The sequence below is a fragment of the Pseudoxanthomonas sp. genome (genome assembly GCF_051953815.1).
Classification (GTDB): Bacteria; Pseudomonadota; Gammaproteobacteria; order Xanthomonadales; family Xanthomonadaceae; genus Pseudoxanthomonas_A.
On sequence record NZ_JBQCIJ010000036.1, the window covers coordinates 1 to 224,083 of the forward strand.

205 protein-coding genes, 3 tRNA genes, 2 pseudogenes and 1 riboswitch (1 of these 211 cut by a window edge) are annotated in these 224,083 nt (G+C 68.0%); of the genes and pseudogenes, 100 read left to right on the forward strand and 110 right to left on the reverse strand.

Annotated elements, in window-relative coordinates:
* Window positions 1-174 precede the first annotated feature (174 nt).
* Entirely contained in the window at window positions 175-1,422 is a 1,248-nt protein-coding gene (locus ACTHN1_RS09330) for a flavohemoglobin expression-modulating QEGLA motif protein (protein WP_440470675.1), read from the forward strand.
* 3 nt (window positions 1,423-1,425) lie between these two features.
* Here ACTHN1_RS09330 and ACTHN1_RS09335 read toward each other — a convergent pair whose 3' ends face one another.
* The 6 genes from ACTHN1_RS09335 to ACTHN1_RS09360 all read right to left on the reverse strand — a co-directional run bounded on the left by ACTHN1_RS09335 (window position 1,426) and on the right by ACTHN1_RS09360 (window position 8,098).
* Window positions 1,426-1,821, reverse strand: a complete 396-nt coding sequence (locus tag ACTHN1_RS09335) for a RidA family protein (RefSeq protein ID WP_440470676.1) — start codon at window positions 1,819-1,821, stop codon at window positions 1,426-1,428.
* A gap of 17 nt (window positions 1,822-1,838) precedes the next feature.
* A complete protein-coding gene (locus tag ACTHN1_RS09340) occupies window positions 1,839-3,284 on the reverse strand; it encodes an N-acyl-D-amino-acid deacylase family protein (protein ID WP_440470677.1) in 1,446 nt (481 codons plus the stop codon).
* A complete protein-coding gene (locus ACTHN1_RS09345; protein ID WP_440470678.1) occupies window positions 3,284-4,147 on the reverse strand; it encodes a MurR/RpiR family transcriptional regulator in 864 nt (287 codons plus the stop codon). The genes ACTHN1_RS09340 and ACTHN1_RS09345 overlap by 1 nt, the downstream gene beginning before the upstream one ends.
* A gap of 16 nt (window positions 4,148-4,163) precedes the next feature.
* Window positions 4,164-5,519 (reverse strand): GntT/GntP/DsdX family permease, encoded by a 1,356-nt coding sequence (locus ACTHN1_RS09350; protein ID WP_440470679.1) that lies wholly within the window; start codon window positions 5,517-5,519, stop codon window positions 4,164-4,166.
* Between the two features lie 19 nt (window positions 5,520-5,538).
* Window positions 5,539-6,804 carry an amino acid deaminase gene (locus ACTHN1_RS09355; protein ID WP_440470680.1) on the reverse strand — a complete coding sequence of 422 codons (1,266 nt, stop codon included), beginning with the start codon at window positions 6,802-6,804 and terminating at the stop codon, window positions 5,539-5,541.
* 130 nt (window positions 6,805-6,934) lie between these two features.
* Window positions 6,935-8,098, reverse strand: coding sequence for an OprO/OprP family phosphate-selective porin (locus tag ACTHN1_RS09360; RefSeq protein ID WP_440470681.1), 1,164 nt, complete (start codon window positions 8,096-8,098; stop codon window positions 6,935-6,937).
* 362 nt (window positions 8,099-8,460) lie between these two features.
* Between ACTHN1_RS09360 and ACTHN1_RS09365 the strand changes: the two genes are divergently transcribed.
* Entirely contained in the window at window positions 8,461-10,758 is a 2,298-nt protein-coding gene (locus ACTHN1_RS09365) for an NADP-dependent malic enzyme (RefSeq protein WP_440470682.1), read from the forward strand.
* Window positions 10,759-11,048: 290 nt separating this feature from the next.
* Here ACTHN1_RS09365 and ACTHN1_RS09370 read toward each other — a convergent pair whose 3' ends face one another.
* The 4 genes from ACTHN1_RS09370 to ACTHN1_RS09385 are packed head-to-tail and all read right to left on the reverse strand — an operon-like array spanning window position 11,049 to window position 14,280.
* Window positions 11,049-11,423, reverse strand: a complete 375-nt coding sequence (locus tag ACTHN1_RS09370; protein ID WP_440470683.1) for an STAS domain-containing protein — start codon at window positions 11,421-11,423, stop codon at window positions 11,049-11,051.
* 51 nt (window positions 11,424-11,474) lie between these two features.
* Entirely contained in the window at window positions 11,475-11,858 is a 384-nt protein-coding gene (locus ACTHN1_RS09375) for an STAS domain-containing protein (protein WP_440470684.1), read from the reverse strand.
* On the reverse strand, window positions 11,855-12,292 hold the full coding sequence (locus ACTHN1_RS09380) for an ATP-binding protein (RefSeq protein ID WP_440470685.1): 438 nt from the start codon (window positions 12,290-12,292) through the stop codon (window positions 11,855-11,857). The genes ACTHN1_RS09375 and ACTHN1_RS09380 overlap by 4 nt, the downstream gene beginning before the upstream one ends.
* Entirely contained in the window at window positions 12,286-14,280 is a 1,995-nt protein-coding gene (locus ACTHN1_RS09385; RefSeq protein ID WP_440470686.1) for a SpoIIE family protein phosphatase, read from the reverse strand. The genes ACTHN1_RS09380 and ACTHN1_RS09385 overlap by 7 nt, the downstream gene beginning before the upstream one ends.
* 234 nt (window positions 14,281-14,514) lie before the next feature.
* Between ACTHN1_RS09385 and aceE the strand changes: the two genes are divergently transcribed.
* On the forward strand, window positions 14,515-17,208 hold the full coding sequence (gene aceE / locus ACTHN1_RS09390; protein ID WP_440470687.1) for a pyruvate dehydrogenase (acetyl-transferring), homodimeric type: 2,694 nt from the start codon (window positions 14,515-14,517) through the stop codon (window positions 17,206-17,208).
* Window positions 17,209-17,450: 242 nt separating this feature from the next.
* Here the strand turns inward: aceE and ACTHN1_RS09395 are convergent, their stop codons facing one another.
* Window positions 17,451-18,224, reverse strand: a complete 774-nt coding sequence (locus ACTHN1_RS09395) for a hypothetical protein (protein ID WP_440470688.1) — start codon at window positions 18,222-18,224, stop codon at window positions 17,451-17,453.
* A gap of 327 nt (window positions 18,225-18,551) precedes the next feature.
* Between ACTHN1_RS09395 and ACTHN1_RS09400 the strand changes: the two genes are divergently transcribed.
* The gene (locus tag ACTHN1_RS09400; protein ID WP_440470689.1) at window positions 18,552-19,568 is read left to right on the forward strand and encodes a hypothetical protein; all 1,017 of its coding nucleotides are present in this window, start codon (window positions 18,552-18,554) and stop codon (window positions 19,566-19,568) included.
* Window positions 19,569-19,643: 75 nt separating this feature from the next.
* On the opposite strand, the gene ACTHN1_RS09405 is transcribed toward ACTHN1_RS09400, so the two are convergent.
* Window positions 19,644-20,750 (reverse strand): DNA glycosylase AlkZ-like family protein, encoded by a 1,107-nt coding sequence (locus ACTHN1_RS09405; RefSeq protein WP_440470690.1) that lies wholly within the window; start codon window positions 20,748-20,750, stop codon window positions 19,644-19,646.
* A gap of 128 nt (window positions 20,751-20,878) precedes the next feature.
* Here ACTHN1_RS09405 and ACTHN1_RS09410 point away from each other — a divergent pair, with 128 nt between their 5' ends.
* Entirely contained in the window at window positions 20,879-22,078 is a 1,200-nt protein-coding gene (locus ACTHN1_RS09410) for a serine hydrolase domain-containing protein (protein ID WP_440470691.1), read from the forward strand.
* Between the two features lie 89 nt (window positions 22,079-22,167).
* Here ACTHN1_RS09410 and ACTHN1_RS09415 read toward each other — a convergent pair whose 3' ends face one another.
* Window positions 22,168-25,278 carry a discoidin domain-containing protein gene (locus tag ACTHN1_RS09415; protein WP_440470692.1) on the reverse strand — a complete coding sequence of 1,037 codons (3,111 nt, stop codon included), beginning with the start codon at window positions 25,276-25,278 and terminating at the stop codon, window positions 22,168-22,170.
* Between the two features lie 260 nt (window positions 25,279-25,538).
* Here ACTHN1_RS09415 and ACTHN1_RS09420 point away from each other — a divergent pair, with 260 nt between their 5' ends.
* The 4 genes from ACTHN1_RS09420 to ACTHN1_RS09435 all read left to right on the forward strand — a co-directional run bounded on the left by ACTHN1_RS09420 (window position 25,539) and on the right by ACTHN1_RS09435 (window position 30,144).
* A complete protein-coding gene (locus tag ACTHN1_RS09420) occupies window positions 25,539-25,730 on the forward strand; it encodes a hypothetical protein (RefSeq protein WP_440470693.1) in 192 nt (63 codons plus the stop codon).
* A 144-nt stretch (window positions 25,731-25,874) separates the two neighbouring features.
* Entirely contained in the window at window positions 25,875-26,711 is an 837-nt protein-coding gene (locus ACTHN1_RS09425; RefSeq protein ID WP_440470694.1) for an arylamine N-acetyltransferase family protein, read from the forward strand.
* Between the two features lie 76 nt (window positions 26,712-26,787).
* The gene (locus ACTHN1_RS09430) at window positions 26,788-27,786 is read left to right on the forward strand and encodes a polysaccharide deacetylase family protein (protein ID WP_440470695.1); all 999 of its coding nucleotides are present in this window, start codon (window positions 26,788-26,790) and stop codon (window positions 27,784-27,786) included.
* Between the two features lie 396 nt (window positions 27,787-28,182).
* Window positions 28,183-30,144 carry an alpha/beta hydrolase family protein gene (locus ACTHN1_RS09435; protein ID WP_440470696.1) on the forward strand — a complete coding sequence of 654 codons (1,962 nt, stop codon included), beginning with the start codon at window positions 28,183-28,185 and terminating at the stop codon, window positions 30,142-30,144.
* 1 nt (window position 30,145) lies between these two features.
* Here the strand turns inward: ACTHN1_RS09435 and ACTHN1_RS09440 are convergent, their stop codons facing one another.
* On the reverse strand, window positions 30,146-30,811 hold the full coding sequence (locus ACTHN1_RS09440) for a DUF998 domain-containing protein (protein WP_440470697.1): 666 nt from the start codon (window positions 30,809-30,811) through the stop codon (window positions 30,146-30,148).
* Between the two features lie 105 nt (window positions 30,812-30,916).
* On the opposite strand from ACTHN1_RS09440, the gene ACTHN1_RS09445 reads away from it, so the two are divergent.
* Both ACTHN1_RS09445 and ACTHN1_RS09450 read left to right on the forward strand, forming a co-directional pair.
* Window positions 30,917-33,007, forward strand: coding sequence for a gluconolaconase (locus ACTHN1_RS09445; protein WP_440470698.1), 2,091 nt, complete (start codon window positions 30,917-30,919; stop codon window positions 33,005-33,007).
* Between the two features lie 29 nt (window positions 33,008-33,036).
* Window positions 33,037-33,651 (forward strand): DNA N-6-adenine-methyltransferase, encoded by a 615-nt coding sequence (locus ACTHN1_RS09450; RefSeq protein ID WP_440470699.1) that lies wholly within the window; start codon window positions 33,037-33,039, stop codon window positions 33,649-33,651.
* 48 nt (window positions 33,652-33,699) lie between these two features.
* Here ACTHN1_RS09450 and ACTHN1_RS09455 read toward each other — a convergent pair whose 3' ends face one another.
* A complete protein-coding gene (locus tag ACTHN1_RS09455; RefSeq protein WP_440470700.1) occupies window positions 33,700-34,497 on the reverse strand; it encodes a DUF2884 family protein in 798 nt (265 codons plus the stop codon).
* Between the two features lie 110 nt (window positions 34,498-34,607).
* Between ACTHN1_RS09455 and ACTHN1_RS09460 the strand changes: the two genes are divergently transcribed.
* The gene (locus tag ACTHN1_RS09460) at window positions 34,608-35,117 is read left to right on the forward strand and encodes a DUF1697 domain-containing protein (RefSeq protein ID WP_440470701.1); all 510 of its coding nucleotides are present in this window, start codon (window positions 34,608-34,610) and stop codon (window positions 35,115-35,117) included.
* 25 nt (window positions 35,118-35,142) lie between these two features.
* On the opposite strand, the gene ACTHN1_RS09465 is transcribed toward ACTHN1_RS09460, so the two are convergent.
* Both ACTHN1_RS09465 and ACTHN1_RS09470 read right to left on the reverse strand, forming a co-directional pair.
* The gene (locus ACTHN1_RS09465) at window positions 35,143-38,484 is read right to left on the reverse strand and encodes an autotransporter family protein (protein WP_440470702.1); all 3,342 of its coding nucleotides are present in this window, start codon (window positions 38,482-38,484) and stop codon (window positions 35,143-35,145) included.
* Between the two features lie 243 nt (window positions 38,485-38,727).
* A complete protein-coding gene (locus ACTHN1_RS09470) occupies window positions 38,728-38,970 on the reverse strand; it encodes a helix-turn-helix domain-containing protein (protein ID WP_440470703.1) in 243 nt (80 codons plus the stop codon).
* A 204-nt stretch (window positions 38,971-39,174) separates the two neighbouring features.
* Here ACTHN1_RS09470 and ACTHN1_RS09475 point away from each other — a divergent pair, with 204 nt between their 5' ends.
* Window positions 39,175-39,528: a hypothetical protein gene (locus ACTHN1_RS09475; RefSeq protein ID WP_440470704.1), complete on the forward strand. Its 354-nt coding sequence runs from the start codon at window positions 39,175-39,177 to the stop codon at window positions 39,526-39,528.
* A gap of 18 nt (window positions 39,529-39,546) precedes the next feature.
* Here ACTHN1_RS09475 and ACTHN1_RS09480 read toward each other — a convergent pair whose 3' ends face one another.
* On the reverse strand, window positions 39,547-39,924 hold the full coding sequence (locus ACTHN1_RS09480; RefSeq protein ID WP_440470705.1) for a YciI family protein: 378 nt from the start codon (window positions 39,922-39,924) through the stop codon (window positions 39,547-39,549).
* Between the two features lie 247 nt (window positions 39,925-40,171).
* Here ACTHN1_RS09480 and ACTHN1_RS09485 point away from each other — a divergent pair, with 247 nt between their 5' ends.
* The 7 genes from ACTHN1_RS09485 (at window position 40,172) to ACTHN1_RS09515 (ending at window position 44,703) form a co-directional block, all read left to right on the forward strand.
* Window positions 40,172-40,591 (forward strand): YciI family protein, encoded by a 420-nt coding sequence (locus ACTHN1_RS09485; protein WP_440470706.1) that lies wholly within the window; start codon window positions 40,172-40,174, stop codon window positions 40,589-40,591.
* A gap of 37 nt (window positions 40,592-40,628) precedes the next feature.
* Window positions 40,629-41,036 carry a VOC family protein gene (locus ACTHN1_RS09490; RefSeq protein WP_440470707.1) on the forward strand — a complete coding sequence of 136 codons (408 nt, stop codon included), beginning with the start codon at window positions 40,629-40,631 and terminating at the stop codon, window positions 41,034-41,036.
* Between the two features lie 106 nt (window positions 41,037-41,142).
* A complete protein-coding gene (locus ACTHN1_RS09495; protein WP_440470708.1) occupies window positions 41,143-41,562 on the forward strand; it encodes a VOC family protein in 420 nt (139 codons plus the stop codon).
* Window positions 41,559-42,224 carry a dihydrofolate reductase family protein gene (locus ACTHN1_RS09500; protein ID WP_440470709.1) on the forward strand — a complete coding sequence of 222 codons (666 nt, stop codon included), beginning with the start codon at window positions 41,559-41,561 and terminating at the stop codon, window positions 42,222-42,224. The genes ACTHN1_RS09495 and ACTHN1_RS09500 overlap by 4 nt, the downstream gene beginning before the upstream one ends.
* A 20-nt stretch (window positions 42,225-42,244) precedes the next feature.
* On the forward strand, window positions 42,245-42,898 hold the full coding sequence (locus ACTHN1_RS09505) for a dihydrofolate reductase family protein (protein WP_440470710.1): 654 nt from the start codon (window positions 42,245-42,247) through the stop codon (window positions 42,896-42,898).
* A gap of 27 nt (window positions 42,899-42,925) precedes the next feature.
* On the forward strand, window positions 42,926-43,300 hold the full coding sequence (locus tag ACTHN1_RS09510) for a YciI family protein (RefSeq protein ID WP_440470711.1): 375 nt from the start codon (window positions 42,926-42,928) through the stop codon (window positions 43,298-43,300).
* 140 nt (window positions 43,301-43,440) lie between these two features.
* Window positions 43,441-44,703 (forward strand): RNA polymerase sigma factor, encoded by a 1,263-nt coding sequence (locus ACTHN1_RS09515; protein WP_440470712.1) that lies wholly within the window; start codon window positions 43,441-43,443, stop codon window positions 44,701-44,703.
* A gap of 25 nt (window positions 44,704-44,728) precedes the next feature.
* On the opposite strand, the gene ACTHN1_RS09520 is transcribed toward ACTHN1_RS09515, so the two are convergent.
* From ACTHN1_RS09520 to ACTHN1_RS09540, 5 genes are all read right to left on the reverse strand, one after another.
* The gene (locus tag ACTHN1_RS09520) at window positions 44,729-45,691 is read right to left on the reverse strand and encodes a class I SAM-dependent methyltransferase (RefSeq protein WP_440470713.1); all 963 of its coding nucleotides are present in this window, start codon (window positions 45,689-45,691) and stop codon (window positions 44,729-44,731) included.
* A gap of 95 nt (window positions 45,692-45,786) precedes the next feature.
* Window positions 45,787-48,378 (reverse strand): TonB-dependent receptor plug domain-containing protein, encoded by a 2,592-nt coding sequence (locus ACTHN1_RS09525; RefSeq protein ID WP_440470714.1) that lies wholly within the window; start codon window positions 48,376-48,378, stop codon window positions 45,787-45,789.
* Window positions 48,379-48,465: 87 nt separating this feature from the next.
* Entirely contained in the window at window positions 48,466-49,350 is an 885-nt protein-coding gene (locus ACTHN1_RS09530) for a helix-turn-helix domain-containing protein (RefSeq protein ID WP_440470715.1), read from the reverse strand.
* A 317-nt stretch (window positions 49,351-49,667) separates the two neighbouring features.
* A complete protein-coding gene (locus ACTHN1_RS09535) occupies window positions 49,668-53,972 on the reverse strand; it encodes an ATP-binding protein (protein ID WP_440470716.1) in 4,305 nt (1,434 codons plus the stop codon).
* A gap of 153 nt (window positions 53,973-54,125) precedes the next feature.
* Window positions 54,126-54,761, reverse strand: coding sequence for a response regulator (locus tag ACTHN1_RS09540; RefSeq protein ID WP_440470717.1), 636 nt, complete (start codon window positions 54,759-54,761; stop codon window positions 54,126-54,128).
* A gap of 354 nt (window positions 54,762-55,115) precedes the next feature.
* On the opposite strand from ACTHN1_RS09540, the gene ACTHN1_RS09545 reads away from it, so the two are divergent.
* Window positions 55,116-55,553 (forward strand): transposase, encoded by a 438-nt coding sequence (locus tag ACTHN1_RS09545; protein ID WP_440470718.1) that lies wholly within the window; start codon window positions 55,116-55,118, stop codon window positions 55,551-55,553.
* Window positions 55,554-55,722: 169 nt separating this feature from the next.
* On the opposite strand, the gene ACTHN1_RS09550 is transcribed toward ACTHN1_RS09545, so the two are convergent.
* Window positions 55,723-55,968: a DUF3297 family protein gene (locus tag ACTHN1_RS09550; protein ID WP_440470719.1), complete on the reverse strand. Its 246-nt coding sequence runs from the start codon at window positions 55,966-55,968 to the stop codon at window positions 55,723-55,725.
* A 146-nt stretch (window positions 55,969-56,114) separates the two neighbouring features.
* Between ACTHN1_RS09550 and ACTHN1_RS09555 the strand changes: the two genes are divergently transcribed.
* Window positions 56,115-56,669, forward strand: coding sequence for a DUF6630 family protein (locus tag ACTHN1_RS09555; RefSeq protein WP_440470895.1), 555 nt, complete (start codon window positions 56,115-56,117; stop codon window positions 56,667-56,669).
* Between the two features lie 44 nt (window positions 56,670-56,713).
* Here the strand turns inward: ACTHN1_RS09555 and ACTHN1_RS09560 are convergent, their stop codons facing one another.
* A complete protein-coding gene (locus ACTHN1_RS09560; RefSeq protein ID WP_440470720.1) occupies window positions 56,714-57,433 on the reverse strand; it encodes a LysE family translocator in 720 nt (239 codons plus the stop codon).
* Between ACTHN1_RS09560 and ACTHN1_RS09565 the strand changes: the two genes are divergently transcribed.
* Window positions 57,432-57,896 (forward strand): Lrp/AsnC family transcriptional regulator, encoded by a 465-nt coding sequence (locus ACTHN1_RS09565; protein WP_440470721.1) that lies wholly within the window; start codon window positions 57,432-57,434, stop codon window positions 57,894-57,896. The genes ACTHN1_RS09560 and ACTHN1_RS09565 overlap by 2 nt on opposite strands.
* 504 nt (window positions 57,897-58,400) lie before the next feature.
* On the opposite strand, the gene ACTHN1_RS09570 is transcribed toward ACTHN1_RS09565, so the two are convergent.
* Window positions 58,401-59,657: an SGNH/GDSL hydrolase family protein gene (locus ACTHN1_RS09570; RefSeq protein ID WP_440470722.1), complete on the reverse strand. Its 1,257-nt coding sequence runs from the start codon at window positions 59,655-59,657 to the stop codon at window positions 58,401-58,403.
* Between the two features lie 126 nt (window positions 59,658-59,783).
* On the opposite strand from ACTHN1_RS09570, the gene ACTHN1_RS09575 reads away from it, so the two are divergent.
* A complete protein-coding gene (locus ACTHN1_RS09575; protein WP_440470723.1) occupies window positions 59,784-60,749 on the forward strand; it encodes a winged helix-turn-helix domain-containing protein in 966 nt (321 codons plus the stop codon).
* Window positions 60,750-60,771: 22 nt separating this feature from the next.
* Here ACTHN1_RS09575 and ACTHN1_RS09580 read toward each other — a convergent pair whose 3' ends face one another.
* The 7 genes from ACTHN1_RS09580 to msrB all read right to left on the reverse strand — a co-directional run bounded on the left by ACTHN1_RS09580 (window position 60,772) and on the right by msrB (window position 65,776).
* Window positions 60,772-61,053, reverse strand: coding sequence for a DUF4031 domain-containing protein (locus tag ACTHN1_RS09580; protein ID WP_440470724.1), 282 nt, complete (start codon window positions 61,051-61,053; stop codon window positions 60,772-60,774).
* 7 nt (window positions 61,054-61,060) lie between these two features.
* On the reverse strand, window positions 61,061-61,450 hold the full coding sequence (locus ACTHN1_RS09585; RefSeq protein WP_440470725.1) for a DUF3037 domain-containing protein: 390 nt from the start codon (window positions 61,448-61,450) through the stop codon (window positions 61,061-61,063).
* The gene (locus ACTHN1_RS09590) at window positions 61,437-62,204 is read right to left on the reverse strand and encodes a HipA family kinase (RefSeq protein ID WP_440470896.1); all 768 of its coding nucleotides are present in this window, start codon (window positions 62,202-62,204) and stop codon (window positions 61,437-61,439) included. Before ACTHN1_RS09590 ends, ACTHN1_RS09585 begins: the two co-directional genes overlap by 14 nt.
* Before the next feature lie 46 nt (window positions 62,205-62,250).
* Window positions 62,251-63,237: a flagellar motor protein MotB gene (gene motB / locus ACTHN1_RS09595; protein WP_440470726.1), complete on the reverse strand. Its 987-nt coding sequence runs from the start codon at window positions 63,235-63,237 to the stop codon at window positions 62,251-62,253.
* 8 nt (window positions 63,238-63,245) lie between these two features.
* Window positions 63,246-64,100: a flagellar motor stator protein MotA gene (gene motA / locus ACTHN1_RS09600; protein ID WP_440470727.1), complete on the reverse strand. Its 855-nt coding sequence runs from the start codon at window positions 64,098-64,100 to the stop codon at window positions 63,246-63,248.
* An 81-nt stretch (window positions 64,101-64,181) separates the two neighbouring features.
* The gene (locus ACTHN1_RS09605; protein ID WP_440470728.1) at window positions 64,182-65,219 is read right to left on the reverse strand and encodes a CorA family divalent cation transporter; all 1,038 of its coding nucleotides are present in this window, start codon (window positions 65,217-65,219) and stop codon (window positions 64,182-64,184) included.
* Between the two features lie 89 nt (window positions 65,220-65,308).
* Window positions 65,309-65,776 (reverse strand): peptide-methionine (R)-S-oxide reductase MsrB, encoded by a 468-nt coding sequence (gene msrB, locus ACTHN1_RS09610; protein WP_440470729.1) that lies wholly within the window; start codon window positions 65,774-65,776, stop codon window positions 65,309-65,311.
* A 105-nt stretch (window positions 65,777-65,881) separates the two neighbouring features.
* Between msrB and ACTHN1_RS09615 the strand changes: the two genes are divergently transcribed.
* Window positions 65,882-66,664 carry a hypothetical protein gene (locus tag ACTHN1_RS09615; RefSeq protein ID WP_440470730.1) on the forward strand — a complete coding sequence of 261 codons (783 nt, stop codon included), beginning with the start codon at window positions 65,882-65,884 and terminating at the stop codon, window positions 66,662-66,664.
* 59 nt (window positions 66,665-66,723) lie between these two features.
* Here the strand turns inward: ACTHN1_RS09615 and ACTHN1_RS09620 are convergent, their stop codons facing one another.
* The 3 genes from ACTHN1_RS09620 to ACTHN1_RS09630 form a co-directional block, all read right to left on the reverse strand.
* A complete protein-coding gene (locus tag ACTHN1_RS09620; protein ID WP_440470731.1) occupies window positions 66,724-67,281 on the reverse strand; it encodes a DUF3016 domain-containing protein in 558 nt (185 codons plus the stop codon).
* Between the two features lie 137 nt (window positions 67,282-67,418).
* Window positions 67,419-67,655, reverse strand: coding sequence for a helix-turn-helix transcriptional regulator (locus ACTHN1_RS09625; RefSeq protein WP_440470732.1), 237 nt, complete (start codon window positions 67,653-67,655; stop codon window positions 67,419-67,421).
* Window positions 67,652-68,365, reverse strand: a complete 714-nt coding sequence (locus tag ACTHN1_RS09630; RefSeq protein ID WP_440470733.1) for an AraC family transcriptional regulator — start codon at window positions 68,363-68,365, stop codon at window positions 67,652-67,654. Before ACTHN1_RS09630 ends, ACTHN1_RS09625 begins: the two co-directional genes overlap by 4 nt.
* A gap of 170 nt (window positions 68,366-68,535) precedes the next feature.
* On the opposite strand from ACTHN1_RS09630, the gene ACTHN1_RS09635 reads away from it, so the two are divergent.
* From ACTHN1_RS09635 to ACTHN1_RS09660, 6 genes are all read left to right on the forward strand, one after another.
* Complete coding sequence (locus ACTHN1_RS09635) at window positions 68,536-69,270, forward strand: SDR family oxidoreductase (protein ID WP_440470734.1); 735 nt, start codon at window positions 68,536-68,538, stop codon at window positions 69,268-69,270.
* A gap of 113 nt (window positions 69,271-69,383) precedes the next feature.
* Window positions 69,384-70,418: an aldo/keto reductase gene (locus ACTHN1_RS09640; protein ID WP_440470735.1), complete on the forward strand. Its 1,035-nt coding sequence runs from the start codon at window positions 69,384-69,386 to the stop codon at window positions 70,416-70,418.
* Between the two features lie 74 nt (window positions 70,419-70,492).
* Window positions 70,493-71,149, forward strand: a complete 657-nt coding sequence (locus ACTHN1_RS09645) for a DsbA family oxidoreductase (protein ID WP_440470736.1) — start codon at window positions 70,493-70,495, stop codon at window positions 71,147-71,149.
* 143 nt (window positions 71,150-71,292) lie between these two features.
* A complete protein-coding gene (locus ACTHN1_RS09650) occupies window positions 71,293-71,535 on the forward strand; it encodes a hypothetical protein (RefSeq protein WP_440470737.1) in 243 nt (80 codons plus the stop codon).
* A gap of 85 nt (window positions 71,536-71,620) precedes the next feature.
* Window positions 71,621-72,307, forward strand: coding sequence for a winged helix-turn-helix domain-containing protein (locus ACTHN1_RS09655; protein ID WP_440470738.1), 687 nt, complete (start codon window positions 71,621-71,623; stop codon window positions 72,305-72,307).
* Window positions 72,308-72,316: 9 nt separating this feature from the next.
* Window positions 72,317-73,657 carry an ATP-binding protein gene (locus ACTHN1_RS09660; protein ID WP_440470739.1) on the forward strand — a complete coding sequence of 447 codons (1,341 nt, stop codon included), beginning with the start codon at window positions 72,317-72,319 and terminating at the stop codon, window positions 73,655-73,657.
* A gap of 55 nt (window positions 73,658-73,712) precedes the next feature.
* Here the strand turns inward: ACTHN1_RS09660 and ACTHN1_RS09665 are convergent, their stop codons facing one another.
* Window positions 73,713-73,925 carry a hypothetical protein gene (locus ACTHN1_RS09665; protein ID WP_440470740.1) on the reverse strand — a complete coding sequence of 71 codons (213 nt, stop codon included), beginning with the start codon at window positions 73,923-73,925 and terminating at the stop codon, window positions 73,713-73,715.
* A 138-nt stretch (window positions 73,926-74,063) separates the two neighbouring features.
* On the reverse strand, window positions 74,064-74,687 hold the full coding sequence (locus ACTHN1_RS09670) for an arylesterase (protein WP_440470741.1): 624 nt from the start codon (window positions 74,685-74,687) through the stop codon (window positions 74,064-74,066).
* 100 nt (window positions 74,688-74,787) lie between these two features.
* On the opposite strand from ACTHN1_RS09670, the gene ACTHN1_RS09675 reads away from it, so the two are divergent.
* Both ACTHN1_RS09675 and ACTHN1_RS09680 read left to right on the forward strand, forming a co-directional pair.
* Window positions 74,788-75,498, forward strand: a complete 711-nt coding sequence (locus ACTHN1_RS09675) for an ABC transporter ATP-binding protein (protein WP_440470742.1) — start codon at window positions 74,788-74,790, stop codon at window positions 75,496-75,498.
* Window positions 75,495-77,987, forward strand: coding sequence for an ABC transporter permease (locus ACTHN1_RS09680; RefSeq protein ID WP_440470743.1), 2,493 nt, complete (start codon window positions 75,495-75,497; stop codon window positions 77,985-77,987). Before ACTHN1_RS09675 ends, ACTHN1_RS09680 begins: the two co-directional genes overlap by 4 nt.
* Window positions 77,988-78,038: 51 nt before the next feature.
* Here ACTHN1_RS09680 and ACTHN1_RS09685 read toward each other — a convergent pair whose 3' ends face one another.
* The 5 genes from ACTHN1_RS09685 to ACTHN1_RS09705 form a co-directional block, all read right to left on the reverse strand.
* Window positions 78,039-78,338, reverse strand: a complete 300-nt coding sequence (locus tag ACTHN1_RS09685; RefSeq protein ID WP_440470744.1) for a hypothetical protein — start codon at window positions 78,336-78,338, stop codon at window positions 78,039-78,041.
* A 123-nt stretch (window positions 78,339-78,461) separates the two neighbouring features.
* Entirely contained in the window at window positions 78,462-79,682 is a 1,221-nt protein-coding gene (locus ACTHN1_RS09690; RefSeq protein ID WP_440470745.1) for an RtcB family protein, read from the reverse strand.
* Between the two features lie 134 nt (window positions 79,683-79,816).
* Entirely contained in the window at window positions 79,817-80,938 is a 1,122-nt protein-coding gene (locus ACTHN1_RS09695) for a slipin family protein (RefSeq protein ID WP_440470746.1), read from the reverse strand.
* A gap of 371 nt (window positions 80,939-81,309) precedes the next feature.
* A tRNA-Ile gene (locus ACTHN1_RS09700) sits at window positions 81,310-81,382 on the reverse strand.
* Window positions 81,383-81,451, reverse strand: a tRNA-Arg gene (locus tag ACTHN1_RS09705).
* 744 nt (window positions 81,452-82,195) lie between these two features.
* Between ACTHN1_RS09705 and ACTHN1_RS09710 the strand changes: the two genes are divergently transcribed.
* The 3 genes from ACTHN1_RS09710 (at window position 82,196) to ACTHN1_RS09720 (ending at window position 84,693) form a co-directional block, all read left to right on the forward strand.
* Entirely contained in the window at window positions 82,196-83,248 is a 1,053-nt protein-coding gene (locus ACTHN1_RS09710; RefSeq protein WP_440470747.1) for a class I SAM-dependent methyltransferase, read from the forward strand.
* Window positions 83,245-83,952 carry a pseudouridine synthase gene (locus ACTHN1_RS09715; protein ID WP_440470748.1) on the forward strand — a complete coding sequence of 236 codons (708 nt, stop codon included), beginning with the start codon at window positions 83,245-83,247 and terminating at the stop codon, window positions 83,950-83,952. Before ACTHN1_RS09710 ends, ACTHN1_RS09715 begins: the two co-directional genes overlap by 4 nt.
* Before the next feature lie 270 nt (window positions 83,953-84,222).
* On the forward strand, window positions 84,223-84,693 hold the full coding sequence (locus ACTHN1_RS09720; protein WP_440470749.1) for an REP-associated tyrosine transposase: 471 nt from the start codon (window positions 84,223-84,225) through the stop codon (window positions 84,691-84,693).
* A gap of 49 nt (window positions 84,694-84,742) precedes the next feature.
* Here ACTHN1_RS09720 and ACTHN1_RS09725 read toward each other — a convergent pair whose 3' ends face one another.
* On the reverse strand, window positions 84,743-85,312 hold the full coding sequence (locus ACTHN1_RS09725; protein WP_440470750.1) for a DUF1415 domain-containing protein: 570 nt from the start codon (window positions 85,310-85,312) through the stop codon (window positions 84,743-84,745).
* Window positions 85,305-85,787, reverse strand: coding sequence for a YajQ family cyclic di-GMP-binding protein (locus ACTHN1_RS09730; protein WP_440470897.1), 483 nt, complete (start codon window positions 85,785-85,787; stop codon window positions 85,305-85,307). The genes ACTHN1_RS09725 and ACTHN1_RS09730 overlap by 8 nt, the downstream gene beginning before the upstream one ends.
* 78 nt (window positions 85,788-85,865) lie before the next feature.
* On the opposite strand from ACTHN1_RS09730, the gene ACTHN1_RS09735 reads away from it, so the two are divergent.
* The gene (locus ACTHN1_RS09735; protein WP_440470751.1) at window positions 85,866-86,744 is read left to right on the forward strand and encodes a DMT family transporter; all 879 of its coding nucleotides are present in this window, start codon (window positions 85,866-85,868) and stop codon (window positions 86,742-86,744) included.
* Window positions 86,745-87,281 (forward strand): DUF1453 domain-containing protein, encoded by a 537-nt coding sequence (locus ACTHN1_RS09740; protein ID WP_440470752.1) that lies wholly within the window; start codon window positions 86,745-86,747, stop codon window positions 87,279-87,281.
* 76 nt (window positions 87,282-87,357) lie between these two features.
* On the opposite strand, the gene ACTHN1_RS09745 is transcribed toward ACTHN1_RS09740, so the two are convergent.
* Window positions 87,358-87,993, reverse strand: coding sequence for an OmpW/AlkL family protein (locus ACTHN1_RS09745; protein WP_440470753.1), 636 nt, complete (start codon window positions 87,991-87,993; stop codon window positions 87,358-87,360).
* Window positions 87,994-88,244: 251 nt separating this feature from the next.
* Here ACTHN1_RS09745 and ACTHN1_RS09750 point away from each other — a divergent pair, with 251 nt between their 5' ends.
* The 12 genes from ACTHN1_RS09750 (at window position 88,245) to lpdA (ending at window position 105,965) form a co-directional block, all read left to right on the forward strand.
* Window positions 88,245-88,694: a DUF1801 domain-containing protein gene (locus ACTHN1_RS09750; RefSeq protein ID WP_440470754.1), complete on the forward strand. Its 450-nt coding sequence runs from the start codon at window positions 88,245-88,247 to the stop codon at window positions 88,692-88,694.
* A gap of 5 nt (window positions 88,695-88,699) precedes the next feature.
* Entirely contained in the window at window positions 88,700-89,755 is a 1,056-nt protein-coding gene (locus ACTHN1_RS09755) for a LacI family DNA-binding transcriptional regulator (protein WP_440470755.1), read from the forward strand.
* Window positions 89,756-90,005: 250 nt separating this feature from the next.
* A complete protein-coding gene (pgmB, locus tag ACTHN1_RS09760) occupies window positions 90,006-93,020 on the forward strand; it encodes a beta-phosphoglucomutase (RefSeq protein ID WP_440470756.1) in 3,015 nt (1,004 codons plus the stop codon).
* 63 nt (window positions 93,021-93,083) lie between these two features.
* On the forward strand, window positions 93,084-95,633 hold the full coding sequence (locus ACTHN1_RS09765; protein ID WP_440470757.1) for a TonB-dependent receptor: 2,550 nt from the start codon (window positions 93,084-93,086) through the stop codon (window positions 95,631-95,633).
* Window positions 95,634-95,793: 160 nt separating this feature from the next.
* Window positions 95,794-97,047, forward strand: a complete 1,254-nt coding sequence (locus ACTHN1_RS09770) for an MFS transporter (protein WP_440470758.1) — start codon at window positions 95,794-95,796, stop codon at window positions 97,045-97,047.
* Window positions 97,048-97,051: 4 nt separating this feature from the next.
* Window positions 97,052-99,166 carry a hypothetical protein gene (locus tag ACTHN1_RS09775; protein WP_440470759.1) on the forward strand — a complete coding sequence of 705 codons (2,115 nt, stop codon included), beginning with the start codon at window positions 97,052-97,054 and terminating at the stop codon, window positions 99,164-99,166.
* A gap of 5 nt (window positions 99,167-99,171) precedes the next feature.
* A complete protein-coding gene (locus ACTHN1_RS09780; protein WP_440470760.1) occupies window positions 99,172-100,293 on the forward strand; it encodes an alpha/beta hydrolase in 1,122 nt (373 codons plus the stop codon).
* An 84-nt stretch (window positions 100,294-100,377) separates the two neighbouring features.
* The gene (locus tag ACTHN1_RS09785) at window positions 100,378-100,833 is read left to right on the forward strand and encodes a DMT family transporter (protein ID WP_440470761.1); all 456 of its coding nucleotides are present in this window, start codon (window positions 100,378-100,380) and stop codon (window positions 100,831-100,833) included.
* Window positions 100,830-101,369, forward strand: a complete 540-nt coding sequence (locus tag ACTHN1_RS09790; protein ID WP_440470762.1) for a DNA-deoxyinosine glycosylase — start codon at window positions 100,830-100,832, stop codon at window positions 101,367-101,369. The genes ACTHN1_RS09785 and ACTHN1_RS09790 overlap by 4 nt, the downstream gene beginning before the upstream one ends.
* Before the next feature lie 82 nt (window positions 101,370-101,451).
* Window positions 101,452-102,219, forward strand: coding sequence for a DUF2884 family protein (locus tag ACTHN1_RS09795; RefSeq protein ID WP_440470763.1), 768 nt, complete (start codon window positions 101,452-101,454; stop codon window positions 102,217-102,219).
* Between the two features lie 146 nt (window positions 102,220-102,365).
* Window positions 102,366-103,799: a dihydrolipoyllysine-residue acetyltransferase gene (locus tag ACTHN1_RS09800; RefSeq protein WP_440470764.1), complete on the forward strand. Its 1,434-nt coding sequence runs from the start codon at window positions 102,366-102,368 to the stop codon at window positions 103,797-103,799.
* 15 nt (window positions 103,800-103,814) lie between these two features.
* Window positions 103,815-105,965, forward strand: coding sequence for a dihydrolipoyl dehydrogenase (lpdA, locus tag ACTHN1_RS09805; RefSeq protein WP_440470765.1), 2,151 nt, complete (start codon window positions 103,815-103,817; stop codon window positions 105,963-105,965).
* A 129-nt stretch (window positions 105,966-106,094) separates the two neighbouring features.
* Here lpdA and ACTHN1_RS09810 read toward each other — a convergent pair whose 3' ends face one another.
* Both ACTHN1_RS09810 and ACTHN1_RS09815 read right to left on the reverse strand, forming a co-directional pair.
* Window positions 106,095-106,301: a DUF2061 domain-containing protein gene (locus tag ACTHN1_RS09810; protein ID WP_440470766.1), complete on the reverse strand. Its 207-nt coding sequence runs from the start codon at window positions 106,299-106,301 to the stop codon at window positions 106,095-106,097.
* Window positions 106,302-106,404: 103 nt separating this feature from the next.
* Window positions 106,405-107,208: a hypothetical protein gene (locus ACTHN1_RS09815; RefSeq protein WP_440470767.1), complete on the reverse strand. Its 804-nt coding sequence runs from the start codon at window positions 107,206-107,208 to the stop codon at window positions 106,405-106,407.
* A gap of 454 nt (window positions 107,209-107,662) precedes the next feature.
* Between ACTHN1_RS09815 and ACTHN1_RS09820 the strand changes: the two genes are divergently transcribed.
* The 9 genes from ACTHN1_RS09820 to ACTHN1_RS09860 all read left to right on the forward strand — a co-directional run bounded on the left by ACTHN1_RS09820 (window position 107,663) and on the right by ACTHN1_RS09860 (window position 114,930).
* The gene (locus ACTHN1_RS09820) at window positions 107,663-108,031 is read left to right on the forward strand and encodes a hypothetical protein (RefSeq protein ID WP_440470768.1); all 369 of its coding nucleotides are present in this window, start codon (window positions 107,663-107,665) and stop codon (window positions 108,029-108,031) included.
* Between the two features lie 29 nt (window positions 108,032-108,060).
* A complete protein-coding gene (gene atpB, locus ACTHN1_RS09825; RefSeq protein WP_141454327.1) occupies window positions 108,061-108,858 on the forward strand; it encodes a F0F1 ATP synthase subunit A in 798 nt (265 codons plus the stop codon).
* A gap of 63 nt (window positions 108,859-108,921) precedes the next feature.
* The gene (atpE, locus tag ACTHN1_RS09830; RefSeq protein ID WP_141454326.1) at window positions 108,922-109,224 is read left to right on the forward strand and encodes a F0F1 ATP synthase subunit C; all 303 of its coding nucleotides are present in this window, start codon (window positions 108,922-108,924) and stop codon (window positions 109,222-109,224) included.
* A 109-nt stretch (window positions 109,225-109,333) separates the two neighbouring features.
* Window positions 109,334-109,804 carry a F0F1 ATP synthase subunit B gene (locus tag ACTHN1_RS09835; RefSeq protein ID WP_295377011.1) on the forward strand — a complete coding sequence of 157 codons (471 nt, stop codon included), beginning with the start codon at window positions 109,334-109,336 and terminating at the stop codon, window positions 109,802-109,804.
* 15 nt (window positions 109,805-109,819) lie between these two features.
* Window positions 109,820-110,347: a F0F1 ATP synthase subunit delta gene (locus ACTHN1_RS09840; RefSeq protein ID WP_440470769.1), complete on the forward strand. Its 528-nt coding sequence runs from the start codon at window positions 109,820-109,822 to the stop codon at window positions 110,345-110,347.
* Between the two features lie 72 nt (window positions 110,348-110,419).
* Window positions 110,420-111,967 (forward strand): F0F1 ATP synthase subunit alpha, encoded by a 1,548-nt coding sequence (gene atpA, locus ACTHN1_RS09845; RefSeq protein ID WP_440470770.1) that lies wholly within the window; start codon window positions 110,420-110,422, stop codon window positions 111,965-111,967.
* Between the two features lie 95 nt (window positions 111,968-112,062).
* The gene (gene atpG, locus ACTHN1_RS09850; protein WP_440470771.1) at window positions 112,063-112,926 is read left to right on the forward strand and encodes a F0F1 ATP synthase subunit gamma; all 864 of its coding nucleotides are present in this window, start codon (window positions 112,063-112,065) and stop codon (window positions 112,924-112,926) included.
* 39 nt (window positions 112,927-112,965) lie between these two features.
* The gene (atpD, locus tag ACTHN1_RS09855; protein ID WP_295377399.1) at window positions 112,966-114,366 is read left to right on the forward strand and encodes a F0F1 ATP synthase subunit beta; all 1,401 of its coding nucleotides are present in this window, start codon (window positions 112,966-112,968) and stop codon (window positions 114,364-114,366) included.
* 141 nt (window positions 114,367-114,507) lie between these two features.
* Window positions 114,508-114,930 (forward strand): F0F1 ATP synthase subunit epsilon, encoded by a 423-nt coding sequence (locus tag ACTHN1_RS09860; protein WP_183640762.1) that lies wholly within the window; start codon window positions 114,508-114,510, stop codon window positions 114,928-114,930.
* A gap of 45 nt (window positions 114,931-114,975) precedes the next feature.
* Here ACTHN1_RS09860 and ACTHN1_RS09865 read toward each other — a convergent pair whose 3' ends face one another.
* From ACTHN1_RS09865 to ACTHN1_RS09875, 3 genes are read right to left on the reverse strand one after another with little or no spacing between them, the layout of a single operon-like run.
* Window positions 114,976-115,995, reverse strand: coding sequence for a glycosyltransferase family 2 protein (locus ACTHN1_RS09865; RefSeq protein ID WP_440470772.1), 1,020 nt, complete (start codon window positions 115,993-115,995; stop codon window positions 114,976-114,978).
* A gap of 3 nt (window positions 115,996-115,998) precedes the next feature.
* Window positions 115,999-116,376, reverse strand: coding sequence for a GtrA family protein (locus tag ACTHN1_RS09870; RefSeq protein WP_440470773.1), 378 nt, complete (start codon window positions 116,374-116,376; stop codon window positions 115,999-116,001).
* Window positions 116,373-118,367: a hypothetical protein gene (locus ACTHN1_RS09875; RefSeq protein ID WP_440470774.1), complete on the reverse strand. Its 1,995-nt coding sequence runs from the start codon at window positions 118,365-118,367 to the stop codon at window positions 116,373-116,375. Before ACTHN1_RS09875 ends, ACTHN1_RS09870 begins: the two co-directional genes overlap by 4 nt.
* 83 nt (window positions 118,368-118,450) lie before the next feature.
* Between ACTHN1_RS09875 and glmU the strand changes: the two genes are divergently transcribed.
* The gene (gene glmU / locus ACTHN1_RS09880) at window positions 118,451-119,818 is read left to right on the forward strand and encodes a bifunctional UDP-N-acetylglucosamine diphosphorylase/glucosamine-1-phosphate N-acetyltransferase GlmU (protein ID WP_440470775.1); all 1,368 of its coding nucleotides are present in this window, start codon (window positions 118,451-118,453) and stop codon (window positions 119,816-119,818) included.
* Window positions 119,819-119,858: 40 nt separating this feature from the next.
* On the opposite strand, the gene ACTHN1_RS09885 is transcribed toward glmU, so the two are convergent.
* The 7 genes from ACTHN1_RS09885 to ACTHN1_RS09915 all read right to left on the reverse strand — a co-directional run bounded on the left by ACTHN1_RS09885 (window position 119,859) and on the right by ACTHN1_RS09915 (window position 128,549).
* Complete coding sequence (locus ACTHN1_RS09885) at window positions 119,859-121,196, reverse strand: sensor histidine kinase (RefSeq protein ID WP_440470776.1); 1,338 nt, start codon at window positions 121,194-121,196, stop codon at window positions 119,859-119,861.
* Window positions 121,193-122,530, reverse strand: a complete 1,338-nt coding sequence (locus ACTHN1_RS09890) for a sigma-54-dependent transcriptional regulator (protein WP_440470777.1) — start codon at window positions 122,528-122,530, stop codon at window positions 121,193-121,195. Before ACTHN1_RS09890 ends, ACTHN1_RS09885 begins: the two co-directional genes overlap by 4 nt.
* 2 nt (window positions 122,531-122,532) lie before the next feature.
* Entirely contained in the window at window positions 122,533-123,759 is a 1,227-nt protein-coding gene (locus ACTHN1_RS09895) for an FtsX-like permease family protein (RefSeq protein WP_440470778.1), read from the reverse strand.
* A gap of 59 nt (window positions 123,760-123,818) precedes the next feature.
* The gene (locus tag ACTHN1_RS09900; RefSeq protein WP_440470779.1) at window positions 123,819-125,045 is read right to left on the reverse strand and encodes an ABC transporter permease; all 1,227 of its coding nucleotides are present in this window, start codon (window positions 125,043-125,045) and stop codon (window positions 123,819-123,821) included.
* Between the two features lie 89 nt (window positions 125,046-125,134).
* Window positions 125,135-126,436: an ABC transporter permease gene (locus tag ACTHN1_RS09905; protein WP_440470780.1), complete on the reverse strand. Its 1,302-nt coding sequence runs from the start codon at window positions 126,434-126,436 to the stop codon at window positions 125,135-125,137.
* A 10-nt stretch (window positions 126,437-126,446) separates the two neighbouring features.
* A complete protein-coding gene (locus ACTHN1_RS09910; protein WP_295376546.1) occupies window positions 126,447-127,175 on the reverse strand; it encodes an ABC transporter ATP-binding protein in 729 nt (242 codons plus the stop codon).
* A gap of 96 nt (window positions 127,176-127,271) precedes the next feature.
* Window positions 127,272-128,549 carry an efflux RND transporter periplasmic adaptor subunit gene (locus ACTHN1_RS09915; protein WP_440470898.1) on the reverse strand — a complete coding sequence of 426 codons (1,278 nt, stop codon included), beginning with the start codon at window positions 128,547-128,549 and terminating at the stop codon, window positions 127,272-127,274.
* Window positions 128,550-128,741: 192 nt separating this feature from the next.
* Between ACTHN1_RS09915 and glmS the strand changes: the two genes are divergently transcribed.
* The 5 genes from glmS (at window position 128,742) to ACTHN1_RS09940 (ending at window position 132,485) form a co-directional block, all read left to right on the forward strand.
* On the forward strand, window positions 128,742-130,568 hold the full coding sequence (glmS, locus tag ACTHN1_RS09920) for a glutamine--fructose-6-phosphate transaminase (isomerizing) (protein WP_440470781.1): 1,827 nt from the start codon (window positions 128,742-128,744) through the stop codon (window positions 130,566-130,568).
* Window positions 130,569-130,668: 100 nt separating this feature from the next.
* Complete coding sequence (locus ACTHN1_RS09925) at window positions 130,669-130,965, forward strand: hypothetical protein (protein WP_440470782.1); 297 nt, start codon at window positions 130,669-130,671, stop codon at window positions 130,963-130,965.
* A 35-nt stretch (window positions 130,966-131,000) separates the two neighbouring features.
* Window positions 131,001-131,381, forward strand: coding sequence for a hypothetical protein (locus ACTHN1_RS09930; RefSeq protein ID WP_440470783.1), 381 nt, complete (start codon window positions 131,001-131,003; stop codon window positions 131,379-131,381).
* Between the two features lie 233 nt (window positions 131,382-131,614).
* On the forward strand, window positions 131,615-131,947 hold the full coding sequence (locus ACTHN1_RS09935) for a YrhB domain-containing protein (RefSeq protein ID WP_440470784.1): 333 nt from the start codon (window positions 131,615-131,617) through the stop codon (window positions 131,945-131,947).
* A gap of 82 nt (window positions 131,948-132,029) precedes the next feature.
* A complete protein-coding gene (locus ACTHN1_RS09940; protein ID WP_440470785.1) occupies window positions 132,030-132,485 on the forward strand; it encodes a GNAT family N-acetyltransferase in 456 nt (151 codons plus the stop codon).
* A gap of 107 nt (window positions 132,486-132,592) precedes the next feature.
* Here ACTHN1_RS09940 and yczR read toward each other — a convergent pair whose 3' ends face one another.
* Entirely contained in the window at window positions 132,593-134,044 is a 1,452-nt protein-coding gene (yczR, locus tag ACTHN1_RS09945) for a MocR-like transcription factor YczR (RefSeq protein ID WP_440470786.1), read from the reverse strand.
* Window positions 134,045-134,104: 60 nt separating this feature from the next.
* On the opposite strand from yczR, the gene yczE reads away from it, so the two are divergent.
* The 6 genes from yczE (at window position 134,105) to ACTHN1_RS09975 (ending at window position 140,904) form a co-directional block, all read left to right on the forward strand.
* Window positions 134,105-134,788, forward strand: coding sequence for a membrane protein YczE (gene yczE, locus ACTHN1_RS09950; RefSeq protein ID WP_440470787.1), 684 nt, complete (start codon window positions 134,105-134,107; stop codon window positions 134,786-134,788).
* Entirely contained in the window at window positions 134,788-135,627 is an 840-nt protein-coding gene (locus tag ACTHN1_RS09955; protein ID WP_440470788.1) for a PhzF family phenazine biosynthesis protein, read from the forward strand. Before yczE ends, ACTHN1_RS09955 begins: the two co-directional genes overlap by 1 nt.
* 284 nt (window positions 135,628-135,911) lie before the next feature.
* Window positions 135,912-138,197, forward strand: a complete 2,286-nt coding sequence (locus tag ACTHN1_RS09960; RefSeq protein ID WP_440470789.1) for a transferrin receptor-like dimerization domain-containing protein — start codon at window positions 135,912-135,914, stop codon at window positions 138,195-138,197.
* 201 nt (window positions 138,198-138,398) lie between these two features.
* Window positions 138,399-139,406, forward strand: a complete 1,008-nt coding sequence (locus ACTHN1_RS09965) for a methionine ABC transporter ATP-binding protein (RefSeq protein ID WP_440470790.1) — start codon at window positions 138,399-138,401, stop codon at window positions 139,404-139,406.
* Window positions 139,403-140,083 carry a methionine ABC transporter permease gene (locus tag ACTHN1_RS09970; RefSeq protein WP_440470791.1) on the forward strand — a complete coding sequence of 227 codons (681 nt, stop codon included), beginning with the start codon at window positions 139,403-139,405 and terminating at the stop codon, window positions 140,081-140,083. Before ACTHN1_RS09965 ends, ACTHN1_RS09970 begins: the two co-directional genes overlap by 4 nt.
* Before the next feature lie 29 nt (window positions 140,084-140,112).
* Window positions 140,113-140,904, forward strand: coding sequence for a MetQ/NlpA family ABC transporter substrate-binding protein (locus ACTHN1_RS09975; protein WP_440470792.1), 792 nt, complete (start codon window positions 140,113-140,115; stop codon window positions 140,902-140,904).
* Window positions 140,905-140,955: 51 nt separating this feature from the next.
* On the opposite strand, the gene fabB is transcribed toward ACTHN1_RS09975, so the two are convergent.
* Window positions 140,956-142,164 carry a beta-ketoacyl-ACP synthase I gene (gene fabB, locus ACTHN1_RS09980; RefSeq protein WP_440470793.1) on the reverse strand — a complete coding sequence of 403 codons (1,209 nt, stop codon included), beginning with the start codon at window positions 142,162-142,164 and terminating at the stop codon, window positions 140,956-140,958.
* A 2-nt stretch (window positions 142,165-142,166) separates the two neighbouring features.
* Entirely contained in the window at window positions 142,167-142,682 is a 516-nt protein-coding gene (gene fabA / locus ACTHN1_RS09985) for a 3-hydroxyacyl-[acyl-carrier-protein] dehydratase FabA (RefSeq protein ID WP_440470794.1), read from the reverse strand.
* Window positions 142,683-142,974: 292 nt separating this feature from the next.
* Here fabA and ACTHN1_RS09990 point away from each other — a divergent pair, with 292 nt between their 5' ends.
* Window positions 142,975-143,691 carry a phytanoyl-CoA dioxygenase family protein gene (locus ACTHN1_RS09990; RefSeq protein WP_440470795.1) on the forward strand — a complete coding sequence of 239 codons (717 nt, stop codon included), beginning with the start codon at window positions 142,975-142,977 and terminating at the stop codon, window positions 143,689-143,691.
* A gap of 44 nt (window positions 143,692-143,735) precedes the next feature.
* Here ACTHN1_RS09990 and ACTHN1_RS09995 read toward each other — a convergent pair whose 3' ends face one another.
* From ACTHN1_RS09995 to ACTHN1_RS10030, 8 genes are all read right to left on the reverse strand, one after another.
* Entirely contained in the window at window positions 143,736-144,134 is a 399-nt protein-coding gene (locus tag ACTHN1_RS09995) for a bleomycin resistance family protein (protein WP_440470796.1), read from the reverse strand.
* A 185-nt stretch (window positions 144,135-144,319) separates the two neighbouring features.
* Entirely contained in the window at window positions 144,320-145,597 is a 1,278-nt protein-coding gene (locus tag ACTHN1_RS10000; protein WP_440470797.1) for an ABC transporter permease, read from the reverse strand.
* Window positions 145,594-146,880 carry an efflux RND transporter periplasmic adaptor subunit gene (locus ACTHN1_RS10005; protein ID WP_440470798.1) on the reverse strand — a complete coding sequence of 429 codons (1,287 nt, stop codon included), beginning with the start codon at window positions 146,878-146,880 and terminating at the stop codon, window positions 145,594-145,596. Before ACTHN1_RS10005 ends, ACTHN1_RS10000 begins: the two co-directional genes overlap by 4 nt.
* Window positions 146,877-147,866, reverse strand: coding sequence for an HlyD family secretion protein (locus ACTHN1_RS10010; RefSeq protein WP_440470799.1), 990 nt, complete (start codon window positions 147,864-147,866; stop codon window positions 146,877-146,879). The genes ACTHN1_RS10005 and ACTHN1_RS10010 overlap by 4 nt, the downstream gene beginning before the upstream one ends.
* Window positions 147,863-148,855, reverse strand: a complete 993-nt coding sequence (locus tag ACTHN1_RS10015) for an HlyD family secretion protein (protein WP_440470800.1) — start codon at window positions 148,853-148,855, stop codon at window positions 147,863-147,865. Before ACTHN1_RS10015 ends, ACTHN1_RS10010 begins: the two co-directional genes overlap by 4 nt.
* Window positions 148,839-149,513 carry an ABC transporter ATP-binding protein gene (locus ACTHN1_RS10020; RefSeq protein WP_440470801.1) on the reverse strand — a complete coding sequence of 225 codons (675 nt, stop codon included), beginning with the start codon at window positions 149,511-149,513 and terminating at the stop codon, window positions 148,839-148,841. Before ACTHN1_RS10020 ends, ACTHN1_RS10015 begins: the two co-directional genes overlap by 17 nt.
* 215 nt (window positions 149,514-149,728) lie before the next feature.
* Window positions 149,729-150,199: a hypothetical protein gene (locus ACTHN1_RS10025; RefSeq protein ID WP_440470802.1), complete on the reverse strand. Its 471-nt coding sequence runs from the start codon at window positions 150,197-150,199 to the stop codon at window positions 149,729-149,731.
* Window positions 150,196-150,795, reverse strand: a complete 600-nt coding sequence (locus tag ACTHN1_RS10030) for an RNA polymerase sigma factor (RefSeq protein WP_440470803.1) — start codon at window positions 150,793-150,795, stop codon at window positions 150,196-150,198. The genes ACTHN1_RS10025 and ACTHN1_RS10030 overlap by 4 nt, the downstream gene beginning before the upstream one ends.
* A 107-nt stretch (window positions 150,796-150,902) precedes the next feature.
* On the opposite strand from ACTHN1_RS10030, the gene ACTHN1_RS10035 reads away from it, so the two are divergent.
* Both ACTHN1_RS10035 and ACTHN1_RS10040 read left to right on the forward strand, forming a co-directional pair.
* The gene (locus tag ACTHN1_RS10035) at window positions 150,903-151,229 is read left to right on the forward strand and encodes a hypothetical protein (protein WP_440470804.1); all 327 of its coding nucleotides are present in this window, start codon (window positions 150,903-150,905) and stop codon (window positions 151,227-151,229) included.
* Window positions 151,230-151,298: 69 nt separating this feature from the next.
* The gene (locus ACTHN1_RS10040) at window positions 151,299-152,840 is read left to right on the forward strand and encodes a serine hydrolase domain-containing protein (protein ID WP_440470805.1); all 1,542 of its coding nucleotides are present in this window, start codon (window positions 151,299-151,301) and stop codon (window positions 152,838-152,840) included.
* A 159-nt stretch (window positions 152,841-152,999) separates the two neighbouring features.
* Here ACTHN1_RS10040 and ACTHN1_RS10045 read toward each other — a convergent pair.
* The 4 genes and pseudogenes from ACTHN1_RS10045 to ACTHN1_RS10060 all read right to left on the reverse strand — a co-directional run.
* Window positions 153,000-153,521, reverse strand: a pseudogene (locus ACTHN1_RS10045) (DUF2894 domain-containing protein); the annotation flags it as partial.
* Window positions 153,514-154,173, reverse strand: coding sequence for an OmpA family protein (locus ACTHN1_RS10050; RefSeq protein WP_440470806.1), 660 nt, complete (start codon window positions 154,171-154,173; stop codon window positions 153,514-153,516). The gene ACTHN1_RS10050 and the pseudogene ACTHN1_RS10045, both read right to left, overlap by 8 nt.
* The gene (locus ACTHN1_RS10055) at window positions 154,170-156,281 is read right to left on the reverse strand and encodes a DUF802 domain-containing protein (RefSeq protein ID WP_440470807.1); all 2,112 of its coding nucleotides are present in this window, start codon (window positions 156,279-156,281) and stop codon (window positions 154,170-154,172) included. Before ACTHN1_RS10055 ends, ACTHN1_RS10050 begins: the two co-directional genes overlap by 4 nt.
* A 1-nt stretch (window position 156,282) precedes the next feature.
* Window positions 156,283-157,026: a DUF3348 domain-containing protein gene (locus tag ACTHN1_RS10060; RefSeq protein ID WP_440470808.1), complete on the reverse strand. Its 744-nt coding sequence runs from the start codon at window positions 157,024-157,026 to the stop codon at window positions 156,283-156,285.
* Window positions 157,027-157,525: 499 nt separating this feature from the next.
* Between ACTHN1_RS10060 and ACTHN1_RS10065 the strand changes: the two genes are divergently transcribed.
* Window positions 157,526-158,005, forward strand: a complete 480-nt coding sequence (locus tag ACTHN1_RS10065; protein WP_440470809.1) for a YcxB family protein — start codon at window positions 157,526-157,528, stop codon at window positions 158,003-158,005.
* 146 nt (window positions 158,006-158,151) lie between these two features.
* Here the strand turns inward: ACTHN1_RS10065 and ACTHN1_RS10070 are convergent, their stop codons facing one another.
* Window positions 158,152-159,432 (reverse strand): hypothetical protein, encoded by a 1,281-nt coding sequence (locus tag ACTHN1_RS10070; RefSeq protein WP_440470810.1) that lies wholly within the window; start codon window positions 159,430-159,432, stop codon window positions 158,152-158,154.
* A 110-nt stretch (window positions 159,433-159,542) separates the two neighbouring features.
* On the opposite strand from ACTHN1_RS10070, the gene ACTHN1_RS10075 reads away from it, so the two are divergent.
* Both ACTHN1_RS10075 and ACTHN1_RS10080 read left to right on the forward strand, forming a co-directional pair.
* The gene (locus ACTHN1_RS10075) at window positions 159,543-159,713 is read left to right on the forward strand and encodes a hypothetical protein (RefSeq protein WP_440470811.1); all 171 of its coding nucleotides are present in this window, start codon (window positions 159,543-159,545) and stop codon (window positions 159,711-159,713) included.
* A complete protein-coding gene (locus ACTHN1_RS10080; RefSeq protein ID WP_295383104.1) occupies window positions 159,710-159,847 on the forward strand; it encodes a hypothetical protein in 138 nt (45 codons plus the stop codon). Before ACTHN1_RS10075 ends, ACTHN1_RS10080 begins: the two co-directional genes overlap by 4 nt.
* Before the next feature lie 52 nt (window positions 159,848-159,899).
* On the opposite strand, the gene ACTHN1_RS10085 is transcribed toward ACTHN1_RS10080, so the two are convergent.
* Window positions 159,900-160,106: a twin transmembrane helix small protein gene (locus tag ACTHN1_RS10085; protein WP_440470812.1), complete on the reverse strand. Its 207-nt coding sequence runs from the start codon at window positions 160,104-160,106 to the stop codon at window positions 159,900-159,902.
* 28 nt (window positions 160,107-160,134) lie between these two features.
* On the reverse strand, window positions 160,135-160,458 hold the full coding sequence (locus ACTHN1_RS10090) for a hypothetical protein (protein ID WP_440470813.1): 324 nt from the start codon (window positions 160,456-160,458) through the stop codon (window positions 160,135-160,137).
* A gap of 140 nt (window positions 160,459-160,598) precedes the next feature.
* Here ACTHN1_RS10090 and ACTHN1_RS10095 point away from each other — a divergent pair, with 140 nt between their 5' ends.
* Both ACTHN1_RS10095 and dinB read left to right on the forward strand, forming a co-directional pair.
* Complete coding sequence (locus ACTHN1_RS10095) at window positions 160,599-162,014, forward strand: PLP-dependent aminotransferase family protein (protein ID WP_440470814.1); 1,416 nt, start codon at window positions 160,599-160,601, stop codon at window positions 162,012-162,014.
* A gap of 145 nt (window positions 162,015-162,159) precedes the next feature.
* A complete protein-coding gene (gene dinB / locus ACTHN1_RS10100; protein WP_440470815.1) occupies window positions 162,160-163,230 on the forward strand; it encodes a DNA polymerase IV in 1,071 nt (356 codons plus the stop codon).
* A 73-nt stretch (window positions 163,231-163,303) separates the two neighbouring features.
* On the opposite strand, the gene btuB is transcribed toward dinB, so the two are convergent.
* Window positions 163,304-165,136, reverse strand: a complete 1,833-nt coding sequence (btuB, locus tag ACTHN1_RS10105; protein ID WP_440470816.1) for a TonB-dependent vitamin B12 receptor — start codon at window positions 165,134-165,136, stop codon at window positions 163,304-163,306.
* A 127-nt stretch (window positions 165,137-165,263) separates the two neighbouring features.
* A riboswitch (cobalamin riboswitch) is annotated at window positions 165,264-165,505 on the reverse strand.
* Window positions 165,506-165,618: 113 nt separating this feature from the next.
* Here btuB and cobT point away from each other — a divergent pair.
* Genes cobT through cobS form a run of 3 tightly spaced genes read left to right on the forward strand, consistent with a single transcriptional unit; the run spans window position 165,619 to window position 168,019 of the window.
* Window positions 165,619-166,683, forward strand: a complete 1,065-nt coding sequence (gene cobT / locus ACTHN1_RS10110; protein WP_440470817.1) for a nicotinate-nucleotide--dimethylbenzimidazole phosphoribosyltransferase — start codon at window positions 165,619-165,621, stop codon at window positions 166,681-166,683.
* Complete coding sequence (locus tag ACTHN1_RS10115) at window positions 166,680-167,276, forward strand: histidine phosphatase family protein (protein WP_440470818.1); 597 nt, start codon at window positions 166,680-166,682, stop codon at window positions 167,274-167,276. Before cobT ends, ACTHN1_RS10115 begins: the two co-directional genes overlap by 4 nt.
* A complete protein-coding gene (gene cobS / locus ACTHN1_RS10120; RefSeq protein ID WP_440470819.1) occupies window positions 167,273-168,019 on the forward strand; it encodes an adenosylcobinamide-GDP ribazoletransferase in 747 nt (248 codons plus the stop codon). Before ACTHN1_RS10115 ends, cobS begins: the two co-directional genes overlap by 4 nt.
* Before the next feature lie 10 nt (window positions 168,020-168,029).
* Here cobS and ACTHN1_RS10125 read toward each other — a convergent pair whose 3' ends face one another.
* Window positions 168,030-168,407 (reverse strand): TfoX/Sxy family protein, encoded by a 378-nt coding sequence (locus ACTHN1_RS10125; protein WP_440470899.1) that lies wholly within the window; start codon window positions 168,405-168,407, stop codon window positions 168,030-168,032.
* A 2-nt stretch (window positions 168,408-168,409) separates the two neighbouring features.
* Entirely contained in the window at window positions 168,410-168,895 is a 486-nt protein-coding gene (locus tag ACTHN1_RS10130) for a GAF domain-containing protein (RefSeq protein ID WP_440470820.1), read from the reverse strand.
* Between the two features lie 196 nt (window positions 168,896-169,091).
* Between ACTHN1_RS10130 and bioD the strand changes: the two genes are divergently transcribed.
* A complete protein-coding gene (gene bioD / locus ACTHN1_RS10135; RefSeq protein WP_440470821.1) occupies window positions 169,092-169,760 on the forward strand; it encodes a dethiobiotin synthase in 669 nt (222 codons plus the stop codon).
* 240 nt (window positions 169,761-170,000) lie between these two features.
* Here bioD and ACTHN1_RS10140 read toward each other — a convergent pair whose 3' ends face one another.
* The 3 genes from ACTHN1_RS10140 to ACTHN1_RS10150 all read right to left on the reverse strand — a co-directional run bounded on the left by ACTHN1_RS10140 (window position 170,001) and on the right by ACTHN1_RS10150 (window position 172,506).
* Window positions 170,001-170,396 (reverse strand): phasin family protein, encoded by a 396-nt coding sequence (locus tag ACTHN1_RS10140; protein ID WP_183640850.1) that lies wholly within the window; start codon window positions 170,394-170,396, stop codon window positions 170,001-170,003.
* A gap of 354 nt (window positions 170,397-170,750) precedes the next feature.
* The gene (queD, locus tag ACTHN1_RS10145) at window positions 170,751-171,104 is read right to left on the reverse strand and encodes a 6-carboxytetrahydropterin synthase QueD (RefSeq protein ID WP_440470822.1); all 354 of its coding nucleotides are present in this window, start codon (window positions 171,102-171,104) and stop codon (window positions 170,751-170,753) included.
* Window positions 171,105-171,150: 46 nt separating this feature from the next.
* Window positions 171,151-172,506 (reverse strand): DEAD/DEAH box helicase, encoded by a 1,356-nt coding sequence (locus tag ACTHN1_RS10150; RefSeq protein ID WP_440470823.1) that lies wholly within the window; start codon window positions 172,504-172,506, stop codon window positions 171,151-171,153.
* A 384-nt stretch (window positions 172,507-172,890) separates the two neighbouring features.
* On the opposite strand from ACTHN1_RS10150, the gene ACTHN1_RS10155 reads away from it, so the two are divergent.
* On the forward strand, window positions 172,891-173,664 hold the full coding sequence (locus ACTHN1_RS10155) for a Crp/Fnr family transcriptional regulator (RefSeq protein WP_440470824.1): 774 nt from the start codon (window positions 172,891-172,893) through the stop codon (window positions 173,662-173,664).
* Between the two features lie 159 nt (window positions 173,665-173,823).
* Here ACTHN1_RS10155 and cydC read toward each other — a convergent pair.
* The 12 genes and pseudogenes from cydC to ccoN all read right to left on the reverse strand — a co-directional run bounded on the left by cydC (window position 173,824) and on the right by ccoN (window position 186,233).
* A pseudogene (gene cydC, locus ACTHN1_RS10160) lies at window positions 173,824-175,492 on the reverse strand (thiol reductant ABC exporter subunit CydC).
* Window positions 175,489-177,177 carry a thiol reductant ABC exporter subunit CydD gene (cydD, locus tag ACTHN1_RS10165; RefSeq protein WP_440470825.1) on the reverse strand — a complete coding sequence of 563 codons (1,689 nt, stop codon included), beginning with the start codon at window positions 177,175-177,177 and terminating at the stop codon, window positions 175,489-175,491. The pseudogene cydC and the gene cydD overlap by 4 nt, the downstream one beginning before the upstream one ends.
* A complete protein-coding gene (locus ACTHN1_RS10170) occupies window positions 177,174-177,899 on the reverse strand; it encodes a sulfite exporter TauE/SafE family protein (RefSeq protein WP_440470826.1) in 726 nt (241 codons plus the stop codon). Before ACTHN1_RS10170 ends, cydD begins: the two co-directional genes overlap by 4 nt.
* The gene (gene ccoS, locus ACTHN1_RS10175) at window positions 177,889-178,131 is read right to left on the reverse strand and encodes a cbb3-type cytochrome oxidase assembly protein CcoS (protein ID WP_440470827.1); all 243 of its coding nucleotides are present in this window, start codon (window positions 178,129-178,131) and stop codon (window positions 177,889-177,891) included. Before ccoS ends, ACTHN1_RS10170 begins: the two co-directional genes overlap by 11 nt.
* Window positions 178,128-180,533 carry a heavy metal translocating P-type ATPase gene (locus tag ACTHN1_RS10180; RefSeq protein ID WP_440470828.1) on the reverse strand — a complete coding sequence of 802 codons (2,406 nt, stop codon included), beginning with the start codon at window positions 180,531-180,533 and terminating at the stop codon, window positions 178,128-178,130. The genes ccoS and ACTHN1_RS10180 overlap by 4 nt, the downstream gene beginning before the upstream one ends.
* Window positions 180,530-181,042, reverse strand: a complete 513-nt coding sequence (locus ACTHN1_RS10185) for a FixH family protein (protein ID WP_440470829.1) — start codon at window positions 181,040-181,042, stop codon at window positions 180,530-180,532. Before ACTHN1_RS10185 ends, ACTHN1_RS10180 begins: the two co-directional genes overlap by 4 nt.
* Complete coding sequence (locus ACTHN1_RS10190) at window positions 181,039-182,589, reverse strand: 4Fe-4S dicluster domain-containing protein (RefSeq protein ID WP_440470830.1); 1,551 nt, start codon at window positions 182,587-182,589, stop codon at window positions 181,039-181,041. The genes ACTHN1_RS10185 and ACTHN1_RS10190 overlap by 4 nt, the downstream gene beginning before the upstream one ends.
* Before the next feature lie 179 nt (window positions 182,590-182,768).
* Entirely contained in the window at window positions 182,769-183,065 is a 297-nt protein-coding gene (locus ACTHN1_RS10195; protein ID WP_141454254.1) for a hypothetical protein, read from the reverse strand.
* A gap of 17 nt (window positions 183,066-183,082) precedes the next feature.
* Entirely contained in the window at window positions 183,083-184,018 is a 936-nt protein-coding gene (ccoP, locus tag ACTHN1_RS10200; RefSeq protein ID WP_440470831.1) for a cytochrome-c oxidase, cbb3-type subunit III, read from the reverse strand.
* Window positions 184,015-184,158, reverse strand: a complete 144-nt coding sequence (locus ACTHN1_RS10205) for a cbb3-type cytochrome oxidase subunit 3 (protein WP_440470832.1) — start codon at window positions 184,156-184,158, stop codon at window positions 184,015-184,017. The genes ccoP and ACTHN1_RS10205 overlap by 4 nt, the downstream gene beginning before the upstream one ends.
* 1 nt (window position 184,159) lies before the next feature.
* Window positions 184,160-184,780: a cytochrome-c oxidase, cbb3-type subunit II gene (ccoO, locus tag ACTHN1_RS10210; protein WP_440470833.1), complete on the reverse strand. Its 621-nt coding sequence runs from the start codon at window positions 184,778-184,780 to the stop codon at window positions 184,160-184,162.
* 13 nt (window positions 184,781-184,793) lie between these two features.
* Window positions 184,794-186,233 (reverse strand): cytochrome-c oxidase, cbb3-type subunit I, encoded by a 1,440-nt coding sequence (gene ccoN, locus ACTHN1_RS10215; RefSeq protein ID WP_440470834.1) that lies wholly within the window; start codon window positions 186,231-186,233, stop codon window positions 184,794-184,796.
* Window positions 186,234-186,458: 225 nt separating this feature from the next.
* On the opposite strand from ccoN, the gene ACTHN1_RS10220 reads away from it, so the two are divergent.
* From ACTHN1_RS10220 to ACTHN1_RS10240, 5 genes are all read left to right on the forward strand, one after another.
* Entirely contained in the window at window positions 186,459-188,033 is a 1,575-nt protein-coding gene (locus ACTHN1_RS10220) for a cytochrome ubiquinol oxidase subunit I (protein ID WP_440470835.1), read from the forward strand.
* Between the two features lie 13 nt (window positions 188,034-188,046).
* Window positions 188,047-189,201, forward strand: a complete 1,155-nt coding sequence (cydB, locus tag ACTHN1_RS10225; RefSeq protein ID WP_440470836.1) for a cytochrome d ubiquinol oxidase subunit II — start codon at window positions 188,047-188,049, stop codon at window positions 189,199-189,201.
* Window positions 189,202-189,216: 15 nt separating this feature from the next.
* Window positions 189,217-189,324, forward strand: a complete 108-nt coding sequence (gene cydX, locus ACTHN1_RS10230) for a cytochrome bd-I oxidase subunit CydX (protein ID WP_440470837.1) — start codon at window positions 189,217-189,219, stop codon at window positions 189,322-189,324.
* A gap of 301 nt (window positions 189,325-189,625) precedes the next feature.
* Window positions 189,626-190,366: an SDR family NAD(P)-dependent oxidoreductase gene (locus tag ACTHN1_RS10235; protein ID WP_440470838.1), complete on the forward strand. Its 741-nt coding sequence runs from the start codon at window positions 189,626-189,628 to the stop codon at window positions 190,364-190,366.
* A 133-nt stretch (window positions 190,367-190,499) separates the two neighbouring features.
* Window positions 190,500-191,264, forward strand: a complete 765-nt coding sequence (locus ACTHN1_RS10240) for a FadR/GntR family transcriptional regulator (protein WP_440470839.1) — start codon at window positions 190,500-190,502, stop codon at window positions 191,262-191,264.
* A gap of 16 nt (window positions 191,265-191,280) precedes the next feature.
* Here the strand turns inward: ACTHN1_RS10240 and ACTHN1_RS10245 are convergent, their stop codons facing one another.
* The 9 genes from ACTHN1_RS10245 to ACTHN1_RS10285 are packed head-to-tail and all read right to left on the reverse strand — an operon-like array spanning window position 191,281 to window position 200,442.
* Window positions 191,281-192,423 (reverse strand): alpha-hydroxy acid oxidase, encoded by a 1,143-nt coding sequence (locus ACTHN1_RS10245; protein ID WP_440470840.1) that lies wholly within the window; start codon window positions 192,421-192,423, stop codon window positions 191,281-191,283.
* A gap of 28 nt (window positions 192,424-192,451) precedes the next feature.
* Window positions 192,452-193,690, reverse strand: coding sequence for a sugar MFS transporter (locus tag ACTHN1_RS10250; protein WP_440470841.1), 1,239 nt, complete (start codon window positions 193,688-193,690; stop codon window positions 192,452-192,454).
* 27 nt (window positions 193,691-193,717) lie between these two features.
* Window positions 193,718-194,056, reverse strand: a complete 339-nt coding sequence (locus ACTHN1_RS10255; RefSeq protein WP_440470842.1) for an L-rhamnose mutarotase — start codon at window positions 194,054-194,056, stop codon at window positions 193,718-193,720.
* Between the two features lie 10 nt (window positions 194,057-194,066).
* Window positions 194,067-194,843 (reverse strand): SDR family oxidoreductase, encoded by a 777-nt coding sequence (locus tag ACTHN1_RS10260; RefSeq protein WP_440470843.1) that lies wholly within the window; start codon window positions 194,841-194,843, stop codon window positions 194,067-194,069.
* Between the two features lie 10 nt (window positions 194,844-194,853).
* Window positions 194,854-195,693: an amidohydrolase family protein gene (locus ACTHN1_RS10265; RefSeq protein ID WP_440470900.1), complete on the reverse strand. Its 840-nt coding sequence runs from the start codon at window positions 195,691-195,693 to the stop codon at window positions 194,854-194,856.
* A 2-nt stretch (window positions 195,694-195,695) separates the two neighbouring features.
* A complete protein-coding gene (locus ACTHN1_RS10270; protein WP_440470844.1) occupies window positions 195,696-197,486 on the reverse strand; it encodes an alpha-L-fucosidase in 1,791 nt (596 codons plus the stop codon).
* Entirely contained in the window at window positions 197,486-198,823 is a 1,338-nt protein-coding gene (locus ACTHN1_RS10275; protein ID WP_440470845.1) for an L-fuconate dehydratase, read from the reverse strand. The genes ACTHN1_RS10270 and ACTHN1_RS10275 overlap by 1 nt, the downstream gene beginning before the upstream one ends.
* Window positions 198,820-199,662, reverse strand: coding sequence for a fumarylacetoacetate hydrolase family protein (locus ACTHN1_RS10280; protein ID WP_440470846.1), 843 nt, complete (start codon window positions 199,660-199,662; stop codon window positions 198,820-198,822). The genes ACTHN1_RS10275 and ACTHN1_RS10280 overlap by 4 nt, the downstream gene beginning before the upstream one ends.
* 12 nt (window positions 199,663-199,674) lie before the next feature.
* Window positions 199,675-200,442: an SDR family oxidoreductase gene (locus ACTHN1_RS10285; protein WP_440470847.1), complete on the reverse strand. Its 768-nt coding sequence runs from the start codon at window positions 200,440-200,442 to the stop codon at window positions 199,675-199,677.
* 91 nt (window positions 200,443-200,533) lie between these two features.
* Between ACTHN1_RS10285 and ACTHN1_RS10290 the strand changes: the two genes are divergently transcribed.
* The 3 genes from ACTHN1_RS10290 to ACTHN1_RS10300 are packed head-to-tail and all read left to right on the forward strand — an operon-like array spanning window position 200,534 to window position 206,866.
* On the forward strand, window positions 200,534-202,897 hold the full coding sequence (locus tag ACTHN1_RS10290; RefSeq protein ID WP_440470848.1) for a beta-N-acetylhexosaminidase: 2,364 nt from the start codon (window positions 200,534-200,536) through the stop codon (window positions 202,895-202,897).
* A complete protein-coding gene (locus ACTHN1_RS10295; RefSeq protein ID WP_440470849.1) occupies window positions 202,897-205,314 on the forward strand; it encodes a glycoside hydrolase family 3 N-terminal domain-containing protein in 2,418 nt (805 codons plus the stop codon). Before ACTHN1_RS10290 ends, ACTHN1_RS10295 begins: the two co-directional genes overlap by 1 nt.
* Window positions 205,315-205,354: 40 nt before the next feature.
* The gene (locus tag ACTHN1_RS10300) at window positions 205,355-206,866 is read left to right on the forward strand and encodes an alpha-L-fucosidase (RefSeq protein WP_440470850.1); all 1,512 of its coding nucleotides are present in this window, start codon (window positions 205,355-205,357) and stop codon (window positions 206,864-206,866) included.
* A gap of 73 nt (window positions 206,867-206,939) precedes the next feature.
* Here ACTHN1_RS10300 and ACTHN1_RS10305 read toward each other — a convergent pair whose 3' ends face one another.
* On the reverse strand, window positions 206,940-208,397 hold the full coding sequence (locus ACTHN1_RS10305; protein ID WP_440470851.1) for an alpha-L-fucosidase: 1,458 nt from the start codon (window positions 208,395-208,397) through the stop codon (window positions 206,940-206,942).
* Window positions 208,394-209,770: an alpha-L-fucosidase gene (locus tag ACTHN1_RS10310; protein ID WP_440470852.1), complete on the reverse strand. Its 1,377-nt coding sequence runs from the start codon at window positions 209,768-209,770 to the stop codon at window positions 208,394-208,396. Before ACTHN1_RS10310 ends, ACTHN1_RS10305 begins: the two co-directional genes overlap by 4 nt.
* Window positions 209,771-210,145: 375 nt before the next feature.
* Here ACTHN1_RS10310 and ACTHN1_RS10315 point away from each other — a divergent pair, with 375 nt between their 5' ends.
* Window positions 210,146-213,097 carry a TonB-dependent receptor plug domain-containing protein gene (locus tag ACTHN1_RS10315; protein ID WP_440470853.1) on the forward strand — a complete coding sequence of 984 codons (2,952 nt, stop codon included), beginning with the start codon at window positions 210,146-210,148 and terminating at the stop codon, window positions 213,095-213,097.
* A 156-nt stretch (window positions 213,098-213,253) separates the two neighbouring features.
* Here ACTHN1_RS10315 and ACTHN1_RS10320 read toward each other — a convergent pair whose 3' ends face one another.
* Window positions 213,254-214,888, reverse strand: coding sequence for a serine hydrolase domain-containing protein (locus tag ACTHN1_RS10320; protein ID WP_440470854.1), 1,635 nt, complete (start codon window positions 214,886-214,888; stop codon window positions 213,254-213,256).
* A gap of 247 nt (window positions 214,889-215,135) precedes the next feature.
* Window positions 215,136-215,212, reverse strand: a tRNA-Met gene (locus tag ACTHN1_RS10325).
* 118 nt (window positions 215,213-215,330) lie between these two features.
* On the opposite strand from ACTHN1_RS10325, the gene ACTHN1_RS10330 reads away from it, so the two are divergent.
* The 3 genes from ACTHN1_RS10330 to bfr all read left to right on the forward strand — a co-directional run bounded on the left by ACTHN1_RS10330 (window position 215,331) and on the right by bfr (window position 216,862).
* Complete coding sequence (locus tag ACTHN1_RS10330) at window positions 215,331-215,927, forward strand: RNA pyrophosphohydrolase (protein ID WP_440470855.1); 597 nt, start codon at window positions 215,331-215,333, stop codon at window positions 215,925-215,927.
* A gap of 64 nt (window positions 215,928-215,991) precedes the next feature.
* On the forward strand, window positions 215,992-216,207 hold the full coding sequence (locus ACTHN1_RS10335; RefSeq protein WP_295374513.1) for a (2Fe-2S)-binding protein: 216 nt from the start codon (window positions 215,992-215,994) through the stop codon (window positions 216,205-216,207).
* A gap of 184 nt (window positions 216,208-216,391) precedes the next feature.
* On the forward strand, window positions 216,392-216,862 hold the full coding sequence (gene bfr / locus ACTHN1_RS10340; RefSeq protein WP_295374549.1) for a bacterioferritin: 471 nt from the start codon (window positions 216,392-216,394) through the stop codon (window positions 216,860-216,862).
* Here bfr and ACTHN1_RS10345 read toward each other — a convergent pair.
* The 3 genes from ACTHN1_RS10345 to ACTHN1_RS10355 form a co-directional block, all read right to left on the reverse strand.
* Window positions 216,835-219,315 carry an ATP-binding protein gene (locus tag ACTHN1_RS10345; protein ID WP_440470856.1) on the reverse strand — a complete coding sequence of 827 codons (2,481 nt, stop codon included), beginning with the start codon at window positions 219,313-219,315 and terminating at the stop codon, window positions 216,835-216,837. The genes bfr and ACTHN1_RS10345 overlap by 28 nt on opposite strands.
* 2 nt (window positions 219,316-219,317) lie before the next feature.
* Window positions 219,318-221,198 (reverse strand): EAL domain-containing protein, encoded by a 1,881-nt coding sequence (locus tag ACTHN1_RS10350; RefSeq protein ID WP_440470857.1) that lies wholly within the window; start codon window positions 221,196-221,198, stop codon window positions 219,318-219,320.
* 81 nt (window positions 221,199-221,279) lie between these two features.
* Window positions 221,280-221,885: a DUF4126 domain-containing protein gene (locus ACTHN1_RS10355; RefSeq protein WP_440470858.1), complete on the reverse strand. Its 606-nt coding sequence runs from the start codon at window positions 221,883-221,885 to the stop codon at window positions 221,280-221,282.
* A gap of 95 nt (window positions 221,886-221,980) precedes the next feature.
* On the opposite strand from ACTHN1_RS10355, the gene ACTHN1_RS10360 reads away from it, so the two are divergent.
* The 4 genes in view from ACTHN1_RS10360 to erpA are tightly spaced (at most 54 nt apart) and all read left to right on the forward strand, a layout consistent with a single transcriptional unit that may run on beyond the window.
* The gene (locus ACTHN1_RS10360; RefSeq protein WP_440470859.1) at window positions 221,981-222,721 is read left to right on the forward strand and encodes a DUF6776 family protein; all 741 of its coding nucleotides are present in this window, start codon (window positions 221,981-221,983) and stop codon (window positions 222,719-222,721) included.
* A 2-nt stretch (window positions 222,722-222,723) separates the two neighbouring features.
* Complete coding sequence (locus tag ACTHN1_RS10365) at window positions 222,724-223,134, forward strand: bactofilin family protein (protein WP_440470860.1); 411 nt, start codon at window positions 222,724-222,726, stop codon at window positions 223,132-223,134.
* A 54-nt stretch (window positions 223,135-223,188) separates the two neighbouring features.
* Window positions 223,189-223,911, forward strand: a complete 723-nt coding sequence (locus ACTHN1_RS10370; RefSeq protein WP_440470861.1) for a DUF6776 family protein — start codon at window positions 223,189-223,191, stop codon at window positions 223,909-223,911.
* A 27-nt stretch (window positions 223,912-223,938) separates the two neighbouring features.
* Window positions 223,939-224,083 carry the beginning of an iron-sulfur cluster insertion protein ErpA gene (gene erpA / locus ACTHN1_RS10375; RefSeq protein ID WP_295374527.1) on the forward strand. The gene runs 236 nt beyond the window's last position, so the window shows 145 of its 381 coding nt (coding positions 1-145); its start codon is at window positions 223,939-223,941; the stop codon falls past the right edge of the window.

Consider the following 224,083-nt stretch of genomic DNA (forward strand, 5'->3'; position numbering starts at 1 on the left):
TACGCCAAGCTGCGCGACGAGGTCGCCGGCGCCGCCGACCGCCTGGCCTCGCGGCTGGCGCAGAAGGGCGAGGCGAAGGTGCAGACGAAGGCGCTGGGGAAGCGGCTGGATGAGAAGTATGGAAAGCACTGAGCTTTCTCCCTCCCCCGCGGAGCGGGGGAAGGCGCTAAGCGCGTGAACAGCGCCGACCCCATCGCCCACCACGCGGCGCTCGACCAGCGCCTGGTCGCGGTCGCGCGCGAGATCCGGCTGCTCAACCTGGTCAGCTGGCCGGCGGAAGTACAGCGCAACTTCCTCGCGCGCTGGGAGCGCGGCGACACCGCGTTGCCGGCGGTGGAATACCCGAAACACGACTTCGGCGACGCCTGCCGCGAGCTGGACGCGATCGCCACCGCCGCCGACCCGCACCACCCGCTCGGCCACTACCTGATCGACGCCGCGCGCAACTGGTCGCTCGCCGCGCAACTGCTGGAATCGCTGGGCACGCCGCGTGTCACCGCGCTGTCGGTCGAACTGTTCGGCCGTCCCGACGAGCCCCTGCCCGGCCACGGCCCGAGCACCCGCGAGGCCGCGCGCCACTTCATCGCGATCGCCGACGAACTCGACCGCGAATTGCTGTCCCCGGCCGAGCACGTGGAGATCTCCGCCACCGCGCTGCAGCTGCAACTGCAGGCCGCGCTGGACGACTTCTTCGACGGCCGCATGATCGAGGTCGTCATCGACCCCGAGCTGATCGCCAAGGCCGCCGCCGGCGCCACCCGCATCCGCCTGCTCGGCGGCGCCGCCTTCAGCGACTACGACCGCCAGCAGCTGCTGCAGCACGAGGCCTTCGTGCACTCGCTGACCGCGCTCAACGGGCGCGCGCAGCCGGTGCTCGCCAGCCTGGCGCTGTCCTCGCCGCGCACCACCGCCGCGCAGGAAGGCCTGGCCACCTTCGCAGAGCAGATCACCGGCAGCATCGACATCGAGCGGATGAAGCGGATCAGCCTGCGCATCGAAGCCATCGCGATGACCCTGGCCGGCGCGGATTTCATCGAGGTGTACCGCTACTTCTGCGAGGCCGGCCAGAACCCGGCCGAGAGTTTCGCCTCCGCGCAGCGCGTGTTCCGCGGCGTGCCCACCGGTGGCGGCGCGGCGTTCACCAAGGACACGGTCTATCTGCGCGGGTTGATCGCGGTGCACACCTTCTTCCGCCATTCGCTGCAGCGCGATCGCCTGCAACTGTGCCGGCGCCTGTTCGCCGGCAAGATGACGCTGGGGGATGTGGATCTGTTCGAACCGCTGTTCGACGCCGGGGTTCTGGCGCCGCCGCGCTGGCTGCCGACCTGGGTCAGCCGCGCCAACGGCCTGGCCGGCACGCTGGCGTTCTCGCTGTTCGCCAACCGCATCCGCATGGATCAGCTGACCGACAAGCCGATCTGAGGATCAGCGGGCGGGGCGCTTGTAGGCCACGCAGTCGACCTCGACCTTGCAGTCCACCACCATCCGGTTCTCCACGCAGGCGCGCGCGGGCGGATGCTCGCCGAAGTAGTGCCGGAACACCTGGTTGAAGGCGGCGAAATCGCGTGCGTCGTCCAGCCACACGCCGCAGCGGACCACATGCTCGGGGCCATAGCCGGCCTCGGCCAGGATCGCCAGCACGTTGCCGATGGCCACGTGCGATTGTTCGGTCACGGTGCCGCCGGTCAACTCGCCGTCGCGCATCGGCACCTGGCCGGACACGAACAACCAGCCGTCCGCCTCCACCGCGCGCGAGAACGGCATGTGCTGCCGGCCCTGGCCGACGCCGCCTTCCGCGCCGTAGCGCTTGATGTCGCTCATGGAATCACCTCTCGTGTTCAGGGGAATGGGTTGCCGGCCGCAGGCGCCAGGAAGCGGCCGCCGCGCGCGTCGGTGACGGCGCGGCCGTCGTAGGCGAGCACGCCGTTGACCCAGACCGCGTCGATGCCCTCGGCCGCGCGCACCGGTTCGTGGTAGTCGGCGGTGTCGCGCACGCGCGCGGGATCGAACAGCACCAGATCGGCATGCCAGCCTTCGCGCAACAGGCCGCGTCCGGGCAGGGCGAAACGGCTGCCGGGCAGGCCGGTCATCTTGTGCACCGCCTCGTGCAGCGGGAACAGCGCTTCCTCGCGGACATAGTGGCCGAGCACGCGCGGGAAGGTGCCCCACAGGCGCGGGTGCGGCCGCGGATCCCGCGGCAGGCCGTCCGAACCGATCATGGTCAGCGGATGGCGCAGGATCCGGCGCACGTCCTCTTCGTCCATGCAGAAGTACACCGCGCCGGCGGGTTGCAGGCGCTGCGCCGTTTCCATCAGCGGCAGGTTCCACTCCGCGGCGATGGCCGCCAGCATCCGGCCCCCCTGCGCGGGATGCGGTTCGGACCAGGTGATCAGGATGTCATAGGCGTCGGTGACCTGCTTCAGATCCAGCGTGGACGCGCTGGCCGCGTAGGGATAGCAGTCGCAGGCCACGTCGTGTTCGCGGGCGGCGCCGTCCAGCCAGGCGAGCACTTCGCGGCTGCGTCCCCAGTTGTCGATGCCGGCGCATTTCAGGTGTGAAACCCGCACCGGCGCGCCGCTGTGGCGGCCGACCGCGCGCGCCTCGTCCAGCGCCGGCACGATGCCGGCGAACTCGTCGCGCAGGTGGGTGGCGTACAGGCGATCGGCGGGCAGGTCGCGGGTCAGTTCCAGCACTTCGCGTTCGGGCGCGGCGAACGCCGACGCGTAGGCCAGGCCGGTGCTGAGGCCGAGCGCGCCGTCGGCGATGCTCTCGCGCAACTGCGCGCGCATGGCCGCGAGTTCGGCGTCGCTGGCGGCGCGATCCAGTTGCGCCATGTGGTTCTGGCGCAGCGCGGTGTGGCCGACCAGCGCGGCCACGTTGAGCGCGGGACGCGCGGCCTCCACCGCGCGCCGGTAGTCGGCGAAGCGGGGATAGCGGAACTCGTCCGGCTCACCCAGCAGGTTCATCGGGTCGGGCACCGCGTCGGTCGGGCGCACCGGGCTGGCGCTGATGCCGCAGTTGCCCACCACGATCGTGGTCACGCCCTGGGACAGCTTGCTGGGCATGGCGGGATGGCGGATGACTTCCAGATCGTCATGCGTGTGCACGTCGATGAAGCCCGGGCTCAACGCGCGTCCACCGGCTTCGATGACGGTCGCGGCCTCGCCCGCCAGGTCACCCAGCGCGGCGATCCGGCCATCGATGACGCCGAGGTCGCCCCGCGTGCCCGAAGCGCCGCTGCCATCCAGCAGCAGCGCGTCGCGGATCAACAGGTCGTAACGCATCAATCCCCCAGCGGCAGGCGGTTCTCGCCGCCGCGGTAGTTGTCCAGCGCGAACTTGATCCGGCGCAGGCGCTCGCGGCTGTCGTCGGCGATGTGCAGCGCCAGGGTGGTGGCCAGCACGTCCACCGCCAGCATCATCGCGTAGCGCGACGCGGACGGCTTGAACACGAAGTCTGTTTCGTCGATGACGATCGGCAGCAGCCAGTCGGCGCGTTCGGCCAGCGCGGTGTCGGCGCGGGTGATCGCGCCCACCTTCGCGCCGTAGCCGCGCGCGATGTCCACCGCCGAGAGGATCTCCGGGGTGATGCCGCTGACCGACAGCGCCACCACCACATCCTGCGGGGTCAGGGTGGCGGCGACCACCTTCAGCGAAATCGCGTCGCTGTAGGCGGCGATGGGACGGCCGAAGCGGACCAGCCGGTTCTGCAGTTCCAGGCCGAACACGGTCGAGCAGCCGCCCATGCCGAATACGTAGATCATCCGCGCCGAGGCCAGCGCCTCGGCCAGCGACTGCACCACCTGCTCCTGCAGGCCGCCGACGTTGCGGCGCAGGCAGCTCTCGATGTCGGCGCAGATCTGCGCGTACAGGGCGGAACTGGGCGGGGTGTCCTGATCGTCGAGGAAGCGCTTGCCGACCGCGCTGGCCTCGGCCAGCCGGGCGCGCAGCTCGCGCACGTTGTCGCAGTCCAGGGCCTTGGCGAAACGCGAGATCGCCGCCACGCTGACGCCCGCCTGCTCGGCCAGTTCGGCGATGCCGGACTGCGCGGCGCCGTCGATGTCGGCCAGGATGGTGTCGGCGATCCGGCGTTCGACCGGACTCAGCTCGTGCAGGCGCTGCTTGAGGTGGTAGACGATGTCGTACATGGCGGCCTCCGGCCGGTCAGTGCAGTGCGGCGATGCCCAGCACCAGCAGCAGTGCGGTCACCGAAATGAGGGTTTCCAGCACGGTCCAGGTCTTGAAGGTCTGGGCCACGCTCATGTTGAAGTATTCCTTGACCAGCCAGAAGCCGCCGTCGTTGACGTGCGACAGCACCAGCGAGCCGGCGCCGGTGGCCAGCACCAGCAGTTCCGGGTGCGGATAACCGGCGGCCAGCGCGACTGGGGCGACGATGCCGGCGGCGGTGCTCATCGCCACCGTGGCCGAGCCGGTCGCCACCCGCATCAGTGCCGCCACCGTCCAGCCCATCAGCAGCGGCGAGAGCTGGAACTCATGGGACAGGCGGGTGATTTCCTGGGCCACGCCGGTCTTGACCAGGATGCCGTTGAGGCCACCGCCGGCGCCCACCAGCAGGGTGATGGCGGCGGTGGGCGCGAGGCATTCCTGCGAGAACTTCAGGATCTGCTCGCGGTTGAAGCCGCGCATCAGGCCCAGGGTGACGAAACTGAGCAGGGTCGCCAGCAGCAGCGCCACCACCGAATGGCCGATGAAGCGCAGCACATGGTTGGCGGTGCCGCCGGGCGCGGCCAGTTCGTCCGCCCAGCCGCCCAGCAGCATCAGCCCGACCGGCAGCAGCAGCGTGGCCAGGGTGATGCCGAAGCCCGGCAGTTCCGCGTCGGGAATCTCGCGCTGGCCCTGGTTGAGCAGCGCCGCTTCCATCGGATTGTGCGCCGGCAGGGTGACGTGGCGGGAAACCAGCCGGGCGAACACCGGCCCGGCCAGCGCGGCGGTCGGCAGGCCGACGATCAGCGCATAGAACAGCGTCCGTCCAACATCGGCCTGGTATTCGTGCACCGCCAGCATCGCGGCCGGATGCGGCGGCACCAGGCCGTGCACCACCGACAGGCCGGCGACCATCGGCAATCCGACCAGCAGCAGCGGCACGCCGGTGCGGCGCGCGACGTTGAGGACGATCGGGATCAGCAGGACGAAGCCGACCTCGAAGAAGATCGGCAGGCCGATGCAGAACGCGATCAGCATCATCGCCCAATGCACGCGGCGGGTGCCGAAGCGCCGGATCAGCGTGCGCGCGATGCGCTCGGCGCCGCCGGATTCGGCCATCAGCTTGCCCAGCATGGTGCCGAGGGCGACGATCAGCGCGATGTGGCCCAGGGTCTTGCCGACGCCCTGCTCGTAGGCCGGCACGATCTCCGGCGCGGGCATGCCGGCCATGAGCGCCAGGCCGAGCGAGACCACGGTGATCGAAATGAACGGATTGAGGCGGTAGCGCGCGATCAGCACCACCAGCGCGACGATCGACAGCGTGGCGTACAGCAGCAAAAGGTTGCCCGGGGTCATGCGATCTCCTGCCGGCCGGTCAGAAGTGGGTATCGATGGCGCCGACGACGCGATGCGCGTCATCGACCACCAGCAGGTGGCGCCACTTGTCGAAGGTCAGGCAGGGATGGGAAATGTCGAAGCAGAGCAGGTCGCCGACTTTCAGGTCATCGCCCGCTTCGATCTGCAGGAACGCATGCTGGTCCATCATCGCGCCGACGCGCCAGTGCGCGGGCGCGTCGACGGGTGTCGTGTCGCCGGGGCGATGGCGCAGCGCCGGCAGCGGGAATCCCGCGTCGAACGCCGCGTCGCGCTTGCCCAGGCCGACAATCGCGCGTCCCGGCTCGGGCAGCGACTGCACGTGCGCCCACAGCCGCAGCGCCGGCTTCAGGCCGCGTCCCATCCGCCGCGCGACCGGATTGGCGGCGTGGATGCGCTCGGCCGCGTCGCGATAGATGCCCACGTCGTGGGTCAGGTAGCAGCCCGGGCGCAGCACCACGTCCGCCGCCGGATGGCCGGCGAGCGCGGCGAACTCCTCGGCGACCACGTCGAACCAGGCCGAGCCGGCGCCGGACAGCAGCGCAGGCGTTTCGGCGAACCCGCCCGCCGCGTGGATGGCTTGCCACTGCGCCAGGGTGCGCCGCAGCAGCGCGCGCACGCCGGCCTCGTCCTTGACCACGCCTTCGTAGACTTCCACCCCGACCAGCGCGACCGCATCGGGCCAGCGCGCGATTTCGTCCAGCACCGCGCGCGCCTGCGATTCGTCGCGCACGCCGGTGCGGCCGCCCTCGGAGCCGATTTCCAGCATCACCCGGATGCGCTGGCCGCGCGCGCCGAAATGGCGGGCCAACGCGGCGACGTTGTCGACGGAGTCCACCACGCAGGCGAACCAGAAGTCCGGATCCCGCGCCTGCAGGTCCGCGATCAAATCGAAGTTGCCCTTGCCGACCAGTTGGTTGGCCAGCAGCACCTTGCGCACGCCATGGGTGTGGGCGGCCTGGGTCTGCGGGGCGGTCGCCAGGGTGATGCCCCAGGCGCCGGCGTCCAGCTGCATGCGGAACAGCGCCGGACTCATCGTGGTCTTGCCGTGCGGCGCCAGCCGGCAGCCGTAGGCGTCGGCGAACTCGCGCATCCAGGCCAGGTTGTGGCGCAGCGCCGATTCGCTCAGCACGGCGGCCGGCAGGCTGACGTCCTCGTCCAGGATCGAAGCGCCCCGCGCCGCGAGGGTTGATGGCGTCCATGCATCGCCTGCGGGCAGACCCTTTCCGGCCAGCGGAGCATTGGACTGAAAGTAATTTTCTTGCATCAACCGCTCCCCAATGCAGGGCCGCGAAGCATGGCGGCCACCTATTGTGTAGCACAGGAAGGGGTCTGTGAAAATTATTTTCTTCCGGTCCGGTGAACCGGAACCGGCGCGCACGGCGGGGAAATCCCCTTCAGAAGTCGAACTGGACGCGCCCGGCGAGCACTCCCGTGCGATCCAGCGTCCGATGTCCCACTTCATCACGGCGGCGGGTGTCGGTCCAGTCCAGCATCACCCGGAAGTGCCGGGGCGCGTACCAGTTCACGCCCACCGTCCAGGCGTCGGCCGACAGCTCGCGCCGGTCGAGTGGCCATTGCCGTCCCCGAATGTGGTCGTAGCGGGCCACCAGTTCCCAGGCGCCACTGCGGCGCTGCGGCTTGGGCGGGACGAAGCGGCCCGCCTTGGCGTCGTAGGGCCGTGCTTCGCCGGTCAGCAGCCAGCTGCCCTGCAGGTAGCCGGCTTCCACCCGCCCGCGCTGCCGGCCATCGTCATAGCGGGCGTCGCCGTATTCGGCCTGCCACGACCAGGCGCCGTGCACGCCCGCCGCTTCCACGCCGAACTTGTCGACCGACACGTCGCGACCGCCGCGGAAATCGATCAGCGAAAGCCGGCTGTTGTCCCCGAAGTAGCCGGCCACGCGCGGCTGCACGCGCAGCGCCGGTGCGCCGTCCGCGCCGGGATGGTCGTAGCGTTCACGTGCCAGCGCCGCGCCGAAATGCAGGACCCGGCCGGGCTCCCGCCACGGCGCATAGCCGGCGCGCGCGCCGGCGGCGCGGCCCTTCGCCTGCCAGACGTCGATGCTTTCGAGGCTGTAGACGCTGCCGCTCCAGAACACGCCGGCGTGCTGGCCGTTCACGCCCAGTCCCAGCCGGTAACCGGGTGCCAGCGCCTGCGCCAGCCAACTGCGCTCGACCGCCAGGGTGTGGTTGGAACTGCCGCGATCATCCAGCGTGTAGAACTGCTTGAACTGGCCCAGCGTCACCGTCGTGTCGCCGAACCCGCGGGCGATATAGGCATCGCGCGCGACCGGTCGGTGGCCGGCGAAGTCGGCCTCCAGCTTGTAGTCGACCACATGGAACCTGCCGGCGATCGCCAGCCACGCCGCGCGCAGATCGTCGCCGTCGCGCTCGGGCGCTCCGCGATTGTCGTTGTCGAAGCGGACGAAGTCGTAGTGCAGGCGCCCGCTGGGCTTGAGGGTCACGGTGTCTTCCGCGTGGGCGACGGGCAGCATCGCCAGCAGCGGGAACATCAGCAGGAGAGTCGTCGCGCGCGGCGCGCGCCGGCTGGAAGAGGGCATCCGCGCTCCTTTGCGCCGATATCGAGGCGACGACGATACCAGCCCGCCCGCGATGCGACGGCGTGCCGTCATGTTCGTGTCTCCGTGATCCGGCCGACCCCGTCGCGTGCGCAACATTCGGTGGTGTACGTCTCCGGTCGCATCCGCGATTCCCCGCCGTGACGAAGCCGCCATGCGGCGGAAGCCCGATACCCCGCGCGGCGCGAGGATTTCCCGCCGGGATCTCCATGAAGCGACTCCGCAGGCTGAGACTGGTCACCCTTGCCGTTCCATTCCGCAGGCAAGACCCCGGAAAGCCGGCAGAGCCCGCCCCCAGGCGTTAGAATCGAACCTCTTTCGCGCTATTGCCCAGACCGCCCGTAATGTCCAACGACGATTTCAAGCAGGCCGCTCTCGAATACCACCGCCTTTCGCCCCCCGGCAAGATCAAGGTCGCCCCGACCAAGCCCATGGTGACCCAGCGTGATCTGGCGCTGGCGTATTCGCCGGGCGTGGCCTACGCCTGCGAAGCGATCGTCGAGGACCCCAACGCCGCCAGCGAGTACACCGCGCGCGGCAACCTGGTGGCGGTGGTCTCCAACGGCACCGCGGTGCTGGGCCTGGGCAACATCGGCGCGCTCGCCGGCAAGCCGGTGATGGAAGGCAAGGGCGTGCTGTTCCAGAAGTTCGCCGGCATCGACGTGTTCGACATCGAAATCGACGAGACCGATCCGGACAAGCTGGTCGACATCATCGCCAGCCTGGAGCCGACCTTCGGCGGCATCAACCTGGAAGACATCAAGGCGCCGGAGTGCTTCATCGTCGAGCGCAAGCTGCGCGAGCGGATGAAGATTCCGGTCTTCCACGACGATCAGCATGGCACCGCGATCATCGTCGGCGCGGCGGTGGTCAACGCGCTGGAAGTGGTCGGCAAGAAGATTGAAGACGTGAAGCTGGCCACCAGCGGCGCCGGCGCGGCCGGCATCGCCTGCCTGGACATGCTGGTGGCGCTGGGCCTGAAGCCGGAAAACATCCTGGCGGTGGACCGCGACGGCGTGCTCTACACCGGTCGCCCGCACCTGGATCCGGACAAGGCGCGCTACGCCCGCGACACCGACAAGCGCACGCTGGCCGAAATCGTGGACGGCGCCGACATCTTCCTGGGCCTGTCCGCGGCCGGCGTGCTGAAGCCGGAAATGGTCGCGACCATGGCCGACAAGCCGATCATCCTGGCGCTGGCCAATCCCAATCCGGAAATCCTGCCCGAACTGGCCCGGCAGGTCCGTCCGGACTGCATCATCGCCACCGGCCGTTCGGACTATCCGAACCAGGTCAACAACGCGGTCTGCTTCCCGTACATCTTCCGTGGCGCGCTGGACGTGGGCGCGACCGGCATCAACGAGGCGATGAAGCTGGCGTGCGTGCACGCGATCGCCGATCTGGCGCGGCGCGAAGCGTCGGACCTGGGCACCGCCTACGGCGACGACATTCCCTGCTTCGGCCCCGAATACCTGATCCCGCGCCCGTTCGATCCGCGCCTGCTGGTGGAACTGGCGCCGGCGGTGGCCAAGGCGGCCATGGAGTCGGGCGTGGCGCTGCGGCCGATGGAGGATCTGCGGGCCTATCGCGAGAAGCTGGGCCAGTTCGTCTATCGCACCAGCCTGATGATGAAGCCGGTCTACGACCGCGCGCGCGCCGATCGCAAGCGCGTGGCCTATGCCGAAGGCGAGGAAGAGACGGTGCTGCGCGCCGTGCAGACGGTGATCGACGAAGGCCTGGCCTTCCCGATCCTGATCGGCCGGCCGGACGTCATCGACGCCCGCATCGAGCGGCTGGGCCTGCGCATGCGCGCGGGCGTGGATTTCGAGCTGACCAACATCAACGACGATCCGCGCTTCAACGATTACTGGCAGTACTACCACGCGCTGACTTCGCGCCGCGGTGTCACCCCGGCGGCGGCCAAGAACCTGATGCGCTCGCGGCCGACCCTGATCGCGGCGGTGATGGTCGCGCGTGGCGAGGCCGATGCGATGGTCAGCGGCATCGTCGGCCGCTTCCACAAGAAGCTGGGCTACGTGCGCAGCGTGATTCCGCTGGATCCGGGCGTGCAGTCGACCTCGGCGATGACCGGCGTGATCAACAACCAGGGCGCGTATTTCTTCCTCGACACCCACGTGCAGGAAGATCCGACCGCCGAGCAGATCGCCGAGGCCACCCTGCAGGCGGCCTACCGGTTGAAGCTGTTCGGCATCGAGCCGCGCATCGCGCTGCTGTCGCATTCCAACTTCGGCAGCCACGAGACCCGCGGTTCGAACAAGATGCGCCAGGTGCGCGAGCTGCTGCTCAAGCGCAAGCCGGACCTCAACGTCGACGGCGAGATGCAGGGCGACACCGCCTGGGACGAGGTGCTGCGCCAGCGCATCATGCCCGGCAGCACGCTGAGCGGGCGCGCCAACCTGTTCGTCCTGCCCAACCTGGACGCGGCCAACATCACCTACAACATGGTGCGCGTGGTCACCGATGGTGTCGCCATCGGCCCGATCCTGATGGGCATCTCCAAGCCGGTCCACATCCTGACCACCAGCGCCACTCCGCGCCGGGTGGTCAACATGACCGCGATTGCCGCGGTGGACGCGCAGATCCGCGCGCAGCTGGAAGCGGAAAAGGCCAGCCTGGGCTGATGCGGTTCACGGCCATCCCGCCCGTGCGGGATGGCCGGTGCACGGGAAACGTTTCGCCGCTGTCGTAGTGGCTGGGCAGTGAGGGGAATTGGCCTTCAGCGCCAGGAGCAAATCCCCCGTCATCCGCCTTTGCGGATGCCCGCCCCCTTTTTCAAAGGGGGCTAGCTCCTGGTCGCAGGATGGCGTCGAGCCTCACTTTCACCTCTCCCTTGACCGGCCATTCGGCCAAAGGCGCCTGAAAAGGGGAGATTGAGGGGAATTCGCTTTCAGCGCCTGCGCCCCTGGCCGCCTCACGATCCGCCCAGGATGTGCCGCTGCAGCGCGTCCAGGTAGGCGTCGGCTTCCTCGGTGCTGGCGAAGATGCTGTCCATCGGCACCGCCTGCACGATCTCGATGACCTTGCGGATCTGCTCCTGCGGATGCACCAGCAGCAGCTTGCCCTCGTGGGGCGCCAGCGCCTTGCGCGCCTTCAGGATCGAACGCACCCCGGCGCTGCTGATGTATTCCAGGTGCGCCAGGTCCAGCACCAGCGCCTGCGGCTTGCCGGCCAGCAGCGTTTCGAGCTGGTCGTCCAGCGCCTCGTGGGTATGCGAGTCCAGGCGGCCGGACAGCACGATGTACTGGTTGCCGTTGACAGGCGGATAGATGTCGATGTCCAGACTCATGCGCGGTGTCCCTGAGCGCCCCCGGTTGGCCGGCAAGTGTGACAGGCGCCGTCAGTCGCTGTCATCGCCCTGCAGGACCCTGCGCTGCATCGCGTCCAGATAGGCGTCGGCCTCGGCGGTGGAACCGAAGATGTCGTTGAGCGGCACCGCCTTGACCACGTCGAAGACCTTCTGGATCTGCGGCTGCGGGTTGACCACCAGGACCTTGCCGCCGTGCGCGGCCAGGGTCTTGCGGGCCTTGAAGATCGAGCGGATGCCGGCGCTGCTGATGTATTCCAGCTGCGACAGATCCAGCACCAGCGAATGCAGTTGCGGCGTCATCAGCGGCGCCAGCGCCTCGTCCAGATCCTCGTAGGTATGGGTATCCAGGCGGCCGGCCACGGTGACGCGCTGGCTGCCCTGCCCGGGCGGAAGCAGGGTGATTTCGAGACTCATGGTTCGCTCTCCGGCTGGGGGATGCGCAGGCTGACGCGCAGGACGTTGCAGTCGTCGATGCGCTGGTAGGTGATCCGGTGCGCCAGCTGCCGGATCAGGTAGACGCCGAGGCCGCCGATGGCGCGCTCCTGGATTTCGGCGTCGAGGTCGGGTTCGGGCGCGCTGAGCGGGTCGAACGGCGCGCCGGTGTCGCGGAACTCCAGATGCAGCAGTTCGCCGACGATGCTGATGTCCACCGACAGCTCGTGCTGGGCGGTGCCGGCAGCCGGTTCGCCGCCGTAGTCGATGGCGTTGCTGGCCAGCTCCTCGACGATCAGGCGCACGTCGTCGCGGATGGCCCGGGCCATGCCATGGCGGTTGAGCACGGCCTCCAGCGAGGCGTTGAGATCTTCCACGCGGGCGTATTCGCCCGGCACGATCAGGCGTATCAGCATGTGGCTGCCTCCTCCACCCTGGGTTGAGTCCGGTGATCCTGGCGCAGGCGCATCGCCAGCACCGTGATGTCGTCCGATTGCGGCGCCGGATGCGCGAAGCCATGCACCCGCGCGATCACGTCCTCGCATTGTGCGCGCGCGCTTTCGTCCGGGCGCAGGCCGTCCATCAGGCGCTCGAGCCCGAACGCGTGCTGGGCCGGATCGAAGGCTTCGGTCACCCCGTCCGTGTACGCCAGCAGGGTGGCGCCGGCGGGCAGCCGGCCCTGCCACAGCGGGAATTCGCGGCTGACCTCGAAACCCAGCGGCGGACCGGAGGCGACCGGCAGCGCCTCGCAGGCGCCGTCGGCATGCAGCAGCAGCGGCGCATCGTGGCCGGCGCTGGCCAGCACGCATTGGCCGTTGCGCGGATCCACGCAGCCGAACAGCACCGTGGCGAACATGCAGGTGTCATTGCCCTCCACCAGCCGGCGCGAGGCTTCCGCCAGCACCGCCGAGGGCGAATCGCCCGCGCGCGCCGCGACTTCCAGCACCGTGACCGTGCGCGCCATGAACAGCGCCGCCGGCACGCCCTTGTCGGAGACGTCGCCGATGGCGAACCACAGGCGTCCGTCGCCGCCTTCGATGAAGCTGTAGAAGTCGCCGCCCACCGCCTTGGCCGGCTCCAGCAGCGCGAACACTTCCAGGTGGCGGTCGTCGCGGTCGATGACCCGTCCGGGCGGCAGCATCGCCAGCTGGATGTCGCGGGCGATCGCCAGTTCGCTCTCCAGCTTCTGCCGCGCCGCGCCCATCTCCTCGATCTCCGCCAGTTGCCGCTGGATGGAGGTGCGCGCGTGCTCCAGCGTGCGCGCCATCAGTCCCACTTCGTCGCGGCGGCGGGTATAGGGCACCGGGGTCTCGTAGTGGCCGTCGGCCAGATAGGCGGCCGAGGCGGTCAGCTGTTCCACCGGCTGGCTGATGCGGCCGGCCAGCCGGCGGATGATCAGGGTGCAGATCAGCGCCAGCAGGAGACCGCCGGCCAACAGCCAGAACAGCGCCTGGTCGAGCCGCGCCATGATCAGCGCGTAGGACTGCGCGACCAGCAGGGTCCAGCCGCTCTGGCCGACCGGTTGGACCACGGTGAAGCGCTTCTCGCCGGTGTTGACGTCGGTATGGATCAACTGCAGCGGCTGGTGCAGGCGGACCGCGTCGGCGGCGGGCTGCAGATCGGTGCGGCCGGAACGGCGGATGTGCTGCTCCAGGGTCAGGTTGTCTTCCACCTCCACATCCGGATTGGCGGCCAGGGTGCCGGCCGGGGCGACCAGCGAGACCCGCCAGCCCGGCAGGTTGGCCAGGCTCTCGAAATTGCCGGTGAGTTCGGACAGCGGCACGTCCAGGCTGACCATGCCGCGGGTGGTGACGCCGCCGCCCTGCGGACGCAGCGGGCGGTTGTAGGTGACCATCCATACGCCGCCGGCAGTCTGGTTGACGTAGGGCTCGGACCACCACCCGCCCGGCGCGGACACGGTGCGCCGGTACCAGCCCTGGGCGTGATAGTCGTAGCCGTCCGCGATGAAGTCCCGATCCCGGCCGTCGGCGCCGATGTAGCGCGCGAACGCGGGCGCGCCCGGCGTTTCCGGCTCGACCACCAGCAGGCCGCCGACGCTGCCGGGCGTGGCGCGCACCATGGCCCGCAGGGTGGTGGTCAGCTCGGCCGGATCCAGGTTGGAGTTGGCGAGCAGGTCGGACAGGCCGCTGGTGGTGATGACCACCGCGCGCAGGGCGGTGTCCAGCCGCTCGGCGGCTTCCTGGGCGCTGGCGATGGTGTCGCGGCGGGCCTCATCGACGATCAGCCGGCGCGCGAACCAGGCGGTGCCGACCACCAGCAGCAGGAGCACCGCGACGTTGACCACGCCCGACCACAGCGCGATGCGGGTACGCAGGCTCCGGCGCCAATGCACCACGCCGCTCCCTTCCGGCGACAACGCCCCGTCCTGCCGACTTCCCTTCATGCGGCACCCCGAATCCCTGCGATGTGTCCCCCTGCGCGGATGATACGTCGCCCGGGTGCCGGGCGCGCAGCGCCAGAGGTCTCATTTTGGTGTGGTCAAAAGCACCCGGACAACGAAAAAATCACGAATCCATACGCCCGCGTAGCCAGATCGGGGCTGGGGCGGTGCGCTACACTTCAAAGTCCTGAAAACGACAACGTCCGCGCGGTCCCGCGCGACAGATTGGGAGTGGTAATGAACTGGTTGAACGAGATGTTGCAGAGCGATCCGGACCCGTTGGAAACCCGCGAGTGGATCGATTCGATGCAGGCGGTGATCGAGAAGAACGGCGCCCTGCGTGCACATCAGCTGCTGGAAGGCATGGTGGAAGTGACGCGCCGCGCCGGCGCCTACCTGCCGTTCTCGCCCACCACCGAATACGTCAACACGATCGCGCCGCAGAACGAGGCCAAGTCGCCCGGCGACGCGGCGATGGAATGGCGCATCCGTTCCATCATCCGCTGGAACGCGATGGCCATGGTCGTGCGCGCCAATCGCAAGCCCGGTGATCTTGGCGGCCACATCGCCAGCTTCGCTTCCGGTGCCACCCTGTACGACGTCGGCTTCACCCACTTCTGGCGCGCGCCCAGCGACAAGCATCCGGGCGACCTGCTGTTCATCCAGGGCCACAGCTCGCCGGGCATCTATTCGCGCGCGTTCCTGGAAGGCCGCATCAACGAGGCGCAGCTCGACAACTTCCGCATGGAAGTCGATGGCCAGGGCATTTCCTCGTATCCGCATCCCTGGCTGATGCCGGATTTCTGGCAGACCCCGACCGTGTCGATGGGCCTGGGCCCGCTGGCGGCGATCTACCAGGCGCAGTTCATGAAGTACCTGGAGCACCGCGGCCTGATCGAGAAGTCCGACCGCAAGGTGTGGTGCTTCATCGGCGACGGCGAGTCGGACGAGCCGGAAACCCTGGGCGCGATCGCGCTGGCCGGCCGCGAAGGCCTGGACAACCTGATCTTCGTCGTCAACTGCAACCTGCAGCGCCTGGACGGTCCGGTGCGCGGCAACGGCAAGATCATCCAGGAACTGGAAGGCGTGTTCCGCGGCGGCGGCTGGAACGTGATCAAGCTGCTGTGGGGCAGCTACTGGGATCCGCTCCTGGCGCGCGACACCGACGGCGTGCTGAAGAAGCTGATGATGGAAACCGTCGACGGCGAGTACCAGAACTGCAAGGCCTTCGGTGGCGCCTACACGCGCGCGAATTTCTTCGGCAAGTATCCGGAGACCGCGGCGATGGTCGCCAACCTCTCCGACGACGACATCTGGCGCCTGAACCGTGGCGGCCACGATCCGCACAAGGTCTACGCGGCCTTCCACGAAGCGGTGAACACCCAGGGCATGCCGACGGTGATCCTGGCCAAGACGGTCAAGGGTTACGGCATGGGTTCGGCGGGCGAGTCGCTCAACCCGACCCACCAGACCAAGAAGCTGGACGACGACGCCATCCGCACCTTCCGGGATCGCTTCAACATCCCGATCACCGACAAGCAGCTGGAAGAAGCCTCGCAGATCCCGTTCTACCACCCCGGCGAGGATTCGCCGGAAGTGCAGTACCTGAAGGAACGCCGCGCGTCCCTGGGCGGCTACCTGCCGCAGCGCCGCCGCAAGGCCGCCGAGTCGTTCGAAGCGCCCAGGCTGGAGACCTACGAGCGCCTGCTCAAGTCCACCGGCGAGCGCGAGATCTCCACCACCATGGCCTTCGTGCAGGCGCTGAACATCACCCTGCGCGACAAGCAGATCGGCCCGCGCATCGTGCCGATCGTGGCCGACGAGGCGCGCACCTTCGGCATGGAGGGCATGTTCCGCCAGATCGGCATCTACGCGCCGTTCGGCCAGAAGTACAAGCCGGTCGACGCCGACCAGCTGATGTACTACCGCGAGGATCAGAGCGGCCAGGTGCTGCAGCAGGGCATCAGCGAGCCCGGCGCGATCGCGTCGTGGATGGCCGCCGGCACCAGCTACTCGGTCAGCAACGTGCCGATGCTGCCGTTCTACATCTACTACTCGATGTTCGGCTTCCAGCGCGTGGGCGACCTCGCCTGGCAGGCGGCGGACATGCGCACCCGCGGCTTCCTGCTCGGCGGCACCGCCGGCCGCACCACCCTGAACGGTGAAGGCCTGCAGCACGAGGACGGCCACAGCCACCTGTTGGCCGGCGCGATCCCGAACTGCCGCAGCTACGACCCGACCTTCGGCTACGAAGTGGCGGTGATCCTGCAGCACGGCGTGCAGCGGATGATGCAGGAGCAGGTCGACGAGTACTACTACATCACCCTGATGAACGAAAACTACGTCCATCCGGACATGCCGGAAGGCGCGGCCGACGGCATCATCAAGGGCATGTACCTGCTCAAGGACGCGGGCAAGCCGAAGAAGGGCGAGCTGCGCGTGCAACTGCTCGGCAGCGGCACCATCCTGCGCGAGGCGATCGCGGCGGCGGAACTGCTGGACAAGGATTTCGGCGTCACCGCCGACATCTGGTCCTGCCCCAGTTTCAACGAGCTGCGCCGCGACGGTTTCGACGCCGAGCGCTGGAACCGCCTGAACCCGGAAGCCAAGTCGCCGCGCAAGGCGTACGTGACCGAGCAGCTGGAAGGCCGCCAGGGTCCGGCCATCGCCGCCACCGACTACGTGCGTGGCTATGCCGACCAGATCCGCGCGTTCGTGCCGACGCAGTACACCGTGCTGGGCACCGACGGCTTCGGCCGCAGCGACACCCGCGCCAACCTGCGCCGCTTCTTCGAGGTCGATCGCTACTACATCGCCCACGCCGCCATCGCCGCGCTGGCGAAGGAAGGCAAGATGACCGGCAAGGACGTCGCCCGCGCGATCAAGCAGTACAAGATCGACGTGGAGAAGGCCAACCCGCTCGGCGTCTGATCCGAAAGCACGGCGTTACCGGAAAAGGCGGCCTGTCTGGCCGCCTTTTTCTTTGTCCGTGCCGCGCCGATCCAGGCACCGGTGACGTGCCACCCTGCGTGGCAGTCTGGAACTTCGTGATCACCCTTCGGATCGTTGCCAGCTTCGACAAACAGGGGGCGGCTCGGCGGCAACCCCGAAAGTACTTCAACAGAACCTGCGGCGGTTTCGAGCCACGTCTTTCATGACGCGCGGCCCGTTGATCAGCGCGCCCCGCAGGCCTTGCGCGCCTCTCCCACCGTGGCCATCACCCGACCGTCATCGCCGACCCAGCCCTCCAGGGACATCTCCGCCGGGATTTCCGCCGCGCGCGCTTCCACTGAAATGATCAACTCGCGCCACGTGCCCACCGGCTCCAGTTCGGCCAGGCGTGCGGCGCGATCCTCGTCGGTGCTGAACATGTCGTCGGGGCCCGTCTCCGGCACGGTGATCCGGTTGCCGAGCTTGAGCATGCGCAGGTGCGCGCTCCCGTCTGCCTGGCGCCTGGCGACGAGACTGAATTGCTCCTTGCCGTAAGCCCATTCGGTTTCAACGGTCGTGTCGACCACCTCGCCCTCCACTGGCGGTCTGAATGTAGGGCCGGCGGCGCCCTGCATCGTCGCCACGCCACCGATCAAGGCCAGGTATTGGCCGACGCGGACCGCTTTCAGCGATTCGCCGGACAACGACTCGCCCACCGGCAGGCCGCCAACGGTGTTGAAGTACGCGGAGCGTTCGCACAGCATCAACATGACCGGCGCATCCGCGGCATCCTCGCCATCGCCCTGGAACAACAGGCTTTCGCCATTGGCGTATTGCCGCAGGCGGCCACTGTGCGCCGCTTCGTCCGCGCTGGTGCCCTGGCGGACCGTCACGCTGGTAGCCTGCGTGAGCAGGTCATCGAGCGACCGCGTGTCGTCCGATGATGAGGCGCCGGCAACGCCGGCGCAGAGCGGCAACGCGCAGGCCATCGCGCGGCGCAGGAAAATCAGGGGCATGGGGACATTCTCTTGCCGGGCGCAGGGACTCGTTCTTCCTGCGCGGTTGGCTGACGATGATACGCCGGTGCCCGGTCGCGTCCGCCACGCCGATGCGTTTCCGGCATACCGTGCACAGATGGGTGTGATCGCGACGCCCATCGAGCCTTGAACGAAAAACAAACATCGATTCCTGAATGATCCGCATGAATAGCAATGGAACGTCGGCGTGCCGGAGCCGGCGCGGGACTTCAACGATGGGAACTTGTACAGGCAACATCGGTCAACCGGCATCCTGTCCGCAGGTTGACGCGGATACCTCCCATCGCCCCGAAGGCAGCAGATCGCGTGAGATTCACTTACCCCGATGAATCCGCCTCACGCATCATCGCCGCGGCCACCGCCACCGCCATCCTGCTGCTGATGGGAAAACTGCTGCTCCGGGGCCCGATGCTGCCCGCGGCGCAGCATGACGACGCACTGCGGGTGACCTATCTGGAACGGCCGCGCTGGTCGCCGTCCATGCCCCCGCCCGAGGACGCGCGCCGTCCGCGAGAAGCCACACGGTCCCCGGACGTGTCCACGCCGCCGCGCGCGACCACTCGGGGAGAAATGCTCCCCCGGGATGTTCGTCGCCCCCCGCCCGCCGTTCCGCTAGAGAACCGCATCGTCGATCGTCTCTACGATCGCGATACCGGTCGGGCGAGGTTGCCGCCGCAGGCACGGGTCGATCCTCTGGCAAGTGCGGAGCCGCCCGCCAATCCGCCAGGGTTGCCGAACGAACGCGAACTCAAGCGCGCCCGGGAACTGCTGTATCCGCCCAATCCGATCGAAGTGGATCCCGACGACGGTCCGTTCGGTGGAACCTGGGCCAGCGACGGCACCCTCGGCCAGCAGGCCGCGCGCAAGCTGGGCGATGGCCTGGCGGCGATCGGCAAGAAAATCTTCGGCGAAGAAAGGCAGACGGTGCGCGCGCGGCCGCCGCCGGACGTGGGCTTCAAGCCACAGGCCTATGAACAGGCCTCGGACCTGGGGCGCGAAGAGACCGGCAACGCCTACAAGGCCGCGCCCATCGCGCACGAGAAGGTGCCGGGGCTGTCGGGAGAAGGCAGCCGCCGCATCCGCACCGCGATGGAAGCCTTGCAGAAGCGTGCCGCTTCCTGTGACGCCGTGAAGATGCAGAAGCTCATGGCCACCGTCCGCACCCACCTGACCGAGCTGGAACAGGTCGAGTACGCCCTGGCCCACGGCGCGGATCCGGTCATGGCCAAGCAGATGCTGCCGCGACGTGGCGACACCGCCTATGACCAGGCCCGGCGCGCGCTGTGGTACGCGGAAAACCAGCTGGGCGCGTGCCTCAAGTAAGGCGCCGCCCCATCAAGTCGCTCGACGCACGCGGGTTCCGTCCGCGTCCGGTGACATCGGCGATCCGCGCATGGCTCAAGCCGCGTCGTGTCCGGCGAGAAACCGGGTCATGCGGTCCAGCTCGTCCTCGAGCGCATTGCGGAACACCGGGTCTTTCGCCGGCGAGCGGCCCGCGTAACCAAAGCTTGGCTGCAGCCGGCCGTCCTTGGCGGTGACATTGGCCCAGCCGATGACCTGGTCACGCCACAGCAATGGCAGCGCGTAGTAGCCGAAACGACGTTTGGCCGCCGGTGTATAGGCCTCGAATTTGTAGGCCCAGCCCCACAGCAGCTCAAAGCGGCGACGATCCCAGGCGACCGGATCGAACGGGGCCAGCAGGCGGACCTGTTCGTCGGTCCGGAAGCGTCGCGAACGCGGATTCTCTTCGGCCGGCCAGTACCAGGCGGTGCCGTCGATCGTGGCGTTCGCCAGCCGGGCCCGCGCTTGCCGCAGCGCGATCTGGATCTGCGGCGCGAGATGGGGCGCGCCGTAGCCCAGCAGACGCGCCAGATAGGTCAGGCTGGCCGAAGGCAGGGGCGCGTACTTGCTCACGACCAGATCGAGCAGCGTGGCGGCCCGCTGGAGGCGCGTCGCTTCGCTGTCGTCCGCATCGGGATGGTCGGCGGCGGCATAGATGCGGGTACCGCTGTCACGCCGCTGCACGCGCAGCATGCCGCGATAGTGCATGCCGTCGAGAAGATGGGTGCTGGCGTTGCTGGTGCCTCCCCAGTAGTTGGTCACCCGGCCATGCGCGAATGCCTGATCGACCTCGCGCGGATGCACGGCGCCACGCGCCCGCACGAAGGCCAGCACCTCGGCGGCCTTGCGGCGGGTCGATGCGTCCCAGGGACGCGAGGAAACGCGCGGGTGCATCAACGCCAGATGCTCGCGCGGCAGGAAGCCGTAATTGACCAGGCAGTCCTCTTCGACCGGCAGTCGCGCGTAGCGGCGTTCGAGATCGCCGGCGCGGTAATCCTTCACCCGATGGCGCAGGGTCAGGTCCTGCGCCCGCGCGGGCGCGCGGATAGGATCGGCCTGCACGAAACCCAGGCGCCGGATCGCGGACAACAGCGTGGTCGGTCTGAACAGGGTGCGCGCCACCGCGTAGCGGCGCAGATCGTCGAGGATGGGCGGAGCGGGCATGGAGTGGATTAGAACATCCGCCACGGCGGTCGTCTGCCCGGAGGGGATGGAGTACGCTTCGACCACCCGCGCGGCGGGCGCCCTACGACGCGCCCACATGTTCCGCGCGATTCCACGGGAGAGAATGGATGGTGCGTACCGGGTACCTGCTTGCGCTGTTGCTTGCCACGATGCCGCTGCATGCCAACGAGCCCATCGCGACGGTGCGCGTCGCCTTCGATCGTGACGGCATCACCTCCACCCGTGCCGAGGGCCTGGCCGACATCGCCGCCGGGCGCGCGGTGACGGCGGACGATCCGGTGCGCGTCGCCTCGATTTCCAAGCTGGTCACCGCGCTGGGCGTGATGCGGCTGGTGGAGGCGGGACAACTGGATCTGGATGCCGACGTATCGCGCTGGCTGGGATGGAAGCTGCGCAACCCGGCCTTTCCCGACACGCCGATCACCCTGCGCCTGCTGCTTTCGCACCGTGCCGGGCTGACCGACGCGGCGGGCTACTACCAGGTGCCGTTGGGCGGGCTGTTGCAGGACGTGCTGGCCGATCCACATGCCTGGGATCCGGCACACGCGCCGGGCACCTTCTTCCGCTACGCCAATCTGGACTTTCCGTTGATCGCGGCGGTGATGGAGAAGGCGACCGGCGAGCGCTTCGACCGGTTGATGCAGCGATTGGTGTTGCAACCGCTGGCCATCGATGGCTGCTTCAACTGGGCCAGCTGCGACGATGCGACCGCCGCGCGCGCGGTGGTGTTGTATGACCAGGCGCGCCAACCGGTGCGCGACGACCATCATGGACGTCGTCCGGCATGTCCGGTGGTGCCCGCCGCCGATGGAAGTTGCGATCTCGCGCGATGGCGGGCCGGCGACAACGGCGCGCTGTTCTCGCCGCAGGGGGGCCTGCGGATCTCCGCGAACGGGCTGGCGAAAATCGGCCGCCTGCTGCTGGGCCAGGGCGAACTGGACGGCGTGCGCCTGCTGCAACCGGCCTCGGTGCGGACCTTGGTCGCGCCGCAATGGACCTACGCGCCCGGCAACGGACTGACGTCCGAGGAAGACGAGAGCGGGCAGGGCGGGCGTGGCTTCTTCTGCCGCTATGGCCTGGCGGTGCAGACCCTCGCGACGCCGGCCAACGGATGCCATGACGATCCGTTCGGCGATGGTGTCGCCCGCGTCGGTCATTCCGGGTCGGCCTACGGCCTGCTGTCCGGCCTGTGGGTCGATCCGGCCGGCGGCACGGGCGTGGTCTACTTCGCGACCGGCGTGCCGGAAGCGCGGGCCGGCGGGCGTTCGGCATTTTCAGCCGTCGAGGAACGTCTGGCCGCGCCGTAGCACGAAGCCCGCTCCACCATGGCGCGGGCGGAGGCAAGGGGAAACGGGACCGGCCGGTCCCGTTTTTCCCTGGGCTCCAAGCGGAGCTGTCACCACTGCGCCACCAGTTCCTTGAACGGGCGCGGCAGGCGAACGCCTTTGGCATCGAAGTCGCGCACCTGGCGGCCATCGACGGTCACCTGCTTCGGCGCGATGCGTCCGGGCCAGGCGACCGTGACGGGCACATCCGCGCGCAGGCCCTCGCCCAGCGAGACCCGCAGCTGGTCGCCTTGACGGCGCGCGCGCAGCTTCAGCGTGCCGTGGGCGGTGGGCAGGCCGTCGATCGACAGGCCATCCCCGGCCACCCACTCCGGCGGCGTGCCGGGCAGCAGCGACAGGTGATCATCGGCCTCGTACATCAGCATGCCGAAGATGGATCGCGCGTACTCCGCGCCGATCCAGGTATGCGGCATGTCGCCGAGATAGATCGCGTGGCGCAGATCCGAATAGACGACCTCGGCGATCACCTGCCATTCGGCGGGCCGGCGATGGCGCACCAGATCCCGCAGCAGTTCGTTGGCTTCGGCCGGCTGTCCCAGGTGCACGTAGGTCAGCACGTTGCGCATCTCGTACGGCGTATAGGCATACAGCGCGTCGGGCGTGCGCTTGCGCACGTCGGCCAGATAGCGGGCGAAGGTGCGGGCGAGGGCGTCGGCCGGCATCAGATCCTGCTGGCCGGTGGGATCCAGGCCTATCGAGACGCTGGTGGGATCGCTGTCGCCCAGATCGGCGGATGCCGGAATGTAGTCGATGCCTTTCCACTTCATTGTCGCGCGCATCGACGCCGACATCGAATCGCGCAGCGCGGCGTACTGCGCGCGCGCCCAGGTCGCCGTTTCCCGGTCGCCCCATTGTTCGGCCAGCCAGGCGCCGTCGTGCCAGCCCTTCAACGCCCAGTAGTCGTCCCAGTAGCTGTGGGTCGGCACCGGATAGCCTTCGTGGCTGATCGAGGGCGCGATGATGCCGTGGAAGCGCTCCGGCGCCTCGCGACCGGCCTGGTAGCCGGGCACCATCGTGCGCTCGCGCAGTTCCTGCAGGAAGCGCAACGCGCGCTTCACTTCGTCCTGGTAGTCGCGGACGCTGGCGGCGCCGCCGTCCAGGCGCGCGATCTCCGCGACCAGCCAGATGAACTGGCCTTGGCTGTCATGCTCCAGATCCGAGCCGAATCCGGTGTTCACCGAGCCGTCGTCGTTGAGGATCGGCGAGACCAGGCCATTGGGATGCACCGCATGGCCGGCGTACCAGTGCAGATAGTCGCGCGCGGTTTCGCTCATGCCCATGCGCAGCAGGATCGCCGCGGTCGCCGCGCCGTCGCGGATGAAGGAACGGTTGTAGTTGCGCGGGCCCGGTTGCATGGCGTGGCCGCTCTGGTTGATCAGCATGTACGCCGCCTGCGCGCGCAGCATGTCCACCAGCGAGGCATCCGGCAGGCTCAGGCCGATCCGCCCCAGTCGCGATTGCCACTGCTGCGCGAGGGCATCGGCCAGCGCGTCGAAGGCGGCGCCCGCGTCACCGCCCGGTGTCAGTGTCGCCGTATCCAGCGCGGGCGCGTCGGCCCATTGCCGGGCCTGGGTGTCGATGCGCGCGTTGCCGAGCGCGAACGCGATGACCACATCGCGATGCTCGCCCGGCTGCAGCTTCACCGGGTACTGCTGGATCGCCGCGGCCAGCCCGTCCGGGTCTTCGACCGTGTGCCGCGCGGGAACATCGCCGTCGGCGGCGTGGCGGGTGATTTCGCCTTCTCCGTGGGGGCCGAACGCGGCCACGCCCGCGGCCGAGGGCGGCGTGAGCGCCTGGAACAACCGCCGCCCGTTCACCCGCACCGCGCCGTTTTCCACCGCGATGTCATGCAGCGGCGACAGGCCGCCGTTCTGCCAGGGCGGGCTGATCTGCATCGGTCGCGTCAGCAGTGCCAACTGCCCGTCCACCGGCTGGTCGCCGGTGTTGCGCAGGCGATAGCGGACCAGGGTGACCGGAGCGCCGTCCCGTTCCACCGCGAGGGCCTCGCTGCGCAGCGACAATCCCGGTTGTGGCGACCATTCCACCGCCGGCATCGGCATCCAGCCCTCGCGCAGGCTGTGGCGCAGTTCGGCGTTGAAGGCCGCCGACGCGCGTCCGCCGCGATCGCGCCACACCGGCTGCACCAGCGGCGCGCCCTTGAACGCTTCCAGGTTGCCGTACTCGTCGAACACCGACTTCTGCCGGCCGGCGGGAATGCCGACCGCGGTCCAGTACACCTGCTGCTGGTGCAGCGACGAGGGGAACAGATCGCGATGGCGGCGCGAAGCGGCGATCTCGTAGCGGCGCAGCGGCGTCATCAGCCGCTTGGGACCCAGCAGCTCCAGTCGATCCACGATCGCACCGTCGCCGCCTTCGGTCACCAGCCGCAGCGCGGTGGCCTCGTGCACCTCGGGCGCGGCGAGGAAGGAGGATGCGCCTTCGACAACCGGCTCCTCCGCAAGCAGCGTCCAGCGGCCATCGGCGCCACGCGCTTCCAGCCGCGCGCGACCGGGCGGGGTCTTCCAGGTGACTTCCAGGCCGGCCAGCGGCAGCGGCCGCGGCAATTCGATGTCCAGCGGCCTGCGCTTGTCCAGCACGCGCGCCGCACCACCGATCCACAGCGCATCGGTATCGCCCGCGCCCATCACGCCGCGCAGGCGCGGCGCCTGCGCGACCGGTTCGAATTCACCCACCGACACGCCCCAGTCGGCGGTGCGATCCGGCGCGACCAGCCGCAGGTAGCGCGCCCGCACCGCCGGGAACATCACGTATTCGATACCGCCCTTGCCGCCGGTCACCCGCACCGCGTCCTGCCATTGCCGGCCGTCATTGGAGTAGCGGATCAGGTAATGGGTGGCGAAGCCGCCTTCCCACTGGATGAGCACGCCGCCCACCGGACTGGTGCGGCCCAGGTCCACCTGGTACCAGTGGCCGGCCGAGAACGGACCGCCCCAGTAGCTTTTGGGATTGCCGTCGATGCCCATCGACGGCGCCATGGCGGGGTTCGCCGTGGAGGAGCTGCTGGCCTTCCATTCGCCGCGTGGCGGCAGCGGCTGCGGCGCCGGCTGGGCCTGCGCCAGTGGCAGCCAGAGCAGGGCGGTCAGGGCCAGTCCGTGGCGGTGGGTGAGGCGGGTGCGGCGGGAAACGGTGGAACCGGACATCGCGAGCCCTCGAACATGGCAGGGAGGCCGCGGGAATCCGCGGATGGCCCGGATACTAGAGATGTAAACGTTTACATGCGAGTTGCGCTGCGGCATCGGCGGCAGGCGGGCGTCGCGGGCGGAGCCCGGCCGGGTTCCGCCCTGGGCTGGCCGCTCGCGGATCGCCGCCGCGTTGTACCGATCGAAGCACCGGCCTGCGGGCGGTTCCTTCGCCGCCCGCACCGGGTGCGCCGTCGCCACGACATCGAGGCAGGTGCGCCATGAACGATTCGGACTTCATCCGCGCCATGCGGGCCACCCTGGGGCCGCTGGCGTTCCTTTCCCTGCAGCACCCCGCGCGCCATGCGGTTCCAACGGCCCCGACCAATGAGGAACGCATGCGCGCCTATCGCGACACCCTGCCGGTCCTGCCAGGCAACAACTACGGCTGGCGATTCCGGCAGGCGCGGTAGCGCGGGCGCCGCGGACTGAAACGCCGGGACGGATCCGGACCGGCGGGCGGGGCGGCCGCGAATCGGCGCGGCCGCCGGAGCGCGCTTGACCTCAAGCGCGCTTGAGGGCGCATCGTTGCGCGCCCCCACTTCGCTGCCGCCCCCATGCTTCCGACCCTGCAGCACGCCTACCCCTACCTGCAACGCCTCGGCTACGCGGCCGCGCCGCCGCCCACCCTGGACACGCTGCGCGATCTCCAGTCGCGGCATACCGCCGAGTTCCCGTTCGAGACCCTGTCCACCCTGCTGCGCATGCCGGTGCCGCTGGATCTGCCGGCGCTGGAACGCAAGCTGCTGTTCGAGGGCCGCGGCGGCTACTGCTTCGAACTCAACCGGATGTTCCTGGCCCTGCTGCAGCAACTGGGTTTCGACGCGCGCGGGCTGACCGGCCGCGTATTGATGGAAGGCGCCGTCGACGCGGTGCCCGCGCGCACCCATATGCTGGTGCTGGTCGAAATCGACGGCGAATCGTGGATCGCCGACGTCGGCTTCGGCGGCATGGTGCCGACCGCGCCGCTGCGGCGGGCCAGCGCCGACGCGCAGGCCACGCCGCACGAGTCGTATCGACTGGAACAGGCGGACGGCCAGTACACCCTGCGCGCGCGGGTGGCCGGCGAATGGCGCCCGCTGTATGTCTTCGATCTGCAGCGTCAGGCGGACATCGACTACGTGGTGGCCAACTGGTACGTGTCCACCCACCCGGATTCGCCGTTCCGGGACCAATTGCGGGTGGCGCGCACCGGTCCCGGTTGGCGCAAGACCCTCAAGGGCGGCAGCTTCGCGATCCATCGCATGGGTGCGGACAGCGAGCGCCATGCACTGGCCGACGTGGACGCGGTGCTGCGGGTGCTGCGCCACGAATTCGGATTGCGGGTGCCGGCGCAACCGGGCCTGCATGCGGCCATCGAGCGCCTGCTGGCGCCGGCGACCGCGATGGCGTGAGGCATCGCGCCCGGCACAGGCGGCATCGACCCGCGCGGGATAAGCTCGGCGCCATCCTTCCTCGCGAGCGGTGTCCATGCGCGTGTTCCGCCTGTGTTGTTCCCTGTTCGTCCTGTGGGCCTGCCTGGCCCCGATCGCCGAATCCCATGCACAGGCGGCGGGCGAAACGGCATCGCAGCGCCGCATCGCAGTGACCATCGACGATCTGCCGTGGCAGCGCCTCGGCGAGACGCCGGTGGCGGGATTGCCCGACTGGCACGCGCGCCTGATGGCGCAACTGCGCCGGGCGGACGTGCCGGTGGTGGGATTCGTCAACGAGGGCAAGCTGGAAGTGGACGGCGTGGTGCAGCCGGAGCGCGTGCGGATGCTGCGTGACTGGCGCGATGCCGGTTACGAACTGGGCAACCACACCTACGGCCATGTGGATCTGCACGAGGTGGGCCTGCCGGCCTACGAGGCCGGGATCCTGAAAGGCGAACGCGTACTGCGTCCGCTGCTGGCCGAGCGTGGCGCCGCGCCGCGCTGGTTCCGGCATCCGTATCTGCGTGCCGGCCGCACGCCGGAGGATCGCGCCGCGCTGACGGATTTCCTGGCCGCGCACGGCTACCGCATCGCCCCGGTCACCGTCGACAACGGCGAATGGGTCTGGGCCTTCGCCTACGCCAACGTGGTGGCGCAGGCCGCCAGCTCGAATCGCGACGCCACGCTCGAACGCCTGCGCAAGGGCTACGTGCCGTACATGCTCAACAAGCTCGACTACTACGAGCGGCAGTCGCATTCGCTGCTGGGCTACGCCTTGCCGCAGGTGTGGCTGATGCACGCCAACGAACTCAACGCCGTCGCCTTCGCCGATCTGATCGACGGCGCGCGCCGGCGCGGCTACCGGTTCGTGAGTCTGGAGGAAGCCATGCGCGATCCCGCCTATGCGCGTGGCGAGGAAGGCTACGACGGCCGTTTCGGGCCCAGCTGGCTGCACCGCTGGGCGATGGCCGAGAAGAAACCGAAGGAGTTCTACGCGGGCGAACCGCTGGTGCCGAAATGGGTGCTGGACCTGGCCGGCGTCGAAGGCGAATAGGCGCGCGTTCCACCGCTGTTCGCGCGGAGCCACGGCCGCCCCTGTACGGCCGTGCTCCGATCAGGCTGGCCCCCTGTCATCCGGCGCTTGCCGGACATCACGTCCCCGTTCCCCAACGGGATCGCGCCAGCCCTTGCTGCTCCCTGCGTCCCGCACCTCTCCATTCCATCCCCACGCCCGGAAACAAGCAGGCTTCGTGCCAGCGCGGGAAATGCCGGGATTTCAAGCACATGCGAAATGCGTCCTCCGCCGTCGGAAGTGACGCTGGCGCCGCGCCGCGTCAGTTGTTGACCCGGCCGGACCCGTGGACGGAATGCATGCCAACTGCGACGATGTTCCTCGGGGAAGGCGCATGCACGGGGCATGCGGGGGACCGCCAGGGATTCGGAATCCGGGATGCGCACGAGGAAATGGGGTTGGTTGTGGTTGTGTCTGGCACCGGTGGCGGCGTGGGCACAGGCCAGTGGTCCGGCGACGACGGTGGATCTGGCGCCGTATCTGCGGCCGGATCAGTTCGAACGCATCAAGATTTCACCGACCGGCGAGTACTACGCGGTCACCGTGCCGCTCGAGGATCGCACCGTGCTGGCGATCATCCGGCGTTCGGATCGCGCCGTCACCGCCAGGATCGGTGGCGACCGCGATTCGGTGGTGGACGATTTCTGGTGGGCGAACAACGAGCGCGTGGTCGTGTCCATGGCCGAGAGGGTGGGCTCGCGCGACGAACCCTCCGTGCTGGGCCAACTGCATGCGGTGAACGCCGATGGCAGCCAGGCACGCCTGTTGGCCAGTCCGTTCGGCACCGGCGAAATCGGAAGCCGCACCGAGACCCCGGGGCCACCGCGCGCGGTCTTCCTCACCGACACGCTGCCGGATGACGAGCGCAACGTGCTGGTCGCCGCGATGCCGCTGACGACCGATCCCAACATCTCGATCGACCGGCTCGACATCTATACGCGCCGCCGGGTCACCGTGGCCACGCCGCCCGTGCGGCGCGCGGACTTCACCACCGATCAGTCAGGCGTGGTCCGGTTCGCGCATGGCGCCGATGTCGACAACGCGAGCCGGCTCTACTACCGCGATGGCGACCGCGCCGACTGGCGCCTGATCAACGACGAGAACCAGACCCGGCATCGTGAATATCCGCTCGGATTCTCTGCCGACGGCCGCACCGCCTACCTGCAGGTGGAACAGAAGGACGGGCCGGACGCGGTCGTTGCCTGGAATCCGGCCGACGGGAAGTACACCGAGTTGTTGCGGGATGGTTTCGTGGATCCCTTCCGCACGCTGTACGACGTCGATGGGCGGACGCCGATCGGCGTGTCCTACGCACATGATGGCGTGCGCAACGCCTTCTTCGACGAGAACGGAAAGACCGCGCGCTTTTACCGCGCGCTGGAACGCGCCTTCCCCGGACACGGCGTATACATGACCTCGATCACCCGGGACGGCCGCCTGGCGCTGCTGTTCGTGTGGAGTGATCGCAATCATGGCGACTACTTCCTGTTCGACACCGTCGAGAAGAAAGCGGATCGGGTGTTCTCGACCCGCGAATGGTTCGATCCCGCCGTCGTCCTGCCCACCCGGCTGGTGAGCATGAAGGCGCGCGATGGCCTGCCGTTGCATGGCTATCTCACCCTGCCGCGTGGCGATGACGCGCCGAAGCCCATGGTGCTGCTGCCACATGGCGGCCCATTCGGTATCTTCGATGCCTGGGAATTCGACGACGAAGCGCAGATGCTCGCCGAAGCCGGCTACGCGGTGCTGCGGGTGAACTATCGCGGCTCCGGCAATTACGGACGCGCGCATGTGCAGGCCGGCGCGCGCGAGTGGGGCGGGCGGATGCAGGACGACCTCACCGACGCCACGCGCTGGGCCATCGAACAACGCATCGCCGACCCGGCGCGCATCTGCATCTACGGGGCCAGCTATGGCGGCTACGCGGCCTTGATGGGCGCGGCCCGGGAGCCGGACCTGTACCGTTGCGCCGCCGGCTACGTCGGCGTCTACGACCTGCGCCTGATGCACAAGCGCCAGTCCAATCGCAGCCGTTCGGGCAAGACCTGGGCCGGTGAATGGATGGGGCCCCCGGACGGGTTGGCGGAGCGTTCGCCCACGACCCTGGCCGCGCGCATCAAGGCGCCGGTGTTCCTTGCCGCGGGCGGCCGCGACGAACGTGCGCCGCTCGCGCATTCGGAGCGGATGGAAAAGGCCCTGAAGCAGGCCGGGGTGCCGGTGGAAACGCTGTACTACAAGACCGAAGGCCATGGCTTCTACACCGAGGAACACCGGCGCGAGTACTACACGCGCCTGCTGGCCTTCCTGTCGCGCCACCTGGGCGGCAAGACCGCGCGCTGAATCAGGCGCGCCGGTCGCGGCTCACCCAGCCGGACACCCACAGCAACCAGAAGCCGATCAGCGCGATGACCGCCTTCTGGCTGGCGCCACGCGGCAGATCGCGGGCGAGCACGTGGACCCACAGGGCCAGGAAACAGAGCGCCGCCAATGAGAAGGCGGTGGCGAAGCGGTGCCGGAACCCCGGATCGGCGCGCCAGCGCCAGGCCTGCAGCAACATCGCCACGGTGACGCAGAGAAACGCGGTCTGCGCGGCCAGTCCGTGCACCAGACCCTGCAGCGTCAACGCGCGTCCGGGAAAGGGCGTTTCCGCCAGCGCGGTGACGGCCAGGGCGATGCCGGCGGCCACGAACAGCAGCAGCGGCGCCGCGCTGCGCGCCTGGATCGCGCCGCTGCGATAGGCGGATACGCCCAGTCCCATCAGCCCCAGCGAGAGCAATCCATAGGCGCCTTGCAGCAGCGGACCATACGGGCCGACCAGATAGAAACTCAGCGGTGTGCGCATCCAGTCCAGATCCGGACGCAGGAACTGCAGCGCCAGCGCGATCAGCAGGAACGCGATGCAGGCCCACTGCGCGCCTGCGGCCAGCGGGCGCACCCATGCGGGTACCGCGGCAGGCGAGGCCGGATCGATGGACGAAGCGGAGGCCGGGGAAGCGGGGAATGGCATGGGATGCGATGGTAGCGATCCGCGCGGACGAGCGTGTCGTCTCATGCAAGAATGTGAAGGTCACCACGAGGTGGACGATTCGATCCCAACGGAGCCGGCATCGGCATGACGCGCAGAACCTGGCTGGGCCTGGTGATTGGCCTGACCGCGGCGGCTCTGGTCGCCACCTTCCTGTTTGATCCATTCGCACACAAGGCGAACCCGGTTGCGGCTCCGGCGCCGACACCGCTGGGCTGGGCCGCGCAGTTGGAGTGGGTGGCGGGCGATGGCATCGGCGGGAATCGCGACGGCCTGCCGGCGACGGCGCGCTTCGCCGACCCTTACGGCGTCGCGGTGGCCGGCGACGGCACCGTGTACGTGGCCGATGGCGGCGACAACAACCGCATCCGCCGCATCGGCCGCGATGGGCAGGTGGCCACGCTCGCCGGTTCGGTGGAGGGATTCCGTGATGGCGCGGGCACGGCGGCGGCCTTTCATACGCCCTCCGGCCTCGCGCTGGATCGCGCCGGCAACCTCTACGTGGCCGACACCGGCAATCACGCCATCCGCCGGATCACGCCGCAGGGCATCGTCAGCACGCTGGCCGGCACCGGTGTCGCCGGGCATCTCGATGGTCCAGCCGCGCAGGCACAGTTCAATGGGCCGACCGGCGTGGCGGTGGACGCGCATGGGCGTGTCTACGTTGCCGACACCTACAACGATCGCATCCGCGTGATCGCGCCCGATGGCAACGTCACCACGCTGGCGGGAGGAGGATATCCGGGGTTCGTCGACGGAGCGGGCGCCGCGGCGCGATTCGATACGCCCGCCGCGCTGGCGATTGATCGGCAGGGCGTGCTGTGGGTGGCGGACCTGCGCAACAACGCGATCCGCCACGTCAGCGCGGAAGGCCAGGTCGGCACCGCCCGGACCTGGTGGCCGGACGGGTCCACCGGCATCGGCCGGCCGCTGGCGCTGGCGGTCACCCGCGACGGGGTGATCTACGCGGCGGAAATGAGTGGTGGCCGGATTCTCCAGATCGCCGCCGATGGGCACATCCGGGTGATCACCGGGCACGCACAGCAGGAGCGTCTGTCGCGTCCGGCCGGCCTTGCCCTGGACGGCGCGGGCGCGCTGGTGGTCACCGACGCCACGGGTTATCGCGTCCATCGCATCGCGCCGCGCACGCTGACGCCGCCGGCCCTGGTCGCCGGCCCCGCGCCGCACGCGCCGCTGCCGGAAACCGAAGGGCGCTGGCCGCTGGCGCCGCAGCAGGGGTGGCATGAAGTCGTCGGCACGCTGGGCGAGGTGCGTGGCAATTTCCAGAAGGAAAACCGCGATCACCTGCACAGCGGGCTGGATATCCGTGGCGACATCGGCCAGCCGGTGCTGGCGATCGCCGACGGCAAGGTCAGCAGCCCATACGCGGCCTGGGGGTTCGGCGGGCAGGGCGAAGGCATGGGGCTGGACACGCTGGCCTACATCCACATGCGGGTCGGGCGGAGCGCGCGCGGCGAGGTGATCGATCCGCGATTCCAGTTGCTGCGCGACGAGGCCGGCCAACCCGAGCGCATCCGGGTCCGGCGCGGGACGCGTTTCGCCGCGGGCGACGTGCTGGGCACCATCAATCCGATGGCCCACGTCCATCTGAGCGTGGGCGGCAGCGGCTACGAACGCAACGCGATCGCGCTGGGCTTCACCGGTTACGCGGATACCCAGCCGCCACGCATCGACGGCATCCATCTGCTGGATATGCTGGAGCAGCCGCTGGCCGAAAAGCAGGGCGATCGCGTGGTGGTGCCGCGCGAATTGTCCGGCGTGCGGATCGTGGTCGAGGCCTGGGATCAGGTCGACCGCAATCTTCCGCGTCGCCGGCTTGGCCTGTATGCGCTGGGCTATCAGATCCTGGATGCCGCCGGCCGGCCCCTGCCCGGCCATGAAGCGCCACGCATGAACATCGAGTTCAACCGCATGCCGCCGGATCCCGACGCGGTCATGGTGGCCTACGCGGCCGACAGCGGGATCACCGTGCACGGCAGCGCGGTCACCCGCTTCCAGTACGTGGTGACCAACCGGGTCCGCGATGGCGTGGTCGAAACCGGATCCTGGCAGCCCTCGGAATTGCCGGCCGGCGAGTATCTGATCCGGATCACCGCGCTGGACTACAGCGGCAACGCCGCGAACGCGCGCCGCGACCTGAAGATCGTGCTGCGCTAGTTCCCCGTCCTGCGCATAGAATGGCGGCCATGCCCAAGACTCCCCGTTCCAACATCGTCGCGCTCCCGGTGTCCACCGCCAGCGCGCACCGGCTCGGCTACATCGGCCGGGTGCCGACCAGCAAGGCCCGCGACGCCGATTCCTGGTTCACGCCGCCGGAATACCTGGATTCGGTGCGCGCGGTGATGGGGGGCATCGATCTGGATCCCTTCACCTCGGAAACCGCCAACGAGATCGTCGGCGCCAAGCGCATCCTGACGGTGGAGCGATCGGCCTTCGACGAGGATTGGAAGGCGGGCCCGCGCGGACGGGTGTTCATGAATCCGCCCTACTCGGCGGGCCTGTGCGCACGCGCGGTCAACCGCTTCATCGATCAATGGGAAGCGCGGCAGTTCGGCGAGGGCGTGGTGCTGGTCAACAACGCCACCGACACCCGCTGGTTCAACGTGCTGGTCGCGCGCTGCACCCGCATCTGCTTCACCCACCACCGCATCAGTTTCTGGAATGCCGATCGCAAGCACATCTCCGGCAACACGCGCGGGCAGGCGTTCTTCTACTTCGGCAGGAACGCGGACAAGTTCGCCCGCATCTTCGGCAAGCACGGGTTCGTGGTGACGCCGGTCGGCGAGGCCGGGCCGGCCTGACGGCAGCCGCGTCCGGCTGTCAGCGCGGACGCGGAACGGTGACGCGGTTCAGGGGCGCGCGGCCACGACCTTGTCGTCGCCAGCCGGCGCGTCGCCGTTTCCGGTCACTTCCAGCAGGCGCAACGGCGCGCCGTCATGGCGATATTCCAGCGCCGATTGCACAGTGTTTATCGCCTGCACCTGAGCGCACAGGCCATCGGCGCGCGCCTCGATGGCCTTCGTGCGCACGTCCAGCATCTGCTCCAGTTCCCGATCCATCTTGTCGGCGCGCGCTTCCAGCTGCCCGGCGCGGCCGGTGAATACGCTCCACAGCGCGCTGCGCCCGATCATCGAGGCCATCGACTCGGCCGCGTTCTCGATGTTCGCCTCGAAGGTCTCGTCGAAGACTTCCTGATCCCAGCGTCCGCGGCCCAGGGTCTTGTCCACGTGCGCGATGGCCTCGGTGCGGAAGTCATCCACCTTGCGCGCCTTGCGCTTGCTGCCGGTCATCGCTTCGACCACTCCGGACAGCGCATCGAAGGTCACGTTGACCGAATCGCGGGCCAGTCCGGCCACTTCCGGCATCAGCCGGTAGGCCTGGTATTCGAGCTGGCGCAGGCGCTGGGCGTCGGCGTCGCTGATCGCGCGGACCTTGCGGTCCACGCTCAGTTCGCCGTCGTGGAAGAAGACCTCGCGCGGTGAACCCTCGTCGCGATAGAGCCAGACGCCGCCGGTGTCGACCAGCACGTTGTAGGGCGTGCTGAAGCCGCACTGCCGGGAATCGACCTTCGGCCGCACCGGTTCACCGGCGTGGGCCGCCAGCGGCAGCAGGGCGAGCAGGGACAGGGCGAGCGGCAGCGGACGCATGGCGGCAACGGAGGTCGGGGACGGTGAGAGCATCGGGGATGCCGGCCGGTACCGGCCCGTGGGAAAAGTCATGGTGACCGCGGGCAGGGGGCCGGCGCTATGCTGGCGCGATGACGCCCTATATCGCCCTGCTGCGCGCCGTCAACGTCGGCGGCACCGGAAAACTGCCGATGGCCGAGCTGCGCGCGATGTGCGAGGACGCGGGTTTCCAGCGCGTACGCACCTACATCGCCAGCGGCAACGTCGTGTTCGACAGCGATCGCACGCCGGCGCAGGTGAAGACTGCCCTGGAAAAGCGCCTGGCCGCCTACGCCGGCAAACCGGTCGGGGTGGTGCTGCGACGACGGCACGAGCTGGAACGCGTGCTCGCGGCACAGCCCTTCGCGGACGCCGCGCCCAACCGGGTGGTGGTGATCTTCCTGGACGACCCGCCGCCGGCCGATGCGCTCGCCACGCTCCGTCACCGGCGCGACGAACAACTGGCATTGGGCGAGCGCGAGATCTACGTGCACTACGGCGACGGCATGGCCGACTCGCGGCTGGTGATTCCGGCCGCGCGCGCCGGCACGGGGCGCAATCTCAATACGATCGCCAAGCTGATCGAGATGGCGGCGGCCTAGGTCGCCACCGTTCCGCAGGCACTCGTCACCAGCTGACCCGCAGGCCCAGGTTGCCTTCCACCGTTTGCCGATCGCGTCCCGCATCGCCGGTGTCGGCGGTGTAATCGGCGGTCAGGTACAGGCTGAGGCGATCGTTGAATTTCGCCACCACGCCGCCGCCGAATTCGATCGCGTTGTAGCCCTTCAGGGTCACCAGCTCGTCGCGATCCATCCGCACCACGTCGCGGCCGCCGAAACCGTGCCAGTAGTCGAGCTTCAGATAGGGCTGCCATAGTCCGGACGCGGTCGGGAAGTCGGCGGCCAGGCGCAGGCCGACCCGGCCGGTGAAGGCGCTGCCGATGTCGAAGGCGATGCGCGCGAAGCCATCGTCCTGGTCATCCAGATCGCTGCGCTGCCAGATCAGCTGGGCCTGCGGCTCCAGCGACCAGCGCGAACCCTCGCGCCAGCGCACCGGGCGGCCGACTTCCAGCGACGCGCTCAGGCCGCCGCCGTCCAGATCCACGCCCAGTCCGCGGCTGGAGCGCGCGCGTCCGTCGAAGCGGCTGGCCATCAGCACCGCATCCACGTAGCCGCCATGCTCGTCGATGCGCGACCAGTACAGGCCAAGATGGTCCTCGTCCACGCGGTTCTTGCCGACGGTCAGGTTGTACCAGCCCAGCGCGAAGCCGCGGATGTCGCCATCGGCGCGGGTGCGCCCGAGGAACAGGCCGGCATGATGGCGTGCGTCGCCCCGCGTGTTTTCCCAGGCATGCACATCGATGCCGGCCTGCACCCCGGTGAGGCTGCCGTCGAAGGTCGGCGCGACCGTGCCGCGCCAGTCCTGCCGCGTGTTCTGCCCGAGCACGCGGCCCCAGGCGGTGCGGAAGCTGCCGTCGCGTTGCAGCAGCGCCTGCTCGCCCTGGCGCTCGTGGAAGGTGCCCAGGCTGGCGAGCGACATCTGCTGCAACAACGGCGTGACCACGGCATAGACCGCCGATTCCAGCCGATACAGCGGAATCACCTCGTCGGTGGAAGGCCGGGCGCCCGGCGTGGGTGGCTGGCGATCCGGGGTCGGCAATGGCGCCGGATTGTCGGGCACGGGTGGCTCCGGCGGCTGCGGCGAAGGCGGCGGGGCCGGCGGTGGCTCGGCGGGCGGCGGCGGCGGCTCGATACCCGGATTTTCCGGATCCGGATCCGGCACGTCCGGATCGCCCGGCAACTGCGGCGGCGGAGGAGGTGGCGGCGGTGGCAGTTCCGGTGGCGGTGGCGCCGGCGGTTCCGGCGGTGTGGGAGGCGGCGGAGACACCGGGTCATCCGGATCCGGTGCGGGTGCCGGCGTGGTGCCGTTCACCAGGGTCGAACGCAGGTACCAGTTCTCGCCGGTGCCCGGGCTGATGCCGCCCTTGAACAGGAAGTACTCGAACGCGCCGGCGGCGACCGGACCGAACAGCGCGAACGCGTCGGCGGTGGAGGTCGCGCCATCGAGCGATTGCACCACCAGGATGCCGTCGCGGGTGGTGGCCGCGCCGCTGCCGCCCAGATTGAAGATACCCAGGCCGGTGCTGCCGCTGGCCCGGCCGCCGGAGATGACCAAGCGATCCGAGGCGGAGTCATCATTGCCCAGCACCGTCTGCAGGTACACCGCCGCGTTGTCGCCGACGTAGTTGCCGGCGATGGTGAAGGTGTCGTTGGCACCACCGGTGTTGCCGTTGGTCAGGTCGATGCGACCGGCATTGATCAAGGTGACGGGCTGCGCGCCGTCGAACGCGCGTATCCCGGTATTCCAGCCACCACCGGCGTACAGCGTGCTGGTCGCATCCACAGCGAGCGTGCCGGTACCGGTGCCGGCGTCGCCCAGCACCAGGTCGGTGTCGAAGCTCAGTTCGGTGTCGTTGCGCGCGTCGAGCCTTTCCCACTGCTGGAACCGTGACAGTCCGCCGGTGGTGATGTTGGACAGCGAGAGGGCGTCGACGCCGAGGCCGCCGTCGATCAGCGGCGTCGCTCCCAGGTGCGACTGGTTGAGGCTGGCCAGTGACGCCGCGTCATCGCCTTCGCCCAGATCGATGGTGCCGTGGATGACGCCACCGCCATTCCATTCGAAGATGTCGTTGCCGAAGCTCACGCGGACCTCGCCGCGCACCGTGCCGCCGGTGACGGTGATGCGGTCATCGCCGCCGCTGACGCTGATGTTGCCGCCGATGTAGCCATCGGAGAGGCGGATGGTGTCGCGACCGAAGCCGGTCACCAGATTGCCGTCGATGGTGCCGCCGGACATGTCGAAGGTGTTGTCGTCCAGCTTCATGTTGACCCGGCCGATGCGGCCGCCGGTCATCTCCGCGTAGTCGCCGTCCTCGAACGCCCCGACGATGCGGCCACCGGTCATGCGGAAGGTGTCGAGGTTGTCGCCCTGCAACAGCGCGCCGATCTGGCCGCCGCTCATGAGGAAATCGTCCACCCCGCGGCCCTGCTGGACCGTGCCGTCCAGGGTGCCGCCGGTGACCCGCATGCGATCCGCGCCATCGCCCTGATCCACCTGGCCGGTGACGGTGCCGGCATGCAGTTCGAACAGGTCGTCGCCGCTGCCGAACACCACCGCGCTGGTCGCACCGCGGATATCGCCGTGATTGATCACCGTATTGCCGGCGCCGCCGGTGAACGCCACCCCGATGCCGGCCTGCGAAACGATGCTGCCGGTATTGGTCAAGGTGCCCGCGCCGCTGCTCTGCACGCCGGCGGCGCCGGCGCCCTGCGCCAGGATGCTGCCGCTGTTGGACAGGACATGCCCGCTGCCGCCATTGATGCGGAAACCGGCCGCGCCCGCGCCGCGGGTGGTGATGCTGCCCGCGTTGCTCAACTGGTTGTTGCTGCCGCCATTGGAAAACAGCGCATTGGCGTTGGCACCGCGGGTGACGATGCTGCCGCCGGCGGCGTTGTCCAGCACGTTGCCGCTGCCGTTGGCCTGCATGCCGTCGGCATTGTCGCCCGCCGTGTCCACGGCGCCGTGATTGGTCAATGTGTTGCCATTGCCTTCGGCGAACATGGCATCCCAGGTGTTGCCGGCCGCCAGGGTGATGCCGCCGCTGCTGTCGGCGCGGCTCTGGTCACGCAGATGGATGCCGGGCGAAGCGGCCGGTTGCAGGGCCGCGCCGCTTTCGATCGTCACGCTGATGCCGGTGCTGCCCGCCTGCGCGATGATGCCGCCGGTGAAGGGATTGGGAGCACTCGACGTACAGATCACGTTCTGCCCGCTGGCGGGCGTGGCGAGGTTGCAGTCGGCCAGCGCGAGCGCGGGGGTCAACAGGCCGAGGCCGCCGATCATGCCGGCGGACGGCCTGCCCAGCAGGCGGACGATGGAGAAGGCAAGGCGATGCGGACGGGTGGGGCGCACGGGACTTCCTCCCTGCAACGAAGAGCGGCGTCCACTGCGCGCGCCGAGGCGGCGGAGCGGACAACGGCACGACAGGTCCTGCACCAGCAAGAGAGCGGCGACACGGGAGCAACCGCGCGCCGAGGTGAGTCTTATGCCTGTTTCATTCGCGCATCAAGCGTGAAACGCCGGATTGGCACATGTAGATTTCAAAAGCGTGATACCGCGCACTCGCGGGCCTCCGCCGGTTTCATCGTTCCGGCTTCAATCCACCGGCTTGAGCAGATCGCGCACATCCACCGACAACGCATTGGCCAACCGCTCCAGGCCGTCGATGGAAATGTTGGTGACGCAACGTTCCAGCTGTGACACGTAGGTGCGATGGAATTCGGCCAGTTCGGCCAGTTCCTCCTGGCTCAGATCACGCGATTTCCGCAGCTTTTTCAGGTTGGCGGAGATGCGCTGCCGCGCGGTCGCGGTACGGGTGGCGGAGGATGCTTTCGGCATGCGCCCAGCCTCACCGGCTACCGTTTGACAATCTACAGAGCATTCATCTACCGTGTTTGAATCTCGTATCCGCTCACCGGAAAACTCACGGGACGCGGCCGGAGACCGCATCGACCTGAACGCACAAGGAGGTTGCCCGTGCATCCGTATTCAAAGAGTGAAATTTCTCATCGGGAAAGCGAGGTTCCGACGCCGGAAACGGCGATGGATTCCCACGACACGTCTCTGGCGCAGCTGCTGCACCTGCTGCAGGGCGCGCACGAACCGGTCCTGGCCGATGCGGGCATCACCCGGTTCACCCCGGCCCGCCTCGACACCCTGCACGGCGGCGCGGTCCGCGAAGCCGAGGCCTGCCTGGACCGGGCGCAATTGATGATTCGCCTGATGGAGGGCGCGCTGGAGGGCGAACATTCGCCGGACCCCGCCCTGTTGCTGCGGGTGGCGCAGCAGGTCGGCCGCACCCTGGCCGACCATCGCCGCTGGCGGGATCTGGCCGACAACGCGGCCTACTACCGGGACCATCCCGGCGTGAAGGCGCGGATCAGCGCGCAGCTCTGAGCCGCGCGACGGCGGCGATCAGGCCAGGCCGACCCGCCGCCGTTCCTGGCCCATGTCGTGCACCGGCCGCACCTCGATGCAGCCGAACCGCGACCACGGGAACTCGTGGGCGATGCGCACGGCATCCTCCAGGCTGTCGGCTTCGATCAGATTGAAGCCCGCCAGGACTTCCTTGGTCTCGGCGAACGGGCCATCGGTGATGGTGGACTGGCCGTTGCGGACGCGCAGCGAGCGTGCGGTCCGGGCCGGCTCCAACTGCTGGCAGTCCACCAGGGTTCCGGCCTCCTTCAGCTCGTCGGCGTGGCTCAGGCAGCCGCGCATCAGGCGGTCGTACTCGGCCGCGGGCAGGGTTTCCAGCAGGGTGTCATCGGTATAGACCAGCAACAGGTATTGCATGCCTTGCTCCAGGAGGGACGGGGGACGCCCGCCGGAGCGCGCATGATGCCGCAGATCCGGGCGGGGCGGGCATCCTCCCGCGCGCCTGTCGCATCGGCTGGGACTGCGCGTGGGGAAAGCCGCGTCGCCTCGAAAAAAAAATTCACGGGGGTTGTCGATCCCCGCCCTTCACACGCGTCGTACCCAGTAAGCAGCGATGCTCCGCCCCCCGGACGCTGCCCTTCCTTCCCATTCCCAGGAGTACGACATGAAAGTGATTGTGTTCGTGAAAGCCGATGCCGACACCGAAGCCGGCGTGATGCCCACCCAGCAGCAACTGGAAGACATGGGCCGCTTCAACGAGGAACTGGTCAACGCCGGCGTGATGCTGGCCGGCGAGGGCCTGCGGCCGACGTCGCATGCCGCGCGCGTGCGCTTCGACGGCAGCCAGCGCACCGTCATCGACGGGCCGTTCACCGAGACCAAGGAGCTCATCGCCGGCTTCTGGATCTGGCAGGTGCGGTCGATGGAGGAAGCCATCGAATGGCTCAAGCGCGCGCCGTTCGACGGTGGCGCGGAGGTCGAGATCCGCCCGTTCTTCGAACTGGACGACTTCGGCTCGGCGCTGACCCCGGAACTGCGCGAACAGGAAGAACGCCTGGCCGCGCGCATCGCCAACACGCAGTAATCCCCACCCACCCACTCCAAGAACAAGGAAGCCTCCCATGCGTCTCAAGCACTATCTCAGTTTCGACGGTGACTGCCGCCAGGCCCTGACCTGGTACGCGGGCCTGCTCGGCGGCCAGGTGGCCGCGATGCAGAGTTTCGGTGATACCCCCGGTTGCGGGGATCTTCCGGATGAACTCAAGTCGCGGATCCTGCACGGTCGCGTGGATGTCGACGCGTTCAGCCTGATGGGCACCGATGCCACGCCCGATCATCCCTACAAGGGCGTCGTTGGCGCGTATGTCGTGATCGACCTGGACGATCCCGCGCGCGCCGAAGCGCTGTACGCCGCTCTGGCCGAAGGCGCGCAGGTCATCGAGATGCCGTTGCAGCAGACGTTCTGGGCACGCCGCTATGGCAGCCTGGCCGACCGTCATGGCGTGCGCTGGATGATCAACTGCACCTGACGCGATGCCAGGACATCCACGTGCTTGCCGCCCACCCCGGCAAGCCGTGGAGGGTCCGCCGCCTCAATCCCGCCGATCCCATTTCCGTCCCAGCAAGGAACTCCCGATGTCCACGCAGATCTTCGTCAATATCGCCGTTTCCGACATGGCCCGCTCCAAGGCGTTCTACGAGGGCCTGGGCTATCACTTCAATCCGCAGTTCACCAACGAGCAGGGCGCCTGCCTGGTCATCAGCGACACCATCTACGTGATGCTGCTGACCCGCGAGTTCTTCCAGGGCTTCACCGACAAGGCCCTCGGCGATCCCCGCACGCATGCCCAGGCCATCCTGTGCCTGTCCGCGGACGATCGCGCCGGGGTGGACAAGCTGGCCGATGCGGCCATCGCCGCCGGTGGCCGCCAGCCGCGCGAACCGCAGGATCACGGCTTCATGTACCAGCGCAGCTTCGAGGATCCGGATGGCCATCTGTGGGAAGTGGTCCACATGGACATGTCCGCGATGCCGGCGCAGGAGCAGGCGTCATGAAACTGGTGGTGACCGCCTTCCTGAGCCTGGACGGAGTAGTGCAGGCGCCCGGGGGCCCCGACGAGGATCGCAGTGGCGGATTCCGCCACGGTGGCTGGGCCGCGCCGTATTTCGATGACGCCATGCTGGAGCTGATCAACGGCAGCATGGGTGAACTGGACGCGCTGCTGCTGGGTCGCCGGACCTACGAGATCTTCGCCGCCCATTGGCCGCATCTCGGCGACGAGGATCCGATTGCCGCGCGTTTCAACCGGATTCCCAAGTATGTGGCCACCCGCACGCTCGACACCCTCGCCTGGCAGGGCAGCCAGCGGCTGGAGGATGACGTGGTGGCCGACATCCGCCGGCTGAAGCGGCAACCCGGCCAGCAACTGCAGGTCCATGGCAGCGGCGGCCTGGTGCAGACGCTGCTGCGGGAGGATCTGATTGATGAGCTGCAGCTGTGGTGGTTCCCGGTGATGCTGGCGGAAGGCAAGCGCCTGTTCGCCGATGGCACGGTGCCGGCGGCGCTGAAACTGCAGACCTCGCGTACCTTCGACACCGGCGTGGTGCGGCAGAGCTATCGCTTCGAAGGCGGCCTCGACTACGGCTACTTCGGCCTGGAACAGCCTTCGGCCGAGGAACTGGAACGCCAGCGCCGGATCGCCGCGGGCCTGGACTGACGCCGAAGCCGGAGACGATCATGGCACGCCTGCGTTTTCGTATTTCGATATCGCTGGACGGTTATGTCGCCGGTCCGGACCAGAGCATCCGGCAGCCGCTGGGCGCGGGCGGGGAACGCCTGCACCACTGGGCCACCGCGCTGGAATCGTGGCGGCGGGCGCATGGCATGGAAGGCGGCGAGGTCAATGCGAGCACGACGGTGATGGAGGAATCGCTCGTCAACATTGGCGCCACCATCATGGGACGCCACATGTTCGGTGGACATCCCGGTGGCTGGGACGAGCGCGATCCCTGGCGGGGATGGTGGGGCGAGGAACCGCCCTTCCATCATCCGGTATTCGTGCTGACCCGGCATCCGCGTCCGCCGTTGACCCTCGGCGATACCCGCTTCCACTTCGTCACCGACGGCATCGGCAGCGCGCTTGAACAGGCGCGTCGGGCCGCCGGCGGGCGCGATGTCGCGCTGGCCGGCGGTGCGCACGCGGCGCGGCAATACCTGGCGGCTGGCTGGGTGGATGAAATGGAGCTTCATCTGGTGCCGGTCCTGCTGGGCGGCGGTGAACGCCTGTTCGAACAGATGGGCGACGATCTGCATGGCCTGTCGCTGGTGCGCACGATTGCGACGCCCGCGGTGGTTCACCTCAAATTCGAACGGTCGCCCGGCGCGCGCTGACGGGCGCCGGACGGAGGCTGGAACACGATGAAGTATCTGTGCCTGGGCTATTTCGATCCCGAACGAATGGATGCCTGCCCGAGTGAGCAGGTGGAGCGGGCCATGCGGCGATGCCAGCCGCACCTGGAGGAACTGTATGGCAGCGGCCAGGTCATCCTGGACGCGGGTGTGGCCCGTGAAAGCCACAGCCTGCGCCGGGTCGGCGCGGACGTGCAGGTGGCCGAAGGTCCCTTCGCGACGGGAACGGCGCGGATCGGCAGCGCGTTTCTCATCGAGGCCGACGACATCGAACACGCCATCCGCATCGCCTTGCTGCATCCGACCACGCGTCTCGACGAGGGCGAGGCGTGGGGCTGGGGCATCGAGATCCGCCCGCTGCATTACTTCGAGCTGGACACATAGGCATCGATGGTGGTGCGGCATCCGGACGGCCGCGCCCATGGAAGGCGAATCGCCCGCAGACCTGGACGGGAGGGGTACGTCGATGAGGTCTCCGCCATTCAGCTTGCGCGCCAAGCCGGCCGGTGTTCAGATCGCCGGTCATGGCTGCCCACGACCTGCACCGCACCCTCGATGCGCTCTGGCGGATGGAATCTCCGCGCCTGATCGCCCGGCTCACCCGCATGCTGGGCGACGTCGGCCTGGCCGAGGAAATGGCCCAGGACGTGCTGGTGTCCGCGCTCGAACGCTGGCCGGTATCGGGCGTGCCCGACAATCCCGCGGCCTGGCTGATGACCGCGGCCAAGCATCGCGCCATCGATCGCCTGCGCCAGCACCAGCTGCATGCGCGCAAGCACGACGAACTGGCCTACGAACTGGAAGGGCAGGACATGGCCGGTCCTGACGACAGCGATCGGCTGGAGGACGACATCGGCGATGACCTCCTGCGCCTGGTGTTCATCGCCTGCCATCCGGTGCTATCCACCGAAGCCAGGACGGCGCTGACCCTGAGACTGCTGGGCGGACTGTCGACCGAGGAGATCGCCCGCGCGTTCCTGCAATCGGAGCCGACCATCGCCCAGCGCATCGTGCGCGCCAAGCGCACGCTGGCGCAGAAGCAGGTGCCGTTCGAGGTGCCGCGCCGGAACGAACTGGCCGAGCGCCTCGATTCGGTGCTCGAGATCGTCTACCTGATTTTCAACGAGGGGTATTCCGCCACCGGCGGCGACGACTGGATGCGTCCGGCATTGTGTGAGGAAGCGCTGCGCCTGGGGCGCGTGCTGGCCGGCCTGGTGCCCACGGAACCCGAGGTGCATGGCCTGCTGGCCCTGATGGAACTCCAGGCATCGCGGGCGCGGGCGCGCACGGCGCCCGACGGCACGCCGATCCTGCTGCTGGAACAGGACCGCGCGCGCTGGGATCGCCTGCAGATCCAGCGTGGCCTGCAGGCATTGGAGCGTTCGGCGCGGCTGGGCGGCGCGCGGATGCCCTACACCCTCCAGGCCGCCATCGCCGCCTGCCACGCTCGCGCGTTGCGCGCAGAACAGACCGACTGGGCGCGGATCGCGGCCCTGTATGCGCAACTGGCGGCGGTGATGCCATCGCCGGTCGTCGAACTCAATCGCGCGGTCGCCCTGAGCCGCGCCGAAGGTGCCGCCGCTGCCTTGCCGCTGGTGGACGCGTTGGGGGACGAGCCCCTGCTGCGCGAATACCCGCAACTGCCCGCGGTGCGGGGCGACCTGCTGGAGCAGTTGGGCCGCCGGAGTGAAGCCCGCGAAGCCTTCGAACGCGCCGCCGCCCTGACCCGCAACGCCCGCGAGCGTGATCTGATGCTGGCGCGTGCGGCGGCATGCGTGGAGGGTTGAGCACATCCCGCATGCTCCGCGCCTTTCAGGAGGGAGTGGCGCGCAGTCCCCAGGCCAACAGACCTTCGGCCTGGCTCAGCGTCGTGATCTCGACTTTCAGGGCAGGCCGTTTGCTGCCTAGCCATCCGGCCACGTTCAGCAGCCTAGCCTGATCGCAGGCACAGGCGCATAGATCCTGGCAACGAAGCAGGGCAAATTCCAGTTCCTGGCGATAGCGCGCGAGCATGGGCACCGGGTCACAGTCCTGGAGCAAAATTGCATGCACGGTGGCGCGGATGTCCAGCAGCACGGCCCCGGCATGGTCAAGCCGGATTCGTTGCTCCAATGCAATCTGGGCTTGGTTGAACCTGTTCCTCGCCACATTGGCCTGAAGACTTGCCTTGAGAGCCGGGTTGGTTCGAATACGCAGCATCCAGGGCGCGATGGCGATGGCCGCGTCGAGGATGCCTTCTGGACCCGTCGCCCATGCCAAATGTTCGCTTTCGTGTGCAGCCATGCGGGTGAAGACAGAATCGCGATGATGCATGACCCAATGGATTTGCCCCGAGGGCTTCAGCACGCGCAACACTTCCGCCAGCGCCTCCGGATGGCTCGCGTACTCGATCCCGAACTGGCTGCTGGCGGCATCGAACTGGCCAGCAGCAAAAGGCAACGCTTCCATTCGTATGCCGGCATGAAAACGGATGGGGGAATCCACGGCAGCGTCGGTTCCGGAAACATCAGCTGCGTCGATGCCATCGATGTCCAGATCCGCCCGGCCATGGCTCATCAGAAGTCGGGGAATGGCACCGTTCCCGGTAGCGACATCAATGAGGCGTCCTCCTATGGGCAGTTGCTGGGCCGCTTCTCTCCAGAACTCGCCGATGGCGCCATCGTAGTTGCCCGGATAGCTGGTCGGGCAGGAATGCAGGGCACCGGTCCGCCAGTAATCGGTCCAGGCCGGTTTGCGTGCATGTTCCCCATGTGGCCCAGCGGATTTGACTGTCATGTCAGCTTCTTTGCTCCGCTAATAAAAGAAAAGACCCCCATTGCTGGGGGTCTTTCCGCCTATGCGGGCCTATTTCATTTCCCGCGCACTCTGGCTCAGAACTTCTGCGCGTAGCGGAAGTAGACAGTGCGACCATAAGCATCGTACAGATCGAAGTTCCAGGGACGCCCGTCGACGCTGACCAGCTCCGGATAGCGATTGCCAATGTTGTTGGCACCCAGAGTCACATTGGCGTTCCACGGGACGTTCACGCTAAACGAAACGTCGTTGGTGGCATATCCGCCGACACGGGTGTTCGGATCTCCACCCAAGAAGCCAAACGACGGCCTCACGGCAGGGTTCTGCTGGTCGCCGATGTAATTGATGTTCCAGTTGACGCTGAAATCGCCGTTGGTCCAGGTATTGCGCAGGCTCGCGCGAGTATCCGGCTGTCCGACCCATCCGAGTCGGTCCTTCTTCACCAAGCCATCGGTGACGGTGTAGTCGATAACCCGTGAAACCTGCAGCCAGTTGCTCAGCTGCCCTGCGCCACCCAGATCGAATCTCGTGCGAAGACTGACGTCGACGCCTCGGGTATCCAGGTCGCCCTCATTGGCAAACGCCGTGTTGATCTCGCGGACGGCCCCATTGGGTCGTCGACTGACCGACGTCCCGGCCGGCAAGGCGATGCCGCGGTTGTCGAAATCGACCAACTCCTGATAGGAGATCAGACGAATACGGTCGTCGATCTTGATCCGGTAAAAGTCCACGGTCAGGTTCAGCCAATCCGTCGCATCCCATGCCATACCAATGCTGTACTGCTTGGACTTTTCAGACTTCAGGTTGACATTTCCGCTGGAGTAGCTGTCCACCTGATAGGAACCGACGGCCTTGTCCTCCGCACCATCGGCAAGATGATCACCGTTTGCATCGCCGCCGCATTGGGCAGAGGTGAAGCCGATGCCGACACAAGTGCGGTAGTCCTTGACGGATTCAGCCGAGAATGCACGGGCGGCGTACAGATCGGTCAGCGGTGGCGCGCGGAATCCTTCGCCAGCCGACGCACGGAAGGTCAGTCGGTCCAAGGGCTGCCAGCGAAGCGAGATCTTGGGCGATACATCACTGCCGTAGTCGTTGTAGCGGTCATACCGAGCTGCAGCGGTGATGTCGAAATTGCTCAGAATGGGGAAAAGCCATTCGGCGTAGGCCGAGGAGACGTTACGGTCGCCTGATGCAGAGTTGCCCGCCGAACCGGCAATGACCCCCGCCTCGGACAGCGAGTCGTAGATATCGGCATAGTCTTCCTTGCGGTGCTCAAGGCCGAACGCCAGAACCGACTTTCCACCGCCCATCTCGAACAAGTCCAGGTTGGCGTCCGCGAACAACTGTTCGATTTCGTACTTTCCGTCGCGACCAATGGTTGCAGTGAAGCTCTTGACCACATCCGGATTGGCGTATGGGTTACGCAGGTCGTAGCGACCATTGGCAACAGCGAGCTCAGCCAGTGGGGTCACAATGTAGCCACGGCCGGTCTCTTTGAACTTTGCGCTGCTGCGGCGCAGACCGAAATCGACGGCCAGCCGGTCGGATGCCTGCCACTGCAATCCAAGGGTCAGATCGGTAACGGAGTTGTCGACACTGGTATCGCGATTTCCGGCAGCCGCATAGCGGTGATAGACATAAGCTCCCTGCCCGTCACCCGGCCTCGGGTCGTTGGGCGAGCCTTCTTCAACATACACCACGCCTGGGGTGGGAGCGTAGCGTCCGAAGCTATCCGAATTGCTGTAACTGGCATTGGCATAGACGGACCAATTCTCATCGATTTCCCACTGTCCACGGGCGAACAGCGACTTGTTCTTTACCGAGGCTTCGTTGGCTGCGGTTTCCTTGTGGTTGTAAACACAGTTCGCGCCAAGCATGTAGAAACCGGGATCGTCGCAGCTATAGCCAGGAAGCGCTCCACCCGGGCTTCCGTCCTCGTAGAAGAAGTTGTTCCCATAGATTGAGGCACCCTTGATCTTGCTGCCGATTTGATCGCGGGTATAGACCATGCCACGTTCGCTATACGACGCACCAAGCAGCAGGTTGCCGCGGTCGGAATTAATTCCGAAAAGAACGGAAGCCTCCTCAGTATCACCGCCCTTGACCTTGGTCAAACCCTTCCCGTAGCGGACCTCGACTCCTTCGTAGTCCTTGCGCAGGATCACGTTGACCACGCCGCCGATGGCGTCGGATCCATACAGCGCAGAAGCACCATCCGAAAGGACTTCGATACGTTCGACCGCGGCCAACGGAATCGTATTGAGGTCCGCGCTCAAGCCGGTCGAAGGAGCGTAGGGTGCGCGTCGACCATCAATCAGGACCAGAGTGCGATCGGAACCCAGACCGCGCAGGTCGATGGTGGATACGGACTGGGCGGAACTGCCAGACTGCGGACGCAGGTTTCCGAACGATCCGAACGTCGTGTCGCGCATCAGGTCTGCGACGGACACGTGTCCGCTGGCGTCAATGGTTGCTCGATCGATGACCGTCACGGGTGCCGCCCCTTCGATGTCCGCTCGCTTGATGCGGGATCCCGTCACTTCCACCTTATCCAGCGTGGAAACGTCCTGGGACGATTGCGCGAACGCGGTGGACGACAGCGCAAGCAGCACGGACGCCTGTAGAACGCCGAACCGAAGGGCCGACGTGGATTTCTTGTAATTCATTCGAATGCTCTCCTGGAAACGCTAAAAAAGGCTAAAAAAACGCCTTCTTAACGTTACCGGTGGATTCGGATAACTGCCTGACCAGAATTACGCAGTGGGTTTGCGCGGATTGTCCTCGCGCGAGATTCCGAGGCGTCGATAGTCCGTGGCCGAGACCCCGAAGCGGGCACGGAACGCCCGTGAGAAGCTGCAGTTGTTCTCGAAACCGGACGCCTGCGCGATTTCACCGATCGGCGCCTCCGTACTGATGAGCAACTCGGCGGCATGCGCCAGGCGGATGCGCGACGCCGTCACCTGCGGTTGTTCCTCGTAGACGAAGGTGTAGGTACGCGAAAAATAGCTGTGCGAGAAATTGACCAGCCGCGCAAGTTCGCGCATGGGGACGCGCCGGTTCCGATGTCCGTTGAGGTACAGGCGCGCGCGCTGAAGGCGGACGAACACCTGGTGGCGATGGCTGCGGGTGCGCCCCGGACAGCGTTGCGCATAGCGTTGGAGATCGCCCTGGGTTTCCGCCATGAAGGCCATCAGGGGACGGGCGTCGCCCTGACCGCCGAATCCCGTCGGTGAACGTGGGCAGGCTCGTCGCCACAGGCGCAGGAAGATCAGTCGTTCGCGCCGACCCAGCCAGCCGCGACCCGGGTACACGCGGGCTTCATCCGTGCCGCGCCGCGAGGACGAGCCTCCGCCATCGAAGGACAAGCCGACGCACAGGCCGGTGGAGGTCGCCTGCACGACCGGGCGGGACTCACGATCCAGCACGATCCATTGACCGGGTCGCAGGCGGAACCGCCCTTCGGCGGACTCTACCCAGGACTCTCCCCGGATCTGTACCCACAGCGAGTACCTGCGCGCCTGCAGGCCGAGATTTCCCTGCCGCGACGCCGCAAGGCAGTAGGGACCGGCGGGGATTCCGGGCACATCACCGTATCGCAGGGTCCTGCCCCGGTCCGCCCACAGCATCGGTTGTTCCATCTTGTCTCCGCCTCTGTTCCGGTGCGTCAGTACGCCTGGTCCGGAACGCTCCGGACGGCGTTCGCAGAGTGGCGGGCATGGAGAACGTGGGGAATCGGAAATGTCCGAGACATCGCGGTTGATCGCCAACCATGCAAATCGGGACGATGGGCCGGCGCAACGCAACGTACGAATTGGGGAAACTTCCGGCGCGAGTGTTGGGTAATCCGGAGAGGTGACGGTGCCCCTGGCCGCGACTGCTCTTCTCCTGTCTGGCGTCGGGGACGCCGCGTCAGATCATCCCGCGTCGCCGGAGGCTTCCTCACCCGCGACGCGGATCAAGCGGAAGCCACGTCCGGGTCGTCCACGGCCAGGGAAACCTCCAGCGCACGCACCCGTTCACGCAGGGTCCGCTCCCGCAGTTCGAGGTCCTGTGTGCCCAGAGTGAACACATCGTCTTCCGCCATCGGAATCACCAGGGCCAGGGCGCCTTCGATCCGGTGCATCAGCTCGCGGCGGGCCGCCAGCGCCGAGGTGGGCAAGGCATCGAGCCGGGCCAGATCCTCCTGGCACGTCGCCAGCAGGTCGTGGAGCAGGTTGCCCATGTCGTTTCCGCCATGCGCGGGGGACACGGGCGCCGACTGCGTTTCTGTCGAACGCAGGGCGCATCCCCGTCCAAGATGGTGTTCCAGTCTTAGCGCCAGTTGATCCAGCTGGATCGGTTTGGCCAGAAAGTCATCCATGCCGGCGTCCAGGCAGCGCTGTACCTGCTCGGGAAGCGCGCTGGCCGAGAGCGCGATGATCGGCAGGTGCTGCCCGTTGCTTTCGGCGGCGCGGATTCTCCTGGCCAGTGCGAATCCATCCACGCCGGGCATATGGCAATCCGTGAGCAGCAGGTCGAATTCACCCGCGGCCAGCGCCGCCAGCGCCTGTTCGCCATCCTCGACGATGGTGTGGGCGTAACCCAGGCGATCCAGTTGGCGGACGATCAGCGCGCGATTGACCGGATGATCCTCGGCGACCAGGATATGTCCGCTCCGGCCAGGTTGATGCGCCGGGAAGAAGGGGGCCTCGTGCGGTTTGCGCGCGCCGAGCGCGGCGCTGCAGGCTTCCGCGATGGCATGGTGAAACAGCGGGTCGCCCGGCAGGGAAACGCAGCCTCGCGCCGGTTCGTGCTCCAGGGGACCCAGCAGATCAACCCGGATGCAGGGTGTCTCGGGCACGCAGTCGCAGAATGCGGAAGCGCTCGCGTCGATCACCAGCAGATCCATGTCCGGGGGAGGAACCTGGTCGGTGTCAACACCGCTGCGCAGTACCTCGAACCCCAGCGCGGACAAGGCCTGCGACAGTCCCTCATTCCGCCAGGGGTCATCGCTGCGCAACCACGCGCGCCGGCCATCAAAGGCCGGCACCGGGCGCAATGGTTCGGCAACCGGAAGGCGCAGTTCGAACACCGCCTCGGTGCCGGCTCCGGGCTCGCTGCTCAATTGGAGATCGCCTTGCATCAGGACGGCGATGCGCCGGCTGATGGCCAGCCCCAGGCCGGTTCCTCCCGACTGGCGTGTCTCCGCGCCCTGGGCCTGTACGAAGGGATGAAACAACTGGGAAAGATCGTCCCGTTCGATGCCGATACCGGTGTCGGCGATCGTGAATCGGACGCGCTGGAATCCATCCTGCTCATCCACGACCGATGCGGTCAGGGACACCCGGCCGGAATCGGTGAACTTGATGGCATTGCTGACCAGATTGCTCAGGACCTGGCGGATGCGGGTGGCGTCGCCCTTTAGCCTGGCAGCGAGTCGATGGTCCTGGATGACGTGGAGTCGGAGATGCTTCTCCTGCGCCCGCGCGGTGAACAGGCCGGCCACGCTGTCGATCAGCGCACGCGGATCAAAGGGCTGGCGGTTGATGGCGAGCCGCCCCGCTTCAATCCGCGAGTAGTCGAGGACGTCGTCGAGAATCTGCAGCATCGCCTTCGCAGAGTCGTCGGCCAGCCGCAGCATGTGCCCCTGCTCGTGGTTCATCGGCGTGCGCGCCAGCAGCTCGATGAGGCCCAGGACACCGGCCATCGGCGTGCGGATTTCGTGGCTCATCGAGGCAAGGAAGGCGGCCTTGGCGGCCGCGGCCGACTCGGCGCGGGCCTTGGCGTCGTGGAGCGCCTGTTCCTGCGCGTGCGCCGCGTTGATGTCAATCCAGTAACCGCTCCACTCCAGGGTGCCGTCCGGCAGCTGGCGCGGCGGCCCGGCTTCGGTCCGGAGCCAATGCCAGCGCTCTCCGGTCCAGAGCCGGAGATCCAGGGTCGGCAACGCGATCAAGGTGTCGGCGGTGTGCTTCAGCGCCTGCTTCAGACGCAGGCGGTCGTCCGGGTGCAATCGGTCGTAAAGAAGCCGCTCATTGGCAATCAGTGCTTCCGCCGAGAGGCCCAGCAAGGTCTGGACGTTGCCGGCCGCATAGATGAAGCGCCGTTCGCCCTGCGGTGAGAGGCGGAACTGGAAGACGGTGGCGGGAATGGCTTCGGTGATGTCGGAAAGGCGCTGTTCCGAAGAACGCGCGCGGGCCTGGGCGGAGCGGATCTCGCTGACATCGACCAGGGTGGCCAGTCTTCCCGATGGACCATCGGCTTCGTGCCGGAAGGGATGGGACCACAGGATCACGCTGCGGGGTGGAGCCGCGGGATCGCGGGATGGCAATCGCAGGTCGCGATGCTCGGGTTCCCGCCAGGTGGGCAGGGCGCCATCGGCGGCCTGCATGCCGGCCAGATCGGCATCCGCGCCCGGATGCGCCTCGTCAAGCCGGAGTCCCAGCAGCGCTTCGCGGCGGCAATTGAACATCGCCTCGTAGGCATGGTTGACCGCCAGATAGCGGTTGTGCGCGTCCTTGACGAAAATGGGATAGGGAACGCTTTCCAGCAATGCGCGCTGGAAGGACAGCTGCGCGCCCAGGGCGCGCTCGGCGCATATCCGCGCGCGTGACAGACGATGCAGGCGCAAGTAGGCCAGCACGACCGCGCCGATGATCAGCAGCGACGCGACGATGCCGCCGACCACCCACCCCCAGGGCACGCCGTAGTGATAGGTGCTGCTCAACCAGCGCGCGCGGATGGTGCGCTTCTGCGATGCCGGCATGTTCGCGAGCACGCGGTCGAACAGCGGTATCAGATTCTGGAAGCCGCCGCGCGCACCGAAGGCCATTTCCTGATCGAGTCCCGCCGGCCCGACCACCCGCAACGTCGCGGCATGATGATTTCGGATCAGGGAGTCGATCGCGGGAAGCGTACCGATGTAGGCATCGGCCTGCTGCTCGGCGACCATCGCCAGTCCAGCCTCGTTGCTGCTGACCGGACGGAAGATCGTCCTTCCCAGTTGGGTCCGCAGGCGGTCGATCAGTCCGGCTTCGTCGCGAACCGCGACCACCCGTCCATCCAGATCGCGCGCCCCCGCAATCGCGGGGCTGCGCGTCGACACCACGATGACTTCGGGAAAGTACTCGTAGGCCCGGCTGAAAGCGACATCGTCGTGATGGAAATCGTCGGGTGTCCCCGCCGCGACCAGGTCGATTTCGCCCGCACGGAGCATCTGTTGAAGCTCATCCCAGTCACGTGCGGGAACGGGCTGCAGACGCAGACCCAACTGCTCGCCGACATGCGCGAGATAGTCCGCCGCCAGACCGTCGAAACGGCCCTCGCCATCCATGAAGCTATAGGGATAACGGTCGACCTCGAAGCCCACCCGCAACACTGGCAACGCACGCAGACGCTTTGACTCCTGGGCGCTCAGCGTGGTGCGCGCGGTCGATCCGTCGCTGAGCACGTCGCCGAAACCCCAGCGATCGCGCAGTCGTTCGAGTTCGGATTCGGTGATGGTGGCTGCGGCTTTGTCGAGCAGCGAAGCCAGCGGAGCCGCGTCGGGCCGGACCGCGGGCGAGAAGGACAGCGCGGGCAGACCGGCGGTGCCACTCAAGGCGAGATCGCTGGCCCGACGACTGGCCAGGAGTGCGCGGGTACGCGCGGCGGTGACACCGATATAGGCATCGGCTTCGCCGCGGGCCAGACTCTCCAGGCATTGCAGGCCGGTGTCGCAATAGAGCAGCACCGCGTGCGGATAGCGCTGTTGCAGTCGCGCGATGGTGTCGTGGAAGCGTCGTTCGATGAGGATGCGCGCGCTCGCCAGATCCCGTTGATCGCGCGTCCGGGTGTCATTGCGTCGGGTGACCAGGATCGGTGCGGCGCTCAGATAGGGGCGTAGCAGGCGGAAGTTCGCATCGTTTCCCCGGGTATTCGGCAGCGCCAGCAGGAGATCGAATGGCGGCGGCTGCCTGGCCGAACGCGAGGCGACCGCATCCCAGTCGGTGAAGGGATGGAAGGCGATCTGGAGTCCCGCGCGCGAGGCCAGCAAGCGCGCGTAGTCGATGCCCAGCCCTTCCGGCTGGCCGCCCATCCAGGCTTCCAGCGGCATGTGGTCGCCCGCGAACACGCCCACCCGCAGCGTGGGGTGGGCCGCGCGCCACGCGATTTCTTCCTGATCCAGATCCAGCGCCGGATGCGCGGCCGCGCGGGCGGTCACGATCAGGAGCAGAAGGAAGACTCCTGCCGCCAGCATGCCGGACAGGCACGCGCGCGGGCGGGAGAAAACGGCAGGGGACATGGGAAGGCGGACGCGCAAAAGCGATGCGTGTCAGCCTAGAGACGGCCCAAGGGCCTTCGAATCGGAATATTCCTAATGTCGAAACGGCGGGCGAGCTTGCTTCATCTCGCAGACAGCGTGATACCGGGGAATGGAGGACCAGCCCCCCTCAGTTCAGGACAACATGCCTTTTTCGCGCGCGTAGGCGTAGATGTCGAAATCGTTCTTCAGCCCCAGCTTGGCCATCGCTTCCTGCTTCTGGGTACTGATGGTCTTGACGCTGCGGTTGAGCTGGCGCGCGATCTCGGTGACCGACTTGCCGGAGGCGAACAACCGGATGACCTCGGTCTCCCGCGGCGACAGTGGGACCGCCTGCGCGGATTTGCCGTTGCCGGCCTGGATCAGCAGACGGTCGGTGGCCCGGCTGATGTAGAGCTGTCCGCGCATGATCGTCTGCACGGCGACCGCCAGCTCGGTCATGGCATCGGTCTTGTTGATTAACCCACGGACGCCGGCATCGAGGATGGACTGGAGGATGGCCGGGTTGGTGACCATGGTCAGGACAATCACCGGCATGTCGGGCCAGCGCCGCTGGATCAGGCCCAGCAGGGAGAGGCCATCGGCCTCGTCCTCGTTGGGCATGCTGAAATCGGTGATGACCAGGTCGCAGGCATGCTGGCTCAACGCCTCGATGAGGGCGTTGCTGGAACTCGCCACCGCGACGATCTCATGGCCGGCACGTTCGAGCAGCTGACGGACAGCGGAAACGATGATCGGGTGATCATCGGCGAGCACGATCTTCAATGTCATGTGCCGTGGTCCCCCGGGCTTGGAGCTGAAAGCAATCACATTCTATATCTGCGTCCTGCCTGTTTGCGCAACCTACCGGATCCGCGGCTCGACGCGTTCCCATATTTTGTGACCAGGCTTGCGTAACGTGCGCTTTACGGCCCGATTCCGCCTGCCACAGAGGATGCCGCGGGGGAGCCAAAAACAGGCACTTTTTCAGACGATTCCGATGTTCCGCGCCCTGTGACGGGAAGAACACTGTCGTTCGGTGGATCCGGTGACTTCCGTGGATCGCTCAGAGACCCTCGTGATTGTGCCCTTGGACGGGTACCCCGTGATCTGCCGTTCCCATGTTCCAGGACGGTAGCCAGAATCATGCTGACTGAAAATCAGGAAAGCCTCGAAGCCACGATCAACCGGTTGACCCAGGCCCACGACGCGAATGCTTCCCCCCCGCCGGCGATTGTTCCGCAACTGAGCGATGCCGAATGGGCGAACATCGCGACGGCGTTGGGGGGGCGGCTGGGCGCGCGCGCGCGGGGCCACAAATCCAGCGCCCGCTGTTTCATCGAAGCCGTGCTGTGGATGGCGGGCAGCGATGATGCGTATTGGCGCTGTCTGCCCATCGAATACGGCGCCAACCACAGTGTCTACGTGCGCTTCTCCCGCTGGGTCAAGGCAGGCCAATGGGACCCGGTGCTGGCTAGCCTGCCGGAGGGGGATGCGCGTCGCCATGACCTGGCCCGGCTGGTCTCGACGCATCGCGCTTCCCTGCAGCGCAAGCAGCGCTATGCGAATCACCAGGCAGCCTGACCCGCTAGTCTGACCCTCCAACCTGATCCACTAGGCATGGAACAGGTCGAGGCGGTCCGGGGAAGTGCTTCCCTGGCCGGCGAGGCCGTTCTGTTCCACTTCGACACCCGGGTGGAACGCAGATTGGGGAATGGACGGTGGCAAGGCCGCCGCCGTCCGGTTTCCGGTGTCAGTGCTGTTCGCGGAAGTAGGCGACCACTTCGCCCTTGACCTTGAGGGTCATCGGGTTGCCGCGGCGATCCTTGGACTTGCCGACCGGCACCCGGATCCAGCCTTCGCTGACGCAGTATTCCTCGACATTGTCGCGTTCGACGCCGTTGAAGCGGATACCCACGCCACGTTCCATGATCTCGGCGTCGTGGAAGGGGCTGCGCGGGTCGGAAGCCAGGCGGTCGGGAGGGGTATCGGTGCTCATGGTGGCGATTTCACGTGCTGCGGAAGACGCCTAGGATAAACGCCGGACGCGGTCCTCCCAAGCCTCAGGCGACCCCGCACCCTTCCGTTGTCGGCGGGGACGCGGCAGGATCACCGTCGATACCGACCCGGCGCTGCCCCATGACTCTGCCCGACGAAGACGACTTTGATGCCGATGCGGCGTTTTCCCTGCCTGATGGGGACGACGAAGAGGAGATCGATACCGGCGATCAGGAAGCCCTGATCTGGAATCTGCTGGTATTGATCAATCCCGGCGACGAGGAAACCGCGCTGCGCCAGTTTTCCGGATGGCGCGACCGGATGGCGGAGGCCGGCGGTGACGGGGATGAAGCGCTGTGGGTGTTGAAGGACGCCATCGATTGGTCGTCGGGTTTCTATGTGGACTGGAAGGACACGGAATCGCTGATCGACAGCGTGAACGAGCTGGCCGCGCGCTGGAACATCGATATCGATTGGGGTGGCGATCCCACGGACGAGGATTTTCTGGAGGCAACCGATGTGCCCGGCCTCATGGCCATCGCCTACGACCGGCTACGCGAGCATGGCTATACCCTCTGGAACTGGAACACCGGCGGCGACGCGCATGCGGGCTGGATTGCGCTAAGCCGGGACGATGAAGGCATGCAGCAGCTGTGCGCGGCGCTGGGAATCGAGTTGCGGCCGGGCAGCGACGCGTTCTGAAAACCGGCGTTCCCGGCCATGGCCGGCGAGCGTGGCGATTCCGCTCAACCGGTGGCCAGCTTTCCCGCGGCAAGCGCGATCAGGCCACCCGAGACGCCTTCGATCCATTGCCGCTTCCGCGGGTTGAGCGTGGAGCGCCGTCCCGCCGAAGCCAGCACGACGCTCAGCACCGAATAGAAGATTCCGCACAGGGAGATGAAGAGGGCGGACAGCAGAACGGCCTGGAGCGCCGGGTTGCCGCCGCCGGTCATGAACTGCGGCAGGATGGCGAAGTAGATCAGCATGCCCTTCGGGTTGAGCACGGCGGTCAGGAATCCACGCCGGAATGCCGGACGTTCCTGAGCCATGGGGACATCCACGCCACCGGGCTTTGTCGCCGAGCGCAACAGGCGCAGCGCCAGCCAGGCGAGATAGGCCACGCCCATCCAGCGCAGGACCGCGAACAGCATGGGCGATGCGGCGATGAGACCCGCCAGGCCGATGGCCACCAGCAGTGAGTGCACGAGATAGCCGGTGCACACGCCGGCGGTGGCTCGCAGGCCGGAAGCGGTGCGCCCGCCCAGCGCCTGGGAAGCGATGAACAGCATATCCGGGCCGGGAGTGGCGATCAGTGGCAGCACGGTGGCCGAGAACAGCAGCAGGGTGGCGATGTCCATGGGCGGGATCCTAGGGCGATCGCGCTGGCACCGGGTTGCGAAGATTGTTTGAATTCCAGATTTTTTGGCACAGAATTCCAGCAAATTGCCGATAGCAAGGTTGGTCATGCCAATAGAACTGGACGAACTGGATCGCCGCATCCTTCGCGCCCTGCAGGAGGACGGCCGCATGCAGAACACGGAACTGGCCCAGGCCATTGGCCTCTCGCCTTCGCCATGCCTTCGCCGCGTGCGCCTGCTGGAGCAGGCCGGCGTCATCGAGCGCTACGTGGCGGTGGTCAATCCGGCCGCCGTGGGATATCCGCAGACATTGTTCACGCGCGTGTGGTTGACCGCACAGGACGCCGACACCATCGATCAGTTCATCGCCGCCATGGAGCGTCTGCCGCAGGTGATGGAGTGCTACATCATGCTGGGTGAATGCGATGCCATGCTGCGGGTGGTGGTGGAGGATCTGGACGACTATCGCCGTTTCCAGACCCGCCACCTCACCCGCGCCAACGGCATCCAGAACGTGAAGACGGACTTGCCCAGCCAGGTGGTGAAGCGCAGTTACACCATGCCGATTTGAGGTTGCCGGTACCGGAACGACGGATCGCCGGCTCTTCGTTTGCCCCCATCCCAGCCTTCTCCCGCACGCGGGGGAAGGGGCTCTGACGGAGCGTCCTTGGCCCGCGCGCGGGGCCGGGTCCAGGCAGGGTGCTCTCTCCCGGCGCGCGAGGAAGATATTGGAATGACGCTCCCTCCCCGTTCACGGCGGAGAGTCGGGTGGACGCGTACCGGAGCCGGCCGCGCCGGATGTCCGGAGGGAGGGCGAACGCGTTGCGCGTAGTGAAATGGAGAATGGCCGCGCTTTCGTTTTTGCCCCCAATCCGCAGCTTCCCCCGCGTGCGGAGGATTGGGCCAGAGTGGAAAGCTCTGGCCTTGCGCGACGAAAGGGGTTCCGGCGGAACGTTCCCTCTTCGCATGTGGTTTGCCCCATCCCACTGCCTGGGACGCACACGAGGAAGACCTTGGCGAAACGCACCACGATTTCGTCCCGGGGAACGAGCAAGCAGAAGGCTCCCGTGTCCGCTTAGCGGAGGTCGTCCGCCAGCCGCGCGAGGTCGATGGCCTCGGCCATGGCCCGATAGCCGGCGTCGTTGGGATGCAGGTGATCGCCGCTGTCGTAGTCGGGCCGCAGGCGATCCGGATGCATGGGGTCGCGCATCACTCGATCGAAATCGACCACCGCGTCGAACGCGCCGGAATCACGGATCCACGCATTGACGGCTTCGCGCTTGGCCAGCGCCGCCGGCGTGGGAGGCGCGGGAAACGTCGTGCCGCCACGCGGGAGCAGGGTTGCTCCCCATACCTTGACGCCGCGCGCGCGTGCTCTAGCAATGATGCGCTTCATGCCCTCGATGATCTGTCCGGCGCTGACTTTCTGTTCCGGCGCATCGAGCAGGTCGGAGGCGGAGATGTCGTTTCCGCCCTGCAGCAGCAGCATCCAGCGCACGCCGGGCTTGTCCAGCACGTCGCGATCCAGGCGCGACAACGAACTCGGGCCGCGGTAGGGTGCGGCCGCGTCATTGAGGATGCGGTTGCCGGCGATACCGGCGTTCACGACGGCGATGGAGGCCAGCGCCGGGACACCCCGCAGGCGTTCCGCCAGCCGATCCGGCCAGCGCGCGTTGGCGTTCTCGCTGGAACCCACGCCGTCGGTGATGGAATCGCCCAGCACGATGAAGCTGCTGGAGTCCGCCATCGCCGCGACTTCCAGATCGGTGAGCAGGTAGCGGGTATCGTCGGCTTCGCCTTCCGGTTCGAAGCGCAACTGCGAAGTCGCGTCGCCCCGGACCAGGTAGACGCTCTGGTTGCCGACCTGGTGGATCGTCGGCGCGCCTGCGCCCTCTGGCAGGTACAGGCTGACAGCCAGACTTTCCAGCGCCGCCACCGGTAGCTCCACCGCATCGCTCAGAACCGATCCGCCCGCCGGCAGGGTCACCTGCGTCATCCCATCGAAGGTGACCGCCTGATCGGTGCCGGCCTGGATGGCGGGACCTTCGGCCGGGCGGGCGACGCGAACCGGTCCGACGACGAGCGGCGTGCTGCCGAACAGGTTGGACAGGCGCACCCGCACCGCCGTCCCGCCGAGGCTGGTCCGGATCACCTGGCGTATCGTCCGGGGCGGCAGGGCCGGGCCGGCGGCCACCGGTGCGGCGCCCCAACTGGCGACCCAATGGCGGTCGGCGCCGGACGTGGCGGACGTTGCCTGGGCCGAGGTGAAAGGCGTCAGCCAGAGCAGGGCACAGGCCAGGCCCAGCGCGACGGATTTGATGGCAGCGGTCATGCGGATTCCCTTGGATGGATGGACGACGGTCCTGTGTCCGGGGACCGGTGCGCGGTACGATGCCGTGCCCGGCCACCGGAAGTCCTGACGGCCGGTCTGAAACGCGCTGAAAAGTTCTGAAAACGAATGGACGAACGCTTGGACAAGATCCCGAGGACCCTGCTGCGCATCGGTGACTGGGCGGTGGACACCGTGTCCGGCGCAGCGACGCGGGAAGAAGAGCGTATCCAGCTGGAGCCCCGCGCGCTGGCGTTGCTGTTGCGCCTGGCCGAGCAGCCGGGCGAGGTAGTCGGTCTCGATGCGCTGCTGGCGCGGGGCTGGCCGGATGTCATCGTCGGTTCCGATTCGGTGTACCAAGCGATCACTTCGTTGCGGCGCCAGCTGGGCGATGATTCCCGGCAGCCGCGCTACATCGCCACCGTGCCGCGACTCGGTTATCGCCTGATCGCCGGGGTCGCGACGGTCTCTCCCGTCACGGAACCGGACATCGCGGCGACGCCATCCTCCGGACCGGGACACCGGGAATCTCCCCGGGCCGGAGACGCGCCGGCGCGTCGCCTCCCCCTTTCCCGGCGCGCGGGCGGGCTGCTGGCGCTGGCGCTGGTGGCGGCGTCCGGTGTGGCGGCCTATCAGTTGATCGGCCGCGCGGACGCCGACGCGCCGGTCACGGCGCCGTCGCGGATGCAGACCCTGGCCGTGCTGCCGTTCCTGGACCTGACCGACGCGATGAACGAGGAACCGTTCGCCGACGGCATGACCGAGGAGCTGATCGTCCGCCTGAGCAAGGTGCCCGGTCTGCGGGTTTCCGCGCCCACCGCCGCGTTCCAGTTCAAGGACAAGCAGGTGCCGGTGCCCGAGATTGCGCGCTCGCTCGGCGTGTCCTATCTGCTGGATGGCAGCGTGCGCAAGTCGGAGCGCACCTTGCGGGTATCGGTGCGATTGCTGCGTGCCGACGATGGCTTCGTGGTGTGGTCGGACACCTACGATCGCGCGCATGAAGACAAGCTGGCGATGCAGGACGAGATCGCCGGCGAGGTGACCTCGGTGCTGGCGCGGCTGGCACCGCCGGCGTCAGCCGCTCCGTCGCGCTGAGGGCGCGTCCGGCCGCGCGGCCTCAATCGCCATCGCGTCCCTGTTCCTTGGCGCGGGCGATCACCGCCCTGACCAGCACCCGATCGACATGGCGGGAAATAGGAACCGCGCCAAGCCGGATCGCTTGCTCGCGCAGATCCGCGGTGACGTCGTAGTGGGCGCCGCTGGTCTTGTTCTGGAATGCGCGGCGCGGGATGCCCAGTTGCCGCGCCATGGCGTGCAGCTCTTCCAGCGTGTCCGCCATCAGGTGCGCCCAGCGCTGGCCGCGCCAGGGATGCACCGCATCGTCCACGTACACGCTCATCGCGGACTCACCGGAGCCGCACCATGCGATCGAGCAGGTGTTCCATCACCGCGTCCATGTCGCCGCACTTGCCCATGTGCACGGGCGAGGTCTGGATGATCGCGCTGCGTTTTGCGGTCAGCCAATGGAAGCGCGCGCGCTTGGGCAGCAATCCGATGGGCCCGGCCTGCGCGCCGCCTTCGCAGATGCGCGGGATGGCGGCGAGGTGGCGTTGCAGCGACTCCATGTCCATGCGTGGATCCAGCGCGCGCACCCGTGTCTCGTCCAGCTCGATGCGCGCCTGCAGGAAGCCGGTCTTCTCGCAGGACACGATCACGCCGACGTTGATGAATTCCTCGCGCTCCACCCGCGGGACGACCCGGATGACCGCATAGTCGTAGGTATCAGACGCGCGCACGCTGGGCCTCCTGCGCGAACGCATGCGGCAGCGCGAGACGCTGCTGCAGGTAATGGGTGTAGGCCGCGCGCTGCTGTTCGGGTGGGCCGAAGGCATCGCCGCCCTGCAGCCAGGTATCCGGCACCTTCGCGACGATGCCGGCCAGCAGATCCGGCGTCAGGCGCATGCTCAGCCGCGCGTCGGCCGCCTCCAGATCGCTGGCCCAGGGCAGCAGGACGTGATCCCGGATCAGCGGGAACGGCCGGCCGGCGCCGCTGGTGTCGCCATCCCAGCCATGATGGAAATACAGCGATGCGCCGTGGTCGATCAGGGTCAGGCGGCGGTGCCAGATCAGCAGGTTGGGATTGCGGACGGTGCGATCGACGTTGCTGATGAAGGCATCGAACCAGACGATGTCCGAGGCCAGTTCCGGCGCCGGCTGCTCGGCGACCGGATCGAAGTTGGCCGCGCCGGGCAGATAGTCGAGCGCGAGGTTGAGGCCGGCGCTGGCCTTGATCAGATCCTGGATCTCCGGATCGCCCTCGGTGCGCGCGAGATCCGGATCCAGCTCTACCAGCACGATCTCCGGCACCGGCAGTTGCAGCGCCCGTGCGATCTCGCCGGAAATCAGTTCCGCCACCAGCGCGCGCGGCCCCTGGCCGGCGCCGCGGAACTTGAGCACGTACATGCCGTCGTCGTCGGCCTCGACGATGGCGGGCATCGAACCACCCTCACGCAGCGGGGTGACGTAACGGGTGGCGGAGATGGTGCGCAGGGTCATCGCGCAAGGATAGCCTCCCGCGCGTGCAGGGCGAAGCCTGTCAGGGATGTCCCGCGCGCGCGGGCGCCAGGGACGGCAACGGTGCGGCGGGAACCCGGGTATCGGCGTCGGCCAGCGCCTTGCCCAGCGCCAGCCCCTTGCCGTCCAGCGCTTCGGCCTCGGCGGCGCGGGTCATGATGACGATGCTGATCCGGCGGTTGATCGGATTCTGTGGATTCTGCTTGTCGAACAGCACAGACGAGGAAAGCCCGACCACCCGGGTGACCTTGTCCTCATGCATGCCCGCCTCGACCAGGCTGCGCCGCGCCGCGTTGGCGCGATCGGCGCTGAGTTCCCAGTTGGTGTAGCCGGCGCGGCTGTAGGCGGTGACGTCGGTGTGCCCGGTGATGCTGATGTGGTTGGGCACGCGGTTGATGAAGCCGGCCAGCTCGTGAAGGATGTCCGCCGTGTAGGGCTTGAGCGAGGAACTGCCCAGATCGAACATCGGCCGGTTCTGCTGATCGACGATCTGGATGCGCAGTCCTTCCGGAGTCAGGTCGATCAGCAGCTGATCCTTGAAGGGCTCCAGCGCCTGGCTGCGGCTGATGGCTTCCTCCAGCGCCTGCATGAGCGCTTCCAGCCGCTGCTGATCCTGCGCATGTTCCTGCGCGGCCTGATGGGGGTCCGGCGCCGCGGTGGGCGTGCGGTTGTCCGGATCCGGCTTGCTGAAGGGGTCGTCGCCGCTGCCGCGTGGAATGTCCATCGTGCCGCCCAGCTTGATCAGCGACGTGCTGGCGCCGCCGGGACCGTTCGGGCCGGGGGCAGGCGAGAAGCTCTTGCCGCTGAGCGGACTGGGATTGCGGAAATACTCGGAGATCGCCGCGCGTTCCTTGTTGGTGGTCGCGCCCACCAGCCACATCACCAGGAAGAACGCCATCATCGCGGTGACGAAATCGGCGTAGGCCACCTTCCAGGACCCGCCGTGGTGGCCGCCGCCCTGGACCTTGCGGACCCGGCGGACCACGATGACCGTCGACTTCTCGGCCATGGCGCTGCCTACTTCGCGCCCTTGAGGTGGGTCTCGAACTCGGCGAACTGCGGCCGCACGTTCGAGGGCAGGGTCTTGCGCGCGAACTCCAGCGCGACCTTCGGGTTGTAGCCGCGCAGGCAGGCCAGCAGCGCGGTCTTCACGCTCTCGTAGATGCGGCTGTCCTGTTCGGCGCGCGCTTCCACCGCGGCCGCCAGCGGGCCGACGAAGCCGTAGGCCAGCAGGATGCCGAGGAAGGTGCCGACCAGCGCGCCGGCCACGTGCGCGCCGACCTGGACGATGTCGCCGCCGATCGAACCCATGGTGATGACGATGCCCAGCACCGCCGCGACGATGCCGAAACCGGGCAGGCCGTCGGCGACCTTGGCCAGTGCGTGCGCCGGCGCCATCATTTCGTGATGGTGCTTCTCCAGCTCCAGTTCCAGCAGTGGTTCCAGTTCATGCGGTTCGATGTTGCTGCCGACCATCAGGCGCAGGCAGTCGGTGATGAAGTCCATCAGGTGATGGTCGGCGAGCACCTTCGGGTACTTGTTGAACAGATCGCTCGAGGACGGGGCGTCCACGTGCGATTCCAGCGCGATGAAGCCCTCGCGCCGCGCCTTGTTCAACAGCTCGTACATCAGGGTCAGCACGTCCAGGTAGTCGGCCGACTTGTATTTGTCGCCCTTGAACACCGCGGGGATGCTGGCGAAGGTCGCCTTGACCACCTTGGGCGGGTTGCTCATCAGGAACGCGCCCAGCGCGGCGCCGCCGATGATCACCAGCTCGAACGGCTGCCAGAGCGCGGCGAGTTTTCCGTGCGAGGCGACGAAGCCGCCCAGCACGCTGGCGATGACGACGAGGATTCCAACGATGATGAGCATGGGGTGGCACGGCGCGCGGGGTACGAAGGAATGTCGGCCCCGGGCCGGGATTCTTGAGTGGCCGTCCGTCGGCCGCCGGAATCAGGTCGAACGCGACACGCCCAGCCGGCGCAGCATCAGGTAGACCGCCAGGCTGGACAGACCGCACAGGACCAGCGCCGCGGAGGCCCCGGCGCGATGATCGGCGAATGGCAGGCCGTGCAGGTTCATGCCGAAGATGCCCACCACCAGGCTCGGCGGCAACAGCAACGCGGTGATCATCGACAGCACGTACAGGTGGGTGTTGGTGCGTTCGGCCAGCTTGGCGGCGACCTCGTCCTGGAGCAGGCGGGCGCGTTCCTGCAGGGTGGACACATCGCCGTCCAGATCGTCGAAGCGCTGGCCAAGACGCGATGCCACCGGCAGCAGCTCGTCCTCCTCCTCGTCGGCGGCGTGCCGTTGCTCGAACTGCTTGAGCACGCGGCGCATCGCGGTCAGGGGACGGTGCAGGCGCACGCTCTGGTGGCGCAGCGAGGCGAGGTCGCGGCGCTCGTCGCCGATGGCGTCGGCCAGCACGCGATCCTCGATGCGATCCAGGGATTCGGACAGGTCATCGGTGGCGCGCTCGACCGAATCGGCGAAGTGCTCGGCGATGGCTTCCAGCACGCGGGCCGGCGATGTGCCGCGTTCCCCCGCGCAGAGTTGCCGGCGCACGGTTTCCACCGAGCGCAGCGGCTGCCGGCGCGCGGTCACCAGCAGGCCATCGCCGATGGCGAAGTGCAGCCAGCCCAGACCATCGTGCTGGCCCGGGGCGCGCGGCGTGGATCCGCCGGCGCGCTGGTGCTCCCAGTCCACGAGTATTCCGTACGCGCCGTCCTCCTGCCGTTGCAGGATGACGTGGGTGTCGTGCGACAACAGGATGTCGCGCGCGTCCTCGGACAATGGCAGGCGCGTCACCGACTGCGCGCTGCGCGCATCGCTCTGGTTGAAATGCAGCCAGCGCCAGCCGGCCGCCCGCACCGGTTCCAGCGGGTGGCCGGACTCGAGGGAGGTGGCGTGCCCGTCGGCATCGAAGTGCAATGCCCACAGCAGGCCGGGAAACCCGTCAAACAGGACGTCGGCGTCGGAACGGACCAGCATGGCGATGCCGCCTTCACGGCAGACGACAGTTTCGTGACCGTCAGGTTACGTGCGCCATATGCCGGTTTTGTGACAACGCCGTGGCGAGGTCAGGACAGCGGCTCGCCCTCAGGCCCGCCGCGCCGCAGCCGGTCCGGCAGCGGTTCGCCTTCGCCGGTGAAATCCAGCGACACCGAGTTCAGGCAGTGGCGCTCGTGGGTCGGCGGCGGTCCGTCGGGAAATACGTGGCCCAGATGGCTGCCGCAACGGGCGCAGACGATTTCGGTCCGCACCATGCCGTAGCTGCTGTCGCGGTTGCGGCCGATGTGGCGCTCGTCGAATGGCGCGAAGAAACTCGGCCAGCCGGTGCCGGAATCGAACTTGGCGCTGGAACGGAACAGCGGAAGTCCGCAGAAGCGGCAGGTGTAGGTGCCTTCGCGCTTGTTGTCCAGGAACACGCCGCAGAACGGCGCTTCGGTGCCGTGATGAAGCAGGACCCGGCGTTCCTCGTCGCTGAGGGCGGCGGTCAGTTGCTGGCGCTGGGCATCGGTGGGCGGGGTGAGGTCGAAGGCGCGCATGGAAGGCTCCGGGGATCGGGGGGATCGTCCGCTGTGCTATATGGTGGCGAGTGGACGCAGTGCAAGGTGTTTGAAATGTTGGGTGCCTTACGGAAGAACGGCGCGATGAAACCGCTGATGGCGCTCGGGGTGCTGCTGGGCATGTCGCTGCCGGCGGCGGCGCGCGACCCGGCGCCCGCCCCGGATTGCATGGATGCCCGGCAAATCGATGATGCCCGGTTCGCCGATCCGCGGACCCTGGCATTGTCCTCGGCCGGACGTCGCTATCGCCTCGACCTTGCCGCTGATTGCCCGCTCCCGCCGCCTGGCGTCGACATGACCCTGGCGGGTCCAGGGGGATGGGTGTGCGATGGCGCGAAGGCGTTCGTCCGCATCGGGGAACGGACCTGCCCGGTCGCATCCGTTCAGGTGCTCGATGCCCGGGAATATGCCGTGCTGGCGCGCAGCGCGATGATGCACAGGCAAGCGGCCGATGCGGTCACGCCGCTGGCGCCGGTGGAAGTCCGCGCGGAACGGCGCCGGGGGTTCACCGGGTCGCCGCATTTCTGTTTCAACACGCGTGACCTGCGCGCATGGAGCCAGACCCCCGCGGGTGTCCAGGTGCAGGTCTCGCCCCGCCGTTCCGGTGGCTACCACGCCTACCAGGTGGAGCTGGAGGGCGGCTGTTCCGAGCTGCATGACGCGCAGACGGTGGAGTTCCGTTCCGGCGTCGGCATCGGCCAGATCTGCGGCAATCCCGGCGATCATCTGAAGGTGCTCAACGAGCGCGCCTGGATCGGCATCACCGAGACCGGGCTGGGTGCGAAGGGGCATCCGGCCCGACTCTGCCGGATCCGCGCGGTCTATCCGCTGGACCCTGTGCCGGCGCGCAAACGCGGTACACGATGAAGAAAAGGCGGCCAGATGGCCGCCTTTTCGTTTTTTGTCCCGCCGGATGGCGGTGAAACTCAGACGTCGTCGCGCCGGAATTCCCGGTACAGCCAGTCATCCAGCATGCGCTTCTCGAAGCGCAGCGGGTCGGTGTCCAACAGCTGGCCGCCGCCCATCATGAAAGCACTGTCCACCAGCTTGCGCTCGCCCTGTGCGAGCACCTGCCCGTTGGCGTCCTTCAGCTCGAAGTTCAGCGTCACCCGCGGCGGATAGATGTCCTTGACGATGCGGATGCGATCCATGTTGAAGCCGCGGCCGGGCTCGTAGCTGCCCGCGCGACGGATGTCGGTGATGGTGATGTGCATCTGCTGGCCGGGCGCCAGGCGCTTGCCGGCCTGCTTCTGCAGGTAGGTGGCGAGGTCGACGACCCAGTTGCCCTGCGCGGCTTCCCAGCGGTTGCCGCTGTAGCGCAGGTCGGTGAACTGGGCGGGATCGGTCCAGTCGATGCTGACCGCGTTGGCGGTCGGCAGTTCGCGCGGAGTATCGGGATCGGTGACCGTCCTGGACTTGGCCAGCAACGGTCCGCTCAGGGCCAGACCCAGTACCAGGGCGGACAGGAGGGATACGCGTTTCATGGCTGTCTCCGGCAGATATCGGGGAATGTGATTCTGCGCCGAGCCCCCAGGGCCGGCAACGCGCCACGGCGATTTTCCGGCGAGGCTGTCACCCGAAGTTCATGTCCTTGAACAGGCGCCGGCCCCGGACGTCAACCTCAACTGGTGCGCAGGCGTTCCACGTCGCGCAGGGGCGGGGCGCCGAACATGCGGCTGTACTCCCGGCTGAACTGCGACGGGCTTTCATAGCCCACCCGGTGCCCGGCGGTCGCCGCATCGACCACCTCGGTCAGCATCAGGCGGCGTGCTTCCTGCAGACGCAGCTGTTTCTGGTATTGCAACGGGCTCATCGCGGTCACCGCCTTGAAATGGTGATGCAGGGCCGAGGGGCTCATGTGCACCTGGCGGGCGATGCTGTCGATGCGCAGGGGCTGATGGAAGTTCTGCCGCAGCCAGCCGATGGCCCGCGCGACGCGATGCCCCTGGCTGTCGGCCACGCCGATGTGGCGCAGCATGCCCCCTGTTCGCTGCGCAGCAGGCGGTAATGGATCTCGCGCAGGATCAGCGGCGCCAGCAGGGGGATGTCCTGGGGCGCATCCAGCAACCGGACCAGCCGCAGTGCGGCATCCATCAGATCCGGATCGCACTGGCTGACCGCGATCCCGCGCGAAGGCGGGGGCAGGGTGGCCGCCACCTCTTCGGCCTGGGTCACCAGCGCGGCGATGTCGGCGGGCGGCAGTTTCAGCACGAAACACAGATAGGGACGATCCGGCGTCGCCTGCATGACCTGGCCGGTGATCGGCAGATCCACCGAGGCGAGCAGGTAGCGCGACGCGTCGTACCGGTAGACCTCTTCGCCCAGCAGCGTCTGCTTGCTGCCCTGGACGATCAGGCACAGGGAAGGTTCCTGCAGACCGCCCATCGGCGCGCTGGGCGCGCTCAGGCGGGAGAAGCGCAGCGCGCCGATGGCGGTGTCATGGATGCCGTCGCGGCCGGTGAATCGTTCAATCGCCTCGGCCAGGGCGGCCCGCCGTTCCTCGATCTGGGATTCGATGCCGGAGGGCGCGGAGGTGCTGGTCTGCGGTGGAATGGGGGTGGTTTCCATGGCCAGGGAGTCTACGCCCGGCATCGGGACGGGAGGGGGCCGTCCGGGGCCTCCGGCAGGATCAGGCAAGAATGCCGGAGAAACCGGATATCGGCGCGCATCCCGGGGTGAACAGACTGCGCCTCCCGTCGGCGCACTCCGCGCCGCCCCCCCCCGAAAGGTCATCCCCCATGTCCGGAATCGAAGGAAAAGTCATCGCCATCACCGGCGCCAGCAGCGGCATCGGCGAAGCCACCGCGCGTGAACTGGCGCGGCGCGGCGCCCGCGTCGTCCTCGGCGCGCGCCGTACGGATCGCCTGGAACACCTGGCCGCCGAAATCACCGGGGCCGGCGGCCAGGCCCGCCACCGCCGCCTGGACGTCACCGACCTGGAGGATACCCGTGCCTTCATCGACCACGCGCGCACCGAGTTCGGGCGGGTGGACGTGATCATCAACAACGCCGGGGTGATGCCGCTGTCGGCGCTGGAAGCACTGAAGATCGACGAATGGAACCGCATGATCGACGTCAACATCCGCGGTGTCCTGCACGGGATCGCCGCGGGCCTGCCGGTCATGAAGGCGCAGGGCGGCGGCCAGTTCGTCAACGTGTCGTCGATTGGCGGCCATGCGGTGTTTCCGACCGCGGCGGTCTACTGCGCCACCAAGTACGCGGTGCTCGCCATCTCCGAAGGGTTGCGCCAGGAGCACCAGGATCTGCGGGTCACCGTGATCTCGCCGGGCGTGACCACCAGCGAACTGGCGGACAGCATCACCGACCCGGCGTCGAAAGCCGGGATGGACGAGTTCCGCCGGATCGCGATTCCCGCCGAGGCGGTCGCCCGCGCGATCGCCTATGCCATCGAGCAACCCGACGATGTCGACGTCAGCGAAGTGATCGTGCGCCCGACCGCCAGCGCGTACTGACCGGCGGGAACCAGGGCCGGGGCGGGAAGGCAACAATGCTTTCCACCCCGCGGCTTGCCCGGTCCGGCGCGGAGGAGTGAAATGGCGGACCCTCCCCGCATGAGTTTCCCGCCATGGAATATCGCTATCTGGGCGCGTCCGGTTTCCGCGTACCCGTCCTCAGCTTCGGCACCGGCACGTTCGGCGGCCAGGGCGCGCTGTTCAGTTCCTGGGGCCAGACCGACGTCGCCGAAGCGCGGCGGTTGATCGATGTCTGCCTGGACGCCGGCTTGAACATGTTCGACAGCGCCGACGTCTACTCCAAGGGGGCGGCCGAATCGATCCTCGGCGAGGCCATCAAGGGACGGCCGCGCGATTCCTTCATCCTGTCGACCAAGGCGACCTTCCGCTTCGACGAGGGCGAGAACAGCGTCGGCTCTTCCCGCTATCACCTCATCCACGCGGTGGACGCGGCGCTCAAGCGCCTGGGCACCGACTACATCGACCTGTTCCAGTTGCACGGCTTCGATGCGCGCACGCCCATCGAGGAAGTCGTGTCCACCCTCGATGATCTGGTCCGCGCCGGCAAGATCCGCTACCTGGGCGTATCCAACTTCTCCGGCTGGCACCTGATGAAGTCGCTGGCGGTGGCGGATCGCTACGGTTGGTCGCGCTATGTCGCCCATCAGGCGTATTACTCGCTGGTCGGCCGTGATTACGAATGGGAGCTGATGCCGCTGGCCGCCGACCAGGGCGTGGGCGCGGTGGTATGGAGCCCGCTGGGCTGGGGACGCCTGACCGGCAGGATCCGCCGCGGCCAGCCGCTGCCGGAAACCAGCCGCCTGCAATCGCAGACCAGCATCGAGTCCGGTCCGCCGGTCGACCAGGAGCATCTGTTCCGCGTGGTCGATGCGCTCGACGAAATCGCCGCCGAAACCGGCAAGACCATTCCGCAGATCGCGTTGAACTGGTTGCTGCAGCGTCCGACCGTCTCGACCATCGTGGTGGGCGCGCGCAACGAGGAGCAGTTGAAGCAGAACCTCGGTGCGGTCGGCTGGAACCTGAGCGCGGAGCAGGTGGCGCGTCTGGACGCCGCCAGCGCGGTCACCAAGCCCTATCCCTACTGGCACCAGGCCGGCTTCAAATACCGCAATCCGACGCCGGTCTGAGCCGCGCCGCATCGTTCGTCCGCCGCCGGCGCGATCACGCGCCGGCGGTCGTCGTCTTCAGGGAGAGAGTCGCAATGAGTCAACCGGTCAAGATCGATTTCGTTTCCGACGTGGTGTGTCCCTGGTGCGCCATCGGCTTGCAGTCGCTGGAGCAGGCCATCGCCCGCATCGGCGGGGATCTGCGGGTGGAACTGCGCTTCCAGCCGTTCGAACTCAATCCGCAGATGCAGGCCGGTGGCGAGGATGTCATCGAGCACCTGACCCGCAAGTACGGCATGAGCGCCGAACAGGCGCGCAGCAACAGCGAGGCGATCCGCCAGCGCGGCGAGGCGCTGGGCTTCACCTTCGACATGGATCGCCGTCGCCGCATGGTCAACACCTTCGATGCGCATCGCCTGCTGCATTGGGCCGAGGGCGAGGGCCTGGACCGGCAGCGCGCGCTCAAGCACGCGCTGCTGCGCGCGTACTTCAGCGAGGGACAGGACGTGTCCTCGCACGACGTGCTGGCGGCGGTGGCCGGATCGGTGGGCCTGGACGAAGCGCGCGCGCGGGCGATCCTGGCTTCGGACGAGTATGCGGATGCCGTGCGCGCCCGGGAACGGCTCTACCAGGAACACGGCATCAGCGCGGTGCCGTCGGTGGTGTTCAACGACCGGCATCTCATCCAGGGCGGACAGCCGGTGGACGTGTTCGAGCAGGCGCTGCGCCAGCTCTCCGGGATCGCCGGCTGAGGCGGGGCGCCTGGGGGCGCCCTTCCACATTAAAAAAAGTTCATGTCCGGGAAAGGCGCCGGTGAGGCGCCGTGGCGCAGCCTGTGCGGGCGATGGGAAGTTTCCCACCGGCACGACCAACCACTTCCAACCGGAGCAACGACATGAATCTGCGTACTTCCCTGCTGGCCCTTGGCCTGTCGCTGGCGGCCACCAGCGCGTTCGCCGCCACCCCGGCCGCGCAGTCGGCCACCACCCCGAAGCCGGCGGCCGCCGCCCCCGCCAAGCCGGCCGAGCACGCGGCCAAGGCGGATAAGCGCGAGTGCTTGAAGCGCAGCAAGGTCGGTCACTGCGAGCAATGGGCGGCCAAGTCCAGCGCCAAGCCCGCGGAGACCGCCAAGCACTGACCGCACCGCGCCTGAACGTCCTCCCTCCCGACTGCCGCCGGCGCCCGCCGGCGGCAGTACCATGCCGCCGCGAACCGGAGGCCCGATGCGCGTTCTGCTGATCGAGGACGATGACCACACCGCCGCCTTCATCGGCAAGGCGATGAAGGAGGATGGCCACGCGCTGGACCGCGCGGACAACGGCCGCGATGGATTGTTCCTGGCCAGCACCGGCACCTATGACGTCCTGATCATCGATCGCATGCTGCCCGGACTGGACGGCATGACCGTGCTGCGCACGCTGCGCGGCGCCGGCAACACCACGCCGGTCATCCTGCTGACCGCGCTGGCGGATGTCGAACATCGCGTCGAAGGCCTGCGCGCGGGGGCCGACGACTATCTGCCCAAGCCTTTCGCCTACGCCGAACTGAGCGCGCGGGTGGAAAGCGTCCTGCGCCGCGGCGTGGCCGGCGATGCGCCCGCGACCACCCTGAAGGTTGCGGATCTGGAGCTGGATCTGCTGGGCCGCGCGGCGACCCGTGGCGGCCGCCGCATCGAACTGCAACCGCGCGAGTTCCGCCTGCTCGAGTACCTGATGCGCCAGGCCGGCAAGGTGGTCACCCGCACCATGCTGCTGGAAGCGGTCTGGGACTATCACTTCGATCCGCAGACCAACGTCATCGACGTGCACATCAGCCGCCTGCGGCAGAAGATCGATCGCGAAGGCGCGCGTGAAGGCGCACCCCCGCTGCTGCATACCGTGCGCGGCGCCGGCTATCGGCTGTCCGCCTGAGGGCGGCCCATGAAGCCGCCCCGATTCTCGACCACCACCCGCCTGGCCGGTGTGGTGGGCCTGGCCTTCCTGCTGGCCTTCGCCGTCCTGGGCGGCTTTGCGTACTTCACCGTGTCCTCGCTGCTCTATCAGGACGCGCGCGAAGTCATCCACACCGATGCCGAAGGCCTGACCGATCTCCATCGGCATGGCGGCCGTCCGGCCTTGCTGGCCGAAGTGGAGCAACGGCTGGCGCGACCGGACGATCCGGATGCGCTGTACGCGGTGGTCGAGAGCGCCTCGGGCAAACGACTGACCGGCAACCTGGAGGCGCCGCCCTACGGAGCGCATGCGCGCTGGATCCGCCGGCAGGGTGCGGGCGAACCGGCGCTGCCGCAATTGCTCTATCAACGTCCGCTGAACGACGGTCTCGTGCTCGTCACCGGCCTGCGGCTGCGCTCGGAATCGGGTTTCCTGGCGATGAGCGTGCGTGCCGCGATGATGGCCGCCCTGCTGGCGGTGGTGCTGGGATTGCTGCTGGGCGGCCTGATCGCGCGCTGGGTGTCGCGGCGATTGCGCCGGCTGGAGGAGACCGCCGCGCGGGTCGGCGAGGGCGCGCTCGCCAGCCGGGTGCCGCTGGACGGCAGTGGCGACGCGTTCGAACTGCTGGCGCTGCGCTTCAACCGGATGCTGGATCGCATCGAGGTCCTGCTGTCGGGCGTGCGCGAAGCCACCGACCACATCGCCCATGATCTGCGCACGCCGCTGACCCGGCTGCGCAGCCGGCTGGAACACCTGCGCGGCGACGCCCAGGTGCCGCGCGCGACCCTGGAATCGGCCATCGCCGAAGTCGACCAACTGCTGCAATCCTCCAGCGCGTTGCTGCGCCTGGCGCGGGTGGAGGCGCAGGCGCCCGCGGACACGGATCCGGACATCGCGCTGGAGCCGCTGGTCCGTGACGCGATCGAACTGTACGAACCCATCGCCGCCGAACGCGGCATCGCGCTGCTGCCGTCACTGGAGCCGGTGCGATCACGCGGCGATGCGGACCAGTTGTTCCAGATGCTGATCAACCTGCTGGACAACGCCATCAAGTACTCGCCTTCCGGCGGCGAGATCCGGGTTTCGTTGCGGCGTGACATCGACGGCGCGCATCTGGAAATCGCCGATCGTGGCGGTGGCATTCCCGCCGACGAGCGCGAGCGCGTGTTCGATCGCTTCCATCGCCTGGAGAAACATCGCGGTTCGCCCGGCAGCGGCCTGGGGCTGAGCCTGGTGCGGGCGATCGTCCATCGACATCGCGGCCAGATCCGCCTGGAGGATCACCGGCCGGGACTGCGGGTCTGCGTGCTGCTGCCGGTGGCCGGTTAGCGTGCCGGGCGCGGAAAGCGGGAGAGGGTCCGCTTCCCGCACCCGGCAGGCGGGCTCAACCGTGACGGGATACGACCACGGCCTCGCGGCCGGCCATGTCCATCACCACCGCGGTCGGAATGCCGTGGTGTTCGTACAGGGTCGCGGCGAGCAGCCGGGCGCTGTCGCGGGCGTCGTTCAGGGTCGGGTAGCGGGAACGGCCGTGCTCGCCCTCATAGAGCTGCCAGCCTTCATTGGCGGCGGCGATGGTAAAGAGAAGACGGGGCATAGGGACCTCCAGCAAGCCAGCAGACGCGCGTTCCTGCGCGGTTACGTAGCCTGCCCGGAGGCGAGTCGTTTCACATTCAGCGGATCCCGCGACGTGGTGTAGGAAAAAACCTACATCCCGGTCGCGAGACCGGCCCGCTCACTTCAGCATCGGCCCCAGCACCTGCCAGACATGGTCCCGGATCTTCGGTTGGACCGCCGCCACCGGATGCAGGTTGTCGGCCTGGAAGTTGGCGCGGTCGCGGGCGATGGGCTCCAGCAGGAACGGCAGCAGCGGCAACTTGTACTGATCGGCCAGCGCCTTGAAGTTGGCTTCGAAGCCGCGGGTGTAATCGGGACCGTAGTTGGGGGGAATGCGCATGCCGATGAGCATCACCCGGGCGCCGGACTTCCTCGCCGCCTGGATCATCCTGTCCAGGTTGGTGCGTGTCTGCGCCAGCGAGAGACCACGCAGGCCGTCGTTGGCACCGAGTTCGATCACCACGATGGCGGGACGATGACGCTGCAGTTCGGCCGCGATGCGCGATGCGCCGCCGGCGGTCGTCTCGCCGCTGATGCTGGCGTTGACCACCCGCCAACCCGGTCGGGTGCGCTTGACCTGTTCGGCGGTGAGAGAAACCCAGCCCTGCGCGGCGGACAACCCGTACGCGGCGGAGAGCGAATCACCCATCACCAGGACGGTACGCGGCGCGCCGGCGGCCGGCGTCTGCGCGGCCAGCGGCAGCGCCAGCAGCGCGGCCAATAGCAGCAGGGCGGTACTCATGGCACATTGCAGGCGGGCCCGTGCGGCCCCATACCGGATGTTCTTAAAGAACATTTAATCCGTGCTCCCAATGATGGAGGGCGTCAGCATAGAGATGATCATGGCCGATTCCACCGCACCCCGCACCCTCGTGACAGATGCGCTTCAGGTAACCGGACTGGGCAAGCGCGTCGCGCTTCCCGACGAGGAACTGACGATCCTGGACGACGTGGGTTTCCGGATTCCGCGCGGCGCCACCGTCGCCATCGTCGGCGCCTCCGGCTCCGGCAAGAGCACGCTGTTGTCGCTGCTGGCCGGGCTGGACACGCCTTCCAGCGGCAGCGTGGTGCTGGAAGGCGAGCCGCTGTCGTCGCTGGACGAGGACGGCCGCGCACGGGTGCGCGGCGCCAAGGTCGGTTTCGTGTTCCAGAGTTTCCAGCTGCTGCCGTCGCTGACCGCGCTGGAGAACGTGATGCTGCCGCTGGAGCTGCGCGGCGACGCCGCGGTCGAAGCGCCGGCACGTGAAATCCTGGAGAAGGTCGGATTGGGGCAACGGTTGGGACACTATCCGCGCCAGTTGTCCGGCGGCGAACAGCAACGCGTGGCGCTCGCGCGCGCCTTCGTTACCCGGCCTTCGCTGCTGTTCGCCGACGAGCCCACCGGCAATCTGGACACGCATACCGGGCAGGCCATCATCGAATTGCTGTTCGCGCTCAACGCCGAAGCCGGCACCACCCTGGTGCTGGTCACCCATGACGAACACCTGGCCGCGCGCTGCGGCCGGCGCCTGCGCCTGGACAGCGGCCGGCTGATCGCGGACGACCCTGCATGAAAACCCTGAAGATGGCCTGGCGCCAACTGCGCCGGGATCTGGCGGCGGGCGACATCCGCATCCTGTTCGCCGCGCTGGTGCTGGCGGTGGTGGCGGTGACCGCGGTGGGCTTCGTCACCGACCGCGCGGAGCGCGCGTTGGCCATCGAGGCCAACCGGCTGCTCGGTGGCGACGCGGTGGTGCGGGGCGATGCGCCGATCAGCGATGCGCTGCGCGGCGCCGCGCGCGAGGCGGGCCTGCGCCTGACCGAAACAATGGAATTCCAGAGCATGATCCGCGCCGGCGAAGACCTGAAGCTGGGCGAGCTGCGCGCGCTGGGCGAAGGTTTCCCGCTGCGCGGCAGCTTCCGCGTGGTCGATGCCCAGGGCGAACACGACGCCAGCGGCATTCCGGCTCCTGGCACGCTGTGGATGAGCCAGGCCGGCGCCGATACGCTCGGCGCGCGCGAAGGCGAGCTGATCGGCATCGGCAACAGCCAGTTGCGGCTGGCCGCGCGGGTGGTGCAGGAACCGGACGCCGCGCTGGACTACTTCAACGTCGCGCCGCGCGTGTTCCTCAACATGGCGGATGTGCCGGCGACCGGGTTGGTGCAGGAAGGCAGCCGGATCCGCTACCGCTTGGTGGTGGCGGGCAATGCCGCCGGCGTCGAACGGTTCACCCGCGAGGCGAAGGCGCGACTGCAACGCGGACAACAGCTGGAGACCATCCAGGACGCCCGCCCGGAAATCCGCTCGGCGCTGGATCGCGCGGGCCGCTTCCTGGGGCTGGCGGCGCTGGTGTCGGTGGTATTGGCCGCGGTGGCGGTGGCGATGGCCGCGCGCCGGCACAGCGAACGCCACCTGTCCGGCACGGCGGTGATGCGCTGCCTCGGCGCCAGCCAGCGGACGCTGGTCGGCGTGCATGTGGGTGAATTGCTGTTGCTCGGCCTGATCGCCTGCACCGTCGGCGTGGCGATCGCATTCGGCCTGCAATGGGCGATCGGCGGCTGGCTGGAGCGCAGCCTCGCCATCTCGATTCCGCCCGCCGGCCCGATGCCGGCATGGCAGGGCTATGGCGTGGGGCTGATCGTGCTGCTCGCGTTCGGCGCGCCGCCGGTGCTGGCGCTGCGGCGGGTGCCCGCGCTGCGCGTGCTGCGGCGTGATCTGGATCCCACCGAGCCTAGCGCGTGGCTGGTGGCGCTGGCCGGTTTCGTCGGCCTGGGCGCGCTGTTGTGGTGGAAGGCCGGTTCGGCCGCGCTCGGCACCGCGATGCTGGTGGGCATTGTCGCCACGCTGGCGGTACTGGCGCTGCTGGCCTGGGTCCTGATCCGGGTGGTCCGGCGTCTGCGCGGACGCCTGCGAGGCAGCCTGCGCTACGGGCTGGCCAACGTCAGCCGTCGGGCCGGCACCAGCATCGCCCAGATCAGCGCGCTGGGGCTCGGCCTGATGGCGCTGTTGCTGCTGACTTTCGTGCGCACCGATCTGCTGGATCGCTGGCAGATGGCGCTGGCCGCCGATGCGCCCAATCGTTTCATCATCAACGTGCAGCAGGATCAGGTCGGATCGGTGCGGGATTTCCTGCGCGGACAGGGACTGGGCGAAACCACGCTGTATCCGATGATCCGTGGACGCCTGACCGGACTCAACGGCAAGCCGACCAGCGGTGACGACTATGCCGAGGCCGACGAGCGCACCCGCCGGCGCGCCGACCGCGAGTTCAACCTGTCCGTCGCCGATCATCTGCGCGACGACAACGTGGTGACGGCGGGAAAGTTCTGGACCGGCGTGCCGGCGTCGCCTGAACTGTCGGTGGAAGAGGATTTCGCCGAGTCGCTGGGTTGGAAGCTGGGCGACCGGGTGACCTTCGATATCGCCGGGCAATCGTTCGAGGGACGCATCACCAGCCTGCGCAGCGTGGACTGGGAGAGTTTCCGGCCCAACTTCTTCGTCATCGCGTCGCCGCGTTCGCTGGAGGGCTACTCGGCCAGCTACATCACCGCGGTCAGCGTGCCGCCAGCCAGGACCGGCTTCACCCGCGAACTGGTCAATGCGTTCCCCAATCTGTCAGTGATCGACGTGGATGCCGTGCTCAAGCAGGTCCGCAGCACCGCCGACCAGGTTTCCACGGTGGTGCAGGTGGTGTTCTGGTTCTCGCTGGCCGCCGGCGTGCTGGTCCTGCTGGCGGCGGTCAGCGCCAGTCAGGACGAACGCCTGCTGGAGGGCGGCGTGATGCGGGTGCTGGGTGGAAGCCGCCGCCAGCTGCGGTTGGCGCAGGCCTCGGAATTCGCCGCGATCGGCCTGCTGTCCGGACTGGTCGCCGCCATCGCCGCATCGGTGCTGGCGGGCGTCATCGCCACCCAGGTGTTCGACCTGCCGTGGCGAAGCAACTGGCAGCTGGCCGCCATCGGCGGTGGCGTCGGCCTGCTGGCGGCGCTGCTGGCCGGCCTGTTCGCCACCCGCAAGGTGCTGGACGCGCCGCCGTCGGTCACCCTGCGCGAACTGCAGGGATGAGCGCCGGTCGCCTGTCGACCAGGAACCAATGACGGCCGGGATGACCGCCGATCAATGCAGGGTGCCGCGATCGCTTTCCACGCCGGAGAGCGACGCCGGCTTGACCGGTTGCGCGTCGAAGCGGCGCGCGTAGGCGCGTTCATCCATCACCCGATCGATTTCATCCTCGGGCAGTTCCGGCGCGCCGTAGACGGCGAACGCGATGGAGCCGTCGGCGCGCTCGCCGACGAAGTGCAGCCGGTAGCGGGGCTGGCCCCCGCCGGTGTTCTCCGGGTAATGAACGGGTGGACGTCCTTCGTCCATGTCCATTTCCTTGTTGTCGATGACGCCGCCGACGAACAGTGCGCGCATGGTTGGCCTCGCTTCCCAAGGGAGAGTCGACAGCATGCCAACGCCGGCGTTCACGGTTGATCAAGCGGATGTTCGCGGAATGCGAAGAGAGCGCCGCACAAAAAAAAAGGGGCGAGCCGGAGCTCACCCCTTGATGCAGAGTACCTGGCGCAGGGTGTGGACCACCTCGACCAGATCGGACTGCGCGGCCATCACCGCGTCGATGGACTTGTAGGCGGCCGGCGATTCGTCGATCACCCCTTCGTCCTTGCGGCATTCCACGTGCGCGGTGGCCTCGCGGTGCTGTGACAGCGTGATCCGCTGGCGCGCCGCCGTACGGCTCATGACGCGGCCGGCGCCGTGGCTGCAGCTGTGGAAACTGTCCGTGTTTCCCTTGCCGCGCACGATGTAGCTGCGCGTTCCCATGCTGCCCGGAATGATGCCAAGCTCGCCTTCACGCGCGCTGACCGCGCCCTTTCGGGTCACCAGCAGTTCCTGGCCGCCGTGCGTTTCCTTCTGCACGTAGTTGTGGTGGCAGTTCACCGCCAGCTTCTCCAACTGGAACTTCGGCAGGCGGTGACGCATTTCCGCCAGCACCCGCCCCATCATCGCCTCGCGGTTCTGGCGGGCGTAGTCCTGCGCCCACGACACCGCTTCCACGTAGTCGTCGAACAGCGGCTCGCCCTCCATGAAGAAGGCCAGGTCCTTGTCCGGCAGGTGGAAGCCGAGCACGCGGTGCGCCAGCGCCTCGCGGGCACGCTCGATGAAATAGGTGCCGATCAGGTTGCCGGTGCCGCGCGAACCGCTGTGCAGCATCACCCACACCGCGTCCGTCTCGTCGAGGCAGATTTCGATGAAGTGGTTGCCGCCGCCCAGCGTACCCAACTGGTTGTCGAGCTTGTCGGTGCGGATCCTGCGGTGCTTCTGCTTGATCGCTTCCAGACGTTGCGCCAGTCCGGACTCGACCAGGCGGGTCGTGATGCTGTCCGGCAGACGGCGATGCTCGCCCCCGCGGCCGTTGCCGACCGGCACGCTGCGCTCGATCGAACCACGCAGCTGCGCCAGGCTGTCCGGCAGATCGCCGGCACGCAGCGTGGTCCGCACCGCGGCCATGCCGCAGCCGATGTCCACGCCGACCGCGGCCGGAATGATCGCGCCCCGGGTCGGGATGACCGAACCCACGGTCGCGCCCTTGCCCAGGTGCACGTCCGGCATCACCGCCACCCACGGCCCGACGAACGGGATGGAGGCGATGTTGCGCAGCTGCGCGTGCGCCTCGGCTTCCAGCGGTACGCCGCGCACCCAGCCCTTGATCGGCGTGGCGCTGCCTTCGGCATGCAGCAGTTCGAAGTTTGAAATGTCCATGATCTCTTCCTTGAAAGGATAAAACGCCGTCCCCGTGCGTGGGGATGGCATGTGGGAACCGCCCCTCCCTTGAACTGGAGAGGGATTCGTCTTGCATCAAGCCCCTTCCCCCGAAGAGGGAAGGGGCGGTACCGCTACTGCTTCAAACTGACCAACTGCTTCATGACGCCGTCCAGGCCGCCGAATACGGTCAGCTTGTCGATCTTCTCCGTGATCTTCTCCAACGCCTCCAGTTCCTTGAGGCGCATCAGCACCGGGCTCTCCTCGATCAGCCTGGCCGTGTTGAGCAGCGAACGGGTGGCGTTCGCCTCCTCGCGACGGCGGATCACGTTGGCCTGGGCCGACTTCTCGGCCTGGACCACGCTGTTGAGGATGTCCTTCATTTCGCCCGGCAGGATCACATCCTTGACGCCCACGCCGAGCACCTCGATGCCCAGCCCGGTCATCTGACCGCGCACGTGGGCGAAGATGTCGGCGTCCAGCGACGCCTTGTCGCCCAGCAGCTCGTCCAGCGTCTTGGCGGAAACCGCCCTGCGCAGGCCGTACTGCAGTTCGCGATAGACGTGGTCGCCGATCTTCGCCACCTTGGTCCGCGCCGCGACCACGTCGGTGACGCGGGTGCTGGCGGCCAGGTTGACGCGCAGGGACACCTTGTCGCGGGTCAGCAGTTCCTGGCCCGATACCTCGACAGCCTGCACGCGCAGATCGACGATATCCACGCCCACGTTCTTCTGGAAGTTCCAGAATGCATAGGCGCCCGGCTCGAGCGTCCTCGCCAGCTTGCCGTCGATGAACACCAGGCCGGCGTACTCGGCCGGCACGTCGGCGACCACGGCCACCTTCGACAATGCGCCGAGCTGGCGCAGGCGACGGGCCACGGCGACATCGACTTCCGGCAGGCCGTCCAGCGCGACCTTGCGCACGTCCACCCGCGCCAGGCCCTTCCAGTACAGCTTGCGGGTGCCCGGCGGCAGCACGTCCTCCAGCTTGCCGTTCTTCGACACCAGGCCGACCTCCTGCTCGCCGATGTCGGCGAAGGTGAAGTACGGCGCCAGCATGTCCATGCGCGCGATCAGTACCTCGGCGTCGGTGCCGCTGTATTCCGGCCGCGCGATGGCGTGCACGGCGATGCTGACCTGTCCACGCAGGTCGAAGAACGTGTGGACGCCCGGCTCGAGCACCTGCTCGAGCTGACGGTTGCGATACACCAGGCCGCGCTCGCCGTCACCGATCACGACCTTCTTGGTCCAGAACATGGCACATGTCTCCTTATGTGATTGTTGGCTCTGGTGGTCCGTTCCTGGATTGCATTTCCCGCGCGGAGGAACGGTTGCCACGCGGGAGGACTGATGTTTCCGCCGGGGGCGGAATCATCGGAAAAAGGTGGAAACGCCCGCGGACGCGATCGCTGCGGGAAGCCGGCGCTGTGGGCGGAGATTCCGTCGTCGCCGACCGGGTGGCGTCCTGCCGCCCGGCGTCGATGGGGAACGTCCGCCGCCAGGGCGCGGTTCCGGCACCGGCCACGCTGCGGTCTGTTCCTCCACGCATTCCCTTGCATGGATCGACGCGCCGCACCGGGCGTTTCCTGGGAGGGACTTTCGTCCCGATGTCATGACGTGACAGGTCATGGATTGGAGCGGGATTCGAACCCGCGACTCTCGGATTATTCGTCCGATGCTCTAACCGACTGAGCTATCCAGTGGTGACGTACCGGAATCGAACCGGTGTGGTCGGCGTCGCCGCCGATGCCTGACCGCTCGGCCATCGTCATGAGGAACATCCGTTCCCACGCCTCGGCATACGCGACGGCAGCGCCGCGCGCACCGGACGGGACACAAGCCCGTACCGCTGTGACGTGTTCCGTGATGTTCCGCATTGCCGGCTGTCGCCAACCGGCAATTCGTTCGGGCGCTTAGCGCCCATTCGTTGTTCCATCCGCACGCCGCTCGCGTCGGAGCATCACCACGCAGCGCACATGCGCCGGTTGCAGCCGCGCCCCTGCCTCGGGGCGCGCAGGCGCGCTACCCGGATGCTCCAGGGCGGAAACCGTGGGTTTCCCTGTTGGATGAAACGAAACCTGCTCGATGCATGCGCATCCTCCGCGAACGCCAAAAACAAAACGCCCCCGGGACTTGCGACCCGAGGGCGTTCGCGTGCCTCGGGAGATCGGGGTGGCCGATCTCCCAGGGAGGTCAGCCGAGATTAGGTGTCCAGATACCGCATGCCTTCGCAGCCGCGCGGCAGGACGCACGCATCCGCGCCGTGGCGGGGCCACAGGGCAAACAGGTTCGTGTTGGCGGGAAGGCGGATCATGGAAATCGGTTCGGTGAAAAAACAGCCACGAGGGCGAAGGCCGCGCACGATACGCCGGTTGTTTTGAACTTGCAACATTTTTTTAACGACGATTTTTCCACGCGCGATTGACGTCGGGACGGCCCTGCCATGCGATCGCGTCGGCGGCAGCGCTGGGCGCGGGTAGAATCGCCACGTCCGCTTCCCCTTCCTGGCCGTACGTGTCCAACGCTCATTCCGATCCCGCGCTCGATGCCTTGCTGCTGCCCTTCCGGCAGGGCGATCTCCCGTGGCCGGAAGGCCCGGTGCTGTTCCTGCGCGCGCGCGACGGCTGGGCGCTGCGGCAGTTCCCGCTCGACAAGCTCCTGTGCGAGCAGAGTTTCAAACCGGTCGCCGACGACTTGATGCGGACGGGTCTGGATGTCGTCGAGGATGCGTCATCGCGTGCATCCGCGGACGGCTATGCGCTGGTGCTGGTGCTGCCGCCGCGCCAGCGCGATGAAGCGCGCACCCTGCTCGCGCGCGCGCTTTCGCTGGCCGCACCCGGGGGCATGGTGGTGGCCGGCATGCCGAATGACGAGGGCGCCAAGGCGGGCGAGGGCGACATGAAGCGTCTGGCGACGCTGTCCGGCAGTTTGAGCAAACATCATTGCCGGGTGTTCTGGGCGCGGAGGACCGAGTCCAACGACGAGGCGTTGCGGTCCGAATGGCTGCGCCTGGATGCGCCGCGTCCGATTCTGGAGGGGCGTTTCGTCAGCCGCCCGGGCGTGTTCGCCTGGGATCGCATCGATGCGGCGTCGGCATTGCTGGCGGCGCATGTCCCTGCCGATCTGGCTGGTCACGGCGCCGATCTCGGCGCGGGCCATGGATTCCTGTCGGCGGAAGTGCTGAAGCGTTGCCCCGGTGTCACCGCGCTGGATCTGTACGAAGCCGAGGCCCGCGCGCTGGCATTGGCGCGCGAGAATCTGCGCGACGCTGCCGCCGCCCTGGCCTTCCATTGGCACGACGTGACCACGGGTGTGCCCGGTCAATTCGACTTCGTCGTCATGAATCCGCCATTCCATGCGCAGGGCCGCGAAGATCGTCCCGACATCGGCCGACGTTTCATCGAAGTGGCCACGACGGCCCTGAAGCCGCGTGGCCGATTGTGGCTGGTCGCCAACCGGCACCTGCCCTACGAGTCGGTGCTGGACGCGGGTTTCGGACAGGTCCGCACGGTCGCCGAGCGTGACGGCTTCAAGGTCATCGAAGCGGTGAAGGCGGGGCGGGCATGAAGATCGTCAAGCACATCGCCAATCTCGGTTACGGCAGCCGCAAGCAGGTCGCCCTGATGTTCCGCGAGGGGCGCGTCACCGACGCCGCCGGCGAGGTGCTGTATGCCGACGATCCGGTCGAGCACGACAACATCCGCGTCGATGGCGAACCGCTGGACCCTGCTCCGGGCCTGGCGCTGATGCTGCACAAGCCAATCGGCTACACCTGTTCGACCAAGGACGCCGGACGCCTCATCTACGATCTGCTGCCGCCGCGCTTCCGCCAGCGCTCGCCGGTACTGTCTTCGGTCGGACGGCTGGATCGCGAAACATCGGGGCTGCTGCTGATGACCGACGACGGTGCGCTGCTGCACCGGATCATCTCGCCGAAGTCGAACCTGCCCAAGGTCTATGAAGCGACACTGGCGCACGACCTCCGGGGCGACGAGGCGGAGGTGTTCGCCAGCGGAAGCCTGCTGCTGGAATCGGAAACGACACCCTTGGCACCGGCGATCCTGGAAGTCCTCGAACCACGGCGTGCCCGCTTGATCCTGACCGAAGGCCGTTATCACCAGGTCCGCCGCATGTTTGCCGCGGTCGGCAATCACGTCCAAACCCTGCATCGCAGCCGCGTTGGCGGCCTCGCGCTGGAGGATCTGCCGTCGGGGCAGTGGCGTGCGCTGGATAGTGCGGATCTCGCAACCCTTTTCACCAACGCCGGATAAGTCCTGTGGGAGCGACGCCGGTCGCGAATCGGGATATCCCCACAAACAATCGCGCTTCTTCCCGATGGCGTGGGCGTGCGCCCATGCGGATGCTGGACGTCCACGGAAGAAGGACGGCCATGGATGGCTATTCGAAGCGGAGACCCGGCGAATTCTCCTGTAGAAGCGACATCAGTCGCGACCCGGAGAATTCAGCAAACCCAGCAAACACCCGCGGACCCAGGATCGTTCCAACGCGGAGGGAAAACACGACGGTCGCAGGCTGGAGGAATGCTTGAGGTCGCATATTCCAGAGGACATCGCGCGCTACGCAAGGACGGATGCTCGCTCGCTGGGCAGATCTATCTCATCACCTTCGCGACAGTCGATCGTGGGCGGATCTTCGAAGATCCCGGTAATGCCGCGATCGTTGCACGGGCGGTGGAGGACCCTCGCCTCTGGTATCGATCCCGGCTGCTGGCCTGGGTATTGATGCCCGACCATTGGCATGGATTGATAGAGCTCGGACCCATGGAAGACATTTCCATTGTTGTGCAGCGCCTGAAAACCAACACGGCCAGGATGCTCCGCCGCCCTGGGCGCGAAAGTGCACCGGTATGGGCGAGGGGGTTCCATGACCGGGCACTGCGTGCGGATGAGAGCGTGAGGATCGCAGCGCGCCATCTGATTGCCAATCCGCTCCGGGCTGGTCTGGTGGAGCGGATAGGCGACTACCCTTACTGGAATGCGGTCTGGTTGTGAGGTGCCGTGGTCGCGACTTATGTCGCTCCTACAAAAGCTTGGATGGGGGTCAATCCGCGAACAGCTTGCGCCAGCCGGCGTGACCGAGGCGATCCAGGGTCTGGAGGTTGCGTTCCACGATCACGTCGGGATCGGGAAACGCCGCCACCGCCCGTTCCACGCTGTCTTCACGCAGCAGATGCAGGGTCGGATAAGGGGAGCGGTTGGTGTAGTGGCTGATGTCGTCGGCAGCGGCGCCGGCGAACTGGTAGTCGGGGTGGAAACTGGCCACCTGCAGGACGCCCTGCAGGTCCAGCGCCTCGACAGCCGCATCGGCGTTGTCGAGGAAATCGTTGTAGTCCAGGAAATCCGTCAGTACATCCGGGTGGACGATCAGGGTGGTGTCGATCTGGCCGGGATCGGTGTCGCGCAGCAGCACCAGTTCCTCGGCCAGCTGCTCCAGCAGGGCTTCCGGGGTGGTGGCGTCGCTGAGGACGAAGCGGACCTGCTCCCTGACGTAGACCGCCTTGGCGAACGGGCAAAGGTTCAGGCCGATGACCGCGCGTTCGATCCAGCGCCGGGTGAGCGCGATCGGATCCGGCGCGGTCGCGTCGGGCGACGGCGGCAGGGGATCAGTCACGGAAATTGTCGAACTGCAGCGGCAGTTCGAGCTCGGTCTTCTTGAGCAGGGCGATGACATCCTGCAGGTCGTCGCGCTTCTTGCCGCTGACGCGCAGCTTGTCGCCGTTGATCTGGGTCTCGACCTTGATCTTGGCGTCCTTGATGGTCGCGGCGATCTTCTTGGCCAGCTTCTGCTCGATGCCCTGCTTGACGGTGACCTTCTGCCTGGCCTGCGCCAGGTTGGTCTCCACGTCGCCGAATTCCAGGCAGCGGGTGTCGATGCCGCGGGCGATCAGGCGCGCGCGCAGGATGTCGGTCATCTGCTTGACCTGGAAATCGCTGGGCGCGGTCTGGGTGATGATGTTCTCGTCCAGCGCGAACTTGGCATCCACGCCCTTGAAGTCGAAACGGCTGGAGAGTTCGCGGTTGGCCTGGTCGACCGCGTTGGTCAGTTCGTGCGGGTTGACTTCGGAAACGACGTCGAAGGAGGGCATGGCGGGCGGAAGCATGGTTCGGGGGGCTTCCATTCTAGTCCATGGACCTTCCGTGCCTTCGCCACGCCATAATGCCGCATGCGCCGACACCCCCATTCCGCCGCCATCGTCCTGATGCTGCTGGCCGTGCTGCTGTTCGCCCTGATGGATGCCGGGCTCAAGCTGCTGTCGGCGAAGTATCCGCCGTTGCAGGTGGCGGCATTGCGCGGGCTGTCTTCGTTGCCGTTCGTGCTGGCCTGGGCGCTGTTGACGGTGCCGGCGGGCAGCCTGCTGCGGATCCACTGGCCCCTGCACCTGCTGCGTGGGGTGCTGGGCGTGGCGATGATGGCGGGCTTCGTCTACGGCCTGCGCGGCATGCCGTTGTCCACGGCCTATGCCATCACCTTCGTGGCGCCGCTGCTGGTGACCGCGATGGCGGGCCCTTTGCTGAAGGAACGGGTCGGCCCCGGGCGCTGGCTGGCGATTGCCATCGGCCTGTTGGGTGTGCTGGTGATCCTGCGCCCCACCGGCGAGGGGATGCTGACCGCCGGGGGCCTGGCCGTGCTGGTCGCGGCGATGTGCTACGCCGCCGGCGCGATCACGGTACGCCTGCTGGCGCAGCGGGACAGCACCCAGGCGATGGTGGTCTGGTTCATGGCGCTGTTGTCGGTGGCCGCGCTGGCGCTGGCCTGGCCGGGCTGGAAGCCGCTGGAGAGCGTGGATGCCTGGATCATCGCCGGTATCGGCGTGGCCGGCTCGCTGGCCCAGATCGCGCTCACCGAGGCGTTCCGGCGCGGCGAAGCTTCCTTGATCGCTCCCCTGGAGTACACCGCGCTGATCTGGGGGGTAGTGCTGGACGTGGCGCTGTGGGGCGTGTTGCCCGACGGCATCACCTGGGTGGGCGCCGGCATCATCGTGGCCAGCGGTTTCTATCTGCTACGCCGCGAACCCGCGCATGCCGAGGTCGAGCATCCCTGAATGCCCCTGCTGTTGCTCCTGCCACTGGGACTGATGGCGCTGCTGGCGCTCTGGGTGATCCTGTTCCCGTGGTCGCTGTGGCAGCGCTATCGCCGCGGCAGGGCCACCCGGCGCGTCTGGCCCTGGCAGGTGCGCCTGAACCTGGGGCTGCTGTGTCTGGCGTTGGGTGTGTTCCTGCTGGTCAGCGTGATCTTCCAGATCTGGTGGCCGCATCAACTGATGCAGGCGGCGCTTGGATTGGCGGTGGGCATCGGATTGGGGGCGTTGGGCGTCGCCACGAGCCGCTTCGAATGGCGGGAGGAGGGGCTGTTCCACACGCCCAATCCCTGGCTGGTGTCGCTGCTGACCTTGCTGGTGGCCGGGCGGATACTGCTGGGACTGTTCCAGATCATCCAGCAGGGCGTGGCATGGTCGCGGGATCAGGTGCCGTCGGGGGATCTGCACGCCGGGCTGACCGGATTGGCGGGCCTGTTGCTGGGATACGCCCTGGCCGGCAGTTGGGGACTGCATCGACGGCTGCGGCGTCTTCGTCGCTGAATCCGAAAAAACGAAAGGCCCCGTGAGGGGCCTTCCGCTGTTCCAGGTGCAGTGCCGGTCGGTGATCGGAGCGCGCTTAGAAACGCGCGCCGATGCCGAAGCCGACGGTCCACGGATTCAGATCCGCCTTCTGGCCGATGCGCTGGCCGTCTGCAGTGATCTCGCTGTCGCCGTGCATGTAGCGGGCGTCCGCGCGGGCGAACCACGACGGGCTGATGTTGAAGTCCACGCCCACGGTGCCGATGGCGCCCTTGGTGTCTTCCAGGCCGAAGTGCTGGCCGGCGCCGTCGGTGATGTTGTAGCCGCCGCTGTAGTTGGCCTGGTAATAGCCCAGACCCACGAACGGACGGATCGGCGCGTCGCTGTTGCGGAAGTGGTACTGCGCGCTCAGGGCGTAGGGCTGCGAGTCGATGTTGCCCAGCTTGCCCTGATCGCCACGCACGCGCTGCTCGAACTTGTCGGCGGCGCCCCACAGCTCGACGGCGATCGCGGGAGTGACGTACCAGCTGGCGCTCAGGGTCGCGGCCGAGCCGCCGTCCAGATCCAGGCTGGAGTTGTCGACCGGCTTGGAATCGACCTTCTGCACGGCGTAACCGCCGACGATGGCGAAGCGCTTGTGATCGGTGCCGGAAGCGGAACCGTCCTGTGCGAACACGGCCGGGGCGAACGCCAGCAGCGAAGCGGCGAGGGTGAGGGTGCGGAACTTGTTCATGGGGGATCTCCTTTTTCTCTTTTTCTGGGCCCGATGCTTTTGGGGCGTGCGCACCGTAACGACCCGCGCATGAATGGAGACACGGCCGCGAAATGAATTTTTTACAACAACGGTGATATCCAGCAGACATTCATTGTTGTTCGTCCGTGCGTGCGGACGATTCATTATTGAATGTGAGATTTCACATTGGCCGCTGGCGTGAATTGCGCTAAGGTCGCCCGCGCGCGAAGGAACGGCAGGGAAACCACGTCATGGCCCGCAGCGACGTCACCACGGTTGAGGACTATCTGGCCGGATTGCCACGGGAGCGATGCGAAGTGGTCGCGATCGTGCGCGATGCGATCAACCGCCAGCTGCCGCCGGGCTACGAGGAGCGGATGAACTGGGGAATGATCAGCTGGGAGGTTCCGTTGTCCCGCTATCCGGAGACCTACAACCGCCAGCCGCTGTCGTTCGTGGCCCTGGCCGCGCAGAAAAACCACTACGCGCTGTACCTGATGTGCGTCTACGCCGATTCGCCCGTGGAGGCGGAATTGCGGCGGGCCTACGCCGATGCCGGCAAAAAGCTGGACCTGGGCAAGAGCTGCCTGCGTTTCAAGCGGCTGGAGGATCTGCTGCTGGATGAGGTGGTCCGGATCGTGGCCGCCACGCCGGTCGAAACCCACATCGCGCGCCACGAAGCCGGGCGCGTGCGAAACTGAGCCGCATGAGTCCGCGCCAGCCCAAGCCTTCCCTCCGCTCCCGCGGCGCCGCCCGTGCCCGGCCCGAACCGGCGCCGCCGACCGTCGGCGAAAGTCCCACCATGGCGGATCTGGCGAAGGTCGCCGGCGTCTCCGCGATCACGGTCTCGCGCGCGTTGCGTGAAAGTCCGCTGGTGAACGCCGAGACCCGGGAGCGCATCCGCGAGATCGCGCGGCAGTACGGCTATTCCTTCAATGTCAGTGCGCGCAACCTGCGCCTGCGCCGCAGCATGACCGTGGCGGTGGTGGTGGAAATGAAGCCGACCCTGGAGCGGCAGATGTCCGGCCCGTATCCGCTGGATCTGCTGGGCGGCATCACCCAGGAGCTGACCACCACCGGCTACAGCGTGTTGTTGACCTCGCTGCAGGGCGGCGCGCTGCCGAACGTGCAGGCCGCCGATGGCGTGATCCTGCTCGGCCAGGGCGCCAACGAGGACGCCATGCACGAGGTGCAGCGCTGGGGCAGGCCGATGGTGGTGTGGGGCGCGGTCAGCCGGCACGAGTCGCAGGTGGTGGTGGGCAGCGACAACCGGCGCGGCGGCGCATTGGCGGCCGAGCGGTTCATCGCGCTGGGCCGCAGCCGCCCTGTGTTCCTGGGCGATCCGGCGCACGGCGAGTTCGCCGAGCGCCTTGAGGGCTTTGCGGGGACCCTGGGCAAGTACGGCATCGTGCCGGTCACGCCCTCGGTCGCCAGTTTCACCGTCAATGCCGGCGCCGAGGCCGTGCACGCGCTGCTGGAGAAGCATCCGCAGATCGACGCGCTGTTCGCGGCCAGCGATCTGCTTGCGATCGGCGCGATCCGCGCGCTGATCGAGCGGGGACGGCGGGTACCCGAGGATGTGTCGGTCATCGGCTACGACGACACCCCGCTGGGCGCAACCTATGTGCCGCCCCTGAGTTCGGTGCACCAGAACTTCGTCGATGCCGGCGTGTTGCTGGCCCGCAAGATCCGCGCGTTGATCGATGGCGAACCCGCGGTTTCCGAAACCCTGTCCACCCATCTGGTGGTCCGCGCCACCTGAGCGCAAAAGTCTGTTGCGGCGCAGCGTATTCCGGTCGGTTCCGGCGTGGGCTCCAGGGCGCCCGGCACACCCAGGGAAACCCGTCTAAACACCTGTCATGAAAAGGAAATCCTGCCGACCGTCGGGGGTGCCGGCGATGGCGAGGTCGCGACCCGGCTGACATTTGTTATCGATAACTTGACATCGATAACAATGGTTCCCTAGCTTGCCTCCCGACCCCTGCGACGCAGGGTGCAAGGGAGCGGGAAACGTGGGTGAGTGGCAAGGCGCGACGCCGGCGGAAAACATCGGCACGACCATCGCGGACGACCCCTGGTGCCTGCGCCAGACGGCGTTCGATCCGCGCCGCCGCGCCCGCGACGAAACCCTGTTCGCGCTCGCCAATGGCGGCCTGGGCGTGCGCGGTGGTTTCGAGGAACAGGACAGCCCCAGCGACGGCAGCTTCCTGGCGGCCGCATTCGAACAGAACACCATCCACTACCACGAGCGCCTGGCCGGTTTCGCGCGCAGCACCGATACCCGCGTGCCGGTCGCCGAGGGCAAGCGCATCCGCATCCAGTTGGGCGAGGAACTGCTCGATCCCGCGCAGGCCGAATGGCTGGCGTTCGAACGCGAACTGGATCTGCGCCACGGACAACTGCGCCGTCGGCTGCGCCTGCGCACTGCGGGCGGACACACGCTGGAAATCCGCGCCGATCGGGTGGTGCCGTTCGCCGAGCACGCCTTGCTGGCGATCCGGTTCCAGGTAATTTCCATCGACTACCGCGGGCCGATCACGCTGGTGTCCTCGATCGAGAGCGGCCGGCAGGCGGTCGCCCAGGGCGATGATCCGCGCATCGGCGCCGGCGGCGGCGAAGGCCTGCTGGCCATCGCCGCCGGCGTGGAAGGCGGAATGGCCTGGATCGCGCAGCGTGCGCCGCATCGGGGCTTCGAACTCAGTTGCGGCCAGCACCATCGTGCCGGCGCAGGACTGGCGGCGCGCACGCCGCAGGCGATGGCGGGCCGGGTCGAGCAGCGCTTCGAGGGTGAGCTGTCGCCCGGCGCGCAGGTCAGCCTGGAAAAATTCGTCGTCTACGTGCATGAGGGTGATCTCGAACAGCGCGTGGCCGCGCTGGTGGACGAACTGGCCGATGCCACCCGACAGGGCTTCGAAGGATTCGCCGGACCGCAGGCGTCCGCGCTGGAAGGCTTCTGGCAGCGTGCCGGCATTTCGGTCACCGGCGATGCCGCGGCGGAACAGGCCCTGCGCTTCAACCTGTTCCACCTGTTGCAGTCGGCCGGCCGCAACGGCGTGGACGGCACCGCCGCCAAGGGCCTGACCGGCGAAGGCTACGAAGGGCATTGCTTCTGGGACACCGAGGCGTTCGTGCTGCCGGTGATGGTGTTCACCGCGCCGGACGTGGCGCGCGCGATGTTGCATTACCGGTTCCGCACCCTGGACGCCGCACGCGCGCATGCCCGCGAAATGAACCATCCGACGGGCGCGCTTTATCCCTGGCGCACCATTGACGGTGGCGAGTGCTCGGCGCATTACCCGAGTGGCTCAGCGGCTTACCACATCAACGCCGCGGTGGCCTACGGCCTGGGCCTGTACCTGGACGCCAGCGACGATCTGGATTTCCTCGTAGAAGCCGGCGCGGAGATGCTGTTCGAGACCGCGCGCATCTGGCCGCAGGTGGGACATTTCAATCCGCGCCGGGGTGGCGCGTTCTGCATCCACGAAGTGACCGGACCGGACGAATACACCACCCTGGTCAACAACAACTTCTACACCAACCGCATGGCCCAGCAGCACCTGCGCCGCGCGGTGGCGGCGTGGCATCGGTTGCGCCAGGAACGGCCCGACGCGCTGGCCGCGCTGGCGCGGCGGCTCGCGCTGGACGAGGCCGAAATCGATCTGTGGTGGCACGCCGCCGAGGCGATGTACCTGCCCTATGACGAGGATCAGGGCGTCTACGCGCAGGACGACGAATTCCTCGACAAGCCGCGCTGGCCATTTCCGCCGATGGCCGGCGAACATCGCCCGCTGCTGCTGGACTACCACCCGCTCACCCTCTATCGCCACCAGATCTGCAAGCAGGCCGATGTGGTGATGGGCCTGGTGCTGGCGGGGCAGGATCTGGACCCGCGCCGCAAGCGCCGCAGCTTCGACTACTACGAGGCGGTGACCACGCACGACTCGACCCTGTCGGCGCCGGTGTTCGGCATTCTCGCCAGCGAAGTGGGCGAGCCGGACAAGGCCTGGCGTTACTTCGACGCCAGCCTGCGCGTGGACCTGGACGATCTGCACCGCAACACCGATCACGGCGTGCACATGGCCGCGCTGGCGGGCAGCTGGCTGGGCCTGACCGAAGGCTTCGCCGGCCTGCGCGTGCAGGATGGCGGATTGTCGTTCGCACCGACCCTGCCCGAAGCGTGGCAGGGCTATGGCTTCAACCTGCGCTGGCGCGATTGCGTGCTGCGGGTCGACGTGGCCGCGGACGGCGTGCGCTACCGGCTGGAGGAAGGTGCGGAACTGGCCATCCGCCACGCGGGCGAGCCGCTGCTGCTGTCGCCCGGAACGGCCGCCGCGCAGCCGCTGTCGCAGCCGCTGGCCGCGGTGCGGGCGACGTTCCCGCGCCAGGCGCGCGCGCTGATCTTCGATCTGGACGGCGTGCTCACCGACACCGCGCACACCCATTACGAGGCCTGGCAGCGGCTGGCCGACGAAATTGGCGTGCCGTTCGACCGCCAGGTCAACGAACGCCTGAAGGGCGTGGACCGGATGGCGTCGCTGGCGATCATCCTGGAACGCGCCTCGCGTGCCTATGCCGAGGACGAGCGTCGCGTGCTGGCCGATCGCAAGAACGGTTACTACGTGCAGGCCATCCAGCAGTTCGGACCGGGTGACCTGTTCGACGGCGTGCTGCGGGTGCTGGACGAAGCACGCGCCGCCGGCCTGAAGATTGGACTGGCCTCGGCCAGCCGCAACGCACCGTTGCTGCTGGACAAGCTGGGCATCGCGGATCGCTTCGACTACATCGCCGACTCCGGGCGCATCCGCCATGCCAAGCCGGATCCGGAAATTTTCCTGGACGTGGCCGCCGCGTTGGGCGTGCCGCCATCGCATTGCATCGGCGTGGAGGACGCGGTGGCCGGAATCGAGGCCATCCACGCCGCCGGCATGGCCGCGGTAGGCATCGGCACGGCCGCCGGCCTGCCGCAGGCCGACGTGGTCCTGCCGGACATCGCCGAATTTCGAGTGAGGGATTTCGTTTCTTCGTGACCGCACGTGGCCGTGAGAAGCCGCGGCGGATTATTCAACCTGTTGAAAAAGTGGAGGGAACACATGCAACAGACCAACCTGATCCGCTACGCCCTGTCCGTAGCGATCGCCGCCGCATTGGCACCATCCGCCGTGCTGGCGCAGGACACCGCGCCCGCGCAGTCCCCCCAACCGCAACAACCACCCGCCGAACAGCAACCGAGCCAGGCGACCACCCTGGACACGGTGGTGGTGTCCGGCACCGCCACCGCCGGTGGCGTGAGGAAGCTGGAGGCCAGTTTCAACATCGTCACCGCCAATGCCGAGCAGATCAAACAGGCCAACCCCAAGAGCACGGCGGATCTGCTGAAGATCTCCCCCGGCATGTGGCCCGAGTCCACCGGTGGCCAGACCGGCGCCAACATCGAGATCGCCGGTTTTCCCGGCGGCGGTGACGCGCCGTATTTCTCCACCCTGCTGATGGGCTCGCCGCTGTACGGCATGCCGACCCTGTCGTTCTTCGAGACGACCTCGATGTTCCGCCTGGACGACACCATCGAGTCGGTGGAAATCCTGCAGGGCGGTCCGTCGGTGGTGTTCGCGGATGGCCAGATGGGCGCCAGCGCCAACTTCTTCCTCAAGACCGGCACCGAGGAGCCTTCCGGCAGCGTCGGCCTGACTTACGGCAACGAGGGGTTGTGGCGGCTGGATGGCTTTTACGGCTTCAAGGTGGCCGAGGGCTGGTACGGCAGCGTGGGCGGCTTCTGGCGCGAATCCGACGGCGTGCGCGATCCGCAGTTCAAGGCCGACAAGGGCGGCCAGCTCACCGCCACCCTGTCGCATGATTTCGACGCGGGCCGGTTGACCCTGTACACCCGCTACCTCAACGACAAGAACCAGTTCATCACCCCGATTCCGCTGATCCAGCGCGGCACCGACAACTTCAGCGCCTATCCCGGCTTCGATCCGCTCAAGGACACCTACTACAGCAAGTACATGCAGCACGTATGGCTGCCGACCTATCCGGGTGGCGGCAAGAACGCGGACCTGGCCGATGGGCGCGGCGCCAAGCTGTTCATGTTCGGCGGCAACTTCGACTATTCCTTCGACAACGGTTGGGCGATCAGCGATCGCTTCCTGTTCAACGAAGGCGACATGGACACCAATGCGCTGTTCTCGGGCAACAATCCGGTGTCGCTGCAGGACATGATTTACAATCCGGCCACCCCAGGCGGGCTCTCCACCGAAACCAATCCCATTCCGGTGGGTTCGGCGACCGCCAACTACATCAACGGTGGCGCGGTGCCGCTCACCCAGAGCGTGATCCAGCAGGGCTGGTGGCACATCCACAAGCACCTGAAGAGCTTCAGCAACGACTTCCGCCTGAGCAAGGAACTGTTCGAGGGCAATACGCTGACGGTGGGCCTGTACGTCAACCACTACACCATGGATGACAAGTGGTCGCTGGGCAACCAGATGCTGATGGCCAACGAGCCCAACGCCCGCCCGATCGTGGTGAGCTACGTCGACGGCGGACAGACCTTCTACCGCACCAACCCGCAGGGCTTCGCCGATTTCAGCGGTTTCCACATCGCCCAGAACGGCAAGGCCACCAACGTGGCGCTGTACCTGTCCGATTCCTGGCGGGTCGGCAAGTGGCTGTTCGATCTGTCCGGCCGCGTCGAGAACCAGGATGCCAAGAGCAATGTCTGCAACCGCAGCCCGGTGAATCCGGGCACCGGCGGCCTGGATGGCGATCCGAACACGATCTACGACAACAACGTCGAGCTGTGCAACGGCACCTTTGCCCGCAACCGCTACGAGAAGACCCATCCGTCGTGGACGGCCGGCGCCAACTATTCGTTCACCAACAACATGTCCATGTATGGCCGCGTCAACACCGGCGGCCACTTCCTGGACTTCGACAACGGCATCCGCGGCACCACCAACGACAACTATCCGCCGATGCAGAAGATCCGCAACTACGAGATCGGCTTCAAGTACCAGTCGCCATTGCTGTACGCCGACATCAGCGCCTACCGGCGTGTGTTCAGCGGTCTGCAGTATCAGCCCACCGATGGCCTGGGCACGCCGGTCGGCAGCCCGCGGATCTATGGATCCGAGTCGCATGGCGTCAACTTCATCGGCGCGCTGACCCCGATCGAGAACCTGCGCCTGCAGCTGGTGGCCAACTACCTGGATGGCGAATACACGGACTACGACGCCTGCCTGCCCTATACCGACATCAACGGCAACGACAACTGCGCGCCGATCGAAGGCCAGCAGCTCCAGCGCCAGCCGAAGTTCCGCGCCATGTTCACCCCGAGCTACCGATTCGAGATGGGGTGGGGCGACATCACGCCGTACGTGACCTACACCTACGTGGGTGATCACACCCAGGATCAGTCGGGCCTGCAGGAACTGGGCTCGTACCACACGCTGGATTTCGGCGTCACCTCCAACGTGGGCGAGAACTGGCAGTTCAACCTGCGCGGCACCAACATGACCAACGAACTGGGCCTGACCGAAAGCAACTCGCGCATCTTCGGTTCGGCGACCACCGCCGGCGGCGTGCTGCTGGCGCGTCCGCTGGAAGGTCGCGAGGTCAACTTCCAGGCCAAGTACAGCTGGTAAGCCATACCGGGGACGCCGCCTGAACCTCCTCTCCCGGGAGGCGTCCCCGGATCCTTCTTCGACGTCGCGGGCCGGACCGACCGCCCCGCGACGGATTCCCTTGCCGCCCAGGCGGTGACACAGTGCAGCGGCCGCCCGGCGGCGTGGCCCGGAGCAAGCAATGAATCGAACCCGCATGGTGCTCGGGTTGATCCTGACCTACATGATTTTCGCGATGCTGCTGAACTCGGTGGGCGCGGTGATCCTGCAGGTCATCCAGGGGTTCGGGGTGAGCAAGGCGTCGGCGAGCACGCTGGAAGCGTTCAAGGATCTGCCGATCGCGGTCGCCTCGTTCCTGGTCGCCTCCACCCTGCCGCGGCTGGGTTACCGGCGCGCGATGATGCTCGGCCTGGCATTGGTGGCGCTGGCCTGCGCCGGCATGCCGCTGCTGGAGTCGTTCTGGGCCACCAAGCTGCTGTTCGTGACGGTCGGCGTGTCGTTCGCGCTGGTGAAGGTCTCGGTGTATTCCAGCATTGGTCTGCTCACCGACAGCGAGCGCGCGCACGCCGGACTGACCAGCACGGTGGAAGGCTGGTTCATGGTCGGCATCCTCGGCAGCGCCTGGCTGTTCGCCGCCTTCATCAATCCCGACGCGCCGGGCGACCCGGTGTGGCTCAACGTCTACTGGGTGATCGCCGGCCTGTGCGTGGCGGTGATCCTGCTGCTGGCCGGATCGTCGATGGACGAGACGCAGGCGCGCGACGGCCATGCGGTGGGCGAGTCCTTCGCCGACATGTTCCGCCTGCTGGCGCGCCTGCTGGTGATCGTGTTCCTGGCCTCGGCCTTCCTGTACGTGCTGATGGAACAGGCCATCAATACCTGGCTGCCGACCTTCAACCGGGAAATCCTGCATCTGCCGACCGCCTTGAGCGTGCAGGCGGCCGGCATCTTCGCCGGTTCGCTGGCGGTGGGGCGATTGGGCGGCGGCGTGCTGCTGCGGCGTTTGCCTTGGTTCTGGCTGCTGGCCACGTGCGTGCTGGCGATGGCGGCGCTGGTGCTGGTGGCGCTGCCGCTGGCGGCCAACGTGCAGCCGCGCGCCGGCGCCAGCTGGTGGGACGCGCCGCTGGCCGCCTATGTCTTCCCGCTGATTGGCCTGTTCATGGCGCCGATCTACCCGACCATCAACTCGGTCGTGCTGAGCGCGCTGCCGAAGGCGCGGCATGCGGCGATGACCGGATTGATCGTGGTGTTCTCCGCCCTGGGCGGCACCACCGGTTCCTTCATCACCGGCCAACTGTTCGCGCATTTCGACGGCTCGCGGGCGTTCTATCTGTTGTTGCTGCCGATGGCGCTGCTGTTGCTGTCGCTGACCCTGCTCCATCGCGCCACGCGCGCGCCTGTCGATACGCTGGCCATGCCGGCGGGAGGCCATTGAACCGATGCAACATGCCGCTGCGCGCAAGACGCTTCTTTCCCGCCTGAAACACGTCGCTCCCCGCCTGTTGCTGGCGGCGCTGCTGGCCGTGCCCGCCATGGCTCCGGCGCTGGCCTACGAGCGCGCCACCACCGCCGCGCCGCTGCAGTTCCGCATCACCGAAGGCCGGATCGAAAACGCCTTTCACCAGGAAGGCGACATCGCCGCGCACCTGCTGCTCAGTTCCGGCAATCGGCCCCGGGTACTGGTGGCGTTTCCGGCCGGCAACAGCGGAGTCGGCGTGTGGTTCGAGGAGACGGTCGCACCCGTGCGATGGACGCTGGACGAGGTGAAGGGCGAACGCCGGCGCGAGGGTGGAAAGCCCTGGAACGGCATCGTGGCCTCGGCGCGCGTCGATGCGCCTCGACTGGTGGTGAAGGACGCCGTGCTCGGCAGCGTGCGGGTGCTGCGCGATTTCCAGTTGGGGCATGCCTATCCCGCCGAGACCGCCGCGCGTCCGGAGGTGTCCTCCGGCGCGGTTCGCTGGAAACGGGATCGCCTCGATGGCGCGCCGGGCTATGCCATCGCGCTGGAGGCTGAGAACGGCCGGTTCACGCGCGAAGGCGGGAAGATCGTGCTTGAGGGCGCGCGCGCCGGAGAGCCGCTGCGGCTGCGCATCCATGCCTCGACCGGGGAAGCGCCGCTGGTGCCGTTCGACGCCCCCAGCCTGCTCAACGAGCGCGCGGCCGCCGATGTCCGCAGCCGCCAGGCCTTGCAGTTCCTCAGCTATCACGAGAAGTTCCTGGCCGGCTCCTGGCGCTTCGACACCTACTTCGGTCGCGACACCCTGATGTCGGTGCGCCTGCTGATGCCGGTGCTTCAACCCGAGGCGGTGGAAGCCGGCATCGGCGCGGTGCTGGCGCGCCTGGCGCCCAATGGCGAGGTCGCGCATGAGGAGGACATCGGCGAATTCGCGGTGCTTCGTCACCGCAAGGAACAAGGCCGGTCCTCGGCCGCGCCCATCTACGACTACACGATGATCGACGACGACTACATGCTGCCGCCGGTGGCGGCGGCATGGCTGCTGGAAGACCCGCGTGGTCGCGAACGCGCGCGGGCTTTCCTGGCGGCGGACGGCGAGGGTGGTCGTCGTGGCGACGCGCTGGTGCGCAACCTGCTGTTCGTGGCGGGCCAGAGCCGGGCGTTCGCCGACGAGCCGGTTTTCCGCAACCTCATCGCGCTCAAGCCGGACAAGCCGGTGGGCCAGTGGCGCGACAGCAACGAAGGCCTGGGTCGCGGCCGTTATCCCTACGACGTCAATGCGGTGTGGATGCCGGCGGCGCTGCGCGCCATCGGTGGCTTTCTCGACAGCGGACTGCTGGACGCCTACGTCACTCCGGAACAACGCGCGCAGCTGAGCGCGGCGGCGGAGCGCGCGGACGGATGGGAACGGCGCGCGGGCGATCTGTTCACCGTCCGCGTGCCGCGCACGCGCGCGGTTTCGCAGGTCCGGACTTATGCGGCGCAGGCAGGGGTTTCCGGCGACGCGGCGCTGGCGACGCTGGCGGACGACGGGATCGCGTTCGCGGCCTTGTCGCTGGACGGGCAGGGGCAACCGATCCCGGTACTGCATTCGGACGAAGGTTTCCGCCTGTTGTTCGGGCAACCGGACGCGCGCTCGCTCGCGCGTGATGTCGGAAACCTGATGCGGCCGTTCCCGGCCGGTCTGATGACCGACGTGGGCTTGCTGGTGGCCAACCCGGCCTACGCCGATCGCGAGGTCTGGCCGCGCCTGGGCAGCGCCGCCTATCACGGCACGGTGGTCTGGGCCTGGCAGCAGGCGGTGCTGGCGGCGGGCCTGCAAAGACAGCTGTCGCGGACCGATCTGCCGGCGGACGTGCGGACGGAATTGAGCGCCGCGCAGGCGCGGCTGTGGCGCGCCATCCGCGCCGCCGACGCGGTGCGCACCTCGGAACTGTGGTCGTGGTCGTACCGGAACGGCCAGTACCGGGTCGAACCCTTCGGCGCGCAGGGCGCGCACGAGGACGAATCCAACGCCGCGCAGCTGTGGAGCACGGTGTTCCTCGCGCTGTCGCCACCGGCGACGGCGGAAACGCCCGCCGCCGCAAACCAGGAGTGAAGCACATGCGCAGGATCCCGTTGGCCACGATTTCCCTGCGGGCGCCGCCGGCGGCGACGCGCCTGCTCGCCGCCGGCCTGTCGATGCTGCCCGTCCTGGCCATGGCGTTCCCGGCCATCGCCCAGGAAAAACCCGCGGCGCCGACCGCCAATACCGTGGTGATGCCGGCCACGCCCTTGCCCTACACCCGCTTCGCCAGTCCGGAGGCGCGCGCGCAGTTCGAGCGGATGCTGGCGGAAACACGCGAGGGCAAGGGGCCGAATCCCGCCGATGTCGCCGACCAGCGCCGCTTCTACCAGCGCTACAACGACGACCGCCTCGCCGAAGCCGAACGCCGCTATCCGACGAAGGTGGAGGCCACGCGGATGGGCGAGGTGCCGGTGCACGTGGTCGATCCGCAGGCCGGCGCGCAGGGTGACAACGCGCGGCGGGTGCTGATCAACCTGCACGGTGGCGCCTTCATGTGGGGCTCGGGCAGCGGCGCGCTGGTGGAAGCTGTGCCGATCGCGGCGGTGTCCGGGATCCGGGTGGTGACGGTGGATTACCGGCTGGCGCCGGAACATCCCTATCCGGCCGCGGTGGACGACGTGGAGGCGGTCTATCGCGCGTTGCTCAAGCAGTACCGGGCCGAGAACATCGGCATCTACGGTTGCTCGGCCGGCGGCATGCTGACCGCCCAGGCCACCGCCCGCATCCTCAGCCGGGGCCTGCCGCGGCCGGGCGCGGTCGGCAATTTCTGTGGCACCGGCCTGTTGTTCGCCGGCGACTCGGCCACCCTGGGCCAATTGGCGGTCGGAGTGCCGCCGCTGCAATCCGACGGCGGCGCCAGCCTGCCCTATCTGCGGACCGCGCGGGCCGACGATCCGGTCGCCTTTCCAGGCCAGTCGCCGGAAATGCTGGCGAAGTTTCCGCCGACCCTGTTCCTGGCCGGAGGCCGGGACTTCGCGGTGAGCGCTCTGAGCACCATGCAGCGTCGCCTGCTGGCCGCCGGGGTGGAGGCCGACTTGGTGCTGTTCGACGGGCTCTGGCACGCGTTCTTCGTGTATCCGGACCTGCCCGAGTCGCAGGAAGCCTATGGCGTGATCGCGCGCTTCTTCGATCGCCACCTGGGTCGCAAGCCGCGCTGAGCGTTCCCGCTTCGCCACCGAATGTCGTGTTCGTGGCGACACCGCCTGTCGTATCGTGTCCGCCCTCCAATCGGGAAGACGGGCATGAAGGCAATCGGGCTGGGACTGGCGGTGTTCATCGGCATGCTGTTGCCGTTGCAGGCGTTGATCAATGCCTCGCTCGGGCGTCAGACCTTCGGGCCGCTGTTCGCCGCGCTGTTGTCGTTCGCCGTCGGTACCGGGGTGTTGGCGCTGTGGTGGCTGGCGACCCGGCCGAGCTTCGACTTCGCCGCGCTGGCGCGGGTGCCCTGGTGGGCCTGGACCGGCGGCGCCATCGGCGCGATCTATGTCGCCGCCGCGACCCTGCTGATTCCGCGCATGGGCGCCGCGCCGCTGATCTGCCTGGTGGTGTTCGGGCAACTGGTCGGTTCGCTGCTGCTGGATCATTTCGGCGTGCTGCACGCGCGCCAGCCCATCGACGGCACCCGCGTGATCGGTGCGCTGCTGGTGATCGCCGGCGCGCTGCTGGTGGTGCGTCCGTGGCAGACGCCGGCGGGATGAGCGCCGCGATGGCGGACACGCGCCTGCAGGGTCTGCCACCGCAGGCGGACGCGGATTGCCGGGTGCTGGTCCTGGGTTCGATGCCGGGCGCGGCCTCGCTGGCGGCGGCGCGCTACTACGCGCATCCGCGCAACCGGTTCTGGCCGCTGATGGCGGTGCTGTGCGGCGTCGATGCCGGGCTCGACTATCCGTTGCGGCTGGCGGCCCTGCGCGCGGCAGGCGTCGGCCTGTGGGACGTCATCGGAACCTGCGAGCGTCGTGGCAGCCTGGACGCGGACATCGTCCGCGGCAGCGAAACCGCCAACCCGCTGGTGGACTGGCTCGCGGGCCGGCCGAGCGTGCGCGCGGTGGCGCTGAACGGCGGCAAGGCGGCGGAGGCGTTCCGGTGCCATGTCGCCCCGACCCTGCCAGTGGCGCTGGCCGAGCGCCTGGTGCTGCATGCGCTGCCTTCCACCAGCCCCGCCAACGCGGCTTTCGGGCTGGAACGCCTCGCCCGGGAGTGGAGCGTGCTGATTCCCCATCTGGATCGTCCCTGACGAAGGTCATGCTCCCGTCCGGCAGGTGCGGGAAGCGGGGCGCGCTGGCATCCTGCCGGCAAACGAGCTCCCGGAGGCCGTCATGATCCGTTCCGTCCCCCGTCTTTCCCTGCTGTGCCTGGCCGTGCTGTCCGGGTTCGCCGCGTCGGCGCACGCCAAGGACGTCCGCTGCGAAATCGAAAGCGACTACGACATGACCGTCAACGAGCGCAGCGTGATCTTCACCCGCGAAAGCGGTGTGCCCAAGGCCATCGTGATGCGCCAGGGTCGCCTGTTCGTGGACGACCGCTGGGTCCAGGTCAACGACGACGATCGCCGGCGCCTGCTCGATTTCGAGCGCGGCGCGCGCACCGCGATGCCGCTGGCGCACGAGATCGGCCGCGATGCCGCCGACATCGCGTTCACCGCGCTCGGCGAAGTCGCCGCCGGCATCAGCAACAACCCCGATCGCACCCGCAAGTCGCTGGACAAGGCGCGCAAGGCCATCGATCAGGGCATCGCGCGTTCGATCAGTGCCAACCGCTTCAACAGCCAGGACCTGGACAAGGGCATCGAACGCGCGGTGGGAGAAGTGATGCCCAGCGTGATCGGCGACATCGTCGGCGGCGCGATCACCGCGGCATTGACCGGCGATGCGGATCGGCTCGATCGCATGGAAGGGCTGGACCAGCAGGTCGAAGCGCGGGTGGCGCCCCGCGCCAAGGCGCTGGAAGCGCGTGCGGAAAAACTGTGCGCGCAGATGCGCGCGATGGAGCGGCTGGACAATGCGCTGGCGTATCGTCTCCCCGGCGGACAGGCGCTGAATCTGCTGGAAGAAAAGCCCGACCAAAGGCATACCACCGGCGACTGACAAGGCGCCCATGCCGTCGCGCGCGCCGCAACAGGCGATTCCAGCGGTCCCCGGCCGAAAATAATTGCCCCCAGAGGTTGGCGCACCGGGCGGGGATGGCCACAATAGGGGTTCCCCTATTGGCAAGTGATCGCTGGAGTTCCCTCATGGCCGAAATCAAGGAAGCGCGTGTTCCCGACATCGGTGGCTACAGTGACGTTCCCGTCATTGAAGTGCTGGTCGCCGTTGGCGATACCGTCGCCAAGGATCAAGGCCTGGTCACTCTGGAGTCCGACAAGGCGACGATGGAAGTGCCGTCGGCCTTCGCCGGCGTGATCAAGGAACTGAAGGTCAAGCTGGGCGACGAACTGGCCGAAGGCTCGGTCGTGGCGCTGATCGAGGTGGCCGAAGGCGCCGCCGCGCCGGCCCCCGCCGCACCGAAGGCCGAGCCGGCCAAGGCCGAACCGGTCAAGACCGCCGAAACCGGCGCCAGGGTCGAGCCGGTGGCCGTGGCCGCCACCCCGGACAAGCTGACCCAGCGCGAGATCGCCCAGGAAGCCGCCGCGCCGGCCGCGCCGCGCGCGCTCGAAGACAAGCCCGGCATCGATCCGGAAGCGGTGCCGCCGCGCACCCCGCCGGTGGAATTCAACGCCGATCGCGTGCTGCCGTCCAAGGTGGCCTACGCCAGCCCGGCCGTGCGCCTGTTCGCGCGCGAGCTCGGCGTCGACCTGGACCAGGTCAAGGGCAGCGAACGCGGTGGGCGCATCAGCAAGGAAGACGTGCAGCGCTACGTCAAGGCCGCCCTGTCCGGCGGCGCGCCCGCCGCGACCGGCGCCGCGCCTGCCGCCGGCGGTGGTGGCGGCCTGAACCTGCTGCCGTGGCCGAAGGTGGATTTCAGCAAGTTCGGCGAAGTCGAAGTCCAGCCGCTGTCGCGCATCAAGAAGATTTCCGGCGCCAACCTGGCGCGCAACTGGGCGATGATTCCGCACGTCACCCAGCACGATCACGCCGACATCACCGATCTGGAAGCGCTGCGCGTGGCGCTGAACAAGGAAAACGAGAAGGCCGGCATCAAGCTGACCATGCTCGCGTTCCTGATGAAGGCCAGCGTCGCCGCGCTGAAGAAGTTCCCGGAGTTCAACGCCTCGCTGGACGCCAGCGGCGAGAACCTCACGCTCAAGAAGTATTTCCACATCGGTTTCGCCGCCGACACGCCGAACGGCCTGGTGGTGCCGGTCATCCGCGACGTCGACAAGAAGGGCGTCAACGAACTGGCCGCCGAAACCAGCGAACTGGCCAAGAAGGCGCGCGACGGCAAGCTCGGCCCGGCCGACATGTCCGGCGGCTGCTTCTCGATTTCCTCGCTCGGCGGCATCGGCGGCACCGCCTTCACCCCGATCGTCAACGCGCCGGAAGTGGCCATCCTCGGCGTGTCCAAATCCTCGATCCAGCCGGTGTGGGACGGCAAGCAGTTCGCCCCGCGCATGCTGCTGCCGCTCTCGCTGAGCTACGACCACCGCGTCATCGACGGTGCCTCCGCCGCGCGCTTCACCGCGTACCTGGCGCAACTGATGGGCGACCTGCGTCGCGTGCTGCTGTAAGCGGGGACTGAAACCATGGCGAACACGATTGAAGTCAAAGTCCCCGACATCGGCGGTTACGACGATGTGCCGGTCATCGAAATCCTGGTTGCCGTCGGCGACACGGTGAAGAAGGACCAGGGCCTGGTCACGCTGGAATCGGACAAGGCCACGATGGAAGTCCCTTCCTCGGCGGCCGGCGTGATCAAGGAACTGAAGGTCAAGCTGGGCGACGCCCTGTCCGAAGGCAGCGTGGTGGCGGTGCTGGAAGTCGAGGGCGCCGCCGCGGCGCCGTCCGCGCCCGCCGCCCCTCCGGCCGCGCCAGCCAAGGCGACCGCGCCCGCCGCTCCGGTTGCGGCGGCCCCGGCGCCTGCCGCGCCGTCCGCTCCCGCACCAGCGGCGGGCGGCACCCTGGAAGCAAAGGTGCCGGACATCGGCGGCTACAACGACGTGCCGGTGATCGAAATCCTGGTCGCGGTCGGCGACACGGTGAAGAAGGACCAGGGCCTGGTCACGCTGGAATCGGACAAGGCCACGATGGAAGTGCCTTCGCCGGCCGCCGGCGTGGTGAAGGAACTGAAGGTCAAGCTGGGTGACACCCTGTCCGAAGGCAGCGTGGTGGCCGTGCTGGAAAGCGGCGACGCCGCGCCGGCCGCCACCGTCGCGCCGGCCAGCAAGCCGCCGGTCACGCCGTCGCATCGCGCGCCGGCCGAACCGGCCGCGCCCAAGCCCGCATTGGGTACCGGCAGGCAAGCTGACATCGAATGCCGGATGGTGGTGATCGGTTCCGGTCCCGGCGGCTACACCGCCGCGTTCCGCGCCGCCGACGTCGGCCTGGACACCGTGCTGGTGGAGCGCTACGAATCGCTGGGCGGCGTCTGCCTCAATGTCGGCTGCATTCCGTCCAAGGCATTGCTGCACGCCGCCGCGCTGATCGATGAAACCGCGCACTCGGCCGACATCGGCATCGAGTTCGCCAAGCCGAAGATCGACCTCGACAAGCTGCGCGACTTCAAGCAGAACCGCGTGGTCGGCCAGTTCACCAAGGGCCTGGCCGGCATGGCCAGGCAGCGCAAGGTGCGCACGGTGCAGGGCGTGGCGAAGTTCGTGTCGCCGCACGAACTGGAAATCACCGGCAGCGACGGCAAGACCCAGCTGCTGCGCTTCGAGAACTGCATCATCGCCGCCGGTTCGCAGGCGGTGAAGCTGCCCAACTTCCCGTGGGACGATCCGCGGGTGATGGATTCCACCGACGCGCTGGCGCTGCAGGAAGTGCCGAAGAAGCTGCTGGTGGTCGGCGGCGGCATCATCGGCCTGGAAATGGCGACGGTGTACCGCGCGCTGGGCAGCGAAGTCACCGTGGTCGAGTTCATGGACCAGCTGATGCCCGGCGCCGACAAGGACCTGGTCAAGCCGCTGGCCGACCGCCTGAAGAAGCAGGGCGTGGCCGTGCACCTGAAGACCAAGGCGGCCAAGGTCGAAGCTTCCAAGAAGGGCATCACGGTCTCGTTCGAGAGCGCCACCGAAGGCCAGAAGCCGGAGCTGGAATCCGGCACCTGGGATCGCGTGCTGGTCGCGGTGGGCCGCTCGCCCAACGGCGGCAAGCTGGACGCCGACAAGGCCGGCGTGACCGTCACCGATCGCGGCTTCATCCCGGTGGATCGGCAGATGCGCACCAACGTGCCGCACATCTTCGCCATCGGCGATCTGGTCGGCCAGCCGATGCTGGCGCACAAGGCCACCCATGAAGGGAAGCTGGCGGCGGAAGTGGCCGCGGGCGAGAAGAAGGAATGGGTCGCGCGGGTGATCCCGTCGGTGGCCTACACCGATCCGGAAATCGCCTGGGTCGGCGTCACCGAGACCGAAGCCAAGGCCAAAGGCCTGAAGATCGGCGTCGGCAAGTTCCCGTGGGTCGCCTCGGCGCGCGCGGTCGGCATCGGTCGTGGCGAAGGTTCCACCAAGCTCATTTTCGATGAGGAAACCCACCGCATCATCGGCGGCGGCATCGTCGGCGTGCACGCCGGCGATCTGATCAGCGAGATCGCACTGGCGATCGAGATGGGGGCCGAAGCCGGCGACATCGGCAGCACCATCCATCCGCACCCGACGTTGAGCGAGACGGTGGCGATGGCGGCCGAAGTCTACGAAGGCACTATCACCGATCTGTACATCCCGAAGAAGAAGTAAGCGCGCCGCTTCGCGGAACCAGAAAACCGCCCGTCCCGGGCGGTTTTCTTTTGGGGCTCATCCGGCAGCGGCAGCGGCACCGACGCAGCCTTGATCAGTGCCGTCGAGCGAAGGCAGGGCGTCGATCCGTCAGGCCGGCACCGCCGCGTTCGCGCGTTCCGCGCGGCGGCGCTCGATCCGCTTCCAGACCTTTTCATGGAAATGGAAGACGACCGTGTTGCAGGCCGGTTCCACCAGCGCCAGCGCGCCGCCGACCAGCCAACTGCCGGTGAACGCCCAGCCCAGCAGGAAGGCCACGGTGAAGTGCAGGGAGGCGAAGGACAGGGTCTTGGTCACGGGCGACCTCACGGCATGAATGAGAGTGATTCTCATTATGGAGACGGCCGCGCCGAAATCCAATGATTCATTCCTGGCCGTTCCATAGGCCTTACCTATGAATTCAGAACGCCAGCGTTACCCCGGCAATCGGTCCCTTGAACCGCTGATCCAGCCCCAGCAAGCCGTCGCTACCGGCGCGCTCGACGTCCAGCTTGAACCAGTCATAGCCGGCGAACAGCCCGAAATGCGGCGTGAAGCGATACTCGACCAGCGCGTTGGCGCGGGTGATGCTGCCATCGTAGTCGCCGAAATCCCCCCAGCCCGCATCCAGGTACTGGCCCTGCAGGTTGAACAGCCACTTCTCGTTGGGCGTGGCGGTCAGCCGCAATCCCACCACCGGCGCGTAGCCGTCGTCGCTGCTGCGGGTTTCATAGCGGTTCTCGCCGGCTTCCGCGTACAGGCGGCCCTCCAGCTTGGCCCACTCGGCGCCAATCTGCAGGCCAAGATTGAATTTGTCCGTATCGACCACCGCGTAGTCGTACATCAGGCTCGCCAACTGGAACTTGGCCTTGCCCTTGGCGAAGCTGCCCGCGGGGATGGTCACGTCGTCATACGAGAGATCCTGGCCCAGCGTGGCCCGGCGGTCCTTGTCGTATTGGAAGTAGTCGAAGATCAGACGATGCCGCTGGCCCAGCCGGAATACACCGTCGATGCGCGGCACGAGTTCCTTGCCGCCGAAATCGAAATCCTGCGAAAACCGCAGATCCTGGCCCTGGAAGCGGGTCCGACCGCTGAGCACGCCGCTGGCGTCGACGTCCATCGCACCCAGCCTGAGAGTGAAGCGGTCCGGTTCCTGTGCCTGCGCGGAGGGCAGGCCGAGCGCGCCGGCGACCAGCAGCAGCGGAAGGGAAGCCCGAAGATTCATGCCCGTGTCTCCTGAACGGTGAACAGGCTTTCCACCCTCGGCGTTCCCCGGTGGACGCGAAGTGAAACCGTGGTTCTCGCGGCGTGAAAATGCGGACGCCGGAAAGGGCGAAGCCCCGGGCCAGGAGCCTCGGGGCTTCTAAAGGTCTGCTCGGAGCATCGGACGAGGAAGTTGGGTCGCAGACCTTGCAAGGAGGACTGACCGGGGTGGTTCGTCAAAGTTCCGCAAAAATTGCGATAAAAATATGAACAGGGGGCGGATCGCCTAGTCCCGGCGGCAGGGACTGGAAACGGTTACCGCCATAATCCGCGGCGCCGGCCATCCACGGACGCATATAGGCAGAACTTTACGACCTTCGGCGGTTGTCCCGCAAAATGCGCCCCTGCTATACTTTTGCGGCTCGGCGAGGCGCTCCCAGGCCTTGTTACCGCCACGAAACCCCGTAGGACCTACCGTGCTGAATTCCGTCGCTGCGGGCCGGCGGCTGGCATTGCGCGCAACGGCTTTCCAGCTGGGTGCGGTGCTGCTGGTCGCGATGGCCTTCCTGCTCTGGGGGAAATCCCAGGCGCTGGCGGCCGCGGTCGGGGGGCTGGCGATGGTGGCGGGGGGATGGTTCGCCGCCCGGCTTGCGTTCGGCGCCGGGGTGACCGGCGCGGGGACCGCGATGATGCGGTTGCTCGCCGGGATGTTGGTCAAGTGGGTCACGGTTGTTGTGGTGCTGCTGCTGGGCATCGGAGTGTGGAAGCTTCCGCCTCTGGCCCTGATAGCCGGCACGCTGACCGGGATGGCGGCACAGGCGCTGGCGATGGCCAGGCTCCGATAAAGAATTCTTATTAGCAGGATCTAGGACACATGGCGGGCGAGGAAACACTGACACCCACCGGTTACATCCAGCACCACCTCCACAACCTGACGTTCCAGGTTCAGGAAGGCGGGTTCTGGGCCATCCATCTGGACACCATCATCACCTCGGTGCTGATGGGCCTGTTGATGGTCTTCATGTTCTGGCTGGCCACCCGCAAGGCGACCTCGGGCGTCCCGGGCAAATGGCAGGCCTTCGTCGAAATCATGCTTGAGTTCGTCGACAAGCAGGCGCGCGACACCTACCACGGCACCAGCAAGCTGGTGACGCCGATCGCGATCACGCTGTTCTTCTGGATCCTGTTGATGAACCTGCTGAAGATGATTCCGGCAGACTTCATCGCCAAGCCCCTCGAACTGATGGGCGTCCACTACTGGAAGCCGGTCCCGACCGCCGACGTCAATGCCACCCTGGGCATGTCGATCAGCGTGTTCTTCCTGATGCTGTTCTTCGCGCTGCGCTCCAAGGGCCCGATCGGCTTCACCAAGGAGTTCCTGACCGCGCCGTTCGGCAAGTGGATGATGCCGTTCAACCTCATCCTCAACATCGTCGAGTGGCTGAGCAAGCCGATCTCGCTGGCCATGCGACTGTTCGGCAACATGTTCGGCGGCGAGATCGTGTTCCTGCTGATCTGGGTGCTCGGCGGCGCCGGCATCGTCGGCGCGCTCGCGGGCGGCGCCTTCGGCCTCGGCTGGATGCTGTTCCACCTGCTGGTCATTCCGCTGCAGGCCTTCATCTTCATGATGCTGTCGATCGTGTACCTGAGCCTGTCGGAAGACAGCCACTGATTTCGCTTCACCCTTTGCAACTTAAACATTCCACCCTTTAGCAATTTAGTTCCGGAGAAAACCATGGAAACCGTTCTGACCACCCTCGCTCAAGTTCAGGCCTCCACCGTCCTCGCCATCGGCATCATGATCGGCCTGGCCGCTCTGGGCGCGGGTCTGGGCCTGGCCATCATGGCCGGCAAGTTCCTGGAATCGGCCGCGCGCCAGCCGGAACTGATCCCGGTCCTGCAGGTCCGCATGTTCATCACCGCCGGCCTGATCGACGCCGCGTTCATCATCAGCGTCGCCGTGGGCCTGCTGTTCGCCTTCGCCAACCCGCTGGCCACCGCGTTCACCGAGCAGCTGGCCAAGCTGGCCGGCGGCTGATCAGCGGTTTCTGAGTGGCGGGCGCCGGACTTCCGCACGCCCGCAACGAAGATAGAAGGGTGGGGGGACCGCGTGTTTCCCGCCCATCACCACTGGCAGAGCTAAACCCATGAACATCGGTCTGACCCTATTTGCCCAGGCGCTGGCGTTTGCCGGTTTGATCTGGATCATCGCGACCAAGATCTGGCCGCCGCTGCTGAACGCGATCGAAGAGCGTCAAAAGAAGATCGCCGAAGGCCTGGCTGCCGCGGATCGCAGCCAGCGCGAACTCGCGGTGGCCGAAGAGAAGGTCAACGAGGCCCTGAAGGAAGCCCGCGTCAAGGCGAACGAAATCATCGATCAGGCGCACGCCCGTGCCAACCAGATCGTCGATGCCGCCAAGAACGAGGCGATTGCCGAAGCCAACCGCCAAAAGGCGCTGGCCGAAGCCGAGATCGAGGCCGCCGCGACCCGCGCCCGCGAGGACCTGCGCAAGCAGGTGTCCACGCTGGCCGTGACCGGTGCCGAGAAGCTGCTGCGCCGCGAAATCGATGCCAACGCCCACAAGGCGCTGCTCGATGAACTGGCCGCAGAGATCTGACGGGACCGCTGAACGATGAGCCAGGCCCTAACCGTCGCCCGTCCTTACGCCCGCGCTGCGTTTGCCGCCGCGCGTGACGAAAGCGCCCTCGCCGCGTGGTCCGACGCGCTCGGCTTTGCCGCGCGCGTCGCCGCCGATCCGCGGGTCGCCACGTTGCTGCCCAATCCGGAACTGCCGCAGGCCCAGGCCGTCGCGCTGCTGGCCCCGGAAGGCGCCAGCGAGTCGTTCGGCCGCTTCCTGTCGCTGCTGGCGGAGGCTCGCCGCCTGCCCCAGCTGCCGGAAGTCGCCGCGCTGTTCGAGGAACTGCGCGCCGAAGCCGAGCATGTCGTCCGCGCCAAGGTCACCTCGGCGGTGGCGTTGCCGGCCGGCGAGCTGGACGCGATCAAGGTCGCGTTGAAGAAGCGCCTGGGTCGCGACGTCGTGGTGGAAACCGCCATCGACGAATCGCTGATCGGCGGCGCGGTGATCGACGCGGGCGACGTGGTCATCGACGGCTCGCTCAAGGGCAAGCTGTCGCGCCTGCAGACGGCGCTCACGCACTGACAAGAAACGCAGGGTGGGCTCCGGCCCACCGAACATGATGGTGGGCCGAGGCCCACCCTACAGGAAACCAAAATGGCTACCACGCTCAACCCCTCTGAAATCAGCGATCTGATCAAGAACCGCATCGAGAAGGTCAAGCTGGCCGCGGAATCGCGCAATGAAGGCACCGTCACCAGCGTGTCCGACGGCATCGTGCGCATCTTCGGCCTGGCGGACGTGATGCAGGGCGAAATGATCGAACTGCCGAACAACACCTTCGCGCTGGCGCTGAACCTGGAACGCGATTCCGTGGGCGCCGTGGTGCTGGGCGACTACGAACACCTGCGCGAAGGCGACGTCGCCAAGACCACCGGCCGCATCCTGGAAGTGCCGGTCGGCCGCGAACTGCTCGGCCGCGTGGTCAACGCGCTGGGCGAGCCGATCGACGGCAAGGGCCCGATCGACGCCAAGCTGACCGCGCCGGTGGAGCGCGTCGCCCCGGGCGTGATCTGGCGCAAGTCGGTCGACCAGCCGGTGCAGACCGGTTACAAGTCGGTCGACGCCATGATCCCGATCGGCCGCGGCCAGCGCGAGCTGATCATCGGCGACCGCCAGACCGGCAAGACCGCGATGGCCATCGACGCCATCATCAACCAGAAGGGCACCGGCATTAAGTGCGTGTACGTGGCGATCGGCCAGAAGGCCTCGTCCGTCGCCAACGTCGTGCGCAAGCTGGAAGAGAACGGCGCGCTGGCGCACACCATCGTCGTCGCCGCCACCGCTTCCGAGTCGGCCGCCATGCAGTACATCAGCGCCTACTCCGGCTGCACGATGGGCGAGTACTTCCTGGATCGCGGCGAAGACGCCCTGATCGTGTACGACGATCTGTCCAAGCAGGCCGTGGCCTACCGTCAGATCTCGCTGCTGCTGAAGCGCCCGCCGGGTCGCGAAGCCTACCCGGGTGACGTGTTCTACCTGCACAGCCGCCTGCTGGAACGCGCCGCGCGCGTGTCCGAGGAGTACGTCGAGAAGTTCACCAACGGCGAAGTGAAGGGCAAGACCGGTTCGCTGACCGCGCTGCCGATCATCGAGACCCAGGCCGGCGACGTGTCCGCGTTCGTGCCGACCAACGTCATCTCGATCACCGACGGCCAGATCTTCCTGGAAACCGACCTGTTCAACGCCGGTATCCGCCCCGCCGTCAACGCCGGCATCTCGGTGTCGCGCGTCGGTGGCGCCGCCCAGACCAAGATCATCAAGAAGCTGTCCGGCGGCATCCGCATCTCGCTGGCGCAGTACCGCGAGCTGGCGGCGTTCGCCCAGTTCGCCTCGGACCTGGACGAAGCCACCCGCAAGCAGCTCGAGCGCGGCCAGCGCGTCACCGAACTGATGAAGCAGAAGCAGTACGCGCCGATGCCCATCGCACTGCAGGCCCTGTCGATCTACGCCGTCAACGAGGGTTACATCGATGACGTGCCGGTCAGCAAGATCCTGGCGTTCGAAGAAGCGCTGCACGCGCACTTCACCAACACCCAGGGCGAGCTGATCGAGACGATCAACAAGACCGGCAACTGGAACGACGACATCGAAGGCGCCTTCAAGAAGGGCATCTCCGAGTTCAAGAAGACCGGAACCTGGTAAGGCGACGGGGGCGGAGGTCCGGGGTTGGGGATTCGCTGTCGCGTTGACCCCATCCCGAACCACGAATCCCGAATCACGAGCGAAGCGAGCGAAAGATGGCAGGCGGACGCGAAATCAAAACCAAGATCAAGAGCGTGCAGAACACCCGCAAGGTGACGCGCGCGCTCGAGATGGTCTCGGCTTCCAAGATCCGGAAGGCGCAGGACCGCATGAAGACCTCGCGCCCGTACGCGCGTGCGATGAAGCAGGTCATCGGCCATCTGGCCCAGGCCAACACCGACTACAAGCATCCCTTCATGGTCGAGCGGCCGGAAGTGAAGCGGGTCGGCTACATCGTCATCTCGTCCGATCGCGGCCTGGCCGGCGGCCTCAACAACAACCTGTTCCGCAAGATGCTGGGCGAAGTGCGCGGCTGGCAGGACAAGGGCGCCGAGGTCGACGTGGTCACCATCGGCCAGAAGGCCTCGGTGTTCTTCCGTCGCGTCAAGGTCAACCTGGTGGGCAGCGTTTCCCATCTGGGCGACAGCCCCAAGCTGGATCAGCTGATCGGCGTGATCAAGGTGATGCTGGACGCCTACACCGAAGGCAGGCTGGATCGCGTGTTCGTGGTGTACAACGGTTTCGTCAACACCATGACCCAGCGCGCCTCGTTCGACCAGCTGCTGCCGCTGCCGGCCTCGGAAACGCAGGTGGCCCACCACGACTGGGATTACATCTACGAACCCGACGCCGCGACGGTGCTGGACCACGTGATCACCCGCTACATCGAGGCGCTGGTGTACCAGTCCGTACTGGAGAACCTGGCGTCCGAACACGCGGCGCGCATGGTGGCCATGAAGGCCGCCAGCGACAACGCGACCAAGCTGATCGGCACCCTGAACCTGGTCTACAACAAGGCCCGCCAGGCGGCGATCACCCAGGAAATTTCCGAAATCGTCGGCGGCGCGGCGGCAGTCTGACGCGCGTAGCCACAAGAATTCATCTAGAGGAATGCAGCAATGAGTCAGGGCAAGATCGTTCAGATCATCGGTGCGGTGGTTGACGTCGAATTCCCGCGCAGTGAAGTGCCGAAGGTGTACGACGCGCTGAAGGTCGAAAACACCGCCATCACGCTGGAAGTCCAGCAGCAGCTCGGCGACGGCGTCGTGCGCACCATCGCCCTCGGTTCCACCGACGGCCTGAAGCGCAACCTGGTCGCCGTCAACACCGGTCGTGCCATCTCGGTGCCGGTGGGCAACGGCACCCTCGGCCGCATCATGGACGTGCTGGGCACGCCCATCGACGAAGCCGGCCCGGTGCAGGCCAGCGACCACTGGGAAATCCACCGTGCGGCCCCGTCGTACGAAGACCAGTCCTCGGCCAACGACCTGCTGGAAACCGGCATCAAGGTCATCGACCTGATGTGCCCGTTCGCCAAGGGCGGCAAGGTCGGCCTGTTCGGCGGCGCCGGCGTCGGCAAGACCGTCAACATGATGGAGCTGATCAACAACATCGCCAAGGCGCACAGCGGTCTGTCCGTGTTCGCCGGCGTGGGCGAGCGTACCCGCGAGGGCAACGACTTCTACCACGAGATGAAGGACTCCAACGTCCTCGACAAGGTGGCGATGGTGTACGGCCAGATGAACGAGCCGCCGGGCAACCGCCTGCGCGTCGCCCTGACCGGCCTGACCATGGCCGAGTACTTCCGCGACGAGAAGGACGCTTCGGGCAAGGGCAAGGACGTGCTGCTGTTCGTCGACAACATCTACCGCTACACCCTGGCCGGTACCGAAGTGTCGGCACTGCTGGGCCGCATGCCGTCGGCGGTGGGTTACCAGCCGACCCTGGCCGAGGAAATGGGCGTCCTGCAGGAACGCATCACCTCGACCAAGACCGGTTCGATCACCTCGATCCAGGCCGTGTACGTGCCCGCGGACGACCTGACCGACCCGTCGCCGGCGACCACCTTCGCCCACCTCGACGCCACCGTCGTGCTGTCGCGCAACATCGCCTCGCTGGGTATCTACCCGGCCGTGGACCCGCTGGACTCCACCAGCCGCCAGCTCGACCCGAACGTGATCGGCCACGAGCACTACGACACCGCCCGCCGCGTCCAGGCCACCTTGCAGAAGTACAAGGAACTGAAGGACATCATCGCGATCCTGGGCATGGACGAACTGTCCGAAGAGGACAAGCAGGCCGTGTCGCGCGCGCGCAAGATCGAGCGCTTCTTCAGCCAGCCGTTCCACGTGGCCGAAGTGTTCACCGGTTCGCCGGGCAAGTACGTCGCGCTGAAGGACACCATCCGCGGCTTCAAGGCGATCGTCGACGGTGAGTACGACCACCTGCCGGAGCAGGCGTTCTACATGGTCGGCAGCATCGAGGAAGCGGTCGAGAAGGCCAAGAAGATGGGCGCGTAAGCGTCCTCTTCCGGGAATCGAGAATAGGGAATCGAGAATCGCAGAGGCGTAGCGCGCGGAACGAGAAGCAGAAGGGAGAGCTGATGGCTGTCCATTCCCGATTCCCGATTCCCCGTTCCCGCCTCGCGACAGCGAGGAATCATGAGCACCATCCGTTGCGACATCGTCAGCGCCGAGCAGGAAATCTTCCACGGTGAAGCCACCCTGGTCGTCGCCACCGGCGAACTCGGCGAACTGGGCATCGCGCCCAAGCACGCGCCGCTGATCACCCGCCTGAAGCCGGGCAAGGTGGTGGTGACGCTGCCGAACGGCGAGCACCTGGATTTCGCCATTTCCGGCGGCATCCTGGAAGTGCAGCCGCAGGTCGTCACCGTGCTGGCCGACACCGCGATCCGCGCCCAGGACATCGACGAAGCCTCGGTCCGCAAGGTCAAGGAAGAAGCCGAGCGCGTCCTGGCCAACAAGGACCCGAAGATGAGCGCCGAGGAAGCCCAGGCCCAACTGGCCATGAGCATCGCCCAGCTCAGCGCGCTGGAACGCCTGCGCAAGAACCTGAAGCACTGAGCGCGGCGGGAGCACACTCCCGTCCGTCATCTGAAAAACGCCGGCCTAGCCGGCGTTTTTCTTTTCCGCAGCGGCGCCTTCGTGCTCATGCAACGACTGGCGATCGCCGAGCAACGCATGCATGGGCTGCCGGGGCTCGGCGGCGACATCGAAATTCAGCCACGACAGCAGCATCTGCACGCCGACGATGATCGGCAGCGCCGCCAGCATCACGGTGCCGGCGGTGGCGGGGACGCCGCTCTCGCTGGAGGCGATCCACTGCCAGACGCCAAAGGCACCACCCGCCAGCAACAGCAATGCCCCCAGCCCCAGCTCCACGCTGGCGACCGAGAAGCCGCGCAACAAGTAGCTGTAGCCGATTCTGCGGATCGTGTTGTGCAGGTGCCCGCGCAGGAACGGACCTACCATCCGCTGGGGTCGCAGGCTGCTCGGCTCGCCTTCATAGCATGCCTGCATGGGCACATCGACCACGACGGCGCGGATCTGGTTGAGGTGGTAGAGCAGATCCGACTCGAAGAAATAACGACGGGCGATGCGATCCAGTTCCAGTTCCGCCAACAGCTCGCGCCGGATCGCGGTGAAGCCGTTGGTGGGATCGGTGATCTGCCAATAGCCGCTGGAGAGCTTGCTCATGAAGGACAGCAGGGCGTTGCCGATGAGGCGCAGCCCCGGCATGCCCCGGGTGAAGGCGATGCGGTGGAAGCGGTTGCCCTTCGCATAGTCGGCCTGCCCGGCCAGCAGGGGACCGGCGATGCGCCGGATCAGTCGTGGATCCATCTGGCCATCTCCATCCAGTTTTATCACCGCGTCGGCGCCGCTGGTGAGGGCATGTCGATAGCCGGTGAGCGTCGCGCCACCCACGCCCTGGTTGTGCGCGTGGGTGATGACTTCGACCCTCGGATCCGTGCATTGCTCGCGTACCCAGGCGCCAGTCTGCTCCGGACAGGCATCGTCCACCACGTAGATCCAGCCAACCTCCGGACCGATGCCCGCGATCACCTGCAGGATCTGGGCGCGGACACGGTAGCTCGGGATGACGACGGCGATGCGGTGGTCAGGAATCATGGCTCAACGATAGATCCAATGGCGCGATACGAAGAAACTGACGACGGCCAGTGCAGCCTCCACCAGTGGCTTCACCAGCCAGGCGACCTCCAGGCTGGCGGCCCGGCCTACCTGTCCGACCGCCCAGGTGCTGATGCAAGTGAGCGCGACCCAGACAATCAGGAATCGCAGCAGCTGTTGCCGTCCCAGCGGACGTTCCGCGGAGAACGTGATCGTGCCGTTCAACCAGAAGCCGAACAAGGCGCCGGCGATCCGGCCACAGACATTCGCGATTTCCAATGACAGGCCCGCGCGGCTCAGTCCGACCGTGACCAGCCAGTCCAGGATCCACTGCAGGAATCCCATCACCAGAAACAGCCGGCTTTGCCGGGCCAGGGTCACGGCGCGGTCTCCGATGGAAGGATCCACCATTCCGTTTCCTCGACGACCATCTGTTGCCTGGCGCCAGAGGCCAACAGCGCCTTGCGCTGCGCGGCAGTGGTGGTCTTGCTGCGGGCGATCACGTCGCTGATGTTCTCGCGCCGCAGGAATGCAACCCAGCCTTGGCCGCTCGGATCCTGCTCGGCCACGGCTGCGGCGGTCGACAATAGAGGCGAATACCAGCTCACGGTGCGTCCACGGGTACCGAACTCGGCGAAGAACGCCTGCGAAGCATCGAGCACCAGTACGTTGCCGGCCGGACCACCCCGCTGGCGGATCTGATCCGCAAGCAGGCGCTCGGGCGCGTACTTCGCCAGCAATGGCGCATCCCGACCAGCCGCCTTGACGGTCTGCTTGATCGCACCATAGCGCAGGGTCCAGTGCCCATTGGCCTGGAACGCCAGATGCAGTACGCACAACCCGATCGCCAGCCGGCGCGCATCGCGGGCGTTGACCGTAAAAGCGGTCGTCACCAGCACGGCCGACAGCACCGCCAGACCGGGATAGGCGTAGCGGAGATACTGAAGCGGGATCAGCGGGAGCAGGAGTACGGTGGTGGCGGCGAGCGCGGCGGCGCGGGTGTTCCGGTGCAGCAGCGAAAGCAGCCACGGCCCCGCCAGGGCGATCAGCAGGAATCCGCCGCCGCCGTCATAGGCTTCGACGTAGCGATCCGTATCGAAGCTCATGTCCCAGAACAGACCCGGCCCGAATCCGGTCTGCCAGCGCGCGTCGAAAAAATTCGTGGAAGCGAAGTAGGGTGACTTGAACCAGGCATTGAACAGCGGCAGCACCGGATTGCCCGCCAGCACCTCGCCATACAGATAGCTCGAGCCGGCGACCGCCAGCCCTGAGACCATGACCAGCAGGATCCGCGGCACGGACGGCCAAGGATGACGAAACAACGCCCACAGCAACGGAATGGCGGCCATCGCGCCCGAGGTTGTCTTGATGGCCATCAGGCCGCCCGCCAGCACTGCCAGCGCCAGCCAGAACCGGAAACCGCCGTCACGCGGCCCCGCGACCAGCGCGAACAGCCAGACCAGGGTCGCGGCGGTGGGCAACTCGGTCTGCATGCCACCCACCAATGCGGTGGTCAGTGGCAGGCTGAGGGCGACGGCCATGGCAAGCCAGCGTGCGGCGGTGGAAGCGCCGAGACGGTCACTGAGGTGCCACAGTCCACTCGCGAGCACCAGCACCCAGAACGCATTGACCGGTCCTCGCGCTTCGGCACCGGCCATCAATTGCGGCAAGGCATGCACCACGTCGGACAGCCAGGGCGCCAGCGCCCACACCTGATACTGCGGCGCGGGCGCATAGAAGCCCTGCTCCTGCAATTGCCATGGCAATCGCAGGTGATAGGCCAGATCGTCGTACTGGAGCGTCGGCAGCCAGCAACCGGCGGCCGCCAGGCCGATGACGATGACGCAGAACGTGGCGAGGCCAGGCGAGGCGGCCACCACTTGGTTCCAGCCGATCCAGGTGGCCCGCAATGTCCGCAGGCCCGCGCGCCAGCGCCATGCCACCAGGCCCGCGCACAGCAGTAGATAGACCCAACCGCGATGCACCGGCAGCGGCAGCACCCAGCCCAGTACGCCCGCCAGCAACAGCACGCCCAACAACGCCTGCAACGCGGCGGGGCCTTGGGCGAGCAACAAGCCGCCCAGTGCGAGCGCCGTCAGCACCAGCAACGCGGTGGCCAGCACCGGCAGCGGGCCGGCGAACACGAGCAGCAGCAGCAGCCAGAACACCACCACGCCGGTGGCCTGCGGCAGGCGCGAGATACGTGCTGTCATCCAGGAGAAACCCCAGGCGACCAGGCCGAGTATCAGCAGATCATCCAGGCGACCGGAGGGCCATTGTTCCCACAGGCGATACCGCGCCAGGCCGATGACCACGGCCGCGGGACCCAACCAGATCAGGGCGCGCTCCACCCGTTGGACAACAGCTTGCATACATCCCTATACAGAACAAGGCGAGAGTTCGCCTATGCTATCAGTCCGCCCCGAAAATCCCGGCGGATTGCAAGGAGAGTCAGATGAGCCACCCCCTGCACGTCATCATCCTCGCCGCCGGCGAAGGCAAGCGCATGAAGTCGGCGCTGCCCAAGGTGCTGCAACCGATCGCCGGGCGACCGATGCTGGCGCATGTCATAGAGGCGGCGCGGACGCTGGCGCCGGCCGGCATCCACGTGGTGTACGGGCATGGCGGGGACCAGGTGCAGGCGGCCTTCGCCGACCAGGCGGATCTGCAATGGGCGCACCAGGCCCAGCAGCTCGGAACCGGACACGCGGTGGCCCAGGCGATGCCGCAGGTGCCCGACGCGGCGAGCGTGCTGGTGCTGTACGGCGATGTGCCGCTGACCCGCCCGGAAACCCTGCAGCGCCTGCTGGCGGCGTCGGGCCGGGTGGCCGTGCTGGTGGCCGAGCCGGAAGATCCCAGCGGCTACGGCCGCGTGCTGCGCGACGCCGAGGGCCGGGTCGCCGCCATCGTCGAACACAAGGATGCCAGCGACGAACAGCGTCGCATCCGCACCATCAATACCGGCATCATCGCCGCCGAATCGACCGCGCTGCGCCGCTGGTTGTCGGCGCTGTCCAACCACAACGCCCAGGGCGAGTACTACCTGACCGACATCTTCGCGTCGGCGGCGGGGGAATTCAGTCCGGCGGAAATGGTGCTGGTGGCCGATCCCATCGAGGCCGAAGGCGCCAATGATCCCTGGCAGCTCTCGCAGCTGGAGCGTGCCTACCAGCTGCGCGCGGCGCGCGCGCTGTGCACGCAGGGCGCCCGCGTGCTGGATCCGTCGCGCTTCGATCTGCGCGGCACCGTGAAGGTGGGGCGTGACGTCGAAATCGACGTGGACGTGATCCTGGAAGGCGAGGTCGAATTGGGCGACGGTGTGCGCATCGGCCCGTTCACCCGGCTCAAGGATGTCAAGCTGGGTGCCGGCACGCTGGTGCGCGCGCATTGCGATCTGGATGGCGTGATCTGCGGCGACGCCGCCCAGATCGGGCCCTATGCGCGCCTGCGCCCGGGGACCGTGCTGGCCGACGGCGTGCATGTCGGCAACTTCGTCGAGACCAAGAAGATCACCCTGGGCCTGGGCAGCAAGGCCAACCATCTGACCTACCTGGGCGATGCCGTGATCGGCGCCGGGGTCAACATCGGCGCCGGCACCATCACCTGCAACTACGATGGCGTCAACAAGTTCACCACCACCATCGAGGATGGCGTGTTCGTCGGCTCCAACTCGTCGCTGGTGGCGCCGGTGACCCTGGGCCGCAACGCCACCATCGGCGCCGGATCGGTGATCACCAAGCACGCGCCCGCCGATCAGCTCACCATCGCCCGCGGCCGCCAGATGAGCGTCGAAGGCTGGCAGCGTCCGAAGAAGAAGTCCTGAGGCGGGACGGAGCAGGGATCCCTGTCGGAGCGACGCGCGCTCAGATGGCCGGATTGTCCGGCAGCTGGATCGCCACGCACAGGCCGCCGCCTTCGCGATTATGCAGGGACAGGCGGCCGCCATGGGCCTCGACGATCTCGCGGGTCAGCGCCAGGCCCAGGCCGGTGCCGTTGCGCTTGGTGGAGTAGAACGGCACCAGCGCGTTCTGCAGCACCGCGTCGTTCATGCCGCTGCCGCGATCCATCACTTCCAGGCGGATCCAGTCGGGCAGGCGGGTGACCTTCATCGCCACGCCTTCCATGGCGGAACCGGATTCGTGCGCGTTCTTCAGCAGGTTCAGCAGCGCCTGCTCCAGCTGCGCCGGATCGATGCGGCTGCTGAGGTCATCGTCCGGCATCTCCAGCTGGAACGTGATCTGCCGGCGCAGGCCTTCCAGCCAGGTATTCCAGTGGATGGTCTGCAACTGCGGCTGCGGCAGCTTGGCGAAACGCGCGTAGCCGCGAATGAAGCCTTCCAGATGGCGGGCGCGCTCCTCGATGGTGGAGAAGATCTCCTCCAGCCGATCATGGCGCCCGCGCCGGGTCAGCTCGTTGCCCGAGTGCGCCAGCGAGGCGATGGGGGCGAGCGAATTGTTGAGCTCGTGGCTGATCACGCGGATGACCTTCTTCCAGGTCATCACTTCCTGCCGGCGCAGTTCGCTGGTCAGCAGGCGCAGCAGCAGCAGTTCGTGGCGGCGGCCATTCAGGCGGAAGTGGCGGCGCGCCAAGTGATAGACCTGCTCTTCTTCCTCATTGTCTTCCTGGGCCACCGCGAACAGGCTGTCACCGCCCCGTGCGAGCGCCTCGCGCATTTCCAGCGGGGCGTTTTCCAGCAGCATGTCGAAGTTCTGTCCTTCCAGCTTCCAGCCACCGTGCAGCAGCTTGCGCGCGGCGACATTGGCGAACACCACCCGGCGCACGCCGTCGCCACCGGAGGCCAGCAACAGCATGGCCACCGGCGTGTTCTGAACCATGGTGTCGAGCAGCAGCTCGCGCTGGACCAGGCTCTGGCGCTGTTCGCGCAGCACGTCGCCCAGCTCGCCGTGCGAGGCCACCAGCGCGCCCAGTTCGTCCGGGCTGTCCCAATGGATGCCGAAGTTGTATTCGCCATCGCGGTAGCTGTTCACGCTGCCGGACAACGCGCGGAACAACGAGTTCATCGGCGCCAGCGCACGCCGCACCGCCAGCATCACCAGCGGCAGCGCGATGAGCGCCGACAGCAGGAACGCCAGCCGCTCGTCGCTCAGCCAGCGATGCAGCAGCAGCGGCAGGCCGATGGCCACCGCCATCGAAGGCAGCAGCCATAGCAGCAGGCGACCGGCGAGCGAGCGGCGGATCATTCGCGTGGAATACCGTAGCGATCCATGCGGCGATACAGCGCCTGCCGGCTCAGGCCCAGCTCGGCCGCCGCCTGCGCGATCACGCCACCGGCCCGGCTCAGCGCGCTTTCCAGCGCCGCCTTGTCCGGCTCGTCCACCGGCGCGCTGCGTACCGGCGCGGCGCGCGGCAGATTGAGATCGTCGGCTTCGATGCGCGGTCCCTGCGCCAGCAGGCCGGCGCGCTGCATCACGTTGCGCAGTTCGCGCACGTTACCCGGCCAGCCGTGCCGCGCCAGCGCGGCGCGCGCCGATTCGGCGATGGGCTTGTCGGCGGGGCGGAAGTGTTCGGCCAGCGGCAGGATGTCGCCCGGGCGCTCGGCCAGCGGCGGCAGGCTCAGTTCGATCGCGTTGAGCCGGTAGTACAGATCCTCGCGGAAACTGCCTTCGCGGATCATGCCGGGCAGATCCGCGTTGGTCGCGCTGATCACCCGCACGGTGACCCGCCGTTCGCGGTTGGAGCCCAGGCGTTCGAAGCGGCCGGTTTCCAGCACGCGCAGCAGCTTCATCTGTCCCGCCAATGGCAGGTTGCCGATTTCATCGAGGAACAGGGTGCCGCCATCGGCCGCCTCGAACTTGCCCTCGCGCGCCTTGTTGGCGCCGGTGTAGGCGCCGGCCTCGGCGCCGAACAGTTCGGCCTCGATCAGCTCGGAAGGCAAGGCGCCGCAGTTGAGGGTCACGAACGGGCCGGACTTCACGCTGGAGTTGGCCTGGATGATCTCGGCGATCTTTTCCTTGCCGCTGCCGTTGGGACCGGTGATCAGCACCGGCAGATCCGAGCGCGCCACCTGGCAGGCCAGCGCGATCATGCGTTCGCTGGCCGGATCCTCGAATACGAATCCGCGCAGGTCGTAGCGGGAAGCCAGTTGTTCGCGGCTGCGGCGCTCGCGGCTGCGGCGGCGATCCAGTTCGCTGCGCGCTTCCGACAGTTCGATCAGGTTGTTGACGGTCGCCAGCAGCTTGCGGTCGTCCCACGGCTTGGCGATGTAGTCCACCGCGCCGGCCTTGATCAGGTTCACCGCCGCTTCCAGATGGGTCCACGCGGTCAGCAGGATCACCGGCAGGTCCGGGTGCTGCGCGCGGATTTCGGCGAACAATGCTTCGCCTTCCGCGCCCGAGGTGGTGTCGGCGGAGAAGTTCATGTCCTGGATCACCAGGTCCACCGGCTCCTGCCGCAGGGTGGCCAGGCCGGCCTCCGGCGACTCGGCGTGCAGGGTGGTGATGTCGTGCAGGGAAAACAGGACTTCCAGCGCGGTGCTGACGGCGCGGTTGTCGTCGATGACGAGGATGGTGGGCATGCCTATAGCCTAACCCAGGGTCTGCGCGTCACGCGCTCCGGTGCGACCCCGGCCGCGCGGCGCGCCGGCCAGGTGGCGGCCAACTGCGATGCCGCCAGAATCAGCAACGCGGCGCCGAGCAGCCACCATGGCGAGGCGGGTTCCGCGGTCCATGGCGCAGGCAGGCGATGGAACAGGCCGCGCGCGGCGAGGGTGCCCAGGCCGATGCCCGTCAGGGTGATGAGGAAATGTTCCCAGCGCACCGCCAACCGGATCTGCCGCGTAGTGGCGCCGACCGCGCGATGCAGGCTGATTCGCAACGCGCTCTGCTGCACCCACAGGTGGCCGGCCACCCCCAGGCTCAACAGGGTCAGCAGCCACCATCCGGTGGCACAGGCCAGTGTCGTCCACCGCCAGCGGTTTTCCGCATGCAGGGTCTGCAGGCGCATCTCATCCACGCGCAACGGCATGGCCACGGGGCGCTCGGGATGGCGCGCGACCAGCAACGCATGGACCCGACGCGCCACCGCGTCGCGTTGTCGCGGATCGGTGCGGATCAACAGGTAGGCCCAGGAAGCGTCGTCGGGCCGCAGCGGCAGCAGCATCGCCGCGCCGGGCGAGGCGTTGCCGAGGCTGCCCAGCGGAAGCGGCAGCCGTTCGACGACGCCGACGACGCGTATCGGGCGCGGCAGGCCCATGATCGGTCGTCCCACCGCGGATTGATCGGGATACAGCCGTTCGGCAAGCGCCTGCGTGATCAGGGCCGGCAGTTCGGTGTCGTTGCGGGCGCGGGGATCCATGATTTCCTCTTCCGTCGCGCTCAGGCCACGTCCGGCGCCCAGGCGCAGGCCCAGTGCGTCCGCCAGGGCCGGACCGCCCATGTATACGCTGGCGATGTGTTCCCGCCCGACCGGAAGGCGGGCGCCCACGGAGCCATTCCACGAATTGCGATCGTAGGGCACCTGGTTGGTGAGGGCGGCGGCCTGTACGCCCGGCAGATGCCGCAGGGCACGGATCAAGGCCGGCACGTCGACGGGGTCGCCCGCGCGCCCCATCGGAGGAACCACCAGCAACGCGGCTTCATCGAGACCGCTGGGGGCCTCCAATGCCCGCCGCCAGTTCGCCTGTGCCTGCCAGGCGAGATACAGGAGCAGGAAACCGATCGCGACTTCCAGCACCAGCAGCGCGGCCAGGCCGCGATGCCGGCACAGCAGCAGGAGCGGGAGTCGGCACAGGGAACGGAAGTTCATGGTTCACCCGGCGGAAGAAGACTCCCCGCCGGAAGGCGGGGAGTCGAGGGGGAAGTGAATCAGGCGCTGCGGGTCGCCACCGCCGGCGGCACTGATGCCGCGCGCAGGGCGGGGCCGAGCACCGATATCTGGCCCAGCAGCCACAGCAGCACCGCGCCCACCGGCAGGTAATACAGCGGCAGTCGCGCCAGTTCGTACTTGCCCATCAGCATCTGGTTGATGCCGTACGCCAGCGCCATGCCGATGACGATGCCCAGCGAGGCGAGCAGGAAGTTCTCGGTCTGGAAGTAGCGCAGGATCTGACTGCGGGTCGCGCCCAGCGCCCGGCGCACGCCGATCTGCTTGGAGCGCTGCTGCACCCAGAAGCTGGCCAGGCCGACGATGCCCAGCGCGGTCACGATCAGCAGGGCCACGCACACCGCCACCAGCAGCCACGCCATCGAGCGATCCTGGCGGTAGAAGTTCTGGCGCATTTCCTCCAGGGTTTCCTTCTCCAGGACGATGCGGTTGGGGCTGTTCTTCAGCAGCACGTCCTCGGCGGCCTTCAGCACTTCGGCGCGGCGGCCGGGTTCGGTGCGCAGCAGGTAGTGGCCGCCGATGTTGTAGTGCACCCGGATCGGGAAGATCATCGAGTACTCGTACGCGGTCGGGCCACCCTGGTCGCTGGGACGGACCAGATGGTCGACGATGCCGACGATCTTGATCGGCTCGTTGCCCCAGCTGTAGAACGTCTTGCCCAGCGCATCCTGGTCCGGGTACAGCGCCTGGGCCATGCTGCGGGTGATGATCGCCACCGGAATGCTGGCCGGGGTGTCGGGCTTGTTGATGGCCTCCCACTCCTGATATTCATCGCTGCTGAAATTGCGACCGGCAATCAGGTTCAGGCCCAGCGTGTCGATGAACTGGTCATCGGCCATGTACACCGTGGCATTGAGGTTCTGGTGGGTCTGATCCTGCTGCAGGCGAACGCCGCTGTTCCAGGAACTGTTGTTGAACGCGACCTGGTTGGTCGCCGAGGCGAACTTGACGCCGGGAATCGAGCGCAGTGAAGCCAGATCGGCCTTGGTCAGCGCTTCGGCGTTGTCGTCGCGGCCGATGCCGGCCAGCTGCACGCGCACGACTTCGTTCTCGGCCAGGCCGCTGACGCGGTCCATGCGTTCGATACGTCCGTTGATCAGGAACAGGGCGTTGCAGATGATCGCGCAGCTGAGCGCGATCTCGATGACGATCAGCGCGGCGGCGGTCTTGTGCCGGCGCAGTGCCGAGAAAATGGGGCGGATGTCCATGAGGTGTGCTCCGGGAAGTTGCCGGACCGGCCGAGGGATACGCGGGAGAGAGAGCTACCGCGACTCCATCGACCGGCACGGCCGCAGGATCATTGGGATTTGAGCTGGATGGCCGGGGTCACCTGGCAGGCGCGCCAAGCGGGCAGCAGACCCGCCAGCACGCTGGCCAGGATCGCCAGACCGAAGGTCGTCAGCAGCATCACCGGATTCAGATGCGCCAGTTCGGCGTAACTGGCCGGCTGCTGGCGCACCGCCCACAGGCCCAGCAGGGCAAGTCCCAGTCCGAGCACCCCACCGGCCAGGCCGATGGTGCCGGCCTCCACCAGCGCCTGGGTGAAGATCGCTCCCTTGGAGGCGCCCAGGGCGCGGCGCACGCCGATTTCGCTGGAGCGGCGCATGAACTTGGCCAGCAACAGGCCCACCGTGTTGATCAGGCACACCAGCAGGAAACCGAACGCCAGCCAGGTCTGCAGGCGCACGTCGTTGGGCACCACCCGCTTGTAGTCCAGCCACTCCATCACGTTGCGCAGGCGCACGTTGGTCGGGCGCTCGAAGCGGCCGGAACGACGCTGCTGATCGGAGTAGTTCACCAGGTATTGCCGATAGGCATCCACCTTCTCCGGCGAATCCAGCTGCACCCAGTACTGCATCCACACGCACGGCGCGTTGACGCCGGTCTCGTCGCCGTTGCTGTCGCCCCAGCAGTCCATCGAGCCATTGCGTCCCATCTTCAGGTTCACGGCGGTCGAGAACGGCAGGAACGCCTGTTCCAGTTCGCCGTAGCGATCGCTGTTCATGTCGTAGAAACGCGGGGTGGGGCGCCATTCCTTCAGCACGCCGATCACGCGGAATTCGTGTTGATCGATGCGGATGGACTTGCCCACGCTGTTGCCGCCGTCAAACAGCTTGTCGTTGAGTTTCTTGGAAATCACCGCCACCCGGGCCTGGGCGTCATCCTCCTTGGCGGTCCAGCCATTGCCGTGATCGAACGGAGCGTCGAACATCGCGAAGAAATCGGCCGAGGTGTAGCGGGCGTCCACCACGAACGGCGACAGGCCCTGCTTTTCCGGCTCGATGCTGATGCCGCCGCCGGTCATCAACGCCTGGCGGTCGCCTTTCTTCTCGCGCAGCAGCGCTTCGGCATCGAAACGGGTCACCTGCTCCGCCGGCTCCTCGCCGGCGACGTAGCCGTCCTTGCCCTGCGGATCCATCTGCGGATAGAACAGGGTGTGGCTGCGGCCGGGCATCGGGTCGCCGGACAGGATGTAAAACACGGTCAGGGTGGTCATGCTGGCGCCGATGCCCAGCGCGATGGCCAGGATCATCAGCGCGGTCAGCACCTTGTTGCGCTTGAAGCTGCGCAGGGCCAACTGGAAGTAGTAACCGAACATGGTCAGCTCCTCAGGCCTGGGCGGGAGCGAGGTTGACGTCCAGGCCCACCGTGGAAATCAGTCGCGGTTCGGTGGTCAGGTCGGTGGCGGCGCCATCGACGATGTGCACGTTGCGCTGCGCGCGCGCGGCCAGTTCCGGATCGTGGGTGACCATGATGATGGTGGTGCCCTGGCTGTTGATTTCCTCCAGCAGCTCCATCACGCCGCGCGCCATCTGCGAGTCCAGGTTGCCGGTCGGTTCGTCGGCCAGCAGGATCTTCGGCGTGCCGGCCAGGGCGCGCGCGATCGCCGCGCGCTGCTGCTGGCCGCCGGACAGCTCGGACGGGTAATGCTTCATGCGCGAGCCCAGGCCGACCCGGGTCAGCGCGTCCTCGATGCGCTGCTTGCGCTCGGCGGCGCTCATGCCGCGGTAGCGCAGCGGCACGTCGACGTTGTCGAACAGGTTCAGATCCGGAATCAGGTTGAAGCTCTGGAAGATGAAGCCGATCTTCTGGTTGCGCAGCTTGCTGCGCGCGTCATCCGACAGCCCGCTCACGTCCTGGCCGTCCAGGGTGTAGGTGCCGCCGGTGAAGGTCTCCAGCAGGCCGGCGATATTGAGGAAGGTGGTCTTGCCCGAGCCCGACGGACCGGTCACCGCCACGAATTCGCCATCGCGGACGTGCAGGTCGAGGGAGCGCAGCGCGTGCGTCTCCACCTGGGAAGTGCGGTAGACCTTGGAAACCGAACGCATCTCGAGCATGGCGAAGTCCTTCTGGTGTGTGCGAAGCATGGAAGTCTGGATACGGGGAACGGCGAGTACGGAAAAACGGGAATTCGGGAAAATCGATTCGGGAAATCAGTTGATGGAGACCCGCTCGGCGTCGCCGAACTGGTCGCTGCCGGAAACCACCACCTTGTCGCCCGGCTGCAGGCCACTGACGACCTCCACCGCGCTCAGGCTGCTCACGCCCAACTGCACCGGCCGGCGCACCGCCGAGTTGCCGTCCATCACATAGGCGTAGCGGCCGCCGGACTGTTCGACGAACGGACCGCGCTCGACCATCAGCACGTTGCGGCGCGTGTCCATCAGGATGCGCGCGCTCATGCGCTGGCTCTGGCGCAGGCCCGGCGGCTGCTTGTCGCTGAAACGGATGCGCGCGTTGACCTCGCCGTTCACCACTTCCGGCGACACCGCCGAAATCTCGCCGGGGAACGGTTGGCCGTTGCTGGTCAGCTGGGCGGGCATGCCGATCGCCAGATCGCGGGCGAAGCTTTCCGGCACCTTGATCTCCACTTCGAACTTGGACAGATCCACCACGCTCATCACCGGCGCGTTGATCGCCACATTGGAACGCTGCACCGCCTGCACCTGGCCGACCTGGCCATCGAACGGCGAGCGCAGGGTCAGCGCGTCGACCTGGCGCTGCACCTCGGCCACGATGGAGCGCTGGCGTTCGGCCATCAGCTGCTTGTTGCGCGCATCCAGGCTGGCGCCCTGGCCCTGCAGGTTGACGTCCTTGCGGGCGTGCTCCATCGCGATCTCGGTCTTGCGCAGGTCGTCCTTGGCCTTGGCCACGTCGATCTGCGGCACCGCGCCGCCGTCGAAGCCGCGCTCGTAGCGTTCCAGGTCGCGCTTGGCGGCCTGGCGGTCGATCTCGGCCTGATCCATCGCCTTCTGCGCGTTGGCCCGGGTCACCGCCGCGTCCAGGGTGGCGCGGCTGGCCTCGGCTTCCAGGCCGGCCAGCGCCGCCTGCTCCTGCGCCAGCTTGCTGCGCAGCTCAGGACTGTCGATTTCGGCCAGCACCTGGCCCTTGGTCACCTTGTCGCCGGCCACCACCTTCAGCGTCACCACGCCGCCGGCGATGGCGTACAGGGTGGGGCTGTTGGAGGCGATGAGCCGGCCGTCGGCGGAGATGTCGCGCACCAGATCACCGCGCTTGACCTCGGCGATGCGCACCCGCGCGCCGTCGAAGGATCGGCTGCCGCCCACCCAGCCGCGCACGGCGAACACGATGACCAGCAACAGGGCCAGGGCGCCGGCGGCGGGCAGCAGCCAGCGCTTCCAGTTCGGCGCGGCGGTCGCGGCGGGGCCGGCACTCAGGGGGCGGTCTTGCGCGGAGGTGTCCCGAATCATCGATGGCATGCGTTTATTGGGAAGACGCCCCATCAATGCAGAATGCGTGCCAAACGCAACTAATTGATTCAAAAGGGGGATGAGGGCGTCGGACGAGTGTCCGGGTGTCCGCGGACATCGGCGCGGACACTGTCCGTTCTGTCCACCCCCATTACAATCGGGACTCGTTTTGACTCAGGTGGACAAAACTCTATGTGCGGGATTGTGGGAGCGATCGCCGATCGCGACGTGGTACCGGTACTCATCGAAGGACTGAAGCGGCTGGAATACCGCGGCTACGACTCCGCCGGCATCGCCGTGGTCGAGCAGAAGGACGTGCGCCGGGTGCGCCGCACCGGCCGGGTGTCGGAGATGGAGAACGCCGCCGCCGCCGAAGGCTTCAACGCCAACCTGGGCATCGGCCACACCCGCTGGGCCACCCACGGCGGCGTCACCGAGGCCAACGCCCACCCGCACATCAGCCACGGCGTGGCGCTGGTGCACAACGGCATCATCGAGAACCACGAGGAACAGCGCGAGAAGCTGCGCGCGCTGGGCTACGAATTCGAGTCGCAGACCGACACCGAAGTCATCGCCCACCTGATGCACCACCACCTCAAGGGCGGTGACGATCTGCTCACCGCGCTGCAACGCACTGTCAAGGAACTCACCGGCGCCTACGCGCTGGCCGTGGTCAGCCGCAAGGAACCCGAGCGCATGGTCTGCGCCCGCATGGGCTGCCCGCTGTTGATCGGCCTGGGCGAGGGCGAGAACTTCATCGCCTCGGACGTGTCGGCCATCATCCAGGCCACCCGCCAGGTGATCTTCCTGGAAGAAGGCGACACCGCCGAGGTCACCCGCCAGGCCGTGCATGTGTTCGACGGCAACGACCAGCCGGTCGAGCGCGACGTGCATGTCTCCGACGTGTCGCTGGCCTCGCTGGAGCTGGGCCCGTACCGCCACTTCATGCAGAAGGAAATCCACGAGCAGCCGCGCGCCATCGCCGACACCATCGAGGCGGTCATCGACGGCGGCTTCCTGCCCACCCTGTTCGGCGCCAACGCCGAAGCGGTGCTGAAGGACATCGAGGGCGTGCAGATCCTCGCCTGCGGCACCAGCTACTACGCCGGCATGACCGCGCGTTACTGGATCGAAGCCATCGCCGGCCTGCCGTGCAGCGTGGAAATCGCCAGCGAGTACCGCTACCGCGCCGCCTACGCCAATCCGAAGCACCTCATCGTCACCATCTCCCAGTCCGGCGAAACCCTGGACACCATGGAGGCGCTGAAGTACGCCAAGTCGCTGGGGCACAAGCACAGCCTGTCCATCTGCAACGTGCCCGAGAGCGCCATCCCGCGCGCCAGCGAACTGGTCTGCTACACCCGCGCCGGCGCCGAAATCGGCGTGGCCTCCACCAAGGCCTTCACCACCCAGCTGGCCGCGCTGTTCCAGCTCACCGTGGTGCTGGGCAAGCTGCACGGCAAGGTCACCCCGGAGCAGGAGGCCGACTACCTGGAACAGCTGCGCCATCTGCCGGGCAGCGTGCAGTACGCGCTCAACCTGGAACCGCAGATCGCCGCCTGGGCCGAACGCTTCGCGCCCAAGTCCGACGCGCTGTTCCTCGGTCGCGGCCTGCATTACCCGATCGCCCTGGAAGGCGCGCTCAAGCTCAAGGAAATCTCCTACATCCACGCCGAGGCCTACCCGGCCGGCGAACTCAAGCACGGCCCGCTGGCACTGGTGGACGCCGACATGCCCGTCGTCGTAATCGCCCCCAACGACGCCCTGCTGGAGAAAGTGAAGTCCAACATGCAGGAAGTCCGCGCCCGCGGCGGGGAACTGTTCGTGTTCGCCGACCAGGACAGCAACTTCACCGAGTCCGAAGGCGTGCACGTCATCCGCACCCCGCGCCACACCGGCGTCCTCAGCCCGGTGGTCCACACCATCCCGGTCCAGCTGCTGGCGTACCACACCGCGCTGGCGCGAGGGACGGACGTGGACAAGCCACGCAACCTGGCGAAATCGGTGACGGTGGAATAATCAACACAAGGGCCGCGAAAGCGGCCCTTGTGCTTTACCGGATACCTGAATCGCGCGATTCTTCGATGGTGGACGATGAACGGCCGGGTGGATTCGGGCAATGATGCGGATGTTCAGGATTTTCCCTTTGCTGATGCTATGGACGGGGGCTGGCGTGTTCCTTTGGGTCATGGGGCAACCGGTACGTGTGGGCCTGTTCCTGGCCGGCGTGACGATATTGGCCGTGGCTCCCAGCAGAATTCTGGAACGCGCCAGGACACGTGCGGATAAACCGAGCGCGCTGACCCTGACGTTCGATGATCTGGCGATTCTGCATCGCAGGGATTGGCTGCAACTCGTCCCCTGGTTTTTGCTGGGAGGCGGACTGTTTTTTTCTTCGGTATTCGTCGCCTTGTGATGGCACGCATTCCAACCAGGAGGGCAGCTCACACGATGGAACGCCGCGATCGATACCTGATGCTGGCCGAAGCACTCAAGCGCCTGCAGAAGTCGTCTCCCGTGGAGAAGCTTCAGCTGGATGGCTGGTATGAGAGTTCGCGAAAGTTCACCGCATGGAAGGATGCGGAATTTCCGCATATTCCGTTGCCTTCCCTGGTCATGTTCTATCTGCATGATGCGGATATCAGAGTCAAGGACGAGGACTATCGCAAAGATCAGGAAGCAGCCCTGAGCGATCTCATTGCCATGATGGAGAAGGGAGTGATGCCAGCGTATTCCCGAAAGGGCATCACGTTCCATCCGCGATGGTTAGGGGTTGCGGGATTGGTTGCGCTCGCTTTTGCGCTGTACTGGATCTTCGTTGTTGCCGGGTAGTCGAGATATTGATCAAGAACACGGCTAGTTCAGCCACCTGAGATGGAATCCCGATCGCCACGGGAGAAGCCGGCGGCTGCTGCCGACGGGGCGAGCCATCGCTTGGGCTCCCGTCCTTCAGCAGGAACGAGGCGTGAGTTTGTTTTTGCGTCTATGGCTGGACAACCCAGTGATGATTGTTTCCGAGGAACGCAAGACGGTAAGCACAGAAATGAAGGGAAGCGATGATCGCGATGACGAAAGAACTGGCTCGACTCCGGGTGGAAGCAGAAATCGGTGCATCGGGCTGCGGGCTTCCGGAGGGGGATTCCTGGATGATCCTGGACGAACTGACGATAGACCGTGCCTGGGGCTGGGTCTTTTTCTACACTTCGAGAACATGGCACGAGACGGGTGATTTCAGATATGCCGTTGCGGGAAACGCTCCCATTCTGGTGGAGCGGGAGACGGGATTGTTGTGGATAACGGGAACGGCGCGACCGATAGAGGAATACATCGAGACGTACGAACGAACCGGCGATCCGCACGGTGAACATCTCGCCATTGTGTCGATCGAAGGACGGTGAGGGATATTTGTCCTTCCAGCAGCGCCGCCCGGCGGATCCGGTGCTAGCCTGGACCGCCAATCGAACGACGAAGGCACGTAGCATGGCAATCAGGAAAATGGTGCGGACGGACATCGATGCCGTCAGCGCGCTCTGCATTGCGGCGTTCGACGATACGGTGGCGCCGACCGTGTCCACGCAGGGGAGTGAGACCTTTCGGAAGCTGGCATCTACGGAAGCTTTCCGGCAGCGCCTGGAGGGCGACAACGTGCTGCTGGTGTTCGAGGAGGGCGAAACGCTCAAGGGCATGATCGAGCTGAAGGAAGGACGCCACCTCACCCTGTTGTTCGTCAGTCCACAGCATCAACGGCAGGGGATCGGGCAAGCCCTCATCGCCGCGATGAGCGCGTACGCGCGAGCGACGGACATCACGGTCAGGGCATCGCTTACCTCGGTACCGGCCTATCTGCGCTATGGCTTTCAGTGCACGGGTGATGCGGACGAAGCCGCGGGACTGAGCTATCAGCCGATGGTGCTGCGGGTGGTTGCGAAACCCTAGGGAGGGCTTTCGCTGGCCGCCGCGGGTTGCACCCGTGCCCGGTCAGGCCGAATGGCGTGCCACCAGCGGGGTGGCGCGAATGCAGAGCGATGGTCCTGCGTGATGGGTCACGCAATCAGACGGCGCGCGGCGCCGGAGTGCGTCGTGGATTCCCGTGGCGCAGCGGTCCAAACCTTCGCCACTTCCTTCACCGCACGCACCAGGTCCTCTTCCGGCTTGGCGTACGGAATCCGCAGCCAGCCGTCGGCCCCGCCTTCCACGCTGAAGACGGGGCCGGGGGCGAGGTGGACGCCGACGCGTTCCATGTCGGCGCACAGGCGGGTGGCGCTGCCGTGGGGCAGTTGCAGCCACAGGGTCAGGCCGCCGGCGGGCACGCGGAAGCGCCAATCGGGCAGATGTTCGCGCAGCGCGGTCACCAACGCGTCGCGGCGTTGGCGCAGTTGCTCGCGACGGTTGGCGAGGATGTCCGGTTGGGCGAGCAGTTCGGCGACGACCAGTTGGTCGAACAGTGAACTGCCCAGATCGAATTGCACGCGCGCGGTGATCAATCGGCTGACGAGGTCGCGCGGCGCGCGTATCCAGCCCACCCGCAGCCCGCCCCAGAACATCTTGGAAGCGCTGCCCAGGGTGATCGCGTCGGCCGCGTGCGCGGCGAAAGGCGCGGGCATCGGCGCGTCGGACAACGCGGTGGGCTGCAGGGTTTCGTCGACGATGGCGGTGGTGCGCGTCTGCCGCAGCGCGGTGGCGTAGCGGATGCGCGTGGCATCGCCCATCAGGAAGCCGGTGGGATTCTGGAAATCGGGAATCAGGTAGGCCAGGTGAGGCGACGTCTGCCGCAGGGTGGCTTCTATGCCGTCCATGTCCCAGCCGTCCTCGCCCAGCGGGTCGGCCAGCGGCGAGGTGATCAGCTTGCCGCCGCCCAGGCGCAGCGCCTCGATGGCGTTGGAGTACACCGGCGACTCAAGCATCACCCGATCGCCCGGTCGCGAGAGGGCGCGGGCGACGATCGCCAGCGCCGACAACGCGCCGGAGGTGACGATGATCTGTTCCGCCGCGGTGGGCAGGCCACGCCGCGCGTAGGAAGCCGCGATCATCGCCTGCAGGTGCGGCAGCCCCGAGGGCAGGTAGCCAGCGCTGCCCAGATACGAAGGCAGCGCGGCGAGAGCGCGTTCGTAGGCGGCGGCCACGCCGGGCGTCGCCGCGCCGGCCGCGCAGTTGAGGTCGAGGCTGCCCTCGGTTGAATGACCGCTGCCCAACGCGTGCAGGGCGTGGTCGTGTGCGCGACGGCGTTCCAGCGGCACCGTCGCATAGGTGCCCGCGCCTTGCCGTGCGCTGGCGAACCCGGCGGCGATCAGATCCGCGTAGGCGCGGGTGACGGTGTTGCGCGAGACGCCCAGGGCCAGGGTGACGGCGCGTTCGCTGGGCAGGCGGGTGCCCAGCGGGATGCGGCCGTCGCCGATCAGCTCCTGCAACGCCTGGCGCAATCCGCGATAGGCAGGGGAGCGGTTGAAGTCGCCGACCAGGGCGGCGAGACGTTCGGGGGCCAGTACGCGGTTCATGGGGCCACTATCGCACGATTGGCTCTATGGAAAAGGGCCAATTGACCGCAAAGTGGCTCCATGGCGACTCTCTCCCCCTCTTCCGGCCTGTCCAACCTGGGCCCCCTCGCGCAGCTCAAGGCCGGGCGTCTGCCCGAGCGGCTGTTCCGTCTCCTGGTCGGCCTGTGGCTGTACGGCCTGGCCATCGCCCTGATGGTGAAAGGCGCCATCGGCGCCTCGCCGTGGGACGTGTTCCACCTGGGTCTGTCGCTGCACCTGCCGGTGTCGTTCGGCGTGGTGATGATCATCACCGCCGTGGTGGTGTTGCTGGGCTGGATTCCGCTGCGGCAGATGCCGGGCCTGGGCACCGTCGCCAACAGCCTGCTGTTGGGGCCGTTCGCTGACATCAGCCTGGCGATGCTCGGGGTGCCGGAAAGCCTGTGGCTGCGCATCGCTTACATGCTGGGCGGCGTGGTGACCTGCGCCTTCGCCACCGCGTTGTACGTGGGCGCGCAACTGGGACCGGGACCGCGCGACGGGCTGATGACCGGATTGTCGCGCCGTACCGGTTGGTCGATCCGCAAGGTGCGCACGATCATCGAAGTCACCGTGCTCATCGCCGGCGTACTGCTGGGTGGCGTCGCCGGCGTGGGCACGGTGATCTTCGCCCTGGGCGTCGGGCCGCTGACCCAGTTCTTCCTGCGCTACCTGGTGGTGCGGCTGGACGAACCGGCGCCACGCGCGGCCGTGCCGGAGGAAGCCTGATGGACGCGAACGTGCTGCGCTACAGCGCCTTCACCACCGATCCGGCCGGTGGCAATCCCGCCGGCGTGGTACTGGATGCGCGGAGCCTGTCCGACGCCGACATGCAGCGGATCGCCGCCGACGTGGGTTACTCGGAAACCGCCTTCCTGTCGCCGCGCGAGGATGGCACGTTCGACGCGCGCTACTTCAGTCCGTTGACGGAGGTGCCATTCTGCGGGCACGCCACCATCGCCGCGAGCGTGGCGCACGCGGTCACGTACGGTGCGGGCGAGAAGGTGTTGCACACGCGCGCCGGGCGGGTGCGGGTGGACGTCGATGGGCAATCGAGGGCCACCCTGACCAGCGTCGAGCCGCGCGTGGCGGCGCTGGCGGACGACGATCTCGATCGGCTGCTGGCGGCGTTGCGCTGGCGGCGCGATGACCTCAATCCCGCGCTGCCCCCGGCGGTCGCCTATGCCGGCGCCTGGCATCCGGTCATCGCGACGGCCACGCGGGATCGCCTGGCACGATTGGATTACGACTTCGATGCGCTCGCCGATCTGATGGCGCGGTGCGGCTGGACCACGGTGAACCTGATCTGGCGCGAGGACGGGCAGACCTTCCACGCCCGCAATCCCTTCCCGCCGGGCGGCGTGGTCGAAGACCCGGCGACGGGCGCGGCGGCGGCGGCCCTGGGTGCCTATCTGGACAGCCGCGATGCGTTGCCGGCGCAGCGGCGTTTGCTCGTCCGGCAGGGGGACGATCTCGGCCGTCCGAGCCGGATCGAGGTGGCGGTGCCCGCGGATCTCCGTGAAGGCGTGCGCGTCAGAGGTCGCGCGGTGAAGATCGAAAGCGTGTAGGCGCGTCTCCCGCCCCGGTTGAACCGCGAACCGTCGCAAGGACGTTTCGCGTCCATGGCAAGTGGAAATACGGCATAAGCACATGCGTCCCGGCCATCACCGGATGACGCCGCTTGCCGTTATGGTGAGCGTCCTGCCTGGGGAATCCACGCTGCATCCGCGCTTGCGATGCGTCGGGGCGACGCAGGCCAGCGTTCCTTCCTGACCGTGGCGGCGCTGGCACGGCTTCACGGCGCGTCACCCGCGGATCCCGGCACGATTTTCCTTCTTTTGCCGGGTAACGCATGTCGAGAATTCCGTTTCCATGGGCCGTGCTGGCCGCTGCGCTGTCTCTCCCACCAGCGGCCAGCGCGGCCGACCCCGCGCCACGATTGATTGGCTACGACGCGACCGCCAGCGCGGCGCAGATCGCAGTGGAGCAGCGCTTCGACCGGCAGGTCGAGCAGGCCGACTATCGCGGTTGGCTGCGGCAATGGTCCGCCGCGCCCAACCAGGTGGGCGCGCCGCACAACCTCGCCAACGCGCAGGACATCCTGCGCAGGTTCCAGAGCTACGGCTGGCAGGCGCGGATCGAGGAGTACCAAGTGTACTGGCCCGCGCCGCGTTCGGTGGAACTGGAACTGCTGGCGCCGACCGCCTGGCGCGCGCGCCTGAGCGAACCCGCGCTGCCGGCCGATGCCACCTCGACGCAGACGCAGGACGTATTGCCGCCCTACGTGATCTACGCCGGCAGCGGCGAAGTCACCGCGGACCTGGTCTACGTCAACTACGGCCTGGCCGAGGACTACCGGTTGCTGGCGCAGCAGGGCGTGGACGTGAAGGGCAAGATCGTCATCGCCCGCTACGGCAAGGGCTGGCGCGGGCTGAAGCCGCGCCTGGCGCAGGAACACGGTGCGGTCGGCACGCTGATCTACTCCGATCCGCGCGACGACGGCTACTTCCAGGACGTGGCCTATCCCGACGGTCCGGCGCGCAGCGAATGGAGCGTGCAGCGCGGTTCGGTGCTGAACTTCGCGCGCTATCCGGGCGATCCGCTGACACCGGGAACCCCGTCCATCGCGGGCACGCCGCGCCTGTCGCCCGACGAGGCGGCCAGTGTCCTGCGCATTCCCACCGTGCCGATCAGCTGGGGCGATGCGCGGCCGCTGCTGGCCGCGCTCGGCGGACCGGTCGCGCCGGAATCGTGGCGCGGCGCGCTGCCGCTGACCTATCGCGTCGGTGGCGACGGCAAGGTCCGGCTGCGCCTGAAAGTGGACAACGAGGCGCAGACGCGCACGCTGTACAACGTCATCGCCACATTGCCGGGCAGCGAGTATCCGGACCAGTGGGTGGTGCGCGGCAACCATCGCGACGCCTGGGTGATGGGCGCGGCGGATCCGCTGTCGGGCACGGCCGCGTTGCTGGCCGAGGCCCAGGCCATCGGCGCGCTGGCGAGCCAGGGCGAACGGCCCAAACGCACGCTGGTTTACGCAAGCTGGGATGGCGAGGAGGCCGGCCTGCTGGGATCCACCGAATGGGTGGAGCAGCATGCCGACGAGCTGCGCGCCAAGGCGGTGCTGTACGTCAACACCGACGGCAACGGTCGCGGCTTCCTGGAAGCGGGCGGTTCGCATGGACTGCAGGCGCTGGTCAACCAGATCGCCGCGCAGGTGCGGGATCCCGACAGTGGCGTGAGCGTGCGGCAACGCTGGCAGGCGAAGGCGCAACTGGACGCGCTGGCCGGCGATGCCAAGCCGGCGGTGAAGGAAGCGGCGCAGCGCGCCGAGCGTGGCCAGGATCTGCCGTTGAAGGCATTGGGCTCGGGCAGCGACTACAGTCCGTTCCTCCAGCACCTGGGCCTGCCGACCCTGGATCTGGGCTACGGCGGGCACGGCGGCGGCGGTGGCGTCTACCACTCGCTGTACGACTCCTACGACTACTTCGCCCGTTTCATCGATCCGCAGTTCCAGTATCTGCCGCTGCTGGCCAAGACCGCCGGGCGCGCGGTGCTGCGCACGGCCAACGCGCCGATCCTGCCGCAGCGTTTCGAGGACCTGGCCACCGCCATCGACGGCTTCGCGCGGCAGCTGAAGCAGCAGGCCGATGCGCAGCGCACGGCGGCGGCGGCGGAGAAGCGCCTGGCCGACGCCGGCGCGTACGCGGCCACCCGCAATCCCAATCGCCCGCTGGCCGCGCCGGCCCCCGCGCCGGCCGTGCCGCCACTGGACTTCGGCAAACTGGACAAGGCCATCGCGCAATTGCTCGCAAGCGCGAAGCGGCTGGATCAACGCATCGCCGATCAGGGAACGACCTTGCCGGCCCAGCGCCAGGCCCGCGTCAACGCAGCCATCCAGCGGCTGGATCAAACCCTGCTCACGCCGGAAGGGCTGCCGGGACGGCAGTGGTACCGCAACCTCATCTACGCGCCGGGCCTGGCGACGGGCTATGAAGTGAAGACCCTGCCGGGCATCCGCGAGGCGCTGGAGGATGGCCGCTGGGAGGATCTGGCGCGCTACGTCGACAAGACGGCGGCGGCGCTGGACGCGTATCGCGCGGGGCTGGAGGAACTCGAGGCGGAACTGGCGCACTGAGGCCGGTGCCGGAAAGCCATGCGCGCGGGGCGCGGGCGCCCGGTTCCGATGGCGCCGGAAACCGTCGGCGCCGCATTTGACAGCCGGCGGGGACAGGCTATCTTGGCGCTCCCTGCCGCGCACCGGCCCATCCCTGCGGGCGCCATGCGCTCCCCCACTTCCGCGGGCGGCTGATCGCTCTCCCGCCCGGCCCACGGCTCCATGATCCAGTTCAAGCACATCGGCAAGTCCTATGTCACCGCCACGGGCGAGACCGTGGCGCTGCGGCCGCTCGATCTGGAGATCCGGCAAGGCGAAATCTTCGGCATCATCGGCCAGTCCGGCGCGGGAAAGTCGACCCTGCTGCGATTGATCAACGGGCTGGAGCGGCCCTCGCAGGGGCAGGTGCTGGTGGAGGGACAGGACATCGCGGCCCTGCCCGAGCCGCAACTGCGCGCCGCGCGCCGGCGCATCGGCATGATCTTCCAGCACTTCAACCTGCTGTCGTCGCAGACGGTGGCGGACAACGTCGCGTTCCCGCTGCGACTGGCCGGCATGAAGCGCGCGGAAATCGATCAACGGGTGGCACAGCTGCTGGAACGCGTCGGTCTGCAGGCGCTCGCGGACCGCTATCCGGCGCAGTTGTCCGGCGGCCAGAAGCAGCGGGTGGGCATCGCCCGCGCGCTGGCGACCCAGCCGCGCCTGCTGTTGTGCGACGAGGCCACCAGCGCGCTGGATCCGCAGACGACCCAATCGATCCTGCGCCTGCTGGCGGATCTGAACCGCGAGCTCGGCCTGACCATCGTGCTGATCACCCATGAGATGGAAGTGGTGCGCAGCATCTGCCATCGCGTGGCGGTGCTGGACGCCGGACAACTGGTGGAGAGCGGACCGGTGACCCAGGTGTTCCTGCATCCGGTCCATCCGACCACGCGGCAGTTCGTGGTCGACGCCGAACACCTGGACGAGGACGAGCAGCGTCGCGCGCTGGAGGCGGTGCCCGGTCGCATCCTGCGCCTGACCTTCCTCGGCGGCGACACCTACCGGCCGCTGCTCGGCCAGGTCGCGCGCCAGACCGGCGTGGACTACACCATCCTGGGCGGCCGCATCGGTCGCATCCGCGATACGCCCTATGGGCAACTCACCATCGCCCTGACCGAAGGCGATGCCACCGCCGCCGGCGCCCGCCTGGAGCAGGCCGGCGTGCATGTCGAGGTGCTGCGCGCATGATCACGACCGCGACCGTGCTGGGCCTGGATCCGGCAAAGTGGAGCGAAGTGCTGGTGGCCAGCGGCGACACCCTGCTGATGCTGGCCGGCGCGCTGCCGTTGACCCTGCTGCTGGGCCTGCCGCTCGGCGTGCTGCTGTTCCTCAGCGACACCCGCCAGCGACTGGAAAACCGCTGGCTGCATGGCGTGCTGGCGTTGCTGGTCAACCTGGTCCGTTCGGCGCCCTTCATCATCCTGATGATCGTGCTGATCCCGGTGACGCTGCGCCTGATGGGCACCTCGCTGGGCGTGCGCGGCGCGATCCTGCCGCTGGTGGTGGGCGCGGTGCCGTTCTACGCGCGCCTGGTCGAGACCGCGCTGCGCGAGGTGCATCCGGGCGTGATCGAGGCGAGCGAGGCGATGGGCGCCACCACCGGGCAACTGGTCCGCCGGGTGCTGCTGCCGGAAGCGATGCCGGGACTGCTGGCCGGCGCGACCGTGACGGCGGTGGCGCTGATCGGATTCACCGCGATGGGCGGCGCGATCGGCTCCGGCGGCCTGGGCGATCTGGCGTACCGCGACGGTTACCTGCGCTCGCAGACCTCGGTCGCGGTGGTCACCGTGGCGCTGCTGCTGATCATCGTCCAGTTGCTGCAATGGCTCGGCGACGCGCTGGTCCGCCACTTCAACCGCCGTTGATCCTCCTTTCCTCTCCCCGGGATTTCCCCATGAAGAAGCTGCTGTTACCGCTGTCGTTGCTGCTGCTGGCCCTGGTGGGCTGCAAGCCGGCGGCGAAATCCGATGACACCCTCACCATCGCGGCCACCGCGGTGCCGCACGCGGAAATCCTCGACGTGGTCAAGCCGTTGCTGGCCAAGCAAGGCGTGACGCTGGAGGTGCGCGTGTTCAACGACTACGTGCAGCCCAACGATCAGGTGGTGCAGGGCCTGATCGACGTGAACTACTTCCAGACCGAGCCCTATCTGAAGGCCTACAACCGGGATCGCGGCACCCGGCTGGAGACCTACATCGGCGTGCACATCGAGCCGTTCGGCGCGTACTCGCGGCGCTACACGTCGCTGGACGCGCTGCCGGCCGGCGCCGACGTGGTCATTCCCAACGATCCGAGCAACAACAGCCGCGCGCTGATCCTGCTGCACCGCGCCGGAGTCATCCAGCTCAAGGATCCGGACAATCAGATGGCGACCCTGCGCGACATCGTCGCCAATCCGAAGCAGCTCAAGTTCCGCGAACTGGACGCCGCCATGCTCCCGCGCGTGCTGGATCAGGTGGATCTGGCGCTGATCAACACCAACTACGCGCTGGACGCAGGCCTGCAGCCGACCCGCGACGCCCTCGCCATCGAGGACGCGAAGTCGCCGTACGTCAACTTCCTGGTCGGCCGTCCGGAACTGCGCGACGACCCGCGGGTGAAGAAGCTGGAAGCCGCGCTGACCAGCCCCACCGTGCGCGCATTCATCGAGAAGAAGTACCAGGGCGCGGTGCTGCCGGCGTTCTGAGCCCGCATCTTTCAATGAACGGGCGGCGGCCATGCCGCCGCCCGTCGATGATCACACCCGACCGAACACCAGCGTGGCGTTGGTGCCGCCGAAGCCGAAGCTGTTGGACATGACCGTATCCAGCTTCGCGTCGCGGCTTTCGCGCACGATCGGGAAGCCTTCGGCGCGCGGATCCGGCGCATCGATGTTCGCCGAGCCGGCGATGAAGCCGTCGCGCATCATCAGCAGGCAGTAGATCGCCTCGTGCACGCTGGCCGCGCCGAGCGAGTGGCCGGACAGGGCCTTGGTCGAGGACAGCGGCGGCATCGCCTCGCCGAACGCGCTGCGCACGGCTTCCAGTTCGACCATGTCGCCCAGCGGTGTCGAAGTGCCGTGGGTGTTGAGGTAGTCGATGGGCCTGTCCACGCCTTCCATCGCCATCTGCATGCAGCGCACCGCGCCTTCGCCGGAAGGCGCGACCATGTCGGCGCCGTCGGAGGTCACGCCGTAGCCGAGCAGTTCGGCATGGATGCGCGCGCCACGCTTCACCGCGTGGTCGTAGTCCTCCAGCACCAGCATGCCGCCGCCGCCGGCGATGACGAAACCGTCGCGATCCGCGTCATATGGTCGCGAGGCGCGGGTCGGATCCTCGTTGCGCTGGCTGGACAACGCGCCCATCGCATCGAACATCATGGTCAGCGCCCAGTGCAGTTCCTCGCCGCCACCGGCGAACACGATGTCCTGGCGGCCGGCGCGGATCAGATCCGCCGCCGCGCCGATGCAATGCGCGGAGGTCGCGCACGCGGCGGACAGCGAATAGCTCACGCCCTTGATCTTGTACGCGGTGGCCAGCGTGGCCGACACGGTCGAGCACATCGTGCGCGGCACCATGTACGGGCCAACCTTGCGGATGCCGCGCTGGCGCAGCAGGTCGGCCGCCTCGATCTGCCATTCGGCCGAGCCGCCGCCGGAGCCGGCGATGAGGCCGGTGCGCGGCTGGCTGACCAGGCTCTCGTCCAGGCCGGCGTCGGCGATCGCGTCGCGCATCGCCAGATAGGCGTAGGCGGCGGCGTCGCCCATGAAGCGCTTCTGCTTGCGATCGATCAGGGCTTCCAGATCCAGTTCCGGCGCGCCGCCGACCTGGCTGCGGAAGCCGAGTTCGGCGTACTGCGGCAGATGACGGATGCCGGAGCGGCCTTCGCGCAGCGCGGCGGAAACGGTGCCGGGATCGTTGCCCAGGCAGGACGTGATGCCCAGGCCGGTGATGACGACGCGGCGCATGCTCAGAAGCTCTCCGTGGAAGTGAACAGGCCCACGCGCAGATCGCGCGCGGTGTAGATCTCGCGGCCATCGACCAGCATGCGGCCGTCGGCCACCGCGAGCACCAGCTTGCGGTTGATCACGCGGCTGATGTCGACTTCATAGGTCACCCGCTTGGCGGTGGGCAGCACCTGGCCGGTGAACTTCACTTCGCCGGTGCCGAGCGCGCGACCGCGACCGGGCGCGCCGATCCAGGTGAGATAGAAACCGGTCAACTGCCACAGCGCGTCCAGCCCCAGGCAGCCGGGCATCACCGGATCGCCGAGGAAATGGCACTGGAAGAACCACAGGTCCGGATGGATATCCAGTTCCGCCCGCACCATGCCCTTGCCGTGCGTGCCACCGTCCTCGCGGATCTCGGTGATGCGGTCGAACATCAGCATCGGGTCGTTGGGGAGACGGCCGGCGTCCGGGCCGAACAGTTCGCCGCGGGCGCTGGCCAGCAGCTGGTCCCGGGTAAAGGAAGCGGGGGATTTCATGAGCAATCCGACAGGTCAGGAATCAGAATAATGCACAATTGTGCATACAGCTGTATTGACCCGGATCAGGCGGCGTTTTCCATACGGCTGCGTAGGCCGACGAAGAACGAGGCGGCGCTTGGATTTCCGCCCGGAAGCGATGGCGCGACGCAAAGCGCGGACGCTTCGCGTGCGGCGGCGTACGGTGCGCGAATTGCGCGACGCGGGTTCGATGCCAGCGCATCGGCGTTGAACTTGCGCGGCGGCGTCAGGGTCTTGGGCGTCTGTCACGACCACAGGAAAACCGAACCGGATGAGCGCACTGTCCGAACCTCTCCCTGCCGCATCCGTCGCCCCGGCCGAGGCCTCACGGCGGTTCCAGCAGTCGGGTTTCGCGGTGATCGCGGACGTGCTGGCGGCGGAGGAATGCGAGGCGATCGCCCGGCGCGTGCCGTCGTCCGGCGATCCGGGCGGCCGGCATCTGCTGGAAGCGGACTGGTGCGTGGAGATCGCCGCCGCGATCCGCCGGCATCCGCGCGTGGCGGAACTGATTCCGTCGGATCACGTGGCCGTGCAGTGTCTCTGGTTCGAGAAATCGGTGGCGACCAACTGGCTGGTCGCCCTGCATCAGGACCTCGGTATTCCGGTCGCCGCGCGCAGCGAGGATCCGGCGCTTTCCGGCTGGTCGGAGAAGGCGGGCGTGCTGCACGTGCAGCCGCCGGTGGCGCTGCTCGAACAACTCGTCGCCCTCCGCCTGCACCTGGATGACTGCGGCGAGGACGATGGTCCGCTTCGCGTGGTGCCGGGTTCGCATCGACTGGGCCGCCTTGATCCGGAGGCCGCATCGCGCTGCCGGGCCGAACAGGGCGAGGTGGCGTGCGTGGCGGCGCGTGGTTCGGTCATGGCGATGCGTCCGCTGCTGCTGCATGCCTCTTCCCGCGCCACCGGCGACAGCCAGCGCCGCGTGCTGCACTTCGTGTTCGGCCCGCGCGGGCTTCCGCATGGATTGCGATGGCGGTTTGGCGCTTGAGATTGAACGGATACCGCCGACTTTTGTTCCAGTGGTGATGACCCTCAGCCCGCGAGAACTCCGTCCTCGCTCGACTGGCTGATCCGGAACACGTGTCCGTCGGGATGACGGACATGCATCTCGCGCACGCCCCAGGGTTCGTCGGTGGGTGGCCAGGTGACTTCGACGCCGTTGGCCAGGCAGGTCCGGTGGATGCTGTCCACGTCGTCGACCCAGATCGACATCCACACGCCGCCGGTTTCGACCTGCGGCTCACCGGGCGTCTGCCGGTGACCTTGTCCGTCCAGGCACATGAAGATCTCGCACTCGCCGGAGCCGACCGCGCCGAAGGTCGGCGGGCTGCCCCAGTCCCAGCATTTTTCCCAGCCCAGCGCCTTGAACCAGGCGAAGCTCTTTTCCATGTCGGAGACATTGAGGATGGGCGTGATGTGTTTGGCGTGCATGGCGGGGAATAGGGACTAGGGATTCGGGATCCGAGAAAAGCATGCCTTTTGCCTCCCCCTTTGTAAAAAGGGGGACCGAGGGGGATTTGCTTTTCGCCCGGCGCAGACGCTTCAATCGCCGAAGGGCGGATCAATCCTCCATCCCCCGCAGGTGATCGCGCCTTGACCAAAGGAGCGGTTTGGCTTCAATCGTGCCGCAGCGCCGCGATCGGATCCAGCTGCGCCGCCTGCCGCGCGGGATACACGCCGAAGGCCATGCCGACCAGCGCGCAGAAACCGGCCGAGAGCAGGATCGGCAGCGGCGCCCAGGCGACCTGCCAGCCGGCGAACATCGCGATCAGGTAGGCCAGCACGCCGCCGAACACCAGGCCCAGCACCGCGCCGGCGATGCAGATGACCGTGGCCTCGCGCAGGAACTGCGCGATCACGTCGCGGCGGCGGGCGCCGAGCGCGCGCAGCAGGCCGATCTCGCGGCGCCGCTCCAGCACGTTGGCCAGCATGATGTTCATGATGCCGATGCCGCCCACCAGCAGGCTGACCCCGGCGATGGCGCCCATCACCACCTGGAAGATGCGCTGGGTCTGCTGGTGCTGCTGGAACAGCTGCTGCGGGACGACCAGTTGGTAGTCCGCCATGCCGGCGTGGCGTTGATCCAGCACCGCCGCCAGCACGCCGGCGCCAGCGGCCAGCCGGTTGGGATCGTCCAGGCGCAGCAGAAACCTATCCACTTCGTCTTCCTGCGGCTGGAAGCGGAAACGCGCGCGCGCGCTCGCCAGCGGCACATAGATGCGGTTGCTTTCCGAACCGAGCTGCACACCCTCGAAACTGTCCTGGCCCAGATCGCGATCGGCGAGCACGCCGATCACTTCCAGCCACACATGGTTGACCTTGATCAGCCCGCCCACCGCGTCGCCCTTCGGAAACAGATCCGCGGCGGCCTGGTGGCCGAGCACCGCGACGGCCGACAGCATCGCCTCGTCCTCGGCGCCGAACGCGCGGCCCCGGCTCACCCGCAACGACGACAGGTCGAACCAGCTGGCGCTGACGCCGCTGGCCTGCGCGTCGCTGCGCCCGGCATCGCTGAACACGGTGTGCGTGCGGATGGCCTTCTCGGCGGCGTGCCGTTCCGCGCCGGGCACCACGCCGCGCGCGGCTTCCGCATCGGCGACGGTCAGGCCGAGGCTGCGCTCGCGGGTTTCCTTGAGCGTGTCCTCGTCCTGCTGGCGGGCCTCGGCGATCAGGTTGTGCAGGCCCAAGCCCTCCACCAGGCGCAGGGCTTCGCGCCGGCTGCCTTCGCCCACCGCCTGCATCGCCACGATCGCGCCGACGCCGAAGATCATGCCGAGCAGGGTCAGCAGCGTGCGCAACCGCCGCCGCCATAGCTCCTCCACGGCTTCGCGCCAGACGGTGGGCAGGCGGTTGAACAGGCCCTTCAACGGTCCCGGGGATGCGGCGCCACTCATGCTTTCTTTTCCCGCTTGTCGCCATCGCCTTCAGTGGCGGGCGTGGTGTCCTTGCCGGTTTCCTTCGCGTCGTCGCCGGGCGCGGGCACCTCGACCTGCGACAGTCGCACCTCGTCGCCCGGTTTCAGGCCGGACAGCACCTGCGAACGCGCGGTGCCGCGCACGCCCAGCTTCACTTCGCGGGCGACGTAGTCGCCGCCCTGGCGCAGCCGCACCCAGTGGCGGCCATCGCGCTGTTCGATGGCGACGTTGGGCACCGCCATCGCGTCCTTCGCGTCCAGCAGCACCACGGTGGCCTCGAAGCGCTGGCCCGGCAGCAGGCGATGGCGTTCCACCGCCGCAGTGGGCACCGGCGCGCGCATGGACAGGTACTTCACCGGGCTCTCGCGATTGCGCACCTTGGCCGCGCTGGCGAGCCACGACAGCTTGCTGTCGATGCGCTGGTCCGGACGGCCGAGCGGATGCAGCACCACCGCGTCGCCGACCTGCACGCCCTGCGCTTCGATCTGCGGCAGGTCGATCTCCACTTCCATCGCGCCGGTATCGGGCAGGTTGCCGAACTCGAAGCCGGCGCGCAGGTTGGCGCCCACCATGGGCTTGTCGCCGGACCAGTTGGCCGACAGCATCAGCACGCCGTCGTTGGGCGCGCGCAGTTCCAGCGCGTCCAGATCGGCCTTGCGGGTCTTGGCGTTGATGTCGAAGGTCGCGCGCTGCGCGTCCAGCACCGCCAGTTCGGCGTCGCCGCGCACGCCGGATTGATCGCGCTGCCATTGCAGGGTGCCCTGGCGGACCTGCAGGTATTCCTTGTCCTCGATGGCGTCCAGCACCTGGTTGCGAGCGACGGTGCTCAGATCCGCTTCGGCGTAGCGCTGGGCGATGCCCAACTGCACGGCGACCTGCGACAGATCCACCTCCACCCGGCCCAGCGCGGAGGCCAGATCGCCTTCCTTGGCGACGCGCGCCAGCGCGTTGCGCTGCAGGTCGATCATCGCCTGCGCCAGTTGCTGCTCGCCGTCGGGCGAGATGAAACGCGCCAGCAGATCGCCTTTCTTCACCAGCGAACCTTCCGGCAGCATCCATTCCACCTGGCGCGCGGTCCAGTTCTGGCCCGGCACCATCAGCGGAGTCGGTTTGGCCGAACGCAGCTCGCCTTCGCCGCGCACGGCGATGCGCAGCGCGCCGGTGGCGACGGTTTCGGTGGCGACGGGCGCCTCGGACTTGCCGCAGGCGGCCAGCGCGCAGGCCAGGGCCAGCACCAGGCCGGCTTGCCGAAGACGTCTCATTTGCCACCTCCGGCGATGTCGGGCACGGTCAACTCCACCCGCACCGCCTGGCCGGGGCGGAGTTTCGCCTTGGCGTCATCCAGGCGGATTTCCAGGTCGAGAATGGGCACCGGCTGCACCTGCGACTTGCTGCGCACCGCGCGGCCGATGCTGGCGACCTGGCCGCGATGGACGTTGCCGCCGCCGCCCTCGATCACGATCCGCGCCGGCACGCCCACCTTCACCCGTTGCAGATCGCGCTCCGGCAGCTGCGCGCGCACGGCCAGGGTGCCGGGATCGGGAATCTCGGCCACGGTCTGGCCGCGCCAGACCTGCGAACCGACGTCGAACTTCTCTCCGTTCCAGCTGCTCTTGTGCATGATCACGCCATCGCGCGGGGCCGGCAGATTGAGCGCGGCGATCGAGGCCTGCAGGCGGGTCACGTCGGCCTGGGCCTGCCGCAGTTCCGATTGGATCAGGCGCAGCTCCTGCCTGCGCTGCTCGGCGGCCGCGCGTTCGGCGATCTGCGCCAGTTCGGCGAGGCGTTCGGTGCGGCGGCGCTCCTCGACCAGCTTGTCGTACTCCAGCGCGGCAATCAGCTCGCGGGGCTGCTCGGTCTTGCGCCGCGCCTTGTCGCGCTTGGCGTCCGCCTCGGCGGTGGTCAGGCGCTGGCTGCGCTCGCGCTCGGCCAGATCCAGGGTGAGGTTTTCCAGCGTGCGCTGCTTTTCCTGCAACAGGCTCTGTTTTTCGCTCAGCTGGCGCACCAGATCGCTGGTGTCGAAGGCCACCACGACGTCGCCTTTCTTCACCGCGCTGCCATCGGGCGCCAGCTGGGTGATGTTGAACTGCCACATGCGATCCACCGAGGGCGGCATCAACTGGGAACTGCGCTGGGCATAGACCTCGCCGTCCACGCGCAGGGTGGCGGCCTGCGCGGCGGGCAGCGCGGCGGCCAGGGCCAGGCCGAGCATGGAGGCGCGCAGGCGCGTGCGTGAGGTGTTGTTCATCGGGCGGCTCCCGCGGTCGAAGCGGATGCCGGTGGCTTGGCGATCACGCGCACGCTCATGCCGGGCATCAGCGTGAGCGTGTTCGAATCCAGGGTGATGTCGACGGTGAAGTAGCGGCCCTCGCCCCATTCGGGCCTGCGCTCGGGCGCGCCGGAAATGAATTCGATGCGGCCGGGCACGCGCTTGCCGGGCACGGCATCGAAGCTCAGGTCCACCGGCTGGCCCACTTTCAGGCCGCGCCGATCCGGTTCCAGCGCCCAGGCGCGCACGTTCATCCGGCCACTGCTGACCACTTCGCCGGCCTTGCTGCCGGGCATCGTCGAAGAGCCCTCGTCGATGCGACCGCCGATCCAGTTGTTGTTGAAGCCGTGCACGACCACGCCGTCGCGATCGGCCTTGACCTCGGAAGTCCGCACCATCGCGGTGTGGTAGTCGCGTTGCAGTTCCAGCTTGCGGACCTGCAACTGGCCGTCGTCGATGCTGCGCTGCACGGCCACGCGCGCCGCTTCCAGCTGCTTGCGCTTGAGCGCGGCTTCGCGGGTGGTGCGATCCAGGTCGCCCTGGTAGCGGTCGTAGTCGAGCGCGGAGATCAGTTCGCGCGGGATGCGCGCGTCCAGCTTCGCGGTCGCCAGTTCGGCCTCGGCGTCGACCAGCTCGGTTTCCGCCTGTACCGCCTTGACCTGGAGTTCGGCCACGTCCTTGGCGTTCTTGGCGAGGGTCTGTTCGATCTCCGCTTCCAGATCGGGAATGCGGCTGGCGGACTGGCCGGGGTCGATGCGCAGCACCACGTCGCCCTTCCTCACCCGCTCGCCCTCGGGCACGTAATAGCGGATCACCACCGGTGAACTGTTCGACTGCGGGGTGAGGATCTGCTGCGCGTCGATCGCGCGCACCTCGCCGGTCAGGACCACCGCCTGCGCGGAGACGGCCAGCAGCAGGACCGGCGCCAGGCAGAGGCCGCGCAGCAGCGGCCTATTGCAACGCGTCATGTTCGACCCTCCCGTCGCGCAGCTTGATCTGGCGCGGCGCCCGCGCGGCGATGTCGTTGTCGTGGGTGACCAGCACGACGGTCTGGCCGCCGGCATGGACTTCGTCGATCAGCGCCAGCACGTCGGCGGCACTGCGCGAATCCAGGTTGCCGGTGGGCTCGTCGGCGAGCAGCAGCGCCGGTTGCAGCAGCAGGGCGCGGGCGATGGCGGCGCGCTGCATTTGGCCGCCGGACAGCTCATTGGGGCGATGGTCGCGGCGCTCGGCCAGGCCGACGCGATCCAGCAGCGCCATCGCGCGCTCGCGCGTTTCGGCCGGCGGCTGGCGATGGAAGCGCAGCGGCAGCAGCACGTTCTCCAGCACGGTCAGGCGCGGCAGCAGATGGAAGCTCTGGAACACGAAGCCGATGCGGCGGTTGCGCAGATCGCTGCTGGCCTCGTCGTCGAAGGTGGCGACGTCGCGCCCTTCGAACAGGTAGCGCCCCGCGTTGGGATGGTCCAGGCATCCGAGGATGTTCAGCAGGCTGGACTTGCCTGAGCCCGACGGACCGGTGATGGCGACGAACTCGCCGCCGTCGATACGCAGGTCCACGCCTGCCAGCGCTTTCACGGTCTGCCCGCTCATGGCGTAGTGGCGCTGCACGCCATGCAGTTCAATCATTCCCGCTCCCTTCCCTCGATGCCCCGGACCGCAACCGACCGCCGACCGGGCGGAAAGGTTCCCCTTTTCGCCGTGGAGGCGGGCAGTGGCGCCGCTTCGGTATGATGTCCCAGTCCGACATTTCAGCGGACTGGCGCGGGGCATCAAGTCCCTTTGGTCATGGATGGCGCGCGGATGCGCGCGGGTCGCGCGCCGGTGGCGCCGCCGCTTGCGGGTCAGGCTGCCGGATGCGTGTGGCGGACCTGTTCGCCGAACGCGTGGACGCGGGTGCAGACCCAGGACAGGCCCGCGCAGCCCAGGCCGGCCAGGATCCAGCCGCTGGCCTCGCTGCCCAGCGCGTGCTGGAACGTGGCCCACATCGAGGCGCCGTAGCGCACGCTGATCGCGCCCAGGACCAGCACCAGCGCGACCGCCAGCCATCGGGACAGCAGGCGCTCGATGCCGGCCTCGCGCGCGGCGGCCTCGCGGGCGACCGTCTCCGCGAAATCCGCCGGCGGCGCGCTGCGCGGACGCGAGCGCACGGCCTGCGCCACCTGCCGGTATCCGCGCGTGACCGGATCCGGTCCGGCGTCGCCGGATTGCGTCGCCGCGCGGCGGCCGCGTTCCTGTTGCTCCCATTCGGCGGGATCCAGGGGCGGCCCGGGCGGTGCGTCGCCGGGGAACCGGTGATGGTCGCGTGTGTTCATGCGGGAACTCCGATGCGGGCTTCCAGGATCTCGCGCAACCGCTTGCGGCTGCGGAACAGGTGGCTCTTGATGGTGCCTTCGGCCAGTCCGGTGGAACGGGCGATGTCGCCGATGGGCATTTCTTCCAGATGATAGAGCGTGAGCAGCAGGCGCTGCAGCGGCGGCAGGGATTCGATGGCGGCGTGCAGATGCGCCTGGAGATCCCGATCCGCCGTCGCCGCTTCCAGATCGAAGCCGTCGCCGACGCGTTCGGTCAACGCCAGGCCGTCCTCGTCGTCCTGGGGCTCGGCCAGCGGCAGGCGCCGGCGTTCGATGTGCCGCAGCGCCACCGAACAGGCGACCTGCGCCACCCACGATTTCAGCGCGCTCTCCCCGCGGTACTGGTGCAGCGAGCGGTGGATGCGCAGGAACACCTCCTGGCACAGCTCGCGGGTATCGTCCGGATGCCGCACGATATCGTCCACGATGCGCCAGCACAGGCCCTGGTAGGTGCGCACCAGCTGCTCGAAGGCGCCGCGCCGGCCGGCCAGCACGGCCTCGACCAGCTCGCGGTCGGCGTGCGTGGAGGTCCCGGCGGTGGAGGCGGTGGCGAGCATCCGCCTAGGGATACGCCGACGGGGCGAACGGTTGCAACCGGCGAAAGTGCAACCGGTGGACCGCTGGCCGTATCCCCATCCATAACCCATCCCTCCCGGTACCCGCCATGAACTTCGAACTGCTCATCCCCATCACCCTGATCATCGGCATCGTGTATTCCATCAAGACCGTGGTCGACGCGTACACGCGCCGGCGGGTCATCGAGTCGCGCGGCTCCGAGGAACTGGTGCGGTCGCTGCTGGAAGGCGAGACCACCCGTCGCCGGCAGGCCTCGCTGCACTGGGGCTGCGTGATGCTGGCGCTGGCGCTGGGCTTCGCCGGGGTGGAACTGATCGGCGCCGACCACATCACGCCCGGCACCATCGCCCTGCTGCTGGGCGCGACCGGCCTGGGCAACATCGCCTACTACCTGCTGGAACGCCGGCACCGCTGAGCCGGCCCGGCCGCGCGGCCACGCCCTCCGGGCGCACCGCGAACCGCTTTGCATTCCCGAGGAGACCTCATGAAGATCCTGCTCGCAGCCAGCGCCGTCCTGATGGCGGCCGCCCCGTCGCCGGCGTCCGCCACCGCCGATCCGGATTTCGCGCCGCTGGCCCGGCTCATCCGGCAGGCCAAGCAGGCCACCGCGCATCCTTCCGGCACCGCGGTGGCCGTGGTGAAGGACGGGCGGGTGATCTACGAAGGCTACTTCGGCGAGGCGGACATCGCCGCGCGCACGCCGGTGACCCGCGACACCGTGTTCTACATCGCCTCGGCGACCAAGCCGTTCTTCGCCTTGAACGCCTTGCTCAAGGAGGACGCGGGCCAACTGGACATGGGCATGTCGATGCGGGAGATGTTTCCGGAGCCGCGCTTCCGTGGATTCGATCCGGGCGTGGTGAGCCTGGGCGATCTGTTGGTGCACGGCTCCGGCGTGGACAATCCGCCGCTGGTCTGGGCGACCGCGTTCAGCGGCGTCCACGATGCGGCGTCGCGCCGCGCGCTGGTGGCGCTGTCGACGCCGGATCCGCAAGCGGCGCATGGCGTCTTCAAGTACACCAACGTGGGCTACAACATCGCCAGCGTGTGGATGGACCAGCGGTTCGGCATGCCCTGGCAGACACAACTGGATCGCGCCATCTTCCAGCCGCTCGGCATGCGCCATACGTCGGCCCGGATCAGCCAGGCGGAAGCCGCCGGCTGGACCCTGGCCAAGCCGTATTCATGGGCGTCGGAAGATCCGCGCGTGCCGCTGTACCTCGCCAAGTCCGACGACACGATGCAGGCGGCGGGCGGGCTGGTCTCGACCGCGCCGGATCTCGCGCGGTTCCTGCTGGCGCAGTTTCCGGACGCGCGCGGCGGCGTCCTGCCGGTCGCGACGATCCTGCGTTCGCACCAGATCCGGATCGGACTGGACGCGAAGTACCAGGACTTTCCGCGCACCGGCTATGCCTGGGGGTGGTACGCCGGTCCGTACAAGGGCAGGCAGATGCTGCACCACTTCGGTGGTTTCGCCGGCTTCCACGCGCACCTGTCGTTCATCCCGGCGGAACGCATCGGCCTGGTCGTGCTCAACAACGAGGACGTGCTGGGTGCGCAGCTGACCAATCTCATCGCCGACCATGTGTACGGCCTGCTGCTGGGGGAAGCGGACATCGCCTCGGCCTCCGCGCACCGGTTCGATGAATTGCAGGCGAAGGCGCAGGCGTTCCGCCGCAGCGCGCTGGCCAAACGGGAGGAAATCCGCGCGCGCGCCTGGCATCTGTCGGCACCGCGCGAACGCTACGTCGGCACCTATCGGCACGATCTGCTGGGCGAGATGGTGATCATCCCGGAAGGCGCGGATGGCCTGCGCATCCGCTGGGGCCGGCTGGACGCCGTGGCGACCGGCGCCGAAGAGCCGGATCACGTACGCATCGAATTCGTGCCCAACAGCGGGCAACTGCTGGCCTTCACGGTGAAGGACGCGCGGGTCGAGGCGGTGGCTTTCGACGGCATGGTGTTCCACAAGCGGGCGGATGCCGCTCCGTCGTCTTCCTCGAAAGGAGCGGCGTCGCCTCGCTGAATCGCCGTGGCGGTGCGCGATTCCCCCAGCGGGGCAACGCGCGCGAAGCGCGTATTCGCGCCGCTTGCGTGGCTTGCGCGGGCGCCTGGCCTGCCTGGCCTCGGTGGCGACGCGCGGTGCGTCCTCGGCCGCCAGGACGCCGCCATCGCTCATCTGTTCCAGCCAGGCGAGCGCGTCGAGGTAGGACAGGAACGATTGCAGGTAGCCGGCGGACTGTTCGCGCATCAGCGTGATCGCGCGGTGCACCAGCCGGCCGGAGTTGAGCGGGCCGGCGTCGGTGGGCGCGGTTTCCAGCGATTCGCGCAGCTGGCTCTCGGCGCGGATCCGCGACCAGCGTCTGCGCGCGTCCTCCAGCATGCCCACTTCCGGAAACGGCGGGCGTGGCGGATCGCCCGCCGCCAGCTGCTCGCTGTCGCGCACCGCGATCTGTTCGGCGATGTGGTCGAGCAGATTGCCCAGCGCGGTAGGCGCGGGCGGGGAGGGCGATGGCGCGGCGGCATCGTGGTTCCCGCCGCGCAGCGCCACCCGTTTTTCTTCGAGCAGGCGACGCACCGCTTCGCCCTGCGAGGCGCCGCGCCGCGCCATGGCTTCGGCGATCAACGCGCGGACGGGCACCCGGATCGGATCCCGCCCGGGCATGGCTTCGGCCGCGTTCACCGGTGGCGCGCCGTCATCACTCATGCGTCGCGTCGGCGGTGGCGGGCGGGGTGGTCCCGGGGCGCGGCATCGGCGCGATTTCCACCCGGCGGTTGCGGGCGCGTCCTTCCTCGCTGGCGTTGGAGCTGACCGGCTGCTCGGCGCCGAATGCCGCGGCGAACACCGAGGAGGCCGGCACGCCCTCGACGATCAGCGTGCGGGTGACCGTGAGCGCGCGATTGGCCGACAGGTCCCAGTTGTCGACGAACTGGCGATTGCCGTCGCGCACCTGGCGATCATCGGTGAAGCCGCTGACCATCAGGATCTCGTCGCGCGCCTTCAGGTAGTCGGCCAGCGGGCCGGCCAGGCTCTTCAGCAGGGCCTGGCCTTCCGGTTGCAGTTGATCGGAATTCAGCGCGAACAGCACGCTGCCGCGGATGCCGATGCGGCCGTCGACCAGGGTCACCCGGCCTTCCGCCAGCGGCACCGCCAGCGCCTGTTCCAGCGCCTTGCGCCGCTGCGCTTCGAGCTGGCGCTGGCGGACTTCCTCGTCCAGCCGGTTCGACAGCTGCATCTGCGCGCCGATCACGCCGACCAGGATCAGCACGAACACGCCCAGCAGCACCGACATCAGGTCGCCGAAGGCGGCCCAGATCGGCGTGTTCGATTCGACTTCGGCCTCGATATCGGCGCTCATGCGGCTTCCGTTTCAACCGCGGACGGGTCGATGGCCGCCCGGCGATCGGACAGCTGCTGCAGATCCTCGATGATCTGGCGCTGCGCCAGCATGCTGAGGTCGATGACCTCGCGCGCCTGCGCCACGTAGTACGCCAGCTGCTCGTCGCTGCGGGCGAGCGATTTGTCGAGCGCGTTCTCCACGCCCTGCAGGCGTTCGACCAGGCGATCGTTCCACTCGCCGAACTGCTGCACGGCCGCGCCGAAGGCATCGCCCAGGCTCGCCACTTCGACCGCGCCGGCGGTGACCTGGCTGGCGGCGTCGCCGAGCCGGCCGGTCTCGGCCTCGATGTGATCGGTGAAACGGGTGCCAACGCGATCCAGCAGGTCGGCGGAGGTGGTGACCAGCGCGTCGATGGCGGTGCGCTGTTCGGTCGAGGCGTGATTGACCGCGTCCAGCAGCGTCTGCAACGTTTCCAGCAGGCGGCTGCGCTCCTCCAGCATGGCGGTGTCGCGGACCATGCTGTCGGAGAGTTTCTGGCGCAGTTCGGCGATGACTTCGGCGGCGGCCTTCGGCGCTTCCGAGGCGGTCTGCACCAGCCGCGAGATCTCGGCGATGGTGTCGCGCGCGTGCGCCTGGGTCTGCGCGGAGATGTCCTGCGCGGTGCCGGCGAGGGTGTCGCAGATCGCCTGCTGGCGGCTGGCGGCGAGTTCGCCGGCCTGTTCCCAGCGCTGGCCCAGCGCGCCGGTCATCGCGCCGAACGCGTCGCTCCAGGCGGACAGGCGCTGCTGGTCGCGGGTTTCCAGCGCGGCCTGCAGATCCGCGTGCGACTGCTGCACCTGGCCGACCAGCGCGGCGGCCTGCTGCCGGAAGCTGGCGGCGGCGGCGTCCAGCGCCTGCTGGTTGCGCGCGGCCAATGCTTCGTTGGCCGACGCCTGTTCGGACAGCGCGCCCTTCCAGGCATCCGCGGCGCTGGTGGTGGCGGTTTCGAAACGGGTGGAGACGTGTTCGAGCAGTTCCGCCGAGCGCTGTTCGAAGGTGCCGGCGAACTGCGCCAGCGAGCCGCGCAGATCCTGCACCAGCGCGCCGTTGGATTCGCGCTGTTCCGCCAGCGCCTGGCGCCAGAGATCGGCGACCGTCGTGGTGGACGTGGCAAAGCCGGAGGACAGACCATCCAGTTGCTGCCGCACCGCCTGGTTCAGCGCACCGTGCAGCGCGGTGGTCTCGCGCGCGATGGCCGACATCGTGGTTTCCATGATCGGCTGCAATGCGGCGCTGGCGGCGCGCGCGCTTTCGCCGACGCTTTCCTTCAGCGAGGTTTCCACCGATGCGGCCAGTCGCGCGTGCACGGCTTCGGTGCGTTCGTGGAAAGCATCCTGGCGCGCCTGCAACTGCTCGTTGGCCGCGCGGCCCTGCTGCTCCAGCGCCGCCATCATCGCTTCCAGGCGATCCACCAGCGCCGGCATCGCATCGGTCTGGCGCTGCAACAGGCGGAAGGCTTCCTCGCGCTGGTGCGCCTGCGAATGCACGCGCAGGCTGGTGGCGATGGCCATGTCCAGCGGCTGTACGGCCTGCTGGCGTTCGCGGCGGCACAACGCCGACAGCAGGCCGAGCATGGCCGAGGCGGCGACGCCGGCGATCGATGTCCCGAAAGCGAAGCCCAGGCCCTTGACCGGCGCGGCCAGCGATTCGCGGATGGCGTCCAGATCGGCGGCGCTTTCCAGCGCCATGCCGGTGCCGCGCAGCGTGCTCATCATGCCCAGCAGGGTGCCGAGCATGCCGAGCAGGACCAGCAGGCCGACCAGGTAGGGCGTGAGCGAGGGGGTCGGCAGCGCGACGCGCTCGCCCTCGATGCGCAGGCGCACCGGATGACGCAGAGACGCATGCAGGCGCGCCAGCCAGTCGCCCAGATCGGCCGGCGGCGTGGACAGATCGGCGACCGCGCCGGTGAGCGTGGCGGTGGCCTGCCGATAGCGATACAGCTCGAATCCGCCGGCGACATAGCAGGCGCCGATCAGCAGCGTGACGGACAGGGCCAGTGGATTGGCGCCGACATAGCCCAGGGCGATCCAGCAGACGGCGACCAGGCCGGCGAGGAAGACGGCGGGAGTGAGCAGATTTCTGAACATGTTATCCAAGCGGGTGGGTGCGAAGGGCCGCGAGCAGGCCCTCCGCCGGTTGCAGGCGGACATCCAGTTCGGCGAGCAGCAGATTCCGCATGTCCCTGCGGAATGCCTCCAGCCACGCGTCCGAGGCGTGGGGAGCGGCTTCGTCCGGTTCCGGTGTGTCGGTTGAGTTGGCCTGCGCGGCCAGGCGCAGGCGTTCGAAATGGGGACCCAGCAGGGTCGGCGCGGCGGCCAGCAGGCGGCGTTCGCGCCGGCCGAGCGCGCGTTCCATCACCGCGTCGACGGCGGCGAGCCGGGCCAGTCCGGTCGAGCGATCGGCCAGTTGATCGCGCACGCGGCCGCGCAGGAGGCCGATGGCGGTGTCCATGCTCTGCTGCAGGGCCAGGTAGCGCTGGCGGAAGAACGGGTAGTCCGGTGTTTCCGCCGCACCGTCCGGGGTACGCGCGCCGCCGCGCCGCGCGTCCGGATCGAACGCGGGATCTTCGGCGATGGCGCGGGTCAGCGCGGCGCGCACGCGCGCGCAATCCTCCTCCATCGCGGTGGCCGGCGCCGGTTCGGCGAACGGGTCGGTCTCGGGCCGGCTGTCCAGCGCGGTGGACAGGGCCACGGCGTGGTTCCAGTCGATCCATTGGCTCAACCGGTCCGACAGCGATTGTCTGGGGGAGGGGACGTCCGCGTCCGTCAGGCGGGCCAGCAGACGGATGAACGTCGGGCCACGGACCGCCGCCCGTTGGGGGGCTTCCAACATTCGGTGGGGCTGAAAAAACGCACATTTTACACGGTCGGGGCGGGCCGCCGCCGTCCGGAAGCGGGCTCGACCGGGCGAGAGGCCTGGCGCCGCCGCTTATCCGGCACGAGGGCGGGCCGGGGCCGGGACCGGGCCGCCGGGGCCCGAACGCCTGGCCGGGTCCAAAGCCAGCGTTGGCATCCCCTGCGGTCTTCATCGCGGAGGTCAGGCGACCGGACGTGCAGTCCGCAGCGCTCGGCCTCGGTGCCTGCCGCGTCCACGGGAAGGTGAAGCTGGGGCGGGGCTCGTCATGGCGCGGGTCTGGCCCCAGGCGGTGCGATAGCCCCTGAGCCAGATGAATCCGGCGCGTCGGACGCGGGCATCGGACCTGCGCCGGATTCGAGGCCATGGGTGGTCTCCCCGCATCCACGGATGAGCTCACTGACTTTGAAAGACAATGGATTGCCGCACCCGCGCGCGGGCGGCAGACTCCACCCCTTTCCGGACGAGCCGCGCCTCGATGATCACCGGCACCATCACCTTCGAGGATTTCGTCGCGGCGCAGCGCCTGCACCGTCGGCGTCCGGTCCGCCTGCAGATGATCCTGTGCAGCGTGCTCGCCCTGCTGGGTGCAGGGCTGCTCATGTTGGGCCACCGCTATCCGGGCGTGGTTCTGCTCGGCATCGGCGGTGGCGGGTGGGCAGGCGAGGCGGTGATGTCCTTCGTCTATCTGCCCTGGAAATACCGGCGGTTATACAGGCAACAGGCATCGCTCCGGGCCGCCTACACCTATGCATGGGATGCCGATCATCTTCGCGTCAGTTCCGCGGCAGGGCAGGCTGCGCGACCGTGGAAACACTACCTGCGGATGCGCGAGGACGAACGGATGTTCCTGCTGTATCACTCCGACATGATGTTCGAGATGCTGCCCAAATCCTGGTTCCGCGATTCAGAACTGGTCGATGCGTTCCGTCGGCAGGTAACGCGGCACGGACTTTGACGTTTGCCGGAGAAACAGGGCATCCGGTGACGTCCGTGCGGAATGAGGGACAAGGCGAAGGCCGTTTCGCGCCGCTTGATTGCGCGTGTCCAGCCACCATGGCCTGCGCCGGGCATGAACCGATGCGACCACGACATCCCGTGTCACTAGGTGCACTGCCAGAAATGAGCACTGACCCGGCAGTGCGCGCACCAGAACGTATAGTTGCAACCGCCACTGCCCCATAGCCATTCGCCGCCATCTTCCTGCGGCAAGTTGGAATCCAGTTGCATGACGAAATCCATGCAGTCGCCGCAATCGGGACAAGGCGGATACCAGGCTGACTGCACCCAGGAGGGTGCTCCGCCGACCCGGCTGAGGTTCTGGCGGCCGTTCGATTCTCCCCAGTCTTGCCAGGTCCAGCGCGCCGGGGCCTCGAACAGCTCGACTTCCGCCTCCAGCAAGGGGCTTGCGGGGAACTCGGGGGTAACGGGGTCGGCGTTCTGTTGGGAGGGATGAGCCTGCGGCGTGCCCGCTGCGTCATGTCGGTAGTACATGGCGGGATCGCCTTCCCAGCCGAGGCAGGACAGACAGACGCCAAACACCAGCGGCGTATCGCTGGTGATGCCGGCGCGACGGGGATCAGGCACGGCGAGCAGACAGTGCAAGGCGTCGTGGCATAGTCCGCACGCCGACGCCAGCGCGCCGCCCATATTGGCGGCGAAAGGTGGATCAGCCGTGATCGCCGGCTGCCAGGTCGGATGCAGCCGGTGGATCTCGCGTGACCATGCCGGCCGGGATGCATCCATGAGCCGTCGCTGCGTCTTGCCGAAGCTGATGTGCAACGGACGATCTCCGTGCAAGGGACGCAGGTTTCCGTCCTTCAGCGCATAGCCCAGCGTATCCATCCAGGCGATCTCATCCATGTCGGGCTGTCCGGCGAACACCTTGCGCCACGCCGCGTGCACCACGTCGGGCCGGCGCGTATGCAACAAGGCCATGGCGCGATCGCGATCGTCCGCGCCGGCTTCCACCAAGCCGAGCCACTCCAGGGCCGTGGCCTCGTCCATCGCCCGCCAGGCGTTGTCAACGTGCAGGCCCGTCGCGGCGTGCGAAGCCGATAACAGCTGTTCCCAATGGCCGGCGAACACGTGCGGCCATTGGATGGCGGCGGACTCCAGCAGTCTGCCCGACCCGCCGCCATTCTGTCCGCCAAGAAATCGTTGCCAGATCCGGCGCACGGCATCGGCATGGGAGGCATCGTCCATCAAGTCCATTGCGACGTCGATGAAAGTCGTATGCGTCAGTCCGCTGTCCAGGAAGCGCAGTACAAGATTCGCCAGGGCGACCGGGTCCTCCCGCCGCAGCGCCAGCACCTGACCCATCGGGTCGTTGTTCTTCCAGCCCGATTGGGCAAAGGCTTCCACGATTTCAGCGGGTGTTTTCATCGGCTCCCGGGGAGGTGTGTGGGCAACCTCCGGCTGGGGAGGCGAAAGGTCGGAGCGCGCGGAATTCAGCTCAGGCTGTCCGGCGATTGCCGCGCATTCGAGATCGAATCATGAATCCGCCGACTGGAATCGGAGATCTGGCCGTGCGTCATGATCAACCGATCCAGGGCGCGGGTCAGGGCGACATACAGCAGGCGGGCTTCATCGACGGCATCATCTCCTGCTCTGGGGAGATCGTCCAGGCCGGGTCTCAACACCGCCGGGACTTGAGCGTGTCATGAGCGAGAAGACCTGCGCCGTCTGCGATTACCCGCTGGACGGCAACGCCATCGAAGTCAGCATCGGCGGTCACACCGTCGAGGTGTGCTGCGAGGAGTGCGCGCAGAAACTGCGCGAGGCCGAGGCCCGCCGTTGAAAGCGCGGGCGGTCGGATGGCACGCAACGGACGCGTGCCATCCGATGACGGCTCAGTTCAACACGCCGTGCGGCTGGATCCAGCCGCTGGCGATGCCGATCATCACGATCACGATCAGCGCCACCGAGAATCCGATGCGGCGGGTGAGCGCATTGACGGTGCGCTTGCTGCGGCCTTCGTCGACCAGCATGTAGTACAGGCCGGCGCCGAGGTTGTAGAGGATCACGCCGAGGAAGCCGAGGATGAGCAGGAGTTTCATGGACAAAGTCCGGTAAGTGGGGGACGCGTCAGCGGGCGCGCGCGGGGGAAGCGGGCATGCACCAGGCCCGCACGGCGATGGCGAGGGTCATCACCATCAGGAACAGGCCATAGGCGACCGAGGTGGCGAGCACCTGCTTCCAGATCGCGCCGGCGTTGGGATCGGCGTTGAGGAAACCCCAGTGCATGCCCCAGGCCGACAGCGCGGTGGCCAACACCAGCGCGGCGGTGTCGAACAGGCGCCGGCCGGGGCCGCGCGGCTGGCGCGGATAGATCCAGTACAGCGCGGCGAGGATGGCGAACCAGGGCAGGAACAGGATCAGGGCCAGATTGAGTTCGACCTGCGCGTTCATGGGACGTGGCGGCGGATGGAGGAGAGTCTGGCGCAGATCCTAGGGATTGCGGAGCAGTTCTCCAAGAATCAGAATCGTTGCCGAAAAACCGGATCAGATTCGATTCTGATTCGATAACCGATTGATTGGAAAGGGATGAAATGAAGCGCTACGAATCCCTGGCCGAGGACATCGCCCGCTCCGTCCGCGAGGGACTGCTGCGCCCGGGCCAGCGGCTGCCCTCGGTGCGCCAGACCAGCGCCCGCCGCAAGGTCAGTCCGTCCACGGTGTTCCAGGCCTACTACCTGCTGGAGGCGCGCGGCCTGATCCGCTCGCGTCCGCGCTCGGGCTACTACGTGGCCGACGACGCGAGGCCGCTGCCGCCGGAACCCGAGCGCGCCTCGCAGCCGGCCGACGGCGCGCGCCCGGTGGACGTCAGCGAACTGGTGTTCGAGGTGCTGGAGTCGGCGATGGCGCACGACGTGGTGCCCCTGGGATCCGCGTTCCCCAGTCCGCTGCTGTATCCGCTGGACAAGCTCGGGCGGGCGATGGCCGCCGCCGCGCAGTCGCTGGATCCGTGGAGCACCGTGGACGATCTGACCCCGGGCAAGATCCAGCTGCGCCGGCAGATCGCATTGCGCTACCTGATCGCCGGGATGCAGGTGCCGGCGGAGGAAATCGTCATCACCAATGGCGCGCTGGAAGGCCTGAACCTGTGCCTGCAGGCGGTCACCCGGCCCGGCGATACCGTGGTGGTGGAGTCGCCTTGTTTCTACGCCGCCCTGCAGGCGCTGGAACGGCACGGCCTGCATGCGCTGGAGGTGCCCACGCATCCGCGCGAGGGCATCGATCTGGATGCGCTGGCGCAGGCCATCGAACGCCATCGCCCGCGCGCGTGCTGGCTGATGACCAGCTTCCAGAACCCACTGGGGTGCACCTTGCCGGAGGAGAAGAAACGCGCGCTGGTGGAACTGCTGGATCGCCACGACATCCCGCTGATCGAGGACGACGTGTACGCCGAACTGTACTTCGGCGAGCGCCGCCCGCTCCCGGCCAAGGCCTTCGACCGCGGCGGACGCGTGCTGCATTGCGGCTCGTTCTCCAAGAGCCTGGCGCCGGGCTACCGGGTCGGCTGGGTCGCGCCGGGCCGCTATGCGCGCGAGATCGCCCATCACAAGCTGACCTTCTCGCTGGCGACTTCGGCCCCGGGCCAGCTCGGTCTGGCCGCATATCTGGAAAAGGGCGGCTACGAGCGCCACCTGCGGCGCCTGCGCAAGGCGCTGGAGCAACAGCAACAGGAATACATCGGCGCGATCGCGCGGCATTTTCCCGAGGGCACGCGGGTCACCCGGCCGCAGGGCGGCTACTTCCTGTGGCTGGAACTGCCGGCGCGGGTGGACGCGCTGGCGCTGCACCGGCAGGCGCTGGCGCAGGGCATCAGCCTCGCGCCCGGACCGATGTTCTCGGCCAGCCGCGCGTTCCGCCACTGCATCCGCCTCAACCACGGGCACCCGCTGGACGCACGCACGGAAAACGCCCTCGCCACCCTGGGCCGGCTGGTCGCCGCCCAGATCTAGGATCCTGTGTTGTGGGAGCGACGTAAGTCGCGAGCTTTTCCTTGGCGTCCGCAGACCCGGTGTCGCGACTGACGTCGCTCCCGCAAGTTCGCGATCGATTTCGCGATCGAACCGGTGAAGGAAGCTCTCTTACAATACCGGCGGCATGCGCAAGATCATCCACATCGACATGGACGCGTTCTACGCGTCGGTGGAGCAACGCGACGATCCCTCGTTGCGCGGCAAGCCGGTGATCGTGGCCTGGCGCGGCGCGCGCTCGGTGGTCTGCGCGGCATCGTACGAGGCGCGCAAATTCGGCGTGCGCTCGGCGATGCCGGCGGTGCGCGCCGAGCGACTGTGTCCGGACGGCATCTTCGTGCCGCCGGACTTCGTCCGCTACAAGGCGGTGTCGCGGCAGGTGCGCGAAATCTTCCTGCGCCAGACGGAACTGGTCGAACCGCTGTCGCTGGACGAGGCCTATCTCGACGTCACCGAATCCCGGACCGGCTTGCCCTCGGCGACCGCCATCGCCGAAACCATCCGCGCGCAGATCCGCGAGGAGACCGCGCTGACCGCGTCGGCGGGCGTGGCGCCCAACAAGTTCCTGGCCAAGATCGCCTCGGACTGGCGCAAGCCCGACGGCCTGTTCGTGATCCGGCCGCAGCAGGTGGAAGCTTTCCTCACCCCGCTGCCGGTGGAGCGCATTCCCGGCGTCGGCAAGGTGATGCTGGGCAAGCTGCACGCACTGGGCATCCGCACGGTGGGCGAACTGCGCGCGCATCCGCAGGCCGAACTGGAACAGCGCTTCGGCAGTTTCGGCGGCAGCCTGTACCGGCGCGCGCGCGGCATCGACGAGCGCCCGGTGGAACCGGACCAGCCGGTGCAGTCGATTTCCTCCGAGGACACCTTCGAGCGCGACGTGCCGCTGTCGGCCATCGACGAGCAGGTCCGCCGCCTGGCCGGCAAGACCTGGGAAGCGACGCGCAAGACCGACCGGGTCGGCTGCACCGTGGTGCTGAAGCTGAAGACCGCCCAGTTCCGCATCCTCACCCGCAGTTTCACCCCCGAGGCGCCGCCGACCACCGTCGAGGAATTCACCGCCATCGCATTGGCATTGCGCGATCGCGTGGATCTGCCGGCGGACACGCTTTACCGCCTGGTCGGCGTGGGCCTGTCCGGTTTCCGCGAGCGCGGCGAGATCATGGAACAGCCCGGCCTGTTCGAAGATTCCCCGTGACCGCTGTCTCCCGTGGGCGGGATTGCAAGAAAAAGCCCGGCGGTTGCCGGGCTTTTTCGTTGCGGTTCGGCGATCAGCGCTTGGGCTGGTAGCGCAGGCTCAGGCCGTATTCGCGGCCCGGCTGGTTGTACCAGGCGATGGTTTCGTACTCGCGGTCGAACACGTTGTCGACCTTGGCCAGCAGCGTCCATTCCGGCGTGACCGCGTATTCCAGCCGCAGGTCGGCGGTGGCGAAGCCGCCCAGGCGGGTGGCGTTGGTCAGTTCGTCGTAGCGGTAACCGGCGCCGTTGACCGTCGCGCCGATGCGGAAATCGCCGAATGCGCGATCCACGTCGATGCGGCCGGTGTTGCGCGCACGGCGCGGCAGCAGCTTGTCGTCGTTGCTGGCGCTGCGGTTGCGCGGATCGGTGTGGCTGAGCTGGGCGGACAGATCCCAGCCGGCCACGGTCACGTCGACGGTGAACTCGGCGCCGCGGATGCGGGCTTCGTCCACCTGCACCATCCGGAAGCTGCTGCCGTCATAGGTGATCAGATCGTCGATGCGGGTTTCGTAGAGATCCAGCGCCCAGCGCCAGGCGTCGCCGTTCTGGGCGATGCCGAGGTTCAGGCTCTTCGACTTTTCCGGTTCCAGATCGCGGTTGCCGCTCCACGGATCGTACAGATCGCTGAAGGTCGGCGCCTTGAAGCCGGTGCCGTAGCTCGCGCTGAGCTTGAAGCCCTTGCCCAAGCGCATGCTCCAGCCCAGGTTGCCGGTGGTGTGGTTGCCGAACTGCTCGTTGTCGTCGTTGCGCACGCTGGCCTGCAGCTGGTGCGCGCCGAACTTGCCCTGGTACTCGACGAAGCCGGCGGTGTTGCGGCGGCTGTCGGCGGCGTAGTCGGTGGTGCTGTCGAGATGATCGATGTACCAGTCCGCGCCGACGCTCAGCAGCTGATCCCGGCCCAGGCCGATGTCGGCCTGCGCGCTGGCGGTGTTGCGATGGGTGTTGTGGGTGCTGTCGTGGTCGACTTCGTTGCGGTAGTTGTCGGTCTCGTTGTCGCTGCGGCCGACGTTGACGGTCAGGGCGAAGCGATCGGTCGGCGCGTAGCGGACCTTGCCGTTCAACACCTGCTGCACGTTCTCGGTGTAGTTGTAGTAACCGTCGTACTTGTTCGCGCCTTCCGCGCGCAGCGCGCTGGCTTCCGCGGTCAGCGTGTCGGTCAGCTTGTAGCCGCCGCGCAGGCTGGCCGAGACATTGCGGTAGCCGTCGCGATCCGGCTCGTCGGCGTAGCAGCCCTTGAACAGCGTGGCCGAGCCGCGGCAGGCGTTAATGCCGTCGGTGCGCTGGTAGGACGCATCGGCGCCGAACCAGCCACGCTCGCCGCCGCCGCCGAAGCCGGCGCTGGCCTGGCGCAGGCCGTTGCTGCCGCCGCCGACCTGGAAGTGCGGCGCATAGGCGCCCTGGTTGCGGCGGGTGAAGATCTGGATCACGCCGCCGATGGCCTCGGAGCCGTACAGGCTGGAATTCGGACCGCGCACGATCTCGATGCGGTCGATCTGCGCCAGCGGCAGATCCGGAATGGCGGCGGCGGCGAAATCGGCCGAATTCACCCGTACGCCGTCTATCAGCACCAGGGTATGGCTGGAGTTGGTGCCGCGCAGGAACAGCGAGGTCTGCTTGCCCGCGCCGCCGGCGTTGGTCAGATTGATGCCGGCGCGGCCGCGCAGCAGATCCTGCAGCGAGGACGCCTGGCTTCGCTCGATGTCGGCGCGGTCGATGACCTGCGCCGGCGCCAGGCTGTCTTCCAGCGCGATCGCGGTGCGGGTGCTGGTGACGACGACGTCGTCCAGCTGGGTGGCGTCCTGGGCGAGGGCCAGGCCCGGCAGCGCGAGGGCGACGGCCAGGGACAGGGTACGAAGATGCGGCATTGCGTTCGGCTCCATGCGCCGCGCGCTCCCGCGCGGCATAAAGGGGGGAGGCGGCAACACGGGAACGGGAAGACAGCGGAAACGGCCGCACGCACGGCGCTCGCCGCCGCAACGCCCGCCGCGTCGCAACCAGTCGTTCTTTCGGGCCGGTCTCCGGGCTTGCGAGCGCGATGGCGGACCATCGCCGGCCAGGGCGCCTTCCCGTGCGGATGCACAGTGGCGTATGCCCAGGCCTGGCTCGCTTACCGTTGCGGGGGCAGCGCCGGAATCACCCGCGTCGGCGCCGAGGCGGCGCATGCGGATTCACCGGCTTCCCGTTTCAACCCAGGGCGGAACCGCCCGCGGGTCACCAGAAAGCGCGGCGATTCTAGCAGAAGCCGGTCCGGCGGGAGCCGGACGGCGGGCCCGGTTCGGCGCGCGACCGGGCGACGCTCACGCCTCCCGTAGAATCGCGACTCTCCCCGATAGCCAGAAATCCGCACGTGTCCCAGGACTGGATTCTCGCCGACTGCCGGCAACCTTCCCCCGAACATCGCGAACGCGCCCGCGCGCGCCAGGACGAACTGACCAAGCCGCAGGGTTCGCTCGGACGCGTCGAAACCCTGGCGATCGAACTGGCGGCGTTGCAGCACCGGGATCGCCCGGTGGCGGCGCGGGTGCCGGTGATCGTGTTCGCCGGCGATCACGGCGTGGTGGCGCAGGGCGTTTCCGCGTTTCCCTCCGAGGTGACGGTGCAGATGCTGCACAACTTCGCCAATGGCGGCGCGGCGATTTCGGTGCTGGCGCGCGAACTCGGCCTGCCGCTGTCGCTGGTGGATGCCGGCACGCGGGCCACCCAGGCCATCGCCGGCGTGCATGTCGACAAGCCCCGCCACGGCACCCGCGACTTCAGCCTCGAGGCGGCGATGAGCGAGGACGAACTCGCGCATGCGCTGGCCGCCGGCCGTCGCGCCATCGAGGCGACGGACGAGGCGGATCTGTTCCTGTTCGGCGAGATGGGCATCGGCAACACCACCGCCGCCAGCGCGCTGGCCTGCGCGCTCGCGGATCTGCCGCTGGAGGAACTGGTCGGCGCGGGCACCGGCCTGCAGGGCGAGCGCATCGCCCACAAGCGGCGGGTGATCGCCGGCGCGCTGGATCTGCACCGGCCGCATATCGCGGCCAGCGCCGTACCCGCGCGCGAGGCGCTGCGCCGGGTCGGCGGACTGGAAATCGCCGCGATGGCCGGCGCGATGATCGCCGCCGTGCAGCGTGGCGTGCCGGTGCTGGTGGACGGCTTCATCGTCTCGGCGGCGGCGCTGGCCGCGGTCGCACTGCAACCGCAGGTGCGGCCGTGGCTGCTGTTCTCGCATCAATCGGCCGAACGCGGCCACGCGCGGGTGCTGGCGGCGCTGGCGGCGCGTCCGCTGCTGCAGCTGGATCTGCGCCTGGGCGAAGGCAGCGGCGCGGCGTTGGCGCTGCCGTTGCTGCGACTGGCCTGCGCGCTGCACAACGGCATGGCGACGTTCGCCGAGGCCGCGGTGTCCGGACGCGAAGACACCCCATGATCCTCGATCTGGTGCGCCACGCCTCGACCGGCCGCGCCGGGCATTTCGACGGGCGCACCGATCCGCCGCTGTTGCCCGGCGCGGCCGACGCGGTCTGCGGCGGTTGCGCCGGGATGGCGTGGTCGCGGGTGATCAGTTCACCGCGCCAACGCGCGCGGGACACCGCGCAGGCGCTGGCCGGCGCGCAGGCAGTGCCGGTGGAGATCGTCGAAGACTGGGCCGAATGGGATTTCGGCGACTGGGACGGCCGGCATCGCGATGCGGTCGCGGTGGATGAAGCTTCGCGCCGCGCGTTGCAGGCGTTCTACCAGGATCCCGGCGCGAACCCGCCGCCGAACGCCGAACCGTGGGCCGCGTTCGAAGCGCGCATCGAACGCGCCCTGCGCGCGCTGGCCGCGCAGGACGACGCGTTGCCGGTGCTGGTGGTCAGCCACGCCGGGCCGCTGCGGTTGGCGCTGGCGCTGGCCTGCGGGTTGCCGCTGGCGTCGCTGTGGGCGGTGCGCATCGACTACGGCACCCGCCTGCGACTGCGCGTGCGGACCGATGCTGCGGATCGCCTTTGGGGCGAACTGATTGAAGTGAGGCAGGCATGAGCGTGCGCAAACTGATCCTGGCGGTGCAGTTCCTGACCCGCCTGCCGACGCCGCAGCTGCGCGACTTCCGCGAAGAGGAACTGAGCCGCACGGCGGTGTACTTCCCGCTGGTGGGCGTGCTGATCGGTGCGCTGGTGGCGCTGCCGCTGTGGGCACTGGATGCGCGGCCGTGGCTGGCGGGCCTGCTCGCGCTGATCGCGTGGGTATGGGTGACCGGCGCGCTGCACCTGGACGGGCTCGGCGACGTGGCCGACGCGTTCGGCGCGGCGCACCGCGATCCGCGGCGGTTCCTGGAGGTGCTGAAGGATCCGCACATGGGCGTGTTCGGCGTGGTCACGATCGTGCTGCAGGTGCTGGCCAAGTTCGTGCTGCTGGCCGAACTGGCCGGCGGCGCCTGGCTGTGGGGCGTGCTGCTGGTGCCGGCGTGGGCGCGTTGGGCGACCACCCTGCTGTGGAGCCGCTGGCTGCCGCCGCTGCATGCGGGGATGGCCGAACGCTTCGCCTGGTATCGCAACGAAGGCGCGTACTGGGACTGGGCGTGGGGCGTGGCGCTGGCGGCGATCAGTGTGTGGCTGGCGCCGCCGCTGCTGATCTGCGTGCTGCTGGCGCCGCTGACCGCGTGGTACTGGAAACGCCGGCTGGGCGGGATTTCCGGCGATTGCCTGGGCGCCAGCACCGAAGTGCTGGAAACCCTGCTGCTGCTCGCATTGGCGCTGGCGCCGGCGACCTGGCGCCTGTTCTGAGGCCGGCGGCTCAGTCGTCCTGATCGCCGCCCGGCGAATCGAACAGGTTCATCGCCGGCGCGCCGCCGTCATCGTCCTGGACGTGGGTGGTCGTCACCGGCGCGGCGGCGGGACGGCCGCGCGGCGGCGGCAACAGCGCGGCGGCCGCGTCGTAGGCCACCAGCAGTTCGCCGCGGCGTTCCTCCGGCAACTGCTGCCAATGGCAATCCAGCAGCGCGCCTTCCAGCGCGTACAGCAGATTGAGGCTGGGACGGAAACCGGCGCGCTTGACCCGCATGAAGGCCTCGACCGATCCCACCGCCACCAGATCCTCCTGCGTGCGCAGGCCGACCTGGCGCAGCCAGGCCGCCGACTTGGGGCCGATGTTGCGCATCTTGGCGGTGCTGATGCTCATGCCAGCGCCTCCACGAAGATCCCGGCGACCGTTTCCAGCCCGCGCTGATCCTCTTCGTCGAAACGCGCCAGGCGCGGGCTGTCCAGATCGAGCACGCCGATCAGGCGATCCTGCTTGACCAGCGGCACCACCAGTTCCGAGCGCGAAGCGCTGTCGCAGGCGATGTGGCCGGGGAACGCGTCCACGTCCTCGACGCGCTGGGTCTGGCGGGTGCGCGCGGCCGCGCCGCAGACGCCCTTGTCCAGGGCGATGCGCACGCAGGCCGGCAGCCCCTGGAACGGGCCGACCACCAGTTCGGTGCCATCGTAGAAATAAAAGCCGGCCCAGTTGAGGTCGGGCAGCGTGTGGTAAATCAGCGCCGACAGGTTGGCGGCATTGGCGATGCGATCGCTTTCGCCACTGAGCAGGGCGCGCGCCTGGGCGGCCAACTGCGCGTATTGTTCCGGTTTGCTGCCGGTCAGGGTCTGGCTGGTGAAGGACATCGCTGGATTCTAGCCCGAACCCGCGAGGGACCCGGGCACCGGGAAATGGATGGATTGATGAAGAGAACGTGATGACGGGCCAAAACAGGACGTCGTCACGGGGCTGGCGGTGGCGGCGGTCGATGGGCTGGCAATCGCGGGCCCGCCCGCTACCATCCCCGGTCCAGCGCCGCGGGCGCATCGGAACCTTCAACGGATGCAAAGCTTCTTCGTCACCGGCACCGATACCGGGGCCGGCAAGACCTTCGCCAGCACCACCCTGCTGCATGCCCTGCGCGGACGCGGTCACCGGGCCATCGGCATGAAGCCGGTCGCCAGCGGCTGCGAACGCGCCGCGGACGGCTGGCGCAACGAGGATGCGCTGGCCCTGCTGGCCGCCAGCGAACCGCGTCCCGCGTATGCGGATCTCAATCCCTACGCGCTGCCCGAACCGCTGGCGCCGGAAATCGCCGCGCGCGAAGCCGGCGTCACCCTGGCGTTGCCGCCGATCGTCGCGGCTTACGAACGTCTGCGGGCGCAGGCCGATGTGGTGGTGGTGGAAGGCGTGGGCGGCTGGGCGGCGCCGCTGTCGGCCTCGCTGGATCAGCGGGATCTGGTGCGCGCGCTGCGCCTGCCGGTGGTGCTGGTGGTGGGCATGCGGCTGGGCTGCCTCAACCACGCGCGCCTGACCGTGCGCGCCATCCGCGCCGATGGCGCCGAACTGATCGGCTGGATCGCCAACGAGGTGGATCCGGACATGGCGCGGCGGGACGAGAATTTCGAATTGCTGAAGGCGCGCATCGAGGCGCCCTGTTGGGGGCGGCTGGCGCATCGCGCGCCGGTGGATCCGGCGGCGGCGGCGGGGCAGGTGGTGTTGCCGGGTTAGATGGGCTGCGCCTGGCCGGGAAGGGGCGATGCCTGTGTTTGGAGAAGCGGATTTCCAGCAAGCGTGGAATCCGGCGAAGAGCGCCCCCATCCGCCTTCGGCACCTTCCCCCGCAGGCGGGGAACGGGACGCCGGGCATAAAAAAGGCCCGGCAGCGGGAGGCGCTTGCCGGGCCGGATTGCGCGGCGGGAGGGGAGTCCGCGCAAATTTCGGAGAGAGCTTTGAAGCGGGTTTACGAGTATTACTTGGCGGCCTTGGCAGCCTTGGTCGCCTTGGCCACGGTGGCCTGGACGTTGTCGGTGGCGGCTTCGTACTGGCTCTTGGCCAGCTGGCCGAAGGCTTCACCGGTCTTCAGCGCCAGACCGAACACTTCCTGGCCGGCGGCGACGAGGCGCTCGGTGTTGTCCTTGGCGATCTGCACGCCCTTCGGCCACAGGGTCTTGTAGCTGTCGAGATCACGCACTTCGGCCAGCTCGCCGAAGAAGGCGGTGGTGGCGTCGACGTTCTTCTCGAAGGTCTTCAGCTGGACGCCGAAGATGGTTTCGGCGCTTTCCAGGGCCAGACGGTTCGCGCGGGCAGCGGCCGCCGCGAACTGGTGCGTGTAGGTGCTGAACTGCTCGTTGAACTGGGCGGACATGGTGCACTCCAAAAGGGAATACGAGGATGTTGCGGCGCAGCATATCGATGTCTTTGTTGCGGTGCAATAACAGGCGTATGGTTTTCCGACGAACGGTCAGTCCCCGTTAAAAATCAGCCGCTTGCGAGCGAAAGCTGAATAGGGGGCGGGACCGCGCGAAGCCGCCGACGCGCGCGGTTCCGCGGCGTCGTCGCCCGCACCGGCGCGGTGCAACCGGCCGCCCGCCTTCGCCCGCCCACGCCCGTTCATCGTCCGGACCGCGCACGGCAAACGGGCCACCCTCGGGTGGCCCGTGCGAAGTGCTCCAGGGTTCGAGCGGCCGGGGACGCGCCGCCGGACGACGTGCCGCCGGACTCAGCCGCGGTAGCGGCTGCCGGCGGTGCAGGTCTCGTGGACCACGACCTCGCTCAGCCCGGGCAGGCTCGGCTTGAGCTGTTCCCAGATCCAGGCGGCCAGCCGCTCGCTGGTCGGATTCTCCAGGCCCGGGATGTCGTTGAGGTAGTGGTGATCCAGGCGGTCGTAGATCGGCTTGAACGCCGCCTTGATGTCGGCGAAGTCCATCACCCAGCCGGTGTGCGGATCGATCTCGCCGGACACGCGCAGTTCCACCCGGAACGAGTGCCCGTGCAGCCGCGCGCACTTGTGCCCTTCCGGCACGTTGGGCAGGCGGTGGGCGGCTTCCAGGGTGAAGATCTTGAAGATGTCCATGGCGTGATTCTAGGTCGGTAGGAAGGACCGGGCGAACGCGGCCCGATCAGGACCGCGGCTGGCGGCCACCGCCATTGCGCTGCTGGCCGTGTCCCTGGCCCTGGCGACGGCCGCCGCCGCCGCCGTGCTTCTTCGGGCCGGCGTGGGCGTGGCGCGGGGCTTCGCCGTGCGGACGACGGGTGTGCTTGCGCGGGGCCTTGTTGCCGGCGGGACGCTCGTCCTGCCGGGCCTGCGAGTTGCCCCAGCGGATCGGCACCTGCGGCTCGAAGCCGGGCACTTCCACGATGTCCAGATCGCGCTTGAGCATGCGGTTGATCTGGCGCAGCAGCTTGGCCTCGTCCTGGGCGACGATCGAGATCGCCTCGCCCTGCGCGCCGGCGCGGCCGGTGCGGCCGATGCGGTGCACGTAGTCCTCGGCGACCATCGGCAGGTCGAAGTTGATCACCCGCGGCAACTGGTCGATGTCGATGCCGCGCGCGGCGATGTCGGTGGCGACCAGCACGTTGACCCGGCCGGCCTTGAAGTCGCTCAGCGCGCGCAGGCGCGCGCCCTGCGACTTGTTGCCGTGGATGGCGGCGGCGCGCACGCCGCTTTTTTCCAGGAACGTCGCCAGCTTGTCGCAGCCGTGCTTGGTGCGGCCGAACACCAGCGTCTGCACGCGGCTGTCGGCGGCGAGCAGGTGCAGCAGCAGTTCGCGCTTGCGGCCGCCGTCGACCGGATGGACGCGGTGGGTGATGGTGTCGGCGACGGTGTTGTTCGGGGTCACCTGCACCTGTCGAGGCTCGTGCATGAACTCCAGCGCCAATTCGCGGATCGGATCGGCGAAGGTGGCGGAGAACAGCAGGGTCTGCCGGTTCTGGCGCGGCAGCTTGGCGAGGATGCGCTTGATCGAGGGCAGGAAGCCCATGTCGAGCATGCGGTCGGCCTCGTCGAGCACCAGCACCTCGATGCCGGACAGATCCACGCTGCGGCGTTCGATGTGGTCGATCAGGCGGCCCGGGCAGGCGATGACCAGGTCCACGCCGCGACGCAGCGCGTCGAGCTGGTTGCCCATGCCGACGCCGCCGTAGATGGTGGTGCTGGGAATGCGCAGGTACTTGCCGTACGCGCGCAGGCTGTCATGCACCTGCACGGCCAGTTCGCGGGTCGGGGTGAGGATCAGCGCGCGCGGCTTGCGGCCGCCGCGCGGCGCGACTTCCTGCGGGGTGCTCGCCAGGTACTGGATCAGCGGCAGGCCGAACGCGGCGGTCTTGCCGGTGCCGGTCTGGGCGCCGGCCAGCAGGTCGTGGCCGGCCAGCGCGAGCGGGATGGCCTGGGCCTGCACGGGGGTGGGCTCGGTGTAGCCCTGTTCGTCCAGCGCGCGCAGCAGGGCCGGCGCGAGGCCAAGGGATTCAAACGTCATTGCGGAGTACTCCAAAGGCGGCGGACGCCACCCGCGCCGACGACGCGCGGTCAGGCGCGGCGGCGATGGCGGATCGGCCGTTTACCCGTAGCGTTCCCTGGAAACCGCGCTGCGAGAGGGGAAAAGGCGGAAGGCGCCACATGGCGACTCCGGGTTTGCGCAGCGAAAGCAGTCGGAGTGGGGCGGATGCGGGACCGCGGAGGGACCGGCATCGGCGGACCGTTGGGGAAACGAACGGCCGCTGGCAAACGGCGCGCACTTTAACCGATTCCGGGGCCCAGCGGGGTTTTCCGCGTCCGGCCGGCGCCCGCGCCATTCAGGGACAAGGAACGCCGGACGGGGCCGATATACAATAAGCCCCTGTTTTGCCGAGTGGCCCTCTCCATGAGCCTGCGCGTACTGCGTCACAACGGACAGCCCGTTGTCCCTGCGAACCGCGGGGACGCCACGTCCGGGGACGGCCCGGCGCTGGGCGACTGCGCGCGCTGCCAGGTCCGCCATCTGGCGGTCTGCGCGGCGCTGCCGCTGGACCAGGCGCAGATGCTGGAGACCCTGGCCGGCGACATTCCGCTCAAGGCCGGCGAAGTGCTGGCGCGGGAAGGCGATTCCCGCCGCGAGGTGTTCACCGTGACCGCCGGCGCGCTGCGCCGGATCCGCCTGCTGGCCGATGGCCGCCGGCTGGTGGCCGGTTTCCTGATGCCGGGGGATTTCATCGGCTTCAGCGGCGCGACCCACTACCGCCATTCGATCGAAGCGATCATCGACAGCGAACTGTGCGCGTTCACCATGCAGGACATGCGCACGCTGTGCGCGCGTTACCCGGAGCTGGAGCGCGAACTGCTGGAACGCGCCTGCGTCGAACTGGACGCCACCCGCGACAACCTGATGTCGCTGGCGCGGATGACGCCGCTGGAGCGGTTGGCGTCGTTCCTGCTGGACATGCATGCGCGTCGCCGCCGCCAGGGTTACAGCGGCGACGAGGTGGTGCTGCCGATGTCGCGCACCGATATCGCCGATTACCTGGGCCTGACCGTGGAGACGGTCAGCCGCAGCTTCACCCGCCTGCGCCAGGACGGGCTGATCGCCACCGACGATCCGCATCGGGTCGCGCTGAAGGATCGCAAGCGCCTGGCCACGTTGGCCGAGATGCGCGAGTAAGCGGACGCTTTCGGCCTTCCGGGGTGTTGCGGTGCCTGTCCGGATCGAATCTTGACGGCGGTTGGAGCGGAATCTGCTTCCTCGCGCCGCCCGCGTTCGCGGAGCGGCAATGTTTTCGCGCGCGACGCACGGTGCGTGTGAGGCGGAGCCGGAGGCCCTTCAGTCGGCGGGCCAGAGTCGGCCGTCGATGAGGCGGTAGGTTTCATGCACGACGCCGGCGGGCAGCGGCGCGTGGGTGATGATCAGGACGCTGCGATGAGTGGCGGCCGCGGCGATATCGCGCATCAGCGCGTCGGCGGTGTCCTGGTCCAGCCCTTCGGTGGGTTCGTCGAGCAGCAGCAGCGGCGCATCGCGCAGCAGTGCGCGCGCCAGCGCCAGCCGCCGGGCCTGGCCGGCCGAGAGGGTGGCGCCGCTTTCGCCGACCCAGCCGTCGAGGCCGTCGTTCCAGCCGCGCACCAGCGCGTCCAGGCGGACCTGCGCCAAGGCCCGCCACAGGCGCGCGTCGTCGGCATCGGGATCGCCCATCCGCAGGTTCTCGCGCACGCTGCCGGCGAAGATCGGCGCCTCCTGCGGCAGCCACGCCAGCCGCGCGTGCCAGCCGGCGACGCGGAATCCGCGCAGATCCCCGCCGCCGTAGGACAGGCGTCCTTCGAGCGGATCGCGCAGGCGCAGCAGCAGCGCCAGCAGGGAGGATTTTCCGGCGCCGCTGTCGCCGCGGATGGCGATGCGCCGGCCGGGCGCCAGCACCAGATCGACGCCGTCCAGCAGGCGGCGGCTTTCGCCGGGCCAGGCGAAAGCGAGTTTCTCCAGCACCAGCGCGCCTTCCGCCGGTACGTTCACCGGCTGCGCCGGCTCGCGCACGTCCGGCGACGGCATCACCACGTCCCGCAGCCGCTGGATGGATGCGCGCGCGGCACGCCAGGCCTGCCACGCGATACCGATGCCGGCGGCGGCCTCCAGCAGGGCCAGGGTCATGAAGAACAGGCCGGCCGCGACCGGCGCCTCCAGCCGGCGCGCATCGACGGCGTCGAACAGCAGCCAGCCCAGCAGCGGCAGCAGCGCCGCCGCCAGCAGTCCGTGGATCAGCACACCCTGCGCGAGCCGTTGCTTGCGCCGCCGTTCCTGCGCGGACAAGGTCGCGGCATCGGCGTCGACGCGCGCCAGCCAGCCTTCCGTCGCGTCGAGCGCGGCTAGATCGCTGGCGCCCTCCAGGCCTTCGAGCACCGTATAGCGCAAGCGCGCGCGCTTCGGCGCGTTCGCTTTCCAGCGCGCCCGCGCGCGCCTGGATCGCCCAGGGCGTGGCGAGCGCGATCAGGGCGAACGCGAGGGCCAGCAGCAGTCCCGCGGCCGGCAGCAGCCAGAACGCGATCGCGGTGCCGAGCGTCAGTACCGCCGCCAGTGACGCCAGCGGGCCGATCGCGCGTACCAGCAGGCCGTCGACCGCTTCGATGTCGGCGACCAGCCGCGCCAGCAGATCGCCGACGCGATAGCGGCCCAGGCCCAGCGGCGCCAGCGGCAGCGCGCGGCGGAAGAACCACACCCGCAGATCCCGCGCCAGCGCCAGGGTGACGTCGTGACCGACCAGCTTTTCCGCGTAGCGCGACAGGATGCGGGCGAAGGTGAAGGCGCGGATGCCGGCCGACGGACCGAAGAAGTTGAAGCCGATCGCCGCCGAGCCGGCCAGCGCGGCGGCGGTGAGGAAATGGCCGGCCAGGCCGAGCAGCCCGGTGCCGGCGAGCAGGGTGATCAGCAGCAGAAGCAGGGTCAGCGCGATGCCGCGCGCATGCCGGCGGAACACCGCGCGCAGGTTGTCCGGCGGTGCGCTCATGCCGAGGCCTCCGGTGTATGCGCGTGCGCGTTGTCCAGATCCAGCACGCGACCGATCATCCGCATCGCCGCCGGACTGTGGGTCGCCATCACCAGCGTGCGGCCGCGGGCGAAATCCGCCAGCGCGCGCAGCACGGCCTGCTCGGTCTCGGGATCCAGGAAGGCGGTGGGTTCGTCCAGCAGCAGCAGCGTGGGCCTGCGCAGGAACAGCCGCGCCAGCGCGACCCGGCGCGCCTCGCCGCCGGACAGGCCGAAGCCGCGTTCGCCGATTGGCGTATCCAGGCCCTGCGGCAGGCGACGGGCGAAGCGCATCACCTGGGCCGCTTCGGCGGCGGCCAGCAGTTCCGCGTCGCTGGCCTCCGGCGCGGCGATGCGCAGGTTGTCCGCGAGCGTGCCCTGGAACAGGAACGGCCGCTGTGGCGCGTAGCCGATGCGCGGCGGCGCGTCGTAGCGGATCGTTCCGGCGGCGGGCGGCAACCAGCCGGCCAGCGCCTCCAGCAGCGTGCTCTTGCCGCCACCGCTGGCGCCCACCAGCGCGAGGTGCGCGCCGGCGTCCAGGGTGAAGGACAGATTCCGCAACACCAGCGGCGCGTCCGTGGCGGGACGCAGCGCCAGTCCGTCCACCCGCAGCGTCGGCGCCGGCGCGTCCTTGTCGCGGGCGTCCAAGGGAAGCGATACCGGGGGCTCGTCGGCGTCCTCCAGCAGCCGCGCCATCTCGCCGGCCGCCGCCAGCGCCGCCGCGCGATCGTGGTAGTGCGCGGCCAGTCGTCGCAGCGGCGCGTAGAACTCCGGCGCCAGCAGCAGGCAGAACACGCCGGTCGCCAGATCCAGCGGCGCGCCGCGCACGCCGAGCATGCCCAGGTAGGTGAGGCCCAGATACAGCGCGATCATCGCCACGCTCAGCGAGGCGAAGAACTCCAGCACGGTCGAGGACAGGAAGGCGATGCGCAGGACCTTCAGGCTGCTGCGGCGCAATCCCTCGGCCGCCTGTTCGATGCCGGCCAGCTCGCGATCACCGCGTCCGTACAGGCGGATCAGGCCCAGCCCGCGCAGGCGATCGGCGAAATGACCGCCCATCCGCGCCAGCGCCTGCAATTGCCGGCGGCTGGCCGCTTCCGCGCCCCAGCCCACCAGCATCATGAACACCGGCGCCAGCGGCAGGGTGAGCAGCAGGATCAGGCCGACCACGCGATCCGCCCAGAACGCGGCGATCAGGATCAGCAGCGGCACCGCCACCACTTCCAGCCGCACCGGCAGGAATCCGCCGATGTAGCCTTCCAGCGCGTCGACATGGCCGCCGAGGGTTTCCGCCAGTTCGCCGCTGCGCTGGTGGCGCAGCCAGCGCGGGCCGCGCGCCAGCAACCGGCGCGCCAGCCGCGCACGCACCCGCAGGCGCACGGTTTCCACCGCGTCGTCGGCCAGCCGCCGCGCGATCCAGCCAAGCACCGCGCGCAGCACGCCGATCGCGGCCAGACCGGCCAGCAACGGGCCCACCGCACGCGCCGGCGCGTGCGCGACGAACACCCGCTGCATTGCCTGCGCGATCAGCAGGGCCTGCGGAATCAGCAAGGCGCCGGCCAGCACCGTGCACAGGCCCGCGCCGCGCAGCCGCCCCGCGCCGGGCGCGGCGAAGGCCTTCAGACGCTGCGCGGCCGTCGGCGCGCCGGCTTCCGTCGCGGCGTTCATGCCGGCAGGGTGCGGCAACCCAGCGCGCTGAGCAGGCCGTGCAGCGCGGGCGCGTGCGCCAGCCAGGGACCGGCCAGGGTCAGCAGGCCGGCGAACAGCACGATCATCGCCGCGCCGATGCGCGCGCCCGGGCGTTGCAGCCAGCGGCCCATGCGCGCGCCCGACCAGGTCAGCGGCACCATCATCGGCAGCGTGCCCAGGCCGAAGGCGAGCATGGTCAGCGCGCTGTCGCGCGCGTTCGCCTGCAACCACGCGGCGGTGAGCAGGCTCAGGCTGAGTCCGCACGGCAACCAGCCCCACAGCATGCCCAGCGCGATCCGGCGCCAGGCGCGATCGGCCGGCAGCAGGCGCGATTGCAGGGGGCGCAGCCACTGCCACAGCCGCGCGGCCGGACGCGACAGGAACTGCAGGCGCGCGCGCCGATCCAGCAGGCGCAATGCGACCAGCACCAGCACCACGCCCACCGCCATGCGCAGGCCCAGCGCGAGGTTCTCGAAGCGGAGTACTTTCAGCAGGCCGCCGCCGAAGCCGCCGACGACCGCGCCGGCCAGCACATAGCCGCCCACCCGACCGAGGTTGACCTGCAACGCCGCGCCCCAGCCGCGTTGCGGACTCATCGCGGAAAAGCCGGTGGCGATGCCGCCGCACATCGCCGCGCAGTGCACGCCGCCCAGCAATCCGCTCAGCAGGGCGGCGAGCAGGGTGAGGCCATCAACCGGCATCGCCGCGTTCCGTGCCGCGTCCGGTGTCCGTGGCCGGCGCCTTGGGATCGTTTTCCGGCGCCGTCGCGGTCGACGCCCGCGCGGGCCCGCGCGCATCGTCATCGTCGAGGATGTCCAGCGCCGGGGTATCCAGATCGTCGAACTGCCCGCGCCGCACCGCCCAGATGAAGGCGGCGACCGCGAGGCCCAGCAGCACCAGGCTGATCGGGATGAGCATCAACAGGATGGTCATGGCGTGGACTTGTTCGTGGGCACGCGGGTCAGGCGCAGGGCGTTGGCGGTGACCAGCAGCGAGGATAGCGCCATTCCCAGCGCGGCCAGCCAGGGCGTGACCCGGCCGGTGGCGGCCAGCGGCAGCGCCAGCACGTTGTAGGCCAGCGCCCAGGCCAGGTTCTCGCGGATGATCCGGCGGGTGCGGCGGGCCAGATCCACGGTGGCCGGCAGGCGCGAGAGCGAGGTGCCGGTCATCACCAGATCCGCCGCGCGCTGCGCCAGCGGCGCGCCCTGGCCCATCGCCACCGAGACATCCGCGCCGGCCAGCACCGGCGCGTCGTTGATGCCGTCGCCGACCATCGCCACGATGCGGCCCCGCGCCTGCAGTTCGTGCACGAAGGCGAGCTTGTCCTCCGGCGCCTGCCGCGCGCGCGGATCGGCAATGTCCATTTCCTCGGCGAAACGCCGCACCGGCGCCTGTCCGTCGCCGCTGGCCAGGTGCACGGCGAAGCCCTGCGCGCGCAGCGCCGCCAATGCCTCGACCGCGTCGGGCCGCGCGGATTCATGCAGCGCGAAGCGGGCGACGCCGCGTTCGCCATCGCCCAGCCAGATGGCGCCGTCGTCGTCGCCACCAAACACGAAATCGGCCCGGCCCAACCGCCATGACTGGCCGTCGATAAGGCCCTGCACGCCACGGCCGGTGACGGTCTCGACCTGCTCGGCATGCAATGGATCCGCGCAGGCCTGATCCGCGGCGTCTAGAAACGCCGACGCCAGCGGGTGGCCGCTGTCGCGCTCCAGCGCGGCAGCCAGTGCCAACGCGTGCGAACGACCGAAGCCGTCCAGGCTCTGCGCTTCCACCCGCAAGGTGCGGGGATCGCTGAGCGTGCCGGTCTTGTCGAACACGATGTCGCTGGCGCGCGAGAGCGTGTCCAGCGCGTCGGCGCGGGTCGCCAGCACGCCCAGTCTGGCCAGGGTGCCGTGCGCGGCGGCCAGGGCGGCCGGCACCGACAGCGACAGCGCGCAGGGACAGCTGATCACCAGCAGCGCCAGGGTCACCTCGAAGGCGCGCGCGGGATCGTGGAAATGCCAGAACGCATACACGGCCAGGGCGGCCAGCAACAGACCCGCGACGAAGCGGCCGCCGATGCGATCGGCCGCGCGCGCGATCGGCGGGCGATGCGCCTGCGCCTGATCCACCAGCCGCGCCAGCTGCGACAGGCGGGTCGCGCTGCCGACGTCGGTGACCCGCAATCGAGCCGGATGCTCGCGGCACACGGTGCCGGCGTAGACCGCGGCGCCGGCGCGCTTGTGGATGGGATGCGATTCGCCGGTCAGCAGCGCTTCCTCGAACACCGCGTCGGCATCCAGCAGCACGCCGTCGGCGGGCACGTTGTCACCGGCGGCCACCCGCACCACGTCGCCGCCGGCGAGGCTGCCGACCGGCACCGATTCGCGGCTGCCGTCGTCGCGCTCGCGGGTGGCGAAGGCGGGACGCGCGCGCGCCAGCGCGTCGACCTGGGCGGTGGCGATGTTGCGCGCGCGCTGTTCCAGCATGCGCGCGGCCAGCAGCAGGAACACGAACATCACCGCCGCGTCGTACCAGACATGCACGCCGCCGCGGATGGTTTCCACCAGGCTCGCCAGATAGGCCAGCAGGGTGGAACCGGCAATCAGCGTGTCCATGCCGAGATGGCGTTCGCGCAGTTCCCGCCATGCGCCGGCCAGGAACGGCCAGCCCGAATAGAACACCACCGGCGTGGACACCAGGAAGGTCAGCCAGCGGAAGAAATCGCGGGTGGGCACCGGCATGGTCCGGTCCACGTCCAGGTACAGCGCCTCGGCGAACATCATCGCCTGCAACGCGCCCAGCCCGGCGATGCCCAGCCGCAGCAGCCAGCGCTTGCGCTCGTCCAGGCGCGCGCGTTCGCTGGCTTCTCCACCGGCCAGATAGGGCCGGTAGCCGAGCATGGACAGCCGGTGCAGGATTTTCGAGAGCGCGGCGCGTCGCGGATCCCAGGCGATGCGGATGCGTCCGGTCACCGCGTTGGCGGTGCTGTCGAGCACGCCTTCCTCGCGCGCCAGCGCGCGATCGATCAACCAGGCGCAGGCGGCGCAGCGCATGCCGTCGGTGAGCAGGATGATCTCGCGCCCGCCGGTGACCGGATGGCTGTGCTCGGCCTGGAGTTCCTCGCGATCCCAGATGCCGAGATCGACCGGTTCGGCGTCGACGCGTCCGGCGGCGGCGCTGCGCAGGCGGTAGTAGCTGCCCAGATCCGAATGGCGGATCCATTCGGCCGCCGCCGCGCAGCCTTCGCAGCAGAAACCCGCGGTCTGGCCGTCCAGCGGACGCAGCACCGGTGCGGCTGGCAGGGCCTCGCCGCAGTGATAGCAATGCGGCGAAGGCGCCGTCGCGGTCACGAGGCGGCGTCGTCCTGCAACGAGGGCGCCAGGTGCACGGCGCGCTGCGCCTTGGGCAGGCGGCCGCGCAGGCGCCATTGGCCATCGGCCGGGCCGAGCTGCACCTTCCACGCGTGCGAGGCGTCCACCGCTTCATCCAGGCGCCAGCCGTTGCCGGCCGGCGGCAGCCGCAGGCGGCGATCTTCCTCGGCCCGGGTGGGATGTTGCAGGTGCAGTTCCAGCGGCGCGCGGCGATCGAATTCGCCGTTGACCGGAATGACTTCCACCACGCCCGCGTCCACTCGCAGCACCGCCGCCAGCTTCATCGCCTGCGCGCGCTGGTCCGGGCCCAGATCGGTGGTCTGGATCTGCGCCATGCGATCGACCTTGTCGGTGACCGGATCGGCGCCGCCGGCGCGCACGGAGATGTAGACCAGGCCGAGCCCGGCGACGATGGAGGCCAGCGGCAGGCCGATCACCAGCCACATCGCCGGAATGCGCCAGAGGGGAACCTTGGGTTGCGGGGTCATGGGATGGGTCCGAAGTAGCTGCTTTCGACGATCTTGGTCGACACGCCGTCCTCGCGCTCGACGCGGATGCGGATGGCATGGCGGCCGGCGACGCTGGAGGGCGCGGTTGCGACCAGCGGCAGCGACAGCACTTCCTCGGCGTCGGCCTCGACCTGCCTGTCCCCGCCGGCCAGGGTGATGCCGGCGGTATCCGACTCCAGCACGACGCGGTAGCGGTGCGCCCGCTGGTCCTTGTTGACCAGCTTGAGCGTGTAGCTGTTCTCGATGCGGCCGCCGCCGACATCGCGGTACAGCGCGTTGCGATCGCGCAGGACTTCGGCGATGACGTCGCTGCGATGGGTCACGCCCCAGCCCCAGGCGGCGAGCAGCGCCAGCAGGATCGTGCCGTAGACGAACACGCGCGGACGCAGCACGCGGGTGCTCTTGCCGTCGATGGCGTTCTGGGTGGAATAGCGGATCAGGCCGTTGGGATAACCCATCTTGCCCATCACGTCGTCGCAGGCGTCGATGCAGGCGCCGCAGGCGATGCACTCGTACTGCAGGCCGTTGCGGATGTCGATGCCGGTCGGGCAGACCTGCACGCAGATGGTGCAGTCGATGCAGTCGCCCAGTTGATCCGGGGCGAACTTCGGCAGCGGCTCGGCGTGCGCGCCGGCGCCGGCGAAGGTGATGGTGCCGCGCGCCTGCAGGCGGTTGTCGGCCGCGGTGGGGTGCTGGTACGCGCGGAACACGTAGTCGTAGGCGGTGGCCTTGTCGAGCAGGCCGCGTGCGCGCTCCAGCACGCTGCCCAGGCCGCGCTTGCGCGGGCCGCGCGGTTCGCCGCGCATCGGGTCGTAGGCGATGATCAGGGTGTTGCGGTCGAACATCGCGCTCTGGAAGCGCGCATACGGGCACATGTACTTGCACACCTGTTCGCGCAGGAAGCCGGCGTTGCCCCAGGTGGCCAGCGCGTAGAACAGCACCCAGAAGGTTTCCCAGCCGCCCCAGTCCAGCGGCGCGCGCGCGGCCAGATCGCGGATCGGGGTGAAGAAGCCGACGAAGGTGAAGCCCGTCCACAGCGCGAACAACAGCCAGATCGTGTGCTTGCCGCCCTTGCGCAGGATCTTCTGGCCGTTCCAGGGACCGGCGTCCAGCTTCATCCGCTGGCCGCGGTCGCCCTCGGTCCAGCGCTCCATCCACAGGAACACTTCCGTCCACACCGTCTGCGGGCAGGCGTAGCCGCAGAACAGGCGCCCGGCCAGGGTGGTGAAGAAGAACAGCGCCATCGCCGCGATGATCAGCAGCAGCGCCAGGAACAGGAAATCCTGCGGCCAGAACGACAGGCCGAACACGTAGAACTTGCGCGCAGGCAGATCGAACAGCACCGCCTGGCGGCCATCCCAGCGCAGCCACGGGAACACGTAGAACATGCCCAGCAGCCAGAACACCGCCGCCACCCGCAGGCGGTTGAGGCGGCCGGAGACGTCGCGCGGATAGATCTTGCGCTCGCTGACGTACAGCGAATTGCCCTGGTCGTCCACCACGTCGATGGGGATCTGCCGGCTCATGGCGACACTCCGTTGCGCGGGGCGGGCTGGGATTTGCGGTGGAGCGGAATCGGAACGTTCATGGCTTGGCTTCGCCGGGGGTCACCGGCGTGGCGTTGAGGGAGTACCGGACGGATCCAGTCTCCGGCGCGCACGACAGGAGCGGGAGCGACGGTTTGTCGCAGCCCCGCTCCAGGCTTTCATTCCGGCGGCAGCGCGCGGTTGAAGCGGCTGGAAGGCCGCAGGAGTATCCAGGTGAACAGGCTGGACGACGCGGTCGCCAGCCAGAACATGAAAAAGCCCAGCGTGTAGCCGAGCTCGCGGGTCAGGGGCCAGTCGGGAAAGGTCGCGTCGCGCAGCTGCAGCGGATCCACGAAGGCGAAAAACACCATCGTCGCCACGCCCGCCGCGAAGAAACTGGGCCAGAGGATGGCCCCGATCCGCTGTGCCAGCGGGCGGGGCGGGTGGTCCAGTCGGGGTTCGCTGAAATCGGTCATGGCGACGACGGTTCCTTCTATGGCGTGGCGGCGGCGGTGTCCTTGCTGCCCTTGTGCGACAGCGACCAGACATAGGCGGCCACCAGGCGCGCGCGGGTCTCGCCGAGAAGCTCACGGTGCGCCGGCATGATGCCATGGCGGCCCTTGCTGATGGTCTGGCGCAGGCTTTCGGTGCTGTCGCCGTACAACCAGTAGTTGTCGGTCAGGTCGGGCGCGCCGAGATCCTGGTTGCCCTTGCCGTCGACGCCGTGGCAGGCCACGCACACGCCTTCGTACAGCTTCTTGCCCTGGGAGGCGGGGAAGTTGTTGATCAGCTGGTCCGGGTGGCCCAGCGTGCGCACGTAGGCGATGGTGTAGTCGACCGCGTTCGGGCCGCCCATGCCGGTCAGCGCGGTGCCCCATTCGGGCATCACGCCGTCACGGCCGTCGAGCACCGTTTCCAGCACCTTCTCCGGCGAGCCGCCCCAGTGCCAGATGTCGTCGGTCAGGTTGGGATAGCCGATCGCGCCCTGCGCGGACGAGCCGTGGCAGGTAGCGCAGGTGTTGTTGAAGATCGAGCGGCCCAGCGCCAGCGCCTTCGGATCCTGCGCCAGCCTGTCGATGGCCTGGTCCGCGTAGGGCTTGAAGGTCTGTTCCAGCTTGGCGTCTTCCACCGACTTCTTGGCGGCGTGTTCGCCGGCCGAGGACCACTTGCCGGCGCCGGCGTAGCCGCCGAGTCCGCCGTACCACGCGATGTAACCGATGCCGAACGCGATGGTCAGGTAGAACAGGTTGATCCACCAGCGCGGCAGGGGCTTGTTGTACTCCGTCAGGTCACCGTCCCAGACATGGCTGGTTTCCTCCGGCGCCGGGTCGCCCGGGCGGCGGCGTGCCGTCCACCAGAGCAGCCACGCGCAACCGACGATGTTCAGCACCACCAGGGCGATGACGTACCACGACCAGCCGCTGTTCATGCCTTGTGCTCCTCGTCTTCCTCGTTCAGCGGCAACGCCGCGGCATCATCGAATTCGGCCTTGCGGCGCGGGCTCCACACCCAGATCCAGCCGCCGATGAACAGCACCAGCAGGATCGCGGTCACGATTCCGGACACCATGTCAGCCTCCCCGCGGCGCGTGCTTGCCGAGCGCCTGCAGGTACGCCACCACGGCGTCCAGCTCGGTCTTGCCCTTCAGTTCCCCGGGCGCGGCCTTGATCTCGGCATCGGTGTAGGGATCGCCCAGCGCCTTCAGCGCGCCCATCCGCCGCGCGGTGGCTTCGCCGTCGACCTTGTTCTTCTCCAGCCAGGGGAAGCCGGGCATGTTCGACTCGGGGACCACGTCGCGCGGGTTGATCAGGTGCACGCGGTGCCAGTCGTCGGAGTAGCGGCCGCCGACCCGGGCCAGATCCGGCCCGGTGCGCTTGCTGCCCCACTGGAACGGACGGTCGTACACCGATTCGCCGGCCAGCGAGTAGTGGCCGTAGCGCTCGCTCTCGAAGCGCAGGGTGCGGACCATCTGCGAGTGGCAGTTGTAGCAGCCTTCGCGGACGTACACGTCGCGGCCGGCCAGTTGCAGGGCCGGGTAGGGCTTGACCCCTTCCAGCGGCTTGATGGCTTCGGCCTGGAACATCAGCGGCACGATCTCGGCCAGGCCGCCGAACGACACGACCACCGCGATCAGGATGGCCATCAGGCCGATGTTCTTCTCGATTTTCTCGTGGGAATTGCTGTTGCTCATGTCGGTCTCGTCCTCAGGCGCGCACTTCGGAAACGTCAACCGGCAGGATCGGCTGCGGGGCAGTCGAGCGCGCGGACGCAAACGTCTTCCAGGTGTTCCAGGCCATCACGCCCATGCCGCTCAGCACCAGCAGGCCGCCGCCCAGGCGGATCAGGTAGTACGGATAGGTGGCGTTGAGCGCCTCGACGAAGCTGTAGGTCAGCGTGCCGTCGGCGTTGGTGGCACGCCACATCAGGCCCTGCATGACGCCGGCGATCCACATCGAGGCGATGTAGAACACCACGCCCAGGGTGTGCAGCCAGAAGTGCAGGTCGATGGCCTTGGTCGAGAACATGCTGTCGCGGCCCAGCAGGCGCGGCAGCAGCGCGTAGATCGAGCCCACCGAGATCATCGCCACCCAGCCCAGCGCGCCGGCGTGGACGTGGCCGACGGTCCAGTCGGTGTAGTGGCTCAGCGAGTTGACCGTCTTGATCGACATCATCGGTCCCTCGAAGGTCGCGATCATGTAGAACGACACGGCGACGATCAGGAACTTCAGGATCGGATCGGTGCGCAGTTTGTGCCACACGCCCGACAGGGTCAGGATGCCGTTCAGCGCGCCGCCCCAGGAGGGCGCCAGCAGGATCAGCGAGAACACCATGCCCAGCGACTGCGCCCAGTCCGGCAGCGCGGTGTAGTGCAGGTGGTGCGGGCCGGCCCACATGTAGACCGCGATCAGCGCCCAGAAGTGGACGATCGACAGGCGGTAGGAGTAGACCGGGCGTCCGGCCTGCTTGGGCACGAAGTAATACATCATGCCAAGGAAGCCGGCGGTCAGGAAGAAACCCACCGCGTTGTGGCCGTACCACCACTGCACCATCGCGTCGACCGCGCCGCTGTAGACCGGGTAGGACTTGGTGAAGCCGACCGGGATGGCGATGTTGTTGACGATGTGCAGCAGGGCCACGGCGATGATGTAGGCGCCGTAGAACCAGTTGGCCACGTAGATGTGCTTGACCGCGCGCTTGGCGATGGTGCCGAAGAACAGCACCGCGTAGGCCACCCAGACCACCGTGATCAGCAGGTCGATCGGCCACTCCAGTTCGGCGTACTCCTTGCCCTGGGTCATGCCCAGCGGAAGGGTGATCGCGGCCGCCAGGATGACCGCCTGCCAGCCCCAGAACACGAAGGCGGCCAGCTTGTCCGAGATCAGCCGGACGTGGCAGGTGCGCTGGACCACGTGCAGGCTGGTCGCGAACAGGGCGCTGCCGCCGAACGCGAAGATCACCGCATTGGTATGCAGCGGCCGCAGCCGCCCGTAGCTGAGCCACGGAATGTCGAAATTCAGCGCCGGCCAGTACAGCTGGGCGGCGATGAACACCCCCACGGCCATGCCCACGATGCCCCAGACCACGGTCATCACCGCGAACTGGCGCACCACCTTGTCGTTATAAGTACCCTGCACGCTCTGCATGCCACCTGCTCCTAGGCTCAACCCCATGATCTTCGGCCCCTCCGGGCCCCCCTCACATTGATCTGAATCAACCGGGGAGGGGGGAAATGCGGACAGGGGGTGGTCGGCGAACCACGGGCGGCATGTTGGCAACCCCGGATGGGGTCCAGGGTGCGACAGATTGTCACCCCCGCCCGCGCCGGCAGAGGTCTAGAATCCCCTCGACACCGCTGCCGAGCCCCCATCATGCCGGATATGACCGTTGTCGAACTCTCGCGTCTGCAGTTCGCGCTGACGGCGATGTACCACTTCCTGTTCGTGCCGCTGACCCTGGGCCTGTCCTTCATGGTGGCCATCATGGAGAGCGTCTACGTCATGACCGGACGCGATGTCTGGCGCCGGATGACCCTGTTCTGGGGCACCCTGTTCGGGGTGAACTTCGCCATGGGCGTCGCCACCGGAATTGTGATGGAGTTCCAGTTCGGCACCAATTGGTCCTATTACAGCCATTACGTCGGCGACATCTTCGGCGCGCCCCTGGCCATCGAGGGCCTGATGGCCTTCTTCCTGGAAGCGACCTTCATCGGCCTGTTCTTCTTCGGCTGGAACCGGCTCAGCAAGGTCCAGCACCTGGCGGTGACCTGGCTGGTCGCGATCGCCACCAATTTCTCGGCGCTGTGGATCCTGGTCGCCAACGGCTGGATGCAGAACCCGGTCGGCGCGGTGTTCAACCCCGAAACCATGCGCATGGAAATCACCGACTTCATGGCGGTGATCTTCAACCCGGTGGCCCAGGCCAAGTTCGTCCACACGGTCAGCGCCGGCTACGTGACCGGGGCGATGTTCGTGATGTCGATCAGCGCGTTCTACCTGCTGCGCGGGCGCAATCCCGACTTCGCCAAGCGCTCGATGGCGGTGGCGGCCAGCTTCGGCCTGGCCGCGGCGCTGTCGGTGGTGGTGCTGGGCGACGAGAGCGGCTACGCGGTCGGCGAGAACCAGAAGATGAAGCTGGCCGCGATCGAGGCCATGTGGGAAACCGAGCCGGCGCCGGCGGGATTCAACGCCTTCGCCATCCCCGACCAGGAAACCCGCACCAACCACTACGCGGTGCATATCCCCTACGTGATGGGCATCATCGGCACCCGTTCGCTCAACAAGGAAATGCCCGGCATCCTGGAACTGGTCGAGCGCGCCGAGGGGCGCATCCGCAACGGCCTGGTGGCCTACGAGAACCTGCAGAAACTGCGCGCGAACCGCGGCGACGCGCATGCCCGCTACATGTTCGAGACCCATTGGCGCGACATCGGCCACGCCCTGCTGCTGAAGAAGTACCGCGAGGACATCGCCAACGCGACCGAGGAGGAAATCGTCAAGGCGGCGTTCGACACGGTGCCGCGGGTGGCGCCGCTGTTCTGGAGTTTCCGCCTGATGGTCGGGCTGGGTTTCTACTTCATCGCCTTCTTCGCGTTCGCGTTCTGGCTGGCCAGCAAGCACCAGCTGGATCGGCGGCGCTGGTTCCTGCGCCTGGCCTTCTACAGCCTGCCGCTGCCGTGGATCGCGATCGAGGCCGGCTGGCTGATTGCCGAATACGGTCGCCAGCCCTGGGTGATCGACGGCGTGCTGCCGACTTTCTTCGCCGCCTCGGGGCTGAAGCTGCACCAGATCCTGATCACCCTGACCGGCTTCGTCACCCTCTACACGGTGCTGGCGGTGGTCGAGATCTGGCTGATGCGCAAGTTGATCCTGAAGGGCCCCGAGCAACTGGTGCCCGAATCCCACGGCGCCGTCGCGTCCGCCCCCACGCCGGCCACGGCCACCTGAGAGGAGCGCGTCCATGGACACCATTCCGCTCGATTACCCGACCCTGCGCCTGATCTGGTGGGCCCTGCTGGGGCTGCTGCTGATCGGCTTCGCGGTGATGGACGGTTTCGATCTGGGCGTGGCGACGCTGCTGCCGGCGGTCGCCCGCACCGATGGAGAGCGCCGGATCACGCTGAACGTGATCGGCCCGGTGTGGGAAGGCAACCAGGTCTGGCTGATCGTCGGTGGCGCGGCCATCTTCGCCGCCTGGCCGCCGTTGTACGCGGTCAGCTTCTCCGGCTTCTACATCGCGATGTTCCTGATCCTGATCGCGCTGATCCTGCGTCCGGTCGGCTTCAAGTTCCGCAGCAAGGTGCCGGATCCGCGCTGGCGCGCGCTGTGGGACTGGGCGCTGTTCGTCAGCGGACTGGTGCCGGCGCTGGTGTTCGGCGTGGCGATGGGCAACGTGCTGCTCGGCGCGCCGTTCACCTTCGACGAGATCCTGCGGCCGCATTACGAGGGCGGCCTGTTCGGCCTGCTTACGCCTTTCGCGCTGCTGTGCGGCCTGGTCAGCGTGGGCATGCTGGTCGCCCACGGCGCCGGCCGGCTGGCGATGAAGACCGATGGCGACATCGCCGCGCGCGCGCGCCGCTACGGCAGCCTCGCCGCGCTCGCCACCGCGGTGCTGTTCGTGATCGGCGGCGTGTGGCTGGCCAGGGGCATCGATGGCTACGTGCTGCAGATCGCGATGGATCCGGCCGGCCCGTCCAATCCGCTGGCCAAGGTGGTGACCACCGAACAGGGCGCCTGGATGGGCAACTACGCGCGCTGGCCGGTGATCTGGCTGTTCCCGGTGCTGGGCGTGCTGGGCGCGCTGTCGAGCGCGGTCTGCCTGCGCGCGGGCAAGGCCGGCTTGGCGTTCCTGTCCTCGGCGCTGGCGATCAGCGGCATCCTGCTGACCTTCGGCCTGACCACCTTCCCGTTCCTGCTGCCGTCCTCGCTCAACCCCGGCGCCAGCCTGATGGTGTGGGACGCCTCGTCCAGCCACCTGACGCTGTTCATCATGCTGCTGGTCACCGTTTTCTTCCTGCCGATCATCCTGGCCTACACGGCCTGGGTGTATCGGGTGATGCGCGGCAAGGTCGGCGACGACACGCTGGATCACGATCAGAATCCGAACGCTTACTGATACCGGAGAACACGCATGTGGTACTTCAGCTGGATACTCGGCGCCGGACTCGCGGCCAGTTTCGCCGTCCTCAATGGCATGTGGTACGAGATGCGCGACACGGATCGCCGCAAGGACGAGTGAGTGATGGCGGCCGCGCGTCCGTGCGCGGCCGGGTGCGTTGCCGGCCGGACGTTCTGTCGTCGTTCCGCCGTCATCCCGGTGAACGCCGGAATCCATCTTTCGCAGTGGTGAATGGCCCTGGGGCGTCGAGGCATCGCGCGGGAATGGATTCCAGCCTGCGCCGGAATGACGGGCTAACGGCGTTGGCGTGAAGGAACACTGTGATTCACCTGCCTTCGGCGGCGGGTCCGGCCCGGATAAAGGGAGCAAGGACTATCCTGTCCGGAGTTCACATCGGCCCCCACGGCCAGGAGCGATCAGCATGAATTTCAAGGACAAAGTCGTCATCGTCACCGGCGGCGCCAGCGGCATCGGCGAGGCCAGCGCGAAACTGTTCGCCGAACACGGCGCGCATGTGGTGATCGCGGATTTCTCGGAGCACGGGCAGGCGGTCGCCGACGCGCTGTCGGAACAGGGTGCGAAGTCCCTGTTCGTGAAAACCGACGTGACCGACACCGCCGCCGTGCAGCGGATGGTCGATGAAACCGTCGCCGCGTTCGGCCGCATCGACGTGCTGTTCGCCAATGCCGGCATCGCCGCCGATGGCCCGATCGACCAGCTGTCCGAAGCGGCCTGGGATCGCACCATCGGCATCAACCTCACCGGCGTCTACCTGTGCGACAAGCACGTCATCGCGCAGATGCTCAAGCAGGGCGGCGGCGTGATCGTCAACTGCGGTTCCATCCACAGCCATGTGGGCAAGGGTGGCGTGACCGCCTACGCCGCGGCCAAGGGCGGAGTGAAGCTGCTGACGCAGACCCTGGCGATCGACTACGGCGCGCGCGGCATCCGCGTCAACGCGGTCTGCCCCGGCTACATCGACACGCCGCTGCTGAAGGACATTCCGGCCGAGGCCAAGCATGCGCTGGAGAAGCTGCATCCGATGGGCCGGCTGGGCCGCGCAGAGGAAGTCGCGCGCACGGTGCTGTTCCTCGCCAGCGACGACGCCTCCTTCGTCAACGGCGCCTCGCTGCTGGTCGACGGCGGTTACACCGCGCAGTAAGCCCTCCACGGGCGCGGCGCGTCCGCGTCCCGCCTCGCCGTCGCGCGGCGGTGCCGACCGTCCGGGGCGGTACGGGGATTGGCCTATAATCCCGGCGTGTTCCCAGCAAGCCCGCCGGATGCGGAGCCCGGACATGCCAGTCAAGAGTATCCAGAACCGCCGTCTCTACCAGCAGATCGCCGACCAGCTGCGCGGCATGATCAACCGTGGCGAGTTTCCGCCCGGCAGCTACCTGCCGCCGGAGCGCGAACTGTCGCAGCAGTTCGGGGTCAGCCGCACCTCGCTGCGTGAAGCCCTGATCGCGCTGGAAGTGCTGGGCCTGGTGCGGGTGCGGGTCGGTGACGGCGTCAGCGTGGTGGGACCGGATTCGGAGGAAGCGCCGCCGGCCGAACACGCGCTCGATCGCGCGCGCCAGCTCAACCCGTGGACCCTGGATCCGGAACTGGGCGTGGTCGCCGATTTCGAGGCCGAGATTCCGCCGTTCTCGCTGCTGAGCGCGCGCCGGCTGGTGGAACCGGAAACCGCCGCGCTGGCGGCCGAGAACGCCAGCGACGATCAGATCGCCGGCATCGAGGAAGCCCTCCAGCGCAACATCGCCGACAACCTGCACGATTCCACCACCCATCCGGGTGATCGCCTGCTGCATATCCGCATCGCCGACGCCAGCGGCAACCCGGCCTATTCGCTGCTGATCCGGCACCTGCTGGGCCACCAGTACGGCGCGATGTTCCAGCGCGTGCAGGCGCTCTACACGGTCGAAGACATGCCGCGCCGCTCGGAACTGGAACACGAGGCCATCGTCGGCGCGATCCGCGACCGCGATCCGGATGCGGCGCGCGCGGCCATGGAAAAGCACCTGGATTCGGTGATCCGGATCTTCTCCGGCGGCGAACGCTGAAATCCGAAGGCCGGCGCTAGGGCCGCCACAGCACCTGCGGACCGACTTCGCGCACGTCGCGGGTGCCGGTCAGCGCCATGCTGACGTCCAGCTCGCGCCGGATCAGATCCAGCGCCGTGCTGACGCCACGTTCGCCCATCGCGCCCAGGCCGTACAGGAAGGCCTTGCCGATCAGCGTGGCGCGCGCGCCGAGCGCCATGGCCTTGAGCACGTCCTGGCCGCTGCGCACGCCGCTGTCGAACCAGATCTCGCAGCGGTCGCCGACCGCCGCGACCACCTGCGGCAGGGCGAGGATTGCCGGCGGCGCCGAATCCAGCTGGCGTCCGCCGTGGTTGGACACCACGATCACGTCCGCGCCGGCGTCGACCGCCGCGCGCGCGTCGTCCGCGTCCAGGATGCCCTTCACGATCAGCTTGCCCGGCCACAGCGAACGCACCCAGGCCACGTCCTTCCAGCTGAGGGTGGGATCGAACTGGCTGCCGATCCACTGCGACAGCGTGGTCAGGCCCTTGCCGCCGCCGGGGATGAAGCCGGCCAGGTTGCCGAAGTTGCGGTGCGGCGTGCGCAGCATGCCCAGCGCCCAGCGCGGGCGCCGCAGCACGTCCAGCGCGTTGCCCAGGGTCAGCTTCGGCGGCACGGTCAGGCCGTTCTTGATGTCGCGATGGCGCTGGCCCTGGATCTGCAGATCGGCGGTGAGCACCAGCGCCGGGCACCGCGCGGCCATGGCGCGCTGGATCAGGGACGCGGCGAAATCGCGATCGCGCATTACATACAGCTGGAACCAGAACGGTTTTTCCACCGCCGCGCGCACCGCTTCGATCGAACAGATCGACACCGTGCTCAGGGTGAACGGAACGCCCGCCGCCTGCGCGGCGCGGGCGGCGAGGATCTCGCCATCGGCGTGCAGGATGCCGGTCAGGCCGGTGGGCGCCAGGCCCACCGGCATCGATACCGCTTCGCCGGCCATGGTGGTGGCCAGCGAGCGCCGGTCGACGTCGATCATCACCCGCTGGCGCAGCATCAGCGCGTCCAGCGCCCGGCGGTTGCCGTTGAGGGTGTGCTCGTCGTACGAGCCGCGGTCGACGTAGTCGAAGATCGCGCGCGGTGCCCGGCGCATCGCCAGCCGGCGGAGATCCTCGTTGCAGGTGATCGGGGTCATGGCGGGGCGGGTTCGGGTCGAAGGACGGTCAGGACAGCGGGTGGCGGCGTGCGTGGACACCGTACAGCGCGACCACCAGGAAACAGAACGCCGGAATCCAGAAAGCGGTCTCGATGCCGGCGATGTCCGCCAGCCGGCCCATGAACCACGGCACGATGGCGCCACCGACGATCGCCATGATGATGAAGCTGGCGCCGCGCTTGGTCTGCGCGCCCAGGCCCTTGATGCCGAGCGCGAAGATGGTCGGGAACATCATCGACATGAAGAAGAACACCGCGATCAGCGCGGCGACCGAGAGCTTGCCCACGCCGGCGATGACCACTCCGCACAGCAGGATGTTGATCACCGCGTACACGCTGAGCAGGCGGGCGGCCTGGAACGCACCCATCAGCGCGGTGGTCAGGAAACGGCCGGCCAGGAAGCAGCCCAGCGCCACCGCCAGCAGGTAGGCGGCGCGTTCGGAGGACAGGCCGGGGATGTGATCCACCGCGTAGTTGATGAAGAACGCGCCCGCGCCGACCTGCGCGGCGACATAGAAGAACTGGGCCACCACCGCGAACACGAAATGGCGCTGGGAGAACAGCGGCACGACGGGCGCCGGAACCGTCGCGGCCGAAGTTTCGCCGGACACTTCCGGCATCCGCGTCCGCCAGATCAGCACGGCGATGGCGACGACCACGAGCGCGGTGGCGACGTAGATCAGCTGCACGCCGTGGCTGCCGGAAATCCCCGCGTCCGAGGCGCCGAAGAACAGCTTGCCGCCGATGAACGGCGCGATGAACGTGCCCAGCCCGTTGAACGACTGCGACAAGTTGAGCCGGCGTTCGGAGGTCTCCGCCGGTCCCAGCACGGTGGCGTAGGGATTGGCCGCGGTTTCCAGGCAGGCCAGGCCGCAGGCGATCACGAACAGCGCGAACAGGAAGTACTCGAACACCCCGGCGCGGGTGGCGGGAATGAACAGCAGCGCGCCACAGGCGAACAGCCCCAGGCCGAGCAGGATGCCGGTCTTGTAGCCATGCCGTTCCATCAGCGCCGCGGCCGGCAGCGCCATCAGGAAGTAGGCGCCGAAGTAGGCCGCCTGCAACAGCGCCGAGCGCGCGCGGGTGATGTCCAGGGTTTCCTGGAAGTGCTTGTTGAGCACGTCCAGCAGACCGTAGGAGAAGCCCCACAGGAAGAACAGGCAGGTCACCAGGATGAAAGCCAGCCGGTAGCGCTGCGCGCCGCTGTCCTGCAGGGTCGGGGAGGCGGTACCGGGCAATGCGGGCATGGCGGAAAGCTCCTGCGAAAAGAAGGGTCAGGCGTCGGTCAGGCGGAAAATCGGTTGCATCGGCGTCCACTTGGCGCCTTCCGGCGTCCACGGCGTGGCCTTCTGGAACGACCACATCAGTTCTTCCCAGGCGCGCAGGCGCGCATCGGTGCGCTCGGCCTCGGCCATGCGCGCGGCGTCGAACACCGCGTCGTCGGTGTCCATCACCATCACCATGCGGGTGCCGAGGCGGAAGATCTCCAGCTCGCGCACGCCCTGCGCGCGCAGGTGCGCGAGGACCTCCGGCCAGACCTGGCGGTGGTATTCCTCGTAGGCCGCGATCAGCTCCGGATCGTCGTGCAGGTCCAGGGCCAGGCAATGGCGCATGGCGATCTCCTCAGGTCAGTGCGCGATCCAGATGGGTGTAGCCGCCGTCCACGAACAACCACTGCCCGGTCACGTGCGAGGCGCGCGCGGACAGCAGGAATACGGCGGTGTCTGCGATTTCTTCGGCGCGGGTCATGCGCTGCTCCAGCGGAATGCGGCGGGTGATGCCGTCCAGCTTGGCGGCGGGATCATCGAATCCGGCCAGCCAGCTCTGATACAGCGGCGTCATCACTTCCGCCGGCACCACCGCGTTGACCCGCACGCCGTCGGCGGCCAGCGATGCGGCCCATTCGCGGGTCAGCGACAGTTGCGCGCCCTTGGCGGCGCAGTAACCGCTGGTGCCGCCCTGGCCGGTGACCGCGGTCTTGGAGGAGACGTTGACGATGGCGCCGCGGCTGGCCTTCAGCGCGTCCACGCACAGGTGCGCCATCACGTAGTAGTGGATCAGGTTGCGCTCCAGCGACTGCACGAATGCGTCGCGTCCCGCGTCCAGCCCCACGCCATCGTTCGCGCCGGCGTTGTTGACCAGTCCGTGCAGGCCGCCGAATTCCGCCAGCGTTGCGTCCACGGCCCGGCCGCAGGCGGCCGCGTCGGACAGTTCGAGCTGATGGAAGCGCGCGCGTGGTTGCCGCTCGCGCAGCTCCCGTTCGAAGCCGGCCTCCAGCGGGCTGCGCCCGAAGATCACCGGAATCGCGCCTTCGTGCGCGAGCGCCAGCGAAATCGCGCCGCCGATGCCGGCGCCGCCGCCGGTGACGATCACCACTTTGTCCCGCAGTTCAAGATCCATCACGCCCCCCTCAGCCGTGTACGTCATAGCAGCGCAGGGCGGTGCCGCCCCACAGTTGCGCCTGTTCGCTTTCCGACAACCGCGAAGCCCAGTCGTCCACCAGCGCCGTGACCGCGGCGTGGTCGGCGCGCAGCAGGCAGACCGGCCAGTCCGAACCGAACATCAGCCGGTCCGCGCCGAAGGCCTCCAGCGCCGCATCCAGATGCCGGCGTAGCGCGTCGGCGTCCAGGGACGCGCCCACCACTTCGGTCACCAGCCCCGAAGCCTTGCACAGCACATGTGGATGCGCGGCGACGGCGCGCAGGTGCCGGCGCCAGTCCGCTTCGCCTTCGCCGCCGATGGCGGGTTTGCCCAGGTGATCCAGCACCAGCCAGTGGTGGTCGTGGCGCGCGCAGAACGTCGGCACCTCGGCCAATTGCGCGGGGCCGCGGACCAGGATTTCGTAGACCAGCCCCTGCCGCTGCACCGCCTCGACGCCGCGCGCGAAGCGCGGGTCGGCGAGGGTGGCGGCGACATCGGGATCGTCCTGCAGCAGGTGGCGGACCCCGGCGAAGCGCGGGTGCGCGCGCCAGTGCGCGAGCCGTTCCCCGGCATTGGCGGCGAACAGATCCACCCAGCCGATCACCGCCGCGATGACGTCGTGCCGCTGCGCGAGATCGAGCAGGAAGATGTTTTCCGCCTCGTCGGCGCGCGCCTGCACCGCGATGCAGGCGTCCAGTCCCGCGGTCGCCAGCAGCGGCGCGAGATCCTGCGGCAGCCAGTCGCGTCGCAGCACGTCCATGCCATCGCCCATCCAGGGATAGTCGCGCGGCGCGTAGCGCCAGAAATGCTGGTGGGCGTCGACGCGCATCGTCACGGCGAGGCTTCCGCCCGTGGCGATACGCGCACCGCATCGAAGCGCAGTTCCAGATCCCGGGCCGGATAGTCCGGCGTGGCCAGGGTGATCGTCACCGGCGTCGCGCCCGCCCGCGCATCGGGCAGGGCGAACGGGCCGAGGGCCTGCGTGCCCAGCGCCTCGGCGGCGATCACCCGTTCTTGGGCGCCGACGCGGATCCGGTAGCGCTGTCCGGCGGGCGCCTTCGCGCCGGTGAAGCGCAGCCACACCGCGTCCTCGGCTCGCTCGGGCAGCAACGCCGCGCGCAGCGACACGGTGGTGGAACGCTGGCTGCGGTAGCCGCTGCCGAAGGCGAAGCTGGTGCCCGGATGCCAGGCCGATTGCGCGAGCGTGGCCGCGCCGGAAGCCGGCACCGCGATCGCATCCGGCGGCACGATCCGCAGCGGACCCTGTGTCTCGATCCGCACGACCGGCAGCACCCTGTCGGGCGCCTGCGCCGGCAAATCGATCACCAGCGCGTCGTTCTCGCGCCGCCAGGCCAGTGGCGCGGCGGCATCGTCGCCGTCGATGCGGACCGCGCGCGGATCGCCGGCCAGGCCGTTGACCACCAGCCGGCCGCCGCGCCAGTCGCGCACGAACAGGTACAGCGCCTTGTCGTCCGCCAGCGTGCTGCCCCAGGTCTGCGGCGGCAGGCCGCTGGGACGCGCGTCCAGCGCGACATGGGCGTGGCGCTGGAGCCACTGGCCGATGCCGCGCAGGACCTCGGCCTCGAACGGCACGACGGCACCGTCGCCCATCGGGCCGATATTGAGCAGGTAGTTGCCGCCGGCCGCGCGCGCCTGCACCAGGCCGTTGACGAGCTCGCGCACCTTGCCCGGCACATCCTCGCGCCGCTGCCAGCTGCGATAGCCCCAGGTGGCGTGGTAGATGGACGCCGGTACTTCGAACGGCGGCTGCATCGTCGGCGGGGGCGCCTCGTTGTCGCCGAGGGTGACGAAATCGCCGGCGTTGTTCCAGATGCGGCCATTGATGACCGCCGCCGGTTGCAGCCGGCGCACGATGCCGGCGAAGCGGCGGCTCTGCGCCGGCGTCGGCGTCGACATGTCGAACCACACTTCGGTGATCGGACCGTAGTTCGTCATCAGCTCGGTGACCTGCCGTTCGATCAGCGGCTCCATCGACGCCGGGATCGGATTGCCGTTGTCCGGGTCGAACGGGTGGCCGGCATGCCAGTCCACCAGCGAGAAGTAGATGCCCAGGCCCAGCCCGCGCGCGCGGCAGGCCTCGGCGATGAGCTTGATCGGATCCTTGCCGAACGGCGTGCGATCGACGATGTCGTAGTCGGTGCTCGCGGTGTCGAACATCGCGAAGCCATCGTGATGCTTGCTGGTGACCACCACGTAGCGGGCGCCGGCGTCGCGGGCCAGACCGCAGATCGCGTCGGCGTCGAACTTCGGCGCGGCGAACCCGCTGGCGACCTTGGCGTAGTCGGCGTGGGAAATGTTGGCCCAGCTCTGGATCTGCTCGGAATAACCGCGCGTCACCGGCTTGCCGTTCCACACGCCGCCCAGTTGGGAGTACAGCCCCCAGTGCACGAACATGCCGTAGCCCTGCCGCTGCCAGTGCCGGATGCGGTCGGCGTCGTCCGGCCGCGCGGGCGCGGCGGTCGCCGCGCCCGGCGTGGACGCGGGCTTCGCGGACGTCGCCGGCCGTTCACCGCAACCGGCCGCCAGCAGCGTCGAGGACAGCAGCAGGAGGATCGGCAGGGAGATCGGCAGGGACCGGCGTCGGCGGGCCGCGAAGGACATCAGGCCACGCCTCCGCCGGTGAGCGTCTGGCCCGCCGGATGGCGATACCGGCGACGGCTGGCGTCCTTCATGGTGATGGAGAAGCCGGGCGCAGTCGGGGGCTGGTAGGCGGCGTCGCGAATCACGCAGGGGTCCTGGAAGTGTTCGTGCAGGTGGTCGACGTATTCCACCACGCGGCCCTCGCGGGTGCCGGCGATGCAGACGTAGTCGATCATCGCCAGATGTTGCACGTATTCGCACAGGCCCACACCTCCGGCGTGCGGGCACACCGGCAGGCCGTATTTGGCCGCCATCAGCAGGATCGCCAGCACCTCGTTCACGCCGCCCACGCGGCAGGCGTCGATCTGGACCACGTCGATGGCGCCGCCGGCGATGAACTGCTTGAACAGGATCCGGTTCTGGCACATCTCGCCGGTGGCGACCTGCACCGGCGCAATGGCCTGGCGGATGGTCCGGTGGCCGGCCACGTCGTCGGGGCTGGTGGGTTCCTCGATGAACCACGGCGCGGCGAAGGACAACCGCTTCACCCAGTCGATAGCCTGGCCGACTTCCCAGATCTGGTTGGCGTCGATCATCAACCGCCGATCCGGTCCCAACACCTCGCGGGCGATGCCCACCCGGCGGATGTCGTCCTGCAGATCCCGGCCGACCTTCAGCTTGACGTGGTTGAAGCCGGCGTCGACCGCTTCCTGGCACAGCCGGCGCAGCTTGTCGTCCGGATAGCCCAGCCAGCCGGCCGAGGTGGTGTAGCAGGGGTAGCCCTCGCGTTCGAGGGTGGCGATGCGTCCGGCCTTGCCGGCCTCGCGTTCGCGCAGCAGGGCGAGCGCTTCATCCGGCGTGATCGCATCGCTCAGGTAGCGGAAGTCGATGCAGCGCACCAGTTGCTCGGGCGTCATGTCGGCGACCAGCCGCCACACCGGCTTGCCTTCGGCCTTGGCCCACAGATCCCACACCGCGTTGACGACCGCGCCGGTGGCCAGGTGCATCGCGCCCTTGTCCGGGCCGATCCAGCGCAGCTGGCTGTCGGAGGTGACGTGCCGCCAGAAGCGGCCCATGTCCTGCGCGATCCAGTCCAGATCCAGCCCGACCACCAGATGTCCCAGCGCCTCGATCGCCGCGCAGCAGACTTCGTTGCCGCGGCCGATGGTGAAGGTCAGGCCATGGCCTTCCAGGTCTCCGCGCGAGGTTTCCAGCACCACGTAGGCGGCCGAGTAATCCGGATCCGGATTCATCGCATCCGAGCCGTCCAGCTGCTGCGAAGTGGGAAAGCGCAGATCCTCGACCCGGAGGCCGGTGATGCGTACGCCGGCCAGCGCCGGCTGGGCGATGGCGTTCATGCCTGCACCACCTTCTGCCGTTGTTCGCCGAGGCCGTCGATGCCCAGGCGCATGACCTGGCCGGGACGCAGGTAGACCGGCGGCTTCTGGCCCAGGCCGACGCCGGGCGGGGTGCCGGTGGAAATCACGTCGCCCGGCTGCAGGCTCATGAAGCGGCTCAGGTAGCTGATCAGGAACGGCACCTGGAACACCATCGTGCGCGTGTTGCCGTCCTGGTAACGGTGGCCGTCCACTTCCAGCCACAGCCCGAGCGCGTGCGGATCGGCGATCTCGTCGGCGGTCACCAGCCACGGACCAAGCGGGCCGAAAGTGTCGCAGCCCTTGCCCTTGTCCCAGGTGCCGGTGCCTTCCAACTGGAACGCGCGTTCGGACACGTCGTTGATCACGCAGTAGCCGGCGACATGATCCAGCGCGTCGGCTTCGGCGATGTAGCGGCCGCCACGGCCGATCACCACGCCCAGTTCCACTTCCCAGTCGGTCTTGTGCGAACCGCGCGGGATCCGCACGTCATCGTCCGGTCCGCAGATCGCGCTGGTCCACTTGTTGAAGATCACCGGCTCGGCCGGCACCTGCGCGCCGGTCTCGGCGGCGTGGTCGGAGTAGTTCAGGCCGATGCAGACGAACTTGCCGACCCGGCCCACGCAGGGGCCCAGGCGCGGCGCGCCGTCCACGAGCGGCAGCGCGGACACGTCCAGCGCGCGCAGGCGTTGCAGGCCCTCGGGGGTGATCGCCTCGCCGGCGATGTCGGGAATCACCGACGACAGGTCGCGGATGCGGCCCTCGCCGTCGAGCAATCCGGGCTTTTCCGCGCCCGGCGCGCCATGGCGCAACAGTTTCATGCAGGGTTTCCTTCAGTTGATCCAGCCGCCGTCGATCACGTGCGTGGTGCCGGTGGTGAATGCGGATTCGTCGCTGGCCAGGTACACCGCCAACGCGGCGATTTCCTCGGGGCGGCCCAGCCGGCCCATCGGCTGGCGGCCGACGAACGCGGCCTGCACGTCCTCGACGGAACTGCCCTGCTGGCGCGCCTGCTCGGCGATGCGCGCTTCCAGCGAAGGCGAACTGACCGTGCCCGGGCAGATCGCGTTGCAGCGGATGCCGCGGGCGACGAAATCGGCCGCCACCGCCTTGGTCAGGCCGATCACGGCGGCCTTGGTGGTGCCGTACACGAAGCGGTTGGGGACGCCCTTGATGCTGGAGGCGACCGAGGCGACGTTGATGATCGAACCGGCGCCACGCGCCAGCATGCCGGGCAGCAGTTGCCGGATCAGGTGGTACATCGAGCCGACGTTGAGGCGCCAGGCGATGTCCCAGTCCTCCTCGCCCGCGTCCAGGATGCTGCCGCTGTGGACGAACCCGGCGCAGTTGAACAGCACGTCCACGGCATCCCCCGCGCTGGCATGCTGTTGCGCCAGGGCGGCGATGGCGGCGGTGTCGGTCACATCCAGGCGCAGCGGCGTGAGCGCCTGGCCGGCCTCGACCCGCAGCGCCTGCAGCGCCTGCTGGTCGATGTCGGCGGCGATGACCCGCGCGCCTTCGCGGATGAAGGCGAGCGCGGTGGCGCGGCCGATGCCCTGGCCGGCGGCGGTGACCAGGGCGAGTTTGCCTTGCAGGCGCATGGCGGCTCCGAAGCTAATGGCCTAGTGGTTGGACCAATGCTATCGTGAGATCCGAAACTTGCAACCCGGCATTTGGCGGAGGGGCCCGATGATGGAACAGACGAAGGTGAAATGGGGGGCGGCGAGCGCCGTCATGGCGGGAAAGGCGATCGGCTGGGCAGCCCTGCTGCTGCTGGCGGCCTGCGGCGGTCCGGCCGGCGACCCGGGCCGGGCGGCCACGCCCACGCAGGCCTTTGCCGCCGGCACCCCGCCGCCGCTGATCCCGGCACCCGCGCAGGCCACCCCCGGCCAAGGCCATTTCGTGGTGGAAGCCGGCACCCCGGTGGTGGCCGCCGCGAACGACCCGGCGGCGCGCGCCGCCGCGGAGCGGTTCATCGCGATGCTGCGTGAAAGCACCGGCGTATCCCTGCGCCAGGTCGAATCGGCCACCGCGCCCGCCATCGTCTTCGGCACCGACGCGACATTGGACGCGAAGGCGGAAGGCTATGCGCTGGAAGTCGCGCCGGACGGCATCCGCATCCGCGCCCGCGACGGCGCCGGCCTGTTCTACGGCGGTGTCAGCCTGTGGCAGCTGCTGACCACCGCCGACACCCTGCCGGTGAGCGTGCCCGCCGTGCGCATCGCCGATGCGCCGCGCTTCGGCTGGCGCGGCTTCATGCTCGACTCGGCCCGGCACATCCAGAGCGTGGACGAGATCAAGCGCCTGCTGGACCAGATGGCGCGGCACAAGTTGAACGTCTTCCACTGGCACCTCACCGACGACCAGGGCTGGCGCCTGGAGATCAAGCGCTATCCGAAACTCACCGAAGTCGGCGCGTGGCGCATCCCGGCCGGCAAGGCCGGGCAGGGCGCGGACGGCAAGCCGGCGCGCTACGGCGGTTTCTATACCCAGGCCGAGGCCCGCGAGATCGTCGAGTACGCGCGCCAGCGCCACATCACCGTGGTGCCGGAGATCGAGATGCCCGGCCACGCGCAGTCCGCCATCGCCGCGTATCCGGAGTTCGGCGCCACCGGCCAGGCGCCGCCGGTCTCGCCGGACTGGGGCGTGAACACCTGGCTGTACGGGGTGGAGGATCCGACCTTCGAATTCCTGCAGAACGTGCTGACCGAAGTGATGGACATCTTCCCCGGCCAGTACATCCACATCGGCGGCGACGAGGCCGACAAGTACCAGTGGCGCAATTCGCCGTCGATCCAGGCGCGCCGCAAGGCGCTCGGCCTGGCCGACGACATGCAGTTGCAGAGCTGGTTCATCAAGCGCATCGAGACCTTCCTGGTGGCGCACGACCGCCGCCTGATCGGCTGGGACGAAATCCTCGAAGGCGGGTTGCCGCCGGAAGCGACGGTGATGTCCTGGCGCGGCATGGAGGGCGCGGTGGAAGCCGCGCGCCAGGGCCACGACGTGGTGCTGAGCCCGAGCAACGTCACCTACATCAATCGCATGCAGTCCGAGGAGTCCGACGAACCGCCGGGCCACGACTACACCACCACGCTGGAGAAGGTGTACGCGTTCGAGCCGGTGCCGCCGGAACTGGACGCCAGCCAGGCCAAGCATGTGCTGGGCACCCAGGCCAATCTGTGGACCGAGCATGTGCGCACCGAACCGCGGGTGGAACACATGGCCTTCCCGCGCCTGTCCGCGCTGGCCGAGATCGCCTGGTCGCCCAAGGCCACGCGTGACTGGAAGGGCTTCTTGCAACGGTTGGCCCCGCAGATGCGACGTTTCCAGCGCGCCGGCATCCACGCCGCCGACAGCGCCTTCGCCGCGCGCATCCGCGCCCAGGCCGAAGGCGAGGGTGCGCGGATCACGCTGCTCAACCAGACCGGTTTCGGCGAGCTGCGCTACACCACCGACGGCAGCGAACCGACCGCGCAATCGCCGCGCTACCAGCAGCCCCTGCCGGTGACGTTGCCGACCACGATCAAGGCCAACGCCTTCTTCCAGGACAAGCCGCTGGCCGCGATGCGCGAACTGCGGGTCGATGCGCGCGCCCTGCGCACGCGCGAGGCCGAATACCTGGATGGCTGCCGCAAGGACAGCTACGTGCTGCGGCTGGAAGACGACGAGCCGCGCGAAGGCGAACGCGCGGTGGTGCCGGTCGACATCGGCGCACCCTGCTGGCAATGGAAGCAGGCGCCGCTGGACGGCATCGCGGTGCTGAGCGCCGAGGTGCTGGATCTGCCCTACAACTTCCAGTTCGGCGGCGATTCGGTGGGCGCGGTGCCGCCGCCGGCCGGACCGGTGGATCTGCAGGTGCGTGTCGGCGGCTGCGATGGCGCGCCGGTGGCGAGCGCGCCGGTGAAAATCACGGAAGAGGCGGTGAAGCGGGTGGACGTCGCGCTGCCGAAGATGACCGGCGCGCGGGATCTGTGCCTGAAGTTCAGCGGCGATCACCGGCGCGTGCTGTGGGCGATCGACCGGGTCGAACTGCGGCCCGCGGCGGAGGCGCCCTGATGCGGGCGACGACCGGCGGCGCGCTGGCACCGGCGCTGCTGGCCGCGGCAATCGGCGCCGGCGCGCAGGCGCGGGATGTCGAACCGCCGCCGGCCTTCGCGCCGACGCCGGCGATCTACCGCGACGGCTGGATCGACCTGGACAAGAACGGCCGCAAGGACGTCTACGAGGACGCCCGCGCGCCGATCGATGCGCGGGTGGAGGATCTGCTGGCGCGGATGAGCGTGGAGGAAAAGACCGCGCAGCTGGCGACGCTGTACGGTTACGGCCGGGTGCTGAAGGATCCGCTGCCCACCGCGCAGTGGAAGGCGGCGTTGTGGAAGGACGGCATCGGCAACATCGACGAGATGCACAACGGTTGGGGCGATGGCAGGAAAAGCTTGTACGCCACCGACCTGCGCCGGCACGTGTGGGCGATGAACGAGGTGCAGCGCTTCTTCATCGAGCAGACCCGGCTCGGCATCCCGGTCGACTTCACCAACGAGGGCATCCGCGGCGTCGAGGCCCACGGCGCGACCAGTTTCCCCAGCCAGCTGGGCATCGGCCACACCTGGAACCGCGCGCTGGTGCGCCGGATCGGCCGCATCACCGGCGTGGAGGCGCGCGCATTGGGCTACACGAACGTGTACGCGCCAATCCTGGATGTCGCGCGCGATCAGCGCTGGGGCCGGATGGAAGAGGTCTACGGCGAGGATCCCCATCTGGTCTCGCGCCTGGGCGTGGAGATGGTGAAAGGCCTGCAGCAGGACTTCACCGTCGCCGCCACCGCCAAGCACTTCGCCGTCTACAGCGCCAACAAGGGCGCGCGCGAGGGCATGGCGCGCACCGATCCGCAGGTCGCGCCGCGCGAGGTCGAGGAGATCTTCCTGCCGCCGTTCGCCGCGGCGATCCGCGAGGCCGGCCTGCTCGGCGTGATGAGTTCCTACAACGACTACGACGGCGTGCCGGTCACCGGCAGCCGTTACTGGCTGACCGAGCGCCTGCGCGGCGAGTTCGGCTTCCGTGGTTACGTGGTGTCCGACAGCGAGGCGGTCGAGTTCCTGCACACCAAGCACGGCGTCGCCGCCGATGCGAAGGACGCGGTGCGCCAGGCGGCCGAGGCCGGCCTGAACATCCGCACCAACTTCACCCCGCCGGAGGACTACGTGCTGCCGATGCGCGCCGCGCTGGCCGACGGCTCGCTGCCGTTGGCGACCGTGGACGACCGCGTGCGCGACGTGCTGCGGGTGAAGTTCACCCTCGGCCTGTTCGACCATCCCTACGTGGCCGACGCCGGGGCCAGCGCGCGCACCGTGAATTCGGAAGCGCATCGCCAGGTGGCCCTGCAGGCGGTATGCGAAAGCCTGGTGCTGCTGAAGAACGCCAACGACGCGTTGCCGCTGCGCAGGGATCTGAAGACGGTCGCGGTGATCGGCCCCAACGCCGACGACGGGCGCTATTCCCATCGCCACTACGGCCCCTCCGGCGGCCACGCGGTGACCGTGCTGGAAGGCGTGCGCCGGAAGCTGGGGACGCGCGCCGAGGTGCGCTTCGCCAAGGGCGTCGATATCGCCGCGGACAACTGGCCGATGATCGAAATCCTGCCCGAGCCGCTGAGCGCCGCCGAACAGGCCGGCATCGACGAAGCGGTGCGCGCGGCCACCGGCGCCGACGTGGCGATCGTGGTGCTGGGCGATGGCGATCGCACGGTCGGCGAAAGCCTCAGCCGGACCAGCCTGGATCTGCCCGGCCGCCAGCTGGAGCTGTTGCGCGCCGTGCACGCCACCGGCACTCCGGTGGTGCTGGTGCTGATCAACGGCCGGCCGATGAGCATCAACTGGGCCGACGCGCACGTGCCGGCGATCCTGGAAGCATGGTTTCCCGGGGATCACGGCGGCACCGCCATCGCCGATGCGCTGTTCGGCGACTACAACCCGGGCGGCAAGCTGACCGTGACCTTCCCGAAGAGCGCGGGACAGATTCCGTTCAATTTCCCGAGCAAGCCCAACGCGCAGTGGGAAGGGGAGAAGTCGCGCGTCAACGGCGCGCTGTACGCCTTCGGCCATGGCCTGAGCTACACCACGTTCGAGTACGCCAACCTGCGCATCGCGCCGCGGCGGATTCCGGCCGGCGGCAGCGTCGAGGTGAGCGTGGACGTGCGCAACACCGGCCGGCGCGCCGGCGATGAAGTGGTCCAGCTGTACACCCGCGACCTGGTCGGGTCGGTGACCACCTACGAGAAGAACCTGCGCGGGTTCGAGCGCATCCAACTGGCACCCGGCCAGACCCGCACCGTGCGCTTCCGGCTCGGTCCCGAGGATCTGGCGTTGTGGAACCGGCAGATGCGGCGGGTGGTCGAGCCGGGCGCTTTCCGGGTGATGGTGGGGTCGGGTTCGGAAGACATCCGCCAGCAGGGCGGGTTCGAGGTACAACCATGAGCGCGCCGCATCGACGGGATGCGCGCGAAGGAGACATCGCATGAGTACACAGTGGCCGCGCTGGTCGCGGCGCCATTTCCTCGGCACCGGTGTCGCCGGGCTGGCCGGCGCGCTGGCGCCTCCGGCGCTCGCCGCGAACGCGCGTCCGACGGCGGCGACGACGGTGGCCGCGGGCGCGCCGCGCCCGCGTCCCAGCGCCGCGCAGCTGGCCTGGCAGCGCGAGGAACTGTCGATGTTCGTGCACTTCACGGTGAACACCTTCACCGGGCGCGAATGGGGCGACGGCAGCGAAAGTCCGGCCCTCTTCAACCCGAAGGCGCTGGACGCGGGGCAATGGGCGCGCACCGCCAGGGCCTGCGGTTTCCGCAGCATGATCCTCACCGCCAAGCACCACGATGGTTTCTGCCTGTGGCCGACGAAGACCACCGCGCACTCGGTCGCCAGCAGTCCCTGGCGCGGCGGCAAGGGCGATCTGGTGCGCGAGTTCACCGACGCCTGCCGCGCGGAAGGGTTGGGCGTGGGCTTCTACCTGTCGCCCTGGGACCGCAATGCGCGCGTGTACGGCGAAGGCAAGGCCTACGACGACTTCTACATCGAACAATTGACCGAGCTGCTGACCGGCTACGGGCCGGTGGTGGAAGTCTGGTTCGACGGCGCCAACGGCGAAGGCCCCGGCGGCAAGCGCCAGCAATACGACTGGGCGCGCATCCATCGCACCGTGCGTGAACTGCAACCGCAGGCGGTGATGTTCTCCGACGCCGGCCCCGACGTGCGCTGGATCGGCAACGAAACCGGCAGCGCCGGCAGCACCTGCTGGGCCTCGGTGGATCCGGCGCGGGTGCCGCGCCCCGGCGCCGACGATCCCTGGACCGGCGAGGCCCTGCAGCAGGGCGATCCCTATGGCGCGGTCTGGCGTCCCGGCGAGACCGATGTGTCGATCCGGCCGGGCTGGTTCTGGCATGCGGATCAGGACGCGAAGGTGCGCACGCCGCAGAACCTGATGAACCTCTACTTCACCTCGGTGGGCCGCAACAGCAAGCTGCTGCTGAACGTGCCGCCGACGCCGGACGGACTGTTCCATGCCAACGACGTGCGCGCGCTGGAAGGTTTCGCGCGCCTGCGCGAAGCGCTGCTGGCCAGGGATCTGGCGCAGGGCGCGCGGGTGACGGCCAGTGCGGGCGGCGATGCGGCGCGCGTCGTGGACGGCGACGCGGACAGTTTCTGGACACCGGGCGCGGATGCGCGCGCGGGCTGGCTGGAACTGGCGCTGGACGCCGATGCCGAGTTCGATGTCATTCGGCTGGAAGAGGCCATCGCGCATGGCCAGCACATCTCCAACTACCGCATCGACGCATGGCGGAACGAAGCCTGGCAGCCGCTGACCTGGGGCACCACCGTCGGCCACTGCAAGCTGGATCGGGTACCGCCGACCCGGACCCCGCGGTTGCGCCTGGTCATCGAACACGCCTACGCCGCGCCGCGTATCGCCCGCGTCGGCCTGCATCGCAGCGCGGACGCCGCCTGGGATCGGCCCGATCATCACGGCGATTGAGCGGACTCATCGATGCGGCGACAAAAAAAAGGGCGCCGAAGCGCCCTTTCCATTGCCGACCCGGCGGTCCGGTTCAGCGCGTCCGCGCCGCCGCGCCCGGCAGCCGGATCGCCCAGGCCGGCGAGCCGGCGGTGGCTTCGCGCACGGCGTCGGGAATCACCGCGACGGTCCGCTCGCCGTTGCGCCGCCATTCCAGCGCCGCTTCGCTGCCCAGCACCGCCAGGCGGCTGCCCGCGCGCGGCGGCGGGCCGGGAATTTCCAGTTGCGCCGGCAGCCGGGTCTCGTCGGCGTCCGGCAGGTAGATCGCGTACACGTCGCCATTCTTCAGCCGGGTGTAGCGGAACTTGCCGTCGCGGTAGGGCGCGACCGCGCGGCTGGCATAGATGGCGTGACCGTTCGTCTTCAGCCAGGCGCCGATTTCGCGGAGCCGGCTTACCGCTTCGGCGGGCAGCTGCCCATCCGGCTGCGGCCCCACGTTGAGCAGGTAGTTGCCGCCCTTGGCGACCACGTCCACCAGCATCTGCACGACGGTGCGCGCGCTCTTGTAGTTGTCGTTGGGGACATAGCTCCACGAATCGCCCAGGGTCATGCAGGTTTCCCAGGGATACGGCAACGGCTCGTCGGGAATCTTCTGCTCGGGCGTGCGGTAGTTCTCGTAGCGGCCGCCCACCGCGCGGTCGACCACGATCAGGCCCGGCTGGTTGCGCCGCGCCATCGCCGCCAGCCCGGGCATGTCGATGTCCTGTGGCCACGGCACTCCGGCCAGCCCCTGCGCGGCGTCGTCGAGCGTGTCGCCCGGGCGCACCCAGCCACCGTCCAGCCAGAGGATGTCGATGCGGCCGTAGTCGCGGGTCAGCTCGCCGATCTGCGCGTGGGTGAAATCGACGAATCGTTGCCAGCGTTCGGGGTACTTGCGGGTGTCGTAGTTGACGTGGCGGTTGGGCGTGGCGAAGCGCGGCCACCAGTAGTCGTCGCTATGCCAGTCCGGCTTGGAGAAGTAGGCGCCGATGCCGAAACCCCTGGCGCGGAACGCGTCGAACACCGCGCGGGTGATGTCGGCGCGCGGGTTGTCGTGGAAGGGCACGTTCGGCGCGGTGATGCGGTAATCGGTCTGGCGGGTGTCGAACATGGAGAAGCCGTCGTGGTGCTTGGTGGTGAACACCACGTACTTCGTGCCGGCCTCGCGCGCGACCTCGGCCCAGGCCGCCGGATCGAAGCGGACCGGATTGAAGGTGTCCGGCAGCGCCTCGTACTGCTTCACGTAATCGACGTAGGCCACGCCGTCCGGCCGCTTGCACCAGTCCACGTCCTCCGCGCAGATCGACCAGGATTCGACGACGCCCCACTGGCTGTAGGGACCCCAATGCATCATGAAGCCGAACTTCCAGTCCTGCCATTGGTCGAGCTTGCGCACGACCTTGGGATCGGTTTCGGGCACGTAGTCGCCACGGCTGTCGGCGTGGACGACGGTGGGGGCGTGCAGGGCGAGCGCGCCCAGCAGCGCCAGCGACAGCAGGCGATGTAGTTTCATCCGTTGCTCTCGATGGGTTTGGATTCTTCGCGGTAGAGCTTCACCGGTGCATCCAGCTCCAGCGCGATCACGGTGATGTCCGGATCCAGCGCGGTGTCCGGCACGCCCAGGAACAGCAGTCCCGGATGCTTGGACCAGTCGTACTTGCCCAGCACCCGCGCCTGCACCGGCTGATCGCCGCCGACCACGCGCGCGCGCAGCACCTTGCCGTCGAAGCCCTTCACCAGCAGTTCGCCATTCGGCCGGCCATCCACGAACAGATAGACCGTGCGGCCGTCCTTGGAGACCGTGCTCGGGCCGGCGAAATGGTCCAGCCCGATGCCGGCGGTGGTGCCGTAGATCGCCTCGGCGTGCTTGCCGGTCCAGCGGCCCAGCTTCTCCAGGATCTCCACCTGGCGCGGATCGATGCTGCCGTCGGCCTTCGGGCCGATGTCCAGCAGCAGGTTGCCGCCCATCGACAGGGTCTGGCTGAAGATCTGGATGATCTGGTGCGGGCTCTTGTACTCGGTGTCGCGCGGCTGGTAGCCCCACGAGCGGTTCATCGTCAGGCACAGTTCCCAGTAGGGCTGCGCCGGCTTGACCACCGGCACGCCCAGTTCCGGCGTGGCGTAGTCGCCATATTCGTTCAGGCGCGAGTTGATGATCAGGCCCGGATTGCGAGCGCGCATGTCGGTGCGCAGCTTGGCCGACTGCCACTCGCCGGCGTTGTGTTCCCAGTCGCCGTCGAACCAGATCAGGTCCGGCCGGTAGCGCTGCTGGAGATCCGCGATCTGGCCCTGGTAGTAGTCCAGATAGCGCTGCCAGCGCCGCGGTTCGGCCGCCAGGGCGTAGCGTTTCTGCTTGCGGGTGAACACGTCGTAGTCCGGGTACGACCAGTCCGGCAGCGAGTAGTACAGGCCGACCTTCAGATCGCTGGCGCGCAGCGCGTCGACGAAGGGGCCGACCAGATCGCGCCCGGCCGGCGTGTCGCGCACCACGTTGAGTCCCTGCTTCGAATCCCACAGCGAAACACCATCGTGATGGCGCGTGGTCAGCACCGCATAGCGCGCGCCGCTCTGCCGGATCAGCCACGCCCAGTCGCGCGGCTCGTAGGCGCCGGCGGTGAACCCGCGCAACTGTTTCATGTAGTCGGCGTGGGACACCTTGCCGTTGAAGAAAGACCAGGATTCATCGATGCCATCCACCGCGTAGATGCCCCAGTGGACGAAGATGCCGAGCTTGGCGTCGGCGAACCATTGCATGCGCTGGGCATGTTGCGGGTCGGATTCGCCATGGGGCGTGGCCGGCCCGGAATCGTTGGCGGCGGCGGTGCAGGCGCCGCCGAGCAGGAACAGGGAAAGCAGCAGGGAGAGCCGTGCCGGGCGAGCGCGCATGCGGGAGATCCGTTTGGTTCAAAGGCTGGACCAATCGTAATCACATCCCGCACACACGCAAGAGCGCTATTCAGTGACTTCCTGGGGATTCTCGCCGGTGTCTCCGCGTTCCGTGCCGGGAGCGGACGACGCCGGCGGGCCGGGTAAACACCGAGGACAAAGGCTTCGGGAGCACCGGCCCCTTGCGAAGCGTAAGCATGATGACAGTTCCGCCATGAAAACGGTTCCATGAAATTGAATCGGTACAAAAAGAGAACTAAATCACATTTTTGTGAATTTCTTAAAGTTATGTTTGCCGGGAGCGCACGAGCGAAGGGGACTTGCGCGCGCCAATAGGCTGGACCTTTAAACCAATCGTTTTCCTGGGAGGGAGTAATGAACCGCTTGTATTCGAACCGCCGCACCGTTCTGGCGGCCGCCATGGCGTTGGCATTGAGTTGTCCCCTGGCTGCGATCGCACAGGACGGACAGGCGCAGCAGACGCAGACCGACGAGAGTACGGCGGACGGCAAGGCCAAGAATCTCGACACCGTTACCGTCACCGGATCGCGCATCAAGCGTTCGGAGATCGAAGGACCGGCGCCGGTGACCGTCATCAGCGCGGACCAGATGCGCAAGGAAGGTTTCGCCACCGTCTATGACGCGCTGCAGACCATCACCGCCGCGCTGGGACCGGTGCAGAACGACTACGACTGGGGCCAGTCGAGCGTCAACGCCTATCCGATCAACCTGCGCAACCTGGGTCCCGGCCGCAGCCTGCTGCTGATCAACGGCCATCGCGTGGCCGACTATCCGATGCCCTATCAGGGCAAGAGCAACTTCGCCAACTTCAACAACATCCCGACCGGCATCGTCGAGCGCATCGAAATCCTGGCCGGTTCTGCATCGGCCATTTACGGCTCCGATGCGATGGGCGGCGTGATCAACGTCGTGCTCAAGGAGAACATGGAAGAGCACGTCGCGCGCGTCCGCTACGGCAAGGCCACCCGCGGTGGCCGCAACAACATGGACTTCTCGCTGTCCGGTGGTTTCACCGGCGAGCGCGGTTCGGTCGTCTACAACCTGCAACATTTCAACCGTGGCGTGCTGCTGGCCAAGGATCGTCCGTTCATGGACGAGGAAGCCGACAAGGACTACCGCGTGTGGGGGCCGGGCGAGCGCCATTTCGGCGTGGCCCACCTGACGCCGTATCCGGGCCTGTACCTGCAGAACCGCGACAATCCGGTGCCGCTGGGCCTGGGCACCGCGTACCAGCGCATCGCGCCGCCCTCGGGCGCCTGCGAGCAGTACGGCAACCTGTACTACCGCGCCAACCTGCTGGGCTACGACCGCAACACCGGCACCGCCAACAATGCCGGTGAATACTGCGCCCAGCGCGTGTTCGCCAACTGGGCGCTGCGCACCGGCAGCAAGGACGACTCCGCCTACCTGCACGGCACCTGGGACTTCAACGAGAACGTGCAGGGCTGGGCCTCGCTGGGCATCTGGCGTTCGACCGGCGACTTCAATACCTTCCTGGATGCGTTCGACAGCTCGGTCTATTGGGACCCGACCGCCAACAACGGCGCCGGCGGCAGCCGCCGCTTCCTGAAGTTCCATTCGCCGCAGGAAATGGGCGGCGAGGGCGCGATCCTCACCAAGTCCAACGAAGAGGCGATCGACTTCAGCGTCGGCCTGCGTGGCCGCCTGGCCGACAAGTTCGACTGGGAAGCCATGGTCGGCCGCGCGACCTACGAGGTGCGCGAATCGTTCCCGGTGCTGAACCAGGGCGACATGTTCGACTACTACATGGGGCCGCGGCAGGGCACGGCCGGCAACGGCCTGCCGATCTACTCGCCCAACTACAACAAGCTGTGGAATCCGATTCCGGTCGACGACTTCCGCTCGTTCTCCGATCGCGGCCACAAGAAGGCCCGCTCCTATCTCAATCAGGCGCAGTTCGTGCTCAGCGGTGATCTGTTCGAAGGCTGGGCCGGTCCAATCGGGTTCGCCGCGGTGCTGGAAGCCGGCAAGCAGGGATACCGCCTGACCCCGGATCCCAAGACCCTCAACCAGGACGAAGACGGCTGGTACACGCCATTCGGCAACGTCGAGCAGGGCGGCGGTGATCGCAACCGCTATGCCGCCGGCGTGGAGTTCCGCGTGCCGGTGCTGAGCACCCTGAACGCCAATATCGCCACCCGCTACGACAAGTACGACGCGGTCGCCAGCGACGCCGCCGTGACCTATCAGCTGGGCCTGGAATGGCGGCCGATCGACACCCTGCTGGTGCGCGGCAGTTACGGCACCTCGTTCCGCGCGCCGGACATGCACTACATCTACGCCAAGCCGAGCTCGGGCATTTCCGACTTCACCGACTACGTCCGCTGCGCCGACGCCGGCTGGCCGAACCGCCAGTGCCCGCGCGACGACTTCAAGATCGAGGACGCCGCGGTCGAGCGCACCGGCACGCCGGATCTGAAGTACGAGGAAGGCAAGTCCTGGAGCGCGGGCTTCGTGTGGGATGCGTTCAAGGGCTTCTCGCTGTCGGCCGACTACTGGTCGATCAAGGTCGACAACCTGATCGACGACATCAGCGCGGAACAGCTGCTGCTCGACGAGGCCTATTGCACCCGCAACGGCTTCGATCCGGAAGGCAAGGTCCGCGGGGTCGCCCCGAGCGCCGCCTGGTGCAACGAGGTGGTCAGCCGCATCCAGCGCACGGCGGGCGTTCCCAGCAGCGATCCGGGCTCGGTGACGATCCTGGTCAACCCGATCAACCGCGCCGAAACCGAAGTCACCGGCGTGGACGTCAACGCGCGCTACCTGCTCCCGGACACCAACTGGGGCGACTGGAGCTTCAACCTCAACTACACCAACATGCTGACCTACAAGTCGCGCGGCTTCCCCACCGACAAGCTGGAGGACACCCGCAAGACCCAGAACCCGCGCACCAAGATCACCCTGAGCGCCAACTGGGTCCACGACAACTGGAACGCGACCCTGATGATGTACCAGAAGTCCGGCGGTCGTGATAACCGTTGGGGCGGCTGCATGCCGTTCGAGGACGGCTACGTGCCCAGCGGCGCGGCGAACTGCGACGACCTGGATCCGGCTAGCCCGACCTACGGCGAGTCGACTCAGCGCATCTTCAACCGCCGCGAACCGCGTCGTTACTTCAATGGCAGCGTGGGCTACTGGTTCACCGAGAACTTCAAGGTCAACCTGTACGTCAGCAACATCTTCGACAAGATCTACGGCGACAAGTGGTGCGGTGACTTCGCCTACTGCATCGACGATCCGGTGGGTCGCGAAGTGGCGGCGGAAATCATCTACAAGTTCAAGTAATCCTGCTGTATCGCATCGTCTCTCCCGATGCGACGGGGCCCGGCGAAAGCCGGGCCCTTTTTTGTGTCCGGGTGTGCCCATGTCGTGGCCTGTCCGCGCACGCAAGCGCGCATGCGCCCGAGGCAAACCGCGAATCACCGGAACGCTTTCGTAGCGCTAGGGCTTCCTCGCGAACCGAAGCCTGCCCAGGTTCTCGCTCACGAAATCGAATCCCTCGATTCGTCCGGAACCGGTCCTGACGAACTGGATCGTGCCCATGCCGCCCACGAACCTGTCGACATGGGCCGGATGCGGCGCAAGCTCCGCATCGCCCCGCCGGAAGTGATGGATGAGGAGCCTGCCGTCCTTCACGTCCACCTTGTACTGCGTCGCCAGATCGTCATTGGAATAGACGCCGGCATACGCATCCAGGGCGACGGGCGTGAAAGGCTCCACCTTCTCCCCTTCGATCGAGCGGAACAGGAGCACGGGCTTGCCTTGCTTCGCGGAGAAGGAAATGGGCGCGCGATAGGCGGGCACCCAGAACGCCGTGTCCGATTTCGCTTCGGTCGGCACCTTCTCTTCGCCCAGGTATTGCGCCATCAGCCGACCATTTTCCAGCGAGAGGGTGATCGCGTCATCCTTCCAGCGATAGACGCCGGCCAGAGCGCGCAGCCGCGCGGGGTCCGGCTGCACGGTCGGCGCGTCGCGCAAACCATCCATCTTTCCTTCCACGGGCGATTCCGCTTCGCCCAGGAGCAACGCCGCCACCTGCGGCACCTTCCTCGGACTCATGTCGTTGTCGCCGGCGTTGTTCAAGGCGACCACCGAAAGATGCCGCGCGGGATAGTGCCGGAGATTGGCGCGATAGCCGCCCCAGGCGCCGGTATGGAAAACGATGTCCAGACCACGGTCCCGGCCCAGCATCAGGCCGAAGCCGTAGGGGACTTTCTCACCGCTGGCCAGCGCGCCCGGTTCCACCATCCTCAGATAGATCGGATCCCGGGCGGCCAGCCTGCGGTCGAAATGGATCGCCCAGCGGCCGAGATCGCGCAGCGTGGACAGCATGTAGACGCCGCTGTCCTGCTGCAGATCGCGGCGGAAGCCGTGTTCGCCGCGCGAATAGGGCATCGCCGCGCCCTTGATGATGTCGGCATAGTCGTCCACGAACCGGGTCGAATCCATCCCGATTGGATGAAATATGTTTTCCGCCGTCCACTGCGGAAACGGCTTGCCACCGGCTCTGGCGACGATCGTCTGCAACAGCAGGTATTCGGTGTTGCTGTAGGCGTAGCGCGTGCCCGGCTTGAACGCCAGGTCTTTCTGCGCGACCGCGGTGCGCATGCAGTCATCACCGGAGAAAGCGTCGTTCCAGCGCCATCCGGCCGCGACCAGGACCGCGTAGCAGTCGCGGACGCCGCTGGTATGGTGCAGCAACTGGCGCACGCTGACCGGGCCGTCGTCGTACGCAGGCAATTCGGGCACGTATCTGCGCACGTCGTCGTCCAGCGCGACTTTGCCTTGCTCGACCAGCATCGACACGGCCAGGCCGGTGAACTGCTTGGACAGGGAAGCGGTATTGAAAGGGGTCGTCGGCGTGAACGGCGATCCATATTCCACGCTGGCCAGGCCGTGGCTTCTCTCGAGCACCACCTTGCCATCCTTGATGATCGCGACCGCGTAACCGGGCGCGTCGCCCGCGGCACCCGCGAAAATCGCATCGACGCGCTTGGCGAGGGAAGCGTCCTCGGCGGCGGCGGCGCAGGACGCGGCAATCAGCAGGAACGGAAAGACGGAGCGCATCGTTCTCATGGCCAATCCTGCGGGTGGACCCAGCATGGATGCGCAGGCGACCGCCAGGGTTTAAGAGAGCTGCCGCTCCATCGCGCCCGGCTCACGACCGCGGGCGCGAAAGCCGGCGACCCCGCCCGGTCCAGCCCCTGAGGGAGACGTGGCGAGGGGGAAGCGGAAAAAGACCGGATGACGCGGGGTCACGAAAGGCGATGACCCCGGAAAGCAAAAGCCCCGCGACGAGGCGGGGCTTCTTCGTTTTCCGGCATGGTGGCTATGGGTGGACTCGAACCACCGACCCCAGCATTATGAGTGCTGTGCTCTAACCGGCTGAGCTACATAGCCGTGCAGGAACCGCACATTTTTCCGGTTCGGCGGCTGCCTGTCAATCCAGTCGGGCCGGCTTGTCGACACGGGCCGGGCGTGGCAGAGTCGGGGACAGTAGATTTCAGGAGTCCGCATCGTGATCGATCCGGACGGTTACCGACCGAACGTCGGCATTGTGTTGATGCGCCCGGATGGCCGGGTGTTCTGGGCGCGAAGGGTGCGCCGGGACGGCTGGCAGTTCCCGCAGGGCGGGATGAACACGGACGAGACGCCGGTCGAGGCCATGTACCGCGAGTTGCACGAAGAAACCGGCCTGTTGCCCGAACATGTGGAAGTGTTGGGGGCAACACCCGGCTGGCTGCGCTATCGGCTGCCACCCCGCGCCATCCGCCATCATGAACGCCAGGTCTGCATCGGCCAGAAGCAGGTCTGGTTCCTGCTGCGCCTGGTCGGCGACGAGGCCCATCTGCGCCTGGACGCGACCGATACCCCTGAATTCGATCATTGGCGCTGGGTGGATTTCTGGTACCCCATCGAGCACGTGGTGATGTTCAAGCGGGGGGTTTACGCCCGTGCCCTGGGGCATCTGGCCTCCTACGCGCGCGGCGTGGTCGCCACCCTGGCCCTGCCGCCCCAGCGGCCGGAGCGGCTGGGGGAGGGACACAGTCGCCCCCGCCCGCGAAACCGGCCGAAGCGTAAACAGGGTCAGGGCGCCGGCGAAGCCAAGAATTGACAATCATTCTCATTCGCGGTCAAATGCGCGCAGGCCACTCCGGCCTGCCCATCCGACCGCCGCCGTGTACGTCTGCATCTGCAACGGAGTCACCGACCACCAGATCCGCGAAGCCGCCGCCAATGGCGTGCGCACGGTGGCCGAATTGACCATGCGGACCGGTTGCGGCGCCACCTGCGGCAGCTGCCTGGACATGGCCGGCGGCCTGCTGGATGCGCATCACGCCCGCGCCGAGCGCGAATTCAGCCTGCCCATCCTGGGTCTCTCCCAGGCCGCCTGATTCACGCGGATTCACCAGCCGCTGCACGGGCAGGTTCCGGGCAGCAGATCTCATTCCTGATCGCGTCGCCGGATTCCTGTCCGGATTTTTCCCCGGCGAAACAAGATGAGCACGATTCGCGTTCCGTCACATGGCGGAACGAACGGTTAGCATGCGCCCCGTCCACACCCACGGGAGCACCGCCATGAAGGGCGACGCCAAGGTCATCGAATTCCTCAACAAGGCGCTCTACAACGAGCTGACCGCGATCAACCAGTACTTCCTGCACGCCAAGATGCTGAAGAACTGGGGCCTGAAGGAGTTGGCCGAGCATGAGTACAAGGAATCCATCGACGAGATGAAGCACGCCGACAAGCTGGCCGAGCGCATCCTGTTCCTGGATGGACTGCCGAACTTCCAGGCGCTGGGCAAGCTGCGCATCGGCGAGAATCCGCGCGAACTGCTGGAGTGCGATCTGGCGCTGGAGATGGAAGGCCTGCCGCTGCTGCGCGACGCGATCAAGTATTGCGAGGACCAGGGCGACTATGTCAGCCGGCAGCTGTTCGCCGACATCCTGGATTCGGAAGAAGAGCACGTGGACTGGCTGGAAACCCAGCTGTCGCTGATCGAGCGCATCGGCGAACCGAATTATCTGTTGACCAAGCTCGAGGACTGAGCGGCGGCGCCGGCCACCGGTATCGGTGGCCGTCCCAACTGCTGGGTCGCATAGCCCAGCAAGGCCATCCGCGCACGCGCGTATTCGGCAATCACCAGCGCCACCGCCACGGCGGGGCGATCCAGCTTGGCCGCACGGGCGCCCAGTTCGACCCGTTTGGCGGCCGCCGACAGGGCCATGGCGCCGACGTTGGCGCTGGAGGATTTCAGCGTATGCGCGGCATCGCGCATCGCGTCCAGATCCGGGGCCGCGGCCGCTTTTTCCAGTGCGGCGATCAGGCGCGGCGCATCTTCCAGAAACAGGCTGATGATGCGCACGGTTTCATCGCCGGCAATCTCGCGCAGTTCCTCCAGCATGCTGTGATCCAGCACCGGGAAGGTCGGTGTGGCGGCACGCGCGGCGGCGGCGGCCGATTCCGGCGAAGCGGCGGCATTGCCCGCCGGCTCCGCAGGGCGGGCGGTGAGAAAGGCGACGTGTCCGGGCAGCCAGCGCTGCAGGCAGGCTTCCAGCTGTTCGCGGGTGACCGGCTTGGCGAGATAGTCGTCCATGCCGGCATCCAGGCAGCGCTGACGATCGCCCGCCATCGCGTTGGCGGTCATCGCGACGATGGGCAGCCGCCGCTGCGCGCCGAGTTCGTTCTCGTGCGTGCGCCAGCGACGGGTCGCGCTGTAGCCATCCAGGACCGGCATCTGGCAGTCCATGAACACCAGATCGAAGGGTTCGATCATCATCCGTTGCAGCGCCAGTTCGCCATTGGCTTCGGACTCGCTGCGGAATCCGAGCGCGGCCAGCAGCTTCTGCGCGACCAGCAGGTTCACCGGATTGTCCTCCACCAGCAACAGGCGCGCTTCCGGGGTTTCGGTCGTGGCGGCATTCGTGTCCACGCCCGGGTCGGATGATGCGTCAGGAATCGTCGCATCCGCGTGGGTTTCCGGCGGATCGAACATCGGCGCCGGCGGTGGCGTGGTCGTGGCTTCGACGTCCTCGAAAATATCGCCGATGACCACCGGGGGCGCCGCCGATTCGGGGTCGGCCGCCTGGCCGGTCAACGCCGCGCGCAACGCCGAATCCGGCGCCTGGCGCGACAGCAGGGTGCTGTCGCTGCGCAGATCCTCCGGGACGGTCTCGTCGCCATACAGCCAGATCAGGCGGATCGGTGTCGCGCCCGCCGGCCGCCGCGCGAGTGTGCGATGCAGGGCGCGGGCGGTACTGCGGATGCCACCGGCGTCGGCAATCACCGCGACGAAGTCTTCGCCGCGCGTTTCGCCCGCGATGCGCAGGCGTTCCAGCGCCTCCTGCGTCGTTTCCACCGCATTGACCTGCAGTCCCCAGTTGGTCAGCAGCAGGCCCAGCCGCTGGCGCAGGCGATTGTCCGGCGTCACCACCAGCACGCGGCCCTGATCGAAGGCATGCGGATCGCGCATCTTCATGTCGCCGATGACCTTGGTCAGCGGCGCCTCGAACCAGAAGGTCGAACCACGGCCGGGCTCGGACACCACATCGATGCGGCCGCCCATCAACTCGACGATGCGTTTGCAGATGGCCAGGCCCAGGCCGGTGCCGCCGTACAGGCGGGTGGTGGACGCGTCGGCCTGGGTGAAGGATCGGAACAGGCGCGCCTGCGCGTCGGCGGGAATGCCGATGCCGGTGTCGCGCACTTCGAAACGCAGCAGGTGCTGGGCGGAGGTTTCGCCGAGGCGGCGCACCACCAGGGTGATGCCGCCGCGTTCGGTGAACTTGATCGCGTTGCCAATCAGGTTGCTCAGCACCTGCCGCAGGCGCACCGGGTCCCCACGCACCGGCAGGCGCACCTGCGGATCCAGCTGCAGGTTCAGGCGCAGGCCCTTGTTCTCGGCGGGACGCTGCATCAACTGCAGCACGCCGTCGAGCAGTTCGCGCAGGTTGAACGCGGTGATTTCCAGCTCCAGCTTGTTCGCTTCCAGCTTGGAGTAGTCGAGGATGTCGTCGACGATGCGCAGCAACTGGTGCGAGGACGCGCTGGCGGTGTTGAGCATCTCGCGGTGATCCGCCGCCAGTGGCGCGCGCGCCAGCATGTCCAGCATCGGCACGATGCCGTTGAGCGGCGTGCGGATTTCATGGCTCATGGTGGCCAGGAACTCGCCCTTGGCCAGCACCGCCGACTCGGCCGCCTGCTTGGCCTGCAGCAGTTCCTGTTCCAGTTGGTCATGCCGCTGCAGATCCCGGCGCAGCGCGTTGCGCTCGGATTCGGCGATAGCCGCGCGCGCTTCGGCGCCGGTCAGATCGCGATGCGCGGTGCGCGCATTGAAAGCGGTGAAGCTGCCGCACAGCACCGCGATGGCGGCGGCGGCCAGCGCGGCCTGCCACCACGGACCGGCGACACCGGCGTAGGGCAGGATCAGGAATACCAGCGCGGCCACGCCCGAGGCGAGGGCCAGCCAGGGGGCGACCGGGGCGGGCCGCTGCGCGGGCATCCCTACAGCACCGCGTTGTGGAAATCGAAGCCGAGTTCGCTGCCGACGGCCTGCACCAGATTGCCCTGGATGAAGTCGACGCCACCCATCCACATCGCGGCGGCGGCCTGCGGATCCTCGATCTGCTGGCCGATCACCTGGAGGCCGGCGCGGTGCGCCTGGTCGATGATGCCGCGCAGTTCATCGCGCAGCTTCGGATCGGTATGGGCGCCGGCATAGCGGCTGGCCACGCGCAGATAGCCCAGCGGCAGCTGGGTAAGCAGGGCGTCAGCTTCGCGTCCGGGCTCGAACTGGCTCAGGCAGAACTGCACCCCGCTGGGCATCAGCTGATGGCAGAAATCGCGCAGGGTCACGGTGTGGATCAGCGCGTCGGCCATGCGCAGGTCGATGACCAGCGAAGTGCCTTCGATGCCGCGTTCGGCTAGCGTGTCGAGCAGCCACTGGGCGTGCGATTCACGCGCCAGGGTACGCGGCGACTGCGACACGAACAGGCGCAGCGAGGGGCCTTGCGACTGGCGCTCGGCCAGCACGTAGAGCGCATGCTCCAGCACCCAGTGATCGATCTGGGCGATGCCGCCGGCCGATTCCGCCGCCGGAATCACCTGCGAGGCGGGCAGCAGCGAACCGTCGGGCTGGCGCATCCGCAGCAGTACCTGGTACTGGGCCTGCTCGCTGCCGGCGACCGCGACGATGGGCTGGTAGGCCAGTTCGAAGCGGCCATCCTCCAGCGCGATCTTCGGCACGTCCTCGGTGATCTGCGCCGGGGTGTAGCCGGCCAGGTTGTTGGCTTTCAGGCGCGCCTGCAACACCGCGCGCTCGGTGGCTTCCAGGGCGCTGCCGGCGTCGGCGAAGCCGATCGACAGCGGCGTATAGCCGATGGAGCTGCGCAGGTTGAGGGTTTCGCCGGCGCCGACCGGGAACGGATTGCGGGTCAGGCCGTCGCGCAGGCGCTCGGCCTGGGCTTCCAGCGCCGATTCGTCCAGGTCCGCGGACAGCGAAAGGAAGCTGTTGTCATTCAGGCGCGCCACCGGATAGGGCGCGGCCACTTCGGCCAGGCGTCGGCCGGCCTGGTTCATCAGCTGCTCGAAGGCGGCATAGCCGTAGCGTTCGCGCAGGCTCAGGGCGCTGCCGACCTCGATGAAGAACAGGCCGCCCACCGCGCCGGATTGCAGCGTCGTGCTGAGCTGCTGAAGCAGATACGTCCGGGTCGGCAGTCCGGTTTCGGTGTTGACGGTGGCGCGCAGGTTCGCCGGCGAGACCCGCTGGCGCGCGCGCTGGATGCGGTTGGCGACCGCGGCGATCAGATGGCGCGGCCGGATCGGCTTGTTGAGGAAATCGTCGGCGCCGCTCTCCAGCACCTCGAACTGGCGTTCCGGATCCGGATCGCCGGTGAGGAACACGATCGGCAGATGCAGGTATTCGGGCTGCTGGCGGATCAGCATGGTCAGGTTCATGCCGTCTCGCCCGGGCATGTGCAGATCCATCAGCACCAGATCCGGCTTGAACCGCTCCATCGCGTCGAGCACGCCGTCGGACTGCATCTGCACCTCGGCGCGCATGCCGGCGCCGTGCAGCACGCTCTGCGCGAACAGCGCCTGGCCGCGGTCGTCCTCGACGATGAGCACGCGATAGGGGCTTTCCTGGGTGCCGTTGAGCCGATCGGCAGTCGTCGGCGCGGCCGCGCCTGCGTCGTTGGCCGGTGGTGGCGTGTCGCCGCTCGCGGTCGGCGGAGAAGGGGCGGTCATCGCGGCGATACCTCCTTTCAGCGGCGCGGGCGCATCGGCCGTCCAGCGCCGCCAGTAGCCCGGCGGCGGCGTCTCGGCCCGCAGGCGGGAGCGCGAAGGCTCATCCGGCCGGCGGGATGTGGCATCAGTGGCAGACATCAGGCTTCCCCAAGCATGTGCCGCATTATGCGATGAAGTTCACGACCCGGGACAAGCGTCCCCGGACATCCGGCCTCCGGTCTAGCGGGTCGGCACATGAGGATCAGACGTACCGAACAGCCGTTTCAGGCCACGGCTCAGGCGTCGCCAGACCCACCACACCATCAACGCCAGCAGGACCGACACGCCGACCACCAGAAACAGCGCGATCCAGGGGTGGGCGAAGGCCAATGCCAGCCCCCCCACCACGACCGCATCCTCGGTGACCGAGGCGGTCCAGTTGCTGACCGGTTCGGGCGAGGTGTTCATGAGTGCGCGGGAACCGCTCTTCAGGACATGGCTGGTTAGCGCGATGCCGGCGCCGGCCGCCAATGCGCCGCCGCCGAGCTGGCCGTCGGGGGACAACGTGGCCGCCGCCAGGAACGCGCCGGCCGGCACCCGCGCCAGGGTCTGCAGCAGGTCCCAGCCCGAGTCGACCCCGGGGATCTTGTCGGCGAAGAATTCGGCCAGCGCCAACGCGCCGGAAGTGCCCAGCACCCACCAGGATTGGGTGACCTGCAGCGCCGGCGGCAGATCCAGCCAACCGAGCGCGCCGGCCAGGCCGATGCCGAATACGGTGAGGTAGACGCGGATCCCGGCCATCCATGCCAACAGGATCCCAATTACGAAAAGATGTGCTTCGGACATCCCGGCGGTTCCCAGTAGACTCGACGGCCCTGTCGATTCTCCCGAGTATAGGCCTCCTGTCTGGCTGCTGCCTGAGCGCGGCCAGGGATTCGCGCATGTCCAGATCCCCCTTTCCGCGGTACCAGATCGTCGAGCAGCGGCCGTCGCGTCGCGGCCTCTGGCTGGCCCTGGCCGGGATGGCCTGGGCGGGGACGCTCGCGGGCGTCTGGTTCTGGGCCAGCCATACCGCCGCGCCACGGTTGGGACAGGCCCAACGCGATCTGGCGCAGGTGCGGGCGCGGCTCGGCCAGCAGCAGGGCGAACTGCAACGGTTGAGCCAGCGTGAAACCACCCTGGGTGTCTCCGATCGCATCAGCCGCACCGCCAACCAGGAACTGCAAGCGTCGCTGGCCGAGCGTGACGAGGAAATCGCGGGCCTGCGCGCCGACGTGGCCTTCTATGAGCGCCTGGTCGGCGCCACCGCGCCGCGCCGTGGCCTGAGCGTGCACCTGGCCGAGTTCAGCCGCGCGCCCGGGGGCGCCTGGCAGTACCAGATCACCCTGACCCAGACCCTCAATCGCGGCGCCATCAGCGAAGGCCGGATGCGCTTCGCGGTGGAGGGCGTGCGCGGCGGCCAGCTGGCCACGGTCGGCTGGGACGAACTGCACCAGCAACCCGGCGTGGCCGGACAGGCTTATTCCTTCCGCTATTTCCAGCAGCTCGACGGCAGCGTGATGCTGCCCGGCGGCTTCACCCCGCAGCGGGTGAAGGTGCAGTTGAGCGGCGGCGACAATGCGGTGGAACAGGCATTCGATTGGAAACTCGCGACCTCAGCCGGATCAGCCGGAGGAAAATGATCATGTTCAAGCACAAGCCTCAGCGCGATGGCCACGCCATCGACACCCTCATCGGCCCGCAGGTCACCATCCAGGGCGACCTGGTGTTCAGTGGCGGCCTGTATGTGGAAGGACGGATCCAGGGCAAGGTGCTGGCGGCCGACGGCGAGCGCGCGGTGCTGACGCTGGCCGAGCAGGGCCGCATCGAAGGCGAAGTGCGCGCGCCCGTGGTGATCATCAACGGCCAACTGTTCGGCAATGTGTACGCGGACGACCGGGTCGAACTGGCCGCGAAGGCGCGGGTCCAGGGCAACATCCACTATCAGGTGGTGGAGATGAGCGCGGGCGCCCAGCTGACCGGCCGGCTGGTCCACGCCACCGCACTGGCCGCGGTCGACGAAACCACCGAGGAACGGGTCCACGCCCACGCCTGAACCGGTTCGCCGGCGTTCAGAGCCCCCTGTGGCGGGCCGCGCTATGCTCGGCCCATGAGTGAGCCTTCTCTCCCTTCCCCGCCGCCGCCGGCCAGCGGGCGGGCGTGGTTCTACGGCGCCGTCGCCCTGCTCGCGCTGTGTCTGGCGTTCGGTGGCTGGGGCCTGTGGCAGGCCTTGTCCAGCGGCGGACAGGCGCCGGGTGCGCGCCAGTTCCAGGCGCAGAAACAGCAGGTCGAACAGCTCGAACAGCGGGTCGCCACCCTGTCCCGCTCCGATCAGATCACCCGCGACGCCAACCGCGATCTGCAGACCGCGCTGGCCGAGCGCGACGAGGAAATCGCCGGCCTGCGCGCCGACGTGGCCTTCTACGAGCGCTTCGTCGGCGCGACCGGCCAGCGTCGCGGCCTGACCGTCCACGAGCTCAAGCTGCAGCCGCAGACCGAACAGGCCTGGCACTTCACCGCCACCCTGACCCAGAACCTCAACCGTGGCGCGGTCAATGCCGGCCGCCTGCTGGTGTCGGTGGAAGGCACCCGCGCCGGCAAGCTGGAGCGGCTGGCCTGGTCGGATCTGCGCCAGCAGGCCGACGCGCCTGGCCTGCCGTACTCGTTCAAGTACTTCCAGCAGGTCGAGGGCGACCTGGTGCTGCCGGCCGATTTCCAGCCGGTGCGGGTCACCGCGCGGCTGGTGCCGCAGAGCGGCGCGGCGGTGGAACAGTCGTTCACCTGGGCCGCCGCGGCCGGGCGCGAGGGCACCGGCGCTTCCGGCTTGAAGTGAGTCCTTCCAACCCCCATCCTGATCGCCATGGACAACCTCGTTTCCCTGCCTTCGGCGGCGCCGGACTACCAGTCGCTGGATCGCCCGCTGAATTTCAGCCACGCCGCGGCCGCCAAGGTCCGCGAGCTCATCGATGAGGAAGGCAACGCCGGGCTGGCGTTGCGGGTCTACA

Bases quoted from the DNA above. Each gene is read 5' to 3' on its own strand.
- ACTHN1_RS09335 (WP_440470676.1), bottom strand. From the start codon at position 1,821: ATGAGCGACATCAAGCGCTACGGCGCGGAAGGCGGCGTCGGCCAGGGC.
- ACTHN1_RS09340 (WP_440470677.1), bottom strand. From the start codon at position 3,284: ATGCGTTACGACCTGTTGATCCGCGACGCGCTGCTGCTGGATGGCAGC.
- ACTHN1_RS09345 (WP_440470678.1), bottom strand. From the start codon at position 4,147: ATGTACGACATCGTCTACCACCTCAAGCAGCGCCTGCACGAGCTGAGT.
- ACTHN1_RS09350 (WP_440470679.1), bottom strand. From the start codon at position 5,519: ATGACCCCGGGCAACCTTTTGCTGCTGTACGCCACGCTGTCGATCGTC.
- ACTHN1_RS09355 (WP_440470680.1), bottom strand. From the start codon at position 6,804: ATGCAAGAAAATTACTTTCAGTCCAATGCTCCGCTGGCCGGAAAGGGT.
- ACTHN1_RS09360 (WP_440470681.1), bottom strand. From the start codon at position 8,098: ATGCCCTCTTCCAGCCGGCGCGCGCCGCGCGCGACGACTCTCCTGCTG.
- ACTHN1_RS09365 (WP_440470682.1), top strand. From the start codon at position 8,461: ATGTCCAACGACGATTTCAAGCAGGCCGCTCTCGAATACCACCGCCTT.
- ACTHN1_RS09370 (WP_440470683.1), bottom strand. From the start codon at position 11,423: ATGAGTCTGGACATCGACATCTATCCGCCTGTCAACGGCAACCAGTAC.
- ACTHN1_RS09375 (WP_440470684.1), bottom strand. From the start codon at position 11,858: ATGAGTCTCGAAATCACCCTGCTTCCGCCCGGGCAGGGCAGCCAGCGC.
- ACTHN1_RS09380 (WP_440470685.1), bottom strand. From the start codon at position 12,292: ATGCTGATACGCCTGATCGTGCCGGGCGAATACGCCCGCGTGGAAGAT.
- ACTHN1_RS09385 (WP_440470686.1), bottom strand. From the start codon at position 14,280: ATGAAGGGAAGTCGGCAGGACGGGGCGTTGTCGCCGGAAGGGAGCGGC.
- aceE (WP_440470687.1), top strand. From the start codon at position 14,515: ATGAACTGGTTGAACGAGATGTTGCAGAGCGATCCGGACCCGTTGGAA.
- ACTHN1_RS09395 (WP_440470688.1), bottom strand. From the start codon at position 18,224: ATGCCCCTGATTTTCCTGCGCCGCGCGATGGCCTGCGCGTTGCCGCTC.
- ACTHN1_RS09405 (WP_440470690.1), bottom strand. From the start codon at position 20,750: ATGCCCGCTCCGCCCATCCTCGACGATCTGCGCCGCTACGCGGTGGCG.
- ACTHN1_RS09410 (WP_440470691.1), top strand. From the start codon at position 20,879: ATGGTGCGTACCGGGTACCTGCTTGCGCTGTTGCTTGCCACGATGCCG.
- ACTHN1_RS09415 (WP_440470692.1), bottom strand. From the start codon at position 25,278: ATGTCCGGTTCCACCGTTTCCCGCCGCACCCGCCTCACCCACCGCCAC.
- ACTHN1_RS09420 (WP_440470693.1), top strand. From the start codon at position 25,539: ATGAACGATTCGGACTTCATCCGCGCCATGCGGGCCACCCTGGGGCCG.
- ACTHN1_RS09425 (WP_440470694.1), top strand. From the start codon at position 25,875: ATGCTTCCGACCCTGCAGCACGCCTACCCCTACCTGCAACGCCTCGGC.
- ACTHN1_RS09430 (WP_440470695.1), top strand. From the start codon at position 26,788: ATGCGCGTGTTCCGCCTGTGTTGTTCCCTGTTCGTCCTGTGGGCCTGC.
- ACTHN1_RS09435 (WP_440470696.1), top strand. From the start codon at position 28,183: ATGCGCACGAGGAAATGGGGTTGGTTGTGGTTGTGTCTGGCACCGGTG.
- ACTHN1_RS09440 (WP_440470697.1), bottom strand. From the start codon at position 30,811: ATGCCATTCCCCGCTTCCCCGGCCTCCGCTTCGTCCATCGATCCGGCC.
- ACTHN1_RS09445 (WP_440470698.1), top strand. From the start codon at position 30,917: ATGACGCGCAGAACCTGGCTGGGCCTGGTGATTGGCCTGACCGCGGCG.
- ACTHN1_RS09450 (WP_440470699.1), top strand. From the start codon at position 33,037: ATGCCCAAGACTCCCCGTTCCAACATCGTCGCGCTCCCGGTGTCCACC.
- ACTHN1_RS09455 (WP_440470700.1), bottom strand. From the start codon at position 34,497: ATGCGTCCGCTGCCGCTCGCCCTGTCCCTGCTCGCCCTGCTGCCGCTG.
- ACTHN1_RS09460 (WP_440470701.1), top strand. From the start codon at position 34,608: ATGACGCCCTATATCGCCCTGCTGCGCGCCGTCAACGTCGGCGGCACC.
- ACTHN1_RS09470 (WP_440470703.1), bottom strand. From the start codon at position 38,970: ATGCCGAAAGCATCCTCCGCCACCCGTACCGCGACCGCGCGGCAGCGC.
- ACTHN1_RS09475 (WP_440470704.1), top strand. From the start codon at position 39,175: ATGGATTCCCACGACACGTCTCTGGCGCAGCTGCTGCACCTGCTGCAG.
- ACTHN1_RS09480 (WP_440470705.1), bottom strand. From the start codon at position 39,924: ATGCAATACCTGTTGCTGGTCTATACCGATGACACCCTGCTGGAAACC.
- ACTHN1_RS09485 (WP_440470706.1), top strand. From the start codon at position 40,172: ATGAAAGTGATTGTGTTCGTGAAAGCCGATGCCGACACCGAAGCCGGC.
- ACTHN1_RS09490 (WP_440470707.1), top strand. From the start codon at position 40,629: ATGCGTCTCAAGCACTATCTCAGTTTCGACGGTGACTGCCGCCAGGCC.
- ACTHN1_RS09495 (WP_440470708.1), top strand. From the start codon at position 41,143: ATGTCCACGCAGATCTTCGTCAATATCGCCGTTTCCGACATGGCCCGC.
- ACTHN1_RS09500 (WP_440470709.1), top strand. From the start codon at position 41,559: ATGAAACTGGTGGTGACCGCCTTCCTGAGCCTGGACGGAGTAGTGCAG.
- ACTHN1_RS09505 (WP_440470710.1), top strand. From the start codon at position 42,245: ATGGCACGCCTGCGTTTTCGTATTTCGATATCGCTGGACGGTTATGTC.
- ACTHN1_RS09510 (WP_440470711.1), top strand. From the start codon at position 42,926: ATGAAGTATCTGTGCCTGGGCTATTTCGATCCCGAACGAATGGATGCC.
- ACTHN1_RS09515 (WP_440470712.1), top strand. From the start codon at position 43,441: ATGGCTGCCCACGACCTGCACCGCACCCTCGATGCGCTCTGGCGGATG.
- ACTHN1_RS09520 (WP_440470713.1), bottom strand. From the start codon at position 45,691: ATGACAGTCAAATCCGCTGGGCCACATGGGGAACATGCACGCAAACCG.
- ACTHN1_RS09525 (WP_440470714.1), bottom strand. From the start codon at position 48,378: ATGAATTACAAGAAATCCACGTCGGCCCTTCGGTTCGGCGTTCTACAG.
- ACTHN1_RS09530 (WP_440470715.1), bottom strand. From the start codon at position 49,350: ATGGAACAACCGATGCTGTGGGCGGACCGGGGCAGGACCCTGCGATAC.
- ACTHN1_RS09535 (WP_440470716.1), bottom strand. From the start codon at position 53,972: ATGTCCCCTGCCGTTTTCTCCCGCCCGCGCGCGTGCCTGTCCGGCATG.
- ACTHN1_RS09540 (WP_440470717.1), bottom strand. From the start codon at position 54,761: ATGACATTGAAGATCGTGCTCGCCGATGATCACCCGATCATCGTTTCC.
- ACTHN1_RS09545 (WP_440470718.1), top strand. From the start codon at position 55,116: ATGCTGACTGAAAATCAGGAAAGCCTCGAAGCCACGATCAACCGGTTG.
- ACTHN1_RS09550 (WP_440470719.1), bottom strand. From the start codon at position 55,968: ATGAGCACCGATACCCCTCCCGACCGCCTGGCTTCCGACCCGCGCAGC.
- ACTHN1_RS09565 (WP_440470721.1), top strand. From the start codon at position 57,432: ATGCCAATAGAACTGGACGAACTGGATCGCCGCATCCTTCGCGCCCTG.
- ACTHN1_RS09560 (WP_440470720.1), bottom strand. From the start codon at position 57,433: ATGACCAACCTTGCTATCGGCAATTTGCTGGAATTCTGTGCCAAAAAA.
- ACTHN1_RS09570 (WP_440470722.1), bottom strand. From the start codon at position 59,657: ATGACCGCTGCCATCAAATCCGTCGCGCTGGGCCTGGCCTGTGCCCTG.
- ACTHN1_RS09575 (WP_440470723.1), top strand. From the start codon at position 59,784: ATGGACGAACGCTTGGACAAGATCCCGAGGACCCTGCTGCGCATCGGT.
- ACTHN1_RS09580 (WP_440470724.1), bottom strand. From the start codon at position 61,053: ATGAGCGTGTACGTGGACGATGCGGTGCATCCCTGGCGCGGCCAGCGC.
- motB (WP_440470726.1), bottom strand. From the start codon at position 63,237: ATGGCCGAGAAGTCGACGGTCATCGTGGTCCGCCGGGTCCGCAAGGTC.
- motA (WP_440470727.1), bottom strand. From the start codon at position 64,100: ATGCTCATCATCGTTGGAATCCTCGTCGTCATCGCCAGCGTGCTGGGC.
- ACTHN1_RS09605 (WP_440470728.1), bottom strand. From the start codon at position 65,219: ATGCTGGTCCGTTCCGACGCCGACGTCCTGTTTGACGGGTTTCCCGGC.
- msrB (WP_440470729.1), bottom strand. From the start codon at position 65,776: ATGCGCGCCTTCGACCTCACCCCGCCCACCGATGCCCAGCGCCAGCAA.
- ACTHN1_RS09615 (WP_440470730.1), top strand. From the start codon at position 65,882: ATGAAACCGCTGATGGCGCTCGGGGTGCTGCTGGGCATGTCGCTGCCG.
- ACTHN1_RS09620 (WP_440470731.1), bottom strand. From the start codon at position 67,281: ATGAAACGCGTATCCCTCCTGTCCGCCCTGGTACTGGGTCTGGCCCTG.
- ACTHN1_RS09625 (WP_440470732.1), bottom strand. From the start codon at position 67,655: ATGAGCCCCTCGGCCCTGCATCACCATTTCAAGGCGGTGACCGCGATG.
- ACTHN1_RS09630 (WP_440470733.1), bottom strand. From the start codon at position 68,365: ATGGAAACCACCCCCATTCCACCGCAGACCAGCACCTCCGCGCCCTCC.
- ACTHN1_RS09635 (WP_440470734.1), top strand. From the start codon at position 68,536: ATGTCCGGAATCGAAGGAAAAGTCATCGCCATCACCGGCGCCAGCAGC.
- ACTHN1_RS09640 (WP_440470735.1), top strand. From the start codon at position 69,384: ATGGAATATCGCTATCTGGGCGCGTCCGGTTTCCGCGTACCCGTCCTC.
- ACTHN1_RS09645 (WP_440470736.1), top strand. From the start codon at position 70,493: ATGAGTCAACCGGTCAAGATCGATTTCGTTTCCGACGTGGTGTGTCCC.
- ACTHN1_RS09650 (WP_440470737.1), top strand. From the start codon at position 71,293: ATGAATCTGCGTACTTCCCTGCTGGCCCTTGGCCTGTCGCTGGCGGCC.
- ACTHN1_RS09655 (WP_440470738.1), top strand. From the start codon at position 71,621: ATGCGCGTTCTGCTGATCGAGGACGATGACCACACCGCCGCCTTCATC.
- ACTHN1_RS09660 (WP_440470739.1), top strand. From the start codon at position 72,317: ATGAAGCCGCCCCGATTCTCGACCACCACCCGCCTGGCCGGTGTGGTG.
- ACTHN1_RS09665 (WP_440470740.1), bottom strand. From the start codon at position 73,925: ATGCCCCGTCTTCTCTTTACCATCGCCGCCGCCAATGAAGGCTGGCAG.
- ACTHN1_RS09670 (WP_440470741.1), bottom strand. From the start codon at position 74,687: ATGAGTACCGCCCTGCTGCTATTGGCCGCGCTGCTGGCGCTGCCGCTG.
- ACTHN1_RS09675 (WP_440470742.1), top strand. From the start codon at position 74,788: ATGGCCGATTCCACCGCACCCCGCACCCTCGTGACAGATGCGCTTCAG.
- ACTHN1_RS09680 (WP_440470743.1), top strand. From the start codon at position 75,495: ATGAAAACCCTGAAGATGGCCTGGCGCCAACTGCGCCGGGATCTGGCG.
- ACTHN1_RS09685 (WP_440470744.1), bottom strand. From the start codon at position 78,338: ATGCGCGCACTGTTCGTCGGCGGCGTCATCGACAACAAGGAAATGGAC.
- ACTHN1_RS09690 (WP_440470745.1), bottom strand. From the start codon at position 79,682: ATGGACATTTCAAACTTCGAACTGCTGCATGCCGAAGGCAGCGCCACG.
- ACTHN1_RS09695 (WP_440470746.1), bottom strand. From the start codon at position 80,938: ATGTTCTGGACCAAGAAGGTCGTGATCGGTGACGGCGAGCGCGGCCTG.
- ACTHN1_RS09715 (WP_440470748.1), top strand. From the start codon at position 83,245: ATGAAGATCGTCAAGCACATCGCCAATCTCGGTTACGGCAGCCGCAAG.
- ACTHN1_RS09720 (WP_440470749.1), top strand. From the start codon at position 84,223: ATGCTTGAGGTCGCATATTCCAGAGGACATCGCGCGCTACGCAAGGAC.
- ACTHN1_RS09730 (WP_440470897.1), bottom strand. From the start codon at position 85,787: ATGCCCTCCTTCGACGTCGTTTCCGAAGTCAACCCGCACGAACTGACC.
- ACTHN1_RS09735 (WP_440470751.1), top strand. From the start codon at position 85,866: ATGCGCCGACACCCCCATTCCGCCGCCATCGTCCTGATGCTGCTGGCC.
- ACTHN1_RS09740 (WP_440470752.1), top strand. From the start codon at position 86,745: ATGCCCCTGCTGTTGCTCCTGCCACTGGGACTGATGGCGCTGCTGGCG.
- ACTHN1_RS09745 (WP_440470753.1), bottom strand. From the start codon at position 87,993: ATGAACAAGTTCCGCACCCTCACCCTCGCCGCTTCGCTGCTGGCGTTC.
- ACTHN1_RS09750 (WP_440470754.1), top strand. From the start codon at position 88,245: ATGGCCCGCAGCGACGTCACCACGGTTGAGGACTATCTGGCCGGATTG.
- ACTHN1_RS09755 (WP_440470755.1), top strand. From the start codon at position 88,700: ATGAGTCCGCGCCAGCCCAAGCCTTCCCTCCGCTCCCGCGGCGCCGCC.
- ACTHN1_RS09765 (WP_440470757.1), top strand. From the start codon at position 93,084: ATGCAACAGACCAACCTGATCCGCTACGCCCTGTCCGTAGCGATCGCC.
- ACTHN1_RS09770 (WP_440470758.1), top strand. From the start codon at position 95,794: ATGAATCGAACCCGCATGGTGCTCGGGTTGATCCTGACCTACATGATT.
- ACTHN1_RS09775 (WP_440470759.1), top strand. From the start codon at position 97,052: ATGCAACATGCCGCTGCGCGCAAGACGCTTCTTTCCCGCCTGAAACAC.
- ACTHN1_RS09780 (WP_440470760.1), top strand. From the start codon at position 99,172: ATGCGCAGGATCCCGTTGGCCACGATTTCCCTGCGGGCGCCGCCGGCG.
- ACTHN1_RS09785 (WP_440470761.1), top strand. From the start codon at position 100,378: ATGAAGGCAATCGGGCTGGGACTGGCGGTGTTCATCGGCATGCTGTTG.
- ACTHN1_RS09790 (WP_440470762.1), top strand. From the start codon at position 100,830: ATGAGCGCCGCGATGGCGGACACGCGCCTGCAGGGTCTGCCACCGCAG.
- ACTHN1_RS09795 (WP_440470763.1), top strand. From the start codon at position 101,452: ATGATCCGTTCCGTCCCCCGTCTTTCCCTGCTGTGCCTGGCCGTGCTG.
- ACTHN1_RS09800 (WP_440470764.1), top strand. From the start codon at position 102,366: ATGGCCGAAATCAAGGAAGCGCGTGTTCCCGACATCGGTGGCTACAGT.
- lpdA (WP_440470765.1), top strand. From the start codon at position 103,815: ATGGCGAACACGATTGAAGTCAAAGTCCCCGACATCGGCGGTTACGAC.
- ACTHN1_RS09815 (WP_440470767.1), bottom strand. From the start codon at position 107,208: ATGAATCTTCGGGCTTCCCTTCCGCTGCTGCTGGTCGCCGGCGCGCTC.
- atpB (WP_141454327.1), top strand. From the start codon at position 108,061: ATGGCGGGCGAGGAAACACTGACACCCACCGGTTACATCCAGCACCAC.
- atpE (WP_141454326.1), top strand. From the start codon at position 108,922: ATGGAAACCGTTCTGACCACCCTCGCTCAAGTTCAGGCCTCCACCGTC.
- ACTHN1_RS09835 (WP_295377011.1), top strand. From the start codon at position 109,334: ATGAACATCGGTCTGACCCTATTTGCCCAGGCGCTGGCGTTTGCCGGT.
- ACTHN1_RS09840 (WP_440470769.1), top strand. From the start codon at position 109,820: ATGAGCCAGGCCCTAACCGTCGCCCGTCCTTACGCCCGCGCTGCGTTT.
- atpA (WP_440470770.1), top strand. From the start codon at position 110,420: ATGGCTACCACGCTCAACCCCTCTGAAATCAGCGATCTGATCAAGAAC.
- atpG (WP_440470771.1), top strand. From the start codon at position 112,063: ATGGCAGGCGGACGCGAAATCAAAACCAAGATCAAGAGCGTGCAGAAC.
- atpD (WP_295377399.1), top strand. From the start codon at position 112,966: ATGAGTCAGGGCAAGATCGTTCAGATCATCGGTGCGGTGGTTGACGTC.
- ACTHN1_RS09860 (WP_183640762.1), top strand. From the start codon at position 114,508: ATGAGCACCATCCGTTGCGACATCGTCAGCGCCGAGCAGGAAATCTTC.
- ACTHN1_RS09865 (WP_440470772.1), bottom strand. From the start codon at position 115,995: ATGATTCCTGACCACCGCATCGCCGTCGTCATCCCGAGCTACCGTGTC.
- ACTHN1_RS09875 (WP_440470774.1), bottom strand. From the start codon at position 118,367: ATGCAAGCTGTTGTCCAACGGGTGGAGCGCGCCCTGATCTGGTTGGGT.
- glmU (WP_440470775.1), top strand. From the start codon at position 118,451: ATGAGCCACCCCCTGCACGTCATCATCCTCGCCGCCGGCGAAGGCAAG.
- ACTHN1_RS09885 (WP_440470776.1), bottom strand. From the start codon at position 121,196: ATGATCCGCCGCTCGCTCGCCGGTCGCCTGCTGCTATGGCTGCTGCCT.
- ACTHN1_RS09890 (WP_440470777.1), bottom strand. From the start codon at position 122,530: ATGCCCACCATCCTCGTCATCGACGACAACCGCGCCGTCAGCACCGCG.
- ACTHN1_RS09895 (WP_440470778.1), bottom strand. From the start codon at position 123,759: ATGAACTTCCGTTCCCTGTGCCGACTCCCGCTCCTGCTGCTGTGCCGG.
- ACTHN1_RS09900 (WP_440470779.1), bottom strand. From the start codon at position 125,045: ATGGACATCCGCCCCATTTTCTCGGCACTGCGCCGGCACAAGACCGCC.
- ACTHN1_RS09905 (WP_440470780.1), bottom strand. From the start codon at position 126,436: ATGTTCGGTTACTACTTCCAGTTGGCCCTGCGCAGCTTCAAGCGCAAC.
- ACTHN1_RS09910 (WP_295376546.1), bottom strand. From the start codon at position 127,175: ATGCTCGAGATGCGTTCGGTTTCCAAGGTCTACCGCACTTCCCAGGTG.
- ACTHN1_RS09915 (WP_440470898.1), bottom strand. From the start codon at position 128,549: ATGATTCGGGACACCTCCGCGCAAGACCGCCCCCTGAGTGCCGGCCCC.
- glmS (WP_440470781.1), top strand. From the start codon at position 128,742: ATGTGCGGGATTGTGGGAGCGATCGCCGATCGCGACGTGGTACCGGTA.
- ACTHN1_RS09925 (WP_440470782.1), top strand. From the start codon at position 130,669: ATGATGCGGATGTTCAGGATTTTCCCTTTGCTGATGCTATGGACGGGG.
- ACTHN1_RS09930 (WP_440470783.1), top strand. From the start codon at position 131,001: ATGGAACGCCGCGATCGATACCTGATGCTGGCCGAAGCACTCAAGCGC.
- ACTHN1_RS09935 (WP_440470784.1), top strand. From the start codon at position 131,615: ATGACGAAAGAACTGGCTCGACTCCGGGTGGAAGCAGAAATCGGTGCA.
- ACTHN1_RS09940 (WP_440470785.1), top strand. From the start codon at position 132,030: ATGGCAATCAGGAAAATGGTGCGGACGGACATCGATGCCGTCAGCGCG.
- yczR (WP_440470786.1), bottom strand. From the start codon at position 134,044: ATGAACCGCGTACTGGCCCCCGAACGTCTCGCCGCCCTGGTCGGCGAC.
- yczE (WP_440470787.1), top strand. From the start codon at position 134,105: ATGGCGACTCTCTCCCCCTCTTCCGGCCTGTCCAACCTGGGCCCCCTC.
- ACTHN1_RS09955 (WP_440470788.1), top strand. From the start codon at position 134,788: ATGGACGCGAACGTGCTGCGCTACAGCGCCTTCACCACCGATCCGGCC.
- ACTHN1_RS09960 (WP_440470789.1), top strand. From the start codon at position 135,912: ATGTCGAGAATTCCGTTTCCATGGGCCGTGCTGGCCGCTGCGCTGTCT.
- ACTHN1_RS09965 (WP_440470790.1), top strand. From the start codon at position 138,399: ATGATCCAGTTCAAGCACATCGGCAAGTCCTATGTCACCGCCACGGGC.
- ACTHN1_RS09970 (WP_440470791.1), top strand. From the start codon at position 139,403: ATGATCACGACCGCGACCGTGCTGGGCCTGGATCCGGCAAAGTGGAGC.
- ACTHN1_RS09975 (WP_440470792.1), top strand. From the start codon at position 140,113: ATGAAGAAGCTGCTGTTACCGCTGTCGTTGCTGCTGCTGGCCCTGGTG.
- fabB (WP_440470793.1), bottom strand. From the start codon at position 142,164: ATGCGCCGCGTCGTCATCACCGGCCTGGGCATCACGTCCTGCCTGGGC.
- fabA (WP_440470794.1), bottom strand. From the start codon at position 142,682: ATGAAATCCCCCGCTTCCTTTACCCGGGACCAGCTGCTGGCCAGCGCC.
- ACTHN1_RS09990 (WP_440470795.1), top strand. From the start codon at position 142,975: ATGAGCGCACTGTCCGAACCTCTCCCTGCCGCATCCGTCGCCCCGGCC.
- ACTHN1_RS09995 (WP_440470796.1), bottom strand. From the start codon at position 144,134: ATGCACGCCAAACACATCACGCCCATCCTCAATGTCTCCGACATGGAA.
- ACTHN1_RS10000 (WP_440470797.1), bottom strand. From the start codon at position 145,597: ATGAGTGGCGCCGCATCCCCGGGACCGTTGAAGGGCCTGTTCAACCGC.
- ACTHN1_RS10005 (WP_440470798.1), bottom strand. From the start codon at position 146,880: ATGAGACGTCTTCGGCAAGCCGGCCTGGTGCTGGCCCTGGCCTGCGCG.
- ACTHN1_RS10010 (WP_440470799.1), bottom strand. From the start codon at position 147,866: ATGAACAACACCTCACGCACGCGCCTGCGCGCCTCCATGCTCGGCCTG.
- ACTHN1_RS10015 (WP_440470800.1), bottom strand. From the start codon at position 148,855: ATGACGCGTTGCAATAGGCCGCTGCTGCGCGGCCTCTGCCTGGCGCCG.
- ACTHN1_RS10020 (WP_440470801.1), bottom strand. From the start codon at position 149,513: ATGATTGAACTGCATGGCGTGCAGCGCCACTACGCCATGAGCGGGCAG.
- ACTHN1_RS10025 (WP_440470802.1), bottom strand. From the start codon at position 150,199: ATGAACACACGCGACCATCACCGGTTCCCCGGCGACGCACCGCCCGGG.
- ACTHN1_RS10030 (WP_440470803.1), bottom strand. From the start codon at position 150,795: ATGCTCGCCACCGCCTCCACCGCCGGGACCTCCACGCACGCCGACCGC.
- ACTHN1_RS10035 (WP_440470804.1), top strand. From the start codon at position 150,903: ATGAACTTCGAACTGCTCATCCCCATCACCCTGATCATCGGCATCGTG.
- ACTHN1_RS10040 (WP_440470805.1), top strand. From the start codon at position 151,299: ATGAAGATCCTGCTCGCAGCCAGCGCCGTCCTGATGGCGGCCGCCCCG.
- ACTHN1_RS10050 (WP_440470806.1), bottom strand. From the start codon at position 154,173: ATGAGCGCCGATATCGAGGCCGAAGTCGAATCGAACACGCCGATCTGG.
- ACTHN1_RS10055 (WP_440470807.1), bottom strand. From the start codon at position 156,281: ATGTTCAGAAATCTGCTCACTCCCGCCGTCTTCCTCGCCGGCCTGGTC.
- ACTHN1_RS10060 (WP_440470808.1), bottom strand. From the start codon at position 157,026: ATGTTGGAAGCCCCCCAACGGGCGGCGGTCCGTGGCCCGACGTTCATC.
- ACTHN1_RS10065 (WP_440470809.1), top strand. From the start codon at position 157,526: ATGATCACCGGCACCATCACCTTCGAGGATTTCGTCGCGGCGCAGCGC.
- ACTHN1_RS10070 (WP_440470810.1), bottom strand. From the start codon at position 159,432: ATGAAAACACCCGCTGAAATCGTGGAAGCCTTTGCCCAATCGGGCTGG.
- ACTHN1_RS10075 (WP_440470811.1), top strand. From the start codon at position 159,543: ATGAATCCGCCGACTGGAATCGGAGATCTGGCCGTGCGTCATGATCAA.
- ACTHN1_RS10080 (WP_295383104.1), top strand. From the start codon at position 159,710: ATGAGCGAGAAGACCTGCGCCGTCTGCGATTACCCGCTGGACGGCAAC.
- ACTHN1_RS10085 (WP_440470812.1), bottom strand. From the start codon at position 160,106: ATGAAACTCCTGCTCATCCTCGGCTTCCTCGGCGTGATCCTCTACAAC.
- ACTHN1_RS10090 (WP_440470813.1), bottom strand. From the start codon at position 160,458: ATGAACGCGCAGGTCGAACTCAATCTGGCCCTGATCCTGTTCCTGCCC.
- ACTHN1_RS10095 (WP_440470814.1), top strand. From the start codon at position 160,599: ATGAAGCGCTACGAATCCCTGGCCGAGGACATCGCCCGCTCCGTCCGC.
- dinB (WP_440470815.1), top strand. From the start codon at position 162,160: ATGCGCAAGATCATCCACATCGACATGGACGCGTTCTACGCGTCGGTG.
- btuB (WP_440470816.1), bottom strand. From the start codon at position 165,136: ATGCCGCATCTTCGTACCCTGTCCCTGGCCGTCGCCCTCGCGCTGCCG.
- ACTHN1_RS10115 (WP_440470818.1), top strand. From the start codon at position 166,680: ATGATCCTCGATCTGGTGCGCCACGCCTCGACCGGCCGCGCCGGGCAT.
- cobS (WP_440470819.1), top strand. From the start codon at position 167,273: ATGAGCGTGCGCAAACTGATCCTGGCGGTGCAGTTCCTGACCCGCCTG.
- ACTHN1_RS10130 (WP_440470820.1), bottom strand. From the start codon at position 168,895: ATGTCCTTCACCAGCCAGACCCTGACCGGCAGCAAACCGGAACAATAC.
- bioD (WP_440470821.1), top strand. From the start codon at position 169,092: ATGCAAAGCTTCTTCGTCACCGGCACCGATACCGGGGCCGGCAAGACC.
- ACTHN1_RS10140 (WP_183640850.1), bottom strand. From the start codon at position 170,396: ATGTCCGCCCAGTTCAACGAGCAGTTCAGCACCTACACGCACCAGTTC.
- queD (WP_440470822.1), bottom strand. From the start codon at position 171,104: ATGGACATCTTCAAGATCTTCACCCTGGAAGCCGCCCACCGCCTGCCC.
- ACTHN1_RS10150 (WP_440470823.1), bottom strand. From the start codon at position 172,506: ATGACGTTTGAATCCCTTGGCCTCGCGCCGGCCCTGCTGCGCGCGCTG.
- ACTHN1_RS10155 (WP_440470824.1), top strand. From the start codon at position 172,891: ATGAGCCTGCGCGTACTGCGTCACAACGGACAGCCCGTTGTCCCTGCG.
- cydD (WP_440470825.1), bottom strand. From the start codon at position 177,177: ATGAACGCCGCGACGGAAGCCGGCGCGCCGACGGCCGCGCAGCGTCTG.
- ACTHN1_RS10170 (WP_440470826.1), bottom strand. From the start codon at position 177,899: ATGCCGGTTGATGGCCTCACCCTGCTCGCCGCCCTGCTGAGCGGATTG.
- ccoS (WP_440470827.1), bottom strand. From the start codon at position 178,131: ATGACCATCCTGTTGATGCTCATCCCGATCAGCCTGGTGCTGCTGGGC.
- ACTHN1_RS10185 (WP_440470829.1), bottom strand. From the start codon at position 181,042: ATGACCCCGCAACCCAAGGTTCCCCTCTGGCGCATTCCGGCGATGTGG.
- ACTHN1_RS10190 (WP_440470830.1), bottom strand. From the start codon at position 182,589: ATGAGCCGGCAGATCCCCATCGACGTGGTGGACGACCAGGGCAATTCG.
- ACTHN1_RS10195 (WP_141454254.1), bottom strand. From the start codon at position 183,065: ATGACCGATTTCAGCGAACCCCGACTGGACCACCCGCCCCGCCCGCTG.
- ccoP (WP_440470831.1), bottom strand. From the start codon at position 184,018: ATGAACAGCGGCTGGTCGTGGTACGTCATCGCCCTGGTGGTGCTGAAC.
- ACTHN1_RS10205 (WP_440470832.1), bottom strand. From the start codon at position 184,158: ATGGTGTCCGGAATCGTGACCGCGATCCTGCTGGTGCTGTTCATCGGC.
- ccoO (WP_440470833.1), bottom strand. From the start codon at position 184,780: ATGAGCAACAGCAATTCCCACGAGAAAATCGAGAAGAACATCGGCCTG.
- ccoN (WP_440470834.1), bottom strand. From the start codon at position 186,233: ATGCAGAGCGTGCAGGGTACTTATAACGACAAGGTGGTGCGCCAGTTC.
- ACTHN1_RS10220 (WP_440470835.1), top strand. From the start codon at position 186,459: ATGCCGGATATGACCGTTGTCGAACTCTCGCGTCTGCAGTTCGCGCTG.
- cydB (WP_440470836.1), top strand. From the start codon at position 188,047: ATGGACACCATTCCGCTCGATTACCCGACCCTGCGCCTGATCTGGTGG.
- cydX (WP_440470837.1), top strand. From the start codon at position 189,217: ATGTGGTACTTCAGCTGGATACTCGGCGCCGGACTCGCGGCCAGTTTC.
- ACTHN1_RS10235 (WP_440470838.1), top strand. From the start codon at position 189,626: ATGAATTTCAAGGACAAAGTCGTCATCGTCACCGGCGGCGCCAGCGGC.
- ACTHN1_RS10240 (WP_440470839.1), top strand. From the start codon at position 190,500: ATGCCAGTCAAGAGTATCCAGAACCGCCGTCTCTACCAGCAGATCGCC.
- ACTHN1_RS10245 (WP_440470840.1), bottom strand. From the start codon at position 192,423: ATGACCCCGATCACCTGCAACGAGGATCTCCGCCGGCTGGCGATGCGC.
- ACTHN1_RS10250 (WP_440470841.1), bottom strand. From the start codon at position 193,690: ATGCCCGCATTGCCCGGTACCGCCTCCCCGACCCTGCAGGACAGCGGC.
- ACTHN1_RS10255 (WP_440470842.1), bottom strand. From the start codon at position 194,056: ATGCGCCATTGCCTGGCCCTGGACCTGCACGACGATCCGGAGCTGATC.
- ACTHN1_RS10260 (WP_440470843.1), bottom strand. From the start codon at position 194,843: ATGGATCTTGAACTGCGGGACAAAGTGGTGATCGTCACCGGCGGCGGC.
- ACTHN1_RS10265 (WP_440470900.1), bottom strand. From the start codon at position 195,693: ATGCGCGTCGACGCCCACCAGCATTTCTGGCGCTACGCGCCGCGCGAC.
- ACTHN1_RS10270 (WP_440470844.1), bottom strand. From the start codon at position 197,486: ATGTCCTTCGCGGCCCGCCGACGCCGGTCCCTGCCGATCTCCCTGCCG.
- ACTHN1_RS10275 (WP_440470845.1), bottom strand. From the start codon at position 198,823: ATGAACGCCATCGCCCAGCCGGCGCTGGCCGGCGTACGCATCACCGGC.
- ACTHN1_RS10280 (WP_440470846.1), bottom strand. From the start codon at position 199,662: ATGAAACTGTTGCGCCATGGCGCGCCGGGCGCGGAAAAGCCCGGATTG.
- ACTHN1_RS10285 (WP_440470847.1), bottom strand. From the start codon at position 200,442: ATGCGCCTGCAAGGCAAACTCGCCCTGGTCACCGCCGCCGGCCAGGGC.
- ACTHN1_RS10290 (WP_440470848.1), top strand. From the start codon at position 200,534: ATGGAACAGACGAAGGTGAAATGGGGGGCGGCGAGCGCCGTCATGGCG.
- ACTHN1_RS10295 (WP_440470849.1), top strand. From the start codon at position 202,897: ATGCGGGCGACGACCGGCGGCGCGCTGGCACCGGCGCTGCTGGCCGCG.
- ACTHN1_RS10300 (WP_440470850.1), top strand. From the start codon at position 205,355: ATGAGTACACAGTGGCCGCGCTGGTCGCGGCGCCATTTCCTCGGCACC.
- ACTHN1_RS10305 (WP_440470851.1), bottom strand. From the start codon at position 208,397: ATGAAACTACATCGCCTGCTGTCGCTGGCGCTGCTGGGCGCGCTCGCC.
- ACTHN1_RS10310 (WP_440470852.1), bottom strand. From the start codon at position 209,770: ATGCGCGCTCGCCCGGCACGGCTCTCCCTGCTGCTTTCCCTGTTCCTG.
- ACTHN1_RS10315 (WP_440470853.1), top strand. From the start codon at position 210,146: ATGAACCGCTTGTATTCGAACCGCCGCACCGTTCTGGCGGCCGCCATG.
- ACTHN1_RS10320 (WP_440470854.1), bottom strand. From the start codon at position 214,888: ATGAGAACGATGCGCTCCGTCTTTCCGTTCCTGCTGATTGCCGCGTCC.
- bfr (WP_295374549.1), top strand. From the start codon at position 216,392: ATGAAGGGCGACGCCAAGGTCATCGAATTCCTCAACAAGGCGCTCTAC.
- ACTHN1_RS10345 (WP_440470856.1), bottom strand. From the start codon at position 219,315: ATGCCCGCGCAGCGGCCCGCCCCGGTCGCCCCCTGGCTGGCCCTCGCC.
- ACTHN1_RS10350 (WP_440470857.1), bottom strand. From the start codon at position 221,198: ATGTCTGCCACTGATGCCACATCCCGCCGGCCGGATGAGCCTTCGCGC.
- ACTHN1_RS10355 (WP_440470858.1), bottom strand. From the start codon at position 221,885: ATGTCCGAAGCACATCTTTTCGTAATTGGGATCCTGTTGGCATGGATG.
- ACTHN1_RS10360 (WP_440470859.1), top strand. From the start codon at position 221,981: ATGTCCAGATCCCCCTTTCCGCGGTACCAGATCGTCGAGCAGCGGCCG.
- ACTHN1_RS10365 (WP_440470860.1), top strand. From the start codon at position 222,724: ATGTTCAAGCACAAGCCTCAGCGCGATGGCCACGCCATCGACACCCTC.
- ACTHN1_RS10370 (WP_440470861.1), top strand. From the start codon at position 223,189: ATGAGTGAGCCTTCTCTCCCTTCCCCGCCGCCGCCGGCCAGCGGGCGG.